The sequence below is a fragment of the Rhodoferax ferrireducens genome, assembly GCF_031458075.1.
GTDB lineage: Bacteria > Pseudomonadota > Gammaproteobacteria > Burkholderiales > Burkholderiaceae_C > Rhodoferax_B > Rhodoferax_B ferrireducens_A.
Window position 1 is genome coordinate 1 of record NZ_JAVDXT010000003.1, and the last position, 230,686, is coordinate 230,686.

The 230,686-nt window shown below is 64.2% G+C and carries 201 protein-coding genes and 2 pseudogenes (1 of these 203 cut by a window edge); 68 read left to right on the forward strand and 135 right to left on the reverse strand.

Annotated elements, in window-relative coordinates:
- Positions 1-200: pseudogene (locus J2X19_RS15495) on the reverse strand (NAD(P)(+) transhydrogenase (Re/Si-specific) subunit alpha); the annotation flags it as partial.
- A 231-nt stretch (positions 201-431) separates the two neighbouring features.
- On the opposite strand from J2X19_RS15495, the gene J2X19_RS15500 reads away from it, so the two are divergent.
- Complete coding sequence (locus J2X19_RS15500; RefSeq protein ID WP_310374565.1) at positions 432-905, forward strand: NUDIX hydrolase; 474 nt, start codon at positions 432-434, stop codon at positions 903-905.
- Here the strand turns inward: J2X19_RS15500 and J2X19_RS15505 are convergent.
- The 8 genes from J2X19_RS15505 to J2X19_RS15540 all read right to left on the reverse strand — a co-directional run bounded on the left by J2X19_RS15505 (position 902) and on the right by J2X19_RS15540 (position 9,458).
- Positions 902-1,885 (reverse strand): 2-dehydropantoate 2-reductase, encoded by a 984-nt coding sequence (locus J2X19_RS15505; RefSeq protein WP_310374566.1) that lies wholly within the window; start codon positions 1,883-1,885, stop codon positions 902-904. The genes J2X19_RS15500 and J2X19_RS15505 overlap by 4 nt on opposite strands.
- 80 nt (positions 1,886-1,965) lie before the next feature.
- Positions 1,966-2,910, reverse strand: coding sequence for a fumarylacetoacetate hydrolase family protein (locus J2X19_RS15510; RefSeq protein WP_310374568.1), 945 nt, complete (start codon positions 2,908-2,910; stop codon positions 1,966-1,968).
- Positions 2,907-3,782: a DODA-type extradiol aromatic ring-opening family dioxygenase gene (locus tag J2X19_RS15515; protein ID WP_310374571.1), complete on the reverse strand. Its 876-nt coding sequence runs from the start codon at positions 3,780-3,782 to the stop codon at positions 2,907-2,909. Before J2X19_RS15515 ends, J2X19_RS15510 begins: the two co-directional genes overlap by 4 nt.
- A 71-nt stretch (positions 3,783-3,853) precedes the next feature.
- The gene (locus J2X19_RS15520) at positions 3,854-5,329 is read right to left on the reverse strand and encodes an aldehyde dehydrogenase family protein (protein WP_310374573.1); all 1,476 of its coding nucleotides are present in this window, start codon (positions 5,327-5,329) and stop codon (positions 3,854-3,856) included.
- A 57-nt stretch (positions 5,330-5,386) separates the two neighbouring features.
- The gene (locus tag J2X19_RS15525) at positions 5,387-6,802 is read right to left on the reverse strand and encodes an FAD-binding oxidoreductase (RefSeq protein WP_310374575.1); all 1,416 of its coding nucleotides are present in this window, start codon (positions 6,800-6,802) and stop codon (positions 5,387-5,389) included.
- Between the two features lies 1 nt (position 6,803).
- Positions 6,804-7,604 carry a 4-hydroxy-2-oxoheptanedioate aldolase gene (gene hpaI / locus J2X19_RS15530; RefSeq protein ID WP_310374577.1) on the reverse strand — a complete coding sequence of 267 codons (801 nt, stop codon included), beginning with the start codon at positions 7,602-7,604 and terminating at the stop codon, positions 6,804-6,806.
- Between the two features lie 11 nt (positions 7,605-7,615).
- A complete protein-coding gene (gene hpaH / locus J2X19_RS15535; RefSeq protein ID WP_310374579.1) occupies positions 7,616-8,419 on the reverse strand; it encodes a 2-oxo-hept-4-ene-1,7-dioate hydratase in 804 nt (267 codons plus the stop codon).
- 37 nt (positions 8,420-8,456) lie between these two features.
- Entirely contained in the window at positions 8,457-9,458 is a 1,002-nt protein-coding gene (locus tag J2X19_RS15540) for a Bug family tripartite tricarboxylate transporter substrate binding protein (protein WP_310374582.1), read from the reverse strand.
- A gap of 139 nt (positions 9,459-9,597) precedes the next feature.
- On the opposite strand from J2X19_RS15540, the gene J2X19_RS15545 reads away from it, so the two are divergent.
- The 8 genes from J2X19_RS15545 (at position 9,598) to J2X19_RS15580 (ending at position 28,753) form a co-directional block, all read left to right on the forward strand.
- A complete protein-coding gene (locus J2X19_RS15545; protein ID WP_310374584.1) occupies positions 9,598-10,518 on the forward strand; it encodes a LysR family transcriptional regulator in 921 nt (306 codons plus the stop codon).
- 130 nt (positions 10,519-10,648) lie between these two features.
- Entirely contained in the window at positions 10,649-11,761 is a 1,113-nt protein-coding gene (gene mnmA, locus J2X19_RS15550; protein WP_310374586.1) for a tRNA 2-thiouridine(34) synthase MnmA, read from the forward strand.
- Between the two features lie 222 nt (positions 11,762-11,983).
- Positions 11,984-13,717: a ShlB/FhaC/HecB family hemolysin secretion/activation protein gene (locus J2X19_RS15555; RefSeq protein ID WP_310374588.1), complete on the forward strand. Its 1,734-nt coding sequence runs from the start codon at positions 11,984-11,986 to the stop codon at positions 13,715-13,717.
- A gap of 102 nt (positions 13,718-13,819) precedes the next feature.
- Complete coding sequence (locus J2X19_RS15560) at positions 13,820-24,790, forward strand: two-partner secretion domain-containing protein (protein ID WP_310374590.1); 10,971 nt, start codon at positions 13,820-13,822, stop codon at positions 24,788-24,790.
- Between the two features lie 5 nt (positions 24,791-24,795).
- Positions 24,796-25,314, forward strand: a complete 519-nt coding sequence (locus J2X19_RS15565) for a hypothetical protein (RefSeq protein ID WP_310374592.1) — start codon at positions 24,796-24,798, stop codon at positions 25,312-25,314.
- A gap of 271 nt (positions 25,315-25,585) precedes the next feature.
- Complete coding sequence (locus J2X19_RS15570) at positions 25,586-27,592, forward strand: hypothetical protein (RefSeq protein WP_310374594.1); 2,007 nt, start codon at positions 25,586-25,588, stop codon at positions 27,590-27,592.
- A gap of 10 nt (positions 27,593-27,602) precedes the next feature.
- Positions 27,603-28,235 carry a hypothetical protein gene (locus J2X19_RS15575; RefSeq protein WP_310374596.1) on the forward strand — a complete coding sequence of 211 codons (633 nt, stop codon included), beginning with the start codon at positions 27,603-27,605 and terminating at the stop codon, positions 28,233-28,235.
- A gap of 50 nt (positions 28,236-28,285) precedes the next feature.
- On the forward strand, positions 28,286-28,753 hold the full coding sequence (locus tag J2X19_RS15580) for a hypothetical protein (RefSeq protein ID WP_310374598.1): 468 nt from the start codon (positions 28,286-28,288) through the stop codon (positions 28,751-28,753).
- 168 nt (positions 28,754-28,921) lie between these two features.
- On the opposite strand, the gene J2X19_RS15585 is transcribed toward J2X19_RS15580, so the two are convergent.
- Positions 28,922-30,478, reverse strand: coding sequence for a methyl-accepting chemotaxis protein (locus tag J2X19_RS15585; RefSeq protein ID WP_310374600.1), 1,557 nt, complete (start codon positions 30,476-30,478; stop codon positions 28,922-28,924).
- A 145-nt stretch (positions 30,479-30,623) separates the two neighbouring features.
- Positions 30,624-31,853 (reverse strand): zinc-binding metallopeptidase family protein, encoded by a 1,230-nt coding sequence (locus tag J2X19_RS15590; protein ID WP_310374602.1) that lies wholly within the window; start codon positions 31,851-31,853, stop codon positions 30,624-30,626.
- A 222-nt stretch (positions 31,854-32,075) separates the two neighbouring features.
- Between J2X19_RS15590 and J2X19_RS15595 the strand changes: the two genes are divergently transcribed.
- The 4 genes from J2X19_RS15595 to J2X19_RS15610 all read left to right on the forward strand — a co-directional run bounded on the left by J2X19_RS15595 (position 32,076) and on the right by J2X19_RS15610 (position 37,522).
- Positions 32,076-33,434: an NAD(P)-dependent oxidoreductase gene (locus J2X19_RS15595; RefSeq protein WP_310374604.1), complete on the forward strand. Its 1,359-nt coding sequence runs from the start codon at positions 32,076-32,078 to the stop codon at positions 33,432-33,434.
- Positions 33,427-34,734: an NAD-dependent dihydropyrimidine dehydrogenase subunit PreA gene (gene preA, locus J2X19_RS15600; RefSeq protein ID WP_116608364.1), complete on the forward strand. Its 1,308-nt coding sequence runs from the start codon at positions 33,427-33,429 to the stop codon at positions 34,732-34,734. The genes J2X19_RS15595 and preA overlap by 8 nt, the downstream gene beginning before the upstream one ends.
- Positions 34,735-34,797: 63 nt before the next feature.
- The gene (gene hydA, locus J2X19_RS15605; RefSeq protein ID WP_310374608.1) at positions 34,798-36,240 is read left to right on the forward strand and encodes a dihydropyrimidinase; all 1,443 of its coding nucleotides are present in this window, start codon (positions 34,798-34,800) and stop codon (positions 36,238-36,240) included.
- A gap of 13 nt (positions 36,241-36,253) precedes the next feature.
- The gene (locus J2X19_RS15610; protein ID WP_310374610.1) at positions 36,254-37,522 is read left to right on the forward strand and encodes a Zn-dependent hydrolase; all 1,269 of its coding nucleotides are present in this window, start codon (positions 36,254-36,256) and stop codon (positions 37,520-37,522) included.
- 138 nt (positions 37,523-37,660) lie between these two features.
- Here J2X19_RS15610 and add read toward each other — a convergent pair whose 3' ends face one another.
- Both add and J2X19_RS15620 read right to left on the reverse strand, forming a co-directional pair.
- Positions 37,661-38,674 (reverse strand): adenosine deaminase, encoded by a 1,014-nt coding sequence (gene add / locus J2X19_RS15615; protein ID WP_310374612.1) that lies wholly within the window; start codon positions 38,672-38,674, stop codon positions 37,661-37,663.
- Complete coding sequence (locus J2X19_RS15620) at positions 38,671-38,886, reverse strand: DUF4287 domain-containing protein (RefSeq protein WP_092757518.1); 216 nt, start codon at positions 38,884-38,886, stop codon at positions 38,671-38,673. The genes add and J2X19_RS15620 overlap by 4 nt, the downstream gene beginning before the upstream one ends.
- Positions 38,887-39,224: 338 nt before the next feature.
- Here J2X19_RS15620 and katG point away from each other — a divergent pair, with 338 nt between their 5' ends.
- The 3 genes from katG to J2X19_RS15635 all read left to right on the forward strand — a co-directional run bounded on the left by katG (position 39,225) and on the right by J2X19_RS15635 (position 43,654).
- The gene (katG, locus tag J2X19_RS15625; protein WP_310374615.1) at positions 39,225-41,393 is read left to right on the forward strand and encodes a catalase/peroxidase HPI; all 2,169 of its coding nucleotides are present in this window, start codon (positions 39,225-39,227) and stop codon (positions 41,391-41,393) included.
- A gap of 353 nt (positions 41,394-41,746) precedes the next feature.
- The gene (locus J2X19_RS15630) at positions 41,747-42,211 is read left to right on the forward strand and encodes an Lrp/AsnC family transcriptional regulator (RefSeq protein ID WP_310374617.1); all 465 of its coding nucleotides are present in this window, start codon (positions 41,747-41,749) and stop codon (positions 42,209-42,211) included.
- A 231-nt stretch (positions 42,212-42,442) separates the two neighbouring features.
- On the forward strand, positions 42,443-43,654 hold the full coding sequence (locus J2X19_RS15635) for an HD-GYP domain-containing protein (protein ID WP_310374619.1): 1,212 nt from the start codon (positions 42,443-42,445) through the stop codon (positions 43,652-43,654).
- 32 nt (positions 43,655-43,686) lie between these two features.
- Here the strand turns inward: J2X19_RS15635 and J2X19_RS15640 are convergent, their stop codons facing one another.
- From J2X19_RS15640 to J2X19_RS15680, 9 genes are all read right to left on the reverse strand, one after another.
- Positions 43,687-44,649 carry an MYG1 family protein gene (locus tag J2X19_RS15640; protein ID WP_310374621.1) on the reverse strand — a complete coding sequence of 321 codons (963 nt, stop codon included), beginning with the start codon at positions 44,647-44,649 and terminating at the stop codon, positions 43,687-43,689.
- 107 nt (positions 44,650-44,756) lie between these two features.
- Positions 44,757-45,800 carry an LLM class flavin-dependent oxidoreductase gene (locus J2X19_RS15645; protein ID WP_310374623.1) on the reverse strand — a complete coding sequence of 348 codons (1,044 nt, stop codon included), beginning with the start codon at positions 45,798-45,800 and terminating at the stop codon, positions 44,757-44,759.
- A gap of 2 nt (positions 45,801-45,802) precedes the next feature.
- Complete coding sequence (locus J2X19_RS15650) at positions 45,803-46,735, reverse strand: ABC transporter substrate-binding protein (RefSeq protein WP_405048671.1); 933 nt, start codon at positions 46,733-46,735, stop codon at positions 45,803-45,805.
- Between the two features lie 21 nt (positions 46,736-46,756).
- The gene (locus J2X19_RS15655) at positions 46,757-47,692 is read right to left on the reverse strand and encodes an ABC transporter substrate-binding protein (protein WP_310374627.1); all 936 of its coding nucleotides are present in this window, start codon (positions 47,690-47,692) and stop codon (positions 46,757-46,759) included.
- 118 nt (positions 47,693-47,810) lie between these two features.
- The gene (locus tag J2X19_RS15660) at positions 47,811-49,601 is read right to left on the reverse strand and encodes an amino acid ABC transporter permease/ATP-binding protein (RefSeq protein WP_310374629.1); all 1,791 of its coding nucleotides are present in this window, start codon (positions 49,599-49,601) and stop codon (positions 47,811-47,813) included.
- Positions 49,598-50,188, reverse strand: a complete 591-nt coding sequence (locus J2X19_RS15665; RefSeq protein WP_116608391.1) for a GNAT family N-acetyltransferase — start codon at positions 50,186-50,188, stop codon at positions 49,598-49,600. Before J2X19_RS15665 ends, J2X19_RS15660 begins: the two co-directional genes overlap by 4 nt.
- Before the next feature lie 16 nt (positions 50,189-50,204).
- A complete protein-coding gene (locus J2X19_RS15670; protein WP_310374632.1) occupies positions 50,205-51,395 on the reverse strand; it encodes a M20 aminoacylase family protein in 1,191 nt (396 codons plus the stop codon).
- A complete protein-coding gene (locus tag J2X19_RS15675; protein ID WP_310374634.1) occupies positions 51,395-52,735 on the reverse strand; it encodes an LLM class flavin-dependent oxidoreductase in 1,341 nt (446 codons plus the stop codon). The genes J2X19_RS15670 and J2X19_RS15675 overlap by 1 nt, the downstream gene beginning before the upstream one ends.
- Positions 52,736-52,760: 25 nt before the next feature.
- Entirely contained in the window at positions 52,761-53,762 is a 1,002-nt protein-coding gene (locus J2X19_RS15680; RefSeq protein ID WP_310374635.1) for an LLM class flavin-dependent oxidoreductase, read from the reverse strand.
- Between the two features lie 198 nt (positions 53,763-53,960).
- Between J2X19_RS15680 and J2X19_RS15685 the strand changes: the two genes are divergently transcribed.
- Complete coding sequence (locus J2X19_RS15685; protein WP_310374637.1) at positions 53,961-56,006, forward strand: UvrD-helicase domain-containing protein; 2,046 nt, start codon at positions 53,961-53,963, stop codon at positions 56,004-56,006.
- Positions 56,007-56,085: 79 nt separating this feature from the next.
- On the opposite strand, the gene J2X19_RS15690 is transcribed toward J2X19_RS15685, so the two are convergent.
- From J2X19_RS15690 to J2X19_RS15770, 17 genes are all read right to left on the reverse strand, one after another.
- On the reverse strand, positions 56,086-56,880 hold the full coding sequence (locus tag J2X19_RS15690; protein ID WP_310374640.1) for an outer membrane protein OmpK: 795 nt from the start codon (positions 56,878-56,880) through the stop codon (positions 56,086-56,088).
- A gap of 112 nt (positions 56,881-56,992) precedes the next feature.
- Complete coding sequence (locus J2X19_RS15695; RefSeq protein ID WP_116608397.1) at positions 56,993-57,961, reverse strand: ABC transporter permease; 969 nt, start codon at positions 57,959-57,961, stop codon at positions 56,993-56,995.
- A complete protein-coding gene (locus tag J2X19_RS15700) occupies positions 57,954-59,084 on the reverse strand; it encodes an ABC transporter permease (protein WP_310374643.1) in 1,131 nt (376 codons plus the stop codon). The genes J2X19_RS15695 and J2X19_RS15700 overlap by 8 nt, the downstream gene beginning before the upstream one ends.
- The gene (locus tag J2X19_RS15705; protein ID WP_310374645.1) at positions 59,081-60,646 is read right to left on the reverse strand and encodes an ABC transporter ATP-binding protein; all 1,566 of its coding nucleotides are present in this window, start codon (positions 60,644-60,646) and stop codon (positions 59,081-59,083) included. The genes J2X19_RS15700 and J2X19_RS15705 overlap by 4 nt, the downstream gene beginning before the upstream one ends.
- A 134-nt stretch (positions 60,647-60,780) precedes the next feature.
- Positions 60,781-61,752: a BMP family lipoprotein gene (locus J2X19_RS15710; protein ID WP_116608400.1), complete on the reverse strand. Its 972-nt coding sequence runs from the start codon at positions 61,750-61,752 to the stop codon at positions 60,781-60,783.
- Positions 61,753-61,933: 181 nt separating this feature from the next.
- Positions 61,934-62,806 (reverse strand): phytanoyl-CoA dioxygenase family protein, encoded by an 873-nt coding sequence (locus tag J2X19_RS15715; protein WP_310374648.1) that lies wholly within the window; start codon positions 62,804-62,806, stop codon positions 61,934-61,936.
- A 6-nt stretch (positions 62,807-62,812) separates the two neighbouring features.
- Positions 62,813-63,739 (reverse strand): pseudouridine-5'-phosphate glycosidase, encoded by a 927-nt coding sequence (locus tag J2X19_RS15720; protein ID WP_310374650.1) that lies wholly within the window; start codon positions 63,737-63,739, stop codon positions 62,813-62,815.
- A gap of 14 nt (positions 63,740-63,753) precedes the next feature.
- The gene (locus tag J2X19_RS15725) at positions 63,754-64,671 is read right to left on the reverse strand and encodes a PfkB family carbohydrate kinase (protein ID WP_310374651.1); all 918 of its coding nucleotides are present in this window, start codon (positions 64,669-64,671) and stop codon (positions 63,754-63,756) included.
- Positions 64,668-65,330 carry a TetR/AcrR family transcriptional regulator gene (locus tag J2X19_RS15730; protein ID WP_310374653.1) on the reverse strand — a complete coding sequence of 221 codons (663 nt, stop codon included), beginning with the start codon at positions 65,328-65,330 and terminating at the stop codon, positions 64,668-64,670. The genes J2X19_RS15725 and J2X19_RS15730 overlap by 4 nt, the downstream gene beginning before the upstream one ends.
- Complete coding sequence (locus J2X19_RS15735; protein WP_116608405.1) at positions 65,306-66,313, reverse strand: ABC transporter substrate-binding protein; 1,008 nt, start codon at positions 66,311-66,313, stop codon at positions 65,306-65,308. The genes J2X19_RS15730 and J2X19_RS15735 overlap by 25 nt, the downstream gene beginning before the upstream one ends.
- A 33-nt stretch (positions 66,314-66,346) precedes the next feature.
- A complete protein-coding gene (locus J2X19_RS15740) occupies positions 66,347-67,168 on the reverse strand; it encodes an ABC transporter permease (protein WP_310374655.1) in 822 nt (273 codons plus the stop codon).
- A gap of 122 nt (positions 67,169-67,290) precedes the next feature.
- Positions 67,291-68,184 (reverse strand): ABC transporter permease, encoded by an 894-nt coding sequence (locus J2X19_RS15745; protein ID WP_310374658.1) that lies wholly within the window; start codon positions 68,182-68,184, stop codon positions 67,291-67,293.
- Entirely contained in the window at positions 68,171-68,989 is an 819-nt protein-coding gene (locus tag J2X19_RS15750) for an ABC transporter ATP-binding protein (RefSeq protein ID WP_116608408.1), read from the reverse strand. Before J2X19_RS15750 ends, J2X19_RS15745 begins: the two co-directional genes overlap by 14 nt.
- Positions 68,990-69,140: 151 nt before the next feature.
- Positions 69,141-70,169 (reverse strand): HD domain-containing phosphohydrolase, encoded by a 1,029-nt coding sequence (locus tag J2X19_RS15755; RefSeq protein WP_116608409.1) that lies wholly within the window; start codon positions 70,167-70,169, stop codon positions 69,141-69,143.
- A 3-nt stretch (positions 70,170-70,172) separates the two neighbouring features.
- Positions 70,173-74,528 carry a response regulator gene (locus tag J2X19_RS15760; RefSeq protein WP_310374662.1) on the reverse strand — a complete coding sequence of 1,452 codons (4,356 nt, stop codon included), beginning with the start codon at positions 74,526-74,528 and terminating at the stop codon, positions 70,173-70,175.
- 244 nt (positions 74,529-74,772) lie between these two features.
- Positions 74,773-75,315: a single-stranded DNA-binding protein gene (gene ssb / locus J2X19_RS15765; RefSeq protein ID WP_116608411.1), complete on the reverse strand. Its 543-nt coding sequence runs from the start codon at positions 75,313-75,315 to the stop codon at positions 74,773-74,775.
- A 25-nt stretch (positions 75,316-75,340) separates the two neighbouring features.
- Positions 75,341-76,513 carry an MFS transporter gene (locus J2X19_RS15770; RefSeq protein WP_310375334.1) on the reverse strand — a complete coding sequence of 391 codons (1,173 nt, stop codon included), beginning with the start codon at positions 76,511-76,513 and terminating at the stop codon, positions 75,341-75,343.
- 139 nt (positions 76,514-76,652) lie between these two features.
- Between J2X19_RS15770 and uvrA the strand changes: the two genes are divergently transcribed.
- Together uvrA and J2X19_RS15780 are read left to right on the forward strand one after the other, a co-directional pair.
- Positions 76,653-79,586 (forward strand): excinuclease ABC subunit UvrA, encoded by a 2,934-nt coding sequence (gene uvrA, locus J2X19_RS15775; RefSeq protein ID WP_405048672.1) that lies wholly within the window; start codon positions 76,653-76,655, stop codon positions 79,584-79,586.
- Between the two features lie 62 nt (positions 79,587-79,648).
- Positions 79,649-80,581 (forward strand): DMT family transporter, encoded by a 933-nt coding sequence (locus J2X19_RS15780; protein ID WP_310374665.1) that lies wholly within the window; start codon positions 79,649-79,651, stop codon positions 80,579-80,581.
- Positions 80,582-80,652: 71 nt separating this feature from the next.
- Here the strand turns inward: J2X19_RS15780 and J2X19_RS15785 are convergent, their stop codons facing one another.
- From J2X19_RS15785 to J2X19_RS15800, 4 genes are all read right to left on the reverse strand, one after another.
- Positions 80,653-80,982 carry a YqjK family protein gene (locus J2X19_RS15785; RefSeq protein WP_310374667.1) on the reverse strand — a complete coding sequence of 110 codons (330 nt, stop codon included), beginning with the start codon at positions 80,980-80,982 and terminating at the stop codon, positions 80,653-80,655.
- Positions 80,963-81,361, reverse strand: coding sequence for a phage holin family protein (locus J2X19_RS15790; protein WP_092757475.1), 399 nt, complete (start codon positions 81,359-81,361; stop codon positions 80,963-80,965). The genes J2X19_RS15785 and J2X19_RS15790 overlap by 20 nt, the downstream gene beginning before the upstream one ends.
- Positions 81,362-81,396: 35 nt before the next feature.
- Positions 81,397-81,717, reverse strand: a complete 321-nt coding sequence (locus J2X19_RS15795) for an ElaB/YgaM/YqjD family protein (protein ID WP_092757474.1) — start codon at positions 81,715-81,717, stop codon at positions 81,397-81,399.
- 132 nt (positions 81,718-81,849) lie between these two features.
- A complete protein-coding gene (locus J2X19_RS15800) occupies positions 81,850-83,589 on the reverse strand; it encodes a methyl-accepting chemotaxis protein (protein ID WP_310374672.1) in 1,740 nt (579 codons plus the stop codon).
- 204 nt (positions 83,590-83,793) lie between these two features.
- On the opposite strand from J2X19_RS15800, the gene J2X19_RS15805 reads away from it, so the two are divergent.
- Positions 83,794-83,985, forward strand: a complete 192-nt coding sequence (locus J2X19_RS15805) for a hypothetical protein (RefSeq protein ID WP_116608418.1) — start codon at positions 83,794-83,796, stop codon at positions 83,983-83,985.
- A gap of 65 nt (positions 83,986-84,050) precedes the next feature.
- Here J2X19_RS15805 and J2X19_RS15810 read toward each other — a convergent pair whose 3' ends face one another.
- On the reverse strand, positions 84,051-85,472 hold the full coding sequence (locus J2X19_RS15810) for a DUF1501 domain-containing protein (RefSeq protein ID WP_310374675.1): 1,422 nt from the start codon (positions 85,470-85,472) through the stop codon (positions 84,051-84,053).
- 10 nt (positions 85,473-85,482) lie between these two features.
- Positions 85,483-87,270, reverse strand: a complete 1,788-nt coding sequence (locus tag J2X19_RS15815) for a DUF1800 domain-containing protein (RefSeq protein WP_310374677.1) — start codon at positions 87,268-87,270, stop codon at positions 85,483-85,485.
- A gap of 368 nt (positions 87,271-87,638) precedes the next feature.
- Here J2X19_RS15815 and J2X19_RS15820 point away from each other — a divergent pair, with 368 nt between their 5' ends.
- Positions 87,639-87,872, forward strand: coding sequence for a hypothetical protein (locus J2X19_RS15820; RefSeq protein ID WP_310374679.1), 234 nt, complete (start codon positions 87,639-87,641; stop codon positions 87,870-87,872).
- Here the strand turns inward: J2X19_RS15820 and J2X19_RS15825 are convergent.
- The 7 genes from J2X19_RS15825 to tsaB form a co-directional block, all read right to left on the reverse strand.
- Complete coding sequence (locus J2X19_RS15825) at positions 87,842-88,816, reverse strand: M14 family metallopeptidase (protein ID WP_310374681.1); 975 nt, start codon at positions 88,814-88,816, stop codon at positions 87,842-87,844. The two genes, J2X19_RS15820 and J2X19_RS15825, sit on opposite strands and share 31 nt — an antisense overlap.
- Positions 88,817-88,818: 2 nt before the next feature.
- Entirely contained in the window at positions 88,819-89,784 is a 966-nt protein-coding gene (locus J2X19_RS15830; RefSeq protein WP_310374683.1) for a Bug family tripartite tricarboxylate transporter substrate binding protein, read from the reverse strand.
- Positions 89,785-89,879: 95 nt separating this feature from the next.
- On the reverse strand, positions 89,880-90,776 hold the full coding sequence (locus J2X19_RS15835) for a LysR family transcriptional regulator (RefSeq protein ID WP_310374685.1): 897 nt from the start codon (positions 90,774-90,776) through the stop codon (positions 89,880-89,882).
- A 15-nt stretch (positions 90,777-90,791) separates the two neighbouring features.
- Entirely contained in the window at positions 90,792-91,616 is an 825-nt protein-coding gene (gene pyrF, locus J2X19_RS15840) for an orotidine-5'-phosphate decarboxylase (RefSeq protein WP_310374687.1), read from the reverse strand.
- Between the two features lie 21 nt (positions 91,617-91,637).
- Positions 91,638-92,396, reverse strand: a complete 759-nt coding sequence (locus J2X19_RS15845) for a uracil-DNA glycosylase (RefSeq protein ID WP_310374690.1) — start codon at positions 92,394-92,396, stop codon at positions 91,638-91,640.
- Entirely contained in the window at positions 92,393-92,869 is a 477-nt protein-coding gene (rimI, locus tag J2X19_RS15850; protein WP_116608424.1) for a ribosomal protein S18-alanine N-acetyltransferase, read from the reverse strand. Before rimI ends, J2X19_RS15845 begins: the two co-directional genes overlap by 4 nt.
- Positions 92,866-93,561, reverse strand: a complete 696-nt coding sequence (tsaB, locus tag J2X19_RS15855) for a tRNA (adenosine(37)-N6)-threonylcarbamoyltransferase complex dimerization subunit type 1 TsaB (RefSeq protein WP_310374692.1) — start codon at positions 93,559-93,561, stop codon at positions 92,866-92,868. The genes rimI and tsaB overlap by 4 nt, the downstream gene beginning before the upstream one ends.
- A gap of 161 nt (positions 93,562-93,722) precedes the next feature.
- Here tsaB and dacB point away from each other — a divergent pair, with 161 nt between their 5' ends.
- The 3 genes from dacB to J2X19_RS15870 all read left to right on the forward strand — a co-directional run bounded on the left by dacB (position 93,723) and on the right by J2X19_RS15870 (position 97,209).
- Positions 93,723-95,198: a D-alanyl-D-alanine carboxypeptidase/D-alanyl-D-alanine endopeptidase gene (gene dacB, locus J2X19_RS15860; protein ID WP_310374694.1), complete on the forward strand. Its 1,476-nt coding sequence runs from the start codon at positions 93,723-93,725 to the stop codon at positions 95,196-95,198.
- 90 nt (positions 95,199-95,288) lie between these two features.
- On the forward strand, positions 95,289-96,521 hold the full coding sequence (locus J2X19_RS15865; protein ID WP_310374696.1) for an SGNH/GDSL hydrolase family protein: 1,233 nt from the start codon (positions 95,289-95,291) through the stop codon (positions 96,519-96,521).
- A 19-nt stretch (positions 96,522-96,540) separates the two neighbouring features.
- Entirely contained in the window at positions 96,541-97,209 is a 669-nt protein-coding gene (locus J2X19_RS15870; RefSeq protein ID WP_116608427.1) for an OmpW/AlkL family protein, read from the forward strand.
- A gap of 89 nt (positions 97,210-97,298) precedes the next feature.
- On the opposite strand, the gene J2X19_RS15875 is transcribed toward J2X19_RS15870, so the two are convergent.
- The 4 genes from J2X19_RS15875 to purE form a co-directional block, all read right to left on the reverse strand.
- A complete protein-coding gene (locus tag J2X19_RS15875) occupies positions 97,299-98,273 on the reverse strand; it encodes an SGNH/GDSL hydrolase family protein (protein WP_310374699.1) in 975 nt (324 codons plus the stop codon).
- Between the two features lie 65 nt (positions 98,274-98,338).
- The gene (locus J2X19_RS15880) at positions 98,339-99,340 is read right to left on the reverse strand and encodes an L-threonylcarbamoyladenylate synthase (protein ID WP_310375338.1); all 1,002 of its coding nucleotides are present in this window, start codon (positions 99,338-99,340) and stop codon (positions 98,339-98,341) included.
- Between the two features lie 2 nt (positions 99,341-99,342).
- Positions 99,343-100,503: a 5-(carboxyamino)imidazole ribonucleotide synthase gene (locus J2X19_RS15885; protein WP_310374701.1), complete on the reverse strand. Its 1,161-nt coding sequence runs from the start codon at positions 100,501-100,503 to the stop codon at positions 99,343-99,345.
- The gene (purE, locus tag J2X19_RS15890) at positions 100,500-101,003 is read right to left on the reverse strand and encodes a 5-(carboxyamino)imidazole ribonucleotide mutase (RefSeq protein ID WP_310374703.1); all 504 of its coding nucleotides are present in this window, start codon (positions 101,001-101,003) and stop codon (positions 100,500-100,502) included. Before purE ends, J2X19_RS15885 begins: the two co-directional genes overlap by 4 nt.
- A gap of 57 nt (positions 101,004-101,060) precedes the next feature.
- Here purE and trxA point away from each other — a divergent pair, with 57 nt between their 5' ends.
- Both trxA and J2X19_RS15900 read left to right on the forward strand, forming a co-directional pair.
- On the forward strand, positions 101,061-102,020 hold the full coding sequence (gene trxA / locus J2X19_RS15895; protein WP_310374705.1) for a thioredoxin: 960 nt from the start codon (positions 101,061-101,063) through the stop codon (positions 102,018-102,020).
- An 11-nt stretch (positions 102,021-102,031) separates the two neighbouring features.
- A complete protein-coding gene (locus tag J2X19_RS15900) occupies positions 102,032-102,550 on the forward strand; it encodes a hypothetical protein (RefSeq protein WP_310374707.1) in 519 nt (172 codons plus the stop codon).
- 79 nt (positions 102,551-102,629) lie between these two features.
- Here the strand turns inward: J2X19_RS15900 and J2X19_RS15905 are convergent, their stop codons facing one another.
- Both J2X19_RS15905 and J2X19_RS15910 read right to left on the reverse strand, forming a co-directional pair.
- Entirely contained in the window at positions 102,630-102,995 is a 366-nt protein-coding gene (locus J2X19_RS15905) for a ribbon-helix-helix domain-containing protein (RefSeq protein ID WP_310374710.1), read from the reverse strand.
- A gap of 62 nt (positions 102,996-103,057) precedes the next feature.
- Positions 103,058-103,639 carry a DJ-1/PfpI family protein gene (locus J2X19_RS15910; protein ID WP_310374712.1) on the reverse strand — a complete coding sequence of 194 codons (582 nt, stop codon included), beginning with the start codon at positions 103,637-103,639 and terminating at the stop codon, positions 103,058-103,060.
- A gap of 284 nt (positions 103,640-103,923) precedes the next feature.
- Between J2X19_RS15910 and J2X19_RS15915 the strand changes: the two genes are divergently transcribed.
- The gene (locus J2X19_RS15915) at positions 103,924-104,262 is read left to right on the forward strand and encodes a hypothetical protein (RefSeq protein ID WP_310374714.1); all 339 of its coding nucleotides are present in this window, start codon (positions 103,924-103,926) and stop codon (positions 104,260-104,262) included.
- A 54-nt stretch (positions 104,263-104,316) separates the two neighbouring features.
- Positions 104,317-104,751: a ribosomal protein L7/L12 gene (locus J2X19_RS15920; RefSeq protein ID WP_310374716.1), complete on the forward strand. Its 435-nt coding sequence runs from the start codon at positions 104,317-104,319 to the stop codon at positions 104,749-104,751.
- A gap of 23 nt (positions 104,752-104,774) precedes the next feature.
- On the opposite strand, the gene J2X19_RS15925 is transcribed toward J2X19_RS15920, so the two are convergent.
- From J2X19_RS15925 to J2X19_RS15955, 7 genes are all read right to left on the reverse strand, one after another.
- Entirely contained in the window at positions 104,775-106,052 is a 1,278-nt protein-coding gene (locus tag J2X19_RS15925; RefSeq protein WP_310374717.1) for a glucarate dehydratase family protein, read from the reverse strand.
- A 12-nt stretch (positions 106,053-106,064) separates the two neighbouring features.
- Positions 106,065-106,985 carry an aldose 1-epimerase gene (locus J2X19_RS15930; RefSeq protein WP_310374719.1) on the reverse strand — a complete coding sequence of 307 codons (921 nt, stop codon included), beginning with the start codon at positions 106,983-106,985 and terminating at the stop codon, positions 106,065-106,067.
- Complete coding sequence (locus J2X19_RS15935; protein ID WP_116608438.1) at positions 106,978-108,174, reverse strand: mandelate racemase/muconate lactonizing enzyme family protein; 1,197 nt, start codon at positions 108,172-108,174, stop codon at positions 106,978-106,980. Before J2X19_RS15935 ends, J2X19_RS15930 begins: the two co-directional genes overlap by 8 nt.
- A 40-nt stretch (positions 108,175-108,214) precedes the next feature.
- Entirely contained in the window at positions 108,215-109,933 is a 1,719-nt protein-coding gene (locus tag J2X19_RS15940; protein ID WP_310374721.1) for an ABC transporter ATP-binding protein, read from the reverse strand.
- A gap of 2 nt (positions 109,934-109,935) precedes the next feature.
- Complete coding sequence (locus J2X19_RS15945; RefSeq protein ID WP_310374723.1) at positions 109,936-111,084, reverse strand: ABC transporter permease; 1,149 nt, start codon at positions 111,082-111,084, stop codon at positions 109,936-109,938.
- A 6-nt stretch (positions 111,085-111,090) separates the two neighbouring features.
- Complete coding sequence (locus J2X19_RS15950) at positions 111,091-112,077, reverse strand: ABC transporter permease (RefSeq protein WP_116608440.1); 987 nt, start codon at positions 112,075-112,077, stop codon at positions 111,091-111,093.
- A 98-nt stretch (positions 112,078-112,175) separates the two neighbouring features.
- Positions 112,176-114,134 carry an ABC transporter substrate-binding protein gene (locus tag J2X19_RS15955; protein WP_310374725.1) on the reverse strand — a complete coding sequence of 653 codons (1,959 nt, stop codon included), beginning with the start codon at positions 114,132-114,134 and terminating at the stop codon, positions 112,176-112,178.
- A 230-nt stretch (positions 114,135-114,364) separates the two neighbouring features.
- Between J2X19_RS15955 and J2X19_RS15960 the strand changes: the two genes are divergently transcribed.
- Both J2X19_RS15960 and J2X19_RS15965 read left to right on the forward strand, forming a co-directional pair.
- Positions 114,365-115,285 (forward strand): dihydrodipicolinate synthase family protein, encoded by a 921-nt coding sequence (locus J2X19_RS15960; protein ID WP_310374727.1) that lies wholly within the window; start codon positions 114,365-114,367, stop codon positions 115,283-115,285.
- 24 nt (positions 115,286-115,309) lie between these two features.
- Positions 115,310-116,065 (forward strand): FadR/GntR family transcriptional regulator, encoded by a 756-nt coding sequence (locus tag J2X19_RS15965; RefSeq protein WP_310374729.1) that lies wholly within the window; start codon positions 115,310-115,312, stop codon positions 116,063-116,065.
- Between the two features lie 95 nt (positions 116,066-116,160).
- Here the strand turns inward: J2X19_RS15965 and J2X19_RS15970 are convergent, their stop codons facing one another.
- The 6 genes from J2X19_RS15970 to J2X19_RS15995 form a co-directional block, all read right to left on the reverse strand.
- Entirely contained in the window at positions 116,161-117,390 is a 1,230-nt protein-coding gene (locus J2X19_RS15970; protein ID WP_310374731.1) for a cytochrome P450, read from the reverse strand.
- Positions 117,387-118,079, reverse strand: a complete 693-nt coding sequence (gene bioD / locus J2X19_RS15975) for a dethiobiotin synthase (protein WP_310374732.1) — start codon at positions 118,077-118,079, stop codon at positions 117,387-117,389. The genes J2X19_RS15970 and bioD overlap by 4 nt, the downstream gene beginning before the upstream one ends.
- Positions 118,072-119,292 carry an 8-amino-7-oxononanoate synthase gene (gene bioF, locus J2X19_RS15980; protein ID WP_310374733.1) on the reverse strand — a complete coding sequence of 407 codons (1,221 nt, stop codon included), beginning with the start codon at positions 119,290-119,292 and terminating at the stop codon, positions 118,072-118,074. Before bioF ends, bioD begins: the two co-directional genes overlap by 8 nt.
- Positions 119,258-120,640, reverse strand: a complete 1,383-nt coding sequence (gene bioA / locus J2X19_RS15985) for an adenosylmethionine--8-amino-7-oxononanoate transaminase (RefSeq protein ID WP_310374734.1) — start codon at positions 120,638-120,640, stop codon at positions 119,258-119,260. Before bioA ends, bioF begins: the two co-directional genes overlap by 35 nt.
- A gap of 3 nt (positions 120,641-120,643) precedes the next feature.
- Complete coding sequence (locus J2X19_RS15990; protein WP_310374735.1) at positions 120,644-121,537, reverse strand: phosphoribosylaminoimidazolesuccinocarboxamide synthase; 894 nt, start codon at positions 121,535-121,537, stop codon at positions 120,644-120,646.
- A 118-nt stretch (positions 121,538-121,655) separates the two neighbouring features.
- Positions 121,656-122,291, reverse strand: a complete 636-nt coding sequence (locus tag J2X19_RS15995) for a LysE family translocator (RefSeq protein ID WP_116608449.1) — start codon at positions 122,289-122,291, stop codon at positions 121,656-121,658.
- A gap of 85 nt (positions 122,292-122,376) precedes the next feature.
- On the opposite strand from J2X19_RS15995, the gene J2X19_RS16000 reads away from it, so the two are divergent.
- Positions 122,377-123,342, forward strand: coding sequence for a helix-turn-helix transcriptional regulator (locus tag J2X19_RS16000; RefSeq protein ID WP_310374736.1), 966 nt, complete (start codon positions 122,377-122,379; stop codon positions 123,340-123,342).
- On the opposite strand, the gene metW is transcribed toward J2X19_RS16000, so the two are convergent.
- Genes metW through J2X19_RS16015 form a run of 3 tightly spaced genes read right to left on the reverse strand, consistent with a single transcriptional unit; the run spans position 123,323 to position 125,655 of the window.
- Positions 123,323-123,907 carry a methionine biosynthesis protein MetW gene (gene metW, locus J2X19_RS16005; protein ID WP_116608451.1) on the reverse strand — a complete coding sequence of 195 codons (585 nt, stop codon included), beginning with the start codon at positions 123,905-123,907 and terminating at the stop codon, positions 123,323-123,325. The genes J2X19_RS16000 and metW overlap by 20 nt on opposite strands.
- On the reverse strand, positions 123,904-125,037 hold the full coding sequence (gene metX, locus J2X19_RS16010; RefSeq protein ID WP_310374737.1) for a homoserine O-succinyltransferase MetX: 1,134 nt from the start codon (positions 125,035-125,037) through the stop codon (positions 123,904-123,906). Before metX ends, metW begins: the two co-directional genes overlap by 4 nt.
- Before the next feature lie 3 nt (positions 125,038-125,040).
- Entirely contained in the window at positions 125,041-125,655 is a 615-nt protein-coding gene (locus tag J2X19_RS16015) for a glutathione S-transferase N-terminal domain-containing protein (protein WP_116608453.1), read from the reverse strand.
- Positions 125,656-125,753: 98 nt separating this feature from the next.
- On the opposite strand from J2X19_RS16015, the gene purB reads away from it, so the two are divergent.
- Complete coding sequence (gene purB / locus J2X19_RS16020) at positions 125,754-127,157, forward strand: adenylosuccinate lyase (RefSeq protein ID WP_116608454.1); 1,404 nt, start codon at positions 125,754-125,756, stop codon at positions 127,155-127,157.
- Between the two features lie 207 nt (positions 127,158-127,364).
- Positions 127,365-127,925 (forward strand): YaeQ family protein, encoded by a 561-nt coding sequence (locus tag J2X19_RS16025; protein WP_116608455.1) that lies wholly within the window; start codon positions 127,365-127,367, stop codon positions 127,923-127,925.
- Positions 127,926-127,993: 68 nt separating this feature from the next.
- Here the strand turns inward: J2X19_RS16025 and J2X19_RS16030 are convergent, their stop codons facing one another.
- Positions 127,994-128,419 (reverse strand): DUF3717 domain-containing protein, encoded by a 426-nt coding sequence (locus J2X19_RS16030; RefSeq protein ID WP_310375339.1) that lies wholly within the window; start codon positions 128,417-128,419, stop codon positions 127,994-127,996.
- A 284-nt stretch (positions 128,420-128,703) separates the two neighbouring features.
- Here J2X19_RS16030 and J2X19_RS16035 point away from each other — a divergent pair, with 284 nt between their 5' ends.
- Together J2X19_RS16035 and J2X19_RS16040 are read left to right on the forward strand one after the other, a co-directional pair.
- Complete coding sequence (locus J2X19_RS16035; RefSeq protein WP_092757436.1) at positions 128,704-129,399, forward strand: TerC family protein; 696 nt, start codon at positions 128,704-128,706, stop codon at positions 129,397-129,399.
- A 43-nt stretch (positions 129,400-129,442) separates the two neighbouring features.
- Positions 129,443-129,775, forward strand: a complete 333-nt coding sequence (locus tag J2X19_RS16040; RefSeq protein ID WP_092757435.1) for a phage holin family protein — start codon at positions 129,443-129,445, stop codon at positions 129,773-129,775.
- Here J2X19_RS16040 and J2X19_RS16045 read toward each other — a convergent pair.
- Positions 129,764-131,305, reverse strand: a complete 1,542-nt coding sequence (locus J2X19_RS16045; RefSeq protein ID WP_473198104.1) for a M48 family metalloprotease — start codon at positions 131,303-131,305, stop codon at positions 129,764-129,766. The genes J2X19_RS16040 and J2X19_RS16045 overlap by 12 nt on opposite strands.
- A 29-nt stretch (positions 131,306-131,334) precedes the next feature.
- Positions 131,335-132,093: a TfpX/TfpZ family type IV pilin accessory protein gene (gene tfpZ / locus J2X19_RS16050; RefSeq protein WP_310374741.1), complete on the reverse strand. Its 759-nt coding sequence runs from the start codon at positions 132,091-132,093 to the stop codon at positions 131,335-131,337.
- Positions 132,094-132,149: 56 nt separating this feature from the next.
- Between tfpZ and moaC the strand changes: the two genes are divergently transcribed.
- Positions 132,150-132,626, forward strand: coding sequence for a cyclic pyranopterin monophosphate synthase MoaC (gene moaC, locus J2X19_RS16055; RefSeq protein WP_310374744.1), 477 nt, complete (start codon positions 132,150-132,152; stop codon positions 132,624-132,626).
- A complete protein-coding gene (locus tag J2X19_RS16060) occupies positions 132,623-133,708 on the forward strand; it encodes an adenylate/guanylate cyclase domain-containing protein (protein ID WP_310374746.1) in 1,086 nt (361 codons plus the stop codon). Before moaC ends, J2X19_RS16060 begins: the two co-directional genes overlap by 4 nt.
- 5 nt (positions 133,709-133,713) lie before the next feature.
- Here J2X19_RS16060 and J2X19_RS16065 read toward each other — a convergent pair whose 3' ends face one another.
- From J2X19_RS16065 to sucC, 10 genes and pseudogenes are all read right to left on the reverse strand, one after another.
- Positions 133,714-134,808: a PglL family O-oligosaccharyltransferase gene (locus tag J2X19_RS16065; RefSeq protein WP_310375343.1), complete on the reverse strand. Its 1,095-nt coding sequence runs from the start codon at positions 134,806-134,808 to the stop codon at positions 133,714-133,716.
- A gap of 33 nt (positions 134,809-134,841) precedes the next feature.
- Positions 134,842-135,225: pseudogene (locus J2X19_RS16070) on the reverse strand (pilin glycosylation ligase domain-containing protein); the annotation flags it as partial.
- A 49-nt stretch (positions 135,226-135,274) separates the two neighbouring features.
- The gene (locus tag J2X19_RS16075; RefSeq protein WP_310374748.1) at positions 135,275-137,002 is read right to left on the reverse strand and encodes a PglL family O-oligosaccharyltransferase; all 1,728 of its coding nucleotides are present in this window, start codon (positions 137,000-137,002) and stop codon (positions 135,275-135,277) included.
- Positions 137,003-137,101: 99 nt separating this feature from the next.
- A complete protein-coding gene (locus J2X19_RS16080) occupies positions 137,102-137,536 on the reverse strand; it encodes a pilin (RefSeq protein ID WP_092757429.1) in 435 nt (144 codons plus the stop codon).
- Between the two features lie 208 nt (positions 137,537-137,744).
- Complete coding sequence (locus J2X19_RS16085; protein ID WP_310374750.1) at positions 137,745-138,536, reverse strand: 3',5'-cyclic-nucleotide phosphodiesterase; 792 nt, start codon at positions 138,534-138,536, stop codon at positions 137,745-137,747.
- Between the two features lie 223 nt (positions 138,537-138,759).
- Positions 138,760-139,455 carry an FHA domain-containing protein gene (locus J2X19_RS16090; RefSeq protein ID WP_116608463.1) on the reverse strand — a complete coding sequence of 232 codons (696 nt, stop codon included), beginning with the start codon at positions 139,453-139,455 and terminating at the stop codon, positions 138,760-138,762.
- A 44-nt stretch (positions 139,456-139,499) separates the two neighbouring features.
- Entirely contained in the window at positions 139,500-140,285 is a 786-nt protein-coding gene (locus J2X19_RS16095) for a Stp1/IreP family PP2C-type Ser/Thr phosphatase (protein ID WP_116608464.1), read from the reverse strand.
- Between the two features lie 214 nt (positions 140,286-140,499).
- The gene (locus J2X19_RS16100) at positions 140,500-141,201 is read right to left on the reverse strand and encodes a TerC family protein (protein ID WP_116608465.1); all 702 of its coding nucleotides are present in this window, start codon (positions 141,199-141,201) and stop codon (positions 140,500-140,502) included.
- A 180-nt stretch (positions 141,202-141,381) separates the two neighbouring features.
- A complete protein-coding gene (gene sucD / locus J2X19_RS16105) occupies positions 141,382-142,278 on the reverse strand; it encodes a succinate--CoA ligase subunit alpha (protein WP_092757424.1) in 897 nt (298 codons plus the stop codon).
- 10 nt (positions 142,279-142,288) lie between these two features.
- Positions 142,289-143,455, reverse strand: a complete 1,167-nt coding sequence (gene sucC, locus J2X19_RS16110; protein WP_310374760.1) for an ADP-forming succinate--CoA ligase subunit beta — start codon at positions 143,453-143,455, stop codon at positions 142,289-142,291.
- 127 nt (positions 143,456-143,582) lie between these two features.
- Here sucC and argC point away from each other — a divergent pair, with 127 nt between their 5' ends.
- Positions 143,583-144,494 (forward strand): N-acetyl-gamma-glutamyl-phosphate reductase, encoded by a 912-nt coding sequence (gene argC / locus J2X19_RS16115; protein WP_310374762.1) that lies wholly within the window; start codon positions 143,583-143,585, stop codon positions 144,492-144,494.
- A gap of 75 nt (positions 144,495-144,569) precedes the next feature.
- On the opposite strand, the gene recX is transcribed toward argC, so the two are convergent.
- Both recX and recA read right to left on the reverse strand, forming a co-directional pair.
- Entirely contained in the window at positions 144,570-145,049 is a 480-nt protein-coding gene (gene recX / locus J2X19_RS16120) for a recombination regulator RecX (protein WP_116608468.1), read from the reverse strand.
- Positions 145,050-145,103: 54 nt separating this feature from the next.
- Complete coding sequence (recA, locus tag J2X19_RS16125) at positions 145,104-146,207, reverse strand: recombinase RecA (RefSeq protein WP_310374764.1); 1,104 nt, start codon at positions 146,205-146,207, stop codon at positions 145,104-145,106.
- Between the two features lie 138 nt (positions 146,208-146,345).
- Here recA and J2X19_RS16130 point away from each other — a divergent pair, with 138 nt between their 5' ends.
- From J2X19_RS16130 to fusA, 3 genes are all read left to right on the forward strand, one after another.
- Positions 146,346-146,819 (forward strand): MarR family winged helix-turn-helix transcriptional regulator, encoded by a 474-nt coding sequence (locus tag J2X19_RS16130; RefSeq protein ID WP_310374766.1) that lies wholly within the window; start codon positions 146,346-146,348, stop codon positions 146,817-146,819.
- A 48-nt stretch (positions 146,820-146,867) separates the two neighbouring features.
- Positions 146,868-147,542, forward strand: coding sequence for a response regulator (locus J2X19_RS16135; protein WP_092757418.1), 675 nt, complete (start codon positions 146,868-146,870; stop codon positions 147,540-147,542).
- 439 nt (positions 147,543-147,981) lie between these two features.
- Positions 147,982-149,988 (forward strand): elongation factor G, encoded by a 2,007-nt coding sequence (fusA, locus tag J2X19_RS16140; RefSeq protein WP_310374769.1) that lies wholly within the window; start codon positions 147,982-147,984, stop codon positions 149,986-149,988.
- A gap of 86 nt (positions 149,989-150,074) precedes the next feature.
- Here the strand turns inward: fusA and J2X19_RS16145 are convergent, their stop codons facing one another.
- The gene (locus tag J2X19_RS16145; RefSeq protein WP_310374771.1) at positions 150,075-150,740 is read right to left on the reverse strand and encodes a pyridoxamine 5'-phosphate oxidase family protein; all 666 of its coding nucleotides are present in this window, start codon (positions 150,738-150,740) and stop codon (positions 150,075-150,077) included.
- A 251-nt stretch (positions 150,741-150,991) separates the two neighbouring features.
- Between J2X19_RS16145 and pdxR the strand changes: the two genes are divergently transcribed.
- Positions 150,992-152,446, forward strand: a complete 1,455-nt coding sequence (gene pdxR / locus J2X19_RS16150) for a MocR-like pyridoxine biosynthesis transcription factor PdxR (protein ID WP_310374773.1) — start codon at positions 150,992-150,994, stop codon at positions 152,444-152,446.
- A gap of 1 nt (position 152,447) precedes the next feature.
- Here the strand turns inward: pdxR and J2X19_RS16155 are convergent, their stop codons facing one another.
- The 7 genes from J2X19_RS16155 to J2X19_RS16185 form a co-directional block, all read right to left on the reverse strand.
- Positions 152,448-153,512, reverse strand: a complete 1,065-nt coding sequence (locus J2X19_RS16155; protein ID WP_310374775.1) for an ABC transporter ATP-binding protein — start codon at positions 153,510-153,512, stop codon at positions 152,448-152,450.
- 25 nt (positions 153,513-153,537) lie between these two features.
- Positions 153,538-154,368 (reverse strand): carbohydrate ABC transporter permease, encoded by an 831-nt coding sequence (locus J2X19_RS16160; protein ID WP_310374776.1) that lies wholly within the window; start codon positions 154,366-154,368, stop codon positions 153,538-153,540.
- Positions 154,361-155,224, reverse strand: coding sequence for a carbohydrate ABC transporter permease (locus tag J2X19_RS16165; protein ID WP_116608476.1), 864 nt, complete (start codon positions 155,222-155,224; stop codon positions 154,361-154,363). The genes J2X19_RS16160 and J2X19_RS16165 overlap by 8 nt, the downstream gene beginning before the upstream one ends.
- Positions 155,225-155,300: 76 nt before the next feature.
- Positions 155,301-156,629: an ABC transporter substrate-binding protein gene (locus tag J2X19_RS16170; protein ID WP_116608477.1), complete on the reverse strand. Its 1,329-nt coding sequence runs from the start codon at positions 156,627-156,629 to the stop codon at positions 155,301-155,303.
- A 21-nt stretch (positions 156,630-156,650) separates the two neighbouring features.
- Positions 156,651-157,565 carry a dihydrodipicolinate synthase family protein gene (locus J2X19_RS16175; RefSeq protein ID WP_310374781.1) on the reverse strand — a complete coding sequence of 305 codons (915 nt, stop codon included), beginning with the start codon at positions 157,563-157,565 and terminating at the stop codon, positions 156,651-156,653.
- Between the two features lie 27 nt (positions 157,566-157,592).
- Positions 157,593-158,336 (reverse strand): GntR family transcriptional regulator, encoded by a 744-nt coding sequence (locus J2X19_RS16180; RefSeq protein WP_310374783.1) that lies wholly within the window; start codon positions 158,334-158,336, stop codon positions 157,593-157,595.
- On the reverse strand, positions 158,333-158,758 hold the full coding sequence (locus tag J2X19_RS16185) for an RbsD/FucU family protein (protein WP_092757407.1): 426 nt from the start codon (positions 158,756-158,758) through the stop codon (positions 158,333-158,335). Before J2X19_RS16185 ends, J2X19_RS16180 begins: the two co-directional genes overlap by 4 nt.
- A gap of 174 nt (positions 158,759-158,932) precedes the next feature.
- Between J2X19_RS16185 and J2X19_RS16190 the strand changes: the two genes are divergently transcribed.
- The 3 genes from J2X19_RS16190 to J2X19_RS16200 all read left to right on the forward strand — a co-directional run bounded on the left by J2X19_RS16190 (position 158,933) and on the right by J2X19_RS16200 (position 162,078).
- Positions 158,933-159,535 (forward strand): TetR/AcrR family transcriptional regulator, encoded by a 603-nt coding sequence (locus J2X19_RS16190; protein WP_116608479.1) that lies wholly within the window; start codon positions 158,933-158,935, stop codon positions 159,533-159,535.
- A gap of 76 nt (positions 159,536-159,611) precedes the next feature.
- Positions 159,612-160,499 carry an alpha/beta hydrolase gene (locus J2X19_RS16195; protein ID WP_310374785.1) on the forward strand — a complete coding sequence of 296 codons (888 nt, stop codon included), beginning with the start codon at positions 159,612-159,614 and terminating at the stop codon, positions 160,497-160,499.
- Positions 160,500-160,584: 85 nt separating this feature from the next.
- Complete coding sequence (locus J2X19_RS16200) at positions 160,585-162,078, forward strand: M20 family metallopeptidase (protein ID WP_310374788.1); 1,494 nt, start codon at positions 160,585-160,587, stop codon at positions 162,076-162,078.
- 51 nt (positions 162,079-162,129) lie between these two features.
- Here J2X19_RS16200 and J2X19_RS16205 read toward each other — a convergent pair whose 3' ends face one another.
- From J2X19_RS16205 to J2X19_RS16220, 4 genes are all read right to left on the reverse strand, one after another.
- Positions 162,130-162,603: a YidB family protein gene (locus tag J2X19_RS16205; RefSeq protein ID WP_116608482.1), complete on the reverse strand. Its 474-nt coding sequence runs from the start codon at positions 162,601-162,603 to the stop codon at positions 162,130-162,132.
- 101 nt (positions 162,604-162,704) lie between these two features.
- Positions 162,705-163,769, reverse strand: coding sequence for a class II fructose-bisphosphate aldolase (gene fba / locus J2X19_RS16210; protein ID WP_116608483.1), 1,065 nt, complete (start codon positions 163,767-163,769; stop codon positions 162,705-162,707).
- Between the two features lie 68 nt (positions 163,770-163,837).
- On the reverse strand, positions 163,838-165,205 hold the full coding sequence (locus J2X19_RS16215) for a histidine kinase dimerization/phospho-acceptor domain-containing protein (RefSeq protein WP_310374791.1): 1,368 nt from the start codon (positions 165,203-165,205) through the stop codon (positions 163,838-163,840).
- A complete protein-coding gene (locus J2X19_RS16220; protein ID WP_310374793.1) occupies positions 165,202-165,882 on the reverse strand; it encodes a response regulator in 681 nt (226 codons plus the stop codon). The genes J2X19_RS16215 and J2X19_RS16220 overlap by 4 nt, the downstream gene beginning before the upstream one ends.
- 69 nt (positions 165,883-165,951) lie before the next feature.
- On the opposite strand from J2X19_RS16220, the gene J2X19_RS16225 reads away from it, so the two are divergent.
- Both J2X19_RS16225 and J2X19_RS16230 read left to right on the forward strand, forming a co-directional pair.
- On the forward strand, positions 165,952-166,623 hold the full coding sequence (locus J2X19_RS16225; protein WP_310374795.1) for a phosphatase PAP2 family protein: 672 nt from the start codon (positions 165,952-165,954) through the stop codon (positions 166,621-166,623).
- Positions 166,610-168,349: a phosphoethanolamine transferase gene (locus J2X19_RS16230; protein ID WP_310374796.1), complete on the forward strand. Its 1,740-nt coding sequence runs from the start codon at positions 166,610-166,612 to the stop codon at positions 168,347-168,349. Before J2X19_RS16225 ends, J2X19_RS16230 begins: the two co-directional genes overlap by 14 nt.
- A gap of 48 nt (positions 168,350-168,397) precedes the next feature.
- Here the strand turns inward: J2X19_RS16230 and pyk are convergent, their stop codons facing one another.
- Positions 168,398-169,831 carry a pyruvate kinase gene (gene pyk / locus J2X19_RS16235; RefSeq protein ID WP_116608487.1) on the reverse strand — a complete coding sequence of 478 codons (1,434 nt, stop codon included), beginning with the start codon at positions 169,829-169,831 and terminating at the stop codon, positions 168,398-168,400.
- A 267-nt stretch (positions 169,832-170,098) separates the two neighbouring features.
- Here pyk and J2X19_RS16240 point away from each other — a divergent pair, with 267 nt between their 5' ends.
- Both J2X19_RS16240 and J2X19_RS16245 read left to right on the forward strand, forming a co-directional pair.
- Complete coding sequence (locus tag J2X19_RS16240) at positions 170,099-171,205, forward strand: fatty acid desaturase (RefSeq protein ID WP_310374799.1); 1,107 nt, start codon at positions 170,099-170,101, stop codon at positions 171,203-171,205.
- 129 nt (positions 171,206-171,334) lie between these two features.
- Positions 171,335-171,925 carry an OmpW/AlkL family protein gene (locus J2X19_RS16245; protein ID WP_116608489.1) on the forward strand — a complete coding sequence of 197 codons (591 nt, stop codon included), beginning with the start codon at positions 171,335-171,337 and terminating at the stop codon, positions 171,923-171,925.
- A gap of 54 nt (positions 171,926-171,979) precedes the next feature.
- On the opposite strand, the gene J2X19_RS16250 is transcribed toward J2X19_RS16245, so the two are convergent.
- The 6 genes from J2X19_RS16250 to def form a co-directional block, all read right to left on the reverse strand.
- Positions 171,980-172,474, reverse strand: a complete 495-nt coding sequence (locus J2X19_RS16250) for a hemerythrin domain-containing protein (RefSeq protein ID WP_116608490.1) — start codon at positions 172,472-172,474, stop codon at positions 171,980-171,982.
- A gap of 63 nt (positions 172,475-172,537) precedes the next feature.
- A complete protein-coding gene (locus J2X19_RS16255; RefSeq protein WP_310374800.1) occupies positions 172,538-173,731 on the reverse strand; it encodes a phosphoglycerate kinase in 1,194 nt (397 codons plus the stop codon).
- Between the two features lie 59 nt (positions 173,732-173,790).
- Positions 173,791-174,129: an AzlD domain-containing protein gene (locus tag J2X19_RS16260; protein ID WP_116608492.1), complete on the reverse strand. Its 339-nt coding sequence runs from the start codon at positions 174,127-174,129 to the stop codon at positions 173,791-173,793.
- The gene (locus J2X19_RS16265) at positions 174,126-174,863 is read right to left on the reverse strand and encodes an AzlC family ABC transporter permease (RefSeq protein WP_310374803.1); all 738 of its coding nucleotides are present in this window, start codon (positions 174,861-174,863) and stop codon (positions 174,126-174,128) included. The genes J2X19_RS16260 and J2X19_RS16265 overlap by 4 nt, the downstream gene beginning before the upstream one ends.
- Positions 174,844-175,824 carry a methionyl-tRNA formyltransferase gene (fmt, locus tag J2X19_RS16270; protein ID WP_310374805.1) on the reverse strand — a complete coding sequence of 327 codons (981 nt, stop codon included), beginning with the start codon at positions 175,822-175,824 and terminating at the stop codon, positions 174,844-174,846. The genes J2X19_RS16265 and fmt overlap by 20 nt, the downstream gene beginning before the upstream one ends.
- The gene (def, locus tag J2X19_RS16275) at positions 175,824-176,345 is read right to left on the reverse strand and encodes a peptide deformylase (RefSeq protein WP_116608495.1); all 522 of its coding nucleotides are present in this window, start codon (positions 176,343-176,345) and stop codon (positions 175,824-175,826) included. The genes fmt and def overlap by 1 nt, the downstream gene beginning before the upstream one ends.
- Positions 176,346-176,620: 275 nt before the next feature.
- Here def and J2X19_RS16280 point away from each other — a divergent pair, with 275 nt between their 5' ends.
- Genes J2X19_RS16280 through J2X19_RS16290 form a run of 3 tightly spaced genes read left to right on the forward strand, consistent with a single transcriptional unit; the run spans position 176,621 to position 179,540 of the window.
- Complete coding sequence (locus tag J2X19_RS16280) at positions 176,621-177,838, forward strand: LysM peptidoglycan-binding domain-containing protein (RefSeq protein ID WP_473198105.1); 1,218 nt, start codon at positions 176,621-176,623, stop codon at positions 177,836-177,838.
- 19 nt (positions 177,839-177,857) lie between these two features.
- Positions 177,858-178,997 (forward strand): DNA-processing protein DprA, encoded by a 1,140-nt coding sequence (gene dprA / locus J2X19_RS16285; protein ID WP_310374809.1) that lies wholly within the window; start codon positions 177,858-177,860, stop codon positions 178,995-178,997.
- A 45-nt stretch (positions 178,998-179,042) separates the two neighbouring features.
- On the forward strand, positions 179,043-179,540 hold the full coding sequence (locus tag J2X19_RS16290) for a Smg family protein (RefSeq protein ID WP_310374811.1): 498 nt from the start codon (positions 179,043-179,045) through the stop codon (positions 179,538-179,540).
- A 71-nt stretch (positions 179,541-179,611) separates the two neighbouring features.
- Here J2X19_RS16290 and J2X19_RS16295 read toward each other — a convergent pair whose 3' ends face one another.
- The 5 genes from J2X19_RS16295 to J2X19_RS16315 form a co-directional block, all read right to left on the reverse strand.
- Positions 179,612-181,999: a DUF1631 family protein gene (locus tag J2X19_RS16295; RefSeq protein ID WP_310374813.1), complete on the reverse strand. Its 2,388-nt coding sequence runs from the start codon at positions 181,997-181,999 to the stop codon at positions 179,612-179,614.
- A gap of 14 nt (positions 182,000-182,013) precedes the next feature.
- A complete protein-coding gene (gene secF / locus J2X19_RS16300) occupies positions 182,014-182,967 on the reverse strand; it encodes a protein translocase subunit SecF (RefSeq protein WP_116608500.1) in 954 nt (317 codons plus the stop codon).
- Positions 182,968-182,979: 12 nt separating this feature from the next.
- Positions 182,980-184,860, reverse strand: coding sequence for a protein translocase subunit SecD (gene secD, locus J2X19_RS16305; RefSeq protein WP_116608501.1), 1,881 nt, complete (start codon positions 184,858-184,860; stop codon positions 182,980-182,982).
- A 28-nt stretch (positions 184,861-184,888) separates the two neighbouring features.
- Positions 184,889-185,224 carry a preprotein translocase subunit YajC gene (gene yajC / locus J2X19_RS16310; RefSeq protein ID WP_310374817.1) on the reverse strand — a complete coding sequence of 112 codons (336 nt, stop codon included), beginning with the start codon at positions 185,222-185,224 and terminating at the stop codon, positions 184,889-184,891.
- A gap of 201 nt (positions 185,225-185,425) precedes the next feature.
- On the reverse strand, positions 185,426-188,968 hold the full coding sequence (locus J2X19_RS16315) for an indolepyruvate ferredoxin oxidoreductase family protein (protein ID WP_310374818.1): 3,543 nt from the start codon (positions 188,966-188,968) through the stop codon (positions 185,426-185,428).
- Between the two features lie 282 nt (positions 188,969-189,250).
- Here J2X19_RS16315 and J2X19_RS16320 point away from each other — a divergent pair, with 282 nt between their 5' ends.
- From J2X19_RS16320 to J2X19_RS16335, 4 genes are all read left to right on the forward strand, one after another.
- On the forward strand, positions 189,251-189,721 hold the full coding sequence (locus J2X19_RS16320) for an Lrp/AsnC family transcriptional regulator (protein WP_116608504.1): 471 nt from the start codon (positions 189,251-189,253) through the stop codon (positions 189,719-189,721).
- Positions 189,722-190,332: 611 nt separating this feature from the next.
- Positions 190,333-190,644, forward strand: a complete 312-nt coding sequence (locus J2X19_RS16325) for a BON domain-containing protein (protein WP_310374819.1) — start codon at positions 190,333-190,335, stop codon at positions 190,642-190,644.
- Between the two features lie 360 nt (positions 190,645-191,004).
- Entirely contained in the window at positions 191,005-191,310 is a 306-nt protein-coding gene (locus J2X19_RS16330; protein WP_310374821.1) for a BON domain-containing protein, read from the forward strand.
- A gap of 143 nt (positions 191,311-191,453) precedes the next feature.
- On the forward strand, positions 191,454-192,200 hold the full coding sequence (locus J2X19_RS16335; protein ID WP_310374823.1) for a metallophosphoesterase family protein: 747 nt from the start codon (positions 191,454-191,456) through the stop codon (positions 192,198-192,200).
- Between the two features lie 4 nt (positions 192,201-192,204).
- On the opposite strand, the gene dkgB is transcribed toward J2X19_RS16335, so the two are convergent.
- Both dkgB and J2X19_RS16345 read right to left on the reverse strand, forming a co-directional pair.
- Complete coding sequence (dkgB, locus tag J2X19_RS16340; RefSeq protein WP_310374825.1) at positions 192,205-193,020, reverse strand: 2,5-didehydrogluconate reductase DkgB; 816 nt, start codon at positions 193,018-193,020, stop codon at positions 192,205-192,207.
- A gap of 28 nt (positions 193,021-193,048) precedes the next feature.
- The gene (locus J2X19_RS16345) at positions 193,049-194,251 is read right to left on the reverse strand and encodes an MFS transporter (RefSeq protein ID WP_310374827.1); all 1,203 of its coding nucleotides are present in this window, start codon (positions 194,249-194,251) and stop codon (positions 193,049-193,051) included.
- 221 nt (positions 194,252-194,472) lie between these two features.
- On the opposite strand from J2X19_RS16345, the gene J2X19_RS16350 reads away from it, so the two are divergent.
- On the forward strand, positions 194,473-194,784 hold the full coding sequence (locus J2X19_RS16350) for a BON domain-containing protein (RefSeq protein ID WP_310374830.1): 312 nt from the start codon (positions 194,473-194,475) through the stop codon (positions 194,782-194,784).
- A 40-nt stretch (positions 194,785-194,824) separates the two neighbouring features.
- Here the strand turns inward: J2X19_RS16350 and J2X19_RS16355 are convergent, their stop codons facing one another.
- Positions 194,825-195,385 (reverse strand): nucleotidyltransferase family protein, encoded by a 561-nt coding sequence (locus J2X19_RS16355; RefSeq protein WP_310374832.1) that lies wholly within the window; start codon positions 195,383-195,385, stop codon positions 194,825-194,827.
- Between the two features lie 47 nt (positions 195,386-195,432).
- Between J2X19_RS16355 and J2X19_RS16360 the strand changes: the two genes are divergently transcribed.
- A complete protein-coding gene (locus J2X19_RS16360) occupies positions 195,433-196,224 on the forward strand; it encodes a hypothetical protein (RefSeq protein ID WP_310374834.1) in 792 nt (263 codons plus the stop codon).
- Positions 196,225-196,227: 3 nt separating this feature from the next.
- On the opposite strand, the gene J2X19_RS16365 is transcribed toward J2X19_RS16360, so the two are convergent.
- The 3 genes from J2X19_RS16365 to J2X19_RS16375 form a co-directional block, all read right to left on the reverse strand.
- Positions 196,228-197,352: an esterase-like activity of phytase family protein gene (locus J2X19_RS16365; RefSeq protein WP_310374836.1), complete on the reverse strand. Its 1,125-nt coding sequence runs from the start codon at positions 197,350-197,352 to the stop codon at positions 196,228-196,230.
- Between the two features lie 108 nt (positions 197,353-197,460).
- Positions 197,461-199,689: a PhoX family protein gene (locus J2X19_RS16370; RefSeq protein ID WP_310374838.1), complete on the reverse strand. Its 2,229-nt coding sequence runs from the start codon at positions 199,687-199,689 to the stop codon at positions 197,461-197,463.
- A 227-nt stretch (positions 199,690-199,916) separates the two neighbouring features.
- Positions 199,917-200,228: a BON domain-containing protein gene (locus J2X19_RS16375; RefSeq protein ID WP_310374840.1), complete on the reverse strand. Its 312-nt coding sequence runs from the start codon at positions 200,226-200,228 to the stop codon at positions 199,917-199,919.
- Between the two features lie 1,076 nt (positions 200,229-201,304).
- Here J2X19_RS16375 and J2X19_RS16380 point away from each other — a divergent pair.
- Positions 201,305-202,600 carry a hypothetical protein gene (locus J2X19_RS16380; RefSeq protein ID WP_310374842.1) on the forward strand — a complete coding sequence of 432 codons (1,296 nt, stop codon included), beginning with the start codon at positions 201,305-201,307 and terminating at the stop codon, positions 202,598-202,600.
- A gap of 116 nt (positions 202,601-202,716) precedes the next feature.
- Here the strand turns inward: J2X19_RS16380 and J2X19_RS16385 are convergent, their stop codons facing one another.
- Genes J2X19_RS16385 through araD form a run of 3 tightly spaced genes read right to left on the reverse strand, consistent with a single transcriptional unit; the run spans position 202,717 to position 206,198 of the window.
- Positions 202,717-203,700 carry a Bug family tripartite tricarboxylate transporter substrate binding protein gene (locus J2X19_RS16385; protein ID WP_310374844.1) on the reverse strand — a complete coding sequence of 328 codons (984 nt, stop codon included), beginning with the start codon at positions 203,698-203,700 and terminating at the stop codon, positions 202,717-202,719.
- 29 nt (positions 203,701-203,729) lie between these two features.
- Positions 203,730-204,440 (reverse strand): ribonuclease activity regulator RraA, encoded by a 711-nt coding sequence (locus J2X19_RS16390; RefSeq protein ID WP_116607821.1) that lies wholly within the window; start codon positions 204,438-204,440, stop codon positions 203,730-203,732.
- 18 nt (positions 204,441-204,458) lie between these two features.
- The gene (gene araD, locus J2X19_RS16395; RefSeq protein WP_310374847.1) at positions 204,459-206,198 is read right to left on the reverse strand and encodes an L-arabinonate dehydratase; all 1,740 of its coding nucleotides are present in this window, start codon (positions 206,196-206,198) and stop codon (positions 204,459-204,461) included.
- A 52-nt stretch (positions 206,199-206,250) separates the two neighbouring features.
- Between araD and J2X19_RS16400 the strand changes: the two genes are divergently transcribed.
- The 4 genes from J2X19_RS16400 to J2X19_RS16415 all read left to right on the forward strand — a co-directional run bounded on the left by J2X19_RS16400 (position 206,251) and on the right by J2X19_RS16415 (position 211,617).
- Positions 206,251-206,940, forward strand: a complete 690-nt coding sequence (locus tag J2X19_RS16400) for a GntR family transcriptional regulator (RefSeq protein WP_116607871.1) — start codon at positions 206,251-206,253, stop codon at positions 206,938-206,940.
- Positions 206,941-207,045: 105 nt separating this feature from the next.
- The gene (locus J2X19_RS16405) at positions 207,046-208,248 is read left to right on the forward strand and encodes an efflux RND transporter periplasmic adaptor subunit (RefSeq protein ID WP_310374850.1); all 1,203 of its coding nucleotides are present in this window, start codon (positions 207,046-207,048) and stop codon (positions 208,246-208,248) included.
- Positions 208,249-208,250: 2 nt separating this feature from the next.
- Positions 208,251-210,209, forward strand: a complete 1,959-nt coding sequence (locus J2X19_RS16410; RefSeq protein WP_310374852.1) for a MacB family efflux pump subunit — start codon at positions 208,251-208,253, stop codon at positions 210,207-210,209.
- Positions 210,210-210,213: 4 nt separating this feature from the next.
- Entirely contained in the window at positions 210,214-211,617 is a 1,404-nt protein-coding gene (locus J2X19_RS16415; RefSeq protein WP_310374854.1) for an efflux transporter outer membrane subunit, read from the forward strand.
- A 96-nt stretch (positions 211,618-211,713) separates the two neighbouring features.
- Here J2X19_RS16415 and J2X19_RS16420 read toward each other — a convergent pair whose 3' ends face one another.
- Together J2X19_RS16420 and J2X19_RS16425 are read right to left on the reverse strand one after the other, a co-directional pair.
- Positions 211,714-212,034 (reverse strand): hypothetical protein, encoded by a 321-nt coding sequence (locus J2X19_RS16420; RefSeq protein WP_116607816.1) that lies wholly within the window; start codon positions 212,032-212,034, stop codon positions 211,714-211,716.
- Between the two features lie 839 nt (positions 212,035-212,873).
- Positions 212,874-213,650: a hypothetical protein gene (locus J2X19_RS16425; protein ID WP_310374856.1), complete on the reverse strand. Its 777-nt coding sequence runs from the start codon at positions 213,648-213,650 to the stop codon at positions 212,874-212,876.
- 395 nt (positions 213,651-214,045) lie between these two features.
- On the opposite strand from J2X19_RS16425, the gene J2X19_RS16430 reads away from it, so the two are divergent.
- A complete protein-coding gene (locus tag J2X19_RS16430; RefSeq protein WP_310374858.1) occupies positions 214,046-214,885 on the forward strand; it encodes a hypothetical protein in 840 nt (279 codons plus the stop codon).
- Positions 214,886-214,976: 91 nt separating this feature from the next.
- On the opposite strand, the gene J2X19_RS16435 is transcribed toward J2X19_RS16430, so the two are convergent.
- The 6 genes from J2X19_RS16435 to J2X19_RS16460 are packed head-to-tail and all read right to left on the reverse strand — an operon-like array spanning position 214,977 to position 221,389.
- A complete protein-coding gene (locus J2X19_RS16435) occupies positions 214,977-215,726 on the reverse strand; it encodes an ABC transporter ATP-binding protein (RefSeq protein ID WP_310375345.1) in 750 nt (249 codons plus the stop codon).
- 25 nt (positions 215,727-215,751) lie between these two features.
- Positions 215,752-216,609: an ABC transporter ATP-binding protein gene (locus J2X19_RS16440; RefSeq protein WP_310374860.1), complete on the reverse strand. Its 858-nt coding sequence runs from the start codon at positions 216,607-216,609 to the stop codon at positions 215,752-215,754.
- Positions 216,610-216,616: 7 nt separating this feature from the next.
- Positions 216,617-217,516, reverse strand: coding sequence for an ABC transporter permease (locus J2X19_RS16445; RefSeq protein WP_116607812.1), 900 nt, complete (start codon positions 217,514-217,516; stop codon positions 216,617-216,619).
- The gene (locus tag J2X19_RS16450) at positions 217,516-218,532 is read right to left on the reverse strand and encodes an ABC transporter permease (protein ID WP_310374862.1); all 1,017 of its coding nucleotides are present in this window, start codon (positions 218,530-218,532) and stop codon (positions 217,516-217,518) included. Before J2X19_RS16450 ends, J2X19_RS16445 begins: the two co-directional genes overlap by 1 nt.
- A gap of 45 nt (positions 218,533-218,577) precedes the next feature.
- Positions 218,578-220,185: an ABC transporter substrate-binding protein gene (locus J2X19_RS16455; RefSeq protein WP_310374864.1), complete on the reverse strand. Its 1,608-nt coding sequence runs from the start codon at positions 220,183-220,185 to the stop codon at positions 218,578-218,580.
- 49 nt (positions 220,186-220,234) lie between these two features.
- On the reverse strand, positions 220,235-221,389 hold the full coding sequence (locus tag J2X19_RS16460) for a mandelate racemase family protein (RefSeq protein ID WP_116607809.1): 1,155 nt from the start codon (positions 221,387-221,389) through the stop codon (positions 220,235-220,237).
- A gap of 186 nt (positions 221,390-221,575) precedes the next feature.
- On the opposite strand from J2X19_RS16460, the gene J2X19_RS16465 reads away from it, so the two are divergent.
- The 3 genes from J2X19_RS16465 (at position 221,576) to J2X19_RS16475 (ending at position 224,437) form a co-directional block, all read left to right on the forward strand.
- Complete coding sequence (locus tag J2X19_RS16465) at positions 221,576-222,358, forward strand: FadR/GntR family transcriptional regulator (RefSeq protein ID WP_310374866.1); 783 nt, start codon at positions 221,576-221,578, stop codon at positions 222,356-222,358.
- A gap of 184 nt (positions 222,359-222,542) precedes the next feature.
- Entirely contained in the window at positions 222,543-223,598 is a 1,056-nt protein-coding gene (locus tag J2X19_RS16470) for a porin (RefSeq protein ID WP_310374868.1), read from the forward strand.
- A 230-nt stretch (positions 223,599-223,828) separates the two neighbouring features.
- Entirely contained in the window at positions 223,829-224,437 is a 609-nt protein-coding gene (locus tag J2X19_RS16475; RefSeq protein ID WP_116607806.1) for an outer membrane lipoprotein, read from the forward strand.
- Positions 224,438-224,452: 15 nt separating this feature from the next.
- Here J2X19_RS16475 and mltA read toward each other — a convergent pair whose 3' ends face one another.
- Positions 224,453-225,619 carry a murein transglycosylase A gene (mltA, locus tag J2X19_RS16480; protein ID WP_310374871.1) on the reverse strand — a complete coding sequence of 389 codons (1,167 nt, stop codon included), beginning with the start codon at positions 225,617-225,619 and terminating at the stop codon, positions 224,453-224,455.
- Between mltA and J2X19_RS16485 the strand changes: the two genes are divergently transcribed.
- A complete protein-coding gene (locus J2X19_RS16485) occupies positions 225,618-225,749 on the forward strand; it encodes a hypothetical protein (RefSeq protein WP_310374873.1) in 132 nt (43 codons plus the stop codon). The genes mltA and J2X19_RS16485 overlap by 2 nt on opposite strands.
- Positions 225,750-225,768: 19 nt before the next feature.
- Here J2X19_RS16485 and J2X19_RS16490 read toward each other — a convergent pair whose 3' ends face one another.
- The 4 genes from J2X19_RS16490 to J2X19_RS16505 form a co-directional block, all read right to left on the reverse strand.
- A complete protein-coding gene (locus J2X19_RS16490) occupies positions 225,769-226,395 on the reverse strand; it encodes a response regulator transcription factor (RefSeq protein ID WP_092757299.1) in 627 nt (208 codons plus the stop codon).
- Between the two features lie 83 nt (positions 226,396-226,478).
- Complete coding sequence (locus J2X19_RS16495; protein ID WP_116607870.1) at positions 226,479-228,476, reverse strand: two-component system sensor histidine kinase NtrB; 1,998 nt, start codon at positions 228,474-228,476, stop codon at positions 226,479-226,481.
- An 11-nt stretch (positions 228,477-228,487) separates the two neighbouring features.
- Complete coding sequence (locus J2X19_RS16500) at positions 228,488-229,303, reverse strand: carbon-nitrogen hydrolase family protein (RefSeq protein ID WP_310374876.1); 816 nt, start codon at positions 229,301-229,303, stop codon at positions 228,488-228,490.
- Positions 229,300-230,686, reverse strand: partial view of a YhdP family protein gene (locus J2X19_RS16505; RefSeq protein WP_310374878.1) — the 3' end only. The gene runs 2,699 nt beyond the window's last position; 1,387 of the gene's 4,086 nt are visible here — the last part of the coding sequence; its start codon lies beyond the right edge, outside the window; its stop codon occupies positions 229,300-229,302. The genes J2X19_RS16500 and J2X19_RS16505 overlap by 4 nt, the downstream gene beginning before the upstream one ends.

Below are 230,686 nucleotides of genomic sequence, written 5' to 3' on the forward strand. Positions count from 1 at the left end.
TCGCAGCCGAAGGCGCCGGCGGCGTCCACGATCTCGGCCCCGGCAGCTGTATAGGCGGCATCGGTCACGCTGGCGGCGATGCCGGCACCGCTTTGTACGCGTACCGTATGGCCAAGCGCTGCGAGCTTCTTGGCGGTTTCGGGGGTCAGGGCAACTCGGGTTTCTCCGGTCGCCGTCTCTTGCGGCACGCCTATCAGCATTCTTGTCTCCTCGGGTCTTGCATTTCGGAAGGGCTGGCCGCAGCTGGCAAATGGGGAGTTAAGCCCCGCATTTGCTTGCCGCAGACAGCCGTGTTCGGTAAAGAAAATCGCAACGGTGTGCAGTTTTCTCGAAAAATGGCCTGCTTCTTATCCGACCAAGCTTAACTGACTTTGGCCACCCGCCAGACCCGCGACCCAACATGCGTGACAGGCTCTCCGCATAATGGGCGCATGAAACCCCGATGGAAACCCAGCGTCACGGTAGCTGCCGTGGTCGAGCACGAAGGCCGCTTCCTGCTGGTCGAAGAACGCATGCCCGAAGGCCTGAAGCTGAACAACCCGGCCGGCCATTTGGAGCCCGGCGAGTCCCTGGCCGAAGCCTGCGCGCGCGAAGCGCTGGAAGAAACCGCCTACTTGTTCAGCCCCAGCGCCCTGGTCGGTGTGTACCAGGCCCGACTGCACAACCCCAGCACCCGGCAGACCACGACCTATTTGCGCTTTGCCTTTTGCGGCACGCTGGGCGCGTTCCAGCCGGAACGCAAATTGGACCGCGGCATTGTGCGCACCCTGTGGATGGCGCCGGACGAGATCCGCGCCAGCACCGCACGGCACCGTAGCCCGCTGCTGCTGCGCTGCATCGAGGACTACCTGGCCGGCCGGCGTTACCCGCTGGATCTGGTGTACACCGCGCCCGACGAGGGCTAAGCCGCCGGATACAGGCCCTGCACCCGTGCGTGCAAACGCGCCAGGCCTAGCAGGGCATCCAGAAACGGCGTGTCCACGCCGGTCAGTCGGCCCAGCTCCTGCACCGCGCTGACCAGCGCGTCCAACTCCACCGACTTGCCGGCCTCCACATCCTGCAGCATCGAGGTCTTGAAAGCCCCCAGCTTGCGGGTGATGGCATGCCGGTCTTCGGGCTGCTGGTCTATCGGGATGCCGATGCGCAGGCCGATTTCCTTGGCCTCCAGCATCACCCGGCTGGTGAAGCCGCAGACCAGCGGATCGGCCATGATCAGGTCGGTGGTGGCACCGGTGATCGCGCTCACCGGGTTGACCGTCATATTGCCCCATAGCTTGAACCAGACGTCTTTCTGTATGCACTCGGACACCGGCGCATCGAAACCGGCACGCGCCAGCAGTTCGGCCAGCTGCTGCAGCCGCGCACTGCGCCCGCCCGCCGGCTCGCCCAGGATCAGCTTGTTGCCGAAATGGTGTTGCACCAGGCCAGGCGCGGACACCGAGGTGCCCGCATGCACCACGCAACCTATGAGCTGCGCTGCCGGTAGGGCCGCGGCAATCGCACCCGTGGGGTCCACCGCGCGCAGCGGCGTGCCCTGGTAGGCACCGCCAAAGCCCTGGAAGAACCACCAAGGCACGCCGTTCATCGCCGTCAGCACCAGGGTCTGCGGCCCCAGCAGCGGCGCAATGCTGCGCGCCACCTCGGCCAGGGCCGGGGCTTTGACGGCCAGCACCACCAGGTCTTGCACACCGAGCGCGGCCGGGTTGTCCGACGCCTGCACCGGCACCCGCAGCAGTTGGCCTTCTTGCTGCAATTGCAAACCTTGCGATTGCAGTGCCGCCAAGGTGGCGCCGCGCGCCACCACGCTCACCGGTTCGCCGATGGCCGCCAGCCGCGCACCGATCCAGCCGCCGATGGCACCTGCGCCATAAATACAAATTTTCATCAAAAGGCCTTTCAGCGCAGCTAATACCTGCGCTATTAGCTATATTTTCAAGAGCAAATTAGTTATCCAGTTTAGCGGCCTCAGGGCTTGCCAGCGGCGCGGTAGTTGGCCTTGAAGCGCTCCGGCACGCGCTCGTCAAAGCCGAAGGCAACGCGCCGCACCTCGGGGCTGTCGTTGGGCTGGTGGCCCACACCCAGGGCCGAGGCGCGCGGCGCGGGGATGGCCACCACCGTGCCCGCCAGGCGGCCCAGGCCGGTGATCTCGCATTCCACCAGATCGCCCGGGTCGACCGAGCGCGAGTGGCAGGGCGTGCCCATCAAGATCACGTCACCCGGCAGCAGGGTGATGTGGCGGGCGATGTCGGCGATCACGTAGTGTGGGCCCCAGATCGTCTCGTCGCCGATATGCGCCTCCTGCACCACCTGGCCGTTGCGGTAGGTGCGCAGGGTCTGGGCGAACAGGTCCACGCCCTTGACGATGCCGGGGCCGATGGGCAGCAAGGTGTCGGCGCCCTTGACGCGCAGCATGCTGCCCTGGTCGGTGTCGCGGTAGTTTTGCAGGCCCATATCGAGCGCCGGGCAGAAGCCTTCGATGTAGTCCCAGGCCTCGTCGGGCAGCACGTTGCGGCAGGTCTTGCTGATCACCACGGCGTACTCGCCTTCGTAGTTCAGGTACAGGCTGTCGGCGGGTTTCAGGATCTCGCAGCCGTGGCCGTTGACCGAGGTCGCCGGCTTGGTGAAGTAGGTCGGCGTCTCGGTGGGCTTGGGCTGGTTGCGGGTCTCGAAGCTGCGCGAGCTGTACGAGATGTGCACGGCGATGATCTTGCTCGGTGCCACCGGCGGCAGGTGCTGCACGGTGGCCGGGTCGACCACGCGGCCGTCGTCCAGGCGCAACTTGCCCTGGTCAGCACCGTCTTCGATGAGGGTGCCCCAATAGGCGCTGCCGCCCACCAGCACGCGACGCCGCTCGACGCGCGGGCCGCGCATCACGGCCGGGAGTTCTTGCAGGGGGAATTCGAAGTTCATGCTGTCTCCTGGTCAAACCAGATGTGGATATTGCCGGTGCCGCGGGCGTTTTCGTAGGCGGAAAGCGGCTCGCCCTTGGCGCGGCAGGCGGCCCCGCCCATGGCGCCCAGCATCTGCAGGTAGTGCGCGCCAAACGCCTCCCAGGGTTTCTTGCGGTACTCATCGTCCCAGCGCTCCAGCACCGCGTCGTGCCGGCCCTGCTGCATCAGCGCGATGGCGCCCTTGTCGCTGGCGATGTTCTCGGGCCGCGAGACATTGCTCTCGTGGAAGATGCGCGGGTGGTTTGGCGTCCAGTCGATGGGGTTGAACTTGTGGCTCAGGGCGCCGGAGGCCAGCAAGAGCACCTTCAAGTCGCTACGGCGCACCGCTTCGCCAATCGCCTCGCCGGACTTCAGAAAATGCGTCCAGTCGCAGTTCTGGCAGGAGCTGACCGTGACCACCGGCGTATCGATCAACTCCAGGCGCAAATGCTTGACCAGGTTGATGGTGGCGTATTGTTTGCCCAGCTCGGGGTGGTTGATGGCGCGGTTGTAGCCGCCCTGCTCGCGCGAGACGGCCTCGATGGCCAGCGCCAACTCCGGGTGGCCGCGGTAGTCGTAGGGCACGCCGTGCAGATACCAGGGCATTTCGTCCGAGATGTAGTTGCCCTGGTAGCGCGCCGCGCCGTCCACCAGGTGGTAGCCGGTGGTGAACCAATGGCTGTCGAAGACCAGCACCACATCCGGTTGGGCGGCGGCGATCTTCTCGCGCAGCCGGGCATAGCCGGGGATCAGGTCCGAGTCCGAGCCTGCGCCCTGCAGCACACGAAACTCTTCGCACTGCATCAGGCCGGGGTGGTGTGAAACCAGGGCTGCGCCCACGATGTGTCCCATGCTTACTCCTTATTTGATAGCTACTAGCGCAATTACTCCCTGCGCTAGCGGGTGTTTTTGCATAAAAGTGGTCAGCGCTGGCTGAAGCTGGCGCGGAAGGGCTTTTTCGGCACCACCACGTCCTTGATGTCGCAGAAGAACTCAAAACTCCAGTGGCCGCCCTCGCGGCCGATGCCGCTGCGCTTGATGCCGCCAAACGGCGCGGCCAGATCGCGGATGCCGAAGCTGTTGACCCAGATGAAGCCGGTACGCACCTGCTGCGCAATCGCCGTGGCGTGTTCGGTCGCGCCATAGCAGACACCGCCCAGGCCGTAGTCGGTGCCGTTGGCCATCTCGATCAGCTCCGCATCGCTGTCGAAGGTCTGCAAGGTCAGCACCGGGCCGAAGACTTCGTTCTGCACGATTTCGCTGTCTTGCCGCAGGTTCGTCAGCATGGTCGGCTGGTAGTACTGGGCACCGAAGGGATGCGGTGCGCCGCCCCACAGCAGCTCGGCACCGTCGGCCAGCGCGCGCTGCACAAAGCCCTGCACGCGCTCCACTTGCCGCGGATGGATGATGGGGCCGACCTCGGTGGCGGCATCGCGCGGGTCACCCACGTTCAGCTTGTCCACATAGCTACGCATGGCCGCCACAAACGCATCGCGCACCTTGCCGTGCACCAGGAAGCGCGTGCCCGCCAGACACACCTGGCCGGCGTTGCGGTACATCAGCGCGCCGGTGGCGGCAGCGTTGTCGATGTCGGCATCTTCCAGCACGATGAAGGGCGACTTGCCGCCCAGCTCCAGGCTGCAGGGCACGAGGTTCGCACCGGCGGCCTGGGCGATCCACTTGGCGGTGGGCACCGAGCCGGTGAAGGACACGCGGGCCAGGCGCGGGTCGGACACCAGCTTGGCCCCAGTGCTGGCACCGCTGCCCTGCACGATGTTGAACACACCCGGTGGCAGGCCGGCGGCATGGGCGCAGTCGGCCAGCAGGCTGCTGGTCAGCGGCGCCCATTCGGGCGGCTTGACGATCACCGTGTTGCCGGCGGCCAGCGCCGGCCCCAGCTTCCAGGTGGCCAGCATCAGCGGCGCGTTCCAGGGCGTGATGATGGCCACCACGCCGGCCGGGTCGTGGCGCACGATGTGGGTGGCTTGCGCGGTCTCGATAGGCTGGTCTTGCAAGGTCAGCGCGTGTTCGGCGAACCAGCTGAGGTTGAGCATGGCGCGCGGCACCACGCCGTGCTGCATGCGCGACAGCAGCACGCCGGCGTCGGTGGATTCGAGCTGGCAGAAGGCCTCGGAGCGCTTGCCGATTTCCGCCGCAAAACGGTCCAGGTAAGGCTTGCGCTCGGTGGCGCTGAGCGCGCTCCAGGCGGGGAAGGCTGCCGCCGCGGCGCTGATGGCCGCGTCCACATGGGCGGCCGTGCCTTCGCTGATGCGGCCCAGCAGGCTTTGGTCGATGGGGCAGTGCAGATCGAACAGCACGTCGGAGGCCACGCGCTGGCCGTTGATGTAGTGGTGCGGCGAGACACTGTGGCCCGCGACGCTGAGGGTTTCGGAATTCATGGTTACTCCTAAATTAATAGCTTCTTGCGCATATCAAATAAGCGCTAGAGGCCAATTTCATTCAAATTTCAGCAGCTTGCCGGGGTTCATCAGCCCCTGCGGGTCCAGCGCCTGTTTGATGCGCCGCATCAGCTGCAGCTCCAGCGGCGGCTTGTAGCGGGCCGACGCATCGCGGCGCAGCACGCCCAGGCCGTGCTCGGCCGAGATCGAACCATCGAAGGCGTGCACCGCGTCGTGCACCAGCTGGTTCAGCGGGGCTTCGAGTGCCAGGAATTCGGCCACCTGCTCTGGCCCGCTACCGGGCTGGGGCGAGGCGTTGTAGTGCAGGTTGCCGTCGCCCAGGTGGCCGAAGGTCACCTGCCGCACTTGCGGAAACTGCGCGGCGATCAGCGCATCGGTGCTGGCGATGAAGGCCGGGATGCGCGAGATCGGCAACGCGATGTCGTGCTTGATGGTCTTGCTCTCGGCGGCTTGCGCTTCGGAGATGTTTTCGCGCAGTGCCCACAGCGCCTCGGACTGGGCCAGGTTGGTGGCGAGCGCGGCGTCTGTCACCCACTCGCTCTCCATCGTCGCTTCGAGCAGGCCTTCCATGGCCTCTGCCGCCTGCGCTTCGCCGGTGCTGGCCGACAGCTCCAGCAGCACATACCAGGGCGATACCTCGGCCAGCGGGCGGCGCGTGCCGGGGATGTGCTGCAGCACCAGCGCCACGCAGGTGTCGCTGAGGATTTCAAACGCCGTGAGCCCCGCGCCCAGCCGCGCCTGCGCCAGGCCCAGCAGATCCAGCGCCTGCTGCGGACTCGGCACGGCCACCAACGCCACCACTTGCGCGGCAGGCAAGGGGAAGAGCTTGAGCACGGCGGCGGTGATCACGCCCAGCGTGCCCTCGGAGCCGATGTACAGATCGCGCAGGTCGTAGCCGGTGTTGTCCTTGCGCAGGTTGCGCAGGCCGTTCCAGAGTTCGCCCTCGGCGGTCACCACCTCCAGCCCCAGGCACAGCTCGCGCGCATTGCCGTAGCGCAGCACCTGCACGCCGCCGGCATTGCTGGCCAGGTTGCCGCCTATGGTGCAGGTGCCTTCGGCCGCCAGGCTCAGCGGGAACAAACGGCCTGCGGCTTTGGCAGCCTCTTGCACCTGCAACAGCGTGACGCCGGCTTCGACCAGTAGGGTGTTGTTCAGTGGGTCGATGGCACGGATCTGGTTCAGGCGGGTCAGCGATAAAACGATGGGCAGAGGGTCGGATGCAGCCTCTGGCACCGAGCCGCCCGAGAGGCCAGTGTTGCCGCCTTGCGGCACCACTGGCACACGATGCGCGTGGCACCAGGCGACCACCTTCGCCACCTCGTCGGCGCTGTCGGGCTGCGCCACGGCCAGGGCTTGGCCAGTCCATTTGCCGCGGTAGTCGGTCAGAAAAGGAGCGGCGTCGGCCCCGGTGAGCAGCCGGCCGCTGAAGGCGGAGCGCAAGGATTCAAGCATCTCAGTAGGCTCCACTCGCCGCGGCCATGGGTGCCGCCTGTTTGAACTGCGCCGCCAGCGCGGCAGTCGCCCGCACCAGCAAAGAGGTGTCCACCCCCACGGCGACAAAGCGCGCGCCCAGTGCCAGGTAGTGCCGGGCCAGGGTTTCATCTGCGCACAGGATGCCGGGCGCCTTGCCTGCATGCAGGATGCGGGCTATGGCATGGTCAATCGCAGCCCTCACCTCGGGATGCGCGGGCTGGCCCAGGTAGCCCATGGAGGCCGACAAGTCCGCCGGACCGATGAACACGCCGTCCACGCCCTCGACCGCCGCAATCGCGTCGATCTGCTGCAAGGCGGCCAGCGACTCGACCTGGACCAACAGGCAGACACGCTCGTTGGCTTCCTGCAGGTAGTTCGGGTAACGCGACCAGCGCGCCGAACGGGCGATGGCGCTGCCCACGCCGCGCAGGCCCTGCGGTGGGTAGCGCATGGCGCGCACCAGGGCGGCGGCCTGTTCGGCCGACTCAACCATGGGCACCAGCACGGTGGTGGCGCCGATGTCCAGCACCTGCTTGATCAGCGCCGCGTCGCCGTGCGGCACGCGCACCACCGGGTGCGTGGGGTAGGCCGCCACGCTTTGCAGCGCGGCCAGCAGGCTGCGCAGGTCGTTGGGTGCGTGCTCGCCGTCGAGCAGCAGCCAATCGAAGCCACTGCCGGCGCAGATTTCAGCCGCGTAGGGGTCGGCCAGGGCTTGCCACAGGCCGATTTGCACCTCGCCGCGGGCCAGGGCCTGCTTGAACAGGTTGTCAGGGGTTTGCATGGCGTGCGGCCTCACATGAAGCGGAAGGAAATCGCCCCCAGCGGACCGTAGTCCGCATGGAAGGTGTCGCCCGCCGCCCCGGCCACCGGGCGGGTGAACGAGCCGCCCAGCACCACCTCGCCTGCGGCCAGGCCTTCGCCGTGGGCGCTGAGCTTGTTGGCCAGCCAGGCCACGCCATGGGCCGGGTGGTTCAGCACGGCGGCGGCCAGGCCGCTTTCTTCGATCACGCCGTTCTTGTAGAGCAGCGCGCCGCACCAGCGCAGGTCTACCGCGTCGGGCTTGACCGGGCGACCACCCATGACGATGCCGGCATTGGCAGCGTTATCGGCAATCGTGTCGAGCACCTTGCGCGGAGCCTGGGTCACGCGGTCGAGCTGCTCGATGCGGGCGTCGATGATCTCCAGTGCCGGCACCACGTAGTCGGTGGCGGCCAGCACCTCAAAAATCGTCACATTCGGGCCGCGCAAGGGCTTGCCCAGGATGAAGGCCAGCTCGACCTCGACGCGCGGCAGGATGAAGCGCTGCACCGGGATGTCGGCGCCCTCGGGGAACAGCATGTCGTCGGTCATGGCGCCGTAGTCGGGCTCGGTGATCTGCGACGAAATCTGCATGGCGCGCGAGGTCAGGCCGATCTTGTGGCCCAGGATGCTGCGACCCTCGTCCCGCTTGATCTGCACCCAGGCGCGCTGGATGGCGTAGCTGTCGGCCAGCTCCATCGCCGGGTAGCGTTTGGAGAAATGCGCAACCTGTACACGGGTCTGTTCCGCCTGGTGCAGTTCGCGCGCCAAGGCCTGGTGGATATCGGGGGTCAGCATGTGGGGGATTCCTTGCTACTTTGGGTGGCCCGGGGGCCTAGGATTCGGCGGTGAAACCGATCGCCTTCACGATCGGAGCCCACTTCTCGCTATCGGCCTTGAGCAGGGCGGCCAGTTCCGCAGGGGTGGACGAGCGGGCTTCGAGCCCCATGGCGGCCAGGCCGTCGATCACCTCCTTGTTGCCCAAGGCGCTGCGCAGCGCGGTATTTGCTCGGGCCACCACGTCCGCAGCCGCTTTGCCCGGCAGGTAAAAACCGAACCATTCGCCAAACACCAGGTCTTTCAACCCCTGCTCCACCAGGGTGCTGGTGCCCGGCACGAACTTGTTGCGCGCTGCCCCGGAGGTGGCCAGCAGGCGGGCCTTGCCACCGCTCAAATGCGGCAGAAACTCCCCCACCGGAGCCGACACCGCGGCGATCTGCCCGCCCAGCATGTCCAGGATGGCGGGCTGCGAACCGCGAAAACCCACATGCCGCAAATCCACCTTGCCGGCCCGGCCGATCAGCTCGCCCACAAAATGCGGCACGGAACCCGGCGCCGGCGAGCCGAAATTGGCGTTCTCGGGATGGGCTTTGCACCATTCCAGAAATTCGGGAACGCTCTTGACCGCCGCCGGTACCTGGGGCCCCACAGCGAAGCCCATGTCGAAGACCACGCCCAGCGATACCGGCGTCAGATCGGCCACCGGGTCGTAGGGCAGTTTTTTGTAGGTGTGCGGGTAGATGCCCAGCATCGACATCGGCGTCGCCAGCAGGGTGGCACCATCCGGCGCTGAGGCTTTCAGCGCCGAGATAGCGATCTGCCCGCCCGCGCCGGTGCGGGTATCGACGACCGCCGCCTTGGCGTAGCCGCCCGTCAACTGGGTGGCGACCCGGCGCGCCAGCGTGTCCACCGTGCCGCCAGGCGCGAAGCCCGACAGAATTTTCAGGGTCTCGATGGCTTGCGCCCGGCTGGCCGAGGGCAGGCCACCGGCAGCGGTGGCCAAAGCGATATGCAGCAGTTGGCGACGGGAGATGGGAGGGATGGGGGATATGGGCATGGGGATGTCTCCTGTCTGGTTTTATGGAAAGGTCGAACGCGGGCGTTTCAGATGTCCCAGTCCCTGCAGTTTGCAAGCGCACCCGCCATACAACAATCGATATATATTGGGGTATTACTTAGACTTTCTTCATAATCCCATGGCCTTGCCCCGCTACACCCTGCGCCAGCTGGATGCCTTCGTCACCGTGGCCGAGCTGCTGAGCTTCACCGCGGCCGCCGACCGGCTGGCGCTGACCCCGTCGGCGGTGAGCCAGCTGGTGGTCGAGCTAGAGTCCAGCCTGGACTTCAAGCTGTTCGAGCGCAGCACGCGCAAAGTGGCGTTATCGGCGGCGGGCAAGGAGTTTTACGGCTCGGCCCAGACCGTGCTCAAGCACCTGCGCCTGGCCGAGGTGGCGGCCACCGACTTGCGCAACCGCGCCGCCGGCCTGGTGCGCATCGCCGCGCCGATGGTCATCGCCAGTGCCATCCTGCCGCCGCTGATCCGCGACTACAGCCAGCTGCGGCCCAAGCTGGTGGTGCGCATCCGCGACGCAGCAGTGGAGCAGATGACCGATATGGTGGACAGCGGCGAGGTGGACCTGGCCCTGGGCCCCGACCGGCAGAGCAGCGGCAACGTGCTGCGCACCAGCCTGTTCAGCAGCCCCTGGGTGCTGTGGTGCGCAAAAGACCATCCGCTGGCGCAGAAGCAGCGGCTGCAGTGGAACGACTTGCGCGCGCACGCGCTGGTGACGGCCGGGCGCGACCACGAGCTGAGCGTGGCGCAAATGGGCGCGGCCCTGCCCGAAGACCAGCGTATCCACCCGATCGAGGTGGTGGACCACATCTCCACCGCCTTCGGCATGGCCGCCGCCGGCCTGGCGGTCACCGTGTCGCCCGCCTACGTCGCGCCCTGGGCCAAGCGCCAGGGCCTGGTGATGCGCCGCATCGTCGACCCGGAGGCCATGCGCCAGGTGTGCCTGTACCGGCCTGCGCACCGCGTGGCATCGCCCGCGATCGAGGGCTTTGCGGAGTACCTGGTGGAGCGGCTGCAAAAGCCCCACAGACCGCCCGCTTTATGAACAAAATCGACCCTTAGCCCAATCCGGACCAGCGGCGAATGCTATGGTTTTTGCACCAATGGCCTTACATGGCCTGCCGCCTCTGCCGCGCTGCCACAGGCCAGCCGCCCCAGGTTTTTACAATCGGGGCATGGGAACACACAGCAAACAACGGGTGGTGGTCGGATTGAGCGGCGGCGTGGATTCGGCCGTCAGCGCTTATCTGCTCAAGCAACAGGGCTACGAGGTCATCGGCATCTTCATGAAAAACTGGGAAGACGATGACGACAGCGAATACTGCTCGTCGAACATCGACTTCGTCGACGCGGCCGCCGTGGCCGATGTGATCGGCATCGAGATCGAGCACGTCAACTTCGCCGCCGAATACAAGGACCGGGTGTTTGCCGAGTTTCTGCGCGAGTACCAGGCCGGCCGCACGCCGAACCCCGACATCTTGTGTAACGCCGAGATCAAGTTCAAGGCCTTTCTGGACCACGCGATCCGCCTGGGCGCCGAGAAGATCGCCACCGGCCACTACGCCCGGGTCCGCGAGGTGGCCGGCCAGTTCCAGCTGCTCAAGGGCTTGGACCCGTCCAAGGACCAAAGCTATTTCCTGCACCGACTCAACCAGGCGCAGCTGAGCAAAACGCTGTTTCCCGTGGGCGAGTTGCACAAAACCGAGGTGCGCCGCATCGCCGCCGAGATGGCGCTGCCCAACGCGGCCAAGAAGGACTCTACCGGCATCTGCTTCATCGGCGAGCGGCCGTTCCGCGACTTCCTGAACCGCTACATCGCCAAGGAACCAGGTCCGATCAAGGACGAAAAAGGCCGCGTGCTGGGTAAGCACGTAGGCCTGAGCTTCTACACCCTGGGCCAGCGCCAGGGCCTGGGCATAGGTGGCATCAAGGAAAAAGGCGCACAGCGCGGCGGCGGCGAACACGCGCCCTGGTTCGTGGCCCGCAAGGACATGGAGCGCAACACCTTGTGGGTGGTGCAAGGCCACGACCACCCCTGGCTGCAGTCGCAGACCCTGGCGGCCGACGACGCCAGCTGGGTCGCCGGCCACCCGCCCGCCCCCGGCGCCTACGCCGCCAAGAGCCGCTACCGGCAAGCCGATGCCGCCTGCAGCCTGGCTGCCGACGGCCCACAGCACTTCAGCCTGCAGTTCCCCGACGCCCAATGGGCGGTCACCCCCGGCCAGTCGGCCGTGGTGTACGACGGCGATGTGTGTTTGGGCGGCGGGGTGATCTGCGCAGGGCCTTAAAACCTGTCGCCTGCACCCCACAATTTCGCGCCTGGCCCGTCCCCAAAATGGAGGATGGGCCGCGGCGCCCATGCCAATTAGTTCACACACCGGCGGTGCGCGCCCCGGCACCAGCCGATACAAAAAGTAACAAGAGAATAACAATGGCTCTCATTACCGCTGTCGTCCAGCGATCTTTGAGCACTGCCTTTGTTACCTCTTTCACCCCTTCCCCGCCATACCTTGTGCAGCCTGCTGCTGTGCGCCTTCAGTAGCGCCAGCTGGGCGCAAACCAGCCCGCCTAGCAACGGCCCCGACCCCAGCCAGGAACAACGGCGCCAGCAAGAGCGCGAGCAGATCGAACGCGAACGGCTGCAGCCCAGCCCGGATGTGCGCCTGCCCAGCCCGCCAGCCTCGGCCGACCTGCGCTTGCCCATCGGCGAGGCACCCTGCTTTGTGCTGCAAGACATCACGCTACGCGGCGATCTGTCGGAGCGTTTCGGCTGGATACTGGAGGCACTGAACGGTCCGCAGCACGATGACAGTCCTCATCAGCGCTGCCTAGGCGCCCAGGGCATTGCGCTGCTGGTCCAACGTGCGCAGCAGGCCTTGGTGGACCGCGGTTACGTCACCAGCCGCGTGCTGACGGAGCCGCAAGACTTCAAGTCCGGGCACCTGGCGCTGACCCTGCTACCCGGCCGCATCCACGCCATCCGATTTGCACCCGGCACTGTGGGTCGTGCGACCGCGCTGAATGCGGTTCCCGCCAAAGTAGGCGACATCCTGAACCTGCGCGACGTGGAGCAGGCGCTGGAGAACTTCAAGCGCCTGCCCAGTGCCGAAGCCGACATCCAGATCGAGCCCGCCGAAGCCCCGGGCAGCAGCGACCTGGTGATCCGCTGGCAGCAAGCCCTGCCGTTCCGCCTGAGCCTGACGGCCGACGACGGCGGCAGCCAGGGCACGGGCAAGAACCAGGGCAGCATCACCCTGAGCTACGACCACTGGTGGACGCTGAACGACCTGTTCTACATCACCTACAACCGCAATCTGGACGGCGCCCTGGGCCACAGCGCCTTACGCGGCCATGCCGCAGGCGATGCGACGGACGGAGCGCACGGCACCCAAGGCCACACGGTGCACTACTCGGTACCCTGGGGCTACTGGCTGCTGGGCCTGACCCACAGCCAAAACCGCTACTACCAAAGCGTGGCCGGCGCCAACCAGAGCATCGTCTACAGCGGCAGCAGCAGCAACGCCGAGCTCAAACTGTCCCGCCTGGTCTACCGCGACCAGGCCCGCAAGACCACAGTCTCGGTGCGTGCCTTCCAGCGCACATCGAACAACTACATCGACGACACCGAAGTAGAGGTGCAGCGCCGCGTGGTCGGCGGCTGGGAAGCCGCCGTAGCCCAGCGCGTCTTTATGGGCAGCGCCACGCTGGACGCCAACGCAGCCTTCAAACACGGCACTGGAGCCTTCGGCGCGCTGCCCGCGCCCGAAGAAGGCTTTGGCGAAGGCACTTCGCGCTTCAAGCTGGTAACAGCAGACCTCAGCCTGAACAGCCCTTTTGCGGTCGCCGGCCTGCCCCTGCGCTACAGCGGCAGCTGGCGCGCCCAGTGGAACCGCACGCCGCTGACGCCGCAAGACCGCTTCGCCATCGGTGGGCGCAATACCGTGCGCGGCTTTGACGGCGAATCCAGCCTGTCGGCCGAGCACGGCTGGCTGCTGCGCCAAGAGCTCAGTGTCCCCCTAGGCCAGAGCGGCCAGGATATCTACCTCGGCCTGGACCATGGCGAAGTCGGCGGCTTCAGCAGCCAGTTCCTGGTCGGCCGCCGCCTCACGGGCGCGGTGATCGGCCTGCGCGGCAGCGTCAAAGGCCTGGGCTACGAGCTGTTTGCGGGTCGGCCGGTAAAGCGCCCCGAGGGCTTCAGAACCGCCGGCACCACGGCCGGATTCAGCCTGAGCCTCAGCTTCTAAGTAGCCCTATTAATTTATACAAAACAGGTCTCTAGCGCTTATTTCACCTGCGCCAGCGGCTATCAATTTGAATACACAGCGTTAAACCGCGCCACATACACCATGAACCAGCAGCTCTACCGCATCGTCTTCAACCAAGCCCGTGGCTGCCTGATGGCGGTGGCAGAAACCGCTACGGCGCAGGGCAAGTCTGGTGAGCGCCGCAGCGCGGGTGCGGGCCGCAACGGTATCGCTTTGCCGGGGCTGCAGACCCTCACGCTGGCGCTGGCATCGGTGCTGCTTCTTGCATCCATCGTCCCGGCCGTGCAAGCGCAGATCGTGGCCGACCACAGCGCGCCCACCAACCAGCGGCCCACGATCCTCACTACCGGCAACAACATCCCGCTGGTCAACATCCAGACTCCGAGTGCCGCCGGGGTCAGCCGCAACACCTACAGCCAGTTCGACGTGACGGCTGCGGGCGCGGTGCTGAACAACAGCCGCACCAATGTGCAGACCCAGATCGGCGGCTGGGTGCAAGCCAACCCCTGGCTGGCCACCGGCGGCGCCCGCGTGATCCTGAACGAAGTCAACTCGGCCAACCCCAGCCAGCTACGCGGCGCCATCGAAGTTGCGGGCCAACGGGCCGAAGTCGTCATCGCCAATCCCGCAGGCATCCAGGTGGACGGCGCAGGCTTCATCAACACCAGCCGGGCCACACTGACCACCGGCACGCCGATCATGAACAACGGCAACCTGGACGGCTACCGGGTGCAGACCGGCACCATCCGCATCACCGGCGCCGGCCTGGATGCCAGCAGCACCGACAGCACCGCCATCCTGGCGCGCGCGGTAGAAGTCAATGCGGGCATCTGGGCCAACCAGCTGACGGTCACCACCGGTGCCAACGACATCAGCGCCGATGCGGCTACCACTACCGCCGTTGCCGGCACAGGCACGACCCCCAACTTCGCCCTCGATGTGGCGGCCATCGGAGGCATGTATGCGGGCAAGATCACCCTGGTGGGTACCGAGGCCGGCCTGGGCGTGCGCAACGCCGGGGTGATCCAAGCCAATGCGGGCAACCTCACGCTGAACGCAGACGGCTGGCTGAGCAACACCGGCAGCCTGTTAGCCAACCAGAACCTGACGGCGCAGACCAGCGGCGCCGTCACCAACAGCGGCACGGTCTATGCCAGCGGCAGCACCGGTTTGGCGGCGGGGGGCAACATCGGCAACACCGGCCTGATCGCCGCCCTGGGCGACACCAGCGTGACCAGCAGCGGCGCCATCACCAGCGCCAGCGGTGGGGTCCTGGCGGCCGGGCTGGCTGCAGACAACACGGTCGGCAGCAGCGGCAAGCTCGCAATCACCTCCACGGGCAACACCACCCTGGCCGGCCAAAGCGTGGCGGGTGCCGATGTGCACATCACCGCCAGCAGCATCAACGTGGCCGGCGGCCAGCTCAGTGGACAGAACCTCAGCCTCACCGCAAATACCGGTGACGTAACCGCGACCGGCGCTACCCTGGTGGCCAGCCAGACCCTGGCCGCCCGCACCACGCAAACCCTGCGCACCGACGGCGCCGTGCTGTCGGCGGACCAGCTCAACTTGGCTGCACACGACCTGTCCAATGTGGGCGGTCGGTTGCTGCAAACCGGCACGGACGACTTGGCGTTGAGCCTGGCCGGCAATTTGGACAACACCGGCGGCACCATCGCCACCAACGGCAACCTGGCGCTGGCCGCGGCCACGCTAGACAACACCCGCGGCAGCATCACCTCCGACCAGAGTGCCAACCTCAGCGCGACCACCCGCCTGGACAACACCGATGGCACCATGGCCGCCGGCCAGCACCTCGGCCTCAGCGGCGGCAACCTGGTCAACACCCGCGGCACGGTGCAAGCCACCCAGGGTAACGCGACATTGGTAGCCACCGACTTCAGCAACAGTGCGGGTAGCGTGGTGGCCGGCGGCAATCTGCAGACCCAGGTGGCCACCCTGTCGAACTCCGGCAGCTTGTACGCGGGCGGCAGCCAGACCCTGGCCGCCAGCGGCGCAGTTACCAACAGCGGCGTGATTGCTGCGCTGGGCGAGACCACGCTCACCGCGCAAAGCCTGTCCAGCACGGCCACCAGTCTGCTGGCCGCAGGTTTGAAGTCCGATGGCAGCCTTGCCAGCACAGGCAACTTGAACGCCACCACGTCCCAAGGCCTGGCCGCCTACGGGCAAAACATTGCTGCCGGCAGCGCCAGCTTGCGCGGCACTACCCTGGACCTGGCGGGCAGCCAGACCAGCGCCACCAGCCTCGCACTCAGCGCCACGGCGGGCACCCTCAACGCCACTGGGGCCAAACTGTTGGCAGCGCAGACACTGGGCGCCAGCAGTACGCAAACCCTGGTCACCAATGGGGCCACCGTCTCGGCCCAGCAGATCCAGCTAGGCGCGCAGGCGCTGTCCAATGTGGGCGGCAACATCGTGCAAACCGGCAGCGGCGACTTCCATCTCAACCTGGCCGGCAGCTTCAACAATAGTGGCGGCGTGCTGCAAACCGCCGGCCGAGCAACGATTGCCGCACAGAGCCTGGACAACGCCAACGGCAGCATCAGCGGCACAGACGTATCCATCATCACCGCGGGCGTGCTCCACAACACCGGCACCGGCCTGATTGCCGCTACGCAGGACTTGACCCTCGCCACCACAGGCGCGGGAGCCAACCTGGTCAACCAGGGCAACCTGCAAGCCGGCCGCCACCTGGGCGCCACCAGCAGCGCGGGCCTAGCCAACACTGGCACCATTTATGCTGGCGGCAACACCAGCCTTACGGCCGCGGGCGCACTGAGCAACAGCAGCGTCATCGCCGCGCAGGGCAACACCAGCGTCGCAGCGGCCAGCCTGGCCAGCACGTCCACCAGCCTGCTTGCCGCCGGGCTAAAAGCCGACGGCACACTGGGCAGCAGCGGCGACCTGGCCGTCACCACGACGGACACTCTGGCTGCCCAGGGGCAGAACGTCGCGGGCGGTAACGCTGTTTTGAACGGCGCCAGCGTCGACCTTTCGGGTAGCAGCCTGACCAGCGCGGCCAACCTCTCGCTTACCGCCAGCAGCGGCTCGGTCAGCACGGCCAGCGCCACCGTCACTACCGCCGGCACCTTGGCCATCAGCGCCAGTGCGCACGACAGCCAGACCCTGAACAACACGCTGGGTACCCTGAGCGCAGGCCAGCTCAGCCTGCAAGTCGCCAACCTCAACAATACCCAAGGCTATATCTACCAGACCGGCAGCGGCAACACCACGCTCGCCCTGGCGCCCAGCACCGGCGTACTGAACAACACCCACGGCACCATCGCCGTCAACAGCCAGAACCTCAGCCTCTCGGCCGCCACGCTGACCAACACCCAAGGCAGCATTGCGCATGCCGGTACCGGCATGCTGGCCATCGCCGCCACTAGCTTCAACGGCCAGTACGGCCAGACCAGCAGCAACGGTGCACTGAACCTCACTGCGGGGAATATCCAGCACGGCCACGCCAGCATGCTGGCACAGCAGATCACCCTCAACGCCGCCAGCCTGGACAACCGGGCGGGGCAGATCATCCAGTTGGGCAACGGCAATACCAGCCTCAGCACCACAGGCGCCATCGACAACAGCAGCGCAGGTCTGATCGCCAGCAACGGCAACACCACGCTCCAAGCCCACAGCCTCAACAACCAGGGCGGCACGGTACAGGCTGCCAGCACCGCCAACCTCGCCATTTCCACCACCGCCGGGCTGGACAACAGTACGCAAGGCTTCATTGGCGCCGGCGGCAACCTGGCGCTCAGCACCGCCACGTTGAACAACGCGCTTGGGCAGATCACCGCCGGCGGTACCTGGACGGCCACCGCCTCTGGCGCCGTCACCAATACCAGCGGTCTGCTGGCCGCCATGGGTGACCTGACTCTCAACGCCAGCAGCTTGGACAACAGCGTGGGCACCATCGCCTCGGTCGCCAACAACCTGGCCATTACCACTACCGGCGGCACGGTCAACAACGGCGGCAGCATCCAGGCCGCGCTGGATGTCACGCTGAACAACGCTGGCCTGAGCAATGCCGGCGCGGGTAGCCGCATCACTGGCCGCAACCTCAGCATCAACACCCACGCGCAAAGCCTCAACAACGCCCTGGGTACCCTGGCCGCCACCAACAACCTGACCGTGCAAAGCGGCACGCTGAACAACAGTACCGGCCTCATCCAGACCACCGGCAGCACTGGCACTCTCAGCATCAATACCCAGGGCCAGACCCTGACCAACACCTCGGCGGCCAGCTATGTCACCGGCGCGGGTGGCATCAGCGCCCAAGGCGCCATGGCGCTGGCCACCGGCGCGCTGAACAATACGGCGGGCTACATCGGCGCAGGCAGCGCCATGACCGCCAGTACCGGCCAAGTGAACAACACCGGGGGCGGCCAGATCGTCGGCCAGTCCGGCGTCAGCTTCACCAGCACCGGCTTTGATAACCGCAGCGGCCAAGTGCAAGCCTTGGGCAATGTGTCCATCAACGCCGGCAGCGGCAGCATCAACAACACGGGCAGTCTGCTGCGCAGCGCAGGCACCCTGACCTTGGCGGCAAATACGGTCACCAACAGCAACACCCAGGGAAGCAACCAGGGCATCGAAGGCTACAACGTCGCCATTACGGCCAGCACCATTGCCAACGACACCGGCGCCATCCGCGCAGACAACAACGCCACCCTGACCAGCAGCGGCAGCATCAACAACAGCCAGGGCCTGGTCAGCGCCGGCAACACCCTGACCGTGCAGGACCTGGGCGGCACCAAGACGCTGGCCGTCACCAACACCGGCGGCAGACAGATCGCCATGCAGGCCCTGAGCCTGAACGCCGCCAGCCTCACGGGCAACGGCAAGATGCTGAGCCAGGGCAACCTGTCCATCGCGCTGACCAGCGACTACAACAACACCGATGAAGTCACGGCCAACGGCAACGCCAGCATCAGCACCACCGGCAACATCACCAACAGCGGCACGCTGCAGGCGGGCAACACCCTGAGCCTGAACGCCAGCAATATCGACAACACCGCCACCGGAAAAATCTCCGCCACCACCACCCAGGTGACGGCCAGCAACACGCTGACCAACCGCGGCCTGATCGACGGCACCAACACGCAAATCAACGCCGGCACACTCAACAACATCGGCATCGACGGCCGCATCTATGGCGACCAGCTGAGCATCCGAGCCGGCACCGTCAACAACCTGGCGGAGAACGGCGCCGCGGGCACCATCGCCGCGCGCAGCCGCCTGGACATCGGCGCCACCACCGTCAACAACAGCAACGGCGCACAGATCTTCAGCCTAGGGGACATCGCCATCGGCGGCGGCCTGGACGCCAACCGCTTCGCCACCGGTGCGGCCAGCACCATCAACAACAGCGCCGCCACCATCCAGGCCCTGGGCACCCTGCAAATCAACACCGCCGTGCTGAACAACCTCAACGTCGGCTTCGACTACCGACTGGTTACCGGCGCCACCAGCGCCAGCCAGACCGACTACATCACCACCGATGGCACGGTCTACACGGCGGCCGATTTTGCGTGGGTCAGTAGAGGACTGGCTTATGAGCCCAATAGCCGTATTTGCGAGGGGGGGTTGGTGAATTGCAGAACCGTCGTCAGCGCCAATGGGGGAGAGCTCACCACCAGCCCTTACGCCAACCCTCTTTATGAAGCTTTCTACAGCGGGCCTGACGCCTACGTTGCCGCGCATACAGTGACCACGCGCGTTGGGCACGATCAGACCACCACGGTAATTCCCGCCGCCTACGCCTACGACGAGACCAGCAGTATCTGGGCCACATTTGGCGTAGCGGCGCCGACCACCGGCGTCCCGGTCTATCCCGACAATGGCGACTGTGATAACTGCCTCGCTGTCTCCGCTGAACAGATAGCAGCCTATGAGGCCGCAGGCCAGCCCTGGAAGGATCTGCAAGCCAAGATAGACGCTTTCCGCGCCGTAGCTAAAACCTACATACTGTCATTCAAAACCTACCGCGACTACACAGAAACCAGCCAGAGCGCAGAAGTTACGGCTGGCACGGCCGGGCAAATCCTCTCCGGTAGCAGCCTCAGCATCAACGCCAGCCAGGCTCTGCTCAACGACAACAGCAAGATCATCGCCGGCGGCGCACTCAACATCACCGGCGTGGCCGTGGACAACCACGCCACCCAAGTCACCACCACGAATACCCGCAATGGGGCAACCCACAACTGGGGAGTCACCGGCCAGGACTGCGACATCTTCGGTTGCTCTGATGAGTACGGCTGGATCAATGCCGGCTATACGCAAAACACCGCCAGCACCCTGACCCTAGGCACCGGCATCACCCAGTACAACACCGCCAGCGGCTCCACTGCCACGGTGGGCAGCCGCAGCCAGGCCGCCACCACGCAAGCCGCCCAGGGCACAGGTACCCTGCAAGTCCAGCTCGCCTCGCTGTCCAACACCGCCATCGGCACCCAGCTCAGCACCCTGGCCCTGGCCACGGGCAATACGGCAGACACGGTGATAGACAACACCGGCGTCATTGCCCTGCAGCGGCCCACCCTGAGCACAGTCGCCACCCCGGCCAGCCCCAGCACCCCGTCCCCCAGCCTCCCGCGCCTCATCCAGGTCACCACCGGCACAGGCGCCACAGTCCACAGCGTGCGCCCCAGCAGCACCCTGCCCACAGCCAGCCTGTTCCGCACCACACCAGGCGTCACCGCCCATTACTTGGTGGAAACCGACCCCGCCTTCACCCAATACCGCACCTGGCTGAGCTCGGACGCCCTGCTCACCGCCCTCAGCTACGACCCGGCGACGGTGCAAAAGCGCCTCGGCGACGGCTTCTATGAGCAGCAGCTGATCCGCGAACAGGTGGCCGAGCTCACAGGCCACCGCTTCCTGTCCAACTACAGCAGCGACGAGCAGCAATACCAAGCCCTGATTGCCTCCGGCGCCACCTACGCCAAGGCCTGGAACCTGGTGCCCGGTATTGCCCTGTCGGCCGCGCAAATGGCCCAGCTGACCACCGACATGGTCTGGCTGGTGGAGCAGAGCGTCACCCTGGCCGATGGCTCAACCCAGAAGGTGCTGGTGCCCCAGCTATATGCCGTGGTGCGCGATGGCGACTTGGGCAACACCGGGGCGCTGCTCTCGGGTGGCTCGGTCAACATCAACCTGACCGGGAACTTGACGAACACCGGCACCATCGCCGGCCGCAGCGTGGTCAGCGTGGCCGCCGACAACATCCACAACCTGGGCGGGCGCATTGCGGGCACAGATGTGGCCGTGCAGGCCGCCACCAACCTGAACAACATCGGCGGTCAGATCAGCGCCAACAACAGCCTGCTGGCCACGGCCGGGCGGGATATCAACCTCACGACCACCACACAGTCCACCCAGACGGCCACCAGCAGCTATACGGGTGTGGACCGGGTTGCGGGCCTGTATGTGACCGGGGCCAACGGAACCTTGGTTGCCGCCGCCGGGCGCGACATGAACCTGCTGGGTGCGGCCATCGGCTCTGCCGGCACCGTTACTTTGCAGGCTGGCAACAACCTGAACCTGCTAGCTGTGACCCAGGCCGAGAGCGTCAACACCGCCCGCGATGCCAACAACTACACCCGCTTCAGCCAAAGCCAGAGCGTGGGTACCACGGTGCAGGCCAGCAGTGCCGTGACGCTGAGTGCCGGCCAAGACCTGACTGCCGTGGCCGCCACCCTCAACAGCACCACCGGCGCCACCACCCTGGCCGCGGGCAACAACGTCAACATCCTGGCAGGCCGCAGCACTACCAGCCTGACCACCGCCAGCTTTGCAGAGGGCTCCGGTGCCTTCAGTTCAGGCAGCACCCGCATGCAAGACAGCGGCAGCGCCAATAACGCCCTGGGCAGCAGCGTGGGTGGCAGCACCGTCACCGTGGTGGCGGGCAAAGACATCACGGTGTCGGGCTCCAACGTAGTCAGCGATACCGGCACCACCCTGGTGGCGCAAAACAACATCAGCATTGCTTCGGACAAGAACACCAGCACCAGCACCAGCTTCTTCGAGACCAAGCGCAGCGGCTTCTCGCTGGACGGGGGTATCAACTACGGCAACAAGCAGCAAAGCACCGACAGCCGGGGCAATGGCGATACGGCAGCGGGCAGCACAGTAGCCTCCTTGACCGGCGATGTGACGATGGTGGCCGGCACGCAATACAGCCAGGTGGGCAGTGCCGTGCAAACACCGGCAGGCAACATCGCCATCCAGGCCCAGGATGTAGCCATCACCGAGGCCCGCGAGAGCAGCGCCAGCAGCACAGTGACCAAGCAGAGCAGCAGTGGCTTCACGCTGGCCGTCACCTCCCCGCTGATCAGCGCCATGCAGAGCATGGAGCAAATGGCCGATGCGGGCAGCCAGACCAGCGACAAGCGGATGAAAGCCCTGGCTGCCGTCAACGTGGGCCTGACCGGCTACAACGCCGTGCAAAGCGTGGCCCAGAGTGGCGGCACGCCGGGGGTCAATGTGACCCTGAGCTACGGCAAGAGCAGCAGTACCAGCACCACCACCAACCAGAGCAATACGGCGGCGGGCTCTTCTGTTGCCGCCGGCGGCAACGTGAGCATCGTGGCCACCGGCGGCGGCCTATCCACAGGCACCGGAGAAACCCCCTTGCAGGGCAACATCCTGGTCCAGGGCAGCACCATCAGCGCGGGTGACACCACGACGCTCAAAGCCGACAACGACATCCTGCTGCAAGCCGCCCAGAGCACCAGCAGCGAGCACAGCACCAGCAAGAGCAGTAGCGCCAGCGTGGGCGTGAGCTTCGGCACCGGCGGCTTCAACGTGACGGCCAGCGCCAGCAAGAGCAAGGGCCAGGGGGATGGTGCCGATCTGCTCTACACCAACACCGCCGTCAGCGGCGGCAAAGCCGTCAACCTGCAAAGCGGGCGCGACACCCTGCTGGCCGGCGCCACCATCGCCGCCAACGCCATACGCGCCCAGGTGGGCCGTGATCTGACCATCCAGAGCCTGCAGGACCAGAGCAGCTACCACAGCAGCAGCTCCAGCGTGGGCGGCAGCGTGACCATCGGCACGGCCATGAGTGCCAGCGCCAGCATGTCCAAGACCAAGGTAGACAGCGACTTCCTCAGCGTGGGCACGCAAAGCGGGATCAGGGCCGGCGATGGCGGCTTCCAGGTGGATGTGCAGGGAGACACCACGCTGACCGGCGGCGCCATCAGCAGCACCCAGGCGGCGGTGGATGCGGGGGTGAACAGCTTCGCTACCGGTGGCGCACTGACGCTGACCGACATCCAGAACCAGGCAAGCTACAGCGCCCAAAGTGTCAGCGTGAGCGTGGGCAGCAGTGGGGCCAGTGGTGGCTTCGGCAACGCCAGTGACAGCGCCAGCAGCACGACCGAGGCCGGTATCTCGGGTGTTGCGGGTAACACCGCGGCGCGTACCGGTGACAAGGAAACCGGTATCCAGTCCATCTTCGACAAGGACAAGGTGACGGCCGATGTACAGGCACAGGTGCAGATCACCCAGACCTTCAGCCAGCAGGCGCCGCTGGCGGTGGCCAACTATGCGGCCAGCCAGATGCAGCCGATTACCGATGCCGACAAATACCTCGGCCTGAAGGAAAAGCAAGCCCTCGCCCCGGACAGCTTGACGGCACAACAGCAAGAACAGCTCAAGCAGATGGAAGCCAACGGCTATACCGTGGACAAGGCCACGGCCGATCTGAACAACCCGCAGTATCAAGCCAACTACGACACCTGGAAGGAAGGCGGCACGGGGCGGGTGATTGCGCACACGGTGATGGGGGCGCTGGGTGGTGGGGTCAGTGGTGCGCTGGGCGCCGCCGCCGTGGCCAGCGCGGCGCCGACCTTGAACGAGCTGCAAACCAGTCTGCAGACCGGTCTGGTCAGCGCGGGGCTGCCGCCCAGCGTGGCCCAGGGTTTGGCGACTGTGGCGATGCAGGGGGTGGCGCTTGGCGTGGGTGCGGTAGCGAGCGGGGGCAGCGTGACGGGGGCGACGACTGCGCTGGGGGTAGATGCGAATAATCGGCAGTTGCATCCAGAAGAGAAAAACCGGATCAAACAACTCGCCAAAGGCGATGCGGAGAAAGAAGCTCGTTTGACCGAAGCCGCGTGTGCCCTGGTGCATTGCGCAGACGGGGTGCCGACGGATGATCCAAATTACGCATATCTCAAGGGCTTACAAGATGCGGGCGCTAACTTAACGGCAGAGAAATCGCTGCTGTCGCAGCAACAAGGACAGCAAGGCCGGATTTACGGGCAACTCTTTCAGTACACCGGGGTAGACCAGTACATCATTGATCCGGCTACGCAAAACAAGCTGGGCACCCGCGCTGGCGGCGTACTGCAAGCTGTAGGCGGCGCGGCGTTGATTGCCAGCGGCACTGGCGAATGCGCTACCGGCGTTGCCTGCGTACTGGGCGCCGCCAGCATGGTGGTGGGAGCGGATAATTTGAAGGCCGGAGCTACTACGGCGGCAACGGGCAACGCGACAATCACCGCTGGGGAGCAGGTGCTGCAGAGTCTGGGTCTGAGCCCACAAGCGGCAGCGGTGACGTATGCACTGGTGGGATTGAGTCCAGCGGCTGTGGAAGCAGTATTAGCGAACAAAGTCGGAACAGTAGCTGAGACAACTGTTGTAGCTAGGCCAACTCCGAAACAATCCGAGATAGACGTGGGAGCCGATTTACCAATTGGAGCGCGAGCTCAAATAAGTTACAAAAACGGTCGAGAAGTAAATTACGGCACGGCCGGCAGTGTGAGACCTGACTGGTGTATTGGTACGGTTTGTAGCGTTGAGGTAAAAAATTACAACATCAACACGAACTCTAGTGGATTGGTTAGCAATGTAGCTGAGCAATCTGTACAGCGTGCTCAAAATCTTCCACAAGGGATGACACAGACTGTGGTGATTGATGTTCGTGGTCAAACGGTTACAGCACAACAAGAGTTGACAATTCGTCAAGCTATTGTTCAAAAATCAAATGGCGCAATAAGTCCAAGCGACATTACATTTAAGAGATAAACATCATGAAAGTTATAGGAATTACCGGTGGTGGCGCCCTCTTTGAAGTTGGCCCCGTCACAGATGTACAGTTATTTTTTGACTACCTCAATAAATATGTGGCCCGGCAGAGTCCTGATAAAAATTGGAGCTACCTAACAGATAGGCTATATCGACGTTATCTCAAGCTCGAAGAACTGGACTTGGCTTCTGCACTAATGAATCAAGTAAAAATAGCGTTTTCAACCATTTCCAGTACGACTATAAATTGGCCAGAAGGAATAATGGAAAATGATCAAACAAGGCTTGATCCAAGAAAATCCACGTTGACCGATGTATTTGAAAAATACTTTGAAAGTTTCGCGCACTGCGTTGAGTCGGCAAAAATTAATTATGAAGGATTCAAGACGTACCCAGGGTATAAATACGAAGCTGTACGATTCGTTATAGCAGATCAGCCATGGTTCATGATTGAGAAGAAACGACCGCTTGAAGAATATGATGCTCTTGACGGTTCGCCGTTTTGGATGGAATCAGTGGCTTAGGTAGCGCGATTCCGCAAATGGGCCTGTGGTGTCGCAAAAAATCGATTTCAGCAACCTGTGCATTCATACATTCTGTAGCTTGCGACATATGCGGTGAGTCCGCAACTTGCAAGTTTCACGAGATTTGCGTCTTCTCCCTCCCCTCACCGGGCAAGTCCGCAACTCTTTTCAATGCCGCCCTGCTTGCTTTTTATGCAAATCCCCGCATCCAGGCGTGTCACCTCCCGTCCTGTGCGGACAGTGACTTTTGCCCGGTGATTGCACTGTCTCGTTGCGTGCCGCTAACGGTGACAAAGAAACCGGCATCCAAACGATTTTTGACAAGGACAAGGTGACGGCCGATGTGCAGGCACAGGTGCAGATCACCCAGACCTTCAGCCAGCAGGCGCCGCTGGCGGTGGCCAACTATGCGGCCAGCCAGATGCAGCCGATTACCGATGCCGACAAATACCTCGGCCTGAAGGAAAAGCAAGCCCTCGCCCCGGACAGCTTGACGGCACAGCAGCAAGAACAGCTCAAGCAGATGGAAGCCAACGGCTATACCGTGGACAAAGCCACGGCCGATCTGAACAACCCGCAGTATCAAGCCAACTACGACACCTGGAAGGAAGGCGGCACGGGGCGGGTGATTGCGCACACGGTGATGGGGGCGCTGGGTGGTGGGGTCAGTGGTGCGCTGGGCGCCGCCGCCGTGGCCAGCGCGGCGCCGACATTGAACGAGCTGCAAACCAGTCTGCAGACCGGTCTGGTCAGCGCTGGCCTGCCGGCCAGCGTGGCCCAGGGGTTGGCGACTGTGGCGATGCAGGGGGTGGCGCTTGGCGTGGGTGCGGTAGCCAGTGGCGGCAGCGTGACGGGTGCGACGACTGCACTGGGGGTGGATGCGAATAACCGGCAGTTGCATCCGGTGGAAACCAAACTCATCAAGGACAACGCCAAGCGGTTTGCCCAGACGGTCTATGGCACGAGTAACCCGACAGCCGCTCAGGTTGAGGCGGCCACCGCCATGCTGGCCAATACAGCGCAAAACCAGCTGGACAACAACATGGACGGGAACGTGCCGTATTTCAAAGCGGCAAATGACTTTCTGCAGACGCTCAAGGTTGAGTACATGCAACAGAACGGCACACTGACCCTGGCGGGCACCGAAGGCCAGCAACAACTGTTCTATGCCACCGTCGAGCAGAAGAACCAGCCCCGGTTGAACCAAGGTTTGGCAGATCCCAAGATCACCAACCTGATCGTCAAGACACCGCTGGCTTCAGCAAAGACCAATAGCAGCAGCGGTCCCACGCCGAATGCCAACGGCTGTATCACAGCGGAATGCGCGGCAGGCGTATTGCCCACTGCAAACGACAACCGCACAGGTTCGCAGATCGACGCCAGCCTGGACCGCACAACGACCAATATCGCCTTGACGCCCGCCGTGCTGGCCGCAGGCGTAGCGGCGGCACCGACAACGCTGCTGGGCTCGATGGCGACGGGCGCCGCCTTGGCCGGTGGCAACAACGTTGCGGTGCAGCTCATCACCACTGGTACGGTGAATCCCACGGAAGCCGTCATAGACACCGCCGCGGGCGCCGTGCTGGGGGCCGTGGGGTATGGGGTGACTGTGGGAATCAGCAATTCTCTGAATGGGGCGGCCGTGGCGGCGGAGCAGAAGGTGATCAATGCGGCACGCATAGAAAACAACGTCCGCGCCGATGACACCTTGCAGTACGTCAACAACACGGCCCCCATAAACGTACCGGCAGTCGTAACCCGCAGTGACAACAACTTTGCTGCTACGACCAACGATAAAGGTGCGCTGAAAGCCTTTATCAACGAACAAGGTGATCTGGTGTCTGCTAACCCAGCAGGGACGGGGAGCATTCAAAGCCAAGTGCGGGGCGGCAACTCGCAGAATAGCTCTCTGATCTCCACTACTGATCCAACTTCAGCAGAAGCACCGAAGGTTTACGGTTCGCAGAAAATCGAAATTGATACGCGTAATCTGCAGCGTGATGTCAACTCGGGGCAGGCAGCTCAAAATATTGAAATCATCCCGCCCAGCACAGTGCAGGAGGCATTAGAAAACAGAGTAGCGGAGGCCCAACGGCGGTTTGATAACAATCCGTCAAAAAATAACAGTGATAGCCTTAAAAGAGCAAGGGACGATTTAGCAAATACCCAGCGCGACGGTGAGTGTCTGATTTCCCCTTGCATTCCTAGCACCTATATCAAGATAACGAATGGGACGACACCTACGCCGGCAGTAATAGCACCTGCCACGCAGAAATAATGGAAAAAACATGAACAAAGAAACCAGTGATCTGCTGTACACCTTACCCCAAGGTTTACCAAGCTACGCGAGCGATTTGACGGACCTCGATGAAGCAGACATTCCACAGGATCGAATCCCCAAACTCAGGATTCTTTTAAAAGACGCAAACGAGTACATCGCCTTGGAAGCTGCGCGGCTTTTGTGCAGCTGGGCTGACGATGAAGGTTTTGACTTCATTCAGCGCTTTGTATGTGATCGCGAGCCATTGGCTGAGAATTGGATGCCACATCGGCTGCGAGTGTATGACGACACTTATAAACATTTACTAGATGCATTAATTCGCTATTGGGCAAAAAACTCAGATAACGGCAATGGAATTACCGCAAGGAAAAAAATCGTACGTCCGGTGTCACGAATTATTATTTTTTCAAACATCAATCAATTTGAGATCAAAAGAATTTTCTGGCTTATCGAAGATGAGGGATTCACTGAATACATTCCTGAACTCAAATCCCATCTCACCGAAATCCTCAAGAACCCTGAATTCCACCATTGGAAGATAGGCGACTGCGCACACTTGCTGCAAAAGTTCGATCCCGAATTTGTGACCAAAACGCTGGCCGCCCACGGTAAGACGCTGGCGGACTATCCGGTGCAGTAACTCCGAACACCTGCCACCACCCCAACTAAGACAACAGGAAACGAACAATGATGGCCCGCACCCAACTGCTCGCCGCTCTGCTCACAGCGGGCTCCATGCTATTAGGCGGCTGTGCCAGCACGAGCGGCAACCTGCCGCCTGTCACACAGCAACAACGCCTGGCTGCTATGGCGCCATGGGCTGCAAAAGGCAACTTGGTGGCGATCGAAGTACCGAGTACATCCAACCCACTCTCTAATCAAATGGCCATCGCCGCGCTGAAGGCAGGATCTTCCTCCAATGCAGCAGACCAAATTGTGCAAATACTGCGCACTGGGTCGGCTACGACCTTGGCGGTCATGGGAAGCAGCGTGGCGATGAATGCAGCCACCGTACAAGCGGCCTTGCGAGACATGGCCAAGTCTGGCGGCAAGACTCGCACGGCACTGCTGCTGGTAGGCGCTCCAGAGGACATTACTGCGCTAAAAGCGGCCGCCTCAGCTGCACAAGTACAACTCGATATTGCACCGACACCATAAATTGGGTGGCAGCGTCAACGCCTGGTGTTCCTCGGGGTGGTTCACCACTTTTTGAGCAATTTTTCGTCGCAACTTAAAGAGAATCGAACCATTACGCTTATCCCATAAGCACCAAAAGCTATCAATTATGCAGCACGCAATGCGAATCTGACCACGTCGGTCTCGCCCCTACCGCCCCTCCAACTTGAACTGCGACACCACCTGCACCAGGTCAGCAGCCTGGTTTTGCAAGCTGCTGGCGGCGGCGGCCATTTGCTCTACCAGGGCGGCGTTTTGCTGGGTGGCCTGGTCCATCTGGGTGACGGCTTCGCCGACCTGGGACACGCCGGTGCTTTGCTCGGTGCTGGCGGCGCTGATCTCGCCCATGATGTCGGTGACGCGGCGGATGGAGTTAACCACCTCGGTCATGGTGGCGCCGGCCTGGTCGACCTGGGCCGTGCCCTGGGCCACGCGCTCCACGCTGGTGCTGATCAGGGTCTTGATTTCCTTGGCGGCTTCGGCGCTGCGACCGGCCAGGCTGCGCACCTCGCTGGCGACCACGGCAAAGCCGCGGCCTTGTTCGCCAGCGCGGGCGGCCTCGACGGCAGCATTCAGCGCCAGGATGTTGGTCTGGAAGGCGATGCCATCGATCACGCCGATGATGTCGGCAATCTTTTGCGAGCTGTCGTTGATGCCCTTCATGGTCTCTACCACCTGGCCAACCACGGCGCCGCCTTGGGCGGCCACGGTGGAGGCGCTCATGGCCAGCTGATTGGCCTGGCGCGCGTTGTCGGCGTTCTGCCGCACGGTGCTGCTCAGCTCCTGCATGGAGGCCGCGGTTTCCTGCAGGGCGGCGGCCTGGTTTTCGGTGCGCGAACTGAGGTCGTGGTTGCCTTCGGCAATTTCGGCGCTGGCGGTGGACACGCTTTCCGAGCCCTGGCGCACGCTGCTCACCACCCGCACCAGGTTGGCCTGCATGTCTTGCAGGCTGGTGAGCAGCTGGCCCACTTCGTCGGTGCTATGGGCCTGGATGCGGCCGGTCAGGTCGCCCGCGGCCACCTGGCGGGCTGCGGCGTTGGCTTCGGCCAGCGGACGGGTGATGGAGCCGGCCAGCCACCACGCGCAGACCACGCCAAACAGCAGGCTGGCGGTGCCCACGGCTATCAGCAGATTGCGGCCCTGGGTGGTGTTCTCGGCGATGCTCTGGGCTTGCTGGTCAATGTCTTTGCGCTGGGCGCTCATCATGGCGTCCAGCGCATCCAGGTAGGCCTTGCCGGCGGGAACGAATTTTTGCTCCAGCATCTGGTTGGCCTCGTCGGACTTGTCTTCCTTCTTCAGCGCCGATACCGCGTCGCGGGCGGTGACATAGCTTTTGCGTGCCTCGCCGACGGCGGCAAACAAGGCCTTTTCTTCGTCGGTTTTCATCAGCGCTTCCAGGGTCTTCTGGGCCTTGCTGGAGCGCTCGCTGGAGGTGGCGGCGTCTTGCGCGAAATAGGTCGCCAGCGAAGGATCGCTGCTTTTGGCGATGGCGGTGGTGCGGCGCACACTGGTGTGGATGTCGCGGTACCAGTCGCTGACCAGGCGCTCGGTCTGGATCGGGTTGCCCAGGATGTATTCGGTCGCGTGGGCCGAGGTGTTGAGCTTGGTGATGCCGACCAGCATGGACACCAGGGACAGCAGCAGAATCAGCGCAAAACCCAGGCCAAGGCGTTTGGTGATGGAGAGGTTGGATCGGTAAGCGGACATGGCGACTTGTCTCCTAGGGTGGGATGGCTGGAATCAACACGCTGGCGCAATAGGTAGCGCCCTGCGGCACTGCATCCAGCCCATGTATTAAATCGGCATCCTGCGCATATTTCTACAGCGCCAGCAGCTATTTTTTCAATAGCACCTAGGGTTGACCCTGAGCTTGAACCTGGGCTTGGGCTTGGGTCTGGTCCACGTTCTCCGCGGCCTGGGTTTGCCGCGCCTGCACCACCACGCAGTGGATGAACTGCAGCTTGGCGACCACCGGCGGGGTCAGCACAAACGGGTAGAAGTCGTGCTCGCCCATGCTGCGCGACATCTCGTTGAGCACGCCGGTCAACTCGACCCAGGCGTTGGCGATGTGCAAGAAGCTTTCGGCCCCCGGGTCGTCGGGCCGCCACAGGGCGTCGCGGGTGAAGGGGGCGTAGGGCAGCTCCACGTCTTTCGCATCCAGACCGAAGCGCATGGCCGTGCCCAGGGTGTCGACCATGTGCAGGTAATGGGCCCAGGTTTCGGCCCAGTCCTCCCAGGGGTGCGAGCTGGCATAGGTGCTGACGAAGCGCTGCGCCCAGTCGGGTGGTGGGCCCTGGGTGTAGTTGCGGTTCAGGGCCTCAGCGTAGTCGGCGCGCTCGTCGCCAAACAGCGCGCGGTAGTCGTCCAGCCAGAGCGTGTCGCGCACCAGCCGGTCCCAGTAGTAGTGGCCGACCTCGTGGCGTAAATGCCCGAGCAGCGTGCGGTAGGGCTCGCCCATGGCGTTGCGCACCTGTTCGCGCCGGGCGTCGTCGGCCTCTTCGATGTTCAGGGTGATGATGCCTTCGTCGTGGCCAGTCAGCACCGGCTTGTCGGGGTGCGGCTGCAAGAAGTCGAAGGCCACGCCCTGCGCGGCGTCGGCGGTCATCTTGGACACCACCGGCAAGCCCATGGACAGCAGCTGCGCCACCAGGTGGCGCTTGGCGATCTCCAGCGCGCGCCAGGCGGCCAGGTTCTGCGGCTGCGACAGGTCGGGCACCGTGCGGTTCAGGCTGCAGGCCAGGCACACCGAGCCCGGAGGGGCATTGCCTGGCACCAGCCAGTTGCAACCCACGGCATCCAGATTGGCGCAACGCTGGTAGTGCCCGCCCTGCGTGTCGTGCCACAGCGCCCATTGACCGGGCTGGTCTGGCACCGGCACCAGGGACTGCAGCCGCGCGCTGTCGACCTCGTAGCCCAGGGGCGCGCCACAGGCCAGGCAGACGCTGTTGCGGAAGAAGATCGGCCGGCCGCATTGGCACAGGTAGGCGCGCGAGGCGCGGACCATGCCGTCGGCATCGGGCACGGGGGTCCAAAAGCTGTCATAGCTGTTGAACGGGCGGAAAACGGGAGAGGTAAAGACCATGGCCCCAGTCTATGCGCAGCCGGGTGACGGCAATGTGTCTTGTCACACATAGCGCCATCTGGCCCCGGTAGATTCCCTATGCAGATGGCACGGGTTTTGCAATATCGTCGGCACTTCTTGACCATTTGGTCAGGATTTGGACGCCCCCAGCCAATTCCGGGCGTTGCGTGCTGCAAATTGGTGCAGCCTGCGACGCCTGTAGACCCAGCCACAGGAGTTACCGTGCCAGAGACTTCCTCCACCGCCGCGCCGGACATCCGCGCCGGCCGCCTCAGCGCCGCGCAGTACGCGCAGCATTTCGCCGACGCCACGCCCCCCCTGAACGCATCCCAGGCCATGCTCGAATCCGAGCGCTGCCTGTACTGCTTCGATGCACCCTGCCAAACGGCCTGCCCTACCGACATCGACGTGCCCAGCTTCATCAAAAGCATCTCCGATGGCAACCTGCGCGGCGCGGCACGCACCATCCTGGAAGCCAACCCGCTGGGCGGCATGTGCGCCCGGGTCTGCCCCACCGAGGTGCTGTGCGAACAGTCGTGTGTGCGCAACACCCAGACCGACACGCCGATCCAGATCGGCCGACTGCAGCGCCACGCTGTCGACGCGCTGATGGCCAGCCCCCAGCCGCAGCTGTTCACCCGCGCAGCCCCCACCGGCAAACGCATCGCCGTGGTGGGCTCCGGCCCCGCCGGCCTGGCCTGCGCGCACCGCTTGACGCGACTGGGCAACGATGTGGTGATTTTTGAAGCCAAGCCCAAGGCCGGCGGCCTGAACGAGTACGGCCTGGCCAGCTACAAGACGGTGGACGACTTCGCGCAGAAGGAAGTGCAGTGGCTGCTGGAGATTGGCGGCATCACCATCCAGAACGACTGGCGCTTTGACGGCGCGGCCTCGCTCGACAAGCTGCAGACCGAATACGACGCCGTGTTCCTGGGCCTGGGCCTGTCCAAGGTGCAAGCCCTGGGCGTGCCCGGTGAGGCACTGGCAAACGTGCGCAACGCGGTGGACTTCATCGCCGAGTTGCGCCAGTCGGCCGATGTAGCGACCGTGCCGATTGGCCACAACGTGGTCGTCATCGGCGGCGGTATGACGGCGGTGGACGCCGCCGTGCAGGCCAAGCTGCTCGGTGCCAAGGTGGTGCACATGGTGTACCGCCGCGGCGTGGAAACCATGGGCGCATCGGCGGCAGAGCAAGAGTGGGCGCAAACCAACGGCGTGGTGCTGCACCAGTGGATGGCGCCGGTAGAGATTCTGGGCGCCAACGGCCATGCCACAGGCGTGCGCTTTGCGCAGCAGGCGCTGGTGGACGGCCAGCTGCAGCCCACCGGCCGCGAGCTGACCTGGCCCGCCGACATGGTGTTCAAGGCCATCGGCCAAAAGCTGGACGACAGCCCGCTGCAAGCCACTGGCCTGGCCCTACAAGGCGGCCGCATCGTGACCACCGAAGACGGCAAAACCAACCTGCAGGGCGTATGGGCCGGTGGCGACTGCCGCGCCGGCGGCCGCGACCTGACCGTAGAAGCCGTAGAGCACGGCAAACGCGCCGCTGAAAGCATGCACAAGGAATTGAACCATGGCTGATCTGTCCACCACCTTTGCCGGCGTGAAGACGCCCAACCCCTTCTGGCTGGCCTCTGCGCCGCCCACCGACAAGGCCTACAACGTGAACCGCGCTTTCGAAGCCGGCTGGGGCGGCGTGGTCTGGAAGACGCTGGGCGAGGCCGGCCCGCCGGTCGTCAACGTCAACGGCCCGCGCTACGGAGCCCTGCTGTCGAATGACCGGCGCATGCTGGGCTTCAACAACATCGAACTCATCACCGACCGCGACCTGGAACTGAACCTGCGCGAGATCACCGAGGTGAAGCGCCTGTGGCCGGACCGCGCGATGATCGTCTCGCTGATGGTGCCCTGCGTCGAAGAATCCTGGAAGGCCATCCTGCCGCGCGTCGAAGACACCGGCGCCGACGCCATCGAGCTGAACTTCGGCTGCCCGCACGGCATGAGCGAGCGCGGCATGGGCGCCGCCGTGGGCCAGGTGCCCGAGTACATCGAGATGGTCACCCGCTGGTGCAAGCAGTATTCCAAGCTGCCGGTGATCGTGAAGCTCACGCCCAACATCACCGATGTGCGCCTGCCGGCCCGCGCCGCCCAGCGCGGCGGTGCCGATGCTGTGTCTCTCATCAACACCATCAACTCCATCATCGGCGTCGACCCAGACACGCTGATGATGAGCCCGGTGACCGGCGGCATGGGCTCGCACGGCGGCTACTGCGGCCCGGCGGTCAAACCCATCGCGCTGAACATGGTGGCCGAGATCGGCCGCGACCCGCAGACCCGCGGCCTGCCGATCAGCGGCATCGGCGGCGTGGGCAACTGGCGCGACGCGCTGGACTTCATCGCGCTCGGCGCCGGCACCGTGCAGGTATGCACCGCGGCCATGGTGTTTGGCTTCAAGATCGTGCAGGAAATGGCATCTGGCCTGTCGGACTACATGGACAGCAAGGGCTTCAAGAGCCTGGACGACTTCCGCGGCGCGGCCCTGCCCACGGTGAAGGAATGGAAGAACCTGAACCTGAACCACGTCAGCAAGGCAGTGATCAACCAGGACTCGTGCATCTCCTGCGGCCGCTGCCACATCGCCTGCGAAGACACCTCGCACCAGGCCATCACCAAAATGAAAGACGGTGTGCGCCACTTCGAGGTGATGGAAGACGAATGCGTGGGCTGCAACCTGTGCGTCACCGTCTGCCCGGTGCCCAACACCATCAGCCTGCGCGATCTGCAGCCCGGCGAAAAAGACTTGCGCACCGGCCTCATCGTGAGCGATAAACATGCGGATTGGACCACCCACGCCAATAACCCCATGCGCGCCTCTGCTTAGGCATAAAAAGTGCCTCTAGCGCACATTCCACCTGCGCAAGCAGCTATTTAATCAGGAGCAACCATGTCCAGTGTTTTGATCCGAGGCGGCACCGTGGTGAACGCCGACCGTGCGTTCCGCGCCGATGTCCTGTGTATCGACGGCAAGATCGCCGAAGTCGGCGACAACCTGGCAGCACCTGCGGGCGCCCAGGTGGTGGACGCCGGCGGCCAGTATGTGATGCCCGGCGGCATCGACCCGCACACGCATATGCAGCTGCCGTTCATGGGCACGGTGACCATGGACGACTTCTACAGCGGCACGGCGGCCGGCCTGGCCGGCGGCACCACGACCATCATCGACTTCGTGATTCCTTCGCCCAAGCAACCGCTGATGGACGCCTACCGCACCTGGCGCGAATGGGCCGAAAAGTCCGCCGCCGACTACAGCTTCCACGTTGCCGTGACCTGGTGGGACGAGAGCGTGCACCGCGACATGGGTACCTTGGTGCAGGACGAGGGCGTGAACAGCTTCAAGCACTTCATGGCCTACAAGAACGCCATCATGTGCGACGACGAAACGCTGGTGAACAGCTTCAAGCGCGCGCTGGAACTCGGTGCCATGCCCACCGTGCACGCCGAGAACGGCGAGCTGGTCTACCTGCTGCAAGCCGACATGAAGGCCAAGGGCATCCTCGGCCCCGAAGGCCATCCGCTGTCGCGCCCGCCGGCCGTGGAGGCCGAGGCCGCGCAGCGCGCCATCGCCATCGCCAATGTGCTGAACGTGCCGATCTACGTGGTGCATGTGTCGTGTGCCGAGTCGGCCGAGGCCATTGCCCGCGCCCGCGCCGCCGGCCAGCGTGTGTACGGCGAGGTACTGGCCGGGCATTTGACGGTGGACGACAGCGTGTACCGCAACCCGGATTTCGCCTACGCCGCAGGCCATGTGATGAGCCCGCCGTTCCGCAACAAGACCAACCAGGACGCGCTGTGGCACGGCCTGCAGGCCGGCCATCTGCACACCACGGCCACCGACCACTGCACCTTCTGCGCCGCGCAAAAAGCCGCCGGCAAAGACGACTTCAGCAAGATCCCCAACGGCTGCGGCGGCGTGGAAGAACGCCTGGCCGTGATCTGGGACGAAGGCGTGAACACGGGCCGGCTCACGCCCAGCGAGTTCGTGGCCATCACCTCGGCGAATGCTGCCAAGCTGTTCAACATCTACCCGCGCAAAGGCTGCGTGGTGGCCGGCGCCGATGCCGACCTGGTGGTGTGGGACCCAGCGGGCACCAAGACCTTGTCCGTCAAGACGCAGAAGTCGTTGGGCGACTTCAACATCTTCGAGGGCCGCACCGTCACTGGCGTGCCCAGCCACACGCTGAGCCAGGGCAAGGTGGTCTACGCGAATGGCGACCTGCGCGCCGAGCGCGGCGTTGGCAAGTACGTGAAACGCCCACCGTTTGGCCCGCAGTTCGACGCGCTGGCCAAGAAGACCGCGCTGCATGCGCCCCACCCCGTCAGCCGTTAATTCTGGAGCCGCCATGGACACCGCACTTGCACCTCTCTCTGAAAAAATACAGGCCCTGCGCATCAACGGCCCGCGCCTGTGGGACTCGCTGATGGAGCTGGCCCAGATTGGCGCCACACCCAAGGGCGGCGTGTGTCGCCTGACCCTTACCGACCTCGACAAGCAAGGCCGCGACCTGGTCACACGCTGGGCCACAGAGGCCGGCATGACGGTCACCATCGACAAGATCGGCAACGGCTTCATGCGCCGCCCGGGCCGCAACAACAGCCTGCCACCCATCATGACCGGCAGCCACATCGACACCCAGCCGACCGGCGGCAAGTTCGACGGCAACTACGGCGTACTTGCCGGCATCGAGGTGGTACGCACGCTGAACGACCACGGCATCGAAACCGAGGCACCCATCGAAGTCGCGTTCTGGACCAACGAAGAAGGTTCGCGCTTTGTGCCGGTGATGATGGGCTCGGGCGTGTTCGCCAAGGCCTTCACCTTGGAGCATGCCTACGCCGCCACCGATACCGAAGGCAAGAGCGTGCAAGGCGAGCTGGAGCGCATAGGCTACGTCGGCGAACAAGAGCCCGGCGACCACCCGATTGGCGCCTACTTCGAAACCCATATCGAGCAAGGCCCGGTGCTGGAAGACAACGACGTGACCATCGGCGTGGTGCAGGGCGTGCTGGGCATCCGCTGGTTCGACTGCACCGTCACCGGCATGGAAGCCCACGCCGGCCCCACGCCCATGGCGCTGCGCAAGGACGCGATGCTGGCCGCCACCCACATCATGCAAGACGTGGTGGCCGCCGCCCACCGCCACCCGCCGCACGGCCGCGGCACCGTGGGCATGGTGCAGGTGTTCCCGAACAGCCGCAACGTGATACCCGGCCGCGTGAAGTTCAGCATCGACCTGCGCAACAGCACCGATGCGTTGGTGGACCAGATGGCCGACGAAGTCAAAGCCCTAGCCGCCAAAGTGGCGCAGGAGCACGGCGTGGACGTGAATATCGAACTGGTGTCCAGCTACAACGCCATCGCCTTCCACAAGGACTGCATAGACGCCGTAGCCCGCGCCGCCAAGAACCTCGGCTACTCCAATATGCCCGCCGTGTCAGGTGCCGGCCACGATGCCGTCTACATGGCCAAGCTGACGTCGAGCGGCATGATCTTCATCCCGTGCAAGGATGGCATCAGCCACAACGAGATTGAAGATGCGAAGCCGGAGCACATTACCGCGGGGTGCAATGTGCTGTTGCATGCGATGTTGGAGCGGGCTGGGGTGGTTTGAGCGACTGACTCGCTGTTAAGCCTAACAAGCGGACGTCTTGGGACAAACCAACCTCTGACGCCCGTACTTATTGCGCAAGAAGCTCCTAAATCAGGAGCATTTCTTGTCAGTCACTCGGGCATTCGGCGGCCCTTGCCCTCACCAAGCCCGCAGCTCCTGCAGCAACCCCGCCTTCACATCCGCGCTCGCAAAGCTAGCCTCAATCGAAGTCCGCGCCACAGCCCGCGTCACTTCATCCGTCCACCCGAACGCCTGCCGACACAGCGCGTATTCACCCACCAGACTCGCACCCAACAGCGCCGGGTCATCGGTGTTGACGGAGACGCGAACGCCCGCCTGTCGCAGCCGGTCAATCGGGTGCACTTCAATCGACGGATAAACCCCAAGCACCAGATTCGACGTAGGGCACACGCCCAGCGGTATCTGCCTATCCGCCAGCATCTGCACCAGCGCCGGGTCTTCGGTGGCGCGCACGCCGTGGTCGATGCGATCGGCGCCCAGCAGGTCCACGGCGTCCCACACGCCTTCGGGGCCGCTGGATTCGCCCGCGTGCACGGTGCGGCGCAGGCCGGCGCTGCCGGCCTTGCGGAAGGCTTCGGCAAACCGGGGGCCGGTGCGGCCGGCGGTGGCTTCGTTGCCGTCTACCGACAGCGCCACCACACGCGGATGGCGCAGAGTGGTGAGCGTGTCCACCAGCTCAATGGCGGCGTCGGCCGACTGGGTGCGCAGCAGGCTGACGCACAGGCCCACACCGGGCAGGCCGTCCTGCTCGGCCGCGGTGAAGCCCGCGTCGATGGCATCAAGCATGGCGCCCAGGCGGCCGTGCCAGGCATGCCAGTGCGTGGGGTTGAAGATGACGTCGGCATAGCCCGTGCCGTTGGCCGCCAGCCGCTGGCTGAGGCCGTAGCTCAGCTCCACCAGACGGTCTTGGGTGCGGGCCAGGCCGCAGGCCAGATCCAGAAAACCCAGAAAGTCCGCCAGTCCCGAGAACTTGAACAAGTCCTGTTGCGGGCGAGGCAAGGCCACGCCTTCGGTGTAGGCCCACTGCGCGATCAGGGCGGCTTCAAAGCAGCCCTCCAGATGCAGATGCACTTCGGCCTTGGGCAGTGCCTTCAGGCGAATCTCTTCAGCGGATGGCGAAGGCAGGTTCATGGTTTGGCCTGGGCCAGGCAATGTGCGACGACGGCATTGGCATGGCCGTGGCCCATGCCGTGCTCTGCCTTGAGCCAGTTGACGATCTCCATGTGCTTCTTGCCCTGCTGCTGGCGCACCAGGCCGAACCAATGGTCCATGGGGTGGCCGTAGGTCTTCTCGATGGAGGGGAAATACGAGGCCGGGCCTTTGACTTTTTCGGGTGCTGCCATGGTGAACTCCTTGCCATAGGGATGGGGACTGCTGTACGGTGCCAGCAAGATGCTAACCGGGGCGCATTACGGAGGATTCACGTAAAACAAGCCTCTGGTGCATGCCGCACCTGCAGCAACAGCTCCTTATTCTGTAGCAAATCCAAGGCCGCTGCACTTTCTGCACCACCATCTTGCGCCCGCCCATTCGTCTCTTTGAAAACGCCTATCCGATGCATAAATTTTATTGAGTTCTGAAAGTCATAGTAATTAATTACCATGCTTGCTCGTGTCAAATCTCTGCGGCACGATGTGACAAGAAACCTCGCCATCCCATCGACAAGACAAAGGAGCTCCCCATGTCCACTGAAGCCAAATGCCCCGTCCACCATGCTGCCGGCGGCGGTACGACCAACAAGGATTGGTGGCCCAAGCAAGTGCGGGTTGATTTGCTGAACCAGCATTCGAACAAGTCGAACCCGCTGGGCGAAAAATTCAATTACGCCGAAGAATTCAAGAAGCTCGATTACAAGGCGCTGAAGGCGGATCTGGTCAAACTGATGACCGACAGCCAGGATTGGTGGCCGGCCGACTTCGGCCACTACGGTCCACAGATGATCCGCATGGCCTGGCACAGCGCTGGCACCTACCGCACCCAAGACGGCCGTGGCGGCGGCGGTCGTGGTCAACAACGCTTTGCGCCCCTGAACTCCTGGCCCGACAACGTCAACATCGACAAGTCGCGCCGCCTGCTCTGGCCCATCAAGCAGAAGTACGGGCAGAGCATCTCCTGGGCCGACCTGTTCATCCTGGCCGGCAATGTGGCGCTGGAGTCCATGGGCTTTCGCACCTTCGGCTTTGCCGGTGGCCGTGAAGACGTGTGGGAACCCGATATGGACGTGAGCTGGGGCGCAGAGACCGCCTGGCTGGCGGCCGACAAACGCTTCAGCGGTGGAGGGGACCGCAACAAGGGAGAGGGCGAGCTGAACAGCAACCTGGCCGCCACCCACATGGGCCTGATCTACGTGAACCCCGAAGGCCCGAACGCCAGCGGCGACTACCTGGCCGCGGCCAAAGACATCCGCACCACCTTCAGCCGCATGGCGATGGACGATGAAGAAATCGTCGCCCTGATCGCCGGTGGCCACACCTTTGGCAAGGCGCACGGCGCAGCACCGGAGTCGCACAAAGGCGCAGAACCCGAAGGCGCGGGCATCGAAGCCCAGGGCCTGGGCTGGAACAGCAGCTTTGGCAGCGGCCACGGCAAAGACACCGTGTCCAGCGGCCTGGAAGTTACCTGGACCACCACCCCGGCGCAGTGGGGCAACAACTTCTTCGAAAACCTGTTCAAGTTCGAGTGGGAACTGACCCATTCGCCCGCCGGTGCCAAGCAGTGGGTAGCGACCAACGCACCAGAGATCATCCCTGACGCACATGTAGCGGGCAAGTTCCACAAGCCGACCATGCTGACCACCGATTTGACGCTGCGCTTCGACCCGGAGTTCGGCAAGATCTCCAAGCGCTTCCACGAAGACCCACAGGCCTTTGCCGAAGCCTTCGCCCGCGCCTGGTACAAGCTGACGCACCGCGACATGGGCCCGAAGGCGCGCTACCTCGGCCCCGAAGTGCCCCAGGAAGACCTGATCTGGCAAGACCCGTTGCCCGCTGCCACCCTGCACCCGACGGAGGCAGACCTTGCCGACATCAAGGCCAAGATCGCGGCTTCGGGCCTGTCGGTCAGCCAGCTGGTGTCGGTGGCCTGGGCTTCGGCCTCCACCTTCCGTGGCGGCGACAAGCGCGGCGGTGCCAATGGCGCGCGCCTGGCCCTGGCTCCGCAAAAGGACTGGGATGCCAACAAGATCGCCGTCCAGGCCCTGCCCAAGCTGGTCGAGATCCAGCAGGCATCCGGCAAGGCATCGCTGGCCGACGTGATCGTGCTGGCAGGTAGCGTGGGTATCGAGCAGGCGGCCAAGGCGGCGGGTGTGGCGGTGGAGGTGCCCTTCGCGCCCGGCCGCGTCGACGCCACGCAAGCGCAGACCGATGTCGAGTCCTTCGCCGTGCTCGAGCCACTGGCCGACGGCTTCCGCAACTACAAGAAGGGCCCCATCGGTGTCGCGACCGAAGCCCTGTTGATCGACAAGGCCCAGTTGCTGACCTTGACTGCGCCCGAGCTGACCGCCCTGGTCGGCGGCCTGCGGGTACTGGGTGCGAATGCCGATGGCAGCCAGCACGGCGTGTTCAGCGACCAGGTGGGCGTGCTTAGCAACGTGTTCTTCGTGAACCTGCTGGACATGGGCATCACCTGGAAGGCCGTGGACGCGGAAGGCGAAGTGTTCGAAGGGCGGGACCGCAAGACCGGCCAGGTGAAGTTCACCAGCACCCGCAACGACCTGGTCTTCGGCTCGAACTCGGTACTGCGCGCCTATGCAGAGGTGTATGCCAGCGCGGACGGCCAGCAGAAGTTCGTCGCCGATTTCGTCGCCGCCTGGACCAAGGTGATGAACCTGGACCGCTTCGACCTGGCATAAGCCCCCAGGCTGAAAGGCCGACTTCAGCAGCCCCGGATGGAGCCCATCGCTTGCTTCATCCGGGGTGAATTGGGGTGCTGGTGGCGTGGGTCCATCTCGAATTTGGAGCGCCTTTGCATGGAGGCAAAAACAAAATCCCCGGGCATGGATATGGCCGGGGATTTTGCTTTTGGGATCACAACCTTTGTGGGGTCGAAGTGCTCGGTTCTGGCTTGTGGCCAGAGTGGCTGGGGTCTGTGGATTGCAGAGACTTCAGTGTAGGCCAGGGCCGCGGGCAGAATATTGCGTTATCGCTGCTGAATTCTGGTTTATTGGCATAATCTGCCAATATTTAAGAAAATCAAGGCATCCACATGGTTTTAGACCGCTACGACAGGCAAATTCTGGAAATTCTGCAGGTCGACGGCCGTGTCAACAACCAGGACCTGGCCGACCGCATTGGCCTGTCGCCCTCACCCTGCCTGCGCCGGGTGCGGGCGCTGGAGGAATCGGGCCTGATCCTGGGCTACCGGGCCTTGCTGGATGCCAAAAAACTGGGGCTGTCGCTGATGGCCCTGGTGCATATCTCCATGGACCGCCACACGCCCGAGCGCTTCGCCAACTTCGAGGCCTCGGTGGACGTGTTGCCCGAGGTGCTGGAATGCCTGCTGATCACCGGGCAGGACGCCGACTACCAGGTCAAAGTGTTCGTACGCGATATGGACCACTACCAGGACTTGCTGCTCAACAAGCTGACGCGCATCGAAGGCGTGACCGGCGTGCATTCCAGCTTTGTACTGCGCCGGGTGGTGGACAGGACGGCGCTGGCGCTGGCCTGAGTCTGCAGCAGGGGCGCGCTACCCGTGGTCCGGTAAAGCCGGTTCCCACCGGAGGTTCAGTCGCTACCATGGTTTTAAGCAAACTAATCCTCTAACGTAGGCAATATTTGCGCTAATAGCTCTTTATTTTGTAGCAAAGAGCTTGCGCCCATGGGCCAGCAATACAATTAAAGGCGCTTTGGAAAAGCTGCCGCACAAGCACCGCGGTGGCTTCGATAAGGTGGCCATGATGTGAGCGGCGATGTTGACCTGAGTGCACAAACCATGAAACTGCTGCGGCTACCACAATCAAAAGTGCAACTTGGCGTTGCGCTGCCGTGGAATGTGCGCGATGAAAATACCAACCTCTTGCTGTCCAAAGGGCACGTCGTCGAAAACGAGTACCAATTGGAGGCCTTGCTGGAACGCGGGGCGTTTGTGGATGCCGAGGAGGTCAAGGCCAGCAGCCGGCCCACGGGCGCCGACGCGGACCCGAGTAAAACCGTGGTTGCGGTCCCCAATTTGTTCACGCTGTGGGAGCGCACCACCGCTGAGCTGCAAAAGCTGGTTTCCAACGTAGCCCAGTCGACCGATTTCTCCACAGAGACGGATCAATTTGCACGGCATATCGTGGAATTGATAGACGCCGATCCCGACATCTGCATTTACCGCATGGTGCGCCAGGAAAACACGCAGGCTTTTTACTATGGCTATGCCCACGCCGTGCATGCAGCAGCGCTTTGCGTCCTGCTGGCGCGGCGCCTGAATTGGCCCGCTGAACAGATGATGAGCTTGGTCAAAGCCGCCCTCACCATGAACATGACGATTCTGGACCTCCAAGGACAAATGGCGGCCCAGGACCACCCGATGCGCGACAAACAGCGCGCAGCGATCCAAAGCCACCCCAGGCAATGCGTGGAACTGCTGGAGAAAGCCGGCGTCACCGATGCGCACTGGCTGGCCGCCGTGGCCCAACACCATGAGCGCAGCGATGGCACGGGCTATCCCGCGGGGACCAGCGACATCAATGCGCTGGCCAGCGCCCTGCGATTGGTCGATATATTCGTGTCGAAAATCAGCCCCCGAACGATTCGTCCGGCCCTGGCCGTTCCAGAGGCCATCCGCCAGTTGCTGCGCGACGACCGTGCCAACCCGCTCGCGACCGCGCTGGTCAAAGAACTTGGCATGTATCCACCGGGCGAGTTCGTCAAATTGGCCTCGGGCGAATTGGGCATCGTGGTCAAGCGTACCGACAGTGTGCGTGCCCCGATTGTTGCCACCATCACCGACACCAACGGCAAGCCCATCGCGCGCACCGTGCGCCAAGACACGGCACAAGCCAGTTACGCGATTGTTGGCAGTGCAACGGACAAGGCCATGCTGGCGCGATTGCCACCGGAGAGGTTGTATGGCTTTTCCACCGTCCAAACCCCTCAAGCTGCGCTGGATCCCCGGCTGGGCTGATATGCCACCGGGGCCAGCGCAATCGCTGGCTGTTAGCCCAGCGCCAGTTCGGCCAGCTTGACCGCCCCCTCAAAACTCCGAGCGCCGCCGATGAACAGGTTCAGGTGGCAGAACACGCTGTCGGGCACGCCGGTCACTGCCGCCAGTTCCTGGTCGCGCAGGCCGGCCCAGCTGGCGGGCAGGTCCATGCGGGTGTCGAAGGAGCCCACTTCCGCCGGCACGGTCTTGATCTGGTACTGGTTGCCGTCGGAATCCGGGTAGATCACAAACATCACCTCGGGCATTTCGTCCACCACCACGCGGGTCCAGGGCATGCCGCCCTCGCGCAAATGCAGCAGCTTGCCGCCCAGCAGGCGGGGCGCCTGGCGCACGATGTCCATGGCGCGGATCTGCGCCACCTTCTTGCTGATCGCGTGGTCCAGAAACTTGCGCGTGATGGCGATGGCCTCGCGGAAGCGGGTTTCCAGCAGTTGGGCCTTGGCGGCCAGGTCCAGGCCCTGCTCTTCCAGCCAGTGCGTGTTCAGCTGCGCGACCAGGCTGGACAGGCCGAAGATGCCGGGCGCCACGTCGCCCTGGCCGGTGTCGACGATGTCCAGGTACTGCACCAGCGAGTGGTCAATGGTGTTTACCACGCTGGCCACGGCGGCCTCGTCCAAGCTGTGGCCATGGGTCTGGGCCCAGGCCTGCACATAGGCGGCACCAAAGGCCGACCAGACCAGGCCGGCACTGGCATAGCCCACGCCGGGCACGATGGCGCCATCGACCAACCGCGGCGGGCGCGCGCCTTCAAAGCCGCGCTGGTGGTGGTCGAAACGGCCGCTGGCCGCATCCCAGGTACCGCCCACGTCGACCACAAAGTCGGCGGTAGCGATCAAGGCCTTGTCGCGGGTGCGCAGCAGCGTATGCGATGGGAAAACCCCCATCAAAACGCCGACGCCAAAAACGTCGTCGGCATGGAAAGTGCCACTGTGCGTGGCTATCGTGGTGTGGGTCATGGGCCGATTTTAATGAAAGCCCGTCCACGCGCATGCCCGGAATTTATAGAAAATCGGCCTCAGGCGCAGGTACTACCTGCGCCAGCAGCTATCAAAATAATAGTATTTCAGAGGACTGCCTCCAACACCGGGGCGGCCGGCTCCGCCACCGGCCGCCAGCCCAGCGCCGGCGCGATGGAGCGCAGCACGTCGTGCAGGATTTGCGCGTAGTCCTGCGGCGCGAAGTCATAGGGCAGCTCCAGGCGCAGCTCGCGCACCAGCGGCAGCACCGGGTCCCGGCGCAGCTGCTCCAGTATCTCGTCGCTGCTGCCCACCAGGTCCGGCGCAAACAGGGTGCGGCGCTCGCCCTGCGGCTGCAGGGTGCGGGCCTTGCGGCTTTCGGCATAGGCGCGGTAGCGCTGGCGCGTGGCGGCGTCGGCGCTGTCCAGCGGCACGATGACGCGGCCCAGCGCGATGCGGGGCGTGTAGTCGGCCGTCCAGTGCTGCTGGAACAGCGCCACGTGGCCGCGCTGGGTTGCGTAGAAATCGTCCGAAGTCTCGCCGGTATTGATATTGCCCAGCAGCAAGTGGAAGCCGTTGCGCCCCGCCCATTCCACCGAGCGGCGCGAGCCGCCGCCGTACCACAGGCGTTGGTCCAGGCCCGGTGCCCAGGGGTGCAGGCGCGCGCGCTGCGGCCCGGCAGGCGACGGGATCAGTGCGTTCTCGTCGCCGATCCAGCCGCCTTGCAGATTGCCGCGCAGACGGGCGACGCGCTGGTGGGAGTAGTCCACGTCCTTGGCGTCGCCGTCCAGAAAGCGTTCGCCCAGCAGCGGGCCGTACGGCGGCGCGCCGGCGCTTAAACCGACGTGCAGACGGCCGCGCGACAGCACGTCCACCGTGGCCAGGTCTTCGGCCAGGCGGAACGGGTTCTCGTAGCCCATCTGTATCACCGCCGTGCCCAGCGCGATGCGGCGCGTGCGCTGGCTGGCCGCGGCCAGGAATACGCTGGCCGAGGACACGGCACGCTCCAGGTGCCGCTGGCGCACCCAGGCGTGGTCGTAGCCCAGGTCTTCGCCCTGCTGGAACAGCTGCAGGCTCTGCTCCAGGCCGGTGTAGGGGTCGGTATCGGTGTAGTTGCCGGGGGTCAGAAAGCCGAGTTGCTGGATCGCCATATTCAGAACTTCGGCAAGCCCGGCGGATTGGTTTCGGCCTTCGGCAGTGCCTCTTCGGCCAGGCTCCAGCGGGCCAGCGCCTGGGCGTATTTGCCGTTCTGCACCAGGCTGTTCAGCGCCTGCGTCAAGGCCGGGGCCAGGCCGCTGTCCTTGCGGGTGGCGATGCCCACGTCGGAGCGCAGCGGCCAGCCGGCATTCACCGTGCCGACCAGGCGGGTCTTGCCGTCGCGCGCGGCCACATAGGCCTGTGGCCCATTCGGGTTGAAGTTGGCATCGGCCCGGCCCGACACCAGGGCCAGCGACTGCACCTGCGGGTCGTCGTAGAACTGCAGCTCCAGCGGCTTCAGGCCGGCGGCGACATTGCGCTTGTTCCATTCCAGCAGGATCTTTTCCTGGTTGGTGCCCGAGCCGGTGATGATGCGCAGGCCGGCCACATCCTTAGGCTCCTTGATGGACTTGACCGCGCTGTCGTTGCGCACATAAAAGCCGTGCAGGCCCAGGCGGTACGAGGAGAAGTCGAACTTCTCCTTGCGCAGCTCGGTCACGCCGACGTTGGAGATCACCGCATCCACCTTGCCGGATGCCAAGGCCAGCGGCCAGTCGGCCCACTGGGTGGGCACCAGTTCCAGCCTCAGCCCCAGCGTCTGCGCTACCAGCAGCGCCACCTCGGGGTCGGCGCCGATGATGGTCTTGCTGTCGCTGGCGTAGCTGGAGATGGGCAGGCCAAACGGGTTGATGCCCACGGTCAGCACGCCTTCCTTCACCCATTTGTAGTCCTTGGGCAGGGTGGCTGCGGCGGTCGCATCCTTGCTGGTGCTGGTCCGGCCCGCCTGCTCGGGGCTGAGGTCAAAGCTGCTGGCGGCCACGGCCGGCAAGGCCAGCAGCGCACAGGCCGCCAGCGCGTTCAGAGTTCTTAGGAATCGCATAGAAGCCATCGTTAAAAGGTTCAACACCGGTCAGGTCTTGGGCAGGCCGGGCGGGTTGGTGCGCGACTTGTCGATGGCTTCGGAGCCCAGGTTCCAGCGGGCCAGCGCCTTGGCGTAGTTGCCGTTGCGGATCTGCTCGTTGAGTGCGGCGGTCACGGCATCGGCCAGGCCCGAGCCCTTGCGCGTGGTGACGGCGATCTCGGCGCTCAGCGGCCAGCCGCCGGAGAAGGTACCGGCGAGACGCGTCTTGCCGTCGCGCGCCTCGTAGGCAGCCAGCGCGTTCGGGCCCAGGTAGGCATCGGCGCGGTTCGACTGGAGCGCCACGCGTGCCACCACGTTATCGTCGTAGTACTGGATCTCCACCGGCTTCAGGCCGGCAGCCAGGTTCTGCTGGTTCCAGCGCAGCAGGATTTGCTCCTGGTTGGTGCTGGCGCCGACGATCACGCGCAGGCCGGCCACGTCCTTCGGCTCCTTCACGCTGGCCACCTTGCTATCGCTTTTGACGTAGATGCCCAGCGTGTCATTGCGGTAGGTGGAGAAATCGAACTTTTCCTTGCGCGCCTCGGTCACGGTGACGTTGGACACCACCGCGTCGAACTTGCCCGACTGCAGGCCCAGCGGCCAGTCGGCCCAGGCTATCGGCACCAGTTCCAGCTTGCGGCCCAGGCTGTCGGCCACCAGCAGCGAGATGTCGGGCTCGCTGCCGACAAAGGTCTTGTTGTCGTTGGCAAACGAACCCAGTGGCAGCCGGTCCAGAGCAACCCCCACGGTGAACGTGCCCTCTTTGGCGAACTTGTAGTCCTTGGACAGCAGCTTCAGCGCCTCGTCGGACTTCTGCGCGCGGATGCGGCCCGGTTGCGCCGGGTCCAGGTCTCCCGCCTGCGCATGGGCATGCAGCGGCAACAGGGTGGCCGCAGCGGTGGCGATGCCGATCAGGGCATGGCGGATGGGGGCATGGAGTCGCATGGCGTGGGTCCTCTTCAATAAGTTCAGGGTTGAGAAAATGTGGGCAAGCCTCTCCCCTGCCGCCCGCATATGGCATGCGGCCAGTGGGGAATCGGCATGGATGAATGCGGGTTGCGGTCTACAGCACTTTGGCCAGAAAGGCGGCGGTGCGGGCGTGGCGCGGGGCGTTGAACACCTGCTCGGGCGTGCCGACTTCAACGATGCGGCCCTGCTCCATGAAGACGATGCGGTCGGCCACCTCGCGGGCAAAACCGATCTCGTGGGTGACGATCAGCAGCGTCGTGCCGGAGCGCGCCAGCTCCTTGATCACGTCCAGTACCTCGCCCACCAGTTCCGGGTCGAGTGCCGAGGTCGGCTCGTCGAACAGCAGCACCTTGGGCCGCAGCGCCAGCGCCCGGGCAATCGCCACCCGCTGCTGCTGGCCGCCGGACAGCTGGCGCGGATAGGCATGGGCCTTGTCGGCCAGGCCGACGCGGGCCAACAGCTCGAAGGCCTGCGATTCGGCATCGGCCCGGTGCTGGCCGCGCACGGCGATCGGCGCCTCGACGATGTTCTCCAGCACCGTCAGGTGCGGGAACAGGTTGAAGTTCTGGAACACCATGCCGACATCGACACGCCGCGCCAGGATGTCGCTCTCGCGCAGCTCGTACAGCGTGTCGGCATCCTTGCGGTAGCCGACCAGCTCGCCATCGATGGCGATGAAGCCTGCATCCACCCGCTCCAGGTGGTTGATGGTGCGCAGCAGGGTCGACTTGCCGGAGCCCGACGGGCCCAGCACCACGGTGACGCTGCCGGACGGCACGCTCAAGGTAACGTCCTCCAGCACCTGCAGCGCGCCAAAGCTTTTCGACACGCCGTGCACCGAGACCTCGCCGCCGGTGCTGGGTGGCACGGCCCGAAGCGCTGGCGCTTCGCTGCGCACTGCAGGCGTGGGTGCTGTGGCCTGTGCCGGGCGGCGTGCCCGCAGCCAGCGGGCCCAGGGTGCGGCCTGGTGGTTGCGCAACGCGCCCTTGGAGAAATGCCGCTCGATCTGGTGCTGGGCAATCGACAGCACGGTGAGTATCACCAGGTACCAGACCGTGGCCACCATCAGCAGCGGAATCACCTCCAGGTTGCGCCGGTAGATGATCTGGATGGTGTAGAACAACTCGGGCAACGCCAGGATGTAAACGTTGGACGTACCCTTGGCCAGGCCGATGATTTCATTGAAGGCGCTGGGCAGAATCGAGCGCATGGCCTGCGGCAGCACGATGCGGAAGGCCTGGCGCCGCCGCGGCAGGCCCAGTGCAGCAGCCGCCTCCAGCTGGCCCTGGTCGACCGACAGAATGCCGCCACGGATGATCTCGGACGAGAACGCCGCCTGGTTCAGCGTCAGCCCCAGCAACGCCGCCACAAACGGGCTGATCAGCTGGGTGGTGGGGTAGGAGAAGAACACCGTGCTGGTGTAGGGCACACCCAGCGACACGGTCTCGTACAGGTAGCCCAGGTTGTTGATGATCAGCAGCAGCACGATCACCGGGATGGAGCGGAAGATCCAGACAAAGCCCCAGGACAGCCGCGCCAGCAGCGGCGAACGCGAGACCCGCGCCAGCGCCAGCCCGGTGCCGAGGATGAAGCCAAACAGCGCGCCGGCCGCCGTCAGCAGCAGCGTGCGGCCCAGACCGATCAGCACCGGCTCGGCAAAAAACCATTCGGCAAACACGCCCCAGCCCCAGCGCGGATTGGTGAATACCGACTGCAACACGGCGGCGATCAGCAGCAGCGCCAGCAGCGTGCCCACGGTGCGGCCGGGATAGCGTGCCGGCACCACGCGATAGTGCGAGTAATCCCCTTTGGCGGGTGCGGGGGCCGGTGCGGCCGGCGCTGTAGCAGCCTCGGGTGCCAGGTCGAAATAGGTGGTGCTGGTCATGCTGCTCGCGCTCCATTCAGTGCGGCGGCACCGCCCAGCGCCAGCACGCCCTGCAGCAGATCGCTGGGCTTGACGACGATCTTCTCGAACGCCACCTGGGCCGTGGGCACCAGCAGCTTCTGGAACGGCAGGCTGCCGATGCTGGCCGGGTCTTGCGCCAGGTCGAACAGCGGCGTGTAGCCGTGGCCCAGGTACAAGGCCACGGCCTCGGGCTGGCGAAATCCGGTGGTCAGGTAGCCGCGGCTATAGCCCTGGCGCACGGCCTGGGCCTCCAGCTCGACCATGATCTTGCGCGCCAGGCCCTGGCGCCGCAGCTCGGCATGGGTCCAGATGCGTTTGAACTCGGCAGTGTGCGCATCGAAGCGCATGAAGGCGCCGCCGCCTATCGCCACGCCATCGCGCAGCAACAGTACGAAGTTGCCGTGCGGCGGTGCAAACACCTCGGGCGGGTAGCGGTGCATTTCCTTCGGCTCGCCTTCGGCGCGCGGTATGTCGCCGTAGCGCGTGTCGTACTCCTGGGTCAGCGCAGCTATCAGCGGCTGCGCTGCAGGATCAAACGGATGGGTGTAGAGGAATTGGTCGCTCACGGAATGCCTCCTGGGTTTATGCAGCGGGTGCCAGAAACCGTTCGGCCAGCCGTGTCCAGTAGGTGGCAGCCAGGCCGAGTACAGCGTCGTTGAAGTCGTAGCGCGGGCTGTGCAGCGAAGCGCCTTCGCCATTGCCCAGAAACACATAGCTGCCCTTGCGCGCCTGCAGCATGTAGGCGAAGTCTTCGCTGGCGGTACGCGGGCGGAAACCGGCTTCGACCTGGCCGGCGCCAAACGTGTCTTCGGCCACCGTGCGGGCAAACGCGGTCTCGTCCACATGGTTCAGCACCGCCGGAAAGCCCAGCTGGTAGTCGACCTCGGCCTCGGCGCCAAAGCTCTCGGCCTGGGCTTTGGCCAGCGCCGGCACGCGCTCTTGCAGCAGCTGGCGGATTTCCGGGCGGAACGAGCGCATGGTCAGCTTCAGTTCCACTGCGTCGGGGATCACATTCGAGGCTGCACCGCCGTGGATCGAGCCCACCGTGACCACGCCCATATCCAGCGGATCGACGTTGCGCGAGACGATGGTCTGCAGCGCGGTGATCAGGTGGGCGCTGACCACCACCGGGTCTACCGTCTTGTGCGGCTCAGCGCCATGGCCGCCCTTGCCACGGATGGTGATCACCGCCTGGTCGATGGAGGCCATCGCCGGCCCGGCCACGCAACCCAGGTGGCCGGCAGGCACACCCGGCCAGTTGTGCAGGCCGAATACCGCGTCGCAGGGGAAGCGCTCGAACAGGCCTTCGGCAATCATCTTGCGCGCGCCCGAGCCAGTCTCTTCAGCAGGTTGGAAGATCAGCTGCAGCTGGCCGTCGAACTGGCCGACCTCGGCTAGCGTGCGTGCCGCTGCCAGCAGGATCGCCGTGTGGCCGTCATGGCCGCAGGCGTGCATCACCCCGGCGTTGACGCTGGCGTAGGGCAGGCCGGTGGCCTCCTGGATCGGCAGCGCGTCCATGTCGGCACGGATACCCAGGGTCTTGCTGCCAGTGCCGCGGCGCAGGCTGCCGACCACGCCGGTGCCGGCGATACCGCGCGTCACCTCATAGCCCCAGGAGGCCAGCTGTGCGGCCACGATGTCGGATGTGCGGTGCTCCTTGAACGACAGCTCGGGGTGCTGGTGGATGTCCTGGCGCAGCGCCACAAATTCGTGGATGTACGACGCCACGCGCGATTCGACGCGGCGGATGTCGGTAGCTTCTTCACGCGGCATCAGGCCACCTTCCGTTCGCTGGATTCGTTGGGCACCGCATGGCGGCTGGCCTTGCGTGGCAGGCCCAGATGGTCGCGCAAGGTGGCGCCGGGCAGCGTGCGTTCATAGCGGCCGCGGGCTTCCAGCACCGGGATCACATGGTCGATGAAGTCGTCCAGGCCTTGGGCCACCACCGGGAAGCCGAGGATGAAACCATCGGCTGCCTCGGCATCGATCCAGCGGATGATTTCATCGGCAATGCGCTCGCCGGTGCCGACGAACTGCGACTTCGGCGTGGCCACTTCCAGCGCCACTTCGCGCAGGGTTTGGCCGCTCTTCGCGGCATCGGCCTTGATGCGGTCGGTGGTCGAGCGGAAGCTGTTCTTGCCTATGTCGCCCAGCTCAGGAAACGGCGCGTCCAGCGGGTACTGGCTGAAGTCGTGGTGGTCGAAAAAGCGACCCAGATAGGCTAGCGCCTCGTCGATGCTCAGCAGCTCGCGGATGGCCTGGTACTTGGCCTCGGCCTCGGCTTGCGTGGCGGCGACCACCGGGCCGATGCCGGGGAAGATCTTCACATCGCTGCCCGCGCGGCCCTGGGCCACGGCACTGGCCTTCACCTGGCGCGAGAAGCTGCGGGTTTCTTCCAGCGAGGGCGAATGGGTGAACACCGCGTCGGCAAATTTGCCGGCCAGGCCGATGCCGGCATCGGACGAACCGGCCTGAAAGATCACCGGCTGGCCCTGGGGCGAGCGGCCGATGTTCAGCGGCCCGGCCACTTCGAAGAAGCGGCCCTTGAAGTCCAGCGTGTGCAGCTTGCTCTTGTCGAAGAACTGGCCGGTGGCGCGATTGCGCAGCAGCGCGTCGTCGTCCCAGCTGTCCCACAGGCCTTGCGTGACCTGCAGGTATTCGTCGGCGATCTGGTAGCGCTGCGCGTGCTCGGGGTGGGTGCGGCTGTAGTTCTTGGCCGAGCCTTCCAGCGGCGTGGTAACCACGTTCCAGCCGGCGCGGCCGCCGCTGATCAGGTCCAGCGAGGCGAACTGCCGGGCCACGGTGAACGGGTCGCTGTACGAGGTGGAGATGGTGCCGGCCAGACCGATCTTGCTAGTCACCGTGGCCAGGGCCGAGAGGATGGAAATCGGCTCGAAGCGGTTCAGGAAATGCGGTATCGATTTCTCGTTGATGTACAGGCCGTCGGCCACGAAGGCGAAGGCGATGCCTGCGGCTTCGGCCTTCTGGGCGGTGCGGATGTAGAAGTCCAAGTTGACGCTGGCGTCGGCTGGGCCGCTGGGGTGCTTCCAGGCGTTCATGTGGCCGCCGGCGCCGTGCAGCATGATGCCGAAGCGTATGGGTGTGTTTGCCATAGGTGTCTCGTGATGGGTCAAAAAATCAGGCGGCGACGGCGTGCTCGGCACCGGCCAGCAACTCCACCGAGGCCCAGCGTTCGGCAAAACCAACCACCGGTGTGTCGATGACAAATTCCTGGATGCCGTGGCGCTGGCTCAGCACGTCCAGCGCGCGGCGCACGCTGTCGGGCGTACCGGTAAGCACATAGGGCCGGGTCTCTTCGACACGGTAGTCGGCCACGCCGGCCTGGCGCGCAAATTCGGCCGCGGCCTCCAGGCTGGGCAGGTTGACGCTCTGGCCAGTGGACAGGTGCAGCTTGAAGATACGCAGCGCGCCGACCAGGCGCTCGGCTTCTTCCTTGCTCTCGGCCGCAAACGCGTACAGCGCCAGCGCTGCAGGGCGGCCGGTGGCCTGCTGGTAGGCGGTGACCGAGCGCTCGATATTGGCCGGGTCGGCATTGAAGTGGCCTGCATAGGTGAAGTCCCAGCCCAGGCGCGCGGCCAGAGCCGCACTGTCAGCGCTGCCGCCGAGCAGGATGCGCTCGGGCAACTCGGGCGGTGCCGGGTAGGCGACGGCGCCACTGAGCGCATGGCCATCGATCACCGTGCCCTCCAGGAACGCATCCAGATCCGCCAGCTGCTGGGCAAAGTCGGGCTTGCGCGCCGCGTCGTGCAGCCACTGCAGCGCGCGTGTCGCCAGCGGCAGCCCACCGGGCGCCTTGCCCACGCCCAGGTCGACGCGGCCCGGCGCCAGCGCGGCCAGCAGCTTGAAGGCCTCGGCCACCTTAAACGGGCTGTAGTGCTGCAGCATCACGCCGCCGGAGCCGACACGGATGCGCGTGGTATGGGCCAGGATATGGGCGATCAGCACCTCGGGCGCCGTGCTGGCCAGGGTCGGGTTGCCATGGTGTTCGGCCACCCAGAAGCGGCGGTAGCCCAGCTCTTCGGCGCGCTGGGCCAGGGCCACCGTGCGCTGCAGGGCCTGGGCCGCAGTGGCGCCGGGCGGGATAGGGCTTTTGTCGAGCAGCGAAAGAGAATACGGCATGGCCTTGGCGCGGTGCGTGGTAAGAATGTCGGTTCATTCTGACCCGCGGGCGGCCTGCCGTTTGCGCTATCTTCTTCTATCGATATGCGCTAATGGCAGGTCCGCGGACGCTGCTTTTTTTCAAGCAAAACAGGCCTGTAGCGCAACAATTACCTGCATCACCAGCTATCTATTCAATAGCATCCCTGGCGGTACCGCATGCCCCTCGCGTATGCTGCGCGCTTCACCATGCATTACGACAACTCCCTCCCCTCTTTTGCCGCCCAGGGCATCGTGCCCACGGCCGAGCAGCTGGCGATCCAGACCAGCAACGACGACACCGTCATCGTCCACGCCAATGCCGGCGCGGCCAAGACCACCAGCCTGGCGCTGCGCATCGCCGAAGGCCTGGCCCGCGGGCTGGCGCCGACCAGCATCCTGGCGCTGACCTATACCGAGCCCGCCTGCGATGCGCTGCGGGCCGCGCTGCGCAAGATCGGCGTGGCGCCCGATGTGGTGAAGAAGGTGTGGATTTCCAGTTTTGAGACCTTCGCGCTGTACTGCCTGAAAAGCGTGGAAGGCGCGGCCCTGCCGGCGCTGCGCGACCCGGAGGCGCTGCAGGCCAGCGTCTGGGCTGCAGTGGCCGAGCTGCGCGAACGCGGCACACCAGAGTTGCTGGAGCAGCTGTGGCTGCCGACCGAAGGCAACAGCGAATTCGTCGAGCTGTTCTTGCGCCAGAGCCTGCGCGCCAAGGGCATGCTGGCGCGCGAGATGGCCTACTGGGACGACCAGCGCATCACGGCCGAATATGCCGAGGAATGCGGACTCGACTTCAGCCTGCTGTGTGTGCTGGCCGAGTACGAAAAACTACGCCATCCGCCCGGCGCCGACAGCCCGAAGTTCCGCGCCGAGCACGATGCCAGCTACGACCTGGCGCGCCTGGTGGGCGATCCCGACCAGCCCACGTTCTGGGCCGACATCCCCAAATGGCCGCGCCATCTGGCGGCGCTGATGCTGGACGAGATGCACGACCTGAACCACGCGCTGTTCGCCATCACCCGCGGCCTGCTGGCCAGCAACCCGAAGTGCTATTTTTGCGGCGTAGGCGATGTGGACCAGGTGATCCACGCGCATGCCGGCGCCGATGCGCGCTACATGCAGGCCGAAATGTTCGAGCCGCAAACCGGTCGCCATGTACAGGCCCTGCCGCTGACCGCCAGCTACCGCTTCGGCCCGGCGCTGGCCGCCAGTGCCGGCCATCTGGCGAACAAGGCCTACGCCACCCAGGCCGCGCATGCCACGCAGCTGCGCTGCACCCGCTATGCCGACGACCTGGACTGCGTGCAGCAGGTGGTGCAGGCCGCACTGCAATGGCGCGCCGAGAAGCGCAAGATGAACGAGTTCGTGGTGCTGCTGCGGCATCCGCACCAGTCGGTGCTGCTGGAAAACGCCTTGCTGGAGGCCGGCCTGCCCTACCAGACCCGCGGCTTCGGCACCTATCTGCAGCGGCCCGAGGTGATGCTGGTGCGCGCCCTGCTGGCGGTGGCCACCCAGCATTTCGGCGCGGTGCAAAGCACCGAGACCCGGCGCCGCATGGTCGAGGAACTGGTGGTGTTCTGCCGCTTCCAGCTGGGTTTCTTTAGGGACGAAAGCGAGACCCCGGCGGAGCGCCTGCAGGAAGCCGTCCGCCCGGTGGTGGCCGACCCGACCATACTGGCCACGTTCTTCGAATCGCAGATAGACCGCACCGAACCGCAGATCACGCGGCGGCTGCGCAATGCCATGGCCATCGCCCGCAACCAGACCGGGCCCACCATGTTCGCCCAGATGCTGGACGCTCTGGAGATGCGCCAATGGGCTGCCGAGCACTGGGTGGAGAAGCAGCGCCAGGCCGACGCGGTCGCGCACCTCGAAGGGCTGAAGCAGGCGGCGGCGCGCTTCGACAGCGTGGCCGCCTTCTTTGAGCACCTGAACCAGGCCGAGGTCCATTTCGAGAAGCAGCGCGAGCACAGCAAGCGCAGCGCCAAACCGGCCGAGCTGTGCCTGGCCGACATCGCCCAGGTCAAGGGCCTGGAGTTCGAGCACGTGGTGCTGCCCTTCCTGGCCCAGGGCGCGTTCCCGGCAGCTGAGCGCGTCAGCATGGTGGACGAACGCAAGCTGATGTACGTGGCGGTGACGCGGGCGCGCAGCACGCTCAGCCTGCTGGTAAGCCAGGCCCAGCCATCCCAGTTTGTGGCCGAGATGCAGCTGGCGCCCAGTGCCTAAGTGCTGCTGAAAATTTAAGCCAAACAGGCCTGTAGCGCTTATTCTGTTTGCGCAAGCAGCTATTGAATCAATAGCATCTTCAGAAGTTGTACTTGGCGGTGTAGATAAATGCGTCCTGGTAGGTGGCCGAGCCCAGCTTGTTCTTGGCGTAGCGGTAGGTCAGGCCGGTGGTGACGCTGGGGGTGATGTTCCACCACAGCGACAGCGCACCGTTTTGCGCCGTCTTGTTGGCGGTGACTACGCCGCCATCGCGGGCCATGACCAGGTAGCTGTCCTTGCGGCCCATCTCGGTTTCATGCCAGCTGGAGACCATGAAGGACTGGTCCCAGGCCTTGAAGCTGTAACCAAACACCCAGCCGGCCATCGTGCCGTTGTACTGGGTGCCGAGGTCGGTCTTGGTTTCGTAGTGCGCGCCGAAGAACGGCTTAATCCAGAAGCCGCCATTGAAGTAGGCCGTGCTCAGGCCCAGCACATTGTTCTGGTCACGGAAGCCGTTGTCCATGAAGTTGTAGATATGGCCGTAGAGCTGCACTGGCATACCGCCAGCTTGGGTCATGTTGATGTGGGCCACGGCCTTCATCGCGTAGCGGCGGTCCATGGCCGAGTCGCTGTTGTTGGACGACTTGCTGGGGTTCTCCACATCGAAGAAGCCATACACATCGCCCCACTTGCCGCCCATGCCACCTTCGACCTCCAGCAAGGTGAAGTCTTTTTTCACGCCAAATGGACCCTTGCCCGTCTGGTTCTCCGTGTGGCTGGTCCAGTCCAGGCGTTGAACACTGATGTCCTTGAACGACCAGTTGTCGTCTGCATGCGCAGCCGGTGCCAGTGCCGCAACGGCCGCCAGCGCGGTCAGAAATTTGTATAGAGCCATGGGGGTTCCCTCGAGGTAATGGTTGGGCAAGGGCCAACGCAAGGCCCATGCCAAAAGCTGGCCTTTTGGTCAGCTTTACCCACGGTGGAACCGCGACTGGCGCCGGCTGGGGTCAGCGCTCTTTGACGTAGGGCTGGCCCAGGGCCTTGGGCACGGCCGCTTTGCCGATGAAGCCGGCCAGCAGGACCACCGTCAGCAGATACGGCAGTGCCTGGATGGCCTGCACCGGCACCTCGCCAATGCCCGGCAGGCTGACGCCCTGCAACTGGATCGCTGAGGCATCCAGAAAGCCGAACAGCAGACATGCCCACAGCGCGCGCACCGGCCGCCAGTTGCCGAAGATCATCGCCGCCAAGGCCATGAAGCCGCGCCCCGCCGTCATATGCGGCACAAAGGCGGCGTTCTGCGCCAGCACCAGATAGCCCCCGGCCAGGCCGCACAGAATGCCGTTCAAGGTCAGCGCCGCATAGCGCAGGCGCAGCACCGACACCCCGGCCGCGTCCACCATGTGGGCGTTCTCGCCCACGGCCCGCAAGCGCAGGCCGAAGCGGGTGCGGTACAGCAGCCACCAGACCCCGGCGACCAGGGCCAGCGCCAGGTAGACCAGCAGGTTGTGCCCCAGCAGACCCTCGCCGAGGATGGTGCCGACCAGGGGCACACCCTGCCAGGCACTGGCCGCCCCCGGCCAAAGCGCGTGCAGGCGCACGCTGTCCGACACCGGTGGCGTTTGCCCGCCCTGCTGGAACCAGGCCAGGCCCAGCACCACCGTCAGGCCCGCGGCCACGATATTCAGCGCCACGCCCGACACCACCTGGTCGCCTCGGTGGCTGACGCAGGCAAAGCCGTGCAGCCAGGACAAGGCAATCGCCGTGGCGATCGCCAGCAGCAGGGCCAGGCTGGTCGAGCCATAGGCCGCGCCGCTGGCCGCGGCGATGAAGGCGGCAAACAGCATCTTGCCCTCCAGCCCCACGTCGACCACGCCCGCGCGCTCGGAGATCAGGCCGGCCATCGCGCACAAAATCAACGGGGTGGCCACCCGCAGGGTCGAGGCCAGCAAGGCCCCCAGCAAAGCCTCATCCACGGTGGGCTCCTACCGGCACTACGGGCTTGCGCGCCAGCAGTGCCAGACAGCGCGCCAGCCACGGCGCAATCACATAGGCCATGGCCCCCGAGAACAGCACGATGAAGCCTTGCAGCATCACCACCATGTCGCGGCTGAAGCCCCGTACCTCGAAGCTGACCTCAGCCCCGCCCTGGAACAGTGCGCCGAACAGCACGCTGGCCAGCACGATGCCGAACGGGTGGTTGCGCCCCATCAAGGCCACTGCAATCCCGGTGAAGCCAGCGCCGGCCGCAAAGTCCAGCAGCAGCTTGCCGTTCACGCCAGCGATTTCGTTCATGCCGACCATGCCGGACAGGCCACCCGACAAGGCCATGGCAAAGATCACCTGCCGCTTGGGGTGGATGCCCGCATACGCGGCCGCGCTTTCGCTGGAGCCCATGGCACGCAGGCGGTAGCCGGCCCGGCTGTGCCAGAGCAGCAGGTACACGCCAAACGCCGCCGCCAGCGCCAGGAACAGGCTGATGTTCAGCGGCGACGAAGGCCAGTCCAGCCCCAGCCAGGCCAGCGCATCCTGCATGCTGGTCAGCTTGGCCGCGGGGCCGAAGGCCGCGCTCTCCACCGCCATGGTGCCCGGCGGCTTGAGCCGGTTCACCAGCAGATAGGCCAGCAGGCTGCTGGCCAGAAAATTGAACATGATGGTGGTGATCACCACATGGCTGTTGCGGTAGGCCTGCAGATAGCCGGGCACGGTGGCCCAGGCCGCGCCAAACACCACGCCCGCCAGCAGCATCAGCGGCAACAGCAGCAGGGCCGGCAGGCTGTGCGACAGCCACAGCGCCACCAGCGCCGTGCCCAGGCCGCCCATCAGGGCCTGGCCTTCACCGCCGATGTTGAACAGGCCGCCATGGAAGGCCACCGACACCGCCAGCCCGGTGAAGATGAAGGTGGTGGCGTAGTACAGCGTGTAGCTCAGACCGCGCTGCGTGCCGAATGCGCCGTGCAGCAGCACCGACATCACCTCGCGCGGGTTCTGCCCCACCAGCGACACCACCAGGCCAGCCACCAGCAACGCGATCAACAGGTTGACGGCGGGCAGCAACACCACATCGGCCCAGCGGGGCAGAGGCTGCGGGGTACTCATACGGGGCTTCCTTCGGGTTCTTTGGTTTCCACCATCAGCAGGCCCAGCCTGGCCTCGCCGCAGTCGGCTATCGGCAGCTCGCCGGTCACGTGGCCTTGGTTCAGCACCAGCACCCGGTCGGCCAGGGCCAAGATTTCATCCAGCTCGCTCGACACCACCAGCACCGCGCAGCCTGCATCGCGCAAGGCCCGCAGCTGGGTGTAGATAAATTCAATCGCGCCGATGTCGACGCCGCGCGTGGGCTGGCCCACCAGCAACACCTTGGGCGCCTGCCCCAGTTCGCGCGCCAGCACCAGCTTCTGCTGGTTGCCGCCGGAGAACTTGGAACTCATCAACGATGGGTCGCGGGGCCGCACATCGAAGCGCTCCATCATGGCGGCGGTGGCGGCGCGCATGGCGCCATGGCGCATCCAGCCCCAGCGGCTGTACACCGGCAGGCCCTCGTAGCCCAGCACCGCCGACTCCCAGGAGGCAAAGCCCATCACCATGGCCCGCGCGTGCCGGTCTTCGGGCACATGGGCCAGGCCCAGGTTGCGCGCCAGGCTGGGGTCCAGCCAATGCTCTGCGGTGAAGCTGCTGCCGCCGAGTTCCAACGTGCCGGCGCTCGGCGTGCGCAGGCCGGCCAGCACTTCGAGCAACTCGCTCTGGCCGTTACCCGCCACACCGGCGATGCCCACAATTTCGCCGGCGCGCAAGCGGAGGTTGAAATCGACCAGGCGCGTGACCTGCAGTGCATCGCGCACCGCCACACCGCGCGCCTGCAGCAAGACGGCGCCGAGCCGCGGAGCCGCATCGCCCTGGCGCCCCATATTCACCTTGCGCCCGACCATGGCCTCGGCGAGTATCTCCACCGAGGCCTGGGCAATCGCGCATTCATGCACCACCCGGCCGCTGCGCATCACCGTGACCTGGTCGCACAGGCGCATCACTTCCTTGAGTTTGTGGGTGATCAGCAGAATCGTCGTACCCTGCGAACGCAGGCGCGCCAACACCTCGAACAGCTGCTCGGTCTCCTGCGGCGTGAGCACCGCCGTGGGCTCGTCGAGGATCAGAATCTTGGCGCCGCGGTACAAGGCCTTGAGGATTTCCAGCCGCTGGCGGTCGCCCACGGACAGCTGCTCTACCGTAGAATCCAGCGCCACATGCAGGCCAGTGGACTGCATCAACGCCCCCAGCGCACTGCGCACCAGGGACTCGGCCTTGTGCAGCAAGACATGGGGCTCGGCCCCGAGCATGACGTTCTCCAGCGCGGTCAGGGAATCGACCAGCATGAAGTGCTGGTGCACCATGCCGATGCCCAGCGCAATCGCGTCGAAGGCATTGCGGATACGCGCCGGCTGACCGAACACCGCGATGCTGCCGCTGTCGGCGCTGTAGAAGCCGTACAGCACCGACATCAGCGTGCTCTTGCCCGCGCCGTTCTCGCCCACGATGCCGTGCACCGTGCCGGCACGCACGCGCAGGTCGACCTGGTCGTTGGCCTGCACCGCGCCAAACCGTTTGCTGATGCCAACCATGTGTACAGCGGTAGCGTCCGTCGCAGAGGAGTTCTGGGTTTTCATGGAAATCCAAGGTGCCAGGGTTGCGCAGCGCTCCCCCTCCAGAGAACCCGTGGAACCGGCTCCGCCGGTCCACTGGGTTCGCCCCCTGCAAGGGGGTTGGCGGAAACGCGCAGCGTGGAGCCTGGGGGTGAGCCTTACTTACAAGCGTTAGCCACCATGTAGTCCACCACCTTGATCTTGCCGCTGATGATGTCGGCCTTGGCCGCGTCCACCTTCTTCTTCATGTCGGCCGTGACCAGCTTGGCGTTGTGCTCGTCCATGGCGTAGCCCACACCTTCTTCCTTCAGGCCCAGATTCGAGATGCCAGGCTTGTAGGCCTTGAGCACGTTGTAGACGGCCACATCGACGCGCTTGACCATGGAGGTCAGCATGGTGCCGGGCTGCAGGTAGTTCTGGTTGCTGTCCACACCGATGGCCAGCTTGCCCGCGTCCTTGGCCGCCTGGTAGACGCCGATGCCGGTGCCGCCGGCAGCGGCAAACACCACGTCCGCGCCCTTGGCAAACTGGGCTTTGGTCAGCTCGCTGCCGCGGCCGGGGTCGTTCCAGGCAGCGCCGGTGGTGCCGGTCATGTTGGCGAAGGTTTCAGCCTTGGGGTTGGCGAACTTGGCGCCCTGCTCATAGCCGCACTGGAACTTGCGGATCAGCGGAATGTCCATGCCGCCCACAAAGCCGACCTTGCCGGTTTTGCTGGCCTGCGCCGCCAGCATGCCGACTAGGAAGCTGCCCTCGTGCTCCTTGAACACCACGGACTGCACATTGGGCAACTCGATCACCATGTCGATGATGGCGAACTGCAGCTTGGGGAATTCCTTGGCCACTTTTTCCAGGGCGGAAGCCTGGCTGAAGCTCATGGCGATGATGGGGCTGGCGCCACGCTCGGCCATGCGACGGATCGCCTGCTCGCGCTGGGTTTCGTTGGCGACTTCGAATTCGAGGTAGCTCTTGCCGGTTTCCTTCTTCCAGCGCTCGATGCCGTCGAAGGCCGACTGGTTGAAGGACTTGTCGAACTTGCCGCCCAGGTCGTAAACGATGGCGGGCTCGGCCCAGGCCGACAAAGCGGCGCAAAGCGTGGCGGCGAGGAAGCTGAGTTGCAAAGAAGTTTTCATGGCGGTATCCGTGGTGGGGTTGGAAAGGTAAACAAAGGGCTGGCAGGGGGTCCGGGCGCAATACGCCAGGTCGACTCCATTCAGCAGGAACTGTGCCCGTGGGCACGGGGATAGAGAGCTTTACGCGACATCGTTGGTCCGATACGTCCTCCTTGTGCGCGGGGTGGCGCGGGTCTGTCAGTTACACAAAACCGGTAAACGGCATGCCGCCCGGCTGGATCCAGTTGCTGGCCGGGTAGGTGGCCTGGCCGCTGACCGCATGCAAGGTATAGGCATGGCGCGATTGCGCCGAATGGTTGGGCTCCGAGAGGTGCGGAAACAGGCCGTTGAACACGATCAGCGTGCCCTGGCGGACCTCCAGCCACTCCAGGGCCTCCATATCCCAACGCAAGTCCGCCTGCAACGGTTCCAGCTGCAGCGCACCACCGGCCTGCCGGCGGAACACCTGCTTCAGCCCGCCACGCTGCCCACCCAGCAGCCCGCCCAGGCAGCCGTTGCCGCGGTGCGCGTCTTCGATGGCGAACCAGAAGCCCACCACCGACTGCGGCTCGGTGTACAGATAGGTCGCATCCTGGTGGCAATTGACCTCGCCGCCAATCCCCGGCTGCTTGAAGATGTACATGGACTGCACCAGCTTGGCATCCCCCAGGCCCACGCCGTCGGCCACGGCCTGCAAACGTGCACCATGCGAGAACGCCTGGAACACAGGGTCCAGGTCGTGCATCGCGTGGCCGAGCTTGTTGATGGCGCGCTCCAGCGGCACGCACAGCCGGCCTTGCGCATCGAAAGCGCCGGCTTCAAAAAATGCGCCTATGCCACGCGCCGAGTTTTCAAAGTACGCGTCCTTCGCATACCGCTGGTCGCGCGCCGAGAACACCGTGCCCGGCGCCTGAGGCGCGTGTTCCGCGACCAGCTCCAGCGCCCGCTGCTGCAAGCCCTGGCATTGCGCCGCCGGCACAAAATCCTCCAGCACCAGCACGCCGTCGCGCGCATAGGCTGTTCGGGCCTCGATGGACAGGCCCAGGGCTTCGTCAAAGCGGCAGCGGTAGACCATGGCCGATCAGGCGACGCACTGCTGGTAGGCGACGGCAATCGCCGCGGCCAGCCGGGCGTTGTTCAGCACCAGTTGGATGTTGGACGCCAGGCTGTTGCCGCCGGTGATCTCGCTGACCCGGGCCAGCAGAAAGGGCGTGGACTGCTTGCCCGCGATGCCCTGGGCCTGGGCTTCCTGCAAGGCTTGCTCGATGGCCGCATCGATGGTGGCGCGCGGCATGGCATAGGCTTCAGGGATGGGGTTGGACACCACCATGCCGCCCGGCAAACCGATGGCCCATTGGGCCTGCATGGCGCGGGCGATGGCCTCGGCGCTGTCCAGCCGGTAGTCCACCTTGAAGCCGCTGTCGCGGGTGTAGAAGGCCGGCAGGTTATCGCTCTGGAAGCCGACCACGGGCACGCCATGGGTTTCCAGGTATTCGAGGGTGAGCTGCAGGTCGAGGATGGACTTGATGCCTGCGCAGACCACCGCCACCGGGGTCTGGGCCAGCTCCTGCAGGTCGGCGGACACGTCAAAGCTCTGGGGCGCGCCGCGGTGCACGCCGCCAATGCCGCCGGTGGCAAACACCCGGATGCCGGCCATGGCTGCGATCAACATGGTCGATGCGACCGTGGTGGCGCCGGTCTGCCCGGCCGCCACGATAAACGCCACGTCGCGCCGGCTGACCTTGACCACCTCACGCCCACCCTGGCCCAGCTGCTCGATCTCGGCTTGCGTCAAGCCAACCTTGAGCCGGCCGTTGAGGATGGCGATGGTGGCCGGCACCGCGCCATGGGCGCGCACCTCGGCCTCGACCTGCAAGGCGGTAGCCACGTTCTGCGGATACGGCATGCCATGGGCAATGATGGTGGACTCCAGCGCCACCACCGGGCGCTTGGTAGCCAAGGCTGCAGCCACTTCGGGGTGGATATCCAGGAAAGGATGGGGATGCATCAGAGTCTCACTTTTCAAGGATTCAGTTCCAGCCATTGCTGCACACGCGCCACCGACAGGGCCGGGTCGTTGGTACCCGCCACGCCCAAGGTCAAGGCCGCGCAACCACAGGCAAAACGCACGGCCTGGCCTAGCGGCTGACCGGCCATGTGCATCAGACCGGCCATCAGGGCGTCGCCTGCGCCGCTGGCGCTTTGCACCACCACCTCGGGCGCCGGTTGCCAGCCCTGTGCACCCTGGGCATCGCTCCAGAATACGCCTTGCGCCCCCCAGCTCAGCACCAGCTGCTGCACACCCCGCGCATGCAGCCACTGGGCGACAGCGGCGGCATCGGCTGAGGTGTCCAAAGGCAGGCCGGTCAGGGCCTGGGCCTCCAGGCGGTTCGGTTTGAGCAAGTGCACGCGCGCCAAACTGCTGGCAATGCGTAAACATTTATGCGTGGACACGGTATCCACAAACACCGGCGCATCGCCGCTGTGCGCACACAGCCAGGCTAGGCTGGCTTCCGACAGATTGCAGTCGAACAGCAAGGCCTGGGCCGCCGCCAAATCGGCCGCGTAGGGTGCCAGGCGCGCGGGCGTGATGCTGTCGACGATGCCCATGTCATTGACAGCCACCACCATATCGCCATCGGCGCCGTGCACCGACAGGTAGCTGGAAGTTGCCTGGTCCGGCAATACCCAGCAGCTCCGCATGTCCACACCGGCGGCCGACGTGGCCTGCAGCAGGCTGTGGCCGGGGGGGTCGTCGCCCAGCGCTGTGAACAAGCGTGTGGGGTGGCCCAGGCGGGCCAGATTCTCCGCCACGTTGCGGGCCACGCCGCCGGGCGCATAGCGGATACGGCCGGGGTTGGAGTCGCCCAGCACCAGGCTGCGCGCGCTATGCCCGGCAATGTCCATATTCGAAGCACCGACGGCCAGCATCTGGCTCATGGCTGCAGGCCGCAGCCGCGCAGCACCAGCGACACCACATGCTCGGAGGCGCGGCGGTGGTCCGCCTTGGTCAGGCTGGTGCGGCCCAGCACCGCACGGACCTGCACGTCAAAGTCGGCATAGGTCTGGGTCGCGGCCCAGATGGTGAAGAACAGATGCGTGCTGTCCACTGGCGGCATCTTGCCCTCGGCAATCCACTGGTCGATCACCGCGGCTTTGGCCTTGACGGTGGCACGCAGCTCGGTGGCCAGCAGCTGCTTGACGAAAGAGGCCCCATGCAGCAGCTCGTTGGCCCAGACCTTGGAGGCATCGGGCCGCGCCGCCGACAAGGCCATCTTGCTGCGGATGTAGTCGCCGATCGCCTGGGCCGGGTCGGCCTCGGGCGTGATGCCATGCGTTGGCGCCAGCCAGTCGTCCAGGATGCGGGCCAGCACCGCGCGGTACAGCGCCTCCTTGTTGCCAAAGTAGTAGTGCAGATTGGCCTTGGGCAGGCTGGATTCTTCGGCGATCTGGGCCATGGTGGCGCCGCTGAAACCCGCCCCCGCAAAGACACGCTCTGCGGCGGCGAGGATCAGGCCCTCGTTGGCCTGGCGGATCTGGCCCTTGGCCTCCGCCGAAAGAGGACCGGCTAGCTTCACTTCTTGGTCGCGGCGTCCCACACCGCATGGCTCATGGCGGCATTGCCAGGGTCTTTCTTGATCACCGGCGCGCTGCCACCCGACATCAGCACCTTGACGGTGCGCTCATAGGCGGCGGGCTCCAGGTAGCCCATCTTGGGGCCGTTGGCGGTGGTGATCAGCTTGGCCACGTTTTCCATCTGGCGCTTCTGCACGGCCAGGGTGGCGCTGCCCGACATGTCGTTGGACACCACGATCTTGGCGGCTTCTTCGGGGTTCTTCACCGCGTCGTTCCAGCCCTTGAAGGTGGCCTTCAAGAACTTGCCCATGCGGGCCACGAAGGCCGGGTCTTTGAGCTTGGATTCGAGCACATACAAGCCATCTTCCAGCGAGGCCACGCCCTGGTCTTCGTAGAAGAAGGTGACCAGGTCGCTCTCTTTCACGCCAGCGTCGATGATCTGCCAGTATTCGTTGTAAACCATGGTGGACACGCAGGCCGCCTGGTTCTGCAGCAGCGGGTCGACGTTGAAGCCCTGCTTCAGCACCTTGATGTCGGTATCGGGCTTGTAGCCCAGCTTGCCCATCCAGTTGAGGAACGGGTATTCGTTGCCGCCGTACCAGACGCCCAGGGTCTTGCCCTTCAGGTCTTTCGGGGTGGTCACGCCGCTGGCCTTTTTGCAGGTCAGCATCAGGCCCGAGCGGTTGAACACCTGGGCGATGTTCACCAGCGGCACACCGGCTTCGCGCGCGGCCAGGGCGTCGGGCATCCAGTTGACGATGACGTCGGCGTTGTTGCCGGCAATCACCTGCACCGGCGAGATGTCCGGGCCGCCGGGCTTGATGGTCACGTCCAGCCCCTCGGCCTTGTAGTAGCCCTTGGCTGCTGCCACGTAGTAGCCGGCAAACTGGGCTTGCGGCACCCATTTGAGCTGCACGGTAACCTTCTCTTGGGCTTGGGCGGCGAGGCCGCCGACCGCCAATGCGGCGGCCAGCAGGCATTGACTCAACTTGGACAGCTTGTTCATCAAATACTCCTAGGTAGGGACAGGTGGGGAAACTTATTTTTGGGAACGCACCGACGGGTGCCAGAACGCAAAGCGCCGCTCCAGTTGCACCAACAAGGCATAGGCGGCCGAGCCGGTGATGGCGGCCACCACGATCGCGCCCCACACCAGCGGCATGTGCATCTTGGCAGCCTCGGTGGAAATGCGAAAACCCAGGCCGGCGGTGGGCGAGCCAAAGAACTCGGCGACGATGGCGCCGATCAAGGCCAAGGTGGCATTCACCTTGAGTGCGCCGAAGATAAAGGGCATGGCACTCGGCAGGCGCAGCGCCAGCAGGGTCTGGCCATAGCTGGCGGCGTAGCTGAACATCAGCTCACGCTCCAGCTTGCCCGCGGCCTTCAGGCCGGCCAGGGTGGATACCAGCATGGGGAAGAAGGTCATCAGCACCACCACCGCCGCCTTGGACTGCCAGTCGAAGCCGAACCACATCACCGCAATCGGTGCCACACCCACCAAGGGCACGGTGCTGGTCAGCGAGGCGATGGGCAACAGGCCGCGCTGCAGGAACGGCAGCCGGTCGATCGCCACCGCCACCGCGAAGCCCAGGCCGCAGCCCAGTAGCCAGCCGGTGAGCACCGACTTGAGCACGGTCTGCACGAAGTCCTTGGACAGCACCGGCCAGCCCTCGGCCATGGCTTGCACGATCAGCGCCGGTGCCGGCAGCAGCACCCGCGGCACCTCGAAGGCCGTGACCAGCAGCTGCCAGAAGTACAGCAGCCACAGGCCGAACAGGCCGGCTGTCAGCAAGCCGTAAATCGACCGCCCCTCCAGCGCCGCCGCCGCACGCACCGTCCAGCCTGCCAAGACCAGCGTCAACAAAAGTCCGGGAAAAAATAGGCCGCTAGAGCCAGATGTACCTGCAGGAGTAGCTATAAAAACTGCAGCAAACAGCATGCTAATCAGCACCCCAGCCGCCACGGCCTGTGGACTGCGCGCCTTCACGGACGCACCCCATGGTGGCGCAGCACCAGGCGCTCCACGCCCAGCACCGCTGCGGTCAACGCCAGGCCCAATAGCGCCGACATGAACAGCGCCGACCAGATAGCCACCGTGTTGCCGTAGTACGAGCCCAGCAGCAGCTTGGCGCCCAGGCCGGCCTGGGCGCCGGTAGGCAGCTCGGCCACCATGGCGCCGACCAGGCCGGCCGCAATGCCGACGCGCAGCGCAGGGAACAGAAACGGCAAAGCGGCGGGCAGGCGCAGCAGCCAGAACTCCTGCCAGGGCGAGGCCGCGTAGGTATAGAGCAGCTCGGTGTCGATCTGCTGCGGCGAGCGCAGGCCTTGCACCATGGCCACCGTGACCGGGAAGAAACACAGATACATGGCGATCACCGCCTTGGGCCAGACGCCGGAGAAGCCCAGGCTGCCCAGGATGATCAGCACAATGGGCGCAATCGCCAGCACCGGAATGGTTTGCGAGGCCACGATCCAGGGCATCAGGGCTTTGTCCAAGGTGCGCGAATGCACGATGCCGGCCGACAGCAGCAGACCGAACAGCGTGCCCATGGCAAAGCCCAGCAGGCTGGACTGGGCGGTGACGGCCACGTGGTACAGCAGATTGCGCGGCGAATCCACCGGCCAATCGACCAGGCTGGACCAGAAATCCAGCGCCACCTGCTGCGGCGCGGGCAGTACCGGGCGCTGCATGGACAGCGTGGTCTGCACCAGGTCGGCGAAGCTCCAGGCCGTGCCGCGCGGCGCCAGCACGCGCTCGATAGCCCCCGGCGCGTTCAGCCAGACGGCGCCCGCATACCAAAGGAAAATCAGCGCCAGCAGCACACTGGCTATGGGGAGTCCGCTATCGAAAGCGGAGCTGCGCTTAATGGTGGCCATCGGCCAGCGACTCCCGCACCGCGTGCGCCAGGGCCATGAATTCAGGCGTGTCGCGCAGGCCCAGGTGCCGCTCGTCGGGCAAGGTGGAATCAATCACCTTGACGATGCGGCCGGGCCGCGGCGACATCACCACGATGCGGGTCGACAAATACACCGCCTCGGCAATCGAATGGGTGACGAAGACCACGGTGCGGCGCTCGCGCTGCCACAGCTGCTGCAGCTGCTCGTTGAGCCGGTCGCGGGTGATCTCGTCCAATGCGCCAAAGGGTTCGTCCATCATCAGGATGCGCGGCTCAAAAGCCAGCGCCCGGGCGATGGACACCCGCTGCTGCATGCCACCGGACAGCTGCCAGGGGTATTTCTTCTCAAAACCTTTGAGGCCCACACGCTCCAGCTGGTCCATAGCGATGCGCTGGCTCTCGGCCTTGCCGCGGCCCTGGATCTGCAGCGGCAGCACCACATTGGCCAGCACCGTGCGCCAGGGAAACAGCGCCGGGGCCTGGAATACATAGCCATACGACCGTGCCAGGCGCGCCGCATGCGGGCTGACGCCGTTGACCAGCATGCTGCCGGAGCTGATGGGCTCCAGGTCGGCAATCGCCCGCAGCAGCGTGGTCTTGCCGCAGCCCGAGGGGCCAATCAGCGAAATGAACTCGCCTTGCCGCACCGTGAGGTCGATGTCTTGCAGCGCATGCACAGGCGCGTCGGCCGCAGGGTAGACCACATTTGCCTGGCGCACCTCCACAGCAAGCGCCGCCGGCACGGCAGCGGCGATAGCCCCGACGGGCAGGTCAGATGGTTTCATGGGCACAGCACAGCGTAGGGACAGACATAAAAACCCACTATAAAGCTAACCAAACGGTCAGCTTCTTGGGGTTTAAGCTAGTTCTATGCCAATTTTTTTCGGCTATCTGCACCGATGGGGTGCAGGCAGCGGCCCGTCGCCGCACGGGACATCAGCGGCTTTGCACCGGCGCCTGCGGCGTTGTTTCCTGTTCCAACTGGTCCATTTCCGCCCAACGGCGGCCGATCTCGATGAGCTCGGGCAGGACGCTGGCAAACGCATGGACCACCATGGGGTCGAAGTGCGTGCCCGATGCCGCGTGGATGTATTCCACGACCCGCTCCATCGGCCAAGCCTCCTTGTAGGGCCGGCGCATGCTGAGCGCGTCCAACACATCGGCCAAGGCCACGATGCGCGCCGACTTGGGGATGTCCTGCCCTTGCAGGCCATCGGGGTAGCCACTGCCGTCCCAGCGCTCATGGTGGCGCAAGGCGATCTCGGCCGCCAGCTGGAATACCGGGGCCTTGCTCTTGCTCAGAATCTCATGGCCAATCTGGGAATGGGTCTTCATGGTGTCCCATTCCTCGGCGGTCAACGGTCCCGGTTTGCGCAGAATCGTATGGGGTACGCCCAACTTGCCGGTGTCGTGCATGGGTGCGGCCAGCTCCAGCCGGGCGCAGCTTTCGGCGTCCCAGCCGCAGGCCTGGGCAATCACCCGCGCATAGGCGGCCATGCGCCAGATGTGGGAACCGGTATCGCTGTCGTTGTAGTGGCCGGCCTGGCCGAGCATCAGCACCGCATCGCGGTGGCTTTGCTCCAGCGCCGCCGCCCGCACCAGGGACAAATGGGCCGCCACCCGGGCCCGCACGATGGGCGGCGACACCGGCTTGGCGATGTAGTCCACGGCGCCGGCCTCGAAGCCCGCGGCTTCATGCACCAGGTCGGTGTAGCCGGTCACGAAAATCACCTGGGTGGTGTGGGTGGTGTCCAGCTGCTTGATGCGCCGGCACAGGTCGTAGCCATTGGTGTCGGGCAGGCCGATGTCCAGCAACACCATGGCGGGCTGGTGCTTCACCACGGCGGCCAGGGTTTCATCGCCGTTGCGGGCAAACGCCAGGGAATAGGTATCCTGCAGGATGCTGCGCATGATGGCCAGATTGCCCGGCTCGTCATCCACAATCAAAATAGTCGGTAGGAACACGGTCTACTCCTTGGATCTGATGCCATGCGCCTGGGCAAGCTTGCGGGTATGGGCTTCGGCGCCGCGGAAATCAAAGTCCCGCACGGCCTCCTGGATGGCTACCAACTCCGAGGCCGGCAGGATGGACGAAAGCTGGGCCAGGATGGCTTCGATGGGCGTGGGGTTGTCGGTATCCAGGGCCGCCAACAGGGCCTCCAGCTGCGGGGCGAGTGCGTCCAGTACTTCAGGCGTCGCAGGTGCGCTGGGAGGCGGCGGCATGTCCACGGCGACCGCCAAGGGGGCAAACCGTTCCACCGCCTCGATCGCCAACCGCAAGGCTGCATCCAGGCGCGACAACACCCCCGTCGCGTCATAGCCGGAGAGCAAAATCCGCTCGGCCTCTGCGGCGAGCCGCTGGGTATCGGGCAAGGCCATATTGGCCGCCACACCGGACAGCTTGTGGGCCAACGCGGCGGCCGCATCGCGCTGGTCCTGTGCCAGGCTGGCGTTCATCTCTTCCACCGCCCGGCGGTAGGTATCCACAAAGCGCCGCAGATAGGTTTTATAGACCTTCAGGTCGGTCCAGATGCGCAAGCCCTTGCCCACATCGATGACCGACAACTCGGTAGGTGCGTCCTGCACCAGGGGCTCGGGGGCCAGCGGCACGGGCGCGCTGGGCTCTGCTGGGGCCGCATCGGGGTTGCCACGGCGGCGCAGGCGCTGGATCAGGGCGATGGTGCTTGGCACGTCAAACGGCTTGCTGATGAAGTCCGTCATACCTGCGGCGTAAGCAGCTTCTTGCTGCGACTTGAAGGCGCCCGCGGTCAACGCCACGATGGGCAGGTTGTGGAACTGTGGCAGCAAGCGCAATTGGCGCGTGGCCTCGATGCCGTCCATCACCGGCATTTGCACGTCCATCAGCACCAGGTCCACGGCATCGGGCTGGGCCTTCAACCAGTCGAGCGCGGCCTGGCCGTGCTCCGCCAAGGACACGGTGGCCCCCTGGTCGGACAGAATCCGCTGCGCCACTTCGCGGTTGATTTCGCTGTCGTCCACCACCAGCACCCGCACACCGGCCAGGCTCGGGCTGCTGACCTGGCGCAGCGCGGCCGGCAGGCCGGCGGCCGCAGAACGCCGGCGCTGCGCCTCCATCACCGCATTGAACAGGGTCGAGCTGGTGACCGGCTTGCTCAGAATGGCGTCCACCATGTCCACACCCGGCTGCATGGCCAGGCTGGACAGCGAATACGCAGTGGCCATGATCACAATCGGGCACAGCTCCTGGGGCATGCCCTCGCGGATGGCTCGTACCGTGGCCAGGCCGTCCAGGCCGGGCATCTTCCAGTCGAGCACAACGACATTGGGCAGCTTGTCGCGCGGGGCTTCCAGCACCTGGTTCAACACCGCCTCGCCGGAATGCACGCCATGCACCTGCCAGCCCAGGCGCTGGGCAATCGACACCACGGCGTCGAGTGCGATATCGCTGTCGTCGGCCACCAGCGCATCCACATGCACCATATCGGGCGAGGAGGCGTCGGCCATATCGCTCTGCCGCAATGGCAAGGTGAACCAGAACTCGCTGCCGCGCCCCGGCGTGCTGATCACCCCAATCTCGCCCCCCATCAGCTGCACCAGCTGGCGGCAGATCGCCAGGCCCAGCCCGGTGCCACCAAAACGCCGGGTGGTGGAGCTGTCGGCCTGGGTGAAGGCCGAAAACACATTGGCTTGCAGCTCCGGCGGGATGCCTATGCCGGTGTCTTTGACCGAGAAGCGCACCATGGGCGATTCCGGCTTCTCAGACACCAGCTCGACCCGCACCTCCACCTGCCCTGCATGGGTGAATTTGATCGCATTGCCCGTCAGATTGACCAGCACCTGCTCCAGCCGCAAGGCATCGCCCTGCAGATTCGCCATCGCTGCCGGCAGCGGGTGGATGATGAGCTCGATGTTTTTATCGCCGGCGGCGATGCCCATGGTGGTCGCCAGGTTGTCCACCACGTCGCTCAGGCGGAACGGCGCATGCTCCAGCAGCATGTGGCCGGCTTCGATCTTGGAGATATCCAGGATGTCGTTGATGATGCCCAGCAGCGAACGGCCCGACACCCGGATCTTGCGCACCATGTCCTGCGCGCCTGCATCCAGGCGCGACTGCTCCAGCAGGTAGGCCAGCCCCAGGATGGCATTCAGGGGCGAACGGATCTCGTGGCTCATATTCGCCAGGAATTCGGCCTTGCTGCGGTTCGCAGCTTCAGCAGCATTGCGCGCCTCCAGCATTTCGGCCTCGGCCAGCTTCTGGGCCGAAATATCCTGCGCAAACACCAGGGTGGCGGGCCCGTCTGCCAGCACCACCCGGGTGGTGGTTTTGAAAACCGGCACCCGGCGACCATCCTTGCCCATGCCGAGAGCTTCAAACATCAGGTCGGTGTGTGAATCCTGCTGGATCAAGGCCTCCTGCTCTTGCAAGACCGTACGGGATTCGTCGGAAATCATCTCGCTCCAGGGTATGCCGCTCAGATTGTCGGTTTCCAGGAAGCCATGCAGGGCCCGGTACCGCGGATTGCAATACACAATCAGCCCGGCCCGCAGAATCGCAATTGCCAGCGGTGCATCCTCGATCAGGGTGCGGAACCGGGCCTCGCTTTCCCGCAGCGCATGGGTCAGCAGGCGCTCGGAAACATCTTTGCAGGTCACGATCAGCAGCTCGATGGCCCCCGACGCTTCGCGGATCGGCGCGGTGCTGAGCTCCACGAAAACCGATTTGTCGGAGCCTCGACGGCGGATCTCCATCTGCATGTCACGCACAAATTGCCCGCGCAAACCACGCCGGCTAGGCCATTGGTCAGGGGGTACCGGGTCTCCGTTGGGCAACACCGCGTCCACGCTGGCCAGTACCTCCTCAAACGGCGTGTCCACGTCAAACAGCCCGAGCATGGTCCGCCCTTCACGGTTGATGCGGGCGATCCGGTGCTGGGGGTCGAACACGAACACCGCATCGTTCATGTTCTCAAACACAGCCTGCAGTTCATTACGGGTGCGGATCACCTCCTGCTCGGCGGTCTTGGCCGCCGTGATGTCCATGTGCGTGCCCATGATGGTGATGGCCTGCCCCTGTGCATCGCGCTCAATCGCCTGGGCCCGCCCGAGAATCCAGACCCAATGGCCCAGCCGATGCTGTATGCGGTAGATCACTTCATAAAAAGGCACACTGCCGTCCATGCAGGCCGTCCGCGCCGCGTTGTAGGCGGGCATGTCGTCGGGGTGGATACGGCGGCGCCAGAACTCCGGATCGTCCTGCAGGTCCGTCATGGTGTAACCCAGCATGGCCCGCGAGCTCTCATCGAATGTGCCCGCCCCGGTCGGTGCATGGAAGCTCCAGAGCCCGAGATTGGCGCCGCGCAAGGCCAGCTTCAACCGATCCGCGGCCTCCAGCCGCTCGTGGTCACGCTCCGACGCCAAGACTTCCAGGCGGGTGCGCCGGGTCTGCATCCAATACAGCCCACCACAGCACAGCAACACCAGCGCGGCATAAAACAGGCCGTAAATCGTGGCCTGGGTTTGCAATGGCCGCGCAATCGCAGAGATTTCGCGGCTCAAACCGATCACCAGCGCCTTGTCCATTTCCAGTACCGCGGGCTGGATGGTTCGCAAGGCCATCACCCGCTGCTCCCCCGCAGCGTAGGCCGCGCCGGTCAGCACGCTGGCAGTCTGGCCACTCTGCCGATGCCGATTGAAAAAGAAACCGGGCTGGTTGAGGTTAGTGCCGTCGATATTGCGCTTGCGCGGGAAATTGAGCACCTGCTGGCCATCGCCATGCACCACGAAGCCCCATACATCGGGTGCGTACATGGTTGGCCGGAAGATACCGGTGAAATACTCAGGGTCGAGCGTTGCCACCAGCACGCCGGCAAACACGCCGTCCACCCCCACCACCACGCGGGTGGCCGAAACGACCAGGTCATTCATGACGGAGGTATAGGGCGCCGATAGATACAGCTTGTGCGCGTCCGGCTTGTCCCGGGCCAGCTTGAAGTAATCGCGGTGGGCCAGGTTCAGGCCGATCAAATCGGTGCGGCTGGCGGCGATCACCTCGCCATTGGCGTCCAGCATGACGACCGCGCGCAGGCCAGGAACCGCCACGCCCAGGGCCCGCAGGCGCCGCGAAATATCCGACACCGGCCCCACTACGCCGGGGCTGTCCACGTAATCCTGCAGCACGCCAGTCAAAGCCAGATTGGTCGCTGTCAGGTTGCGCTGTATTTCGTAGGCGATCACATCGGCCTGTACCTGCAAGCGGTTGCGTTCGTTGGTATCCACTCTGTCCACCGCGGTGAGGTGCACGTAGATCACAAAAAACCCCACCAGCAAGAGTCCGGCAAGCAACAGCAGCCATTCAGACCGTTTTCGCCGTGGCACCGGGCGCGCAATGTGAGTTGACATTCACCCCATGCTAGCTACTTTATGTAACAGACACAATCATTCGTGCACTCCAACGCCTTATGCCTTGGTTTCGCATCCCCCATTTGCATGAAAAATGGAAAGGTTCCGCGCCCCGAATACAAAAAACCCCGAAAGCGATGGGCTTGTCGGGGGTTTTCGGGGGCTGACGCTGCAGGAGAGTTCCGTCTTAGAACGGGATATCGTCGTCCATGTCGTCAAAGCCGCTGGACGCGCGGGCAGCAGGTGCTGGCGCAGCTGGGCGCTGCATGGGCGGCGGCGCGGGGCGGCTGGCAGGGGCTGCAGCAGGTGGCCGGCGCGCTGGTGGCGGGCTGTTGTCGTAGCCGCCGTCGTCGTAGCCACCGTCATTGCCACCGCCCTGGGGGCCGCCCATGCCCTGGCGACTGCCCAGCATGGTCATTTCGCTGGCGACGATCTCGGTAATCGACTTCTCCATGCCCGATGCGTCGTTGTATTTGCGGCTGCGGATTGAGCCTTCCACGTACACCTGTGAGCCTTTACGCAGGTATTGCTCGACGATGCCTGCCAAGCCGCCGCGGAACACCACGCGGTGCCATTCGGTGGCTTCGCGGCGTTCACCGGTTTGCTTGTCTTTCCAGGTTTCGGTAGTGGCAATGGTGACATTGGCCACCCGGTCGCCGCTGGGGAAGGTGCGCACTTCGGGGTCGCGGCCCAGGTTGCCGACAATGATGACTTTGTTAACGGATGCCATGGTGAATTCCTCTTGAGGGGGTAGATTATGCTGTCACTTTGGCCGGAGCCTGCATGGGCCACGCGACGACCAGCCAAGCCAGCATGGCCAGCCCGCAGGCCAGAAACAGGCCGTGTGGGCCCCAGATTTTCAGCAAAGCCCCCCCAACCAGGCCGCCTACAAAAAAGCCCAGGGACTGCAAAGTGTTGTACACCCCGAGTGCGCTGCCCCGCACATGGGCCGGCGCCAGGCGCGAAGCCAGGCTCGGCTGGCTGGCTTCCAGCACGTTGAAACCGCAGAAGAAGAGGAACAGCATGCCGGCCAGGGTACTTATCTGCGGCGTGTCGACCAGCAGGAACAAGCCCACCTGCACCAGCCCGATCAACCCGATCGCCAGCAGAAACACCGCCCGCAAATAGCCGCGCCGCTCCAGCGGAAACAGGCTGCCGCCCATCACCAGAAACGAGCCCAGCACCGCCGGCAGGTACACCCACCAGTGCTGCGCCTTGTTCAGCCCGGCCTGCACCAGCAAGGCCGGTATGGCCATCCACATCGCCAACTGCACCGCATGCAGCATGAAAACGCCGAAATTCAGGCGCAGCAGGCCGGCGTGCGGCAGCACCTCGCTGAGCTTGCCGCGCGGCTGGTTCTTGTGCTGTAGCGGCTCGGCGGGCACCACCCACAACACCACAGCCACGCCGGCCAGCGCCAGGCTGCCGGTCAGGGCGAACAAGCCGTTCAGACCGACCAGCGCGGCCAGCGCAGGCGCCAGCACCAGCGACAAGGCGAACATCAGCGCAATGCTGCTACCCACCAGGGCCATGGCCTTGGTGCGCACCACGTCGCGGGTCTGGTCGGCCAGCAGCGCCGTCACGGCGGCCGACACAGCGCCCGCGCCCTGTACGCTACGACCCAGCATCAGGCCGGTCAAGCTGTCGGCCATGGCGGCCATGAAGCTGCCCAGTGCAAACAGTAGCAAACCCAGCACGATGACGCGTTTGCGCCCAAACCGGTCCGAGGCCATGCCGAACGGCAGCTGCAGCAGGCCTTGCGTCAGCCCGTAGATCCCCATGGCCAGGCCCACCTTGGCCGGATCGTCGCCGCCCGGGAACTTGGCCGCCTCCAGCGCAAACACCGGCAGCACCAGGAACAAACCCAGCATCCGCAGCGCAAAAATCGTGGCCAGCGACAGGCTGGAGCGCAGCTCCAGCGGCGTCATGGCGACAGACGCCGCAGGCGAGGCCGGAGTAGGGGAAATAGAGACAGAGGGTTGAGACACGCAGGACACCGTAGACCGTAGGCAAGCACAAACTCTGCGATTGTCTATCATGGCGGGTTACCCCTAAGCCGGCACTACTTTGAATCAAGCCCTTTCCGATGCCTCTTTTGAAGGCACCTACCTGCGCAATGCCTTGCAGCTGCAGCGCATCAGCATCCGCGGCGCGCGCACCCACAACCTGAAGAACATCGACCTGGACATCCCGCGCAACCAACTGGTGGTGATTACCGGGCTGAGCGGATCGGGCAAGTCCAGCCTGGCGTTCGACACCTTATACGCCGAAGGCCAGCGCCGCTATGTGGAAAGCCTGAGCACCTACGCGCGGCAGTTCCTGCAGCTGATGGACAAGCCGGACGTGGACCTGATCGAAGGCCTGAGCCCGGCAATTTCCATCGAGCAAAAGGCCACCAGCCACAACCCGCGCTCCACCGTGGGCACGGTGACCGAGATCCACGACTATCTGCGCCTGCTGTTCGCCCGCGCCGGCACGCCCTACTGCCCCGACCACGACCTGCCGCTGCAGGCCCAGACGGTCAGCCAGATGGTGGATGCGGTGCTGGCCCTGCCGGTTGACACCCGCCTGATGGTGGTGGCGCCCATCGCCCGCGAGCGCAAGGGCGAATACGCCGACGTGTTTACCGAAATGCAGGCCCAGGGCTATGTGCGCTTCCGGGTAGATGGCGAAACCTTCGAGTTCGACCAGCTGCCCAAGCTGAAAAAGACCGAGAAACACAGCATCGACGTGGTGATAGACCGTGTCAAAGTACATGGCGACAGCGAACCCCAGGCCGTGGCCGCCCAGCGCCAGCGCCTGGCCGAGAGCTTCGAAGCCTCGCTGCGCTTGGCCGAAGGCAAGGCCATCGTGGTGGAGATGGAATCCGGCAAGGAACATCTATTCAACGCCAAGTTCGCCTGCCCCATCTGCAGCTATTCGATCAGCGACCTGGAGCCGCGGCTGTTCTCGTTCAACTCGCCGGTCGGCGCCTGCCCGGCCTGCGACGGCCTGGGCGCGCAAGAGCTGTTCGACCCGAGCCGGGTGGTGGCCTTTCCGTCGCTGAGCCTGGCCAGTGGCGCCATCAAGGGCTGGGACCGGCGCAACGCCTACTACTTCGCCATGCTGGAAAGCCTGGCCAAGCACTACAAGTTCGACATCGAGCAGGCCTTTGAAAGCCTGCCCGCCGAGGCCCAGCATGCACTGCTGCACGGCTCGGGCAGCGAAGACATCAAGTTCAGCTACGTGATGGACTCAGGCGCATCCCAGGGCAAGAAAGTCAGCAAGAAGCATCCGTTCGAGGGCATCATCCCGAACATGGTGCGGCGCTACCGCGAGACCGACTCGAACCTGGTGCGCGAAGACCTGGCCCGCTACCGCACCACCCAGCCCTGCAGTACCTGCAACGGCTCGCGGCTGCGGCGCGAAGCCCGGCACGTCAAGGTGGGCGAAGGCACGCAGGCCCGTGCCATCTTCGAGATCAGCCACACCACCTTGCGCGAGGCCTTTGCCTATTTCAGCCAGCTGAAGATGAGCGGCGCCAAGGGTGAGATCGCCGACAAGATCGTGCGCGAAATCGGCCTGCGGCTGAAGTTCCTGAACGACGTGGGCCTGAACTACCTGAGCCTGGACCGCAGCGCCGAAACCCTGAGCGGTGGTGAATCCCAGCGCATCCGCCTGGCATCCCAAATCGGCTCGGGCCTGACCGGCGTGATGTACGTGCTGGACGAGCCCAGCATCGGCCTGCACCAGCGCGACAACGACCGCCTGATCGCCACCCTGCAGCATCTGCGCGACATCGGCAACAGCGTGCTGGTGGTCGAGCACGACGAAGACATGATGCGCGCCGCCGACCATGTGATCGACCTAGGGCCGGGCGCGGGCATCCACGGTGGCCGCATCATGGCCCAGGGCACGTTTGACGAAGTCAAGGCCAATCCCGATTCGCTCACCGGCCAGTACCTGGCGGGCACGCTGAAAATCGAAGTACCCGCAGAACGACACCGCCAGAAGCAGCCAGCGCCCGGCGAAGGCTGGCTGTCCATCGTCGGCGCTAGCGGCCACAACCTGAAGAAGGTGAATGTGGATATTCCGGTGGGCCTGTTCACCTGCGTCACCGGCGTGTCCGGCTCAGGCAAATCCACGCTGGTGAATGACACGCTGTACACCGCCGTGGCGCGCCAGCTGTACCGCGCGCACGACGAGCCGGCCGAGCACGAGGAAATCATCGGCATCGAGCAGTTCGACAAGGTGATCAACGTAGACCAGTCGCCCATCGGCCGCACGCCGCGCAGCAACCCGGCCACCTACACCGGCCTGTTCACCCCGATCCGCGAGCTGATGGCCGAGGTGCCGATGGCGCGCGAACGCGGCTACGGCCCGGGCCGCTTCAGCTTCAACGTGGCCGGCGGCCGCTGCGAAGCCTGCCAGGGCGACGGCATGGTCAAGGTGGAGATGCACTTCCTGCCCGACGTGTACGTGCCCTGCGATGTCTGCAAGGGCCAGCGCTACAACCGCGAAACCCTGGAAGTGCTGTACAAGGGCAAGAACATCGCGCAGATCCTGGAGCTGACGGTCGAGGTGGCCTACGAGTTCCTGAAGGCCGTGCCGACCATCGCGCGCAAGCTGCACACCCTGCTGGACGTGGGCCTGAGCTACATCAAGCTGGGCCAGTCGGCCACCACCTTGTCGGGCGGCGAAGCCCAGCGCGTCAAGCTGGCGCTGGAGCTGAGCAAACGCGACACCGGCCGCACGCTGTACATCCTGGACGAGCCCACCACCGGCCTGCACTTCGCCGACATCGCCCTGCTGCTCAAGGTGCTGCACCAGCTGCGCAGCGCCGGCAACACCATCGTAGTGATCGAGCACAACCTGGACGTGATCAAGACCGCCGACTGGCTGATCGACATGGGCCCCGAAGGTGGCGCCGGGGGCGGCACCGTGGTCGGCGTCGGCACGCCCGAGCAGATCGCCGCCAACCCGGCCAGCCACACCGGCAAATACCTGGCCCGCCTGCTGTAACCCTCCTGTCCTCGCTGCCGCCTTCGCGCACACAGCGGGGGCCCAACCTGACCGGATTCCCCGTGCCCCAAAGCTCTTCTGTTTTCACCCACCGCAAGGTGGTGTTCCTTCTGGCCTCGCTGTGCTGCCTGCTCTGGGGCAGCGCCTACCCGGCGATCAAGAACGGCTATGCGCTGTTCCATATCGCCGCCGACGACATCCCCACCAAGCTGGTGTTTGCCGGCTACCGCTTCGCCTTTGCTGGCCTGGTGCTGCTGGCCTTTGCCGCTATCAGCCGCAAACCGGTATTCGCCATCAAGCTGCGCACTTTCGGCCAGATGACCTTGCTGGGCCTGACGCAGACCAGCCTGCAATATGTGTTCTTCTACATCGGCCTGGCCTATGCCACCGGCGTGAAAAGCTCGATCATGAACGCCACCGGCACCTTCTTCAGCGTGCTGCTCGCGCACTTCATCTACAAGAATGACCGCCTGAGCTTCAACAAGGTGCTGGGCTGCGTGGTCGGCTTTGGGGGGGTGATGGTGGTCAACTTCCGCCCGGGCCTGCTGAGCTTCGACTTCACCCTGCTGGGCGAAGGCGCGATCGTGCTGGCAGCCTTCATCCTGTCGGCCGCCAGCATCTACGGCAAGAAAATCTCGCAGCAGGTGGACTCGGTGGTGCTGACCGGCTACCAGCTGGCCATCGGCGGCGTGGCCCTGCTGCTAATCGGCTTTGCCACCGGCGGTGACCTGGAGGCCTTCACGCCGGTCTCCGCGGCCCTGATGCTCTACATGGTGGCGCTGACCTCGGTGGCATTCTCGCTGTGGACGATTCTGCTGAAGTACAACCGGGTCAGCATGATCACGGTGTTCAACTTCATGGTGCCGGTGTTCGGCACCCTGCTGTCGGCCCTGTTTCTGGACGAAAGCTTTCTGGAGTGGAAGAACGGCGTAGCCTTGCTGCTGGTCTGCGGCGGCATCTGGCTGGTCACCAAGGAAGAAGCGCCACGCCTCTGAAATTCAAGCGTTTTAGGGCTCTGGCGCAGATATAGCCTGCGCGAGCAGCTATATATTCAATAGCGTTTGATTCAAATGAAGCGGCGCAGCAAGCCCAGCAACATGGCCGGCTGCCAGATCTGCACCGCGCGCCAGCTGCGCCAAAGGAACAGACCGCGCCTGGCCCAGCGCAAGGCCGCACGCGGCTTGAACAGCATCAGGCTGCCCAGCGCCGCCGCCAGTGCCAGCGGGTGCTGGCCCAGATAGGCGAGCACATCGCCCACCAGATTGCTGACCCGGTTGCCGGCCTGGCCGACCCGCTGCAAAGGCGCCAGATCGTGCGCCAGCAAGACCCGCTGGGCGGCAATCCGCTCGACCAGCCGGGCCCTTTGCTGGGCCAGTTCAATCCGGGTTTTGGCCATGCTGGGATGCGGCTTTGAGTTGGCGCAGGTCTTCCTGCAGTTCGGCCAGGCTGCTGGCGAACACCCCGGCCGACGTCCGGCTGGATTGGCGCAGGGCCGCATAGCAGCCACCCGCCGCCGCCAAAAAGACAACGGCCAGCACCGACAACACGATTACCCGCTGTTCCCACAGCAGACTCAGCGCCAGCACCACGGCCAGCAGCAGGCCCAGGCCGGCGCAGGCCACCATGGCCAGCACCAGCGCCAGTTGGCGCAGTGCCAGATTCTTCTCGGTCAGCAGTTCGTTGCCCAGCAGCTCCAGGCGCGTCTGCGCCATGGTCAGCAGGGTGATGGGAATGCTCCTGAGCGCGGCGAAAGGGCCGCCGCCTGCGCTACGCATGGCCAGACTGCTGCCGGGACGAGGGCTGGAGCCGCTTAACGGCGGCCAATGATCAGGCCGACCAGCAAGCCGACAGTGGCGGCAACGCCCACGGCGGTCCAGGGGGACTCGTGCACGTAGTCGTCGGTAGCGCGGGCCGCGGCCTTGGTTTTGTGGATCAACGCGGCTTCGGCATCGATCAGACGTTCGCGGGCATCGCCCAGGCGGGCCTTGACGCGGGCGCGCAGCTGGCTGATCTTGTCGCCGGCCTGGTCCGCGGTGGCGCTGAGCATTTCTTCGGCGTCGGTAATCACGGATTTGATGTCGCTGACCAATTTTTCTTGGGACTCAATGCTGGCTTGGTTAACTTTGGACATGGCGCATCTTTCTGGTGGATAAAAAGTAAATAAAGGGTAGCAGATTCGATTCGCGGATTGCGGTGCTTGCCGCCACATGTTGACACTTTGAAACACTTTACCAGCCGAGTCTGCCCACGCTGTTGGCGTGGCTCAAAATGCCGCCCAGTCCTCCTGGTGGCCCGCGCCGGCCGGGGCCGCCGCGCGCAATGGCAGGCGCCGCGTAGCGCCCAAGGTCGTCGCCGGCTTTGCCTTTGCAGCCGCCGCCACAGCCCGCACCGCCAAGGGTACCGCAGCTTGCGGCTGGATGGCTGCGACGCGGGCGCGGGGAACGGCTGCAGCATCCCCTTGGCCCACCTTGAACACCGCCACGGCGTCCACCAAGTCCTGCGCCTGGGTCTTCATGCTGCTGGCCGCTGCCGCCATCTGCTCTACCAGCGCGGCATTCTGCTGGGTCGTATGGTCCATCTGCGAAATCGCCTGGCCAACCTGGCTCACCCCGGTGCTTTGCTCGCTGCTGGCGGCACTGATCTCGCCCATGATGTCGGTCACCCGGCGGATGGCGGCGACCACTTCGGTCATCGTGGTGCCCGCCTTGTCAACCAAGGCCGAGCCGTGCTCCACGCGGACCACACTGGCAGAAATCAGGCTCTTGATCTCCTTCGCGGCTTCGGCCGAGCGCCCGGCCAGGTTGCGCACCTCGCTGGCCACCACGGCAAAGCCCCGCCCCTGTTCGCCGGCACGCGCGGCTTCCACGGCAGCGTTCAAGGCCAGGATGTTGGTCTGGAAGGCAATCCCGTCGATGACGCCGATGATGTCAGCAATCTTCTTCGAGCTGTCGTTGATGCCTTTCATGGTCTCCACCACCTCGGACACCACGGCGCCGCCCTGCACCGCCACGCTGGAGGCGCTCACCGCCAGCTGGTTCGCCTGACGGGCGTTGTCGGCGTTCTGCCGCACGGTGGAGCTGAGCTGCTCCATCGACGCCGCGGTCTGCTGCAGCGCGCTGGCTTGCTGCTCGGTACGGCTGCTGAGGTCATGGTTGCCCTGGGAGATTTCGGCACTGGCCGTGGCCACGCCGTCCGAACCCTGGCGCACGGTGCTGACCACGCCGACCAGGCTTTCCTGCATGCGCTTGAGCTGGGCCATCAGGCTGGACATATCGCCGACCTTCAGCTGGATCGGCATCGTCAGGTCGCCCTGGGCCACAGACCGCGCCAGATCGGCCGCCTGCCGCGGCTCACCGCCCAACGCCCCCACCAGGTTGCGGGTGATCAGAAAGCCCATCACCAGCGCAGCCGCAATCGCCAGGGCACTGGCCAGCAGCAGCAAGCCGCGCGCCTGGTTATAGCCACTGCCCTCGTCCAGAACGCTGTCGCCCCCTTGCTGGCTGGCCTTGACCAGAGCCACCAGCAGCGGACGGCAGTCCTTGTTGATCCTGGCGATGGCTTCCTCGTTCTTGCCCTCCATCGCCAGTTTGAGAATGGCCAGGGCCACCGGCCCATACAGCGATTCGATCCGGCCCATTTCGGCCACCATGCGCACGTCGCCAGGCAGCGGGCTGGGGTTGTCCTTGAGGGCCAGGTTCAACCGGGCCATGGACTCTTCGGTCGCGTGGTGCGCCTTGACCGCGGCCGCATATTCCATCTCGCGGTCTGCGGGCTCCGTGGCCAGCACCAGATTGCGCGCGGCAATGGCCCGGGCACTGATGGCAGCACGCACATCGTCCACCAAATGGTTCTGTTTCACCGTCACCTCGTTGTAGAAGGTGAACTTTTCATGCGCATTGACCAGGGCCTGCACCGCCACCAGTGCAACCCCCAGCACCAAGGCCACCAACAGGCCAAACGCAAACGTCAGCTGCCCTTTTACCGTCATGTTCCGAAAGTTCATCACGTGCCCTTCTGCTTGGGACTGCCGGTATGGCAGCCATCAAAGCATGCGCCACGGGGTACGCGCGTGTAAAGCGTGCCTCGCGCCGGACGTCCATCAAATGGACGACGATTTCTTTTCACGGCGCCAGACAGCAACACCCGTTCCTACAAAGCTGAAAAGTCCTGCACAACGGACTACACTGGTGCCGAGAAGAGGACCACCATGAAAAATCAAGCACCACAACGGTTCTGGGAAATAGACCTGGGTGCGCTGCTGCTGCTCTGGTGGAACGATATTGCTGCTTTCCTGATGACAGCGCTGATGTTCTGCGCCCTGTCCCTGCCGGTGGTGATACCGGCGCTCATCATGTGGCTGATGCTGATCAACAACATCAGCTTTGAAACGCCGCCCTGAGATTTAAATGGAATTCCGCATTGGCACCGGATTTCAAAGCGTAGCTTGCTATTATTTAAATAGCATCACGCCATAAATCCCAGGTCAATCGGGTAGTCGGCTGAACCAAAGTGGTTCAAGTTAGGCAGAATGCCCGCCAATTCCGTAGGTCCCACACCGAACCATTTGGCCAAAGTGGCCGCATACTGGTCCACCGAAGTGCTGGGAAGCAAGCGACCCTGGCCCACGTGCCACTGGTCCTCTGGTGCGGCTGTATTCCCCACGCTGATAGGGGGAGGCTTGCCGTAAAAAGCCTTACCTTTGACCGCGCCACCCACCACGAAATGGTGACTGCCCCAACCATGGTCGGAACCATCGCCATTGCTGGTCAGGGTCCGGCCAAAATCAGAGGCGGTAAATGCAGTCACCTTGTCCGCCACGCCGAGTTCCACTGTGGCGTTGTAAAACGACGCCATCGCATCACTGACCCGGCCAAGCAGCGCAGGATGCTGGGGCAATAGGTTGTCATGCAGGTCGAACCCGCCGATGGAGACAAAAAACACCTGCCGCTTGGTTCCCAATGCTGTGCGTGCAGCTATCAGACGCGCCACCATTTTCAACTGGTCAGCAAGCGGATTACCCGCAGTAAAAGACGTGCCGACCGAGACACCTGCGAGTGCGCTAGTGACCAGCGATTCTGCGCCAACCGAACGGGCGGTTGTGGTTGTATAGATATTCTCCAGAATATGACTACGGGGTTGCTGGCTGATGGTAGCTAGTGCATTTTGCACCGCACTGGATCCATAAACGATGCCCTTGATGCCGCTGATACCCACCGCACCGCCCGTACTGACTTGGTATTGCAAGGCGTTGTCCCCCGACAAATACACGGCATTACCCGATACTGAAATACAAGTAAAAAGGCTGCTTCCGTTCCCAGACAAAGCCAAATCTCCGATATTTCCACCCCATCCCACGGTAGATCCTTCCGGCGAAGATGACTGCCATACAGACTGCTGGTCATTATGGGAAAACAACTGCGGAGGCAATGGATACAAAGTGCGGTTACTGCCTGCATACTGAACTCTTGTGAGCGGAACAACCAGTGGCCCCACATTCATTTGCACAGCAGCCTTACCCGAATTAAACAAGCCTGCCATGGCAGGCATAGCCGGATGCAGCGCATACTGACGCCCGCCCGCCAACGGCGTATTGGGCTGCAAAATCATGGACGATAAAGATGCCTTGCTTAGCGCAATATTGCTACGGATATTTTGGTACGCGTTGTAATTTGCATCGTCATAGGGAACCACTGTATTCGCATAGTCATTCCCTCCGTACATAAAAACACAAACCAACGCTTTGTAATCAGTAGCATTAAATGCTGCCGCCTCCCCTATAGCGGCCAAGTTAAGTGCCACAGGCAATGCAGAACCGGTCAATGCCAATTGACCCGATCGACGTAAAAATGCACGGCGCGAATATTTTTGCAAGTCTTGAAAATACATGGCAAGCTCCTTATTTTTGCACCAAATACTCACTGGATGCCATCACCAGCAATACCAACGAAGCAATACGATGGAGTTTCAAGAAATCACTGCTATTTACGGTTAAAGGCACTGCATTCAAGGCATTCACAATTAATACCTGCGTCGCAGCACTGAGCTGCCCGGCACACAATAACAAGTTCAATCGTGCCACAAGGGCGTCAGCATCATGCGCTATAGCCAACTCCGCCGTATAGCTTGCAGCAATATCAAAACCATTGGTGGCGCTATTATTCGCGGCCGCCGATGACTGCTCTGGAGCCATTACGTAAATACCCCAGCGAGCCACGCCTTGCAACATATTCAAATAGCCAGCCACGCTACTCTCGTTTACCAACTGAAACTCTGGAGCGACTGCTCCACCCGCGGTCATTCCTTGCGGCTTATATCCGGGGCGGAAAAAATTGAATACGGAAGATGCACGCAAAGGACTTTGGCCAAGCCTAGCCACGGGGTCACTTTGGTCGACAATCTTCCAGCTGCCATAGGTTGACCGAATGCCAAATGTGCGACCCCACTGAACCAGACGCAGCATTGGTTCACGCAGTTTCCCAAAGGAAGTGGATACCAAACCATCGGAACTTTGGGCTTCAACGTCAGTCAGTATTGCCGTCCATACGGCGCGCAAATCCCCTCGTACACCAGAACCATTGTTATTGAAAGCCGAGGCGACTCTTGCCACATATGCCGGACTGGGATTGCTCGTAACCAAACGCTGGATCATTTGGCGGCCGAAAAATGGTCCCACGTTGGGGTGATTGAACAGCGTGTCCAATGCTGTCTTTAAGGCACTCGCGCCATCGACATTTGCCCCCACCGTGACACCCAAAAAAGTAGCCTCCAACGTTGAATGCTTGGTGGCATCAAGAATCATTGGCTTGCGTGCATATGAGGTATTACCTATGGAGCGATTCTGTACTGGCTCAATGACGATCACATCTTCACTTCTATCAATGTCATAGCCGGTAAATACACGCGCCAGGTTAGCTACATCGTCCTGCGTATACGTATCAATACTTTTGCCATTGCCGTCCAATTTTTTAGACCCATCCAAATTAAGCTTACTTAATCCGATGGTCATTAATTGCATGATTTCTCGGGCGAAATTCTCGTCCGGCTGGCGGCCTATATACGTATTCTCCTTCTGGTTTCCACGTGTATTGAGGTAAGTCCCCATCGCAGGACTTAATGTCACAGCCTGGAGAAGATTGCGAAAATTACCAAATGCGTGGGCCACCAACGTATCCCAGTAACCCGCAATCAGATGGCCTCGCCATCCCGCATTCAAGCCCGTCAGCGAAACAACGAAATATTCGCTCAATGCCAGTGCCATGCGTTTGCGCATCGCATCGGGAGCCGTCATCAGCTGATTCCATATCATGAAATCACCCGGGTATTCCAAGTCGTAATACCGGGTGGCGTAGCTGATGGAATCGTAGCCACGGCTATTGAGCCAGTCCCAGCCCGTCTGTCCCGCTATACCGGCGTATTGCGACGATAGCCAGGCAGTGGGTCCAATGTTCCGAACTGTGGCGATTTCAGCATCGGAGGCAGAAAACTGGGCATGCAGAAGAAAACGTGCGGCCTGGGCGTCGGTCAAGGTCGACGCTCCTGCGGAGGCTGTACCAGCAAATCCACCGCTGGAGGCGCTCGAATCGCCCCCCCCTCCACACGCAGCAAGTGAACTGGCAGCCAAGGCTGCTGCCACAGGTGCCGCAACAGGCGGTGCAACTGCAGGACTATCGATATCCGCATCCATGGTGAGCTCCTACCCTGTAGAAAGGATGTCAACATTGTAAAAATATGTTGTCGTAGTAGCAAATTTAAGAAGTTTCTAGTTACACATGCAAAGAAGTGTTGAGCCCATGGCTAGGCTGCCTTTTAAGCTACCGTCGTGATAGCAAATTATTTTTAACTGTTACATCGACTCTTCTCAAACAGTCCATTCTGCGCAACAAAGAAGAGAAATTTCCCGAGAGAAATACCTTCAAAAAGATGCATGGCGAGCACCCAGGAAAGCAGCACATTTACGGAGATTAGCGCCCCAGGAGAATGGCTGTGAAGTACAAAAAATCCCGCGCTCGCCATTGATAATGGCCGCAAAAGCATGTGCTGCAACCGACAACAATGAGCCTATTCCGCCTGAGCCTCGATGAGCTACATGAGCCTCTTGCTTTTGGTTTTACTGACGACCATGCTGACCATATGGCGGATGCTGGGTCAACGACATCCGCTTTGAAACGCCGCCTTGAAATTCAAGAAAAATCTGGTTCTAGTGCATATTCCACCAGCACCAGCACCAGCAGCTATTTATTCAATAGCAAGCCGGTTTACCCAAGCAGCAACCGCTGCCGCGCATAGCGCACCACGGTGACGCCGGCGCGCAGCTGGCGCAGCGAGGGCATGACCAGCACGCAGTCGTCGTAGGGCGTGCATTCCGGCTCGCCCTCGTTCCAACCTATCACCGTGCCCGCCTGGGCAAACAGCTCCAGGCCGGTATAGGGCGCGGCGAAGCGGAAGTCTTGGCTGCGCGCCACCACCGGGCCGGTGACTTCCAGCACCCATTGCTGCGGCGCATCGGCCAGCCGCCAGCCCGGCAGCTGCTGCGCCAGCGCCTCTTGGTCCAGCGTGCCCGCGGCCTGCAGAAAGCGCAGGCATTGGTCCTGGGCCACGCCGCGGCTGGCCGGGTCGCTGTGCAGGCCGCATTCCACCAACAAGGAACGCGTACCGTCGTCCACCCCCGGCGCGTCCAACTGGCCAAAGCGGCCGAAGTCGCGCATGCGCACACCGTCCTGGTGGCCTGCATCGACCACCACGTGGGCGGGGCTGCGCATTGCATGGGCCAGGGCCAGGTTGCGGGCTTGCATGCCGGTCAGCAGCAGCGGGGCCGAGGGCTCGTGCATGGAATGCAGGTCCAGCAGCCAGTCGGCCTGGGCCACAAAGGGGCGCAGGGCTTGGGCCCGGCGGCGCTCCAGCGTATCGCCCCGCGCCATGCGCTCGGGCAGCCACTGGCGGTTCAGGTCTTCCTCGACAAAGCGCGCGGCATCGGGCTGGGCCGGGTCGTAACGGTCAAAGGCGGCCAGGTTGCAGAACGCCAGGGTAAGTTTGCCGTGCCGCGGCCGCAACCCGGCTTCCAGCAGGCCCAGCAGCGCCCAGGCGCCGCAGAGCTCGTTGCCGTGCACCAGGGCGCTGAGCATCACATGGCGGCCAGGCTGGCCAGAGTCGAACTGCCACACGCCTTCGGTGCCAGTGTTACCGGCGCGCCAGGGGCTGATGTCGGGGCAGGCAAGGGTCGGGGTCAGCATGCTCACTCCTTGATCTTGGCGAAGTCGACGATCTTTTTGTACTTCAGCGTCTCTTCGGCCAGAAACTTGGGCATGTCGACGTTCAGCGGCGCGATGGCCGAGCCCGAGGCCTCCAGCTTCTTGCGCAGATCGGGCGACTGCAGCGACTCGCCCAGGGCTTTCTTCAGCCGGCTGGCCACCGGCTCGGGCAGATTGGCCGGCCCCATCAGCGCAAACCAGGTGCTGATGTCGATGCCCTTGAGTTTGGGGTTCTCGGCCAGCGCCGGGATCTGCGGTGTGACGGCGGAGCGCTTCTGCTCGGTGGTGCCCAGCGCCACCATCTGGCCGTTCTGCACATAGGGCAGGCCGCTGGACAGCACGAACACGCCGAACTCGATATTGCTGCCCAGCAGATCGTTGACCAGCGGCGCCACACCGCGGTAGGGGATGTGGGTGAGGAACAGGCCGCCCTGGTCCTTAACCATTTCACCGGCCAGGTGCAGGCCGGTACCCACGCCCGAGCTGCCGTAGCTGAACTTGCCGGGGTTGGCCTTGACCTGGGCCATGAACTGGTCGAGGTTCTTCACCCCGCTTTTGGCCGAGGCCACCAGCAGCATGGGCTGCGAGGCAATCAGGCCCAGCGGGGTGAAGTCCTTGATCTCGTATTTGACCGAGGCCGACACCAGGCGGCTGATGGCGATTTCGTTGTTCGCGCCGACCAGCAAGGTGTAGCCGTCGGGCGCGGCACGCACCACTTTTTGCGCGCCTATGCTGCCGCCGGCCCCGCCCACGTTGTCGATCACCACCGGCACGCCGAGCCGGGTGGACAGCTCGGTGCCCAGGGTACGCGCCATCAGGTCGGTGCTGCCACCCGGCGGGTAGCCGACGACGATGGTGATGGGCTTGGTGGGGTAGACGGTCTGGGCACTGGCCAGCACAGCAGCAGAGCAGGCAGCCGCCGCAAGGCAGCGAAGAAGCAAAGTTTTCATGGTGGGCATCCTGGTGGGGTTGGACTGGATTCTGCAGACAGCAACCCCTGCCGATGGTGCCAAAACAGCACCAGTCCGTGCTATTTCAGGCCGCATCAGCGGCGCGCGAACACCTGCCACACGGCTTCGGCCAACGGGCTCAGACGCCGCTTGGGCCGGTACAGGCGCACGTCAAAGCGCACCTCCATGCGCGCATCGCCCAGCACCACCAGCTGGCCGGCCTTGCAGTCGGCATGCACCATGGACCACGGCAGCCAGGCTGCGCCCTGGCCCTGGCGCACGTACTGGTAGACCGCATCGGCCGAGTCGCACTCCACCCAGCGCTGCAGCAGCGGCGCGTGCCGGTTCTGCGCCAGATGGTCTTCGACCAGGCGGCCCAGCGCCAGGCTGCGCGCATAGGCCAGGTAGGGCACGGCGCTGTCGCCAAACGCATGCGAGGGCTGGCCGCGCGCATCGGTGCGCACCACTGGCACCAGCTTGTCGGAGGCCAGGGCCAGGTGGCTGAACTGCCGCGCATCCAGGCGCAGCGCCAGCACCGGATGGTGGTAGGTCAGCGAAAAATCGGCTTCGTGCTGCTCCAGCAGCAGCACGGTCTCGGCCAGCGCACGGGTCAGGATGCGCAGCTCGCCCTCGCCCTGCTGCAGCGTGGGCTGCAGCCGCGGCAGCCATTCGGCCACCAGGGTGCAGGCCAAGGTGCGGCCGGTCGCCAGGGTCACGGCGCGGGCCTCACGGCCGGCGGCGGCGCGCAGCTCTTCACGCGAACTGTCCAGACCGCGCAGCATTTGCTGGGCCGTGTCCAGAAAGCCCTCGCCGGCCGTGGTCAGCCGTACCGGGCCGCTGCCGCGCTCCAGCAGCGGCGCGCCGGCCCAGGCTTCCAACGCCTTGATGCGACGGCCAAAGGCCGGGTGGGTGACGTGGCGCAGCTCGGCCGCGCGGGTGTAGCTGCGGGTCTGGGCCAGCGCCACAAAGTCTTCCAGCCACTTGAGTTGCATGTGGCTGGCGGTGGTTTAGTTGCGCGCGGCCTGCAGCTGGTCGCGGGTGTCCAGCGCCACCCGGCGGGCCGCATCGGCGAAGTCGTCGCCAGACGACGCATACAGGATGGCCCGCGAGGAATTGACGATCAGCGAGCCGTCCTGGGTCCACCCGGCCTGCACCGTGGCAAGGGCATCGCCGCCCTGTGCGCCTACGCCGGGCACCAGCAGCGGCACGGTAGGGGCCAGGGCGCGCACCCGGGCGATTTCCGCCGGGTAGGTGGCGCCGACCACCAGGCCCAGCTGGCCGTTCAGGTTCCATGGGCCTTGGGCCAGGCCGGCCACGTGTTCGTACAGCAGCGGCTGGCCGGGCACATCGGCCAGGCGCTGGTTCTGCAGGTCGTCGCCGCCGGGGTTGGAGGTGCGGCACAGCAGGAACGCGCCCTTGCCCGGGTACTTGAGGTAGGGCTGGACCGAGTCGAAGCCCATGAAGGGCGACAGGGTGACGGCATCGGCGCCGTAGCGCTCGAAGGCCTCGATGGCGTACTGCTCGGCGGTGGAACCAATGTCACCGCGCTTGGCGTCCAGGATGATGGGCACATGGGGGGCGACGCGGCGGATGTGGGCTACCACGCGCTCCAGCTGTTCTTCGGCGCGGTGGGCGGCGAAGTAGGCGATCTGCGGCTTGAAGGCGATGGCCAGATCGGCCGTGGCTTCGACGATGCGGGCGCAGAAGTCGGCAATCTTGCTGGCATCGCCGCGCCAGCCACCGGGGAAGCGCGCAGGATCGGGATCGAGCCCGACGCAGAGCATGGAGGCGTTGCGCTGCCCGGCGGTTTGGAGCATGTCTAAGAAGGTCATGCTCCGATTTTACGAGGCTGTCTACGCCATGGCCCCCAGCGCCAGACACAGGTCGGCCCAGGCCTTGGCTTTTTCCGGGCGATTGCGCAGCAGCATGGACGGGTGGTAGCTGACCACCACCGGCACGCCGTGGAAACGGTGCACCCGGCCGCGCATCTGGCCCAGCGGCGTGCTGTCGCGCAGCAGCAGCTGGGCGGCAAACGGGCCCAGCGCCAGGATCAGCTTGGGTTGCAGCAGCGCGACCAGCTGGCGCAGGTGCGGTTCGCTGGCGGCCAGCGGGTCGCTGCCGTCCAGGGCCGGGGTTTTCAGCAGGCTGGTGATGCAGGCGCTGCGCGCGTCCGGCCGGGTACTGATGCCGACGGCCTGCAGCATATTCGCCAGCAATTGGGCTTCCGGCGCCTCAAACGGTTGGCCACTTTCGCTGACGCCCAGGGCTTCGCCCAGCACCAGCCAGTCGGCCTGGGCGCCCAGCGCGGTGTTCAGCGGCACGCAGGCCTGGGCCGTGGCCCAGGCGGCGCGCAGGCCGGTCCAGTCGCTGGACGCGGCTACAGCTACGGGTTCAGCATCATTTTGGGCTTTGGCGCTGATGGAAGCTGCGCGAGCAGCTACCAATTCAGGAGCATCGGCAATGGCCTGGGCAATGCTCTTGGGCGCCGACCGCGCCGGTGCCGGGGCTGGCACGGGCTCGGGTAGCGGCTCGGCCGCGGCTTCGGGCCACCAGACCGGCACGTGCATCTCGGCCAGCATCGCGCGTTGGCGGGTATCGAGGTCCAGGCTCATAGCTTGAGGCTCATGACGATGGCGTGCTCGCGCTTGCCCTGGCCGTCGGGGTAGTAATCCTTGCGCAGGCCGACGCGGTGGAAGCCGTAGCGGGTATAGACCTGCAGCGCGCGCAGATTGCTGACCCGCGCCTCCAGCCACAGCCATTCGACGCCCTGGCCACGGGCCCACAGGGCCAGCGCGTCCAGCATCAGGTGCGACCAGCCCTGGCGCTGGTAGGCCGGGGCCACGGTGATGTTCAGCAGGTGTACCTCGTCCACGCCTTTCATGGCCACGAAATAGCCGAGCACGGTGTCCCCGGCCAGCAGGATCTGCGCCTCGTAGCCGGCGGCCAGCGTGTCCTTGAAGTTGGTGACCGACCAGGGGTGCGCATACGCGCTTTGCTCGATGACCGCGATCTCGTCCAGCCACAGGCCGGTCAGCGGCTCGAAGCGCACCTGGTCGGGCTCGGTGACCTGCAGCTGTGCGCTCATGGGGCGGCGGCCAGCGCGGCTTTTTCGGCCATGCGCTCGTCGGTGGTCTTGGCGACCTTGTCGCGGATATAGCGCGGTAAGGCCTGGTCGGCCGGCACGGCCTGGCCGGCAGCCAGCAGGGCCGGGGCTAGGCGCAACATGGCGGTGGCGGTGGGTAAAGCGGCGATCCGCAGCCCGGTGGACGCGGGGATGCGGTCTGCGTACACGGCCAGCGCATTGCCGGCCTGGGCCCAACCGTCTTGCTGCAGCAGGTTTTCCGGCCGGACCAGCTGGAAGTCGTCGCGCTGGGTCCAGCGACCCTGGTCGTAGGCGTAAAAGCCGGTGTAGACCTCGTCCATGCGTGCATCCAGCAGCGCCTGCACCTGCAGCACGCCGTGCTGTTCACGGGCTTCTTCGGCCACGGCCATCAAGGTGTCGATAGGCAGCACCGGCCTATTGGCGCCAAAAGCCAGGCCCTGGGCCACCGAGCAGGCGGTACGCAGGCCGGTAAACGAGCCCGGGCCGCTGCCAAACACGATGGCGTCCAGCTGGTCCAGCCGCAGCCCAGCCTGCGCCAGCAGCGCCAGAATTGCCGGGATCAGCGTGCTGGAAGCCTGCGCGCCGCCCGCGCCGCTGTGCTGCCACAGCCGCGCGCCATCGCTCACGGCGATGGACAAGGTGTCGGTGCTGGTATCGAAGGCAAGCAGGGGCATGGGCAAAAAATTCAGTATCTTCAGTATCAATAGGATTTACGCATCGCTCCTTGTGCCGCCCTTTGGGCGCACACGGGGACTTGCGTAAAGTCCTGGTCAAACAAGCAGTTAGCGCAGGATTATCTAGCGCAACCAGCTATGATTTCTATAGCTTTGCGCATATGACCCATTCCACACCCCACCGCACACATACGACCCGATTTTGGCCCAGACTCGGCGCGCTTGCGCTGGGCCTGGCCTGCTGCGCCGGCAACACCCTGGCCCAGCGCCTGCCGCCAGAGGTTGCCGCCGCGCTGGCCCGCGCCAAAGTGCCGCCCAGTGCCGTCAGCCTGCTGGTCACCAAGGCCGACGGCGCCGGTCCGCCGCGGCTGAACCACCGCGCCAATGTGCTGGTGAATCCGGCATCGGTGATGAAGCTGGTGACCACCTATGCGGCGCTCGACACCCTGGGCGCCGACTACACCTGGAAGACCCGCTTCTATGCCGACGGCCCGGTGCGCGGCGGCGTGCTGGCCGGCAACCTGTACATCCGCGGCGGCGGCGACCCCAAGCTGGTGCTGGAACGCATAGACCCGGCCTTCCAGGCGCTGCGGGCCCTGGGCGTGCACAAGGTGCGCGGCGACATCGTGCTGGACCACGGCATCTTCGAGCCCGTGGAACGGAATCCGGCCGACTTCGATGGCCAGGCGCTCAGCCCCTACAACACCGCGCCCGACGGCCTGCTGGTCAACTTCAAGTCGCTGATCTTCAGCTTCACGCCCGAACCCGACGGCAAGACCGCCTTCATCAAGACCGAGCCGCCCATCGCTGGCGTGCAGATCGACACCCGCGTGCCGCTCAGCACCGCCAGCTGCGGCGACTGGCGCAGCGAGCTGGGCGCCGACTTTGCCGACCCCGACCGGGTGCAGTTCCTCGGCCGCTACCCGGCCGCCTGCGGCGAACGCAGCTGGCCGGTGGCCTATGTCGACCCGGCCAGCTATGCGCGCCGGGTGCTGCAGGCCATGTTCACCAATGCCGGCGGCGAATTCAGCGGCAAGGTGCGCGACGGCAGCACGCCCGCCGACGCGCGCTGGCTGATGGACGCGCCCTCGCTGCCGCTGGGCGATCTGATCGCCGACATCAACAAGTTCAGCAACAACGTGATGGCCCAGCAGCTGTTCCTGACCCTGGGCTTGCAGGGCGGCCGGCCAGGTAATTTGGCCGCCTCGCGCGCCGCCGTGGCCGCCTGGTGGCCCGCTGCCATCGGCAAGGACGTGCCCGCCCCCACGCTGGAGAACGGCTCGGGCCTGAGCCGCGACGAGCGCACCAGCGCCCGCGCGCTGGGCCAGCTGCTGCGCCGCGCCGCCAGCCACCCGCAGGGCGCGGTGTTCGCCCAGTCGCTGTCGATAGCCGGCGTCGACGGCACCACCCAGCGCATGCGCGACCGTGGCCTGGCGCCCGAAGCCCTGGGCAATGCCCGGCTGAAAACCGGCACTCTGCGCGACGTGGCCTCGGTGGCCGGCTATGCCACCGGGCGCAGCGGCCAGCGCTATGTGGTGGTCGGCATCGTCAACCATCCGCTGGCCGCGGCCGCCCGCCCGGCACTGGACGCGCTGGTGGAATGGACGGTAAAGGACCAGGCCGCAAAGCCCAACTAGGTAGTAACCCTTTGCGGCAAGTGGACGGGGGCGCTTAACATTCCGGCCACAAACGAACGACCGTTCTTTTTCTCACAAGGAGTACCCCCGATGAACTGGATTCCCACCAAAATGGCGCTGCTGATGGCTGCGCTGGCCTTGTCCGCCTGCGGCGGCGGGGGTAGCGACACCGCCACCAAGCTGTCTTTCAGCAGCATGGTGTCGTTTGGTGACAGCCTCAGCGATGTGGGTACCTACAAGGTGGGCGCAATTGCCGCCGTCGGCGGCGGCAAATGGACCGTCAATGGCACGACCACCGGCCCGGTCAACTGGACCGAGCTGCTGGCCAGCCAGCTGAACCTGCCAGCCCCCTGCGCAGCCCAGACCGGCTTGCAATCCAACCTCAGCGCCCTGCCCGCCGTGGCCGTGGTCGACCACCCGACTTGCACCAACTACGCCCAGGGCAGCGCGCGCGTCACCTCGGTCTACGCACCGAACAGCACCACGCTGCAAACCACGCTGGGGGCCACCAATATCGGCCTGATCGCCCTGCCCCTGGCGAACCAGTTTGCCAAGCACCTGACCGTCCACGGCAACTACACCGGCAAGGAACTGGTCACGGTGATGGTCGGCGGCAACGATGTCTTCATGCACCTGAATGCCGTGGCCGCAGTGGTCGACTATGTGAACGCCGCCCTGGGCGGCACCGCCACCCCCACCGAAATCGCCACCGCCAAGGGCGTGGCCCAGGCTGCGGCCCTGGTGGCCGAATGGTCGCCAGCCGACCAGGCCACGATTGCCGGCGGTGTGACCCTGGCCACGGCCAATGCCTTCACCACCATGGCCACCACCGCGGCCGTGACCCAGATGGCAATTGCCGCCAGCACCCAGGCGGCCCTGGTCCAGACCTCGCTGCTAGACCGTGGCGCCAAGTACGTGGTCGTGGTCAACCTGCCCAGCGTGGCGAATACGCCGCTGGGCCTGGGCCAGTCGGCCAACACCCAGGCCCTGCTGACCAGCATGGCCACCACCTACAACAACACGCTGCAGAACGCCCTGGCCGGCAAGGCCGGCGTGCTCTATGTGGACGCCTACACCCAGGGCCTGGACCAGACCGCCAACCCGGCGCAGTACGGCCTGACCAATGTCACCACCCCGGCCTGCCGGGCCGACAGCAGCAACATCCTGGCGGGCTCGTCCCTGGCCTGCACCACCAGCAACACGCTCAGCGGCGTGGATGTCAGCACCTACCAGTACGCCGACACCGTGCACCCCACCCCCGCCGGCTACAAGCTGCTGAACCGCTATATCGCGCTGCAGCTGGCCAAGGCTGGCTGGCTGTAACCCCCGCTAAGGACTGACGATGAAAACCACCCCTCTCTGCCTGGCGCTGGCGGTACTGTTGAGCGCAGCGGCGGCCCAGGCCCAGACAGCTGGCACCTGGATGCTGCGCGGCGGCGTGATGAACATCACCCCCGACGTCGACAGCGGCAACCTGTCGGCCTCCAGCCTGCCGAACACCCAGATCGACTCGAACGGCAGCACCCGGCCGTCCGGCGGCATCACCTACATGCTGGACGACCACTGGGCGCTGGACGTGCCCATCGCCGTGCCGTTCAAACACACGCTCACCGGAGCGGGCTCGATTGCCGGCGCCGGCAAGATCGGCGAGACCAAGGCCTTGCCCATCACGCTGCTGGGCCAGTACCGCTTTGGCGAGGCCCATGCCCAGTTCCGGCCATTTGTTGGTGCCGGCCTGACCTATGCCAAGTTCTTCAAGGAACGCAGCACCGCCACCCTGACGGCCATCACCGGCGGCAATGCCAGCACCCCCACCACGCTGTCGCTGGAGTCCAAGCTGGGACTGACTCTGCAGGTCGGCGGCACGCTGGCGTTGAACGAACGCTGGTTTGTCGAAGGCATGGTCGCCAAGACCTTCGTCAAGACCACGGGCACGCTGTCCACCGGCCAAACCATCAAGGTCACGCTCGACCCGCTGACCCTGTCCCTGGGCGTAGGCTACCGTTTCTAAACGCCAAGCCCCCAAGCAAAAAGCCGACCCATGGGTCGGCTTTTTTTGTGCCAGAACAACCCCAGGAGCAGCCTGGGGGTGAGCCCAAATCACCAGCGCAGATGCACCTTGTCGTAGGCGTACAGGCCAAACAGGCGCTGCCCCAGCGGCGTGAAGTACAGGTTGTCAGCAAACAGGTACTGGTCGTAGGTTACGCCGGAGGCGATGGTGGAGGTGGTGCACAAGGACGAGTTGACCTGGTTGCTGCCGGTGCCGATGCCCGCGCCGCTATCCACCGAGGTACAGGCGATCTTCGGCGTGTAGCTGTCGTGCAAGGTGCTTTCCGTCACGAAGCCATAGCCCGTTGGCGTAGCCGAGACCAGGTTGAAGTAATAGGTGGCATCGATGTACAGCACGGTCGAGCCCAGGTCGACGATGGACACCAGCATGGCTTCGTTGAACTTGCTGCTGGACTGCTTCAGCAGATCGGTCTTGCCCAGGGTCGTCGCCCAGGGCGTGATGCCCAGGTTGTACGGGCCGACCACCACCACATGCTTGCCACCGGCGTTGACCAGGCGGCGCACCTGCGCGCCCAAATCCTTGCCGTACTGGGCGGCATTCGCCTGCATCTGGGATTCGCTGAGGCTGCCGGCGGTCACCGCCGCCATGTCCACCACCAGGTCGCTGATGCCGCCGTTGATCAGCACCACATCGTTCGCGCCCAGGCTGTTGCCAGCCAGGAAGGTGTCGACCTGCTCGGTCACGGTCAAGGTGGTGCTGCTGCCGGCGGCATCGGGCTTGGTGCCGATGCGCGCATTGCCCTGCGCATACACCTGGCCACCGCTGGCGTTCGGCGCCACCGACAGACCGTAGCTGGAGGCAAATTGCGTGACCCAGTTGTTAATGCTGCTGTCGTTCACCGTGTACTTGGCGCCCGGGGTGACCACGCTGAAGGCATCGCCGAAAGCAATGATGCGGGAAGGCGTGAGCGCCGATTCGGTGGTGCTGGAACCACAGGCTGCCAGCAAGGCGGCCGAGGCGCAGGCCAGCCCCAAAAAGGCACGGCGCAAGCTCAATACGGTCATAGGTAACTCCAAATTTCGATGGCTGAGTTTAACGAGACCCAGAAGTAACACGGAGTAAAGAACCGTCAAGCCACCGAAGCCCGCTGCAAACGGTCGCGCACGCCCTCCCATTCGGGGCTGTCGGGCAGCAGTTCGACCCAGATCAGGCGCACGCCCTGGGCGTCGAAATCGCGCAGCGCGGCAAACAGCTCCTGGGCTGCCGCCGCCGCGTCGGCCGGCATGCGCCGGCACACCACCTGGGTCGAACGGCTGCGCATGGCGGTACGCGAATACACGCCGATACGTGCAGGCTTGCCGTCCAGGTCCTGGCCCAGCAGGTCCAACGCGGTCTGCAGCGCGGCCGTGCCCATCAGGCGCAGCTTGGCGGTGGGCGCGTAATGCGCTTCCAGCGTGCCGGAGGCCCGGGGCGTCGCCGCCACCGTGTCCTTGTCGCGCAGCGGTTGGCCGCAGGCCTGCTCGATCTGGTCGCGGCTGATGCTGCCGGGGCGCAGCAGCACCGGCACGCCACGGCTGCAGTCGACGATGGTGGACTCAATCCCCATGGTGCAGGGCCCGCCGTCCAGCACCAGCAGGTCGGCACCGAACTCGGACTGCACATGGGCCGCCGTGGTCGGGCTGACGCGGCCAAACTGGTTGGCGCTGGGCGCCGCCAGCCCGGCCACGCCCAGGGCCGCACAGGCCTGCAGCACCGCCTGGGCCACAGGGTGCGCGGGGCAGCGCAGGCCGATAGAGTCCTGGCCGCCGGCCGCCGCAGCGCCCACGCCGGGGCGGCGCGGCAGGATCAGGGTCAGCGGGCCGGGCCAGAACGCATCCATCAGCGCCTGGGCGAAGGCCGGCACCTGGGTGGCGAAATGGGCCACGCCGGCGCTGCCGGGCGCCAGATGCACGATCAACGGGTGGTCGCTGGGCCGGCCCTTGGCTTTGAATATCTTGGCCACGGCCGTGTCGCTGGAGGCATCGGCCGCCAGGCCGTACACCGTCTCGGTGGGCAGGCCCAGCAAATCACCCGCCGCCAGCGCGCGGGCAGCTTGCTGGATGGCGGCAGGGTCTTGGCCGTCTAGCAGCATGTTCAAAACGCGTCGATACCTAGCAGCGCTGCGGCTTGCAAGGCGGTGGCGCGCACAGCTTCGACCGTCGGGCCGGTCAGCGTCAGATGGCCCATCTTGCGGCCTTTGCTGGCCGTGGCCTTGCCGTACAGGTGCAGATGCGCACCGGGCAGGGCCAGCACCTCGGCCCAGGGCGGTGTGGTGGATTGCTCGGAGCGCACAAACCACAGGTCGCCCAGCAGGTTCAGCATCAGCGCCGGGCTGTGCTGGCGCGGCTGCACCAGGGGCAGGCCGGCCAGTGTGCGCACCTGCAGCTCGAACTGCGATACATCGCAGCAGTCCAGGCTGGCATGGCCGCTGTTGTGCGGGCGCGGGGCGATCTCGTTGACCACCAGGCTGCCGTCTTGCAGCACAAAGAATTCCACGCACAGCACGCCCACGTACTGCAGGCCAGATGCTATGGATTTCGCAGCTGCCAGCGCAGAATTTACCTGCGCCGCAGGCATGTTTTCTGCATAAACCTCGGTCACCGCCAGAATCCCGTCGCGGTGCAGATTGCGCTGGATCGGCAGGTGCACCATCTGGCCGTCGGCGCCGCGCGCCACGATCACCGAGCATTCGGCGGCCAGCGGCAGCATTTTTTCCAGCACGCAGGGCACGTTCTTCATTGCCGCCCAGGCGCTGGCCAGCTCGGCCCGGGTGGCGACGCGGGCCTGGCCCTTACCGTCGTAGCCCAGGCGGGTCGTCTTCAGGATGCCGGGCAGCAAGGCCTCGTCCACCGCTGCCAGCTGCTCGGGCGTGTCGATCACCGCGTACGGCGCGCAGGGCACGCCGCAGCGCACGAAATGGGCTTTCTCCTGCGCCCGGTCCTGGGCGATGGCCACGGCCGAGGCCGCGGGCGACACGGGTTTGCTGTCGGCCAGCAATGCCAGCGCCGGCGCCGGCACGTTTTCGAATTCGGTGGTGATGGCATCGCACAAGCCGGCCAGCTGGGCCAGGCCTTGCGGGTCCAGGTAGTCGGTGGCGATGTGGTGGTGGCTGACGCGGCCGGCAGGGGATGCCGCGTCCGGGTCCAGCACGGCGGTGAAATAGCCCATGGTCTGGGCCGCGTGGATGAACATGCGGCCCAGCTGGCCGCCGCCCATCACGCCCAGTGTCGCACCGGGGAGCAGGGCCGGCTTCATAGCACGGGAGCCGGGGGTGGCAGGGTCATATTGCGGGCCACCTCGGTCTGGGCGGCGCGGAAGGCTTCCAGCTGGGCGCGCAAGGCCGGGTTTTCGTTGGCCAGCAGGGCCACGGCGAACAGGGCGGCGTTGGCAGCCCCGGCGGTGCCGATGGCGAACGTGGCCACCGGAATGCCCTTGGGCATTTGCACGATGCTGTGCAGCGAATCCACGCCCTGCAGGTGGCGGCTGGCCACTGGTACGCCGAGCACCGGCACCGTGGTCTTGGCGGCCAGCATGCCCGGCAGATGGGCGGCGCCACCGGCACCGGCGATGATGGCTTTCAGGCCGCGGCCGGCGGCCGATTCGGCATAGGCGAACATATCGTCGGGCATTCGGTGGGCAGATACCACGCGGGCTTCGTGCGCGACGCCAAACTGTTGGAGAATCTGCACCGCATGCTGCATGGTGTCCCAGTCGGAACTGGAACCCATCACCACACCAATTTGAATAGAGTTCATAAGGCTTTGTTCTGATTAACCTCGAATTTTACTTTTTGCCCCCAGAGGCCCTCAGAAATGATCAACGTCACCGTCGAAAACTTTGAAACCGAGGTGATTGCCGCCTCCATGACCACGCCCGTGCTGGTCGATTTCTGGGCGCCGTGGTGCGGCCCCTGCAAGGTCATTGGCCCGCTGCTGGAAAAGGTCGAACAAGAGTACGCAGGCCGCTTCCGCCTGGTGAAGATCGACTCGGACGAAGAACAGCAGCTGGCCGCCGCCTTCGGCATCCGCAGCATCCCCACCTGCATCCTGGTCATGAACGGCCAGCCGGTGGACGGCTTCCAGGGCGCCCTGCCCGAGGGCAAGATCAAGGAATTCCTCGACAAGCACGTGCCCGCCGGCGAACCGCTGGACACCGAGCCGTCGGAAGCCGAGCAAGCCCTGGCCCTGGCCGAGGCCGGCGACACCGATGCCGCCCTGCACAAGCTGCACGAAGCCCTGGCGCTTGACCCGAGCAACGACGACGCCCGCTACGACTACGTGCGCCTGCTGGTCCAGGCCGGCCACCTCGAAGAAGCCGAAGCCGCGCTGCAGCCCACGCGCAAGTACATCCCTGCGCAGCTGCGCTTCGAAGCCTTGTCGCAATGGATATCCGCTCTCAATTTCGCAGCTACTGTCGCAGAAGGCGCGGGCGCCATGGCCGAATTTGATGCCAAGATTTCCGCCAGCAAGCGTGACTTCGACGCCCGCTTCGGCAAGGCCCGCGTGCTGATGGCCATGGGCGAATGGACCGCGTCCATGGACGAGCTGCTGGAAATCATCATGCGCGACAAGAAATGGAGCGACGAAGCCCCGCGCAAGACCTTCGTCGCCATCCTGGAGTTGCTGACCCCGCCCAAGCCCAAGGCCAGCGCCGAAGCCGGCAACAAGTCGGCGGGCGGCATCGAGCTGTCGGGCAATTCCGTCACCGCCCAGGACCCGCAGGCCCAGCTGATCGCCACCTACCGGCGCCGGCTGAGCATGGTGCTGAATTAGGCCCGCCTCCCGTGCCCGCCCTCCAGCTTCCCCTGTTGGCCGCGCTGCTGGCCCTGGCCGCCGGCCCGGCGCTGGCGGTGGTGAAGTGCGTAGGCGCCGACGGCAAGATCAGCTACCAGCAGGCCGTGTGTCCCAACACCGCGCAGCCGCAGCCCATGCACAACTTTCCGCGCCCGCGCATCGTCACCATCGACCCGGCCACGCTGTCGATGGAAAAAGACCCTTCGCCCACGCTCACCCCCTCGCCGGCGGACCTGCCTGCGCCCGTCCCCATGGGCGCAGGCCGCAGCGGCCTGGAGCCCGAGGGCGATATGTGCCTGGAGTACCTGAAGCCGCTGCTGAAAGACCCCGGCAGCCCCTACTACCGCAACCTGCAAAAAGAGGGCACGGTGCTGTCGATGGAGCTGTACGCCAAGAACGCGCTGGGCGGCTACACCAGCAAACCCGCGGCCTGCGAGATCAAGAACGGCCGGCTGGATGACGGCTGGACCAAGATCCACCTGAAACGCCTGGGTTGGGCGGTGCAGTAATTTTTAGATAAAAAAGGCCTGTAGCGCAGGATATACCTTCGCCAGCAGCTCTTAATTCAATAGCAGAGCGATTGTCAACTCAGGCCGCCCGCGCCAGCAGGCTGCGGTGCCCTTCGGTGGCCAGCACCTGCTGGGCATTCAGGCTGCGGATGGAGATGCTGGCGTCTTGCGGGATGCCGCCGGACAGCTGCAAGGCCAGGTAGCGGCCGCAGCTGACGCGCAGGAAAGAGGCAAAGTTGTCGACCTCGCCGCGCTCGGCCACCAGCTCGTCGTACAGCTTGGCGCAGAGCTGGGGCACGCCCATGCCGTCGCGCTGGGCGATCTCGTCCAGCACCTGCCAGAACAGGTTTTCCAGCTTGATGCTGGTGGCCACACCGTGCAGCCGCACCGAGCGGGCGCGGCTGTCGTAGAGGGCGGGGTCGGCGCTGATGAAGACTTGGCACATGGTGGATTCCCTGGATGCAGCCCCACATCATCGGAGGCTGCATACCCAGCGTCAATGCCTGGTCACAAACTGATACGCGTGCCCAGCAGGGCCAGGAACTGCGCAATCCAGGCCGGGTGCGCGGGCCAGGCCGGGGCCGACACCAGATTGCCATCGGTCACCGCTGCGTCGATGGCGATCTCGGCATAGGTGCCGCCGGCGATCTCCACTTCGGCGCGGCAGGCCGGGTAGGCCGAGCAGGTACGGCCTTTCAGCACGCCGGCGCCGGCCAGCAGCTGCGCGCCATGGCAGACGGCCGCCACCGGCTTGTTGGCCTCGAAGAAATGCTTGACCGCCGACACCACGGCCGGGTAGGTGCGCAGGTACTCGGGGCCGCGGCCGCCGGGGATCACCAGCGCATCGTAGCTGGCGACATCCAGGCCGGCGAAGGTGGCGTTCAGGATGAAGTTGTGGCCGGGCTTTTCGCTATAGGTCTGCGCGCCCTCGAAATCGTGGATCGCGGTCTTGATGTGGTCGCCGGATTTTTTGTCCGGACACACGGCATGGACGGTGTGGCCCACGGCCAGCAGCGCCTGGAACGGCACCATGGTCTCGTAGTCTTCGCAGTAGTCACCGCACAGCATGAGTATCTTTTTCGCCGCCATATTCGTCTCCTCAAGGGTGGTTGGGCGTCCATTGTTGGGCGATGCATGTATCGGCGGGTGTTAGCCGGCTACTACATGGGGACGGGGTGTAACAGGCATTTAAAGCGCCACCGATCACGAAGAGCGCCGCCCTACCGCCGCAAGCACGCGGTGATTCATCTGATCGGCGTACGACAAGCAGGTATTCGACGGCTAACATGGCGGCCGCCCGCTCTGCGGGGTTTGGTGGAATTTTTACCTGGCTTGACCGCAGGTTTTGCGGTCTACAGGGCCTTAGGGCACATATGCAACATACTCGCCGCTTCTTCAAATGGGCATTTTGGCTCGTAACCAGCGGCCTGATGGCCTTCTGCTTGCTGTTCGGCATTCCGTTCTCGTCCGGTATGGCTGCGCGCAAAGTCGTTGCATGGGCCGGCTGCACGCCAGCAAGCTTTGGCATGCAAGCCGTCTGTCCCGCCGGCAGTCTCGCGGAGCCATTCGTGCCCCTCAGCCATTGGTTCACGAGCGGCTTTGCCCCTTTGGTGCTCGCGGTGAACTTTGGTGGCATGCTCGCCGCATGGGCGTCTTTGTGCGTCGCGCTCGGCTTGATCTGGTTGGTGCTGGGTCTCCAACAGGCGCCCTGATGCTGGCGTTAACACTCGCCATCCTGCCTGCATTCTGAAAATCGAAGTACCACGATGCCTGCCACCTCGAATCCACTTCCTCCCCATGTGCTGGCTGCGCTGCAGGCCGGCAACAAGCTCGAAGCTGTAAAGCTACTGTGTGAGGCAACCGGGCTCGGACTCCAGGAATCCAAGGCTGCTGTCGAGGAATACGGCCATGGAATCCGTTCGCACACAGCCATGGCTTTTGCGGCGAGCCCACTGCCCAGTCCAGTGATCGAAGCCCTTCGGCGAGGAAGCAAAGTAGAGGCGGTCAAGCTCCTGCGCGAGAAGACGGGCCTGGGACTGAACGAGGCCAAAGACTGGGTCGAGGCCGCCTCGCCAGAGGTGGAATCGGAGGTGGACAGAGACGCACCGGGCAAAGTCTCCACATCGCGCAATCTCATCTGGTATGTCGTCGCGGCCCACGCGGTCTTCGGACTTATTGCCTATTGCGCCCTGCGTAGCTGACCCCGTCTTCAAGATGACTTAGGCTAGAACCGGGGGCACTGGGGGTTGAAGTCGGGTTGGTGCTTGCGCATTTCTTTCGCATCGTCGCGCTTGCGGATGCCGCAGTCCAGGTAGTTCTGGTGCAGTCGGGCCAGCGCCTGGCGGTCCAGGGTGACGCCCAGGCCGGGGCCTGGCGGAGGTGCCAGCACGCCGTTGCGGATAGACAGCTTGCCACCTGCAATCACTTCGTCTTCCTGCCAGGGGTAGTGGGTATCGCAGGCATAGCTGAGGTTGGGCAGCGTGACGCCGACATGGGTCATGGCGGCCAAGCTGATGCCCATATGCGAATTCGAGTGCATGGAAATGCCGATGCCGAAAGTGCGGCAGAGGGTCGCCAAGTGCTGGGTGGCCCGCAGGCCGCCCCAGTAGTGGTGGTCGGACAAGATCACCTGCACAGCATCCAGCTGAACCGTTTTGGGGATGTGGCCAAAAGCCACGGTCACCATATTGGTCGCCAGGGGCATGGGCGAGAACTGGGCCACTTCGCCCATTTCCTCCAGCGTGCTGACGGGGTCTTCCAGGTATTCCAGCAAGCCTTCGGCAGCCAGCAAGGGCATGATGCGGCGCGTGGTCGCCACCGACCAGCCCCCATTAGGGTCAATCCGCAAGGGGTAACCCGGGAAAGCGGCCCGCAAGGCCTTCAGGCCGGCAATTTCTTCTTCGGGTGGAAACACACCCGCCTTGAGCTTGATGGAGCCAAAGCCGTAGCTGTCGATCATGCGGCGGGCTTGCTGCACCAGCTGCGCTGGCGTGAGTGCCTCGCCCCAGTCGTCGGTCGGGTAACCGGGGTCTTCCTTGTGCTGGGCAAACTTGTAAAAAAGATAAGCGCTGTAGGCTACGTGGGGTCGAACCGCGCCCCCCAGCACCTGGTACAAGGGGCGGTCCAGAATCTGGCCCTGCAGGTCCAGGAAGGGCACCTCAAATGCGGCCAGCGCACTGGCGCGCGCCTTGTCGCCTTCGGGTGCGAAGGTAGCGCCGGTATCGGGGTTGTTGCCCACCAGGCCGTAGACCACGCGGGTCAGGGCGTTGAGGTCAAAAGGGTCCAGCCCCACGAGCTGGGGCGCGATCTTTGCCAGGTGCTCCAGTGTTTCCAGATTGCCATAGCTTTCGCCCAGACCCACGCGACCATCGGCGGTCTCGACCTCGATGATGCTGCGCAGTGCCCAGGGTTCATGCACACCGGCCACATTCAGCAGCGGTGGGTCACGGAACGCGATGGGGGTCACACGGGCCGCCACGATGCGGGTGGTCGACAGGCTCATTCCAATATCCTTTCAGGGGCGATTTGGCAGGGTCGCAAAGCGTATCTCGCCGCTCAGGCTGCCGCCAGGTTCCAACAGACGCATGCCGGTGTCTGCCACCCCGCGGGCCGCGAGGTTGAAGCCGTCTGCCACATGGCTGACAGGCTCCAGGCACAGATAAACAGGCGGGTCTGGCCGGTGCACCACCAGGTGGCCAAACAAGGGGTCGGCCTGCATGCTGATTAGCGCACCCTGTGGCAGTTCGACCAGCGCCGTTCCATCCCATCCCCCCAGGTAGGCGTTCACAGCCCCCTGCGGCAGATGGCGTGGCGTTGCATGCTGTTCATCGGCCCGCAGTGGCCGCGCGGTACCGGCCAGGTAGTCCGGCGTCACCGGCCATAGCGTGGTGGCGCGGTAGCTGAGCTGCGCTGCAGGAGCATGCTGAAAGAAGGGGTGTAGGCCCATGCCGGCCGGCATGCTGCGCTGGTCTGCATTGCACAGCGTCAGGCCGACACGCAGCTGCGAAGGCGTCAGTTCGAAGTGCAGGCTGGCGGTGTAGTGCCAGGGCCAGGCCGGGCCAGGTGGGCTGTCCAGGGTCAGCGTAGCGGTATCGGGGCCTGACTGCGCGGCCTGCCAGGGCTGCGCGTGGGCGTTGCCGTGCAGGCTGTGGGGCATGGCACCGGGGTGCGGGCGCAGGGCATGGGTTTCACCCTGGACATGCAGCAGCGCGTTGGCAATCCGGTTGGAATACGGCATCAGTGGATAGATGCCGCCTTTGGCCCACGCTATGGGGTCGAAGAAGTCTTCGGGGTACGGGTGGAGAACGTCCACCGCCTCGCCCCCGCCGCTTTCCAGGCGCAGCGCGGACACCCGTCCGCCCGCATGCGGAACAAGGCGGGCGGAGGCGCCACCTGCGTGCAAGGTGATGACGGGGTGCAGGGCGGCTTCAGGCATAACCGGTCGAACCGTCGGGCTTGACCGGCACCTTGCGTTCCCAGTGGATGTATTCCTCGGTACCCAGCAGTTCCTCGTTCATCTCGACCCCCCAACCCGGACGATCCGGGCGCAACTCAAGGTAGCCGTCCTTGGGCAGGTACGGGTCTTTCACGTACCAGGCGCCCTCATCGCGGCTTTCTGCGCTGACGGTGGCTTCGGTGCCGTACACATAGCCGGCGCCCTGCGGCAGGCGGTACTCCAGAATGCGGAAATTGGTCTGGGCGGCGCTGAAATGCACATTGATGGCGGTGGCCAGCGGGCCCATAGGGTTGTGCGGCGCAATGGTCACAAAATGGGCTTCGGCGAGCGCGGCAATCTTGCACATCTCCAGCAGACCACCCACGACGCACACATCGGGCTGGATGATGTCGCACCCGCGGACCTGCAGCAGCCGCAGAAACTCAAAGCGACTGTACAGCGACTCACCGGTAGCCAATGTGCACTGCAGACCGCGCTTGAGCTCGCCCCAGGCCTCAAAGTTCTCGGGCCGGATCGGCTCTTCAAAAAACAGCGGATCGTAGGGCGCGAGTGCGTTGCCGAGCTGCATGGCCTGGGCCGGCTCGAAAATCTTGGCGTGTGCATCAAAGGCGATTTCATACTCGGGTTTGACCGTTTCGCGCAGCGTGCGGAAGTAGTCTGCCGAGGTCTTGACCACCTCGCCCCAGCGGTGGCGGTGCATGTCAATGCGGTAAGGGCTGAGCTTGAATGCCTTGAGCCCCCATTGCTCGTTAAGCGCGTCCATTTCGTCGCGCGCCTGGGCCGCGTCGGGCGCGGTGTACATGCCTGCATAGACCTGCACCCGGTCCCGCACGTGGCCGCCCAGCAGCATGTACACAGGCACGCCAAGGGCCTTGGCCGAAATGTCCCACAGGCAATGGTCAATCGCCGCGATCGCTGCCAAACCCAACGCGCCCGGTGGAAAGCGCGTCTGCTGCATCAGATAGTGCACCAGAAACTCGATGCGGCGCGGGTCCTGGCCTTTGAGAAAGGTGACCAGGTAGTCAAACAGCGGGAACAGCGCCTTGTCCGGCCCGTGGTTGTAGCACTCGCCCCAGCCGGTGATGCCCTCGTCGGTGTCCATCGCCAGAATGACACGTGGCCGGTTCTTGTCGCGCGACATGAACACGCGCAGTCTGTCAATTTTCATGCTGTATCTCCGTAATGAAAAAAGGCACCCGTGTTGAGGGCTAGGCTCCTGTGTAGCGAAACCGCATATGCATGCTGCGCGCACGCGGGTCAGGTTTCGGTATGGCCGATAGCAGGGCTTGCGTGTAGGCGTGGGTAGGGGCATCGCACACCTGCTCGGTAGGGCCGGTTTCCACCACCTTGCCCCGGTACATCACGGCAACCCGGTCACAGAAGTAACGGATCACCGCGATGTCGTGGCTAATGAAGATAAAGGACAGGCCCAGCTTGTCCTGCAGGTTCAGCAGCAGATCCAGCATCTGGGAACGCAAGGACACGTCCAACGCCGCGGTAGCCTCGTCGGCCACGATGATGCGCGGATTGAGCGCAATGGCGCGCGCAATGCCGATGCGCTGGCGCTGGCCGCCCGAGAAGGCATGGGGGTAACGCTCGCGCCAGGCCGGCTCCAGCCCCACGCTCTGCAGCAGGTCGGCCACGCGTTCATCCAGCTCCTTGCCAGTGGCCAAGCCATTGACCAGCAGTGGTTCCCCCACAATTTGTGCGACCGTCATGCGCGGGTTGAGGGAGCTCACCGGGTCCTGGAAAATCATCCGCATCTCACGCCGGCACTGCTTCAGCGTGTGTTTGTCTGCCGTCACCAGATCGATCACGGTGCCGTCGGGCTGGCGGTAGTTGATGGCGCCCGCCGTCGGGTCGTAGACCCGCAGCAGGCAGCGGCCCATGGTGGTTTTACCGGAGCCAGACTCGCCCACAATACCCAGGGACTCCCCCGGCATGAGGCTCAGCGACACCCCGTCCACGGCCTTGGTGGAAGATTTGGGGCCACCAAAATGCATGCTCAGGTCGTTCACCTCCAAAATGGGCTGCTGCGCAGGATCTGGTGCCTTGCGTCGCACCCGGATATCGGCCTTGCGCCCCAGTTTGAGCACGGAACCGATCAGCATGCGGGTGTAGTCGTGCTGCGGCGCATGGAAGATCTGGTCCACCGGGCCGGTTTCCACGATCCTGCCGTTGTGCATCACGATGACCTGGTCGGCAATCTCGGCCACCACGCCCATATCGTGGGTGATGAACATCACCGCCATACCGTGGCTTTTCTGCAGGCGCTTAATCAGGTCCAAAATCTCGGCCTGCGTGGTCACGTCGAGTGCGGTGGTTGGCTCATCTGCTATCAAAAGTGAGGGATTGCAAGCCAGAGCCATGGCAATCATCACCCGCTGGCGCATGCCTCCCGAGAACTCAAAGGTGTAGCGGTCCACGGCCTTGTCGGGGTGGGGAATCTCCACCTGCGCCAGCAGCTCGATGCAGCGGGCCCGTGCCTCGAGCTTGCCCATCTTGATGTGCAGCCGCAGTACCTCGATGATCTGGTTGCCCACGGTATGCACCGGCGACAGCGATGACATGGGCTCCTGAAAAATCATGGCGATCTCGGCACCACGCACGGCTCGGATTTCCTTGCCGCGTGGATGGAGTTTGGCCAGGTCCACGCTGGACCCGTCAGCCCGGTTCAGCACCATGGAGCCGCCAGCAATGCGCCCGGGCTCGTCGACGATCTGGAGGATGGAGCGGGCGGTGACACTTTTGCCACTGCCGCTTTCGCCCACCACACACAGCGTACGGCCGCGCTCCACATTGAACGAGATGCCGTCCACGGCCTTGATGCTGCCGTTGCGCACGGCAAAGTGCGTACTCAGGTTATTGACCTGCAGCAGAATGGGCGACACGCTGGTCGCGCTTGGGGTGGAAGTTCCTGGGGTCATGGTCATTTGTTGTACGGGTCGGAGGCGTCACGCAAACCGTCCCCCAGGAAGTTGAGGGCAATCACGGCCAACACCACGGCAGCACCGGGTGCAAACAGCCAGGGCGCTGTGGCGATGGAGCGGATGTTCTGGGCTTCACGCAACAGCACGCCCCAGGAAATGGTGGGCGGCTGCAGGCCCAGGCCCAGGAAGCTGAGCGAGGTTTCGGCCAGGATCATGGCCGGAATGGCCAGGCTCACCGAGGCAATGATGTGGCTCGAAAAGCTGGGCAGCATATGGCGGAAGATGATGCGGCCTTCAGACGCACCATCCAGCCGTGCAGCGGTCACAAATTCTTCGGTGCGCAAGCTCAGGAAGCGCCCGCGTACCACGCGGGCCAGTTGCGCCCACCCGGTAAGCGACAAGATCAAGGTGATCATCATGTAGTTCAGGGTGGCGGGCCAGTCCTGCGGCAGGGCCGCCGCCAGCGCCAGCCAGATCGGGATGGTGGGCAGAGACAGCACCAGCTCGATGACGCGCTGGATCGCAAAGTCGACGCGCCCGCCGAAGTAGCCGGAAATGCCGCCCAAAATAATACCAATCGTGAGTGACAGAATCACGCCCAGCAAACCGACCGACAGAGAAATCTGGGTCCCCACCATGATGCGGCTGAACACACAGCGCCCCAACCGATCGGCGCCAAACAAGAACAGCGGTTGGTCGGCATCCTGCGTGGCAAACAGATGGATGCGCGAGCTGAACAGGCCGAATACCGAATACTCGTAACCCTCGCCAAACATGCGCAACGGCACCTTGCGCTCCTTGTCCTCCTGGTACACCGATGCCAGCGTGACCGGGTCACGCTTGAGTATGTAAGGATGGATGTAGGGATGCATCGACCAGCCATCAGCCCCGCTATCGATGAAGTGCACGGTCTGCGGCGGATAGAACACGGCACGCCGATTCTGTTGCGATGGGTCGTTGACCGCAAAGAAGCCGGGCACCACGGCAATCACGTAGAGCCCGATAGTGACAAACAAGCCCACCATGGCCAGCCGGTGGCGCTTGAAGGCCCACCAGACCAGTTGCCATTGGGACGCAACGGCAAGACGGCTGACCGTCTGTCCGACTATGCCGTCGATGACGGGGGAAGATGCAGCAGGAGTGTTCAAGATGCGTTACTCAAGACGGATGCGCGGGTCAACCAGCGCCAGAAGAATGTCGCTGATCAACGAGCCCGTAACGGTCAGCACGCAGATCAACAGGATGAAAGCACCCGCCAGGTACATGTCCTGGCTCATCAGCGATTGCAGCAGCAGGGGGCCGGCCGTGGGCAGGCTCAGCACGATGGCCACGATGATGGAGCCCGAAACCAGGTTGGGCAGCAGCCAGGCGATGGTGGAGATGAAGGGGTTGAGCGCCATGCGCATCGGGTACTTGACCAGCAGCGTGAACTCCGACAAGCCCTTGGCGCGGGCCGTGGTCACATAGGGTCGGTTCAGCTCGTCGAGCATATTGGCGCGCATCACGCGGATCAGGCTGGCCGTACCCGACACGGCCAGGATGATCACCGGGATCCACAAGTGCTGCATCAGGTCCACCACCTTGGCCATGCTCCAGGGCGCCGTGAGGTACTGGTCTGAAAACAGGCCACCCACGTTCTGCCCGAATTCGACCGCTGCGACATACATCAGCACCAGGGCCAGCAAAAAGCTGGGCACGGCCAGGCCAAGAAACGAAAGAAAGGTCACCACATAGTCGCCAATCGAATATTTCTTTACCGCAGAGAACACGCCGATGGGCAAGGCAATGCCCCAAGTCACCAGCAGCGTCGAGAAGGTGAGCAACAGCGTCAGGGCCATGCGCTCCCAGATCAGGTCACCCACCGGCTGCTGCCACTCGAAACTCAGGCCAAAGTCACCGTGCAAAACGATGTTGGAGATCCACTTCCAGTACTGGATGATCATGGGCTGGTCCAGGCCAAACCGGTTGCGCAGGTCTGCAGCCGTGGCCTGGTCTACCACCTCGTTGGAGGCCGCCAGCGTGGCGATGTAGGTGGTGACGTAGTCGCCGGGTGGCAGCTGGATCAACACGAACGATAGAAAGCTGATGGCCAGCAGAAACGGCAGCATCCACAGCATCCGCTTGACGATGAAAACGAACATATCGGTATCCCTTGAAAGCGGCGCACAACCCCGCTGGTGGCGTCAACCACCAGCCGGTTTGCTGCCTGTACACGTCGGCTGCAAACTCGGTGTGCGGATCAAGTCCGGGTGAAGAAGAACTGCTGTGGCAGCGCAGGCCCCGGGTTGGGCCAGGTCCACGAATTGGGATACTTCTTGGGCACGTTTTGCAGATTGTTCTTGACGATGCCGAAGGTGTTGACGGCAAGGCAAACGCCAATGGTTTCATAGGCATCCGCACACAGGTCGAACACCTTTTTCATGGCCTCGCCGCGTTTCTTCAGGTCGGCGGTGGCCAGCGCTTCGTCAAACAGCTTCTTGCGCTGCTTCTGGCTTTCGGGTGGCTCCTGGCCGTCTTTGCCATTGGAGGCAAACCAGATGGTCCAGGGGATCGCATAGCGCGAGCCCTGTGGGTGCTGCGCAAAATAATCACGGGGGTCCAGCATCGGGTCCAGTCCACCCGGGCCGGGCCACGTGGCGCCGTCATGGTCGTTGTTGTCGCCACGTGTGTAGAACAAGGCACGCTCAATGGTATTGACCTTCATGTCTACACCGATGTCGGCCCAGTGCCGCTTCACCAGCTCCAGCGTGTCCACGGCATCTGGGTAGAGCGTGGGGATCACGTCAATCGAGAAGAAAACCCGCTGGCCATCCGGACGCAGGCGGAACTTCTGCGCGTCACGCTTGGCATAGCCAATCTTGTCCAGAATATCGTTGGCCTGTTTGGGGTCGAAGTTGGTGAACTGGCGGGACAGCTTCTCGTTGTACCAGGGGTGGCCGGGGCGAGGACCGGTCTGGAAGGGCTCGGACTGGCCGAGGTACACCAGATCAATGATTTCCTTGCGGTTGATGCCCAGCGACAGCGCCTGGCGGAACTGCTTGTTGCCGAACATCTCGCGCATCTTCGGGTCTTTGTGCGTCAAGTTCAGGTAGATCTGCACCTGCTGGGCGCTGGTTGCCTCCAGCTCCACCAGACGGTAGCCGCCTTTTTGCTGGTTTTGCGACAGCGTGGGCTTGTTCTGCAGCGAGTCGATATGGCGTTCCTGGATGTCCAGCTTGCCCGACAGGGCGTCCAGCATCAGCGACTCCACATCCTGCGCAATGCTGAAACTGAGCTTGTCGATGTAGGGCAGTTGCTGGCCGCTTTGGTCCACCTGCCAAAAGTAGGCGTTGCGGTCCATCACCACACGCGTCACGCCGCCGGTATAGGCTTCGGTCACAACCCAGGGATCCAGCGTGGGCTTGTCCACATTGCCCCAGCGCGCCGGGATTTCGATGTCGCCACATTTGCTGCGGAACAGGGCCGTCCAGTCCGACAGGTTGGCCGCTTTGGCTTGTGCTGCCACGTTGCTGTTGTACTTGGGATGGAATTGGCTGGCGTAGTGTTTGGCGTACAGCGTGGGGTATTGGCCCAGTGGCGTGGCCAGCTGCTCCAGAAACATGGCGTAAGAAGCGGGGAATGTGAACTTCACCGTGGTTTCATCGATTTTGCTGGCCACCACGGGCTTGCCCGAAATCACCAGCGTGCCCGGAGGCGTCTTGAACAAATCGGTGTTTTTGGCGCAATCCTCAATCGAAAAAACGACATCGTCGGCCGTGAAGGGCTTGCCGTCCGACCACTTCATGCCCTTGCGCAGATAGAAAATGAACTCGGTGGAAGTGGCATTGACCTCCCATTTTTCTGCCACGTTGGGCAAGACTTCGGTAAAGGCCAGGTTCCAACGCACCAGCCCCTGGTTGCCCACCAGCCGCAGAATGCCGTTGTGGTCGGCACTTCCGCGCAATCCCCGGCGCAGGGCGCCACCGTAAACGCCCACTTTCTCTGCCTGGATGACCAGCGGTGTGGCAGGCAGACGCTGGGCCAGCGCAGGCAATTTGCCGTCGGTCACCAGCTTGGCCAGTGCGGGGGCTTCCTTGGCTTGCTGGGCAAACGCTGATTGCCCCATGCCCGCCAGGGCCGCGGCGCCAGCGAAGCCCTTGAGCACGGTGCGTCGGCCTGCACGCATGCCACCCAATCTTGTCTTTGTCTCTTCTTTCATGGCTTGTCTCCGAATAAATGTTCGAACCCCGACCAACACCACTTTGTCAGACGAATTTTTACTTGTCAATCCTGCTTTACTCGGGGAAATGTGAAGACAAGATCACCAGCAGAAACCAATAAAAACAAATTTGCCTGACAAATTCAGAAGATTCCATACAATCTAAAGCGCTTTTGACCATCCCCATGGGACGCTTACCCGTCCTGGAACCACCACATCCCGAGGTATCCATGAACATCGCCCCCTTGCATGTTGACGAGTTTTCCGCCTCCGTTCTGGCCGTGCCACCGCTGGCCCGGCGTGCCGACTTGTCGATTGACGAGGCGCAAAACCGCCAGCTCATCCACCATATCGAGGCCGGTGGCATCCGCACTCTGCTCTACGGTGGCAACGCCAACCTGTACCACACCTCGATGGGTGACTACGCCTTGCTGCTGGAGCAACTGGCCGATAGCGCGTCCGACACCACGCGGGTGATCCCGGCCATTGGCCCGGACTTTGGAAAAATGATGGACCAGGCCCAACTGCTGCGTGGCAGCCGCTACCGCACGGCCATGGTCCTGCCCATGCAGGGCTTCACCACGCCCGAAGGTGTGGCCGAAGGCATCTCGCGTTTTGTCGACACCGCGGGCATCCCCGTCACGCTCTACATCAAGAGCGAGCAGTACCTGGATGTGGCCACCTTGGGCCGGCTGGTGGACAGTGGGCGGATTCTGGCCGTTAAGTACGCCATCGTGCGCGACGACCCGGTCAACGATCCTTACCTGCGGGCCTTGGTGGAACGCATCACACCGGCCCGCATCGTCAGTGGCATGGGAGAACGGCCTGCGCCTGCGCATGTGAGCCAGTTTGGCCTGGCCTCCTTCACCACCGGTTCAGGCTGTATTGCGCCCAAGACCTGCATGGCCTTGCTGCAGGCGCTCAAACATGCTGACACGGCACGCGCGCAGACTTTGTACGACGCCTTCATGCCCCTGGAAACCCTGCGTGACTCGATCTCGCTGATCCGCGTGCTGCACGATGCCGTCACGCTTAGCGGCGTGGCCGACATGGGTGCACACCTGCCGCTACTCAGTGCCTCGCCCGCAGACCGGATGGCCGAGATCAGGACCGTCGCGGCCGCTCTCTTGGCCAGCGACCAGCGGCTTTGAAAACTTTGCCTGCCTACTCCCGCCATGACTGACCGCCCGACTACCAGCCTCGTTGATCGCGTTTACCGCGAGATTCTGGGCAGCATCATGCGCGGCGAGTTGACCGAGGGGGGCCAGCCTCCTGCCGACCCGACATTGGGCGAAAGTCGCTCGACGCGGCCCACCACCAGCCGGCACAACCGGCTGCCCACCGAGCAAGCGCTGACTGAGCGTTTTACGGCATCGCGCCCCACCATCCGCGAGGCCTTGTCGCGTTTGCGGGCCGATGGCATCATCACCAGCCGCCAGGGTTCAGGCACCTTTGTCACCCGGCTGCCCGACCCGAACATCCCCCGTTTTGCGCCACTCGAATCCATCTCCGACCTGCGGCGCTGCTTTGACTTCCGCATCGTTGTGGAATCGGGTGCAGCCGCGTTGGCCGCCAAACAAGTGGACGACGCCAGTCTGGCGGAAATCGAGCGCGCCTACGCCCAACTCAACACCGTGGTGGCCGAGCAGGCACTGGGGGCGAATGAGGACTTCGAGTTTCACCTCGCCGTGGCCAGGGCCTCGAAGAACCAGTTCTTCGTCTCGGCCATTGCATCCATGCAAGAGCAGTTGCTGTTCAGCATGAACATGATGCGCAATCTCTCGCTGCTCAAGAGCAGGGACCGCCAGAAAACGGTGCAGGCAGAACATGAAGCCATCCTGCATGCTCTGCAGCGCCACGACAGCGGAGCGGCAGAATTGGCCATGCGCCAGCACCTGACGAACGCTTGCGATCGCATGTTCGGCAAGTGAGCCGATTTCGGGTAGGGCTTGGTTTGCCTTTGGAATTTGGGAGGGTGGAATAAGGCACCAACTCCCAGCAAGCCAGCAAAGACTGGGGGGAAGTTCTAGTAAACCACCGGACCTTCGCCCGCGCTTACCGGCAATACCTCCAGCCCCCGGTAAGCCGGATTCGCCACCCACTGCACAGGTACATCTGCTAAGCGCAAACCAGGAAAACGCTGCAGCAGCAGCCTGAAAGTCACCTCCGCCTCCACCCGCGTCAGCATCGCACCAATGCAGACATGCGGCCCCGAGCCGAACGACACCGAACCCCCATCGCGCCCCGCCACATCCAGCCGGTCGGGCTCGGCATGGCGCGCCGGGTCGCGGTTGGCCGCGCCGATCAAAGGTACAACCAGATCGCCGCGGCGCAGCTGCTGGCCGTGCAACTCCATATCCGCAGCAACGCGGCGGCCGGTGTACTGAACCGGACTATCGAAGCGCAGCAACTCGCGGACAGCGCCGGGCAGCAAGGCAGGCTCTTGTTGCAGGCGCTGCCATTGATCCGGGTTGCTCAGTAAGGCATACAGGCCGTTGCCCAGCAGATTGCGCGTGGTCTCATGGCCGGCGAACAGCAGCATCGCGCACTGGGCCAGCAACTCGGCGTGGCTATGGATGTCGCCCGCGTCTTCGGCCTGCAGCAGGCGGCTGACCAGATCGTCGCCCGGGCTCTGGCGGCGCTGCGCCACCAGGGTTTCGAAATACCGCCCCATGGCCAGCAGGCTGGCCTGGGCGCGGCGGGCCTGGGCGTGGGTGGCCAGCGGGGCGCCGATGAAGACGGCCAGGTCGTCGGACCAGGTGACGAAGTCGGCATTGGCCGCGTCATCTATGCCCATCATCTTGGCGATGACGCGCACCGGCAGCGGACGGGCCACGGCCTGCATGAAGTCGAAGCTGGGCTGGTCGTTAACCGCATCGAGCAGCTCGGTCACGACCTGCTCAATGTGCGGCAGCAACGCCTGGATCGCCTCGGGTTTGAAACCGGCGTTCAGCACCCTGCGGATGCGCGTATGGTCCGGCGCATCGAGGAACAGCATGGCCCGGGCGAACAGCTGCTGGAAGCCGGCCAAATCGCCTTTCTCCTGCTCGCGGTCCGTCACCCAGCCGCCGGTGCGCTGGGCCGACAAGCGCGGGTCGCGCAGCACCTGCTCGACATCCGCATGGCGCGTCAGCAGCCAGGCGCCGCCGAAGAATTCGGTGCTCCAGTGGATGGGGCCGGCCTCGCGCAGCGCCTGGTAGGCCGGATACGGATTCGCCAGAAAGGCCGCGTCGACGAAGGGCGCAATCGGCGTCATGCGGCAAACAATCTGCGCAGGGCCGCGCCATCCAGATGCGCAGCGACGGCGGCCGGCGTCGGGGCAACCAAACGTGGCACTACGCCAAGACACGGTGCCTGGTGCCGGCGCGTGAATTCGTGGCGCAGCGTGTCCAGATTGGCTTGCAGGTGCGGCATCTGCGGGTCCAGCGTGTTGGCCACCCAGCCCGCCAGCCGCAGGCCGCGGGCGCGGATTGCCTCTGCCGTCAGCAGCGCATGGCTGATGCAGCCCAGGCGCAGACCAACCACCAAGACCACCGGATAACCCAGCGCCAGCGCCAAGTCGGCGGTGTCCGCATCGGGTGTCAGCGGCACGCAGAAGCCACCCACGCCTTCGACCACCAGCACATCGGCCCGCTGCGCCAGCGCCCGGGCCTGCTGCACCAGCGTGGGCAGGTCGATGGCGCGGCCTTCCAGCGCGGCGGCGATGTGCGGCGCGCACGCGGCCTGGAACTGCAGCGGGCCAACCTCGGCGCCGTCCAGTTCCAGCGATCCGGCTGCGCGCAGCGCCTCAACGTCTTCGTTGCTGCCATCGGCCTCCAGCCCGGCCGCCACCGGCTTGAAGCCGGCGCTGCGCCAGCCCTGTTGCGCGCACCAGTGCAGCAGGGCCGCGCTGGTGCGGGTCTTGCCGATTTCGGTGTCGGTGCCGGTTACAAAAATATTAGACATGCATATCCTGGGCGGCCATCGCCAGGCCATGGACCAGGCGCAGCACGTCGTGGACGCTGTGCGAGGCGCTGAGGGTAATACGCAGCCGTGCCGTGCCCACAGGCACGGTCGGCGGCCGGATCGCCGGCACCCACAGGCCTTGCCGCTCCAGTGCCGCCGACAAGACCAGCGCGGCAGCGTTGTCGCCGACGATCAACGGCTGGATGGCGGTGTGCGAATCGGCCAGGCTCCAGCCCAGCGAAGGATGGGCGTCCATCAGCAAGGTCAGTTGGCGGCGCAGCAGCGCAACCAGGTGGGCCAAATGGGCGCGCCGTTGCGTGCCGTCTTCCGAGGCCAGCACCAGCAGGCTGGCGCTGACGGCGTGGGCGATGGCCGGCGGCGCGGCGGTGGTGTAAATGTAAGGCCGGGCGGTCTGCACCAGCCACTCCACGATGGTCGGGTGCGCGGCGATGAAGGCCCCGGCCACACCGGCGGCCTTGCCCAGCGTACCCATGTAGATCAGCCGCTCGCTGCACAGGCCGAATTGCGCGAGGCTGCCGCGGCCTTGCGCGCCGAGCACGCCGAAGCCGTGGGCGTCATCGACCACCAGCCAGGCGTCGTATTTTTCGGCCAGCGCCAGCATCGCCGGCAAGTCGGCCAGGTCGCCATCCATGCTGAACACGGCGTCGGTGACGATCAGCTTGATCGCGCTGTCGCAGCTACTCAGTTGGCGCTCCAGCACCACCAGATTCCGGTGGGCGTAGCGCTGCAGCGTGGCCTTGGACAGCAGCGCGCCATCGACCAGCGAGGCGTGGTTCAGCCTATCTGCAAAAATCGTAGCACCTTGCGCAGCAAGCGCGGGCGCTAGAGCCATATTTGCCATATAACCAGTGCAAAAGTACAGCGCACGGGCGTTGGGGATATTCGGCGCCATCCAGGCCGCCAGCTCGGCTTCCAGCCTGGCGTGCGCCAGTGAGTGGCCGCTGACCAGGTGCGAGGCGCCGCTGCCCGCTCCGAAGCGCTGTGCGCCCTCGGCCAGCGCGGCAGTCAAGGCTGGGTGATTCGCCAGACCCAGGTAGTCGTTGCTGCAAAACGCCAGCATCTCGCGCGCCGGCTGGCCATCGCGCGCCACGCGCTGCTGGGGCGCACAGGGCGACGCGGCCGTGCGGCGGTTGCGGGTCAACGCCTGCTCGGCGCGCTCACGCAGTTGGCGGTTCAGGTGCTCGATCAGCATCGGTGGGTACTTGGTTCAAAACATCGTCCAGCGTGGCCATCACCTGGCGGGCCAACCAGGGCGACAGCTCTGCGTCCAGCAAATACGGCGGCAGCAGATAGACCGTGCGGCCTATCGGGCGGATCAGCAGCTCGCGGGCGCGGCCGGCCAGATGAAAGCGCTCGGCAAAGCGCGCGCCGGCCAGCGGCTCTTTCACATCGAAGGCCCAAATCATGCCGATGTGGCGGAAGTTCTCGACGCGCGGGTCGGTCTGCAAGGGCGCCAGCGCTGCGCTGAGGATGGTGGCTTGCTGGCGGTTGCGGGCCAGCACGCCATCTTCGGCAAACCGGTCCAGCACCGCCAGCGCGGCGCGGCAGGCCAGCGCGTTGCCGGTGTAGGAATGCGAATGCAAGAAGCCGCGCGCCACATCGTCGTCCAGAAAGGCTTCATAGACGCTGTCGCGCGACAGCACCAAGGACAAAGGCAGGTAGCCGCCGCTGATGCCTTTGGACAGGCACAGCAAATCGGGCCACAGCGGCAGCTCTCCCAATTCAGCGGCCTGCTCCACCGCAAAGAAAGTGCCGGTGCGGCCGCAGCCGACCGCGATCTCGTCGGCAATCAGCAGCACCTGGTGCTGGTCGCACAGCGTCCGCACGGCGCGCAGATAGGCCGGGTCGTACATCGCCATACCGGCGGCGCCCTGCACCAGCGGCTCCAGTATCACGGCAGCGATCTGGCCGTGGCGAGCTTCCAGCAAAGTCTGCAGCTCGGCGGCGGCGCGCAATGCCACATCCTCCGCCGACTCACCGGGCCAGGCCTGGCGTGCGTCGGGCGACATCACCTGGTGCGAACGCAGCAGCAGCGGGTCGTAAGCGTCGCGGAAGATCTGTACGTCGGTGACGGCCAGCGCGCCCAGTGTTTCGCCGTGGTAGCCCTGGCGCAGGCAGACGAATTCGCGCTTGTCGACAAAGCCGCGATTGCGCCAGTGGTGGAAGGCCATCTTCAAGGCGATTTCCACCGCCGAGGCGCCATCGCTGGCGAAGAAGCAGTGGCCTAGGACTCCGCCCGTCAGCGCCGACAGCCGCTCGGCCAACTCCACCGCCGGCGCATGGGTGCAGCCGGCCAGCATCACATGCGGCAGGGTGTCGAGCTGGTCCTTGATGGCGGCGTTGATGCGCGCGTCGGCGTGGCCGAACAGATTGACCCACCAGGAGCTGATGGCGTCGAAGTAGCGGTTTCCGTCTTCGTCATGCAGCCAGACGCCCTGGCCGCGCACCATGGGCAGCGGCGGCACCTGGGCCGCGCGCTGCATCTGGGTGCAGGGGTGCCAGATGTGCGCCAGGCTGCGCGCCACCAGAGAGCTGGCCATGGCCTAAGCCGTGAGGCGTTGCAGCGCTTCCTGGTACTTGGCGGCGGTCTTGGCGATCACCTCCTGCGGCACGCGCGGTGCGGGCGGGGTCTTGTTCCAGGGCTTGCCGTCGATCTGCACCTGCTCCAGCCAGTCGCGCACGAATTGCTTGTCGTAGCTGGGCGGGTTCGTGCCTTCCACATAGCCTTCGACCGGCCAGAAGCGCGAGGAGTCGGGGGTCAGCACCTCGTCCATCAGCACCAGCGTGCCGTCGGTGTCCAGGCCGAACTCGAACTTGGTATCGGCAATGATCACGCCCTTGGTCAGCGCGATGGCAGCGGCTTCGGAGTAGATCTGGATGCTCAGGTCGCGGATGCGGCCAGCCAGGTCGGAGCCGATCATCTCCACGGTTTTCTCGAAGGTGATGTTTTCGTCATGGTCGCCGACCGCGGCCTTGGCCGCTGGGGTATAGATCGGCGCAGGCAGCTTGGAGGCGTTGGTCAAGCCCTCGGGCAGCGGCACGCCGCAGACCGAACGGCTTTCCTGGTATTCCTTCCAGCCGCTACCAGCCAGGTAGCCGCGCACCACGGCTTCCACCGGGATCGGCTTCAGGCGCTTGACCAGCATGGAGCGACCTTGCACCTGGGGCACTTCGTCCGGCAGAACCGCGCTCTCGGGCGCTTCGCCGGTCAGGTGGTTCGGGCAGATATGGCCCAGCTTGCCGAACCAGAACAAGGCCATTTGCGTCAGCAAGATGCCCTTGCCGGGGATGGGCTCGCCCAGGATCACATCGAAGGCGCTGAGGCGGTCGCTGGCCACCATCAGGATGCGGTCATCGCCCACGGCGTAGTTATCGCGCACCTTGCCGCGCGCCAGCAGGGGCAGGCTGTGGATGGAAGAGGTATGGACAGTAGTCATCAGGGCGTTCTCAAGAGGAAATTAGGCCGGAATCAAGCAAGCCGTGGCTGCGACATCGCACGCATGCCAACCCTAGAGTGTAAAACGCCGGGGTCCTGCCCGCTTTCACCCCGCCGCACTAGACCGCATTCCAGCCCTGCACCGCCGTCCATACCGCCCCCAGCACCAGCACGCCGCCGACCAGTCGCCCCACGGCGATGGAGGCCTGGGGCCGGGCCGCCAGCCAGGTGCGCGAGCCCCCGGCGGCCACGGCCCAGAAGCCGTAGACCAGGGTTTGCGTCAGCGCGATGATCAACCCCAGCACGACAGCCTGGACCCACACCGCGCCGTACTCCACGCGCAGAAACTGCGGAAAGATCGCCAGCATGAACAAATAGGCCTTGGGGTTCATCAAACAGGTGAGCATGGCCCGGCGGAAGATCACCCCGGGCGGCGGCGTCCCCACCGCCGGCAGCGGTCCGATCGCCGACTGGCTGCGCAGCACCGACACGCCTATCCACGCGATGTACACCGCGCCCCCCAGCAACAAGGCGTTCACCAGCCCCGGCACCCAGCGCAGCACCAGGCCTAAGCCCAACACCCCGGCCACCACATGGCAAATGCCGCCGGCCACCATGCCGGCCACTGCGTACAGGCCGGACTTGCGCCCGCCGACCAGGGCGTTGGACAGCACGAAGGCCATGTCCATGCCGGGCAAGACGATGATGCCGAGCACCATCACGAAAAATAGCCATAGGTGGGTGTAGTGGGTCATGGTGCTCGGCCTCGGTGGATGGAAAACCCCACTCTAAAACCCTATCAGGGCGATATTGGCCCTGATACCTGTCTAAACTTGTGCCATGTATTCCCCCACCACCCGCGTGCTGACCGTGCTGGAGCTGCTGCAAGCCCATAGCCGCCTGAGCGGCCCGGACCTGGCGCAGCGCCTGGAAGTGGATGGGCGCACGCTGCGGCGCTACATCCGCAAGCTGGAAGACCTGGGTATTCCGGTGCTGGCCGAGCGCGGCCGCTACGGCTGCTACAGCCTGATGCCCGGCTTCAAATTGCCGCCCATGGTGTTCACCGACGACGAGGCCCTGGCCATCTCGTTAGGCCTGGTGGCGGCGCGCGGCCTGGGGTTGGCTGCTGCCGTAGCCGCGGTCGAGAGCGCCCAGGCCAAGCTGGAGCGCGTCATGCCGGCGCCGCTGAAACAACGGGTACGGGCGCTGGGCGAGACCGTGGTGCTGGACCAACGGCCATCGGCTCCGGCCAAGGACAACCAGGCGCTGATTGCGCTCAGCCTGGCCGCCTACCAGCAGCGCCAGGTACACCTGCACTACTGCTCGGCGCAGGACGTGGTGACCGAGCGGGATTTCGACCCCTACGGCCTGGCCTACCGGGCGCGGCGCTGGTACGTGGTCGGCCATTGCCATCTGCGCCAGGGGCTGCGCTCGTTCCGGCTGGACCGGGTGCAAGCCGTAGCGCCGAAGGAGAGTTACTTTGTGCCGCCCGCCGACTTTGATGCGGTGCGGCATCTGGCCTTGGGGGTAGCCAGCATTCCCCGTGCGATCCAGATCGAAGTCTTGCTGCATACGGACATGGAGACGGCGCAGGCCGCGCTGTTTGACAGCATAGGCCTGCTGCACCCGGTGGACGGCGGCGTGGTGTTGCACAGCCAGGCCGACGATGTGCACTGGTTTGCGCGCGAACTGGCGCGCCTGCCGTTTGACTTCACCGTGCGCCAGCCGCCGGCCCTGCGCGAGGCACTCAGCCTGCTGGCCGTGCGCTTGCAGCAGCTGGCAGGGATCAGCCGCGCTGGAACTTGAAGACTGCGGTACCGGCCAGCGCGTTCGGCCAGACGCGCACTTCGCGGCCCTCCTGCAGGCCAAAGGAATCCAGGATGTTCAGGTCGTTCTTCTCGGCCAGCACCTCGAAGTCCTTAAAGGTGCCGACGCGGATATTCGGCGTGTCGTACCACTGGTAGGGCAGGCGCTTGGTCACCGGCATGCGGCCGCGCAGAATGCTCATGCGGTTCGGCCAGTGGGCGAAGTTGGGGAAGGCCAGCACGCCCATGCGGCCCACGCGGGCGGTTTCGCGCAGCATGGTTTCGGCATTGCGCAGATGCTGCAAGGTGTCGATCTGCAGCACCACGTCGAACGAGGCGTCGTCGAACATCGCCAGGCCTTCGTCCAGGTTCAGCTGGATCACATTCACGCCGCGCTGCACACATTTCAGCAGCTTGGCATCGTCGATTTCAATGCCGTAGCCCGAACAGCCACGCGTGGCCTGCAGATGCGCGAGCAGGGCGCCGTCGCCACAGCCCAGGTCCAGTACGCGCGAACCTTTGGGCACCAGGCGGGCAATCGATTCCATCGTGGCTTGTGCGCTCATGCGGCCACCTCTTGGGCGATGCGGTCGAAATAAGCGCGTACCGTGGCCATGTAGCGCGCATCGTCGAGCAAAAACGCATCGTGCCCGTGCGGCGCGTCGATTTCGGCGTAGCTGACGGTACGCCGGTTGTCCAGCAAGGCCTTGACGATTTCGCGGCTGCGCTGGGGCGAGAAGCGCCAGTCGGTGGTGAAGCTAACCAGCAGAAACTGCGCCTGCACCTTGGCAAAGGCCGCGGTCAGCTTGCCGTCGAAATGCCGGGCCGGGTCAAAGTAGTCGAGCGCGCGGGTGATCAGCAAGTAGGTGTTCGCGTCGAAGTAGTCGCTGAACTTGTCGCCTTGGTAGCGCAAATAGCTTTCGATCTGGAACTCCGCGTCCTGCGTGGTGTAGCGGTAGCTATCACCAATCAACTGGCGGCCGAATTTGGTGTTCATCACGTCGTCGCTGAGATAGGTGATGTGACCGATCATGCGGGCGATGCGTAGACCGCGCTGTGGCACCACCCCATGCTGGTAAAAGTGGCCGCCGTGGAAGTCCGGGTCGGTAACGATGGAGCGGCGCGCCACCTCGTTGAAGGCAATGTTCTCGGCCGTCAGATTCGGGGCGCTGGCGATCACCACCGCATGCCGCACGCGATCTGGATACTGTAGCGTCCAGCCCAGTGCCTGCATGCCGCCCAGGCTGCCACCCATCACGGCTGCGAGTTGCTGTATGCCCAGGCTGTCGAGCAGACGGGCCTGGGCGTTGACCCAGTCTTCCACCGTGACGACCGGAAAGTCAGCACCGTAGACCTGGCCCGTATCAGGATGAACGTGCATGGGCCCGGTGGAGCCAAAGCACGAGCCCAGGTTGTTCACGCCGATGACGAAGAAGCGATTGGTGTCCAGCGGCTTGCCGGGGCCGACCATGTTGTCCCACCAGCCGGCCGACTTGGGCTGGTCGGCATACACGCCGGCCACATGGTGCGAGGCGTTCAGCGCATGGCAGACCAGTACCGCATTCGACTTGTCGGCATTCAGCGTGCCATAGGTTTCAAACGCCAGGTCGTAGGCGCGGATAGCACCGCCGCCTTGCAGTGGGAGACGGTCGGGGAAATGCTGGGTTTGCGGTGTCGCGATCAAGGGCTTACCCACGCCCTAAACTGGCTTGGTGTCGATAAAGCTCTGCCGCTGCATCAGCTTGTCTTGCAATTTGCCCAGGTTCGGGTGGCGGCTGCGCCAGTCCACCGCCGGGAAGCGGAATTCCAGCCAGCCCAGCGCGCAGCCCACGGCGATGTCGGACAGGCTCAGGTGGATGCCGCTGCAAAACGGCTTGTCGGCCAGGCCGCGGGCCATGGCTTTCAGGGTGGCGTCGATCTTGCCCATCTGGCGGTCGATCCAGGCCTGGCTGCGCTGGGCCTCGGGGCGGTCCACCCAGACGGATTCCATGCGTGCCAGCAGGCCGGCATCGCACAAGCCGTCGGCCAGCGCTTCCCAGGTTTTGACTTCCACGCGTTCACGGCTTTGCGCCGGAATCAGCTTGCCGACGGGCGACAAGGTGTCCAGGTACTCGACAATGACCCGCGAATCGAACACGGCTTCGCCGCCTTCCATCACCAGGCAGGGCACTTTGCCCAGAGGGTTGGACTCGGAAATATTGGTGCCCGACGCCCACACGTCCTCCAGCACCAGCTGGTAGTCGAGCTTTTTTTCGGCCATCACAACGCGCACTTTGCGTACGTAGGGGCTGGTGAGAGATCCGATGAGTTTCATGGGCAAGATAGGACTGGGGATGCGTCCATTCTAGCGATTCACCCCCCTTGCAAGAACGCCGGTTGGCCCCATGGTGGCGCGCATCCTACAATTCAGGGATGAATCTTTCCACGATCTCGGCCCTGTCGCCACTGGACGGCCGCTACGCCGCCAAACTCGCCACCCTGCGCCCTTTGATGAGCGAACAGGGCTATATGCAACGCCGTGTCCAGGTCGAAGTCGCCTGGTTCATCGCCCTCAGCGACGCCGGTTTCGCTGAATTCAAGCCGCTGACCCCGGGCGCGCGTACCTATTTGCTGAACCTGGTGAAGAACTTCAGCGAAACCGATGGCCGCGCCATCAAGGAAATCGAAAAAACCACCAACCACGACGTGAAAGCCGTCGAATACTGGATCAAGTCCAAGTTCGAAGCCCGGCCCGAGCTGCTGGCCGCCGCCGAGTTCGTGCACTTTGCCTGTACCAGCGAAGACATCAACAACACCAGCCACGCGCTGCAGCTCAAGGGCGCGCGCAACCTGGTGGTCCTGCCCGGCCTGGACGCGCTGATCACCAAGCTGCGCGAAATGGCCCAGGCGTTTGCCGATGTGCCCATGCTCAGCCGCACCCACGGCCAGACCGCCAGCCCGACCACCGTCGGCAAGGAAGTCGCCAACGTGCTGGTCCGCCTGGTCGCCGCCCGCGAGAAGATCGCCGGCGTGCCGCTGATGGCCAAGATGAACGGCGCGGTCGGCAACTACAACGCCCACCTGTCGGCCTGGCCGGATTTCGACTGGGAGGCGTTCAGCCGCAAGGTCATCGAAACCCCCGAACCGGTGTCCGAAGCCGGTATCGCCCCCTGGGGCCTGGGCCTGACCTTCCAGCCCTACAGCATCCAGATCGAGCCGCACGACTACATGGCCGAGCTGTTCGACGCCATCGCCCGCACCAACACCATCCTGATCGACTGGTCGCGCGACGTCTGGGGCTATGTCTCGCTGGGCTACTTCAAGCAGCGCCTGAAAGCCGGCGAGATCGGCTCCAGCACCATGCCGCACAAGGTCAACCCCATCGACTTCGAGAACGCCGAAGGCAATCTGGGCCTGGCCAACGCCTTGCTGCGCCATCTGAGCGAAAAGCTGCCGATCAGCCGCTGGCAGCGCGACCTGACCGATTCCACCGTGCTACGCAATATGGGCGTGGCCGTCGGCTATGCGGCGCTGGCCTACCAGTCGCTGCTGACCGGGCTGAACAAGCTGGAACTCAACGAAGAAGCCCTGGCCGCCGACCTCGATGCGTCGTGGGAAGTGCTGGCCGAGCCGATCCAGACCGTGATGCGCCGCTACGGCGTACAGGGCGCCTACGAAAAGCTCAAGGAAGTCACCCGCGGCAAGACCGTCACAGCCGAAGCCCTGCACGGCCTGATCGCCTCGCTGGAAATCCCCGAAGCCGAGAAACAGCGCCTGCTGGCCATGACGCCAGGCAGCTACACCGGCATCGCCGCCGAATTGGCACGCAGGGCTTAGCTCACCCCCAGGCTGCACACTTCGTGTTTTCGCCCACCCCCTTGCAGGGGGCAACACCAGCAGCCTGGCAAAGCCAGTTCTGCGGTGTTCTGGAAGGATTGTTCACCCACGTGCGTGGAACCTGGGCAGTTATATGGTCTTAATGAAACAGGCCGCTGGCGCATATATCACGTGCACTAGTAGCTATAAAAAATAGAGCAAGCAGTTATGGCCCTCAAATCGACGATCTTTAAGGCCAACCTGCAAATTGCAGACATTGACCACGGCTACTACGCCGACCACGCGCTGACCTTGGCGCGCCATCCCAGCGAAACCGACGAACGCATGATGGTCCGCCTGGTGGCGCTGGCGCTGAACGCCTACAAGCTGCAAAGCGTGTGTGGCGGCGACGGCGTGCTGGCGTTTGGCGCCGGCCTTAGCAACCCGGACGATCCGGATCTGAGCCTGCGCGATTTCACCGGCCAGACCAAGCTCTGGGTCGAAGTCGGCCAGCCCGAAGACAAGCCGCTGATCAAGGCCTGCGGCAAGGCCGACCAGGTGCTGCTGTACCCGTTCAGCTCCTCGGCCGACATCTGGTGGCGCGGCATGGAGTCCAAGCTGTCGCGCCCGCAGAACCTGCAGGTCTGGCGCGTACCGACCGAGGCCTCTCAGGCCCTGTCGGCGCTGGCCGAACGCAGCATGCAGCTGCAGGCGACGGTGCAAGAGGGCGCCCTGACCCTCAGCAGCGAAAAAGGCAGCGTAGACGTAGAGTGCGTCCGCTGGAAATAGCTCCCATCGCTCTATTTTTGAATACGTTTTAGGCCGCTAGCGCTTATTTCATCTGCGCCAGCAGCTACTCAATCTATAGCAGGCAAGCGGCCTTCGGCGGCACGCTCTGCATAGCGGTTGAAGCGCCAGGAGCTGCCTTCCTGGGTGATGCGGCGCCAGGTGGCGCGCTTGGCGACCGGGTCCATGGCGGGCCAGAGCTGCACTTCCTCGAAGGTCCGGCCGCAACCTTTGCACAGGGCATCGCCCTGGAAGGTCGAGCAGATGGCGATACACGGGGTGTCGGGCGTGGTCTCGTACCAGGCTAGCCAGGCGGCGCGGGCCTTGGGCGGCATGCTGGCTTCGTCGGCCTCGTCTTCGTGGTGATAAACCAACAGCGCATACACCTCGGCCAGAGCGCGTAATTCGGCACACAGGGTGATGCCGTCGGGCGACGGCTTTTGGGCCCGCCAGTAGTTGATGGCGGCTTCGATGTCGGTGATGTGGATTCCGGCCATGGACAAGGATCAGGGCGAGGGTTGGCAAAGGGAGGGTGATTGTGCTCTAATCGCCGGCTGAAGGGGAGTAGCTCCCGCCCGCAGCCAATAGCGGGCACCCACTGGTCGTCAATACGTTGCCCCGCAAGGGCTTCCGGCCTGAGGGGCATCTTACAGATGCCGAGCAAGACCTTCGATACCCACCTGCAATGGCTGGGGTCGAAGTGCTCCCAGGCGGCTCACCCGCCCACACACTCCCGATCTCACCGTTTGCGGTTACCCCACAACGCAACGGAGTGTTTTTCATGGAATTTTTATCCGCCCCCTGGTGGTCTGCCCTGCTGGCGATCATTTTGATCGACCTGGTACTGGCCGGCGACAACGCCATCGTCATCGCCCTGGCCGCGCGCAACCTGCCGCCGCATCTGCAAAAGAAAGCCATCATGTGGGGTACCGTCGGCGCGATTGCCGTGCGCTCGGTCATGACCATCGGCGTGGTCTGGCTGCTGAAGATCCCCGGCCTGATGCTGGTCGGCGGCCTGGGCCTGCTGTGGATTGCCTACAAACTGCTGGCCGACCAGGGCAGCGAGGACGGGCATGACGGCCCGGTGGTCAGCACCTTCTGGGGCGCGATGAAAACCATTCTGGTGGCCGACGCGCTGATGGGCGTGGACAACGTGCTGGGCGTGGCCGGTGCCGCCCATGGCGCCTTCGATCTGGTGGTGATCGGCCTGCTGGTCAGCGTGCCTATCGTGGTGCTGGGCAGCACCGTGGTGCTGAAGCTGGTGGAGCGCTTCCCGGCCATCATCCAGATCGGTGCCGCCGTGCTAGCCTTTACCGCTGCCAAGATGATCGTCGGCGAACCAGTGCTGGCCTCGGTGTTTGGCCCTGCCGCCCCCTGGAGCACCGCCGCCCATTGGGGTGTGTACGCGGTAGCCGTTGCCGGCGTGCTGGCCACAGGCAGCTGGAGCGCTCGACGTAAAGTGCAAGCCACGGCCTGATCCGTGGTCCATGCGGTCCCGCAGAAGCGGTATCCTTGGCCGCATGAAACTTCTACTCAAATGGCTGCTCAGCGCAGCCGCCCTGCTTCTGGTGGCCCATCTGTACAGCGGAGTGCAGGTGCAGAACTTCACCACGGCGCTGATCGCGGCGCTGGTGATCGGCCTGCTCAATACCGTGCTGCGGCCGGTGCTGGTGGTGCTGACCCTGCCGGTCACGGTGCTGACCTTGGGCCTCTTCCTGTTTGTGCTGAACGCGCTGATGTTCTGGTCGGCATCCGGCCTGCTGGCCGGCTTCCATGTGACCGGGTTTACCGCGGCCCTGATCGGCTCGCTGATCTATTCGGCACTCGGCATCGCTATCGACTCATTTGTCTAGCTTGTCCTGGGCCTGCTGTTTCAGCAGCGCCTGGGTTTGCCGCGCGCGGGTGTCGATGATCGAAGCCTCGATATCGTCTACCGGCCCACTGCCTGCCGGTGGCTTGCGCGCCCAGTCTTGCGCGGCGCGGAAGCGGTCCATCGCCCCCGCATAGTCCAGCCGGGCCACCTGGGCCTCGGCCTCGGCGCGGATCGCGCGCAGGGTCTGGCCTTGCGCGGTATAGGCGGCGGCCAGCAGCTGCCAGGCCGTGCCGTCGCGCGGGTGCAAGGCCACCCAGGGCTGTAGGCGGGCGATCGCCTCCGCCGCCTTCCCGCTGCGGGTACGTATCTGCGAACCCAGCAACAGCTCGGGCCGGCCCGGGGCCTGCAGGTCCACCAGCGCCGCGGTGGCGGGCAGATCACCGGCCGTCCATTCGATTTCGGCCGCCAACAGACGGGCGATGCGGGCGGCGGCGGCATGGGGTTCGACCAGGGCCTGTAGTCGCGCCACCAGGCCGCGGGCCTGGGCAAAGTCGCGCTGGCGCAGGGCCGACAGCGTGCCGGCATACAGCACGCCGACGCTGCGCACATCCATGGCCGGGCCGGTGGGTTTGGCACCTTTGGCCTCGCCGACCCAGGCGCGCAGCATGTCCACGCCGGGGTTGCCCAGCACCCGGGCGCGGGCCGCCATCATGGCCTGCACGGGGCTCTGTGGCGTGGGCGTAGGCCGCGCGTCCAGCGCCTGGCGCGACTGCATATCGGCGATGCGCTCGGTGGTCAGCGGGTGGCTGCGCAAATAGGGGAACGAGCCGTTGTCGCTGATGCGCGAGGCCTGCTGCAGCTTTTCGAACATGCTGACGAAGCCCAGCGGGTCGAAGCCAGCCTGCGTCATCACGCCGTAGCCGATGCGGTCGGCCTCGCGTTCCATGTCGCGCGAGAAGTTCAGCTGATTTTGCACCGCCGCCGCCTGGCCGCCGACGATCATGGCGTTGGCGGCGTCGGGGTTCTTGCTGGCGGCCAACGCGCCCAGCACCATGGCGCCGATCATCCACGGGGTTTGCCGGCTTTGCGAGTCCATCATCCGGGCGATATGCCGCTGGGTCACGTGGCTGAGCTCATGGCCGAGCACCGAGGCCAGCTCGTCGTCGCTGGTGACCACGCCGATCAGCCCCAGGTGCAGGCCCAGGTAGCCGCCGGGCACGGCGAAGGCGTTGATGGTGCGGTCGGCCCCCATCAGCACCTCCCAGGCGAAGCGCTGGTCCAGCTCGTCGGTCAGCTCGCCGCGCTGGCGGGCCGCCGCCAGCAGCGGTTGCCAGATGCTTTGCACGTACTCGACCAGGATGGCGTCGTCGATGTAGTCGGGGTCGCGGTAGATCTCGCGGGCAATGCGCTCGCCCAGGCGGCGCTCGGCACTGGTGCCCATGCTGTTGCCGTCGCCCAGGCTGGGCAGCTCGGCCGCCGGGGCGGCGCGCGTCTGCGCCAGACCAGGCACGGGAGCCAGCAGCGTGATCGCTATCAAAAACAGAGCTGCCGGCGCACGGTACGCATGCACCAGACCCTTATTCTGTATAAAAAGCTTGTTCAAAATGAATCCAATGGCAGAAAGGCGAGGGGCTGCGCGGTCTGCAGGTCGACAAAGACCGTCCAGTAGGACTTGCGCCCTATCAGCGGCAGATAGCCCAGGCGGTCGGCACTGAGCCCGGTAGCGGCTACGGTGCGGCCGATGTCGGCGGCACTGCTGGCGAAGCGACCGCTGAGCTCGGCCACCGGCTTGGCCGCTTTGCGTACATCGGCCTGGCCGGCGGCATAGCTTTGCCAGACATCAGGCCGGGCGGCGATGGGTACGCCCCCCATTTCGGCCAGCGCCAAGTCCCACTTTTCGGCCCCGTCCTTGAAGGGGCGCAGCGACAACAGCGTCGGACGCCACAACGGCAAGGCGGTGATGCCGGCAGGTGTCTGGCCCAGCAGTTCACGCGGCACTTCGGCCGCATGCACCACCCGAAAGCGATTGACTTCAAACACCAGGTGCACCGGACGGGCCTCGAACACCGTCCACATGCCGTAGCCCAACCCGCCCAGTTGCAACAAGGCGATGGCGGCCAGGTCGCGCCGCAGCACTGGCCAGGGCTTGACGCGGTCGAAGATAGCCAGGGTCAGCAGCGGACCGAGCACCACATCCACCGCCACCACCAGCAAGAAAAGCTCGCGTCCTCCCGATATCTCCCGGTAAGGATAGGGATACCACAGGCCAAACACCACCAGGCCCGCCAGCAAGGCCACGCCCAGGCAAATCCCGATGTGGATGCCCGCCGCACGAAACCGTTCTTTCCAGTTGACCATAACCTTATGATGCTTGAGATGAGTGAAGTTTCTGTAAATCCTGGATTGTGACCCGCATGACGACCCTGACGCATTTTGACGCCCACGGCCAAGCCCATATGGTCGATGTGGCCGCCAAAGCCCATACCCACCGCACGGCCGTGGCCACCGGCCGGATCGACATGCTGGCCGCCACGCTGGCGCTGATCGAGAGCGGCAGCGCCAAGAAAGGCGATGTGCTGGGCATTGCGCGCATCGCCGGCATCCAGGCGGCCAAAAAGACCAGCGACCTGGTACCCCTGTGCCATCCGCTGGCCCTGACCCGGGTGGCGCTGGAGTTTGCGACGCTGACCGAGCCGCCATCGGTACAGTGCACCGCCACCGTGGAGACCGTCGGCCCGACCGGGGTGGAGATGGAAGCCCTGTGCGCGGTGCAAGTCGCCCTGCTGACCATTTACGATATGTGCAAAGCTGCCGACCGGGGCATGGCTATCCAAGGCGTACGGGTGGTAGAAAAGCACGGCGGCAAGTCGGGGAGCTTTGTGGCGCCATGAAGCACATTGACCGGCAAGATCTGATCCGCGAACTGCTGGAGACTTTCGACCCCGGCAACCCGGCTCTGCCGCAGAACGGCGAACAGCGCCTGCAGGCGATCGGCACGGCCATCGACCGCGCCACGGTGCACGCCCCCACCGACAGCGAGACCCGGCGGGTAACGATTCTGCTATCCGACCTGCGCGGCTTCACCGCGGTGGCCGAGCAATTTACCGCCATGGAGATGGTGACGGCGCTGAACCGCTACCTGGAGCGCATGACCGAGATCATCGTGCGCCACGGCGGCTGCATCGACAAGTTCATGGGCGACTCCATCATGGTGCTGTTCGGCGCGCCGCTGCCGCTGGACAACGACATCGAGGCCGCGCTGGCCTGCGCCATCGAGATGCAGCTGGCCATGGACGACATCAACGCGCAGAACCTGTTGCACGGCATGGCGCCGCTGTACATGGGCATAGGCATCAACACCGGCGAGGTGGTGGTTGGCCATCTGGGTTCTCGGTTGCACAGCGAATACACGGTGATCGGCGACCAGGTGAACCTGACCTCGCGGGTCGAGGCGCACAGCCTGCGCGGGCAAATATTGCTGAGCGAGAACACCTACCAGCAGGCCAAAGACTACATCGACATCGGCGACGTCAACGAGGTACAGGTGAAGGGCAAGCGCGGCAGTGTGCGGATGGTCGAATTGCTGGCCCTGCGCGGCGCGCATCCGATGACCGCGCCCCAGCGCGAGGTACGCAACAGCCCGCGGGTCGAGGTGAACATGCCGCTGGCCTACCAGGTGCTGCGGGGCAAATCGGTGCTGCCCCGGGAGCACACCGGCCGGATCGTCGACCTGGGCTACGGCGGCATGTTCGTCGTCAGCCCGGACGGGCTGGAGCCGTTTGACGACATCAAGATCGCGCTATCGCTGTCGCTGATGGGCCGCGAGTTGACCGAGATTTACGCCAAGGTGCTGCGGGTGACCAAGGTCGAGGAGGGGTACATGTTCCCGGTGGAATTCACCTCCATCGAGGCCAAGGCCCAGCTGGCGATCAAGGAATACGTCGACAGCATTGTGGAAGGCAGCACCCGCTGACGGGCCTACGGCGCTGGCGGATGGTCAGCCATCCAGTCAGCATAGGCATCGGGAAACGCTTCCTTGAAGCGGGCCAGATGGAAGGCCGCAATGTCATCGCGCCCTAGCAGCAGCGCGCTGTCGATCACCCGCTCCACCACCCGGGCCTCGGGAGAGAAATGCAGCAAGTCCAGCGCCAGACGCAGCTGTGCGGCCGCATTCTGCGGCGTCAGCGGTGTCACGGAGAGCTCGGCAAACCGGACCTGGCTCTGGAACAGCCGGGTGTCGCGGATCTTGTTCAAGGTGTCGGTCTGGTAAGCCGGATCGCGCGCCTCGGGCGCCAAATAGATCTGGCTGATACGGTGGTAGTCCCAGCCCGCATAAGCGCACACCGCTATTAAAAAAGTAGCTGCCCCCACATATCCCACCTGCACCAGAGGCTGATTCTTCATAAATGCCGCTGGCGGACGCCGCCACAACAGCAGCACACACAGGCCGACGGCGATCTGGAACGGGCCGTACCACAGCGGATATTCCAGCAGGCTGTGCAAACCAATCACCGCCAGCACCGACCAAGCCATCTGCCGGGTGGCGTCCGTCTCGGCCCAGGGCCGGGCACGCAGCACCCATACCGTCAGCAGGCCACACAGGGCCAGCGCCGTCGGCACACCCAGCTCCACCGCCAGATGCAGCGGCAGGTTGTGGGCGTTATCCAGAATGTCGCAAAACCGCGGGCCATCGTACAAAGTGATGTAGTGCGCATAGTCGAGTTCGCCCCAACCCCAGCCGAACCAGGGGTGCTCGGCGATCAAAGTGAGTACGTTGCGCCACAGCGTGATGCGGCTGGAACAGACTGCGTCACCGGCTTGCAGGCGGGCCCAGGCACCGCTGGACCAGGGGTCCAAGCCAATCACCATAGGCAAGGCCAGCAAGCCAAAGGCGTAAGCAAGCACGTACCCCACCACCAGACGCGCTGCCGGTTGGCGATAGCCCCCCCATAGGCCAACAAGAGCCAGCAGCATCACGATCTGGAATAAACCTGTGCGTGACGAAGACACCGCGTTGCCCACCGCCAGCAACACTGCCAAGCCCAGTGGCCCGCCTCGTAGCATCAAAGTCATGTTCGGTGGCTTAACTTGTACCAGCCACCACAACAATGCCGCGAAGGCGATGCTGGTTAGGCTCGCATACTGGTTTCGCTGCCGCAAATTGCCAAACGCCTCCCCCAGCGACGCCACATTTACCCAAGGGGAGAGCTCTGCACTCAAGCCGAAATACTGGACCAGACCAATCGCACTGCTCAGTCCGCCCGCAAGCAACCAAGCGCTGGCCGCCACCTGGGGCCAATCCAGGCGCGACGCACGCAGCCACGTCGGCCAGAACGCCTGCAGAAGCATTAGCACCGCCATTGCACCACAGGAAATCAACCAAGGGATAACCGCTGAAGTTGGGCCAGGCGCAAAAGGGTTAAGCCAGGGAACGACAAGCAGAGCACACGCAAACCAGAATTTCCAATCAATAGGGCCAAGCGCACGCATTAATAAAGCACCCGAAGTTCGTTATATTTTTCGGATTCAAAAGATACTTTCAAGGCATAGGCCGTAGGGATGGATGCCGGGCAGGAATCGACCACGTCACCGCCGCAATAGCGGGCTCAGTATGCGATAAATTAATCCATATCCGCTGTAAATCCTGAAAAGACCCCTTCGGTAAAACATTTTCCATCTTGCCTATCCATTCGTAAGCCTCTTCCGTTCGATGGCGATAGGCCAGTGCTTTCGCAAGGTTCAACATATTTGAGGGTGTTGGAAAGCTGCTTGTGATTTTTTTTAATTTTTGCAAATCATCCTCACTTATATTCGAGTCAACATCCTTTCGCGCATAGCGAATAAATTCTGCCAAATCATCCAACAAGATTACATCCGGAAATTCACCGGCCGGCAAGTTACCAACACGGGCCATCTCTAAGCGATAAGCCCTAAAACTAGCATCAACCCGAAGATAATCTCTAACAATAAAACTCAACAAGGTAAAAATTAATAAAAACATTAAAAATACAGTCCATCGACTCATCTTAAATATTATTCTATTATGCTGACTTTGATTCAGCATACCCATCACCAATCCCGTTGGCAAAAGAAAATAGGCATGATGCAAAGGTAGTTCCAGCATTGCATGAATTCCCACAGAAGAAACAAATGCCACTAAAATAGCATCGTATTTATTTGATATCTTCTTTAGCGAACCAATTATCCATATTGACAAATAAACTGCAACAGCACTTCCAAGAGGAATGCCACACCAAAGAATTAAATCCAAAAATAAATTGTGGGATTGAAGAAAAAATGCAGTCAAATTTGCATGGTCTTGTGCAACCGCCAATTGCGCAACGGCCAATCGATTCCAACCGTAACCCCACCATGGATTTTTGACAACTGCATCCAAGAACAAACTGTAGGCTTTAAGCCGCAACTGCGTGGAAGCCCCGCCCAAAGAGGCGGAACGAATCTCTACGTCAAGACCCAATATGTTGCTGAAATATTGCAATAAAAATGTGCAGGCGACAAAGTATAAAAAAAGCAACGTTACCGCTTGAGGCACTCTAGGTGACGGCCATAACTTTCTCCAAATCCAACTCGCACACATTATCCAAAATAATGCTAAAAATGCCATTCTAGATTGAGTCATCACTATGCCAAACAACAAAATCATCGCTGTGGCAATAGCAAATATAAATCCAATCTTTTTTCTACATATTCCCCAGGCACACGCTAACAGCCCCCAAATTTGCAGAGTAGCCAGTTGGTTGGGTTGACCTAAATTCGCAGAGGGACGGCCGGGTGAAAACTCAGCGGACCAAACCTCCAATTGGTCAAAATCGAATGATATGCCTAACCATTGCCGCAACTGCAAGCCGACAGACACCATGGCGGCAATTCCAATGGCTAGAAATAAACCGTCGGCAGCCATATTCGGCGTGGCCGCTTCCCAGCGAGAACCGACCAAAAGCGAACACAAAAAACCTAATAAATAGGCAGTGCACACCCATGCTTGACCCGCATATGGAATCATTCCCGCAAAAAATTGTACGAATGGCATGAATGAGAGTAGCGCCACAACTACAGGCAGAGCATACCAATCGACCTTCTCACGGGATCGCACGATGACAGCCAACCCCGCAAAAGACAACATTGCAGCCACCCAAGCATCGGTATGGAATGTAGCCCACGGATAATAATGGTTGGGAATGAGCCATGCCATTGCCAGCAATGGAACCCACAAACTTAACCAAAGAGGAGGAAGCGGCTTTTTCAAAATGAAATTTTTTCAGTTTTACGGCAACAAACACTACTTAATACAAGTGTTTTAGACATAAAAAAAGCCCCCCGAAGGAGGCCTTTAGGCAAGTTTTTATCAAACGCCTTGGCAGCTAGCAGGACGGTATTTAGCAGTAACGGTACCAGAGCAAATCCAGATAACTTGGCCAGTTGTCGAAGAATACGTACCAACCAACTGGATATTAGAGCCAGTAATTCGAGCTTCACCTTGGGCGGTAGCCGTTACGATCCCGTTCGTTGTTGCAGAAGTCGTGTAAGAAACCGCGCTCACATATTTGGAAACTTGATTATTCACAGTTGCACTAGCAACATCCGGCATTTGACCAAAAACCTGTGCGGCCTCAGAAATGGAGGTCTTGGCAGAAGAAGCCGCCAAAATAACCTCAGAAACCTTCGCTCGCACGGTGTAATCTTGGTATGCAGGCAAAGCTACTGCAGCCAAAATACCAATAATTGCCACCACAATCATCAATTCGATGAGGGTAAAGCCTTTTTGTAAAGATCGTTTCATTAATAAGCTCCAAAATAAGTTAAGACGAAACAAATAAGCAGTTATCGTGCCAGGTACAAAAAATTTATAAATGCGAAATGTGATGAAAATGCCACCCAGTTTCGCCCTTTATTTTAGAGCCCCCCCCGCAAAGACGGACATCATTGTCAACTTTTAACTTTGAAAGAAATAGAGTGACATTTTTGTCACTCTATTTTACACATCCAACTCACACCTCAAACGCCTGCCCCGCCTGCAACCAACGGATGTCATGGGAAACAACTCGATCTGTAGGAAACATTGCGTCAAACTGAGCGATCTCATCCATGATCAACTCTGTCTCAAAAGGTTTAGTGTGAGTGATGAAGATGGGAAATTGCTGCTGTTCGCCAATCCCGTCCAGCTCATTGGCCAACGTAGCTGGAGATAAATGCAAGCTGCGACGAGCGAGTTCCTTTTCCCTGTTACTGAATGCCGTTTCAATCACCAGCATAGCCACATCAAGTTGCTCCAGTCGCAACCAGAAGGCAGGGTTGCGCTCGGTATCACCGGTAAAGACCCAGCATGGGCCTCCGCCTGACACGGCATAGCCGACGGCCGGGACGGTATGTACAGCAGGTAAAGCTTCGATGCTTTTACCAGCGATACAGGTTATTTGCCCTACTGCGATTTCGTGAAAACTGATAAATGGTGCGACGGCAGAGGGGATCACACTGAAGTCTGGCCAAATCACATTATTAAAAATATGCGCTTTCAGTGCAGTAATGGTGCCACCCAGGGCGTAAATTTTCAGTGCTTCCGTCCTCTGGGAGGCCACAGCGTCCACCATCAGCGGCAGCGCGGCCACATGGTCCAGATGGGAGTGGGTGAGGAAAACGTGATTGACCGCGCACATTTCATCCAGTGTAAGGTCACCGACTCCGGTGCCCGCATCGATCAGCACATCCGAATCGATAAGGAAAGACGTGGTCCGGCAGTCTTTCGCGATGGCGCCGGAGCATCCCAGCACGCGGACCTTCATGGGCATACCTTTTATATAAGCTCAAATTAGCGGGGCCATCTCGATCAAAATCTGACGGCAACTGAGACATCGAGGCTACCTCGCCTGCCAAAGGCAAAAAAGGTATTTTTTCTCATTCTGAAACAGAAAATAAGCGCTTTACAGTTCGTTCACCATTTGAAATGCAGAATTGCACGCCATCTTCTGACACAAGTGATGACGCTTATCGAGGCTCTGACAATGTTTAAGGCTGGATGAACTGCATTTGCGTACCCGCAAGCTGCAACACATCGCTATGTTTGAGCGACACCGGTGTAGCGCCAATCGGCGCACCATTCAGCATGGGCTGTTCGGCGCCTTCGACATGCACCACGACGTATCCGTGAGGGCGTCGGGTAATCGCCGCCACCGCTACCCCAGGTTTACCTAAAGTAGTAACTACTTTGGTCAAGGTCACTTCACGCCCTGCAGCAGCACCTGTCAACACCTTGATCGCTGCATGGCTATGGGCTGCGAGCTCCGCACCGGCGAGAGGTGTAGGAGCAGAGTGGTCGGACGCTCGACGGGTGTACTGCACCGGCCCCGTCGCCAAAGGCACTCCGCTGACCACGCCCGGCCGCGTCGTAAAGGCCCTCTCCAAGCCAGCTTCTGCGCCTTCATGGATGAACTTGAGCTTGTATTTCCCGACTTCCACCAAATCGTTGTTTTGCAGAACCTGTTTGCGGGCGGCCTTGCCGTTGATATAGGTACCGTTGGTGCTATTGAGGTCTTCCAGATGGACTTCCTGCCCCACCATCAGGACGACCGCATGCTCACCGCTGACCGCCAGATTGTCGATAACGATGTCGTTGTATGGCCGACGCCCCAAAGTCGTACGGTCTTTGGTCAACTGTACTTCTTTGATGACCACTCCATCGATCGAAACGATCAATTTGGGCATGGTCGGCTCCTGTGTCTGTTCATGGACTTGGCACCCGTAAAAATCTAGCTTCCTAATAGCCGGGACACCAGTCCCCGTTTTTTGGAACCGGCCATGGCTTGCACCAGCAAGACTGTAATGTTATCCCGTCCGCCGTGTGCATTGGCGATGCTGACCAGTTGGATGGCTTTTTGTTCTAGCTCGGCATCGGTTTCCATGATACGGGCGATCGGGGTATCTTCAACCATATCAGACAAGCCATCGGAACACATCAAGTACACATCGCCCTCTTCTACGACATGCTCATGTACTTCCAGCAGCACGGTATCTTCAATACCCAGTGCGCGGGTCACCAGATTCTTGTTCACTGAAATAGCCGCTTGGGCCGGCGTAATCAGACCCGCATCCAGTTGCTCTTGTAGCAAAGAATGGTCTTTGGTGATTTGTACTAAGGCGTTGTTGCGGAACCGGTAACAGCGCGAGTCGCCAATATGGCCTAACAGCAGACGGGAATCCTGGAACACGCCCACCACCAGCGTGGTGCCCATGCCTGCATATTGCTCATGTGTGTTGGCCGCCGTAAACACGGCCAGATTGGCGTTGTGCACGCAAATATCCATGGCGCGCCGAACTTCCTTACCATTAGCCTGGAGGCCTGCGTCCAGCAACCAGCGCCCTAGTTCCGTTTGGATAAAGGCGGTCGCCATACTGCTGGCAACCTCGCCTGCGTTGTAGCCACCCATGCCATCCGCCAAGACGGCGACCCCGCTGGGCGCGTCAAAGGCCACGGCATCTTCGTTATTTTCACGCAGAAGGCCGGGGTGGGTTTGCGTGCAGAACTCGTAAATCATCTTGTTGTCAGGCTAACTTCAGGGCAGCAAACTACCGTATGCAGAGGACGGGATCATAGTCTGCCGCGGTATGCGGTCGATCTGACACATCGACATGCGAAATTACGCAATTTTGATATATTTTGTTACAAATGACACATAAAAACAGCCCCAATGGGGCTGTTTCACTGAGCACAGAGGAGCAGGTCAGGGTTAGTAAGCGATAAACCGCAAATCAGACGGCCTCAGCCGAAGGTTTGCGCTGCATGAATTTCCCCACGGCCAAGACAATCAAAGCGCCAGCGATGCCAAATGCATAGTGCCAGTTCTTGTCTTGCGGCAGGTACTGGACCAAAGCTGGATCGCTGTGCGCCATGGTGCCGGCAATCCAGCCCAGCAACATGCCACCCACGGTAATGATGAACGGGAAGCGGTCCATCAGCTTCAGCACGATCTGGCTACCACCCACAATGATGGGGATGCTGACCAGCAGACCGAAGATCACTAGCGGCAACTGGTGCGCCTCACCGGCCCCCTGGGCCGCACCCGCGATCGCGATCACGTTGTCGATGCTCATGACCAAGTCGGCCACGATCACGGTTTTCACCGCACTCCACAGCTTGTCGCTGGCCTGGATGTTGTCATGACCACCATCCTCCTCAGGCACCAGCAATTTGACGCCAATCCACAGCAGCAAAATCGCGCCCACCAGCTTGAGATACGGCACTTGCAACAGTGACAGCGCAAAAGCGATCAGCACCACGCGCAACACAATTGCGCCCACCGTACCCCACAAGATGCCCTTGGTACGTTGCTTGGCAGGCAAGCCCCGGCAAGCCAGGGCAATGACAACGGCGTTGTCCCCCCCCAGCAGGATGTCGATCATGATGATTTGGCCGACAGCCAGCCAGAAATGGGCTGTGAGGAATTCTTCCATGGTGGTCCTTAGCGTAACAGCTCGTACGGGTCCGCCTGCGCGTAGCGTCTAAGCAAAAATCTGATTGTCCCCTAAACAATTCAGGCCTGGCACTGTGGATAACCGCAATACCAGGCCTGTCGAGGGAACGTCAGGACTGGCAGACCCGATGGCCGTGCCAGACCTTGGCGCGTGTCCGCCTTACTTGAGCAAAGCCTTCAGCAACTTGGCCATTTCAGAAGGATTGCGCGTGACGGTGAAGCCACACTCTTCCATCACCGCCAGCTTGGCATCGGCCGTGTCGGCGCCACCGGAGATCAGCGCACCGGCGTGGCCCATGCGCTTGCCGGGAGGCGCGGTCACGCCAGCGATGAAGCCAACGATAGGCTTCTTCATGTTCAGCTTGCACCAGCGGGCTGCTTCGGCTTCGTCCGGACCACCGATTTCGCCGATCATGATGACCGCATCGGTATCTGGATCGTCGTTGAAAGCCTTCATCACGTCGATGTGCTTCAGACCGTTGATCGGGTCGCCACCGATACCGACAGCGCTGGACTGGCCCAGGCCGATTTCGGTCAGTTGGGCCACAGCTTCATAGGTCAGCGTGCCAGAGCGCGAAACCACGCCAATCCGACCCTTGCGGTGGATGTGGCCGGGCATGATGCCGATCTTGATTTCGTCAGGCGTGATCAGGCCAGGGCAGTTCGGGCCCAGCAGCAGGGTCTTCTTACCGCCAGCAGCTTCCTTGGCCTTCATGCGGTTGCGCACTTCCAGCATGTCCTTGACCGGGATGCCTTCGGTGATACAGATAGCCAGGTCCAGGTCGGCTTCAACCGCTTCCCAGATGGCTGCCGCTGCGCCAGCGGGTGGCACGTAGATCACCGACACGGTGGCGCCGGTATCTGCAGCCGCTTCCTTGACCGAAGCGAAAATTGGGATGCCGAAAATCGATTCGCCAGCCTTCTTGGGGTTCACACCCGCGACGAAAGCATTCTTACCGTTCGCGTATTCCTGGCACTTTTCGGTGTGGAACTGTCCGGTCTTGCCGGTAATACCTTGGGTGATGACCTTGGTGTCTTTGTTGATGTAAATAGACATTGCTTATTCCTTAGGCAGCTTTGACCGCAGCAACCACTTTTTCAGCCGCTTCGGCCATGGTGTCTGCACTGATGATGGGCAGACCGGATTCGGCCAGCATCTTCTTGCCCAAGTCTTCGTTGGTACCCTTCATGCGTACCACCAGTGGCACGGACAGGTTCACGGCCTTGCAGGCGGTGATCACGCCGGTGGCGATGGTGTCGCACTTCATGATGCCGCCGAAGATGTTGACCATGATGGCCTCGACCTTGGGGTTCTTCAGCATGATCTTGAAGGCTTCGGTGACCTTCTCGGGGGTGGCACCGCCGCCCACGTCCAGGAAGTTGGCCGGCTCTGCACCGTACAGCTTGATGGTGTCCATGGTGGCCATGGCCAGGCCAGCGCCGTTCACCAGGCAGCCGATGTTGCCGTCCAGGCTGATGTAGGCCAGGTCGAACTTGGAAGCTTCGACTTCGGCTGCATCTTCTTCGTCCAGATCGCGGTAGGCCACGATTTCTGGGTGGCGGAACAGCGCGTTCGGGTCGAAATTGAACTTGGCGTCCAGCGCCATCAGGTTGCCCTTGGAGTCGCAGTTCAGCGGGTTGATTTCCACCAGCGAGGCGTCGGTCTCCATGTAGCACTTGTACAGCTTGGCGAAGATGTCGACAGCCTGGTCGACCGAGCCACCGGTCAAGCCGATGGCCGCGGCGATCTTCTTGCTCTGCTCGGTCGTGATGCCGGTCAGTGGATCGACGTACTCGGTGATGATCTTCTCGGGCGTGGCGTGCGCCACTTCCTCGATGTCCATGCCGCCTTCGCTAGAAGCGATAAAGGCAACCTTCTGCGTGGCGCGGTCGGTGACCAGCGATACATACAGTTCATTCTTGATGTCGGCGCCGTCTTCGATATAGAGGCGGCGAACCTTCTGGCCTTCAGGGCCGGTCTGGTGCGTCTTGAGCTGCATGCCGAGGATCTCGCCGGCCAGCTTCTTCACGTCATCAATGGTCTTGGCGACCTTGACGCCGCCGCCCTTGCCGCGGCCACCAGCGTGGATCTGTGCTTTGACAACCCAGACCGGGCCGCCGAGTTTTTGGGCGGCTTCCACCGCTTCTTGCACTGTGAATGCCGGAATGCCCTTCGGCACTGGCACACCAAAATTGCGCAAGATTTCCTTGCCTTGGTATTCGTGAATCTTCATGAGGGCTCTCTCAGGAATGGATGGGGTTTCTACTCGTCTGTCTTGTATAAGACTGGCGTGCTGCGTTCTGTCAGCCCGCGAATGTATCATGTTGCAGCGCACAACACCTTACAACCATAGGCCCACCATGCCCAAAGTCTTTATCGATGGCGAAGCCGGTACCACCGGTCTTCAAATCCGCGAACGCCTGCAATCGATGCCGCAGATCGAGTTGGTCAGCATCGCCCCCGAACTGCGCAAAGACCCCGCCGCCAAGCGCGCGCTGATGGCCGAAGTGGACTTGGTCATCCTCTGCCTGCACGACGATGCGGCCATCGCATCGGTGGCCATGGTCGACAGCCTGCCGGGTAAAAAGCCCAAGATCATCGACGCCTCCACCGCCCACCGTACCGCACCCGGCTGGGTCTTCGGTTTCCCCGAACTGGCGCCCGGCCAGCAAGAAGCCGTGGCCAAAGCGGACCGTGTCGGCAACCCCGGCTGCTACGCCACCGGCGCCATCGCGCTGATCCGCCCGCTGGTGGATGCCGGCCTGCTGGCGCCCGATGCGGCTCTGGCCCTGCCTTCGGTCAGCGGCTATTCGGGCGGCGGGCGCAGCATGATGGAAGCCTATGAAAAGGGCGAAGCGCCGCTGTTTGAAATCTACGCACTCGGCCTGCAGCACAAGCATCTGCCGGAAATCATGCGCTACACCGGCCTGACGCGTCGGCCGATTTTTGTGCCCTCGGTGGGCAACTTTGCGCAGGGCATGCTGGTGCAATTGCCGCTGCATCTGGACCTGCTGCCCGGCCAACCGAAAGCCCAAGATCTGCACGACGCCCTGGCACGCCACTACGCGGGCAGCGAATGGGTGACGGTGGAAGCCCCGGGCGACAGCGGCAAGCTGGATGCCACGGCCCTGGTGAATACCAACAAGATGGAATTGCGGGTGTTTGGCAACGAAACCCACCGCCACGCGGTGCTGATTGCACGCCTGGACAACCTGGGCAAGGGCGCCAGCGGCGCTGCAGTGCAAAACCTGAAATTGATGCTTGGGTTGTAAGCCGGCGCTAGCTATTACTTTAATAGCTGGTGGCGCAGGTATTGGCTGCGCCACAGCCCTTAAAGGCTTGAACTTCTAAAAACCGTCTTCCGCCTCGTCACTGCCGGCCACCACGCGGCGTACCGCATCGGACGAAAAGCCCCGCGCCAGCAGAAACCGCTGCTGCTTGCCGCGGGCTGCGGCGTCTTCGGGCGGGCTGCCGAACTTCTTGCGCCAGACCTCGCGGGCCCGGGCCAGCTCGGTCTCTTGCAGACCCGCCACCGCGTCCAGCACCGCACCCGGGTCCAGGCCCTTGGTCTGCAATTCCTGGCGGATGCGGGCCGCGCCCAGCTTGCTGGCACGCCGGTAGAGCACCGAATCCACCACCCGCTGTTCGTTGATGAAATCCTTGGCCTGCAGCTCGTCCAGCGCCTGCGCCAGCTCACCCGGATGTTCCTCAAACACCGCCAGCTTGCGCTCCAGCTCAGCCCGCGAATATTCGCGGCCGCTGAGCAGGCGCAAAGCCCGGCCTTTCAGGCTGATGGGCGACAAGCTTTTGCTCGGTTGGAACGCCATCTGCTATCTCTTTAATAGCTGCTAGCGCAAATACTACCTGCGCCAGAGGCCTGTTTATGCCTCAACCTTGGCTTTTTTCACTTCCTTGACTTCCTTGGCCTCTTCCGGCGCGGCCAGGATCAGCGGGATACCCAGCGACTCACGCACCTTGTTCTCGATCTCGGTCGACAGGCTGGGGTTCTCGCGCAGGAATTCGCGGGCGTTATCGCGGCCCTGCCCGATTTTTTCGCCGTTGTAGGCGTACCAGGCGCCGGACTTTTCGATGATCTTGGCCTCCACACCCATGTCGATGATTTCGCCGTGGCGGCTGATGCCCTCGCCAAACAAGATGTCGAACTCGGCGGTTTTGAACGGGGGCGAAACCTTGTTCTTCACCACCTTGACCTTGGTTTCGTTACCGATGGAATCGTCGCCCTTTTTGATGGTGCCGGTACGGCGGATGTCCAGGCGCACCGAGGCGTAGAACTTCAGCGCATTGCCGCCGGTAGTGGTTTCGGGCGAGCCGAACATCACGCCGATCTTCATGCGGATCTGGTTGATGAAGATGACCATGCAGTTGGCCTTCTTGATGTGGGCGGTCAGCTTGCGCAGCGCCTGGCTCATCAAGCGGGCCTGCAGGCCGGGCAGGCTGTCGCCCATTTCGCCTTCCAGCTCGGCCTTGGGGGTCAGCGCCGCCACCGAGTCGACCACGATCAGGTCCACCGCGCCGGAGCGCACCAGGGAGTCGACGATTTCCAGCGCCTGCTCGCCGGTATCGGGCTGGCTGATCAGCATTTCCTGCAGGTTCACACCCAGGTTTTGGGCGTATTGCGTGTCGAGTGCGTGCTCGGCATCGACGAAGGCGCAGGTGCCGCCGAGCTTCTGCATTTCAGCGATAACCTGCAGGGTCAGCGTGGTTTTGCCGCTGGATTCCGGGCCGTAGATTTCGATGACGCGGCCGCGTGGCAGACCGCCGACGCCCAGCGCGATGTCCAAACCCAGCGAACCGGTGGAGACGACCTGGATGTCCTCGATCACCTCGCCCTCGCCCAGACGCATGATGGTGCCCTTGCCGAACTGCTTTTCAATCTGCGCCAGCGCGGCCTGCAAGGCCTTGGCTTTTTCTGCGACGGCGGCAGCGGTCGGTGCGGGTACGGGGGTGCGGGCGGTGGGGTTCATATCGGGTCTTTCAAAATCAAAGGGTTTAACCGCTGTACCGCCTGCTATTAACAACAGGCTGGATGCTTGAACAGTAGTTTATGTGCGCCATAAATTTCTGCAATAGATTTATTAGTCAGTTTGGCTTACCATTTACCAATGGCAGATTTGGCACCCGAACCCGGCTGGCGCGAGACCCATCTGGGGCGCATGATGGAGGCCGCCCTGCGCCGCTTCGACGCCCGCGTGCTGGAGCTGATGGCCCGCAATATCGAGGTGCCGCTGGCGCTGAGCAACCTGGCGGCGCGCGCCCAGGTGGGCGCCGCCCACATCCACATCACCCGGCATCTGCCGCTGCAGGGCGCGCGCCTCACCGAGCTGGCGGCCCAGGCCGGCATGAGCAAACAGGCCATGGGCGATCTGGTCGACCAATGCGTGGCCTGGGGCATGGTGGCGCGCGAACCCGATCCGCTGGACGCGCGGGCCCGGCGCGTGGTGTTCACCGCCACCGGCCTAGTCTGGCTGCAGGCGTTCCAGGATGCCGTGGTCCAGGCCGAAGCCGAATTCCACCAGGCCGTTGGCCCCGAGGTGGCAACCGTGGTGGCGCTGGGGCTGGAAGCGTATGCGACCTAAAATCGGCCCGTAAAACAAATGCCGCACACAGCGGCAAAGGAGACAAGGATGCGCATCCTCATTGCGGAAGATGACCAGGTACTGGCAGACGGCCTGCTGCGCGGCTTGCGGGCCTCGGGCGCGGCGGTAGACCATGTCTCCAATGGCAGCGAGGCCGATACCGCCCTGCTGACCCACCATGAATTCGACCTGTTGATCCTGGACCTGGGTCTGCCCAAGATGCATGGGCTGGAGGTGTTGAAGAAGCTGCGCGCCCGCGGCTCCTCGCTGCCGGTGCTGATACTGACCGCCGCCGACAGCGTGGAAGAACGCGTCAAAGGCCTGGACTACGGTGCCGACGACTACATGGCCAAACCCTTTTCGCTGCAGGAGCTGGAAGCCCGGGTGCGCGCCCTGGCGCGTCGCGGCGCGGGCGGCGCCAGCAGCAGCATCCAGCACGGCCCGCTGGTGTACGACCACGCAGGGCGCATGGCCACCATCGACGGCAAGCTGGTCGAGCTGTCGGCCCGCGAACTGGGCCTGCTGGAGGTGCTGCTGCAGCGCGCTGGGCGGCTGGTCAGCAAGGAGCAACTGATCGAGCGCCTGTGCGAATGGGGCGAAGAGGTCAGCGTCAACGCCATCGAGGTCTACATCTACCGGCTGCGCAAGAAGATCGAGAAAGGCCCGATACGCATCGCCACCGTGCGCGGCCTGGGCTACTGCCTGGAAAAGATTGCGCCGTGATTTACGCCGTAATGTGTGCCTTGAATGTTACATAGCACATTACTATTGAAACATAAGCCCCCAAAGACAAAACCTACAAAACTTTTTATAATTGCGTCCATGCGTATGTCCACCCAAGCTTTGATCCTCTAGAAACCTTCCGATTTTTCGGAGGGCTTATGCGCCTGGCCGGAACCCACACAACCCCGGCAATTTGTGCGGGGTTTTTTGCTTTCTGGACCCGTGTTTTTAAGGAATTTCCATGCACACCTTTGACAAGCTGATCGCCGCAATTCATCCGCACCAGTGGATGGTGGGCTTGCGCTCGTCCATTGGTGTCGCTGCCGACGCGCAAGACATAAACCGCTAGCTGCGGGATTTTTTCAAGGCTGAGGAACAGCCATTGAAACCCCTGGCCAGCATTGAGCAGGCCAGGGGTTTTGTCTTTAAGGAACATAGTATGAACACGCGACAACTTCGCAACATCGGCATCATCGCCCACGTCGACGCTGGCAAGACCACCGTCAGCGAACGGGTGCTGTTCACCACCGGCGAAATCCACCGGACCGGTGAGGTACACGACGGCAACGCCACCATGGACTACGACCCGCAGGAGCGGGCGCGCGGCATCACCATCAACAGCGCCGCCACCACCGTGGCCTGGCGCGGCCACCAGATCAACCTGATCGACACGCCCGGCCACATCGACTTCAACATCGAGGTCAGCCGCTCGCTGCGCGTGCTCGACGGCGCGGTCGTGGTGTTCGACGGCGTGGCCGGCGTGGAGCCGCAGACCGAGACCAACTGGCGCCTGGCCGACCAATACCATGTGCCGCGCATCGCCCTGGTCAACAAGCTGGACCGCACCGGCGCCGACTTTGCGCGCGTGGTCGCGATGATCGCCGAACGCCTGGGCGTGCAACCCCTGGTGCTGCAACTGCCGATAGGCCAGGAAGCCGAATTTGCCGGCGTGGTCGACCTGCTGAGCATGCAAGCCCTGTACTGGCCCCCCAACGAACGCGGCCAGCCCACACTGACGCGCGCCGCCATTCCCGCCAACATGCAGCAAGCCGCCGAGGCGGCGCGCCGCACCCTGGTTGATCTGGCCGTGGAACAGGACGACGCCGCGCTCACGGCATATCTGGATGGCCAGGCCGTGCCCGACGACAGCCTGCGCGACTGCATCCGCAAGGGCACGCTGACCCGCGCCTTCGTGCCGGTGCTGGCCGGCGCAGCCTTGAAGAACAAGGGCATAGAGCCCTTGCTCGACGCCGTGGTCGACTACCTGCCGGCGCCCGAAGACCGCGCCAGCGATCTGCCATCCGGTGACGGTTTTGCGGCCCTGGTGTTCAAGGTTGTGCACGACGAGCACGGCACGCTGAGCTATCTGCGCGTCTACCGTGGCGAAGCCCATGCGGGCACCCAGGTGCTGAACGCCAACACCGGCCAGCGCGAGCGCTTGTCGCGCGTGGTGCAAATGCATGCGGACCGGCGCGAGGAACTGGCACTGGCGCAAGCCGGCGACATCGTGGCCGTGGCCGGGCTGAAGAACAGCAAAACCGGCCACACGCTCACCGACCCGGCGCAGCCGGTGCTGCTGGAGGAAATCCACGCGCCTGAGCCCGTCATCTCGATGGCGGTGGAGCCGCGCTCGCGCGAAGACCAGGACAGCTTCTCGCGCGGCCTGCACACGCTGGTCGACGAAGACCCGAGCCTGCGCCTCGGCCAGGACGACGAAACCGGCCAGACCCTGCTGTCCGGCGTCGGCGAGCTGCAGCTGGAAGTGACGTTGGAAAAGCTGCGCAGCCGCTTCGGCGTGACCGTGCATACCGGCCAGCCCCAGGTAGCGCTGCGCGAGACCATCAGCCGCCCGGCCCAGGTGCGCCATCTGCACAAAAAGCAGAGCGGCGGCCCCGGCCAGTACGCCGAGGTGGTGCTGCGCATCGAGCCGCTGGAGCGCGGCGGCGGCCTGCTGTTTGAGAGCGCCGTCACGGGCGGGGCGATTCCGAAGGAATTCATCCCCAGCGTGGAGCAAGGCGTGCGGCGTGCGGCCCTGGCCGGCGTGCTGGCCGGGCATCCGGTGGTGGATGTGCGGGTGGTGCTGGAAGACGGTAGCTTCCACGAGAAGGACTCGTCGACCCTGGCGTTTGAGGCCGCCGGCATGCAGGCCTTTACCCAGGCCCAGCGCAGTGCCGGGCCGACTCTGCTGGAGCCGGTGATGGACGTGGAAGTCACCACGCCGATGGACCATGTGGGCGACGTGATTGGCGACCTGAACCGCAGGCGCGGCCATGTGCGCAGCCAGGACCAGCGCGGCAACGCGGCGGTTGTGCGCGCCATGGTGCCGCTGCAGACGCTGTTTGGCTACATCGGCAGCCTGCGCGCGCTGACCGCCGGACGCGCCAGCTACACGATGCAGTTCGACCACTACGCCGAGGCGCCGCGGCAAGTGCCGGCACACGCCTGAGCCTGACAAGGGCGAACCGCAAGGTTCGCCCTTTTTTATGCATGAAATCAGCAGCTAGCGCATATTTCACCTGCGCCAGCAGCTATCTAAACAGTAACAGAACCCTGCCACTGCCGTACATAGGCCGGCACGTCGCCGGGCCCGGGTGCGTCCTCCACCGGCGCAGCCTGGGTCTGCACCAGCGGCAGCACACCCGTCCACACCGGAATGCCCATGTCCTCCGCATCGTCGATGGGCGGGCCGCTGCGCAGCTTGCACACCGCCTCATCCAGCGCGATGCGCATCACCGTGGTGGCGGCGAATTCCTTGTCGTTGCCGCGGCGGATTTCCGCATTCCGGCCCGGCGCCAGCTTGTCCATGAAGGCATCCAGCGCGGCGCGTTTGGCAGCGTCTTCGGTCACGCGTTCAAAGCTGCCGTAGATCACGGCCGAGCGGTAGTTCATCGAATGGTTGAAGGCCGAGCGCGCCAGCACCAGGCCGTCCACATGGGTGATGGCCACGCAGGCCTGGGTGCCGCCGGCCAACAGCTTCAGCAGGCGGCCGCCGTTCGAGCCGTGGATGTACAAATGCTCGCCCTCGCGCCAGCAGGCAGTGGGGATGTTGTGCGTGCCCTTGTCGTCCACGAAAGCGATGTGGCACACATAGGCTGCATCGATGATGGCGTGCAGCGTGCTGCGCTGGTAGTCGGCGTTCTCGGCAATCCGGCGGATGCGGGTGCGTGCGCTGGGCGGCGCAACGGCGGTGTCGGTCATGGGGCGGGTTTCCAAAAGAAGAGTGAAAGGCAGCGCACTATAATTTTTACTGGCTCTAAAAATAGAACCAGAAGTCATTAATTTTCTAGAACCACGATTCATTTATAAACCCCAATGACGTGCGCCACGGCTCTCACTCCAGGAACCCATGGGGCCGGCTTTGCCGGACCATCGGGTTCGCCCCCTGAAGGGGGTTGGCGAGAGCGACACGAAGTGCGCGAAGCCTGGGGGGGGAACCATGTAAGGCCACGATGGACTACGCCGTACTGTTCGCACAATTCAGCCAGGCCCATGCGCAGCACGGCTGGCCGCGCCAACGCCTGCTGCATGCCTGCCTGCGCGCGGCCATCCGCAGCGGCACGCTCGGCGCCGGCACGCGCCTGCTGGCGACGCGGCAGTTGGCCAGCGACCTGGGTGTGTCGCGCAACACCGTGCTGTACGCGTACGAGCAGTTGGCCACCGAAGGCTATGTGCAGCCGGATCGGCGCGGCACGCGGGTGGCGGACGTGGCCGTCGCCCGCCCAGCCGCACGGACGCGCCCGGCCCAGCCGCCACCCACCCTGTCGCGCCGTTCCCAAACGGCAGAGCCGCTGCCCGAAGCGCATTTGATGGGCGCCTTCGTGCCCGGTGTGCCCTCGCTGGTCGACTTTCCGCTGCCGGCCTGGCAGCGGCTGATGGACCGGGCCTGGCGTGCCACCTCTACCGTGCAGCTCAACTACGGCGGCCCGGCCGGCCAGCCACTGCTGCGCGAAGCGATTGCCGAGCATCTGCGCGCCTCGCGCGGCGTGGTCTGCGAGGCGCGCCAGGTGTTCGTCACCGACGGCACGCAAAGCAGCCTGGACCTGTGCGCCCACGCCTTCGCCGACGCCGGCGACACCGTGTGGCTGGAAAACCCCGGCTACCGCGGCGCGCTGACGGCGTTCAAAGCCGCCGAGCTGCGGGTCCACGGCATTCCGGTGGACGTGGACGGCATGGCGCCCAGCGCTGACGACTGGCGCCAACATGCACCGAAGCTGGTCTACGCCACGCCCTCCCACCAGTACCCGCTGGGCAGCGTGCTGAACCTGCCGCGCCGGCTGGCGCTGATCGCCCAGGCCCAGGCTGCGGGCGCGCTGCTGATCGAGGACGATTACGACAGCGAATTCCGCCACGACGGCCCGCCGCTGGCCGCCATGCAGGGCCTGCTGCCGGATGCGCCGGTGCTGTACCTGGGCACCTTCAGCAAGACCATGTTTCCGGCGCTGCGCATTGGCTTCATCGTGGTGCCGCAGAACCTGGTGGCGCCGCTGGAGCGGCTGGTGACGCAGTCGGTGCCACGGGGCCGCGCGGCCGACCAACTGGCGCTGGCGGAGTTTCTGCGCAGCGGCCAGTTCGCGACCCATCTGCGCCGCATGCGCCGCCTGTACCGGCAGCGGCGCGATGCGCTGCACAGCGCGCTGGAGAAATATCTAGGCGGCGTAGCCCAGGTCTATGGCGGCTCGGCCGGCATGCACCTGGCGCTGGGCCTGGATGCGTCGATTCCGGATGTGCTGGTCAGCGCCCAGGCCTTGCAAAAAGGCATCGTCGCGCACCCGCTGAGCGCCCATGCAGTAGGCGACAGCGGGCCGGTGTGGAACGGGCTGATGCTGGGCTACGCCCAGGTACCGGCAGAGCAGATGGACGCGGCGGTGAAGAAGCTCGCGGCCATCGTCCGCAAGCAAGGCTGAACTACAGGCGCTGCTGCGTCGCCTCGTCGAACACATGGACGCGGGCCGGATCGATGGCCAGCGTGATGTTGTCGCCGGGCTTGACCAGCAAGCGGTCGTGCACCAGCGCCTGCACCGGCTGGCCCTGGGCTTCGCAGGTCAGCAAGGTGTCGGCACCGCTGAACTCGACCACCTTGACTTCGCAGGGGATGCCATTGGCTTCGCCCGCCGGCCGCACCTGCAGATGCTCGGGGCGCAGGCCTAGCAGCACACGGCGGCTGCCCAGGCTGGCAAACGTGTCCCGCAGCAGGACTTGACCACCAAAATCGGCTATGGCGCAGGTATTGTCTGCGCCAGCAGCTACTATATTCATAGCAGGAGAACCGATAAAAGTCGCCACGAAGCTGTTGCAGGGTCGGTCATACAGCTCGGCCGGCGTGCCGATCTGCTCGACCTTACCGTCGCGCAGCACGATGATGCGGTCGGCCATGGTCATGGCTTCGATCTGATCGTGGGTCACGTAGACGGACGTGGTCTTCAGCCGCTGGTGCAGGGCGCGGATTTCGGTGCGCATTTGCACCCGCAGCTTGGCGTCCAGATTGCTCAGCGGCTCGTCGAACAGAAACACCTGCGGGTCGCGCACCATGGCCCGGCCCATGGCCACGCGCTGGCGCTGACCGCCAGACAACTGGCGCGGCAGGCGATCCAGCATCTTGTCCAGGCCCAGCATCTTGGCGGCGCCCGCCACCTTGCTGGCGATGGTGCCAGGCGGTGTGCCGGCAATCATCAGGCCAAAGCCCATGTTGTCCTGCACCGTCATATGCGGGTACAGCGCATAGGTCTGGAACACCATGGACACGCCCCGCTCTTTGGGCGGCAGGCCGTTGACGACCTTGTCGCCGATGCGTATCTGGCCGGCGTCGGGCGCGTCCAGCCCGGCCAGCATGCGCAGCAAGGTGGATTTTCCGCAGCCGCTGGGGCCGACGAAAACGGCGAATTCACCGTCGCCGATGGCGATGTCGACGCCGCGGATGACCTGGGTGTTGGCAAAGGATTTCTCGATGCCGGAGAGAGTGACGGATGCCATGGATGTATATGCTCTGGATAAAAAGTTAGCCGCCCTTGACACCGCCGGCGGTGAGTCCGCCCACGATTTCCTTTTGGATCAGCAAGGTGAGGATCAGCACCGGCAAGGTGACCAGCAAGGCCGCCGCTGCCAGCGGGCCCCAGGCGATCTGCTCGAAGGTCAGCACGTTGTAGATGGCGACCGGCAGGGTGCGGGTTTCACGCCCCGCCAGCACCGCGCCGAAGATGAAGTTGTTCCACGAAAAGATGAAGGCCAGGATGCCGGCCACCGTGATGCCGGGCCGGGCCAGCGGCAAGGCGATATGTCGAAAGCGCTGCCAGGGCGAGCAGCCATCGACCACCGCCGCCTCTTCCAGCTCCACCGGCAAGGTCTCGAAATAACCCGACACGATGTAGACCATGATGGGCACGGTTATCACCAAATGGGTGATGATCACCGGCGCCAAGGTACCCGTCAGACCCAGCGCCTGGAACAAGGTGAACAGCGGGATCAGAAAGCTGATGGCCGGTGTCATGCGGGCGATCAGAATCACCATCAGCAGCTTGCGCGCCTTCATGCGCGCCACGCCGTAGCCGGCCGGCACGCCGATCAGCAGCGCTACCACCGTCGCCGTACCCGACACCATGATGCTGTTCAGCAGGTACTGGAAGAAGGGCCCGCTGTCGAACACCTTCACAAAGTTGGCCAAGGTGGGTGGGCTGGGGATGAACACCGGCGGATAGGCCAGGTTGTCGACCTCGTTCTTGAAGGCCAGCGACAGCATCCAGACGAAGAAGCTGATGGCGGGCGACACCAGCAGGAATACGCAGATACCCAGCAGCAGCTTGTCGCGCAAGCGGTCACGTAATTTATTCATAGTATTTCGAGCGCTCGCGCAGCCAGAACAGCAGCATCGATAGAGCCACCACCAGCACAAAGAACACCACCACCACGGCCGAGGACTTGCCGATCTGGTAGAAGGAAAACGCCTGCAGGTACAGGTAGATGTTGATGGTCTCGGTCGAGGTGCCGGGGCCGCCCTGGGTGATCACGTAGATGGTGTCGAAGGTCTTCAGCGCATCGATGAGCCGCACCACCGCCGCCACCAGAATGAAGGGCAGCAGCAGCGGCAGGGTCACATAGCGGAAGGTCTGCCAGCGGCTCGCGCCCTCCATGAAGGCGGCTTCGAACGGGTCGGTCGGCAAGGAGGCCAGGCCGCCCAGCACGATCAGCATCACCAATGGCGTCCACTGCCAGACATCGACCAGCACCAGGCACAGAATCGCCAGCTTGGGCGAATACACCCATTCGCTCGGGCCTATGCCGACCAGCGACAGCAGGTAGTTGAGCACGCCCTGCTGTGGGTGGAACATCATCACCCAGACCAGCGCAATCGCCACCGGTGTGGCCATCATGGGCAGCACAAAAGCGCCACGCCAGAAGCCGCGCCCGGCGAACTGCTGGTTGAACACCAGCGCGGCCGCCGTGCCCAGCACCAGCGGTGCGGCCACGGCCAGGGTGGTGAAGACCAGGGTGTGGGCAATCGACTCCAGGAAGCGCGTATTGCTCGCCAACTCGGCGTAATTGCCCAGACCGGCAAAGGTGGCTTTGGAGCCAATCTTCCAGTCGAACAGGCTCATCCACAGCGTGAACATCCAGGGGAAGACGATCACGGCGGTGATGACCACCACGGCGGGCAGGATGAACCACAGAAACGGCGACGGCTTTCGCATGCCTACAGCTCCACGCGCCCGGGGTGGAGCGCACAAGGGAAAGAACCAGCCCACGCCAGCGGCGCGGGCCACGGCATCAGGTTTCGGACTTGGCCAGCACCGGGGCGAATTCGGCCGTAGCCTTCTTCAGCTCCGCCGCCACATCGCCACCGGTCAGCATGTTGTTCAGCGCAATGCCGAACACGTCGCGGAACTCGGTCACCGGCTCGATGATGGGCAGTCCGGGGCGGGCGATCTTCAGCGACTCGGCCACGGCGCTCAGCCATTCGGCGGGCACCTTGAGGTTGGCAATCGCCTCGGCATTCGAATACGCCGACAAGCGCACCGGTGCGCCCGAGGCGGTGGCCAGCATGCGCGCCTGCATGGCCTTGCCGGTCGCCCATTGGATGTAGTACCAGGCCGGGCCCTTCTTGGTGGTGAAGGCCGACACGCCGATGCCATCACCAAAGGTCGGCGACACCTGCAGCTTGGGGCCGGGCGGCATCACGCCGTAGCCGACCTTGCCGACGATCTTGGACTTGGCCGGGTCTTCCAGCGGCGGCGCAAAGCCCGAACCATCCAGCCACATCGCCGCCTTGCCTTGCAGGAACAGGCTTTGCGCCTCGTTCCAGTTGTAGCCGGCCACACCGGCCGGGCCGGTGTTTTTCAACAGGTCGCGGTACATGGTGGCCGAGGCCAGAGCTTCGGGGGTTTCGGTCGCCAGCTTGCCGTTGGCATCGAAGAACTGGCCGCCAAAGCCGAGGAACAGGCCGGTCCACAGCGGCACATTGGCGTTCTTCAGGCCGCGGCCGACGAAGCCAACCACGCCGGTCGCCGGGTCGTGCAGCTTCTTGGCGGCGTTGACGATGTCGGCATAGCTCTTGGGATAGGCCACGCCCTTGGCGGCGAACAGCTCCTTGTTCCAGTACAGCACCCAGGGGTCAAGGTTGAACGGCAGGCTGTCGATACGGCCATCGCTCTGGGTGGCGTAGAACATGCCACCGGCGGAATAGTCCTTCAGGTCGAAGTCGGGCGCCGCACCGTTGGCAAACAGGCCACGCAGGTCTTCCATCCACTTGCCCTTGGCGAACTGGCGTTTTTGCACGTGGTAGCTGAGGTGCACTACGTCGAAGCTGGTTTTGCCGGAGTTGAATTCGATCACCGTCTTCTGGCGCGACTGCTGCTCGGGCACCTGCTCGGCGCCGACCTTGATGCCGGTCAGATCTTCGAATTCCTTCTGGTACTTCTGCAGCAGCTCGCCGCGCGGGCTTTTGATCAGGTGCACCTCGATGCTCTGGCCGCTGTAGCGCTTCCAGTCGAAAGCCCCCTGGGCCTGGGCTTGTGTCGAGGTGAGGGGCAAGCCGGCCAGCGCGGTGGCGCCGGCGGCGGCCTGCAAGACGGTGCGGCGTGGAATGGAACGTGTCATGTTTGTCTCCTAGTTTTTTGTCTACAGGGATGCGGCGTTCTGGCCTAGCGCACGGTACGCCAAGCGCACCGCCTGCGCCTCGGTGTTATCCAGCGGCGTCAGCGGTGCCCGCACGTTCAGCCAGGTGTCGTCACCGGTCTGCTCGGCCAGGGCGGTCTTGTAGGCGCTGACGAAAGGCATGTTGGGCAGCAGGCTCAACAGCTTCAGCAGATCGATGATCAGCGCCTCGTCGGCCGGCGTCACCGACTCGGGGTTGCGCATCACGCGCTTGAGCAGATGCGGCGCCAGGTTCGACAAGCCATTGATCGAACCCGGGCTACCGGCACGCATGGCGGTGGCGATGTGCGCCTCCGAGCCGACCAGAATTCCCAGCTTGGGGAAGGCCTTGATGATGGCCAGCGAATGTTCGAGATCGCCCGCACTGTCCTTGAAGCCGGCCACCTGCTGCGGATGCAGCCGCATCAACTCGGCCACCACGGCGTGCGTGAAGGTCACATTGCTCAGCGAGGGGAAGTGGTACAGGAGCACGCGCAAATCGTCCGAGCCTATGCCCTGGATCACCTGGCTGACGGCGGATACCACACCGGCCTCGCGCGGGTGGTTGAAGAAGAACGGCGGCATCAGCAGCTGCCGGGTGCAGCCCAGCGCAATCGCATGGCGGCCCAGGTCAATCGCCTCGGCCAATGCGCAGGCCGAGATGGTGACGACGATCTGGTCGGGCCGCACACCGCTGGCCAGCACCGCCTCCAGCAGGCTCTTGCGTTCGGCCACGCTGAACGACAGGCCTTCGCCGGTGGTGCCGAACAGGGTCACGCCGTCGCAGCCCGCATCCAGCAGGCGCCGCACGTGCGCCAGGGTGCGCGGCAGATCGGGCTGGCCGCTGGCATCGAAGGGCATCAACAGGGCGGGCCAAAGGCCCTCAATAGCGTGTGTCAAAGGGTGCTCCTGGGGTGGTTGTGTGGGTTAGGGGGAAGGAATCGGGTCGGCGGTCAGTACCCGGTTCCGGGCGCTGTCCAAGTGGGCTTCCAGCAGCTGCACCGCTGCCGTGGCGTCGCGCTGCTGCAGGGCGGCAATGAAGCGCAGGTGCTCCTGCATGGCGGGGATCAGCCGGGCCGGGGTGATCACGCTTTGCTCCAGCTTGATCAGCCGCACGCGCAGGCTGTTGACGCGGTAGATCTCGGAGATGATTTCATTGCCCAGTGCATCGACCATGCGGTCGTGCAGGCCCCAGTCCACGGCCTGCGCATCGTCCAGCAAGGCCGCATCGGGAACGTCGGCGCTGGCGCGCTGCAGGATGTCCTGGTGGCTGGCGGTGATGGTTTCCAGCTCGGCGGCGCTGACAGTGGCGGCGAAATGGCGGATCGCTTCGCGCTCGATCAGGCTGCGCACCTGGAAGGCATTGCGCACCAGCTTCAGGTCCACATGGGCGATCTGCAGGCCGCGCTGGGGCACGGTCTTCACCAGGCCACCGGCTTCCAGGCGCGGAATCATCTCGCGCACCGCGCCCAGCGGCATGTCCAGCAAGGTCATCAGCTCGCGCTGCGAGACAAACTGGCCGGGCCGGATATTGCCGCTGAGGATTTGCTGGGTAAAGCCCTGGTAGGCGCGGGCCCGCTGGCTGCTCGATTCGGGACGCGCCAGTGTCAATGCCTGGGCCAACGCCGGCTTGGCGCGGGCTTTGCGGACCGGTTTGGCCGGTGTGCTCACGAACGCACCACGCCCTTCTTCAGCAGGATATTGCCGTACAGCCGGGTTTCGCCCGTGGCCACCACCGCAAATGCCTGGGCTGCCCGCGCGTAAAACGCGTGGCGCTCCAGCGAGGCCGGGGCGCGTTCGCCGTGGCGCTGCAAGGTGCTGGCGAAGTCCTGCACTGCCTCGGGCACGGCGCTGGCGTCGCCCACCACCTGCATGGTGAAGGCGGCATCGGGCACGTACTCGTCCAGCGGCAGCAGCGACAGCACGGCGTCCAGCACGCGGGTGGCGTCCAGGCCCGGCAGATGGATCAGCCGCTTGGCGTTGGTGGCCGCGGGGAAGTTGGCGTCGGCCAGCACGATCTCGTCGCCATGGCCCATGGAGGCCAGCACGTGCAGCAGATCGGGAGACAGCAGGGGCGAGATATTTTTCAGCATGGAGGGTCAGGGAAAGGTACCAGCTGGAGTAGCTGTTGCGCACTAACATGTTAGTTTTGCATCAGTGCGACTATAGGAGCCGTACACCAAAGCAGGACCGGTGAAAACCCGTGCAGGTAAACCCGCAATTCCACAGCACTTTCAATTTCGCACAATCGTGCTAATATTTTCCCCATGGATGCCAAAACCCAGAAAAGCGAACTCACCCGTGCCGCCATCGTCGGCGCCGCGATGGAGCTGGCCGCGACCCAGGGGCTGGAGGCCATCAGCCTGCAAACCGTGGCCGACCGCGTTGGACTGTCCAAAAGCGGGGTGTTTTCGCGCATCGGCTCGCGCGAGGCTTTGCAAAAAGCGGTGGTCGACGAATACGGCCAGCGCTTTGTGGCCGACGTGTTTACGCCCGCCATGCAGCAGCCCCAGGGCTTGCCCCGGCTGCACGAGATCATGCGGCGCTGGAGCCTGCGGGTCTGCCAGGTGGAAGCGCACACCGGCTGCATCTTTACCGCGGGTGCCTTTGAGCTGCACGACCGCGAAGGCGAGCTGCGCGACCACCTGGTGCAGGCCATCAGCATCTGGCGCGCGGCGCTGTGCCGCACGGTGCAGCAAGCCATCACGCTGGGCCAGTTGCGGGCCGATACCGATCCCGACCAGTTGGTGGGCGAGCTGTACAGCCTGGTCATCGGCCTGCTGCACGATGCCCGCTTCTTGCGCGACCCGCGCGCCACCGAGCGCACCCAGGCCAGCTGGACCCGGCTGATTGCCAGCTACCAAGTCTGAGCCCTTGCACCATCGCCTCACTTTTTTTATTCAAATTTCGCACAACTGTGCTATTTACCCCACCAAGGACCTTGCCATGACCAATGCCTCGCAACCCGCCGCTGTGACCTACTACGACACCCATGGCCTGACCCGCTGGCTGCGCTGGGGCTTGCGCGCCATCGAGCAGGTTTCGCCGTCGTTGGCGCTGCGCGGGGCGTACCGCTTGTTCGGCACGCCGCTACCGCTCAAATGGCTGGGTCGCCACCACGCCTGGACTGCGAACTGGCAGACCGAGCGCTGGCTTTTCGAGCGGGCCAGCCTGACGGTCTACAGCCTGCCGGCCGCGGCCGATGCGCCCAGCGTATTGCTGCTGCACGGCTGGGGCGGCCATGCAGCGCAGATGCTGCCGCTGGCGCAGGCACTGGCGGCACGAGGCCTGCGTCCGGTGTTGGTAGAAATGCCGGCCCACGGTCGCAGCGCCGGCCAGACCAGCAACCTGCCGCAGTTCACCCGGGCCATGGAATACGTCAGTGCCCGCCTGCTGCAAGAAGGGCAGCAGCTGCAGGCGGTGGTCGCCCATTCGCTGGCCGCCAATGCTGCCGCCTTTGCGTTGGCCCGCGGCCTGCCGGCGGCCAAGCTGGTGTTGCTGGCGCCACCGGCTTCGCCACGCCAGTACACCCACCAATTCGCCCACATTTTCGGCCTGGGTGATGCCGTGCGTACGGGGCTGCAGCAGCGCTTGGAAGCCCGCGAAGGCATTGTGCTGACCGAACTGGAGCCCGCGGCCGTAGGCCCGCGCATCCGCGCCCAGACCCTGGTAGTGCACGACCGGGGCGACCGCGTGAACCGCTTTGCCGATGGCCAGGCCTATAGCGAGGCGATCCACAACGCCCGCCTGGTAGCCACCCAGGGGCTGGGCCACCGGCGCATTCTGCAAGATCCCCAGGTAGTGGCCGAGGTGACAGCCTTCGTGGCCGCCTGAGCGCCCGGACGGGCACCTGCCGCAACGCATACGCGGGCGGCGGCCTTGTGGTGCAATAGCGGCTTTGCTGCCTCCAGGAGCCCCCATGAACGCCCGCATCCCCGCATCCGCCCTCAACCCGGCACAGGCCCTGGCCGATGCCAGCCGCGCCTGGGATGGCGACATCGTGCAGCAGCTCAGCGACTACATCCAGATCCCCGCCAAGTCGCCGGTGTTCGACAGCGACTGGTCGGCCCATGGCTATATCGACACCGTGGTACGCAATGCGGCTACCTGGATCGAGGCGCAAAAGGTCGAAGGCCTGGCGCTGGAAGTGATCCGCCTCGAAGGCCGCACGCCGGTGCTGTTTTTTGAAATCCCCGCCTCCAACGGCGACGGCCCGGCGATGGCCGCCTCCGACCAAACCGTGCTGATGTACGGTCATCTCGACAAGCAACCCGAATTCAACGGCTGGCGCAACGACCTCGGCCCCTGGACGCCCAAATACGAGGACGGCAAGCTCTACGGCCGCGGCGGTGCCGACGACGGCTATGCGGTCTACGCCAGCATCACCGCCATCCAAGCGCTGAAGGCGCAGAAGCTCGCGCACCCGCGCATCGTCGGCCTGATCGAAAGCTGCGAAGAAAGCGGCTCCTACGACCTGCTGCCCTATGTGGACGCGATGCGGCCGCGGCTGGGCGAGGTGTCGCTGGTGATCTGCCTGGACTCGGGTGCCGGCAACTACGACCAGCTGTGGCTGACCAGCAGCCTGCGCGGCATGGCCAGCGGCACCCTGAAGGTCGAGGTGCTGACCGAAGGCGTCCATTCCGGCGACGCCAGCGGCCTGGTGCCGTCGAGCTTTCGCATCATGCGCCAGGTGCTGGACCGTCTCGAAGACAGTGCCACCGGCCGTTTGCTACCGGCCAGTTTCCACTGCGAGGTGCCGGCGGACCGCCTGGCCCAGGCCCGCGCCACGGCCGCCATACTTGGTGACGAAATTTACAAACGTTTTCCGTGGGCGCACTACGACTGCGGTGGTTCCACTATGTTCACCCTGCCCACCACCACCGAGCCGGTGCAGGCCCTGCTGAACCGCACCTGGGCGCCGACGCTGAGCGTCACCGGTGCCGAGGGCTTCCCCAGCATGCAAAACGCCGGCAACGTGCTGCGGCCCTATACCGCGTTCAAACTGTCGCTGCGCCTGCCGCCGCTGGTCGATGCGGGCGAGGCAGTGCAAAAACTCAAGGCCTTGCTAGAAGACAACGCGCCCTACCAGGCCCGCGTGACCTTTGCGAGCGAAGAGTCGGCCACTGGCTGGAATGCGCCGACCACCGCGCCCTGGTTCGAGCAAGCGCTGAACGAAGCCTCGCAGTCCCAGTACGGCGCGCCCTGCGGCTATATCGGCCAGGGCGGCACGATACCGCTGATGAACATGCTGTCCAAGGGCTTCCCGAAGGCGCAAATGATGGTCTGTGGCGTGCTCGGCCCGAAGAGCAATGCGCACGGGCCGAACGAGTTCCTGCACGTGCCCTATGCCAAGAAGCTGACGGCGGCGGTAGCGCAGGTGATTGCCCGCTTCCCCATGCAGGCCGCGGGCTGAAATTTATAGAGAACAGGGCTGTGGCGCAGGTACTACCTGCGCCAGCAGCTATTATTTTTGCAGCAGACCGCCAAGCATGCCAAATAGGTCGTTGCTGTCACCCAAGCCTTCTTGCGGTGCCTGGCCCTGGGGGGTGAGCTGGTCCACCACGCCGGGTAGCACCTGGGCCAGCTGACCCGCGGCTTCCTGCGGCTGCAGGCCCAGCTGGGCGGCAATGCCGGCCAAGGCGTCGGAACCCAGCACATTGCTCAGCTGGTCGCCCGAGATAGGTTGGTTCTGCCCTGTGCCAATCCATGAGCCCAGCACATCGCCCATGCCAGCTTGCTGGAATTTTTCGGCCAGCCCGCCCAGGCCGCCCTGGCTGCTGTTATTGCCCAGCATGCCCACCACCACCTGGATCAGCTGGGGGTTGCTGGCCAGCATGCCGATGATGCCGCCCAGGCCGCCTGCCCCGCCTTGCGGCTGCTGCTGTTGTTGGCCGCCGTTGTTCAAAACCGCGCCGAGAACCGAGTCAAGTAAGCCCATGGTGAGTCCTTAAGAGTGGAGAGATCGGCAAGCTGGGCGGCCGAAGCCGCAACCTGCAAAAGCATTCTCGCCCATGGGCGTTACTGGGCGTTAAGCGTGGTTTATTGCACCACTTGCGCCAGCAGGCCTTGGGCATACTGGCCGGCCACGACCTGCAGGGTGTGGCCCTTGATCTTGCCGGCCTGGCCTTCGCAGCCGAACTGCAGAAAGCGCTGCTTGCACAGCTGCTTGGCGGCTTCGCGCGCAGGCTTGAGGTAGTCGCGCGGGTCGAACTTGTCGGGGTTTTCGGTGAAGTACTTGCGGATCGCGGCCGTCATGGCCAGGCGCACATCGGTGTCGATGTTGATCTTGCGCACGCCGTACTTGATGGCTTCCTGGATTTCTTCGACCGGCACGCCATAGGTTTCCTTCATGGCACCGCCGTGTTCGCGGATGGTGGCCAGGAACTCCTGCGGCACGCTGGAGCTGCCGTGCATCACCAGGTGGGTATTGGGGATGCGGCGGTGGATTTCCTTGATGCGCGAGATCGCCAGGATGTCACCGGTGGGCTTGCGGGTGAACTTGTAGGCGCCGTGGCTGGTGCCGATGGCGATGGCCAGGGCATCGATCTGGGTGCGCTGGACGAACTCGGCGGCCTGCTCGGGGTCGGTCAGCAGCTGTTCCATGGTCATGGTGGCGTCGGTGCCGTGGCCGTCTTCCTTGTCGCCCTTCATGGTTTCCAGCGAGCCCAGGCAGCCGAGTTCGCCTTCCACCGTGACACCCACGCGGTGCGCCATCTCGGCGACCTTGCGGGTGACTTCCACGTTGTACTCGAAGCTGGCGATGGTCTTGCCGTCGGCCTGCAGCGAACCGTCCATCATCACCGAGCTGAAGCCCAGGTTGATCGCACCCTGGCAGATTTCGGGGCTCTGGCCGTGGTCCTGGTGCATTACCAGCGGAATATGCGGCCAGGTCTCGATGGCGGCCTGGATCAAATGCTTGATGAAGGGCTCGCCCGCGTACTTGCGTGCGCCAGCGCTGGCTTGCAGGATGACCGGTGCGCCGACTTCCTCGGCGGCCGACATGACCGCCTGGACTTGCTCCAGGTTGTTGACGTTAAAAGCCGGGATGCCATAGCCGTTGACGGCCGCATGGTCCAGCAGTTCGCGCATAGAGACGAGTGCCATGGTGGTAGTTCCAGAGAGTTGAGAATGGGGCAGGGCAGTTTGGTAACCGCTTGGTAACTATGCCAATTCTAGCGGCCCCCCACGGCTGTCTGGATGGCAAAAGACAGCCGATAGCAAGTTTGCCAGCGTATTTGGCTACCTGTTACGTCTGTTTCAGGTGCAATCCGCTCAAATCTGCCCGCATGCACCTCGGCCACCCGGCTCACAATTTTGTGTCCCAGGCCCAGCGCGTCCACGGGCTTGGCCTGGCCGCTGGCGGCGCCGGCATCGCAGACCTGCAGCCAGGCCAGGGCCTGGCTGTGCCCGGTCTGCACTTCGACTTCGGTGCCGGGCGGGGTGTGGCGCAAGGCGTTTTCCACCAGATTGCGCAGCGCCAGCTCGATCAGCACCGGGTGGCCGGACACCAGCGGCAGCGCATCGCCGCTGACGCTGAGCACATGGCCGCTTTGCCAGGCGCTCTGGGCGTAATCGGCCACTACCCGCTGGGCCAGGGCCAGCAGGTCGACCGGCTCGGCCGATTCGGCCAGTTCGACCCGGCTGGTGCGGGCCAGCACCAGCAGCTGGTTCACCACCTCGCCGGCGCGCAGGGCGTCAGCCTCCAGCTGCTGCAGGCTCTGCGCGCGCTCGGCCGGCGACAGCGGGCCCTGCAAGGCCCGCGCCAGCAGCGCCAACGAGGCCAGGGGGGTGCGCAGCTCGTGCGCGACTTCGTCGGCCAGCGAGCGCTCGCGCTGCAGCGCAGTCTGCTGGCGCTCGACCAGGATGTTGATGGCCGCCACCACCGCCTCGAACTCGGCATGCGGATGCCGGGCCTGCAGGGTGCTGGCCTGGGCCACGTCCAGCGCATGCACGTCGGCCGACAGCAGGTGCAATGGGCGCAGGCCACGCCGTATCGCCAGGCCCAGCGCCAGCGCTACCACCGGCAGCAGCCACAGGCCAGGCAAGGCCACCTGCTCGGCAATGTCCCAGGCCAGGTCGTCACGCTCGTCGACGCTCAGCAGCACCATGACGCGGCGCGAACGGGCCGGGCCCTCGGCGTCCCAGCGCGCAAAGCTGCGCCAGCGTTCGGCCTGGGGGCCGAGCTGCAGATCGGCAAAGCCTTCGCTCTGCGCAAACGGCGGCAGCACCGCAGCCCCGGTATGGGTCAGCACCCGGCCCGCGGTATCCCAGACCACCACGCTCAGCGACTGCTGGTAGTCGTGGCTCTTGAGTTCGGCATAGCCCTCGGGTGCCGGCCGCGCGCCATTGGATAGGAAAACCCCGCCCTGCTGGTGCAGCAGCAAGGCGGAGACGCTGGCCAGATGGCCGTCGGTGAGTTCATCGGCCTCGTGCAGGCCGGTCTGCACGCCCACCGCCATGAAACCGGCCCAGACCAGCAGCAAAGCCCCCAGGGCCCAGACCAGTAGATGCCGGGTGAGTGAGCTGCCACCGGGGTTCATGCGGGCTCCTGCGGCACAAAATAGCCCACGCCGCGCAGGGTGTGGATCATCTGGGAACCGAGCTTTCTGCGCAGATGGTGGATGTGCACCTCGATCGCATTGCTGTCCAGCAACTGGTCGAAGCTGTACAGCGTGGTTTCAATCTGGGCCCGCGACAGCACGCGGCCACGGGCTTGCAGCAGGGCCAGCAAGACCGCGTATTCCCGGCCCGACAGCGCCACCGGCTGCCCGGCCAGCTGCACCGCGCGGGTCGCTGGGTTCAACACCAGATCGCCGCGGGTGATCAGCGGCTGGGCCCGGCCGGCCGAACGGCGCAGCAGCGCGCGCATGCGGGCTTCCAGCTCGTCGGGGTCGAAGGGCTTGGTCACGTAGTCGTCCGCCCCCGAATCCAGCCCCTCGATGCGCGAAGCCACGGCATCGCGCGCAGTCATGATCAGCACCGGAGTGTGGGCATCGGGCAGGCCGGCCGGGTTGCTGCGCAGCTTGTGCAGCAGGCTGCTGCCATCGCCGTCGGGCAGGCCCAGGTCCAGCAGCACCAGGTCGAACGGCTCGACGCACAGCGCGCTCCAGGCATCCGCCAGGCTGCCGACCACATCCACGGCATAGCCGCGCTGGCGCAGGCCTACGTTCAGACCCAGCGCTATGCCTGTGTCGTCTTCTACTACCAAGATTCGCATGGGCTCTATTGTGCGGGGCATTGCGGCCCTTAAGGATGGCTTAATGCGTGGCCCCAAGACTCGGCCCCCATGGAAAACGAAAAACAAGGGTGGGCCACCGTTCTGGCCCTGGGCGCGCTGCTCGCATGGGACGCCTCGGGCTGGGATGTGCCGGTCGCCGCCTGGTTCGGCACGGCCCAGGGCTTTGCGCTGCGCGACGACTGGGTGATGAGCACGGTATTCCACGAAGGCGGGCGCTTCCTGGCCTGGGCGCTGGTGCTGGCGCTGTGCGTGGGCGCGGTGCTGCCGTTCGGCCCGCTGCGCCGGCTTTCCACCGCCCGCCGCATCCAGCTGGCAGTAACGCCCATCGTCGGCGCCCTGGCGGTGTCCGTCATCAAATCCACCAGCGCCAGCAGCTGCCCCTGGGACATGCATGTGTTCGGCGGTGTGGCCCAGCATGTATCGCACTGGCAGTGGACCACGCCCGACGGCGGCAGCGGCCATTGCTTCCCGGCCGGCCACGCCACGGCGGGCTTCTCGTTCCTGGGCGGCTATTTCGTCTATCGGGAGCAGCCGCAGATCGCCCGGCGCTGGTTGCTCGGCTCGCTGCTGGCGGGCACGGTCTTCGGACTGGCCCAGCAGATGCGCGGCGCGCATTACACCAGCCACACGCTGTGGAGCGCCTGGCTGTGCTGGACAGTGGCTTGGCTAGGGGATATGTTGTACCAACACGTTGCAGGAGACCGCTATGCACGCGCCTGAATCACGGCGCTCTGCGCGCGGCCAAAGCGGCCATGTCATTCTGCCCAGCCGCTGGTCCATGCGCTGGCGCAATCCCTCCCAACCCGGCTGGCACCCGCAGGCGGTAAGCGCTGTGCTGTGCCTGTGGATGGCCAGCGTGGGCAATCTGGCGCTATGGCAAGCCCTGCACCAACTGGGCTCGCTGCAAGGCACCGCCGGCTTGCGCCTGGCCCTGGGCCTGGGCCTGGGCATTGCCGCCCTGCTCGGCACCCTGGTGTCGCTGCTGACCCTGTGGGCGCCGCGCTGGCTGCTGAAACCGGTGCTGACCCTGCTACTGCTGATGGCGGCCTTCGGCAGCTACTTCATGCAGAGCTATGGCATCGTGATCGATGCCACCATGCTGACCAATGCGCTGCAAACCGATGTGCGCGAAGTCACCGACCTGCTGCACTGGCGGCTGGCCCTGACCGTGTTCGGACTGGCCGTGGTGCCGGCCTGGTGGCTCTGGCGGCTGCAGGTGCGCTATCCGCAAGGTTTCAAGGCGCGGCTCAAGAATGCTCTGTTTTTGATAGCTTTCATCGCAGTATCTGTGGGCGCTACAGGTATTATTTTTCAAAATCTGGCGGGGCTGATGCGCAACCATACCCAGCTGCGCTACCTGATCAACCCGCTGAACAGCGTCTACGCCATGGGCCGGCTGGCCAAACCGAGCGGCAACCATGCGGGGCCGCTGCAGCCCCTGGGTGAAGACGCCAAGCTGGCCGCGGCCAACAGCCCCAGTGCGCGACCGCCGCTAGTGGTGCTGGTGCTGGGCGAGACGGCGCGCAGCGGCAACTTCGGCCTCAACGGCTACACCCGCAACACCACGCCGCTGCTGCAGGCCCAGGCGCGCAACGGCTTGATGGTCAGCTATACCAATGCCTGGTCTTGCGGCACCAGCACCGCGGCCTCCGTGCCTTGCATGTTCTCGCCGCTGGGGCGCGAAGCCTATGGTGCACGGGACACCGATACCGAAGGCCTGCTCGACGTGCTGCAGCACGCCGGCCTGGCCGTTCTGTGGGTGGACAACCAGGCGGGCTGCAAAGGCGTGTGCGACCGCGTGCCCAGCGCCAGCACCACCGGCGTGCCGGTGCCCGGCTTCTGCGACGGCAATGAGTGCTTCGACGCGGTGATGCTGCACGGGCTGGAGCAGCGGATTGCGGCCTTGCCCGCCGCCGCCCGCGCCAAGGGTGTGGTGGTGGTGCTGCACCAGATGGGCGGCCATGGCCCGGCCTACAGCCACCGCAGCCCGGCGGAGTTCAAGAAATTCGGCCCCGAATGCCTGAGTAGCGCGTTGCAGGAATGCAGCCAGGAAAACATCACCAATGCCTACGACAACACCATCGTCTACACCGACTTTCTGCTGAATTCGGTGGTCCAGTGGCTGCAGACCCAGTCCGGCCAATGGGATACCGCCATGCAGTATGTGGCCGACCACGGGGAATCGCTAGGAGAAAACAACATCTACCTGCACGGCCTGCCCTATGCGGTGGCGCCCGATGTGCAAAAGCATGTGCCCTGGATCACCTGGCTGTCGCCAGCCTTCACGCAGCGCAGCGGCATCACACCCGCCTGCCTGCAGCACAACGCGGCCGCGCGGATTTCGCACGACAACTTCTTCCACTCGGTGCTGGGTTTGCTGGGGGTGCAGACCGCGGTCTACCGCCCGGCGCTGGACCTGTACCGCGGCTGCGCGGCAGGGGCCTAAGAAGCCAATAACCGCTGGCAGGGCCGGAGCCCTGCCAGCGATGCCAGATCAGCCGACCTGGCAGATCTTCAGCATATTGGTGCCGCCAGGGGCACCCATGGGCTCGCCGCAGGTGATGGCGTAGATATCCCCGCTTTGCACGATGCCGCGCTTGGTCAGATGGCGCTCGGCCTGCTCCAGCGCGGTATCGCGGTCGCTGCTGGCGTCCATCAGCAAGGGCAGCACATTGCGGTACAGGCACATCTTGCGCTGGGTCGCCAGGCGTGGCGTCAGCGCGTAGATCGGCACGTGGATGCTGTGGCGGCTCATCCACAGGGCGGTGGAGCCGCTGTCGGTCATGGCCACGATGGCCTTGGCGCCCAGATGCTGGGCGGTGAACAGCGCGCCCATGGCGATGGACTGGTCGATGCGGTCAAAGGTCTTGCCCTTGAAGTCGGCTTCCAGCTCGCCGAACTCGGCCTTCTCGGCTTCGCGGCAGATATTGGCCATTTCCAGCACGGTTTCCAGCGGGAACTTGCCGGCAGCGGTTTCGGCGCTGAGCATCACGGCATCGGTGCCGTCGAGCACGGCATTCGCCACGTCGCTGACCTCGGCGCGGGTGGGCACCGGGTTGGTGATCATGCTTTCCATCATCTGGGTGGCGGTGATCACCACCTTGTCGCTGGCGCGGGCCATGCGGATCATGCGTTTTTGCAGCGCGGGCACGGCGGCATTGCCGACTTCCACCGCCAGGTCACCACGCGCCACCATGATGCCGTCGCTGGCGTCCAGAATCGCTTGCAGGTTGGGAATGGCTTCGGCGCGTTCGATCTTGGCGATCAGGCCCGGCTTGTGGCGGTACTCGGCCGCGGCCACATTGCACAGCTGGCGCGCCATTTCCATGTCGGTGGCGTTCTTCGGAAAGCTCACGGCCACGTAGTCGGCCTGGAAGGACATGGCGGTCTTGATGTCGTCCATGTCCTTGGCGGTCAGCGCGGGGGCAGTCAGACCGCCGCCTTGTTTGTTGATGCCCTTGTTGTTCGACAGTTCGCCGCCCAGCTTGACGATGGCGTGCACGGCCTCGCCGCGCACCGCTTCCACCACCATGACGATCAGGCCGTCGTTCAGCAGCAGCACGTCGCCGGCCTTGACTTCGCGCGGCAGTTCTTTGTAGTCGAGGCCGACGGCGCCGATGTCGCCCAGCTCGGTGCGTGCAGCATCGAGCACGAATTTCTGGCCGGGCTCCAGCATGACCTTGCCTTCGGCAAACTTGCCGACGCGGATCTTCGGACCTTGCAGGTCGGCCATGATGGCCACTTCACGGCCGGCGCGCTTGGCGGCATCGCGGACCATCATGGCCCGGTCGATATGGTCTTGTGCCTTACCGTGGCTGAAGTTCAAGCGCACGACATTGACGCCGGCCCGGATCATTTGCTCCAGCAGCTCCGGGGTATTGGAGGCAGGGCCCAGGGTGGCGACAATTTTGGTGGCAAGGCGGGGCATGGAAAAGTCTCCGTTGTAATTTAGTTTCCATTTTTACACGAAAGCAGTTACCAAAAGGTTACAGGATGGGCTGGAAAACCCTCGCCATAGCGCTGACATCGGCCCATGGTACAAAGTTACCACTGCCGCGCTATCCCGCCAAGCTTTGATCTTGGTCAGAACCCTTGAGGGTCCGCCCGCATAGCATCGCGGCAGCTTATTGCGCACCCATGCCAAGCCAGTACGGGCTTTGCTAGGCAATCCCCCCTCTTCACCCGTGTTTTCGCCATGACTTCTTTGATTGAACCGCGCGCCGCGGAGCCCTTGCCGCTGGCGCCCGACGCCCCGCTGCCGCACCGCAAGGTGATCCGCTCCTGGCTGATTCCGCTGGCCCAGCGCACCACGCTGCGGGCTCTGCTGCTGTTGGCTTTTGACTACGCTTTGCTGTTGTCCCTGCTCAGCGCTACGGTATTGCTGGCCCCGGCCTGGGCCAAACTGCTGTGCGGGCTGGCCGCGGGCTTCGTCATTGGCCGGCTGTTCATCATCGGCCACGACGGCTGCCACCAAAGCCTGACGCCGCACCGCCGGCTGAACAAATGGCTGGGCCGCATCGCCTTTCTGCCCTCGCTGACCGCCTACAGCCTGTGGGATGTAGGCCACAACGTGGTGCACCACGGCTTCACCAACCTCAAGGGCGTGGATTTCGTCTGGGCCCCGCTGACGCCCGACGAATACCAGGCCTTGTCGCCGCTGCGCCGAGCGATGGAGCGGGTCTACCGCAGCGGCTGGGCGCCGGGCGTGTACTACATGGTGGAGATCTGGTGGCGCCGCATGTTCTTCCCCAGCCAGTCGAGCATGGGTACGCAGCGCCCGATATTCACCTGGGACTGCGTGCTGGTCTCGGGCTACGGCCTGCTCTGGCTGGCGGCGCTGACCGCGGCCGCGCTGTCCACCGGGCAATCGGTGCTGCTGGTGCTGGTCTCGGGCTTTGTCGTACCTTTGCTGTTCTGGTTCGCCATGATCGGCTTCGTGGTCTATGTGCACCACACCCATGTCAAGGTGTCCTGGCACGCCGAGCGCAATGCCTGGGCGCGGGCCCAGCCCTTCGTGTCGACCACGGTACACCTGACCTTCCCGTTCCAGATCGGCGCGCTGCTGCACCACATCATGGAGCACACCGCCCACCATGTGGACATGAGCATCCCGCTGTACCGCCTCAAGGAAGCCCAGAAGAAGCTGGAAGACCTGCTGCCCGAGCGCATCATCATCCAACCGTTCTCCTGGCGCTGGTACTTTGACACCGCGCGCAGCTGCAAGCTGTACGACTTCAGCCGCAGCTGCTGGACCGACTTTGCGGGCCGCGCCACCAGCACGCCCAAGCCCCAGGCGGCGTAACACCCGAACTCTTGACCTGGCGCAAACGCGGCCACCCGGCCGCTTGATCCGGCGCAAACTGCCGGAAGCCCGGGTCTTTTGTAATCGGATGCATGGGAATGTTCCCATGTATCCGATGGAAAAAAGACCATGAAAAAATCCCTGCTGGCCGCCGCACTGTGTGTACTGGTGTCGGCCTCCGCATACGCCCAATCCGCCACCGAAGGCCCATGGCTGGTGCGGGCCCGCGCCGTGCACCTGGACAGCGCCAACGGCGACACCACGCCACTGGCCCTGAGCATCAACAACAAGTGGCTGCCCGAGCTGGACATCAGCTACTTCTTCACCCCGCAGATCGCAGCCGAACTGGTGTTGACCGTGCCACAGAAGCAAACCCTGAGCGCCGGCGGCACGCCCATCGGCAGCTTCAAACACCTGCCACCGACTCTGACCGTGCAGTACCACTTCCAGGCCAATGGCTTCAAGCCCTATGTGGGCGCGGGCCTGAACTACACCCGGATCAGCGCGGTCAACCTGCCGGCTGGCGTTAGCGTGGACCGCAATAGCTTTGGCCCGGCACTGCAGGCAGGTGTGGACATCCCCCTGGCCAAGAACCTCTACTTCAACCTGGACGTGAAGAAGGTCTACATCCGCACCGATGTCGCCGCGGGCGGTAGCAAGCTGGGCACCTTCAAGGTAGATCCCGTCCTGTTTGGCATCGGCCTGGGCTGGCGCTTCTAAACAAAAAAAGCGCCGTGATCGGCGCTTTTTCATGGGTCGACATCGATGGGATGCTCAGGCTATCGAGGCTTCCGGCGCATCCGAACAAGACTGGCCGCCACAGCCCTGGATGGGTGTCGCCGGCAGTGCGTCCGGGCTGGTGATATGCCCGGTCAGCGGGTCAAAACCCACCCGGCGCACATGCAAGGCCAGCGCCGCGTCCATGCTTTGCGCGTGCTGCAGAAACCAAGGGCCCAACTCGGAGGCCATGGCCCGGATGCACGGCAGATCGCCTGCCTGGCCCCGCACCGCGCCTTCGCGCATCACGTCCAGCACCACTTTGTGCTGCATGCTGTGGCAGTTGACCGAGGCAAACCGGGTCGCCTGCATCCAGCGGTCTTCCTGGCCAAAGTGGGCTTCGGTATGCACGATCAGCTGCTGCCACAGCCGCAGCAGATCGGCATCCGGCGCGGCCCCCACGCCGGCCAGCAAGTCCACGAACTCACGGTGGGTGTCGTCCATACACGCCAGGTCCAAGGACAAGGCGTCCGACCATTCCAGCAAAGCCATGCGATTTCTCCTGAAGTTGCTCAGGAGCGTAGCGGCCCTCGGACGATCGGCCCTTGACGCAGATCAGGCCGCAGCGCGCTTTTGCAGAATCTCGAAAGCCGGCAGGGTCTTGCCTTCCAGGATTTCCAGGAAAGCGCCGCCGCCGGTGGAGATATAGCCCACCTGTTTTTCAATGCCGTATTTGGCGATAGCGGCCAATGTGTCTCCGCCACCCGCTATAGAAAACGCAGCACTTTCGGCGATCGCGCGGGCAATGGTTTCGGTGCCATGGGCAAAGGCGTCGAACTCGAACACGCCGACCGGACCGTTCCAGACGATGGTACCGGCCGACTTCAGCTGGGTTGCCAGGGCTGCCGCGGTTTGCGGGCCGATGTCCAGGATCAGGTCGTCATCGGCCACGTCGGTTGCCGCCTTGACGGTGGCGACTGCATCGGCGGCGAAGGACTTGGCGGTCACCACGTCGGTAGGGATGGGCACGGCCGCGCCGCGGGCTTTCATCGCATCGATGACGGCCTTGGCCTGGTCGACCAAGTCGGCTTCTGCCAGCGATTTGCCGATCTTCAGGCCAGCCGCCAGCATGAAGGTGTTGGCGATGCCGCCGCCGACGATCAGCTGATCGACCTTCTCGGCCAGGCTCTTCAGGATGGTCAGCTTGGTCGACACCTTGGAGCCGGCAACGATGGCCACCAGCGGGCGCTGGGGATGCGCCAAGGCCTTGGTGATGGCATCGATCTCGGCCGCCAGCAAGGGGCCGGCGCTGGCCACCTTGGCGTATTCGGCGATGCCGTAGGTCGTGCCTTCGGCGCGGTGGGCGGTGCCAAAGGCGTCGTTCACAAAGATGTCGCACAGGGCGGCCATCTTCTTCGCCAGCTCAGGGCTGTTCTTCTTCTCGCCGACGTTGACGCGGCAGTTTTCCAGCAGCACGACCTGGCCGGGGGCGACCGTCACGCCATCCACCCAGTTGGCCACCAGCGGTACCTCGCGGCCCAGCAGCTCACCCAGGCGCTTGGCGACCGGCGCCAGCGAGTCTTCGGGCTTGAACGCGCCTTCGGTAGGGCGGCCCAGGTGCGAGGTCACCATCACGGCCGCACCGGCGTCCAGCGCCATCTGGATGCAGGGCACGGAGGCACGGATGCGGGTGTCTTCGGTGATGGCACCGGCATCGTCCTGCGGCACGTTGAGGTCGGCGCGGATGAAAACGCGTTGGCCCTGGGCTTTGCCCTGGGCGCACAGATCGGAGAAGCGGATGACGTTCATGGCGTTGGAGTCTCGGTAAATGGGCGGGATAGTCAGCCCGCCATTCTAGAAGTGCCGAGTTACCAACCCCAACCAAGATGCAACGGCAGGTACACCAGCATGCCGGCCACGATGGTCAGCAGCACGTCACGGCGCCAGAAGTACACCAGCGCGCCGACGGCAGCGCCGAACAGGCGTGCATCCATCCAGGTGGTCAGCAGCTGGCCCTGGGTCATCAGCACCTCGGGCAGCACCACGGCCGACAGGGCGGCAATCGGCGCGTACTGCAGGCCGCGCTGGGCCCAGTGCGGCAGGCCGGCGGACTTGCGGCTCAGAAAGAAGAAGCAGCGCGTCAGCACCGTGATCAGCGCCAGGCCAATGATCAGCGCCACGGTGTACAGGTCGGTGCTGCCGTTCATTCCGCGCGCTCCTTACCGGGCGCCGGGCGCAGCTTCTCGGTGCCCATACAGGCCAGCACCGCCACCGCAATCGCCACCACGATGTTCAGCTTGAACGGCAGCTGGTAGGCCACGATGGCCGCGACCGCCGCCACCGCCGCCGACAGCAGCCGCAGCCGCGTGCTGGCCAGCGAACACAGAATGCCGATCAGGCACAAAATGCCGGCAAAACCCAGGCCCCAGGTGGTGGGGATGAAGTTGGCCAGCACCACGCCGGTGATGCTGATCGGCATCCAGCTGATCCAGGTGGCGGTATTGCTGCCGGCCAGATAGGCTTCCTGGGCGTTGCGCGCCTCGGGGGTGTCGCCCGGGTGCGGAAAGCGCTTGGTGAACATCACATAGGTCAGATCGGTGGTCAGGTAGCCGTGGCTGATGCGCTCCAGCCAGGGCAGGTGCATCAGATAGGGCCGCAGGTGCAGGCTGAACACCACAAAGCGCAGGTTCACGCAAAACGCCGTGGCCAGGATCACCCAGGCCGGCGCGCCGGCAATCATCAGCGGCGTGGCAGCCAGCTGCGAGCTGCCGGCAAACACCGTCAAGGTCATCAGCAGCGCCGCCCCCAGGCCCATGCCCGAATTGGCCATGGCCACGCCGGTCATCAAACCCCAGGCCGCCATGCCCGGGGCTTGCGGCCACATCTCGGCAGCACCGATGCGGAATTCGGGGTGGATGCGGTTAGCGCGCTTCAGGAACATCGGCTGTGCCTTCGAACACCATGCCAGGCTGCAGATCGCAGCCGCGCAGGAAGTCGGCCACCGCCAGGCGCTTGCCGCCCGGGCGCTGCACCAGCGCGATATTTACTATCGAATCCATAGCTGCTACCGCAATGTAGTCCTGCGCCAGAGCCACAATCGATCCACAACCCGCATGCGCCGGCGGCCGGGCATCTGACACGCTGGCCGCCCAGACTTTCAGGCTGTCGCCGGCCAACTGGGTGGCGGCGCCGGGAAACGGGTTGAAAGCCCGGATGCGGCGCACGATGGTCTGCGCGCTTTGGCTCCAGTCGATGGCGGCTTCGCGTTTTTCGATCTTGTGGGCGTAGCAAATGCCTTCGGCCGGCTGCGGCACGCGCGCCAACGTATCCAGCTGGGCCAGCGTCTGCACCACCATGCGTCCGCCCAGGGCGGCCAGCTTGTCGTGCAGGCTGCCGGTGGTGTCCGTGGGGTCTATAGGCAGGGCTTCGACCAGCAGCATGTCGCCGGTATCCAGGCCAGCGTCCATCTGCATGATGGTGACGCCAGTCGTGGCGTCGCCCGCCTCGATGGCCCGGTGGATGGGCGCGGCGCCGCGCCAGCGCGGCAGCAGGCTGGCATGGATGTTCAAACAGCCACGCGGTGGCAAGTCCAGCACCCACTGCGGCAGGATCAGGCCGTAAGCCACCACCACCATCACATCGGCCTGGGCATCGACTAGCGCCTGCTGCGCGGCAGCCGCATCTTCGGGGTATTTGCCGTCCAGGCGCAGGCTGCGCGGCTGGGCCACGGGAATGCCATGGGCCAGCGCATGCTGCTTGACCGGCGAGGCCTGCAGCTTCATGCCGCGGCCGGCGGGCCGGTCCGGCTGGGTGAGGACTAGAACCATCTCGTGGCCGGCCGCCTGCAGCTGGGCCAGCGCGACCTGGGCGAACTCCGGCGTGCCCGCAAAAATGACGCGCATCAAGCCACGTCCGCTTTGCCCATGGCGCGGCGCGTCTTGAGCATCTTGCTTTTGATACGGTTGCGTTTCAGCGGCGACAGGTATTCGACGAACACCTTGCCGAGCAGATGGTCCATCTCGTGCTGCACGCAGATCGCCAGCAGGCCCTCGGCCTCCAGGGTGCGCGACTGGCCCTCGCCATCCAGTGCGGTGACACGGATCTGGGTGGAACGCTCGACGCCGTCGTAAATGCCGGGCACCGACAGGCAGCCTTCGTCGTTCAGCACCCGCTCTTCGCTGGCCCACAGGATCTCGGGGTTGATCAGCACCAGCGGCGCATTGCGCTCCTCGGACACGTCGATCACCACCAGGCGCTCGTGCACATCCACCTGGGTCGCCGCCAGGCCGATGCCGTTGGCCTCGTACATGGTCTCCAGCATGTCGGCGATCAGGCCCTGGATGCGTGCATCCACCGCCGTGACCGGTCGTGCTAAGGTGTGCAGCTTGGGATCTGGATATTGAAGAATTGAAAGTAGCGCCATGGAATCTCACCGAAAATGTCGAGCGCGTACGCAACTCCCGAGAGAAGGGCTCTCCGCCCTTTTCTCGGGAGTTGCGTACGCCGTGTGTCTCTATTTTCGCTACTTTTGCGCCGGCATAAATGGACCGGGCCCAATATTCGTTGCCCAACCAGGGGCTTGGGCGCAGAATCGCGCGTAATTTGTCTTTAGTTTTCCGTCGGATCAGCGTCCTGTACAGGACCGGGCAGCGGTAGCCCCGGCGGGTATTTGTGGTGCAACCAAATATGAAATACATGATGGCGGGAGTGGGTACACGTTGGGCTATCGCATCGGCGTGTGCCGCTCTCATGGGCGGCTTGTCCGTACCTGCAGCGCTGGCCCAGAATTACCCGATCAGCCCGGCCCAGCAGGCCACCGCCAGCCAGGTCGCCCAGAACGGCGTGCCGCTGAGCGATCTCGCACCCAATGCCCCCGACCGCTATACCGTCAAATCCGGCGACACGCTGTGGGCGATTTCCGGCCTGTTTTTGACCTCCCCCTGGCGCTGGCCCGAGCTCTGGGGCATGAACCAGCAGGAAGTGCAGAACCCGCACCGCATCTACCCCGGCCAGGAACTGCGGCTGGTCAAGAAAGACGGCCGCGCCATGCTAGTGGCCGGCCGGGCCCAGCCGGGCGACGGACTGCGCACCGTGCGCATGTCGCCACGCACCCGCATCGAAAACCTGGGCGACAACGCCCTGCCTACGCTGCAGACCAATCTGATCGAGCCCTTTCTGGCCGAGCCGCTGATCGTCGACGAAAACACCCTGGCCCTGGCGCCGCGCATCGTCGCCACGCCGGAAGACCGCATCTTGCTCAGCCGCGGCGACCGCGCCTATGTGCGCGGGCCGCTGGAAGCACCGCTGCTTGACGAAAAAGGCAAGCCCTGGAACTTCCGCGTCATGCGCAAGGCCACGCCGCTGCGCGACCCGATCACCAAGGAAGTGCTGGGCTATGAAACCCAGTACGTCGGCAAGGTGGTGCTGGTCAAGGGCGAAAGCCGCCAGCTGTCGGGCGCAGTCGACAAGAATGGCCAGCCGCTGATGGACATCGTGCCGGCCAGCGTCGACGTCCAGTCGATCAAGGAAGAAATCAGCATCGGCGACCGCCTGCTGCCCGAACCCGAACGCGAGCTGCTGAACTTCGTGCCCCGCGCGCCGTCGCAGAATGTCGATGCGCGCATCGTCTCGGTCTACGGCAGCACCTCCATCGTGAATGCCGCCCAGTACCAGATTGTGGTGATCAACAAGGGCACGCGCGATGGCATCGAGCGCGGCCATGTGCTGTCGCTGCTGTCCGCCGGGCCCAGCATGGTCGACACCACCGACACCCCGAAAACCCGCATCAAACTGCCGGACGAGCAAAACGGCCTGCTGATGGTGTTCCGCCCGTTCGAGCGCCTGTCCTACGGACTGATCCTGGAAATCAAGACCGGCGTCAAGGTAGGCGACCGCCTGACCACGCCACCGCGCTAAGCTGCCGCGGCCCCTGCGCATGGAGCGCGACGAACTCGCCGCCTGGCTGCAGCTACTGCTGACGCCTGGCATTGGCAACGAAGCCGCCCGGCGCCTGCTGGCGGCTTTCGGGCTGCCACAAGCGGTGTTTGCGCAATCCCAGGCCTCGCTGCAGCAAGTCGTTCCCCCGGCCCACGCCAGCGCGCTGCTGCAAACACCACCTGAGCTGGCCGCGCATCTGGAGGCCACCGCCCAGTGGCTGGCGCAGGCCGAGGCCGCGCCACGCAGCCTGATCACCCTGGGCGATGCCCACTACCCCACGTCTTTGCTGGCCATGGCCGACCCGCCGCTGCTGCTGTTTGCGCTGGGCCGCACCGACCTGTGGCAGGCCGGCAGCACGCAGAACATCGCCATCGTCGGCAGCCGCAACCCGACACCGCAAGGCGAGGCCAATGCCCGGCAATTCGGCAAAGCCTGCGCCCAGGCAGGTTTAACCGTGGTGTCCGGCCTGGCGCTGGGCGTGGACAGCGCGGCCCACCAGGGCGCGCTGGAGGGCGCTGCCGCCGGGCAGCTGGCGACGATTGCCTTCGTCGGCACCGGTCTGGACCGGGTCTACCCCAAGCGCAACCTGGCCCTGGCACACCAGATCGCCGGGCACGGCCTGCTGCTCAGCGAATACCTGCTGGGCACGCCGCCGCTGCCGGCCAACTTTCCCAAGCGCAACCGGTTGATCGCCGGCCTGGCCCAGGGCACGCTGGTGGTGGAGGCGGCCCTGCAATCGGGCTCGCTGATCACCGCCCGGCTGGCCTCGGAGCAGGGCAAAGAGGTGTTCGCCATCCCCGGCTCCATCCACGCGCCCCAGGCCCGCGGCTGCCATGCGCTGATCAAGCAGGGCGCCAAACTGGTGGAGACCATCCAGGATGTGCTGGACGAACTGCAGTTGCCTGGCACTACGGATTTGATAGCTGCTAGCGCAGATACAGACAGCGCTGATGGCCAAAATGATGCTGAGAATCCTTTGCTGGCCGCACTCGGCTTCGACCCGGTCGGCCTGGATGCGCTGGTGGCCCGCACCGGCATTGCCCCGGCCCAGCTGCAGGTCCAGCTGCTGGAACTGGAGCTGGACAACCTGGTCGCCCGCCTGCCCGGCGGCCTGTTCCAGCGCATGGGACGGGCTTGATTTTTTAGCCCCGCCCCTGCAGCAGTTCTGCGCTATATTGGGGCCATGTTTGAAGTACTCGTCTACGTTTATGAAAACTACTGGAGAGGCGATGCCTGTCCCGAGCCCCAGCAACTGGGACGCAAATTAACGGCTGTCGGCTTCGAGGCCGATGAGATCCAGGAGGCCTTGCGCTGGCTCGACGGCCTGCACCTGGCATCGCACAAGCCTGAGCAGCAGCCCGGCACCCTGCCCGCGCTGCCGGCCAACAGCACCCTCGCCCTGCCCGCCACCGACAGCCTGCGGGTCTATTCGGTGGCCGAACAAGACCATCTGGGCGCCGAATGCCTGGGCTTTGTGAGCTTTTTGGAAACCGCCGGAATTTTGGCGCCCAGCATGCGCGAAATTGTGCTCGACCGCGCAATGGCCGCCAGCGGCAACCCGGTCACCCTGGACGACCTGAAGATCATCATCCTGATGGTCTACTGGAGTTTTGGCGAAGAGCCCGACGCCCTGGTGCTCGACGAGCTGTGCGACGACGCCTCGGACCGCGTCGCCCACTAAAGGCTTTTACAAGCCATTGAGGCCGCCAGCGCCCATGGAATGGGCGTGAGCAGCTACAAAAATCCTAGTATCTAAGCCAGCAAGCGCTCGGGGTTGGCGTCCAGCTTGGCCAATGCGTCGCGGGTGGCGCGCAGGGTCAGGGCTTCTTCTTCCTGCGGTACCAGCAGGCCGGCCTGCAGATAGGCGGCCAGGCGACGCGCCTGGATCAGATAGCTGCGGCCGTCCATCGAGGCAAACAGATTCAGCTGCTTACGGTTGCTGCGCCAGGCGAACTGCACGCGGTTGACCTGGCGGTTGTGGTCCAGCATGAACCAATGACCCAGCTGCAGCTCCTGGGCCCAGGCCTGCATGGCCTCGGTGGGTTTGGAGCCGCCGTCGGCAATCACGTCGATGCTGGAAGCGTCCATGCCCAGCATCATCTCGATGTTTTCCGGGTCCAGCGGCAGGTCGCCTGCGTCTTCGTCGCTGAAGAAGTCTTCCAGATTGGCCAGGTGCGCGGCCATGGACTCGATGCGGGCTTGCGGGATCGCCTCGGTCTTGGACATGAAGGCATCGGCCAGCGTGTCGCTGATGTATTTGATGTGCAGCTCTTGCGCAGGCGTGTCCAACCCCAGCAAGCCCATGCCCTGGCGCAGGCGCTGCAGCAGGGTGGGCAGGCTCTGGATCACCCGGGCCCGGTCGGCGCGGTTCGGCTTGGCGCTGGCCGACCAGACCAGCTCGGAAGCGGCTTTCTTCAGAGCGATGGTGTCCTCGTGCTGCGGGCCGTTGCGCACCGCGGCCATGGCCAGCACCTCGGCCCAGACCTTGAACAGGAACTCGCGGATCTCGTCGCGCACCGGCATGTCCTTGAGCATGTTGCGCAGCTCGATGGTGTACTGGATCGCCAGGGTTTCCTTTTGTTCGACCTGCTGCGCCAGGCTGACCAGGCGCTGGGTGCTGCCTTTTTCGGTCAGGTACTTAGACAGGAACAACACGAATTCGTCGTACACCAGCTGGAACACCCGGCGCCCGGTTTCGGGGTACTGCTCGATCACCTGGACCACGCGCCGGATCTCGTTTTCCATCGCGGTGCCACTGATGGCGCTGGCGTCAAAGCCCATGACGCAGGAACCCATGCGGTCGATCAGCTGGCGTGCAGGATGGTCTACGGTGCTGAAAAATTCGGGCTCCGCCAGGGCCACGCGCAGCACCGGCAGCTGCAGCCGGGCAAACCAGACCCGCACCGAAGGCGGAATCCGCTCTTCAGCCAGGATGCTCTGGAACATCAGGGCGACGATCTCGATGGTGGCTTTTTCGGCCGAGGTGGCAGCTTTTTGCTTGAGCTCGTTGGACCGTTCGCGCAGCGCCACGGCGACCTGGGACACCTCGGCCGGGCTGTAGTCGAAGCGGTCGGTGTACACCACGCCGCCCGGCATCGGGTCGGTATCGCCGCCATCGCGCCTGCGGGCAATCGCACGGGCCAGCGCCGGCGAAACCGGATGCTGCTCGGTCGCATCGAAATCGCTGACGTGGTCGCTCAGCATGCGTTTCAGGTGGCCCATGACACCCTGGGCGCGGCGCCGGGCCCGTGCCAGCGGCGTCGCCGCCGTCATCATGCGGGTTTCTTCGGCACTGTTTTGCTGCATCCGGGCCCGCTGGATGCGCTCAGCGGCGCCGATACTCGAATCCTCGTAAGCAGAGCCCGTGCCGCGCAACGCACCGGTACCGGTACCGCCAGCTGGCGCACCGGCCCAGCCCGAATCTTCGCCACCCGGCGTCGGTTGCGGCTCCTTGGTGACGCGGGACACGCCGGCAGTGGCCGCTCCAGCGGCATCGCTGCGCTTGACGCGGGTGCGCAAATCCACCGAGGGCATGACGCCACTGTCCACCAGCAAGGCATTGGCGGATTCGTAGGCCGCCAGAATTTTGGTACCCAGCTCGCGCTGCAGCACATCGGTAACCAAGGGCAGAATATTGCGCGCCAGGCCCACGGTCGCCCATTGCTCAACCAGCGACAGCATCAGCACTTCGGGTCGCAGCGGGTCGTGGCTGTTCAATTCGCCCGTGCCCTCCAGCAGTTGGATGCGGGCGCACAGGTCGCCGTAGACCGCGCCCAGCCGGTCCAGAATTGCCAAGGACAGGCGCGAGGCGAGGATCTTGTTCTCCACCACGTCGTCGCCCATCAACTCGAACTGGGACACGCGGTAGTTCGCCGGTGTCGCATGGGCCACGGGCAGCAAAGCTTTTTGCCAGGCCGCCACAGTGGACTGTTCCCAGGTCCGGTTGTGCCGCTGGTAGGCAGTCCAGGCGTCCTGGCGCTCGTGCATCTCGCGGGTGGTGCGCACTTCTTCCATCAGCGCCGTCAGGCGCCCGGCCACTGCCCGGTTGACATCGCCCATGCCTTGCCCCACTTCGGAGACGAAGCGCTCCCGCACCTTGCGGGCGAGTTGCAGGTCAGAAGGTGAGGCAGTGGTGGCCATATGTCAGACGCGGATCAAACGGTTGCACCCGCGTTGGGATCGTTAGGGTCTTCTTCTTTTTTGCCGGTCGACTTGACCAGGTCTTCGCGCTTGATGCCCAGCCACATGGCGATGGCCGCCGCCACAAACACCGAAGAGTAGATACCGAAGCAGATACCGATGGTGAGCGCCAGGGCAAAGTAATGCAGCGTGGGGCCGCCAAACAGCAGCATAGACAACACCATGATCTGGGTAGAGCCATGCGTAATGATAGTGCGGCTGATGGTCGAGGTAATCGCGTTGTCGATCACCTGCATCGTGCTCATCTTGCGGAAGCGCCGGAAGTTCTCGCGGATACGGTCAAAAATAACCACCGACTCGTTCACCGAATAGCCCAGCACCGCCAGCACCGCCGCCAGCACCGGCAGCGAAAACTCCCACTGGAAGAAGGCGAAAAAGCCCAGGATGATCACCACGTCATGCAGGTTGGCGAAGATCGCCGCCACGGCGAACTTCCACTCGAAGCGGATCGCCAAGTACAGCATGATGCCGACCACCACAAAAGCCAGCGCCTTCAGGCCGTCGGCGGCCAGCTCGTCGCCCACCTGCGGGCCGACGAATTCGGTGCGCTGCAGCTGCACCGAGGCATCCAAGGTCTTCAGCGCGGCCAGCACCTGGTCGCTCTGCTGTGCCGAAGTCACGCCCTTTTGCACCGGCATGCGGATCAGCACGTCCTTGGAGGTGCCGAAATTCTGTACCTGCACATCGTTCAGGCCCAGGCCGGCGATCTGGGTGCGCACCTGGTTCAGATCGGCGGGCTGCGAATAGCTGACCTCCATCAAGGTGCCGCCCGTGAACTCGACCGACAGATGCAGGCCGCGCGAGAACAGGAAGAACACCGCCGCCACAAAGGTCAGGAACGAAACGATGTTGAATACCAGCGCATGCCGCATGAACGGAATGTCGCGGTGGATCTTGAAAAACTCCATGGTGTCGCGTCCTTACTTGGCGTTGGTTTCAACGGCGGCATCGGGCCGCCACACGGTGCCGATGGACACGGTCTTGAGCTTCTTCTGGCGGCCGTACCACAGGTTGACCAGGCCGCGCGAGAAGAACACGCTGGAGAAAATACTGGTCGCAATGCCCAGCACATGCACCACGGCAAAGCCGCGCACCGGGCCGGAGCCGAAGGCCAGCAAGGCGATGCCGACGATGGCGCTGGTGATGTTGGAGTCCAAAATGGTCGCCCAGGCGCGGTCGAAACCTGCATGGATGGCCGCCTGCGGCGAGGCGCCCGCACGCAGCTCTTCGCGCACGCGCTCGTTGATCAGCACGTTGGAGTCGATGGCCATACCCAGCACCAGGGCCATGGCGGCCATGCCCGGCAGGGTCAGCGTGGCTTGCAGCATGGACAGCACCGCCACCAGCAGCAGCAGATTGAAGGCCAGCGCGATGCTGGAGAACACTCCAAACAGCATGTAGTAGCAGCACATGAACAGCGCCACGGCCAGGAAGCCCCAGGTCACGCTGTGGAAGCCCTTGGAGATGTTGTCGGCGCCCAGGCTCGGGCCAATGGTGCGCTCTTCGATGATTTCCATCGGTGCGGCCAGCGAGCCGGCACGCAGCAGCAGCGAGGTGTCGCTGGCTTCCTGGGTCGTCATGCGGCCCGAGATCTGCACCCGGCCGCCAGCGATTTCCGAGCGGATGACCGGCGCGGTCACAACTTCGCCCTTGCCCTTTTCGAACAGGATGATGGCCATACGCTTGCCGATGTTCTCGCGCGTCACGTCCTTGAAGATGCGCGAACCCTTGGCGTCCAGCGTCAGATTCACGGTGGCTTCGTGGGTCTGGCTGTCGAAGCCGGGCTGGGCATCAGTCAGGTTCTCGCCAGTCAAGACGACCTGCTTCTTGACGATCACCGCCTGGCCGCTGCGTTCCGGGTAGCGCTCGGCACCAAACGGCACCGCGCCCGCGCCGACGGCGGCCGACGCGGCCTCGGTGCTTTCGTCCACCATGCGCACTTCCAGGGTGGCGGTGCGGCCCAGGATGTCCTTGGCCTTGGCCGTGTCTTGCACGCCGGGCAGCTGCACCACGATGCGGTCCAGTCCTTGCTGTTGGATCACCGGCTCGGACACGCCGAGTTCGTTGATACGGTTGTGCAAGGTGGTGATGTTCTGCTTCAGCGCCTGGTCCTGCACGCGGCGCGCGGCCTCGGGGCGGATGGTGGCGGTGAGCTTGTATTCGGTGCCGTCGGGCGCATCGGTGGCGATGAGGTCGGGGAACTGGTCCTGCACCACGGCCTTGGCCGTAGCCAGGGTTTCGCTGTCGCGGAAGCGCACTTCGATGGCCTGGCCGTTGCGGCTGATGCCGCTGTGGCGCACGTTCTTGTCGCGCAGGATGCCGCGCAGATCGCCGCTCAGCGATTCGGCCTTCTTGGTCAGCGCGGCCTGCATGTCGACTTGCAGCATGAAGTGCACGCCGCCGCGCAAGTCCAGGCCGAGGTACATGGGCATGGCGTGCAGCGCGGTCAGCCAGGCGGGCGAGCGCGACAGCAGGTTCAGCGCCACCACGTAGTTGGCGTCGTTGGCGTCCGGTACCAGGGCTTTCTGGACCACGTCCTTGGCCTTGAGCTGGTTGTCGGTGCTGTCGAAGCGGGCCTTGACCGAGTTGCCTTCCAGGCCGATCAGCTCGGGCGTGACGCTGGCAGCTGCCAGGGCTTCCTGCACCTTGGCCAGGGTGGTACTGTCGATCTTGACCGATGCCCGGGCGGCAGAAACCTGCACTGCCGGAGCTTCACCAAACAAATTCGGCAGGGTGTAAATGGCCCCCACCAGTAGCGCGACCAGAAGGATCACGTACTTCCATACCGGGTATCGATTCATGGTCGCGCTTGGATACTCACACTAATATTTACTTGACCGAGCCCTTGGGCAAGACTTGTACAACGGCGCTGCGCTGCAATTGGACGACCACACCATTGGCGATTTCCAGGCTGATCGAACCTTCACCCAGGCTGGTGACCTTGCCCAGCAGGCCGCCGGCGGTTGCGACTTCGTCGCCCTTGGCCAGCGCGTCGATCATGGCGCGGTGCTCTTTCTGCTTCTTCATCTGGGGGCGGATCATCACAAAGTACAGCACCACAAACATCAGCACCAGCGGCAGCATGCCGGTCAACGACGACATCATGTCGCCGCCAGCAGGCGCAGCTGCGGGGGCGGTTTGGGCGAAAGCGGAAGAAATGAACACAGAAGGCTCCAACAGCAAATGACAAAAATAAAACCCGCAGACAAGGCTTGGCGCATGCCAAGCACCCAGGCGGGGGTAGAGCGGATTGTATGCGGCTGTGTTAGGCCTTCGCCATCAGGGCTTGCCAGGGCGTAGGGGCATCCAGGTTGCTATTTTTTCAATAGCTAATTACGCTTATCAAATAAGCGCCAACGCCCTGTTTCATGCATTTTTCAAACTGGCCCGCAGCGCATCCCATTGGATGCGGGCTGCCGCCAGGTGTCGCGCCCGCACATGGCCGTAGCCGCGGATTTGCTCGGGAATCCGCGCCAATTGCACGGCCGTCGCATGCCGGGCCGGCGTCAGCTGCGGCAGCAACTCGGCGATGCAGTCGCGGTATTCCTGGATCAGCGCGCGCTCGCCGCGCCGCTCTTCGGTATAGCCAAACGGGTCGAAGGCCGTGCCGCGCAAACCCTTCAACCGGGCCAGCAGACGGAAAGCCAAGCCCATTCCCGGCCCAAAGCTCTGCTTCTGCAGCTCGCCCTTGGCGTTCTTCTTCGCCAGCAGCGGCGGCGCCAGGTGGTAGCGCAGCTTGAAGTCGCCCTCGAACTGCGACTGGATGCGCGCCAGAAAGGCCGGGTCGGCCTGCAGCCGCGCCACCTCGTACTCGTCCTTGTAGGCCATCAGCTTGAACAGATAGCGGGCCACGGCCTCGGTCAGCGGCAGGTGCTTGTCCAGCGGCAGCTCCGCCTGGCGCACCTGGTCCACAAAGGCGCGGTAGCTGTCGGCATACGCGGCGTTCTGGTAGCCGGTCAAGAACTCGACCCGGCGCGCCAGCATCGCGTCCAGCGATTCGCGCGCATGCCAGGTGATGGCCTGGGCCGGTGCCGCCACGCTGGCCGGGTCGACGGCGGCGCGGCGCCCCCAGGCGAAGGCGGTCTTGTTGGACTCTACCGCCATGTCGTTGAGCTCCATGGCGCGCAGCAGCGAGGCCAGCTGCAGCGGCACCCAGCCTTTTTGCCAGGCATAGCCCAGCAGCATGGGGTTCGCGTACAGGCTGTCGCCCATCAGCCGGTTCGCGGCCGCATCGGCGTCGAAGCTGGCCACGGCATCCAGGCCGACGGCGCGCACGATCTCGGCACTGCAGGCCTGGGTCGGGTTCTGCCAATCGGGGTTGTGCACAAAAGCCGCCGTCGGCGCGCTATGCGTATTCAGCGCCACATGGGTGCGGCCGGGGCGCATGCGCTGCAGGGTTTCCTTGCCCGCCGTGACCACCGGGTCGCAGCCCAGCACCAGGTCGGCACCGGCCTGGCTGACCCGGGTGGTGCGGATCGCGTCCTGGCTTTCGGCCAGCAGCACATGGCTCCAGGTGGCGCCGCCTTTTTGCGCCAGGCCCGCCGCGTCCTGGGTGACGATGCCCTTGCCCTCCAGGTGCGCGGCCACGCCCAGCAGCTGGCCCAGGGTGATGACCCCGGTGCCGCCAACCCCCGCCACCACGATGCCCCAGACGCCGGCAATCGGCGCCAGCGTGGGCTCGGGCAGCGGGCTGCCGCTGAATGGCGACAACGCCTGGGCCGGCGTCTTCTTGCGCAGCTGGCCGCCTTCCACCGTCACAAAGCTCGGGCAAAAACCTTTCAGACACGACATGTCCTTGTTGCAGCTGGACTGGTTGATCTGCCGCTTGCGGCCGAACGGCGTCTCCAGCGGCTCCACGCTCAGGCAGTTGCTTTGCTCGCCGCAGTCGCCGCAGCCCTCGCAGACCAGCTCGTTGATCACCACCCGTTTGGCCGGGTCGACCAGGGTGCCGCGCTTACGGCGCCGGCGCTTCTCGGTGGCGCAGGTCTGGTCGTAGATGATGATGGTCGTGCCCTTGATCTCACGGAACTCGCGCTGGATCTCGTCCAGCAGATCCCGGTGCTTGACCTCCACCCCGGCCGCCAGCGCCACACCCTGGTACTTTTCGGGTTCGTCCGTCACCACTACAGTTTTGATAGCACCTTCCGCAAGCACGGACTGCGCAATCTGCACAACCGAGTGTCCTTCGGGGCGCTCGCCGACTTGCTGGCCGCCGGTCATGGCCACGGCGTCGTTGTACAGAATCTTATAGGTGATGTTGACGCCCGCGGCGATCGCCTGGCGGATCGCCAGCAGGCCGCTGTGGAAGTAGGTGCCGTCGCCCAAGTTGGCAAAAATATGCTGGTCGGTGGTGAACGGCTGTTGGCCGACCCAGGGCACGCCTTCGCCGCCCATCTGGGTGAAGGCAATCGTGCTGCGGTCCATCCAGGTGGCCATGAAGTGGCAGCCTATGCCGCCCATGGCGCGCGAGCCTTCGGGCACCACGGTCGAGGTGTTGTGCGGGCAGCCCGAGCAGAACCAGGGCGCGCGCTCGGCCGCCTTGGCGCTGATCTCCACCGCCAGCATGGCGCGCTCCTTGGCGTCCAGCACCGCCAGCTGCGCATCGATGCGCGCGGCCACATCGTCCGGCACGCCCAGCTTCTTCAGCCGCTGGGCAATCGCCCGGGCGATCAACGCCGGCGACAGATCGGCATTGGCGCGCAGCAAGGTGTTGGCCGTAGGGTTGGCCATCGACCACTCGCCACCGCTCTGGTCGCCCTCGGGTTCGTTGAACTTGCCCAGCACATTCGGCCGCACATCGGCACGCCAGTTGTACAGCTCTTCCTTCAGCTGGTATTCGATGACCTGGCGCTTTTCTTCGACCACCAAAATCTCCTGCAGACCGATGGCGAAGTCGCGCGTCAGCTGCGCCTCCAGCGGCCAGACCACGGCGACCTTGTGCAGGCGCAGGCCGATGCGCTGGCAGGTGGCGTCGTCCAGCCCCAGGTCCAGCAGCGCCTGGCGGGTGTCGTTGAAGGCCTTGCCGCTGGCGATCAGGCCGAATCTATCGTTCGGGCCTTCGATCACGTTGTAGTTCAGCCGGTTCGCGCGGATATAGGCCAGCGCGGCATACCACTTGTAGTGCATGAGCCGCGCTTCCTGCTCCAGCGCATGGTCGGGCCAGCGGATGTGCAGGCCGCCGGGCGGCATTTGGAAGTCGGTAGGGATCTTGATCTGCACCCGATCCGGGTCGATCATCACCGTGGCGCTGGACTCGACGATCTCCTGGATGGTCTTCATGCCGGCCCAGACGCCGGAGAAGCGGCTCATGGCAAACGCGTGCAGGCCCAGGTCCAGGATCTCCTGCACATTGGTCGGAAAGAACACCGGCAGGCCGCAAGCCTTAAAGATATGGTCACTCTGGTGCGCGGCGGTCGAACTTTTGGAAATGTGGTCGTCGCCAGCCACCGCAATCACGCCACCGAACTCGGTGGTGCCGGCCATGTTGGCGTGCTTGAACACATCCGAGCAGCGGTCCACCCCCGGCCCCTTGCCGTACCAGATGCCGAACACGCCGTCGAACTTGTTGGTGCCCGGCGGTGAGAAGCCCAGCTGCTGCGTGCCCCATACCGCGGTGGCGGCCAGCTCTTCGTTCACCCCCGGCTGGAACACGATGTTCTGCGCCTTCAGGTACTTGCCGGCCTTCCACAGCGCCTGATCGTAAGTGCCCAGCGGCGACCCCCGGTAGCCGCTGATGAAACCCGCCGTGTTGTGCCCCTGCTGCGCGTCGCGCAGGCGCTGCAGCATCGGCAGCTTGACCAGGGCCTGGACCCCGCTCATGAAGGCGCGGCCATAGTCCAGGCGGTATTTGTCGTCGAGCGTGACCGTCTCTAGGGCCTTGCGGATGTGTTCGGGCAAGGGGGCGTTCATACGGCAGCTCCTAGCTCGACGCCAAATCCCGTGCGTCCGGCTACGCCGCCCGCGCTGTATATGTGCCTACGGCGCAAGCCGCTGTGCGTCTTGTCGTCCAGCGTGACCGTCTCTAGGGCTTTGCGGATGTGTTCCGGCAGGGGTGCGTTCATCGTGCTTGTCTCCAACGGAGTGGGCTCCGCTTTGCCGAAAAGTGTATGCCTGCAAGCGCGGTAAGTGTTTGCGTTTTTTGCCTCGTTTCCCCTACTACACGAAAGGATCTTGCGCAAATACAGTGAATCCATGCTTGATAAATTCGACCTCACCATCCTCGATGCTTTGCAGGCCAACGCCCGCCTGACCAATGCCGAGCTGGCACAGCGCGTCGGCCTGTCCGCCGCGCCCTGTTGGCGCCGGGTCCGCGCGCTGGAGGAAGCCGGCTACATCCGCGGCTACCGCGCCGAGATCGACCGGCACAAGATCGGCCTGGATGTGCTGGCCTTTGTGCGCATCGATGCGGTACAAAACAGCGGCCCCGCGCTGCAAGGCCTGGAAGACGCGATCCGCCTGATCCCCGAGGTCGTGTCCTGCCACTACATCAGCGGCACCGGCACCTTCGAGCTGCAGGTGGTGTCGCGCGACCTGAATACCTTCAGCCAGTTTGCCCGGCAGGTGCTGGTGAACCTGCCGAATGTGAAGGATTTGCACACCAGTTTTTCACTGGGGGAGGTGAAGGGGAATGGGGTGTTGCCGTTGGGGCATTTGGCGGGGTAGCTGGCTGTTTGCTGCAACTTGCATCCCCGGCCGGGATGTGCGCCCGGCGGCGCATACAGAGGGGGACTCCGGGGGTCGGTGGCGCACAGCGCCACATCGCGCCTAAGGCGCGAGCCCGGCGCAGCCGGGCCGGGGTTGGCTGTTCGGCTGTTGGTATTGGCTGTCCGATCCCCCGCCGTGTGGCGTCGGCGAGTAGCGCAGGGCTGGGCGGATCAGGGCCCGCGATTGTTTGAGGCCGTAGGCCGAGTTCGAGCGGGACCCCGACCAGACCGAGCAACGCAGCGTACCGGCACAGCCGGGCGACGACTTCGGCTGGCCTTTTCTTTGGTGACTTTCTTTTGGCCACGCAAAAGACAAGTTACTGCGCTGCCGGGCGCACCACCCGGCTGACCATGCCAGTGGCACCAACTCTCTCACAGAGATCACAAGCCTTTTAGGCCTCTAGCGCATATTTACCCTACGCTAGAAGCTACAAATAAAGTAGCAATTCATCCCCCCTACATGTCACCCCAGATTGCAGTTGCAACACAGCATGCGTGTACACGACACACAGTATTGGCCCCCGCTTGGGAAGATCACCCCATCGCAACAAACAACCCAAAGGATTCACCATGACACGCTCTATCAACCGCATTGCCGCTGCCGCCCTGATCGCCCTGGCCGCCGGCCCTTTTATGGCCGCCCAAGCCGCTACCTCCAATGACGTCGACCTGGCCAGCGCCGTGCAGTCCAGCCTGAACAATTCGCTGGGCAGCGATGCCAGCGGCCTGACCGTCACCGCCAACAACGGCAACATCACCTTGCACGGCTGGACCCAAGGCCCGCAAGAAGAAGCCAAGGCCCGCTTCGTCGCCAGCAAGGTGCCCGGCGTGCACAACGCTTACAGCTCGGTGCGCACCTTCTCCAGCGACAGCAACGAGTAAACGCCACGCGCCGCTCGGCGCGGCGCAATGATTTCCCCCAGTGTCCCGAACACACGGCGCAGCCTCCGGGCTCACCGTAGCTGCCGGGTTAAGGCCTCTGCCGCATGGCATCCATGCGACAGGGGCTTTTTTTTGCCTAAATCGCACGGCTTGCGTGCAAAACATCAGGCATTTTTGGCACCTTAGGCATATTTCACCAGCGGCAACAGCTCTTCATTCCATAGCAAAAACCACCCTAGGGTTTCACCCTAGATTGCATCTGTAACAAAGCAGTACAACTTCCGACACACAGCCGTCCCCGCGGGTTGAGAAGATCACCCCATCGCACCAACAATGGTGTAACAACTCAAAGGATTTACCATGACCCGCTCCATCACCGGCATCGCCGCTTCCGCTCTGTTCGCCCTGGCCGCTGGCGCCTTCCTGCCCGCCCACGCAGCCACCGACGCCGACCTGGCCAGTTCTGTGCAAAGCGCCATTTCCAGCTCCATGGGCGACGACGCCAAGAACATCACCGTCACCGCCAACGGCAGCGATGTCACGGTGCGCGGCTGGGCCAAGGGCCCATTGGAAGAGTCCAAGGCCCGCTATGTGGCCAGCACCGTTCCCGGTGTGAGCAATGCCTACAGCACCGTGCGCACCTACTCGAACGAAAGCAGCAAGTAAGCTGCATTACCAGCCGCTTCAGCCCCCCCGGCTTGAAGCGACATTCAACGCCCTCTGTACCGGCCAAGCTGCCGCTGCAGGGGGCGTTTTCGTTGCGGGGACTGCCGGGCTATAGTGGTTTGCTCCGTCAATAACCAAGCCCCATGAAACTCGCCATCGTCACCGACATCCACGGCAACCTGGCCGCCCTCGAAGCGGTGGCGGCCGACATCCGCCGGCGCGGCGCCGACCAGGTGGTGAACCTGGGCGATAGCCTGTCGGGACCGCTGCTGCCGCGCGAGACTGCGCAGTTCCTGATGGCCGAAGGCTGGCTCAGCCTGGCCGGCAACCACGAGCGCCAAATCCTGACCCACGGCCCCGAACGCATAGGCGCGTCCGACGCCTATGCGCTGGCCCAGCTGACGGCGCCGGAGCTGGACTGGCTGCGCGGGCTGCCCGCCACAACGCGGCTGGACGGTGGCATTTTTCTGTGCCACGGCACGCCCCGCAGCGATGTCGAATACTTTCTGGAAACCCTGGTGCCCGGCCAAGGCCAGACCCGCGCCGCCACGCCGGCCGAAGTTGCGCTGCGCCTGGGCGATGAAAGCGCCGGCCTGGTGGCCTGCGGCCACACCCATATTCCGCGCGCAGTGCGCAGTGGCCGTGGCCAGCTGCTAGTCAACCCCGGCAGCGTAGGCCTGGGCGCGTACGACGACGAACTACCCGAGCCCCATGTGGTGGAAACCGGCTCGCCCGATGCACGCTACGCGATGCTCGAGCGCCTGCCCGGTGGTGGCTGGACCGCCGCCCTGCTGTCGGTGCCCTATGACCATGAGGCCATGGCCCAGCTGGCGCAGCAACGCGGCCGGCCCGAATGGGCGCAGGCGCTGCGGACCGGGTACCTGCGCTAAGACCTCAGTCCCAGATCGGCGCCAGGCCTTCGGGGCTGGTCAGGCGCTCGCCGCGGTCCAGTGCGGCGATCTGCGCCATCTCGACATCGCTGAGTTTGAGTTGTGGGGCCAGCAAATTGCTCTGCAGATTGGCACGCTTTGTCGACGAGGGAATCACCGCATAGCCCAGCTGCATGGCCCAGGCCAGCACCACCTGCGCCGGCGTCGCCGCGTGGCTGTGGGCAATCGCTTGAACCACCGGATCGTGCAACACCTTGCCGTAGGCCAAGGTCATGTACGAGGTGATGGCGATACCCTGGCTGCGCGCAAACTCGGCAACTTTGCGGTTCTGCAGATACGGGTGCAGCTCGATCTGGTTCGTGGCGATCTCGCTGGCGCCGACGGCGGCGATGGCCTGCTGCACCAGATCGATGTTGAAGTTGGACACCCCGATCTGCCGCGTCAGGCCCTGGCGCTTGGCATCCAGCAGCGCGGCCATGAACTCGGCCACCGGCACCGCATTGCCGGGCGACGGCCAGTGGATCAGGGTCAAGTCCACCTGCTCGGTACGCAGCTTGGCCAGGCTGGCTTGCAGGCTGGGCAGCAGCTTGTCCTGGGCGTAGTTTTCCACCCAGATCTTGGTGGTGATAAACAGGTCTTTGCGGGCCACGCCGCTCTCGGCCATCGCCTGGCCGACCTCGGCCTCGTTGCCGTAGATCTGCGCGGTGTCGATGGCGCGGTAGCCGAGGTCCAGGCCGTTCTTTACCGAGTCGATAACGACCTGGCCTTGCAGGCGGAAGGTGCCCAGGCCGAAGGCCGGAATGCTGTGTGTGTTGCTCATGTTGAATCCTTGAAGTTCAGTGAAAAAATCAATGGCCTACCGGCACCACGGTGCCGCTGCGGTGTGGAATGCCCTGGCGCCGGTCGAGTACGCCGCTCCACTGGGTAAGTGCCAGCGAGACCAGCACCACCAGCGCGCCTATCCATGGGGTGTGGATCAGCCCCAAGTGCGTAACGATCAGGCCTCCAGCCCAGGCGGCGCCAGCAATGCCGAGGTTGAAGGCGGCGATGTTCAGGCCCGAGGCCACGTCCACCGCCTGCGGCGCAAAGCGCTCGGCCTGCTTGACCACATACACCTGCAGGCCGGGCACGTTGCCAAAGGCCACCGCGCCCCACAGCAGCACAGTCAGCAGCGCCAGCCATTTGTGCGGCGCGGTGAAAGTCAGCAGCAAAAGCACGGCCGCCAGCAGCGCAAAAATAATGCGCAGCGCGGGGATGGGGCCGAGCCGGTCGGCCAGCTTGCCGCCCCAGATATTGCCCACCGCCACCGACACGCCGTAGACCAGCATCACCCAGCCCACCGCCCCGGCGCTGAAGCCAGAGATGTCGGTCAGGATAGGCGCCAGAAAGGTGAACGGGATGAAAGTGCCGCCATAGCCAATCGCCGTCTTGGCGTAGACCAGCAGGAGGCGCGGCTCAGCCAGCACCTTGGCCTGCTGCAGCAGCGAGGCCGGCGCGGCATGGCGGATGTTGTTCGGCACAAACAGCCAGCTGCCGATGAAGGCCACTACGCCCAGCGCCGACACGGCCAGAAAGGTTTCGCGCCAGCCAAAGTGCTGGCCGATGAAGGTGCCCAGCGGCACGCCGGTGACCAGGGCCACGGTAAGGCCGGTGAACATGGTGGCGATGGCGCTGGCGGCTTTTTCCTTAGGCACCAGGCTGGTGGCGATGGTCGAGCCTATCGAGAAGAACACGCCGTGCGCCAGCCCGGTGAGGATGCGCGCCGCCACCAGCGACCCGTAGCTGGGCGCTAGCCAGGCCAGCAGATTGCCGGCGGTAAACGCCACCATCAGCGACAGCAGCAAGGCTTTGCGCGGCAGCTTGCCGGTGAGCGCGGTGAGCACCGGCGCGCCGATGGCGACGCCCAGCGCGTAGAGGCTGACCAGCAGGCCGGCCGAGGGCAGGCTGATGGCCAGGTCGGCGGCCACCGTAGGCAGCAGGCCGACGATGACGAACTCGGTCGTCCCGATGGCGAAAGCGCTGAGGGTCAGCGCGAGCAAGGCAATAGGCATGGAAAACACTCCTGTATGGGTTAGGCAGGAGTGTGGCGACTATGTCTTTGCAGAAAAACCCTGCAATCCTCAAAATACTATTGATTCCATATCAACAATGCGATGCGCTACATGTCGGCCTGGATTGCAGTTGCAACACAGCAGGTATGTCCACGACACACAGCATTGGCCCCCGCTTGGGAAGATCACCCCATCGCAACAAACAACCCAAAGGATTCACCATGACACGCTCTTTCAACCGCATCGCCGCTGCCGCTCTGATCGCCCTGGCCGCCGGCCCTTTCATGGCTGCCCAAGCCGCTACCTCCAATGACGCTGACTTGGCCAGCGCCGTGCAGTCCAGTCTGAACAATTCGCTGGGCAGCGATGCCAGCGGCCTGACCGTCACCGCCAACAACGGCAACATCACCTTGCACGGCTGGACCCAAGGCCCGCAAGAAGAAGCCAAGGCCCGCTTCGTCGCCAGCAAGGTGCCCGGCGTGCACAACGCTTACAGCGCCGTGCGCACCTTCTCCAGCGACAGCAACGAGTAAGACCTGTACGCCGGCGGCGGATAAGCCATCCGCTGCCCGGCTACTGCTGCGCCAGCCACTGCTCGGCGCGCAGCAAATCGTCCAACGTGTCGATGTCGGTGACGCACCCCCGGTCATCCACCTCCATCACTGCTACGGAATGCATAGCAGCTTGCGCCCGCACTATCTGCGCTGCGCCCTGATTCCCCTTTAATTCCAGCAGCTGGGGCCCACAGGCCGCGGCAAAGCGCACGGGATGGCCGCGCTGGCCCTGGTACTGCGGCAGCGTGACGGCCGCCGGCGGCGCCAACGCAATCGCCCGCAAGGTCTCGCTGCGCAGCAGCGGCAGATCGCCGGGCAGGATCAGCCAGCCGGGCGCATCGGCCGTGGCCCGCACCCCGGCCGCAATCGAGTCGCCCATGCCGGGGCGCGAAGCATCGGCATGCACCACGTAGCTGGGCAAGCCGCTGGCCTGCACCGCGGCCAGCACATGGTCGAGCACGCGCTTGCCAGCCAGCAGCGCCTCCAGCTTGTGCACCTGGCCGCCGGATGCGGCAAAGCGCTCACCGCGGCCGGCGGCCAACACGATAACGACGGGAAGTGCTTTGGGATCTGCAGACATGGCGGGGAACGTGAAAGCACCAGTATGGCCCAGCCCAAGTGTGAATAATGGGAGACTCCAGCCCCTGGCTACATCCCCCGTACTTCCGCATGAACCTGACCTGCCCCAGCTGCCACAAAGTATGTAGACCGCGGGCCAAATTCTGCAACCATTGCCTGCAGTCGTTTGCGGACCTGACCCTGTGCCGCATCTGCAATCGGCTGACCCCCGACGGCCAGGCCTGCACCCACTGCGGTGGTGCCCCGGCGCCCGCTGCCATCGTTGCAGCAGACAGCCCCCACGCCCAAGCGCCCGCTGCCGCCAAGCCGCGCCGCAGCTGGGCCCTGCTGGGGCTGGCGTTGGCGGTCGTGCTACTGGGCGGTGGCTATGCACTGCTGGGTCAGCGCAGCACGGCGGTCGCCATCACCACGCCGCCCGGCCCACCGGCCGTGGCCGCGCCTGCGGCCATGCCGGCCCGGCTGGAGCAGGCCCAGGCCGAAGCGCTCAAGGCCCTGGCCGAACCCATATCGATACCGGCGCCGCTGCCAATCCCCCAACCGCTGCCAGCAGTGGCCAAGCGCGTGCCGGCCAAGGCCGCGGCTTCCAGTCCCGTCGTGCCTGTCACGACGGTCGCGGCTACCGCCGCGCCGGCCCCCGAGCCCGCTGCGGTGGAAAAGCCCGTTGCGCCCAAAGCCAAGACCATCGACGAAGTATTCAGCGAACGCCTGGCTGCCGAATGCAGCAGCGGGCTGAGCGGCCTGGTCTGCCGCGAGAAGTTGCGCTATGCGGTCTGCGGCGACCGCTGGTCACAGACACCGCCCCCGGGGCAGTCGATCTGCAAGGGCGCGCCGACCCACTAAGCCTTATTTCGGCAGCACCTCGAACGCCAGAAACTGGGTGATCTGGCTGGCAGCGTTGAAGTTATTGTCCGACACCAGCACCAGGCTGCGCCGGCCGTTGGCCAGCAGCGGGCCCCAGGCCATGCCTTCCAGGTTGTCCACCTTGGCCAGGCCCAGGCTGTTCATGTCCTGCACCAGGCGTTTTTTCAGCGGCGTGTAGCTGGCGCCCACTAGCGTGGCCACGCCGTGGATATTGCTCGCGCCGTCAGTGTCCACCTCGTACAGGCGCACATAGTTTTTGTAGTTGTTGTCGGCGCCCTGCACGCCGGCGCGCTCCAGCACCAGCAGCTGGTGGCCGTTGATGGCCAGAATCTCGGGCACACCGTTGTCGGCGTTCTTGCCGGTAGCAGGTGCTGCGGGAATCGCATCCAGCGCATAGGTGTACTGGCCCAGCACAGTGCCGCTGCGGTCATAGCGGGTGAAGCGGGTGACGGCCGGAGTGGTGGGCGTGGGTAGCGGGCCGTCCTCGTAGACCGGGGCCTCCATGGCCACCCACAGCGACTGGCCGTCGGGCGCGAAGCTCAGGCCCTCGAAAGTGCCGTTGTTGCGCGAGCCCTTGTTCTCTGTGGGGTTCATCTTGAACAGGCTGGGCAGGGGCAGGGTGGCGAGCAGCTTGCCGTCCTTGCCCATCTGGGCGACGAACGGGTCCAGGCCCAGGCTACGGTCGCCCTCGCTGGTCCACCACAGGCTGTTGTTCAACGGATCCACGCGCAGCGATTCGGGGTCGACCACCAGGCCGCCGGTAGTACGGTTCGGGTAGGTGCTGCCGTTGGCCTGCTTGAGGCTGACGGAGGTTTGCACCTGCACCGCCGTGAAGCTGCTCTGGCTGTAGTCCAGCCGGGCCGTGTAGTAGCGCGCGGGATTGTTGTCCGAGCGGTCATCGCTGATCAGATACCAGGTGTTGCTGGCGCGGTCGTAGTCAATGCCGGACAGGCCGCCGACCAGGGTGGCATCCACCTGCAGGCTGTTGGAAATGGTTTGCTCGCCGATCAGGCGCAGCGCGGCGACGGAGGGCTCGGCATCGTCGCTGCCGCCGCAGGCGGTCAAGCATGCTGCGACCAGCGCGGCCAGGGGGAAGAGCAGATTCATGGTGTGCAAGCCGGTTGGGGTTTATCCGACGGCATGCTTATGCCGTCGGATAAACCCCTTCGCCCGGGGCGGGGCGAAGGGGCTAGAAATAGCTCAGTTGGCAGAGGCTCAGGTGCCGATCACGCCGCCGTCGTTCTTGGTGATCACCACCGTGGCCGAGCGCGGGCGGGCCGTCGTGGTGCCGCCGGCGCCGTAGCCCGCATTCGCAGGCCAATGGCTGAGGAACTTGCTGGGGTCGCCGATGTTGGCCTTGCTGATGGTTTCGCCCGGGTGCTGGATGTTGACGAACACGGTCTTGCCGTCCGGGGTTTCGCTGCAGCCGGTGATCTCGCAGTCCTTGGGCCCGACCAGGAAGCGGCGCAGCGTGTCCACCGTAGGCTTGGCGCCGACGCGGGTGGTCACGGCCACGGTGCTGCTGTCGGCCTTGGTGTAGTTCAGCGTGGCGGTCGTGCCGTCGCCCACCGTGCCGGGCTTGCCGATCAGCATCATGCAGTTGGTGACATCGGTGTAGGAGCCGTCGTCGGTCTGGATGAAGCAGAAGCCCGAGCTGCGGCTGAACCACAGGCCGTCGGGGCTGGAGAAGTCTTGCGACGCGGTCAGGGCCGACAGATTGACCTTGGCCAGGTCGGCACCGGCCTCGGCGCCGAACAGGTAGACGTCCCAGGTGAAGCTGGTAGCGGCCGATTCACCGCCGGCTTCGGCCATGCGCACGATGTGGCCATTGATGTTGCCGGCCGCGCCCAGGCTGCCGCCGATCTTGGCGTCCTGGTAGGAGCGCGGGTTGGCTGCATCCAGGCCGAACTGGCTGCCGGTGGGCTCCAGCTTGCGGTTGCTGTTGTTGGTCAGTGTGTAGTAGATCTCGCCGGTGGTGGGGTGCACGGCGCACCATTCGGGGCGGTCCATCTTGGTCGCGCCCACGGCGTCGGCCGCCAGGCGGGCGTTGACCAGCACATCGGCCTGGTCGGCAAACGCATAGGTGGCGTAGCCGGCAATCGTGCTGTTGCTGATGTTCAGTTCGATCCAGCTGCCCGAGCCATCGGCGGCGAACTTGGCCACAAACAGCTTGCCGCTGTCCAGGTATTTGTCGCCGGTGGCGATGCGGTCGCTGGGGTTGGCATCGGCCGGGGCCCACAGCGCGGTAGAGACGAACTTGTACATGTACTCGCCCTGCGAGTCGTCACCCATGTAGACGGCCAGCGGCTTGCCCGCAGTGAGCTTGCCGAAGGACGCGCTTTCGTGCGCAAAGCGGCCCAGGCCGGTGCGCTTGCGGATGGCCGCGGTCTTCACGTAGGGGTCGATTTCCACGATGTAGCCAAAGGTGTTCAGCTCGTTGCGGTAGTCGTCGCTACCGTCGCTGGACACGCCGGTCTGGCTGATGTTCCAGCGCCGGTACTGGTCGGCGCTGCCGGTGGTTTCCCAGCCGTGGCGGCTGGTGGCGCCGGCCGCGCGGCCATAGCGCTTGAGCGACACCACGCTCTTGGCAGTGGCGCCGCCACGCGCCGTGTCGTCGCCAGACACGCGGGTGAAGTAGCCGGCCCAGTTTTCTTCGCCGGTCAAAAAGCTGCCCCAGGGCGTGTAGCCGGTGCCGCAGTTGTTGATGGTGCCGCGGGCCGTCAGGCCGGTGGGCGCGTACAAAGTCTTGACCAGCGCATTGCCCTTGACCGGACCCGACAGGGTGACCGGCGTGAGCGGCGTGATGCGGCGGTTGTAGGCCGAACCCTGGGTGTAAGCGAAGACGCCGGAGGCGTTCTTCGCCACCTCGACGATGGACACGCCGTGGGCCGGAATCTCCTTGTCGGTCTCGCTGGCCGGGCGGGTGCCGCTGGTGGTGCCGGCCGCGTGCAGGAACTGGTCGGTGATCGCCTCGTGGTTCATCACCAGCAGGCCGCGGCTGGAGCCGTTGGCATCGCGGGCGGTGCCGGCGGCGTTCAGGCCGAAGTACTCCATGCCGTCATGGTGGTCGCCTGCACGGTTGTCGAAGTCGGTATCGGTGCCGTCGTTCTTGTAGGCCGCCGTGCCCGAGGTCAGCGGATCGCCGAGCGCGTACACCACGTTGGCGGTATAGCCGGAAGGCACGGCCACCACGTCGAGCAAGCTCTTCTCGACCGCTGTGAAGCCGAGCTTGTAGTCCACCGCCACCGCAGCATCCCCACCGCCGCCACCGCAGGCGGTCAACGCAAAACTGCCCATCACCGCGGCCCCGGCCGTGCCCACCCCCATGCGCAACACACCGCGCCGGCTCAGGCGGGTGTCGATCAGGCTGGAAATGCTGGGGTTGTTGCTGGTATTGCTGTCTTCGTGGTGGGAGTCAGCGCCGGGGCGCAGGGATGCGGTCATCGTGGAAGCTTTCTGTGGATTTACAAAACTTCACGATGCTAGAAAGACTGTGTGACACGGGCGTGGCAGTGTGGGTGGCCTTTTCTTTGGTGCAAAAAAAAGCCTCTGTCGCATGGATGCCATGCGGCAGAGGCCTTAACCCGGCAGCTACGGTGAGCCCGGCGGCTGCACCGTGTGTTCGGGACACTGGGGGAAATCATTGCGCCGCGCCGAGCGGCGCGTGGCGCTTACTCGTTGCTGTCGCTGGAGAAAGTGCGCACCGAGCTGTAAGCGTTGTGCACGCCGGGCACCTTGCTGGCGACGAAGCGGGCCTTGGCTTCTTCTTGTGGGCCTTGGGTCCAGCCGTGCAAGGTGATGTTGCCGTTGTTGGCGGTGACGGTCAGACCGCTGGCATCGCTGCCCAGCGAATTGTTCAGGCTGGACTGCACGGCGCTGGCCAGGTCGGCGTCACTGCTGGTAGCGGCCTGGGCAGCCATGAAAGGGCCGGCAGCCAGGGCGATCAGGGCGGCAGCGGCAATGCGGTTGAAAGAGCGTGTCATGGTGAATCCTTTGGGTTGTTGGTTGCGATGGGGTGATCTTCCCAAGCGCAGACCAGCTTTGTGTGTCGTGGACTGAAAGGCTTGTTATTTCTGGATGTACGTTGGTGTTTCGTGCATCCCCGGCCGGGTGGTGCGCCCGGCAGCGCAGTAACTTTCTTTTGCGTGGCCAAAAGAAAGTCACCAAAGAAAAGGCCAGCCGAAGTCGTCGTCCCTGCGCTGCGCTCCGGGCACGCTGCGTTGCTCGGTCTGAGCGGGGTCTGGCTAAACTCGCTGCGCTCAAACAACGCCAGCCCTGATCCGCTCAGCCCTGCGCTACTCGCCGACGCCACACGGCGTGGGAGCGGGAGCGGACACCCAGCCCGGCAAGCCGGGCATCGCGCCCTAGGCGCGAAGTGGCGCGTTGCGCCACCGATCCCGATCCCGGGGTCCCCCTCTGTATGCGCCGAGGAGCACAGCTTTGGGCGGATCAGGGCTGGCGTTGTTTGAGCCGCAGGCGAGTTTAGCCAGACCCCGCCCAAAGCGAAGCACCGCAGGTTTCCCAGCGCGATAGCGCTGGGACGCAGGCAGTGGGGGCGCCTTTCTTTTGGTGACTTTTCTTTTGCGCAAAAGAAAAGTCACTGCGCCGTCGGGCGCATACCCGGCCAGCGGCGTGAGTGGTATCAACTACCGCACACATCAGCACAAGTTTGCATGGAAATATTTAAGAGAAAAGTGCCTCCAGCGCACACCGTACCTGCGCAAATAGCTACAAAAACCAGAGCATTTCGCACCTCCTTCTTTTGAAGGACAGAAACCGAAAGTTGATGAGTGGCCAGATTCCGCTGGGCTATAGTGGCCCGTCGCTTTGTTGGCCGGTTTTTCTGGAGTTTTTATGGTCTTTGACCGTTCGTTTCAAACGTGAGAAACCCAAAGCCAGAATTGGATTTCTGGGTGATTCTGAGGCCCGTGTTAAGACGACAAATGCGATGTTGGGGAGACCACGATGATGTCTCTACATATTGGGTTAGACGTCGCAAACTCGCGGCGAATCACGACTCGTGCAGAATTTATTTTTCGTTCGTAGGGAGACATAGAACATGAATAGCGCTTTGGAGGCAATCGCCGTGGCGATCGACGCTCTCGCGACTGCGGTAGCGGGCGCCTGGGGTTCTGACGCTACGGTATGTGAAGGATTGGGATGGTTTGGCCCAGCTGTGACTCGACATGATCTTGCACAGATCGCCCGCTCGCTCGCTACGGACATCCGGAGTACGCAGTCCGAGTCAATTGATCCAAGCATTGAACCGATGGTTTTGGACTTTCCACGCCGACTCCAAATCCTTCAGGCGAACACGGTTCCACAAATGTTTACTGGGAATGGAGGGCAGGCCATCCCTGCATACCTATCGACTCTCCAGGTCATCAGAACTGCAATCCTGCCGGCAATTGGATGGCAAGTCGTTCCTGACCCCAAAGGACTTCCGCCCGCGCTCGCTAGGCGCGTTCGTGCGGCTACAGCGGAAATGGATCAAATTGACCCGGAACTTGCTCAACTCTCCGGGAAGATTGGCGACATAAATACAGCACATCGAATCGCAGACTCTTTGCCGATTGATCTTCAAGCGCTTTCTGAAGCTAGACAAAAACTAGAGCATTCAGCAAGCTCGGGTGAGATATTGACGCAGAAGCTGGAAACCGCATGGACCGACGCGCAGACTTCGGCGCGACTAGCCAAGCAATTTGAGGAAGAAGCCCAAAAGCTAGTAGACAAGTGCGAAGACGCATACAAGATCACTACAACGAAGGGGCTTGCCGGCGCCTTTGATCAAAGGGCGGGAAAGTTGGCATGGTCGATGTGGGCGTGGGTCTTTGGGCTCGTTGTTGCGCTGGTTCTAGGCTCGTTCATTGGTGCCCACCGTCTCGAGGTGCTTTCGGCAACCTTGCAAACTCCGAATCCGAACTTGGCTGGCCTCGCATTCCAAGCACTCCTGTCTGCACTAAGCGTTGGGGCGCCTCTCTGGTTCGCTTGGCTGGCGACAAAGCAGATTGGTCAGCGATTTCGCTTGGCCGAAGACTATGCGTTCAAGGCAACTGTGGCGAAAGCCTATGAGGGCTATCGCAAAGAAGCTGCTCGCATCGATCCTGATTTTGAACACCGCCTATTCGGCTCAGCGTTGTCTCGACTAGATGAAGCCCCGTTGCGACTCGTAGATCTGAATTCGCATGGAAGTCCCGGACACGAAGCCATTGATTCGGAGATCCTGCGTAAGGCCATTGAAACCATCCCTGAGTTTCGAGACAAGTTTCTGCAACTTCTGAAGGAAGCTACCAGCGCTGTGGCAGCTTCTGTTAAGAAGAAGGATGAAGCGGTTCAATCCGAATCACCCAAGTAGGCCACGGTGACGTCCAACCCTTCATCGAAGGGATGCCCAAAAGGCTACGCCTTTTTGCGCCACTCTTATGTCCTACGTAGCAACCGCGCGAACCCCCGGCATCAGCCCATCCTCCCTCACCCCGGCTCAGCCCCCGACTTCTTCACCAACGCCGCCCAGCGCGGAATCTCGCGCGCCATGTGTGCGGCCAATTCTTCGGGCGTGCTGCCGACGATGTTCATGCCCAACTGGCCTTCCAGCTTGGCCTGCACCTCGGGCACCTTCAGCGCCTTGACGATCTCGGCGTTCAGGCGCTGGACCACGGCTTTGGGCGTGCCCTTGGGGGCATAGACCGCCTGCCAGGAGGTCATCTCAAACCCGGCGACGCCGGACTCGATCATGGTCGGCAGCTCGGGTGCTAGCGCGATGCGTTTGCCAGTGGTCACCGCAATCAATTTCAAACGCCCGGCCTTGGCCAGCGGTAACGCGGCGGTCATCTGGTCGAACATGAACGGCACCTGGCCCGACGCCACATCGGTCAGCGCCGGCGGCGTGCCTTTGTACGGCACATGGGTCAGCGGCACACCGATCATGTCGGCAAACATTTCGCCCGCCAGATGCGTGGAGGTGCCAGCGCCGGAGGACGCGAACAGGCGCTTGCTCGGGTCTTTCTTCAGCAGCGCGATCAGCTCGGGCACGGTGTTCACACCCAGCGCCGGATTGATGATCAGCACGTTGGGCAAAGTGGCGACCAGGCATACCGGCTCGAAGTCTTTCACCGGGTCGTAGGACAGGTTTTTGTACAGACTGGCGTTGATCGCATGCGTGCTGATGGTGCCACCGAACAGCGTGTAGCCGTCGGGCGCGGCCTTGGCCACAAACGATGCGCCAATGCCGCCGCCCTGGCCGGGTTTGTTGTCCACCACCACCGACTGGTGCAGGGCTTCGCCGAGCTTTTGCGCCAGGGTGCGGCCGATGATGTCGGTCGAGCCGCCCGGGGTGAAAGGCACGACGTAGGTGATGGGCTTGGCTGCAGGCCAGTCTTCGGCCCAGGATATTCCTGGCAATACAGTGGGCAAAGCGGCCAGCGCAAACAGCGCAGTGCGGCGGGTGGTGGTCATGAATTTGTCTCCGGTTTTATTTATGGGAATCAGCGGCCGTTGGCTGCGCGCCAGGTGGCGAAGTCGGTGCGCGACTGCTCGTCGGTCGGCGGGTACAGGCCGAGGATGGAACGGCCGCCCAGCACCTGCTCAGTGACAAAGTCTTCAAACGCCGTCATCTCGGTGGCCTCCAGCGCGATCTCGTCGGCCAGGTGCGCGGGGATAACGATCACGCCTTCCGCATCGCCCACCACCACATCGCCGGGGAACACCGGCGCATCGCCGCAGCCGATGGGCACATTGATGTCCAGCGCCTGGTGCAGCGTGAGGTTGGTAGGCGCCGACGGGCGCTGGTGGTAGGCCGGCATGCTGATCTTGGAAATATCGGGCGCATCGCGGAAGCCGCCGTCGGTGACCACGCCGGCCACGCCGCGCACCATCAGGCGCGATACCAGGATGCCGCCGGCCGAAGCCGCGCGCGCGTCCTTGCGGCTGTCGATCACCAGCACCGCGCCGGGCGGGCATTCTTCCACCGCCTTGCGCTGCGGGTGGTTGCGGTCCTTGAACACCTCGATGGTGTTCAGGTCTTCGCGCGCCGGGATGTAGCGCAGGGTGAAGGCCTCGCCCACCATGTTCGGCAGGTTGGGGTTCAGCGGGCGCACGTCCTGGATGAACTGGTTGCGCAGGCCGCGTTTGAACAAGGCGGTGCAGAGTGTGGCGGTGCTGACTTTGGCCAGCAGGGCGCGGGTGGATTCTTTCAAAGTGGTCTCCGTGATGGGTTAGAAAATGTCAGGTTCACCGATGGCTGCGCCGAAGGTGGTTTCGAGGAAGTCGAAATCAGCTCCCTTGTCGGCCTGCATGATGTGTTTGGAGAACATCCAGCCGTAGCCGCGCTCAAAACGTTTGGGTGGGGCCTGCCAGGCGGCGCGGCGGGTGGCCAATTCTTCGTCGCTGACCTCCAGATGGATGCTGCGCGCGGCCACGTCCACGGTAATCAGGTCACCGGTCTTTACCAGCGCCAGCGGGCCGCCGATGTAGGCCTCGGGGGCGGCGTGCAGGATGCAGGCACCGTAGCTGGTGCCGCTCATGCGCGCATCGGACAGGCGCAGCATGTCGCGCACGCCCTGCTTCACCAGCTTGGCGGGGATCGGCAGCATGCCCCATTCGGGCATGCCGGGGCCGCCCTGCGGGCCGGCGTTGCGCAGCACCATGATGTGCTCGGCGGTGACGTCCAGGTTCTCGTCTTCCACCGCGGCCTTCATGCTCGGGTAGTCGTCGAACACCAGGGCCGGGCCTGTGTGCTTGAGGAACTGCGGCGCACAGGCGCTGGGCTTGATGACGGCACCGTCGGGCGCGATATTGCCGCGCAGCACGGCCAGCGCGCCCTCTTTGTACAGCGGGTTGTCCAGGGTGCGGATCACATCGTCGTTGAAGATCTGGGCGCCGGCGATGTTCTCGCCCAGGCTGCGACCGGTGACGGTGGCCGCATCCAGCTGCAGGTACTGGCCCATGCGGTTCATCAGGCCGGGCAGACCACCGGCGTAGTAGAAGTCTTCCATCAAATACTTGTCGCCGCTGGGCCGGATGTTGGCCAGCACTGGCACGCGGCGGCTGAAGGCGTCGAAGTCGTCCAGGCCGACCGCGCAGTCCGGGCCGGCGCGGCGCGACATGGCCACCAGGTGCACGATGGCATTGGTCGAGCAGCCCATGGCCATGGCCACGGCGATGCCGTTCTCGAACGAGGCGCGGCTCAGCATGCGCTTGGGCGTCAGGTCTTCCCAGACCATGTCGACGATGCGGCGGCCGCTTTCGGCCGACATGCGCGGGTGGTTGGCGTCCGGCGCCGGGATGCTGGAGGCGCCGGGCAGGGTCATGCCTATGGCCTCGGCAATACCCATCATGGTTGCAGCCGTGCCCATGGTCATGCAGGTGCCGTGGCTGCGGGCGATGCCGCCTTCTACGCCTATCCATTCGGTCTTGCTGATCTTGCCGGCGCGGCGCTCGTCCCACAGCTTCCAGGCGTCCGAGCCCGAGCCCAGGATCTGGCCGTTGTAGTTGCCGCGCAGCATGGGGCCGGCGGGGATGTAGATGCTGGGCAGGCCGGCGCTGATGGCGCCCATCACCAGGCCGGGTGTGGTCTTGTCGCAGCCGCCCATCAGTACCGCGCCGTCCACCGGGTGGCTGCGCAGCAGCTCCTCGGTTTCCATGGCCAGCATGTTGCGGTACAGCATGGTGGTGGGCTTCACAAACGCCTCGGCCAGCGAGATCGCCGGTAGCTCGACCGGAAAGCCACCGGCCTGCAGGATGCCGCGCTTCACGTCCTCGACCCGCTGCTTGAAGTGGGTGTGGCAAGGGTTCAGGTCCGACCAGGTGTTGATGATGGCGATCACCGGCTTGCCGACCCAGTCGGTGGGCGCATAGCCCATTTGCATGATGCGTGAGCGGTGGCCGAAGGAGCGCAGATCGTCCGGGTCAAACCAGCGGGCGCTGCGCAGGGATTCATAGTTGCGTGGGGTCATGGAATAATTAAAACACTAATGTATTAGTGCGTCAATGCCAGAATACCCGACCATGAAAGTCCAAGAAAAAGTCCGCCTCGACCGCTCCCGCCAAGCCGCGCCCCAGGTTTTCGACCAGCTGCGTGAATCCATCGTGTCGCTGGAAATGGCCCCTGGCACGGTGCTGGCGCGCGATGCGCTGGCCCAGCAGTTCGGCCTGAGCCAGACGCCGATCCGCGACGCGCTGATGCGCCTGGGCGAAGAAGGCCTGGTCGACATCTTTCCGCAGCACGCCACGGTGGTCAGCCGCATCGATGTCAACGCCGCCAAGCAAGCCCACTTTCTGCGCAAGTCCATCGAGCTGGAAGTGGTGCGCACCCTGGCCCTGGCCGCCGACGACAGCCTGGTGGCCCGGTTGCGGGCGCAGATCGAGCTGCAGGTGGTGGTGATCAACACCGCCGATTACAGAGATTTCGTGGCCGCCGACCAGGCCTTCCACCAGCAGATGTATGCGGCCGCCGGCGTGCCCGACCTGTGGGCGCTGGTGCGCCGCATCTCTGGCCATGTGGACCGCCTGCGCCGGCTGGACCTGCCGAGCGAGGGCAAGGCCCAGGCGGTGGTGCGCGACCACCGCAGCATCGTCGATGCCATCGCCCTGCGCGACCCGCAGGCCGCGCAGGACAGCCTGCGCGCGCATTTGTCGGGCACGCTGGGGCAGCTGGAGAACATCTGCGAGCGCTACCCGGACTACGTGGCGCGCTGAATCGCGGCTGGCCCTAGCTTTACAAAGGCTTTGCCGGGGGCACGCGGGGCGGGTACGGGGCTTATGTAAAGTGGGCCGTGCTTCAGTCCGCACCTCCACACATCCATGCCCAAGAACAAACTTCTGCGTTACACCCTGCTCGCCCTGGTCCTGCTGGCCCTGGCCGTAGCCACCAAACTGGTGTTCTTCCCGGCCGCCAAGAAACCGAATTTTGTGACCGCCACCGCCGCCCTGGCCGACCTGGAGCAGGCCGTGCTGGCCACCGGCACGGTGCAGGCCTTTAAGCAGGTGAGCGTGGGTGCCCAGGCCTCCGGGCAGATCAAGTCGCTGAAGGTGGCCCTGGGCGATACGGTCAAGAAAGGCCAGCTGGTTGCCGAGATCGATTCGCTGACCCAGCAGAACAGCCTGCGCAATGCCGAAGCCGCGCTGGCCAATGTGCAGGCCCAGCTGCTGGTCAAGCAGGCCACGCTGAAGCAGGCCGAGCTGAGCTTCCAGCGCGAGAAAACCCTGCTGGCCGCCGACGCCAGTTCGCGCGCCACCTTTGAGGCCGCTGATGCCGCGCTGCAGACCGCGCGCGCCGAAATCGGCTCCTTGCAGGCCCAGATCGCCCAGGCCAGGATCACCGTCAGCACCGCCCAGCTGAACCTGGGCTATACCCAGATCCAGGCACCCATCGACGGCGTAGTGGTGGCCATCGTGGCCCAGGAGGGCCAGACCGTGAACGCCAACCAGACCACGCCGACCATCATCAAGCTCGCGCGCCTGGACACCATTACCGTCAAGGCGCAGATTTCCGAGGCTGACGTGGTGCGCGTGAAGCCCGGGCAAAAGGTCTACTTCACCATCCTCGGCGCGCCCGACAAGCGCTACACCACCACCTTGCGCACGGTAGAGCCGGCGCCGGATTCGATACTCACCGACACCACGACGACGACCACCACCAGCGCCACCGCCATCTACTACAACGGGCTGCTTGACGTGCCGAATCCCGAGGGCCAACTGCGCATCTCCATGACGGCCCAGGTCAGCATCGTGCAAAGCGAGGCCAAACAGGTGCTGAGCATTCCATCCGCAGCGCTCGGCGAGCGCGACCGCCAGGGCCGGACCCGCGTGCGGGTGGTGAACGCAGACGGCCAGGCCGAGCCGCGCGTGGTCAAGGTCGGGCTGAACAACAACGTGAACGCGCAAATCCTCGAAGGCCTGGCCGAGGGCGAACGCGTGGTGGTCAGCGAAGCCCCGGCGGCGGGTACCAGCGGCAGCAGCAGTGGCAGCGGCCGCTCCGGCATGCGTCCGCCCCCGGGGATGTAAGCATGGACGCGAACCCTACCAGCCCCCTGCTGGAACTGACGGCCTTGCGGCGCGAGTTCCCGGCGGGCGAAGAAACCATTGCCGTCCTGAAGGACGTGAACCTGAGCATCCGCGCGGGCGAGATGATCGCCATCGTCGGCGCGTCCGGCTCGGGCAAGTCCACGCTGATGAACATCCTGGGCTGCCTGGACCGGCCCACCACCGGCTCCTACCGCGTGGCCGGCCGCGAGACTGGCCAGCTGGATGCCGACGCCCTGGCCGAGCTGCGGCGCGAACACTTTGGCTTCATCTTCCAGCGCTACCACCTGCTGAGCGACCTGAGCGCGCTGGGCAATGTGGAAGTGCCCGCGGTGTACGCGGGCAAGGACGCCGCCACCCGGCACAGCCGCGCCACGGCGCTGCTGACGCGCCTGGGCATGGCCGACCGCGTCGGCCACAAGCCCGGCCAGCTGTCGGGCGGCCAACAGCAGCGGGTGAGCATTGCGCGCGCGCTGATGAACGGTGGCAGCGTGATCCTGGCCGATGAGCCCACCGGTGCGCTGGACACGCACAGCGGCGCCGAGGTGATGAAGATCCTGCAGGAGCTGCACGCCGAAGGCCACACCATCATCTTGGTGACGCACGATATGCAGGTGGCCGAGCATGCGCAGCGCATCATCGAAATCAGCGACGGCGAGATCGTGGCCGACCGCCAGACGCAAATCGCAACTGCCGCCCCCACGCTACCTGCGCCGCCCGCCGACGGTACCGGCTGGGGCGCGGGCTGGGGCCGCTTCAGCGAAGCCTTCCGCATGGCCGTGCTGGCGATGCGGGCGCACCCGCTGCGCAGCTTTCTGACCATGCTGGGCATCATCATCGGCATCGCCTCGGTGGTGTCCGTGGTGGCGCTGGGCGAGGGCTCGCGGCTGCAGGTGCTAAAGAACATCAGCTCCATCGGCACCAATACCATCGAAATCTTCTCCGGCAGCGGTTTTGGCGACCAGCGGGCCGCGCGGGTGCGCACCCTGGTGCCGGCCGACGCCGACGCGCTGGCCCAGCAGGTGTATGTGGACAGCGTGACGCCCACCGCCTCCAGCTCGGCCACGCTGCGCTATGGCAATGTGGCGGTGACCGGCAATATCAACGGCGTGGGCGCGCAGTACTTCCGCGTCAAAGGCATCACCCTGGCGCAGGGCCGCTTCTTCAACGACGCCAGCATCGACACCCTGGCGCAGGAGGTGGTGATCGACGACAACACCCGCAAGCAGCTGTTCCCGACCACCGACAACGCCGTCGGCCAGGTGGTGCTGCTGGGCAGCGTGCCGTTCCGGGTGGTTGGCGTGGCGCAGAAAAGCGAGTCCGGCTTTGGCAACCGCGAGGCCTTGAACGTCTACATCCCGTATACCGCAGCCATGCGCCGGGTGCTGGGGCAAAGCTATCTGCGTTCGATCTCGGTGCGCGTGCGCGACGACGCCTCCACCGAGGCCGCCGACGCCGGCATCAACCGGCTTCTCAAGCAGCGCCACGGCGTGGTCGACTTCTACACCCTGAACACCGACACCATCCGCCAGACCATAGAGAGCACCACCCAGACCCTGACCTTGCTGGTCTCGGCGATTGCGCTGATCTCGCTGGTGGTGGGCGGCATCGGGGTGATGAACATCATGCTGGTGTCGGTCACCGAGCGCACCCGCGAAATCGGCGTGCGCATGGCCGTGGGCGCACGGCAGAGCGACATCCGCCAGCAGTTTCTGATCGAAGCCGTGCTGGTCTGCCTGCTCGGCGGCGTGCTGGGCATAGGCTTGTCGCTGCTGATCGGCTGGGGCTTTGGCCAAACCGGCAGCAGCTTCCAGATGGTGTATTCCACCGCATCGATGGTGGCGGCCTTTGGCTGCTCGACCCTGATTGGCGTGGTGTTCGGCTTCCTGCCCGCCAACAACGCGGCCCAGCTCAACCCGGTAGACGCCTTGGCCCGAGAGTAATCCGATGACCCCCTTCAAACCTTTCGTCCACAGCGCTGTCCTCGGCGCCCTGCTACTCGCCGGCTGCGCCACCCAACAGGCGCCGTACAGCGCGCCCGTCACCAGCCTGCCCGCGCAATGGCAGTACGCCGGTGCCGACAGCAGTGCCAGCACCGATGCCTGGTGGAAGAACTTCCACGACCCGGTGCTCGACCAGCTGGTCGAGCAAGCCCTGCTGCGCAACAACAACCTGGCGGCCGCCACCATCAAGGTGCGTCAGGCCCAGCTGCAAGCCGGCCTGGCCGAGAACCGCCCCAGCTTCAGCGGCAGCATCAGCAGCGGTGCCAGCCGCACTCTCAGCGGCAGCGCCGTCACCAGCCGCAGCAGCGGTGTCAGCCTGGGCGCCAGCTACGAGATCGATCTGTGGAACAAGCTGGGCAGCCAGCGTGACGTCGCCCTGTGGGAAGCCCGCGCCACCGCGCAGGACCGCGAAGCCACCGCGCTGGCGCTGGTCGCCACCACAGCCCAGCTGTACTGGCAGCTCGGCTACCTGAACCAGCGCCTGGCTGCCAATCTGCAAAGCATTGCCACTGCCCAGAAGACGCTGGAGCTGGTGCAAGCCCAGGCGAATGCCGGCGCCGCCGGCGGCCTGGAGCTGGCCGAGGCCCGGCAAAGCCTGCTGAGCCTGCAGGCCAGCCAGACCACGCTGCAGCAGCAGGCCGTGGCCGCCAACACCGCCCTGGCCTTGCTGTTCGATGCCGCGCCCAGCGCGCTGCCCAACCCACCGCAAACCCTGCCCAACAGCCAGCTACCCGAAGTCGCTGCCGGCCTGCCCGCCGAGCTGCTGGCACGCCGCCCCGACCTGCGTGCGGCCGAGCTGCGGCTGCGCGAAAGCCATGCCAACATCAGCGCCACCCGCGCCAGCTACTACCCGGCGCTGAGCCTGACCGGCGCGCTCGGCACCTCCAGCACCGCGCTGCTAAACCTGCTGCAAAACCCGGTCGCCAGCCTGGGCCTGGGGCTCAGCCTGCCGTTCCTGAACCAGAAGGAAATGGACCTGAATGTGCGGGTCGCCCAGGCACAAAGCGAGGAAGCGGTGGTCAACTTCCGCCAGACCCTGTACACAGCGCTCGGCGATGTGGAAAACGCCTTGTCGGCACGCCAGCAGTACCGCGCCCAAGCCCTGCTGCTGGAGCAGGTACTGCAAGCCGCCACCCAGGCCGAGCGCCTGTACGAGGTGCGTTACCGCGCCGGTTCGGTGGCCCTCAAGCCCTGGCTCGACGCCCAGGAAAGCCGCCGCAGCGCCGAGATCGCGCTGGCGGAAAACCGGTTGAACCAGTTCAACAACCACGCTACGCTGGTGCAGGCGCTGGGTGGGGGTGCGACTGCGCTGCCGGGCATGGTCCGTGAAGATTTGCAAGAGAAATAGGCTGCTAGCGCATATTCCATCTGCGCTGGTAGCTATAAAAAGAGAAGCGATCCGGCCTATTGCGCCCTGCGCCTGTGCCGGAAGTCCGACAGACTCTTAGGCCTTGGGGAGCGAGGCCTTGATTTGCCGGATGGCAGACACATCGCCAAGAAAGACTTGCAGGACGTCTTTCTCTTTTTGAGAAATCTCATTGCCCTCCATGAGATTCAGTCGCCTGACAATCACTTCGAGGGCTTCGGCCACGTGCCCGATCTGCCTGCCGTAGCTGCCTATGTTCTCCAGCGCCATCTGCTCTACCGCTGGATTGGCCGACCTACCAAGGTTGACGTTGAACAGGTTGAAGGACCAGTTCGGCAAAATAGGCTGCGTCAAATTGCGCGGAGCCTGCAGCTGGATGGGCATGTACACACGTTGCATGGATGACTCCTCGTGAGCGTCGAAATGCGATGGAACACTATAGCCCCGCGTAACCGCTCGACTCACCCTGTGCCTTGGCCTTCTTCCCCCAAAAGAAGGAGCCACGAAGCGCTCTATTTTTCGTAGCTTCTCGCGCAGATGCAATTTGCGCTGGAGCCTCTTTTTATTTGGATATCTCTATGTGATTTGGGGCAATGTGTATGGTTCTTGGCGTCCATGCGATCCCTGGCCGGGTATGCGCCCGGCAGCGCAGTAACTTGTTCTTTTGCGCAAAAGAAAAGTCACCAAAAGAAAGGCGCCCCCACTGCCTGCGTCCCAGCGCTATCGCACTGGGAAACCTGTGGTGCTCGCTTTGGTCGGGGTCTGGCTAAACTCGCTTCGCTCAAACAACGCCAGCCCTTATCCGCCCAAAGCTGTGCTCCTCGGCGCATGCAGAGGGGGACCCCGGGGATCGGGATCGGTGGCGCGTAGCGCCACATCGCGCCTAGGGCGCGAGCCCGGCGCAGCCGGGCTGGGGTTGGCTGTTGATATTGGCTGTCCGCTCCCACGCCGTGTGGCGTCGGCGAGTAGCGCAGGGCTGAGCGGATCAGGGCCCGCGATTGTTTGAGGCCGTAGGCCGAGTTCGAGCGGGACCCCGACCAGACCGAGCAACGCAGCGTATCCCGGAGCGCAGCGCAGGGGGCGACGACTTCGGCTCGCCCTTTCTTTGGTGACTTTCTTTCGGCGAAGCGAAAGAAAGTTACTGCGCCGCCGGGCGCACATCCCGGCCAGGGATACCAGTGTCACCAACCAATCCCAAAATTCAAGCCAAATCGGCTGCCAGGAAGCAAGCTACCCGCTTAGCCGCGCTCGCCTTTTTGCCGCGTAAACAGCAACACCAACAGAGGCAGCAGCGCCAAAGTAAACAGGGTACATAAACAGGCCACCCACAACGGATAGTCGTCCGGGTTGCCCAAAGCGAAATACTTGAGCGCCGGATAGCCCAGGGCCAGCACCATCAGCAAGGTGACGCCCGGCAGAAAAAAGCGGAACAGAAAGGCCATGCCGAAGGCATGCACCCCTTCCATCGGGTGCCCCAGTCCGTACCACACCATGGCCCACAAACAGTAGCCGAGGATGAACAGCATGACGCCGGCCGCGAGCCACAGGCCTACGCTGCGGGCGCTGAGCTCGGTGGCCACCCGGTCCCCCGGGGTGTACACCACGGTCAACTGCGATCCTTGGACGGGGACTTCGCCTGATGCCACCGAGTTGGGTAACTCCAGTGGCTCACCAGCCGGCCCGGTAAACCGCACTTGGGCGGTGTGCATCAAGCGCTTGCCCCTCACGGTGCGGCCGTTGGAATCTTTTTCTTCGTAGTCGCGGTACTCAGAGGTGTGGCCCACCACGGTAGCGCTGTAACTGGGCTTGGTGGCCAGGGAGTACAGCGCTTGGCCGGTCCAGACGCTGAAGGGTACGAACAAGGCAATCACGGCAAAGATGATGAGTACCAGCAGCTTGCTGGTGCCCTTCCCCGGTCGCATGCGCTGCGAGACACGCCGCGCAAGCCATACCGCGGCGGCGAGGAACGCCGCGCTGCTGGCAAGGAAGATCTGGCCGGCGGTCGTCAATACCATGGTCTAAATTCTGAAGGTGGATGCATGAGAGGGTAGATTTCAATGGCTGCACAGCCTGCAGCGCATATATTACCTGCGCCACCAGCTATTTAATTAATAGCAAATAGCGCCCTGCGTTCCACTACCGCTGTCACAATGTGGGCCATGCGCGCCGTAATCGCTGCGACCGAGAACCCTCGAACCAGCTCAACAACTACGCCACGCAGGTGCCGGTGCTGGACGGCGCTACTGTGTTGCAGTCGCATCTCAGAGTATTCATTCAGCCAAAGCACCTATAGCTGCATCGGCTAGCTGAGCTTCTCGGCCCGTGCGTCAACTCCAAAGCTCTCGCGCTAACATCTAGAGTACCCGCCTACAGAGACGCAGACGTCCCTTCTAGAAAGTACCCCCTCAGCATGTTTGCCCGCAAATTGAATTATTTCCTGCGCATATTGACGCTGGTTTACGCAGCAGGGATAAGCAATATGGCGCTAGCCCAGACATCTGTCGATGATATTTTGCGGTCGGGCACGAACTTCGGAAACAAGGCCTTTAACGGTCTACTCGGTGGCAACGGTGGATCCATCAATGTTGGAAGCGCTGAAGGCAATGCAGTTGTCCAAGCCATAAGCCAGCTTTCTGAAGGCTGTGTAAAACGCTTGCAGCGGGTGCTCCAGACTTTCGGTGAAAGCAGAGTTGCCCATAGTTTTCATGGGTATGGGTGGGGCAATGTTAATGCTGTTAGCTTGAGTCTGCCACTGGCAGTTTTGGGGGCCGACGTCAGATCAAAGTACCACGGCTTGGCTCCCTTGGACGACGTTTTAACAAGCACAGAAAACACAAGAATAATCCCGCTTTTCGATGCTGAATGCCAGCAAGGGACAGTTACCTATGAAGCGACCATAGAACGTTATTTCAGAAAAAATAATGAGTTGGCTGCATGGCCAGTGCGTTTCAAGAGCAGCGCAACACTGGACATGCATTCCATCGAGTTAAATCAACATGGCGTATTTGGCATTGCGACTGTTTCGAATATCTGCCATGAAATAGTGGACGAGTCTTCGACACAACAAGCCTGCTATCCGCAAACCTTGGATGTGTACTGTCAATTCAATACCTGTTACTCAGAACCATTGGCTGAGTTGGTAGAGCGTGGAAAGATCAGCAGTCGCGACACGACCGGGATATTTTTCGATCGCGTCAATACGGCTGAATGGAAAATTTACGGGGAACGCAAAGACTACATGCGCAGGTAAGTTGAGGCTACGCACATCGTCGGTGGCAGCTCCTCACCCCAACCCTCTCCCCGAAGGGGCGAGGGAATAAAACAGGGCTCCGCCAGTGCGCCTAGGCCTCGGCCATATCCCGGCTATACGAGCGACTGGAATCGACCAGCATGCGGGTGTAAGCATGCTGCGCGGCGTTGTTGCACAGTGCCTCGGTCGTCAGCGTTTCGACAATGCTGCCGTGCTGCATCACCGCCACCTGGTCGCACAGATGCGCGACCACGCCCAGGTCGTGGGTGACCATCAGATAGGTCAGGCCATCGCGCTCGCGCAGGTCGGCCAGCAGGTTCAGGATTTCGGCCTGCACCGACACGTCGAGGGCCGAGGTCGGCTCGTCCAGCAACAGCACGCGCGGCTCCAGGATCAAGGCCCGGGCAATCGCCACGCGCTGGCGCTGGCCGCCCGACAGCTGGTGCGGGTAGCGGAAGCGGTAGCTGCTGTTCAGCCCGACCTTGGCCAGGATGCTCTCCACGCGCTCGCGCTCCCGGTCCATGCCGTGGATGCGCAGCGGCTCGGCCAGCACCGTGTGGATGGTGTGGCGCGGGTGCAGCGAGCCATACGGGTCCTGGAACACCATCTGCACCTCGCGGCAGCGGGCCCGGTCCAGCTTGCGCCCCAGCGCATGGCCGCCGATCCGCAGCTGGCCGTCCCAGTGCATGTACTGGCCGGCCAGGCAGCGCAGCACCGTGGTCTTTCCCGAGCCGGACTCGCCCACCAGCCCGAAAGACTGGCCGGCCTGCACTTGCAGGTTCACGTTGTTGAGCACCTTGACGGCACCAAAGGCCAGGTGCAGTGCGTTGACATCGATCATGGTCATGGGGTGTCCTTCGGCGTTATCAGGCAGTCAGCCAGCTGGGGTCGCGCTGCAGCACCGGCAGGCGCACGCGCCGCTGGTCCAGGCTGGGCAGGGCGCTGAGCAGGCCGCGGGTATACGGGTGCTGGGCGTTGTCCAGGTCGGCGGCGGCAATGCTTTCCACCACCCGGCCCGCGTACATGACCAGCACGCGGTCGCAGAAATGGCGCACCAGGTTCAGGTCGTGGCTGATGAAGACCAGGCCCAGGCCGCGCTGGCTGACCAGGTCGTCCAGCACGGCCAGCACCTGCAGCCGCACCGACACGTCGAGTGCCGAGGTGGGCTCGTCGGCGATCAAAATTTCGGGCTCGGTAATCAGCATCATGGCGATCATGATGCGCTGGCCCATGCCGCCCGACACCTCGTGCGGGTACAGGTTGAACACGCGCTGCGGCTCGCGGATGCGCACCGACTCCAGCATGGCCAGCGCGCGCTCGTAGGCTTCGGCACGCGGCACCTTGTTGTGCGCCAGGTAGGCTTCGGCGATCTGCTGGCCGACGCGCACCACCGGGTTCAGCGAGTACTTCGGGTCCTGCATGATCATCGACATGCGCTTGCCGCGGATGGCCTGCATGGTCTTGGGGCTGGCGTCCAGCAGGTCGATGCCGTCGAAGGCCAGTTTGCGGGCTTCGATCTTGGCGCTGCGCGGATGCAGCTTGAGCAAGGCCCGGCCGACCGTGGATTTGCCCGAGCCGGACTCGCCGACGATGGCCAGCTTTTCGCGCGACATGTTGAAGGACACACCGCGCACCGCATGCATGGGGCCGTCGGGCGTGGCGAAGCGGATGTGCAGGTCTTCAACCTGCAGCTGGTGCGTGAGTGAAGAGGAAGCGTTGTGCATGGTGGTTTTACTCGTTGCGGGGGTCGAGCACATCGCGCAAGCCGTCGCCCAACAGGTTGAAGGCCAGGCTCACCATCATGATGGCGGCGCCGGGCGTGGCGACCAGCCACCAGCACTCCATCATGTAGCGCCGGCCGCTGGAAATCATCGCGCCCCATTCGGGCATGGGTGGCTGGGCGCCCAGGCCCAGAAAGCCCAGGCCGGCGGCGGTCAGGATCACGCTGGCCATGTTCATGGTCAGGCGCACCACCACCGAGGACAGCAGCATGGGCGCGATATAGCGCAGCAGGATGCGGGCCGAAGACGCGCCCTGCAGCTGGGCGGCGACCACGTAATCGGCATTGCGCAGCGACAGGGTTTCGGCCCGTGCCAACCGCGCAATCGGCGGCCAGGCGGTCAGCGCAATTGCGATCACCGCATGGTCCAGTCCCGGGCCCAGCGCGGCCACGAAGGCCAGTGCCAACACCAGGCTGGGGAAGGAGATGAAGATGTCGGTAACCCGCATGAACAGGTTGTCGACCCAGCCGCCGAAGTAGCCCGAGATGCTGCCGACCGCCAGGCCTACCGGGCCGACGATCACCGTCACCAGGGCAATGATGTAGAGCGAGATGCGCGAGCCCTGCACCAGGCGGCTGAACACATCGCGGCCGTATTCGTCGGTGCCGAACCAGTGCGCGCTGGACGGCGCCTGCAGCGCCTGCGCCAGGTTCTGCTCCAGCGGGTTGTGGGTGGCGATCAGCGGAGCGAACAAGGCCACCAGCATCAGCGCCACCACCACCAGCAGGCCGGCCACCGTCATCGGGTTGTGCAGCAGCCGCTGCGCGCCGCGGCGCAGGCTTTGGCGCAGCGCCTGGGCGGTGGATTGGGGGGTGGATAGAAGTGTAGAGGTCATGGTCAGGGTGGACATCAGCGGGTCCTCGGGTCAAACACGTGGTATAGGGCGTCGGACAGCAGGTTCAGCGTGACGAAGATCACCCCCACCACCAGCACGCAGCCCATCACGGCGTTCATGTCGCCCAGCAGCAGGCTGCTGGTCAGGTACTGGCCAAAGCCGGGCCAGGCGAATACGGTTTCGATCAGCACCGCGCCTTCGAGCAGACCGCCGTAGGCCAGGGCCACGATGGTCAGCAGCTGCACCAGGATGTTGCGGAACGCATGGCCCCAGACCACGCCGCGCTCCGACAGGCCTTTGACGCGGGCCGTGGTGATGTACTCCTGCGACAGCTGGGCCAGCATGAAGCTGCGCGTCATGCGGCTGATGTAGGCCATGGAATGCAGGCCCAGGATGCAGGCCGGCAGAATCAGGAACTTGAGCGCGCTGCGGAACACCTCCCACTCGCCGGCCAGCGCTGCGTCCAGCAGCAGCAGGCCGCTGCGCGGCGCCACCAGGCCGTCGAAGGCCAGGTCGACCCGGCCGGCGCCGCCGGCCCAGCCCAGCCAGGCGTAGAACACCAGCAAGCCCATCATGCCGAACCAGAACACTGGGGTCGAGTAACCAAACAGGCTGATCACGCGCACCACGTGGTCGGCCAGTCGGCCGCGCCGGGTGGCCGCATACACGCCCAGCGGCACGCCCAGGCCGGTGCCGAGCAGGATGGCCATGGTGGCCAGCTCCACCGTGGCCGGCAGCACGCGGGCCAGGTCGTCGGTGACCTTGTGGCCGGTGAGCAAGGCATTGCCCAGGTCGCCCTGCAGCAGGTCGCGCAGGTAATAGCCAAACTGCACCGGCAGCGGCCGGTCCAGGCCCAGCTGCTGGTACACCTGGTCGTAGGTAGAGCGGTCGGCATCCGGGCCGACGATGGACAGCACCGGGTCCAGCGGCATGACGCGGCCGATCACAAAGGTCAGCAGCAGCAGGCCCAGCAGGGTCAGCGCCACGCTGAGCAGGCGGTGGCCAAGGGCGCGTACGTTAGAGGTAGTCAAGAGCAAATCTCCATGGGGTCGAACATGGGGTGCAGAGCCGGCGCCTTAGCGCTGCTTGTACACCTCGCGCAGGCGGGTCGTGGCCGAGGGGTGGCCCAGGTAGTTGCGCACGTCCTTGCGCAGCACCACCGTGTCCACCATCTGCGAGATCGGCTGGATCGCGCCGACCTGGCTGTCATAGAGCTTCTGGGCTTCCTGGTAGTCGGCGGTCTGCTTGGCTTCGTCGCGCTCGACCTCGGCTTTTTCGATCAGCTGGTTCAGCTCGGGGCTGAAGAACGAGGTGCGCCAGCCCTGGAAGTTGGTCAGCTTGGCCGCATCGCTGTTGTCCGGGTTGTAGACCAGGGCGCGCAGGCTGGAATGCGGGTGCGGCTCAACCCCGCCGCCGCCGCGGCCGACGATGATCTCGAAGCTGCGGTCGCGCATCGCGCCATACACCTGGTTGCCGGTGCCGGACAGCACGCTGGCCTCGATGCCGGCCTTGGCCAGCGTGGCCTGCAGGTTGGTGGCAATGTTGATGAAAGGCGGGTCGGCCAGCACGCGAATGCTGGTCCTGAAGCCGTTCGGGAAACCGGCGTCAGCCAGCAGCTTCTTGGCGGCCACCACGTCCAGCTTGTAGCCAGGGTTGGGCAGGCTGGCGGGCAGGCCCATCTGCACCGGGCGCTGCTGCGGTATGCCGTAGTTGGGCATCACCGTGGTGTTGATGCCGTCGTAGTCGATCAGGTTGCGGATCGCCAGGCGCACGCGCTTGTCGGCAAACTTGGGGTCCTTCATGCTGACGGCCACGTAGTACAGCGTGCCGCGGCGCACCGGCTGCACCACGGCGTCGGCGTTCTTCTTCATGGATTCGACATCCGGCACCGACATGCCCGAGGCCACGTCCAGGTCGCCGCGCTCCAGCATCAGGCGCAGCGACTGGGATTCGGTCATGTGCCGCATGATGACGCGCTTGAGCTTGGCCGGGCCGCGCCAATAGCCGTCATACCGGTTCATCAGCAGCGCATCTTTGGCACGCCAGTCGGCCAGCGCGAACGGGCCGGAGCCGGCTGCGTGGGTGGTCAGCCAGGCGGCGCCCTGGTCGCCGTTCTTTTCGTTTTCCATGACCTTTTTGCGGTCCAGTATCACTGCGCTGACCGAGGTGGCCAGGGTGTACAGCACCATCTTCGGGTCGGTGGCTTCGGGCAGGTCGATCACCAAGGTGTTGGCGTCGGTAGCGCGGATGGCCTTGTCCACGTTCTGCGCGCTGAAGCCATAGCTCTTCCAGGGCGAGGCCATGGCCAGGTTCAGCTTGAGCACGCGCTGCAGCGACCAGGCCGCGTCGTCCGCCGTCAGCGCATTGCCCGACTGGAATTTCACGCCCTTGCGCAGCACAAAGCTGATGCTGCGGCCGTCGGCAGACACCTTCCAGCTCTCGGCCAGGCCGGGCAGCATCTTGCTGGTGGCTTGCGGGTCCAGCTCGATCAGGTAGTCGTAGAGGTTGGCGGCAATTTCGACCACGTCGTTGCCGGTGGCCGCAGCCGGGTCCAGCGACAGCAGGTTGTTCATGCTGAAGCCGACGATCAGCTGGTCGTCAGGGGTCTTGGCCTGCGCCACCGCGCCCAGTGCGCTGAGTGCCAGGGCTACAGCGCATTGGCGCAACAACTGTGTGTGGTTCATGGGTGTCTCCTCAAGGTGAATCGGTGGCAGCGCGGCAGTCTTCGGCCGCTTAGTAGGTGTTGCGCGTGTGGGCTTCGATGTAGGCGAAGTTGATGTCTTCGCCCAGTCCCGGCAGCTGTGACAAATGCACATAGCCGTCGGCGTCCATCGGGTCGGCCAGGGTGTTCAGGTAGGCCGGCACTTCGTCGTAGTCCAGGAAGGGGTGCAGCAGGCCGCGCTCGTACCAGCGGCAGTTCTTGATGGCTGCGCACACCGCCAGGTTGGCCGCGCCGTTGCCATGCACCTCGCACTGCATGCCGAAGGACTCGGCCAGGTGTGCCACCTTCAGGGTCGGCGAAATGCCCCCCACACCGGGCACGCCGGCGCGCAGGATGTCGCAGGCGCCGGCCTTAACCCAGTCGGCCCGGCTGTGGTGCTTGCCCGACAGGCTTTCAGGGCCGACGATGGGGATGTCCAGCTGGTCGGCCAGCCAGGCATACGAGGCCATGCTCTGCTCGTTCATCATTTCCTCGAACCAGGTGAAGTTCAGCTTCTCCAGCGCCCGGCCTATGGTCAGCGCGTCGATGCGGCTGTAGTTATGGTAGCCGTCCAGCATCAGCGGGATGTTCGGGCCAACCGCTTCGCGCACCGCTGCGCAGGCCTTGATGTCCATGGACACGCTGGGGGCGAACGATACCGGCGGCATCCAGGTATGCAGCTTGATGGCCTTGTAGCCACGCTCGACCAGCTGGACCGCAAACGCCGCGTATTCTTCCGGCGTGGACAGGCCGCCAGGCAGCTCGTCGCCGCACATGGTGCTGCCATAGGCCGGCACCTTGTCGCGGTAGCCGCCGATCAGGCGGTACACCGGCTGGCCCAGGGCACGGCCAGCCAAGTCCCACAGCGCCTGGTCGACAGCGGCCAAGGCGCGGTCGGTCAGCTGGCCGGCGCTGCCGCGCTGCCAATGTTCGAGTCCGTGCCAGAGCTGCTCGCGCTGGAATGGGTTCTGGCCCACCAGCACCTTGCGCACAAAAGCTTCCAACACGTGCGGACGGATCACTTCCGGCGGCGCAAACGCATAGCCGTTGTGCCCCTCGTCGGTGGTGATGGTCAGCAAGGCCATCTTGCCCAGGCCTTCGGGGCCGGGGTGGGAATGGCCGGCGGTGTCCACCGAGCGGCGGGTCGGAAAGGTGAATTCGGTGCCACGTACGCTTGCAATTTTCATAAGACTCTTTCTATGTCATCGGTCGTCAGACTGGAATGGATTCTAGGCAACACGTCAGACGGGCTATATGGGTATAAACCCTGGTAAAAAGCTTTTTTACAAATGCAAGCAACCATGGCATCAGTCGTCTGGTGGGAAAGCCAGCCGCGTTATAGTTGCCAACTCCGCCACAGCCCCCACCACACCATGAGCACCACGCTGCCAGACCATCCCATGCGGACCAAAAGCCAGCCGCAGCGGGTAGTGGACGGCGTCTCCGAGCGCATCCACAGCGGCGCCTTGAAGCCTGGCGACCGGGTGCCATCCGAACCGGGGCTGATGCAAGAATTCGGCGTCAGCCGGACCGTGGTACGGGAAGCCATGTCGCGGCTGCAGGCCAGCGGCCTGGTCGAAACCCGGCAGGGCGTGGGCACCTTTGTGCTGGCCTCCGCCGCGCCCGAGCCCTTGCTGGCCATAGGCTCGCGCAATGTGCAGGTGCGGCAGAAACTGGCCATGCTGGAACTGCGCATCAGCCTCGAATCCGAGGCCGCCAGCCTGGCCGCGGTGCGCCGCCGCGAAGAACACCTGGTGGCCATGCGGGCCGCGCTGGACGCGTTCGACGCCCAGCGCCGCGCCGGCGGCAGCACCACGGAGCCCGACTTCCAGTTCCATGTGCAGATCGCCGCCGCCACCGGCAACGAGTACTTCGAGGAAGTGCTGTGCAGCCTGGGCAATGCGACGATTCCCCGGCCCGCACCCGATGCCGCGCCCGACGCCCCGGCCGGCGATAGCAAGCCCGGCGCGCGCTTTGGCGAAGCCCAGCCCATGCTGGAGAGCGGCAAGGCCATCACCCAGCGCGAACACGAGGCGATTTTTGATGCCATCCGCCGCGGCGACGCGGCGGCGGCACGGGCCGCGATGTTCATGCATCTGAGCAATAGCCGCGAGCGCATGCGCGCCAGCAACGACAGCGGCAACCACAGCCAATAGCCAGCTCGCCAGCCGGGCCACGGCAAAAGCGCGGGCCGTGCCCGCCATCCGGCTTAAAAACCGGTTCTTCCTCGGGTTTTCACCGATGCCGTAATAGCGATCTCTTTCTTACCATGCGCCATCTCGTCTGACGACTGACGTATGACAGATAAATCCCTATGACTACCTGAGGAGACCCGTTTCCATGCAATCCAAACTACTCGCCGTGCTGGCTGTCGGTGCCTTTGCCGGTGCCGCTTCGGCCCAATCCAGCGTCACCTTGTCCGGCATCGTTGATGCCTGGGTCGGCCAGACCCACCACAAGGTGGGGGTAAACCCACCTGGAACCGGTTTCGTGGTGGACAGCGGCGGCGCCCAAGCCAGCCGCTGGAGCCTGCGCGGCACCGAAGACCTGGGCGGCGGCCTGAAAACCAATTTCGTGCTGGAGCAGGGCATCAGCATCGACAACGGCACGGTGTCCACCGTCTCCAACTCGAACATCGGCTTCAACCGCGCGGCTTACGTCGGCCTGTCGGGCAATTTCGGCGAGCTGCGCGCAGGCCGCATGCTGGGTGCTTTCGACGCCTTGCGTGGTTCGACCAACCACCTCTACGATTCCTCGGGTTTTGCCTCGACAGGCCAGGTCTGGGGCGCCGGCACCACCGCAGCCAACGGCCTGGCCGCAGTCACCGGCAGCGACTACCTGGCCCGCGGCAACAACACGGTGATGTACATCACCCCGACGTTTGGCGCGTTCAGCGGCTCGGTCAGCACCAGCGCCAGCGAAGGCGCAGCCACCGCCACTGCCAACCCGCGCATGGTCAGCGCCCATGCCAAGTACGCGCAAGGCCCGGCCCGCATCGGCTACTCCTACCAGACCGAGAACTTTGCCAACGGCAAGAACCGCTTCCACCTGGTGGCGGGCAACTACAACTTCGGCCCGATGAATATGGTCGGTGCGTTCCAGCGGCAGACCGACGAGCGCATCGCCGGACACCAGACCTCGAAAGAGTGGGAACTGGGCCTGGACGCACCGTTCGGCGCCGCCACCGTGGCCATCGGCTACGCCAGTGCGGTGACCGAAAACAGCGCCGGCACCAAGGTGGTCGATGCCCATGGCCTGAGCCTGATGGCTACCTACGACGTGTCCAAGCGCACCCGCTTTTACACCGCGTTCCGCCAGCTCAAGACCGAGCGCGCCGATGGCAGCGTCTCGCTGGACGCATCGCGCTTTGGCGTGGGCGTGACGCACAAGTTCTGACACCGGTAAGACCCGCCGCGCCCCCGTCCTGACAGGGGTGCGACAGTGGGCAGATACAAGTACTCACACCCGGTGTGTCAACTTGCAGGTACAAAGCGGCGTTGGAGGCTGAGGTCGCCGCATCTGCGGGCCCAACAAATGGGGCGCTGGCAGAGCAGCGGCGGCGTCCACCCCAGTAATACTGCCGATCTGGTAGTCTGGCCCAACCACTATTACCTGAATCTGTCCCTATGAACATGCCCCAAGCCACTCCCCGCGCCAGTCTGCACCCGATGATCATCGTGGCCTGCGCCGCCATCGTTCTGCTGTGCGCTGTCGGCACGGCTGCCATCCTGGGCTGGCTGCCTTCGTCCAGCGCCCGCAATACCGATGCCAGCCAGCTGGCGCAAACCGAGCCAGTCAAAGAAGCCGCTCCCGTGGCGCCGCAAAAGGTTGTCACGGCCCCGGTCAAACGCCCGGCCGTGGCGAACGAACCCAGCCATGTGGTCGCCGCTGCACCGCGTTGCCTGGACTGCGGCGTAGTCGAATCCATGCGTGAAATCAGCACGCCCGCCAAGGGCAGCGGCGTGGGCGCCGTCGGCGGTGCCGTACTCGGCGGCGTGCTCGGCCACCAGGTCGGCGGTGGCCGTGGCAAGGACGTGATGACGGTGCTGGGCGCCGTCGGCGGTGCGGTTGCCGGCAACCACATCGAAGGCCAGGTCAAGGCCACGCGCAGCTACGAAATCGTGGTGCGCCTCGACGACGGCTCCACCCGCACCGTGCACCAGGCCGATGTGGCAGGTGTCAACACCGGTGACCGCGTGAAGATCAGCAACGGCGTGGTCCGCCTGAACGGCTAAGCCCCTACTGCTCTTCTACTTGGGCCACAGCACCCACAGCTTCAGCGGCTGCTTGACCCGGCCGGCAAATTCGCCGGCTTCCGGGCCCCAGCCCGCAAAATAGTCAGCCCGCACCGCGCCGGTGATGGCACTGCCCGTATCCTGCGCGAACACCAGCTTCTGCAGTTGCGCCAACGGGCCGGGCGAGGCCAACCAGACCGGCGTGCCGTAAGGGATGCTGGTCGGGTCGACCGCAATCGAGCGGCCCGGCGTCAAAGGCACGCCCTGCGCGCCGCGCGGGCCAAACGCCGCATCCAGCTCCGACAAAACCTCTTCCCGGAAGAACACGGTGCGCGGATTGCTCCACAGCAGTTCATTCACCCGCTGCGGGTTCTGCACGATCCAGGCCTTGATGCCCGGCCAGGTGGCGTCGCGGATCAGGCCCTGGTCCAGCAGCCAACGGCCCACGCTTTTGTACGGCTGGTCGTTGGTGCCTGCATAGGCCAGGCGCACCAGGCGCTGGCTGCCATCGGCCTCGGTGATGCGCAGCCGGCCCGAGCCCTGGATCTGTAGCACCAGCGCATCCACCGGGTCGGACAGCCAGGCGATCGCCCGGCCGGCCAGCTGGGCCTTGGCTTCGGGCAGGGTTTCCATCTCTTGCCGGGTGTACCAGGGCTTGCGCTGGCCCAGGCTGGCCGGCGGGCGGTACAGCGGCACGGCGGAGGCGCTGGTGGGGTTGCGGGTGGCGTCCAGCATGGGCTCGTAGTAGCTGGTCAGCAGGCCGTCGGAGCTGCCTTGCAGCGGCTCGACCTTGTAGGGCTGCAGCCGCGACACCATCCAGGCACGCTGCTCGTCGCCGCTGCCGATGCTGAGTCGGCGCACCTCTTTGCACAGCGGCGCATGCACCGGGCCCGGACGTTCGCAGCTCTTGATCCAGGCGTTCCAGGCTTCGAACAGCGGGTCCTGGCCAAAGCCGGGCAGCTCGGCCCAGCGCACTGCGGTCCAGCGGCTTTTGCCCTGGGTGATGGGGCCGGGCAGCGGGCCGGTGTCGCCGGAGACCACATAGGGCGGCAGGTCGGTCGGGCTGGGCTGGGTCGGCGTGGGAGTAGCTTCTGGTGCGGGGTACTCGGGCACATGCGTGGCACAGCCGGCCAGGATTCCTACAATCGCGGCTACTAAGACATACGGGAAGGATCGGTTCATGGTGTTGCTATTGCTGGAAGCGCTGGGGGCCGGGGTATTGCTGGTGCTGATTGTCTGGTGGACCATGTTCTCTGGTCGCAAGAACGGCGAAATCGTTCAAAAATCCGAAGAAAAAATACCTCCGCCGTAGGTATCACCTGCGCGAGCAGCTACATTTTCTGTAGCAAATTAGCCAATTCTACGGCCGACTTCACTTCCATCTTGTCGAACACCCGGCCGCGGTGCACTTCCACCGTGCGCACGCTGATGTCCAGCTGGTCGGCAATCAGCTTGTTCGGCAGACCCTGCACCACCAGGCGCATCACATCGCGTTCACGCTCGGTCAGCTCGGCCAGCAGCGACTGCAGCCGCAAACGGGTGTCGCGGGCCTGCAGGCTCTGCGCCGACTGGGCCAGCGCATGCTCGATGCGGTCGACCAGCAGGTTGTCCGAGAACGGTTTTTCGCAGAAATCGAAAGCCCCGCGCTTGACTGCATCGACCGCGGTAGGCACATCGGCATGGCCGCTCAAGAAGATCACCGGCATCTCCAGGTGCAGCCCCTGGGCCACCAGCTTGTCGAACAGCGCCAGCCCGCTCATGCCGGGCATGCGCACATCCAGCAGCAGGCAGCAGGCCTGGCGCGGCGTGAAGCCGCCGTCGAGCATGGCATCGAAGGCCTCGGCACTGACAAAGCCCTCGCTGAACAGCCGGCGCGAGCGCAGCAGCCAGGACAGCGCATCGCGCACGCTGGCGTCGTCGTCCACAATAAATACGGTGGCGTCTTGTACAGGTTGCATCACAGTCTCACATTCCATTCAGTTTTACAGCCACGCCCAAGGATGCCATGGAACCGGCTGCACCACGACCAGGGGGTGTTCCATCAGCCCGTCGGCAAGGTAAACCGGAACACCGTCCCCTGCGGATAGTTGGCTTCAAAGCCCAGAAATCCGCCGTGCTGCTCGATCACCGTGCGGCACATGCTCAGGCCCAGGCCCATGCCCTCAAGCTTGGTGGTGAAGAACGGGGTGAACAAGCGCTCGGCCACCTCGGGCGGAATGCCCGGCCCGCGGTCGGACACCACAAACTCCAGCCAGCCGGTGGCCTGGGCGGCCCGGAAATTGGCCCCGGCCACCGCCACCCGCAGCACCAGCACGCGCTCGGTAATGCCCGGCTGGTCCATGGCCTGCATGGCGTTGCGCGCCAGGTTCAGCAGCACCTGCTCGACCATGGTCCGGTCGCACAACACCGGTGGCAGGGTCGGCGCCATCTGGGTCTGTACCTGCACCCCCAGCTTGCGTGCCTGCAGCTGCACCAGTGGCATGATGGCGTCCAGCAGCGCCTGGGGCGCCACCACCTCGCGGGCGTCGCCGCGGCGCCGCACGAAGTCGTGCACGCTCTTGATCACCTTGCCGGCGCGCTCGGCCTGCTCAGCGATGCGGCGCAATGCCATGTCCAGGTCCGCGCCTTCGAGCTCGCCGAATTGCATCAGGTTCAGCGCACCGGTGGCGTAGCTGGAAATCGCGGCCAGCGGCTGGTTCAGCTCGTGGCTGAGCAGCGAGGCCATTTCGCCCACCGTGGCCAGCCGGGCCGTGGCCTGCAGCCGGTCCTGGCTGGTGCGCGACAGCTCTTCCACCCGGCGTTGTTCGGTGATGTCGACCACCGCGCTCATCCAGCCGGTTTGCAGGCCCTGGGCATTGATCAGCGCGGCCTCGATCACCAGCACCGGGAAGCGCACGCCGTCCTTGCGCATGAAGACCGAGGTAAAACCTTCGCGCGGCGGGGCGTTGCCGGCCAGACGGATGTCCTGGCGCTGCTGGTATTCCTCGGCCAGATCGGGCGGCCAGTAGGGCGCCGGCATGCTGTGGCCGGACAGCTCGGCCGCGCTGAAGCCAACCATCTGGCAGAACGCCGGATTCACATAGGTGATGCGGCCCTGCAGGTCGCGGGCGCGCAGGCCGGTCAGCAGCGAGTCCTCCATGGCTTTGCGAAAAGCCAGCGCATCAGCCAGGTCGCGCTCGGCGCTGAGCCGCAAGCGGGTGTCCTTGACCAGCAGCACGGTCACCGACACCAGGGCAATCGACATCAGCGTGACCAGCGCGGTCATCAGGTTCGGGTACACGCCGGGGTCGCCATGCCAGCTGTCCATGCGCAAGACCATGGTGTTGCCCGGCAGGTTGACCAGCTGCTGCGCGGTAAACATGCGGGTACCGCGCCGGGCCGAGCCATGCAGCACCAGGCGGGTGCCGTCGGGCTCGATGAACGACACCTCCTGGCTGCGGGTCAGCTGGCGGCCCACCATGTCGGCCAGCACATCGCCCAGCGCATAGGTAGCGACCAGATAGCCCTTCAACGCGCCATGGCTGATCAACGGCATGCACAGCTCCAGCACCTCCAGCCCCAGCCCGGTCACCTGCGGCAGGAAATAACTGCCCGAATAGGCCGGACCATTGGCGCGCTTGGCCAGGGTACAAGCCAGCTGGGCATCGGGTTCGGCCCGGATCTGGCCCTGCCACTCGAAGGCCTGGGGCCGGAACGGGCTGTGCGCCTTGGCCACCAAGCTCATATTCGGCTGGTGCCATTCGACCCGCAGCAGCTCCCGGTGGTTGCGCAGAAATTCGATGGCATCGACAGTCCAAGAGCCGGGGGTCGGATCGTTGTACTGCAGCGCCTGCAGGCTTTGCACATTGCGGGCCAGGCCCAGCCGCACATCGTCCACCGCCGCCGCCGTGTCCCGTTCCAGCCGGTCCTGTACCTGGCTGGCTTCAAAACGGCCGGCCAGCCATACCAGGGTGCCCAGCACCAGCCCGAGCAGCAGCAGCATCAGCCCCCACAAAGACCAGCGCTGCCACAGGCGCAGCAGGCCGCCCTGCGAAAGCATGCGCACCGGCTTCACAGCACGCGGTGCTGCAGCGCCGGCAGCTGGGCCCGGCAGGCGGCCAGCCGGGCGGCGTCCAGCGTGCCGCGCACCACGGCCTCGCCTTCGGCCTGCTCGGCCAGCACCACACCCCAGGGGTCGACCAGCTGGCTGTGGCCCCAGGTGCGGCGGCCGTTCTCGTGCAGGCCGCCCTGGGCCGGGGCCAGCACATAGGCCAGGTTTTCTACCGCACGGGTGCGCAGCAGCAGCTCCCAGTGGGCTTGGCCGGTGGTGTGGGTGAAGGCGCTGGGCACCAGCAGCAGGTCCGCGCCCTGGGCGGCGTAGCCGCGGTACAGCTCGGGAAAGCGCAGGTCGTAGCAGACACTCATGCCAATGCGCCAGCGCTGGCCGTCGCGGGCGGCCAGCTCGAATAGCACGGGCTCGGTGCCGGGCTCCAGCACCCGCGACTCGTCAAAGCGCTCCTGCCCATTGTCGAAACGGAACAAATGGATCTTGTCGTAGCGCGCCACGCAGGCACCCGTGGGGTCGAACACCAGGCTGCTGTTGCGCACCCGGCCCCCATCGCCAACCGTCAATGGCAGCGTGCCGCCCACAATCCACATACCCAGCTGACGCGCGCTGCCGGCCAGAAAGTCCTGGATCGGGCCGCTGCCATAGGCCTCCTGGATCTGCAGCTTGTCGGTATCGCGCCGGCCCAGCAGGCAAAAATACTCGGGCAGCACCACCAGCTCGGCCCCCCAGGCCGCCGCCTCGGCCAGCAGCACCGCAGCCCGCTCCAGGTTGCTGGCCAGACTGGTGCTGGAGACCATCTGGATGGCGGCGACTTTCATGGTGTGGCTCCGGGGGTTGGATTGGTGTTCGGTGCCTGGGCTTCGACCTTGGGCTCCAGGCCCAGCACGCCTTTGCGCGCCACCTTGGTGATCTTGGGGTCGGCCCAGGTGCCGTCGATATGGAACTCCTGGGTGGCGGCCTCGGTCAAGGGGCGGCGCAAAAACCACTGCGCCAGAAATGTGCCTATGCCGACCGCGGGGTTGATGACGGTGGCCACCAGCGCCGCCGTACCCGCGCTGATCTCGGGCACCACCACCACCTTCAGGTCCTGGGTTTCGCGCGCAATGTCGGCACTGCCCTCCATCAGCACGGCGGCGTTCACGCCCTTCATCTGCAAATTGTTGGTCGCGGCCTTGCCCTGGTCGATATGCACGTCGCCGCGGATGAAGTCAAAGGCAAAGCCCTGGCTGAACACGTCGCGGAAGTCCAGCGCCAGCCGGCGCGGCAAGGCCTGCAGGTTCAGCACGCCGAGCAGCTTGGCCAGGCCGGGGTCGGCCTTGAGGAACTGGCCGTTTTCCACCCCCAGGTTGAACTGGCCCGACAGCGTGGAATAGTCGAGGGCCAGCGGCGACCCGACCCAGGCGATCTGCCCCTCCATCGGCCCTTTGCCGCGCAAGATCACGCCGGGCATGCCGAAGCGGGTCAGCAGGCCACCGGCGTCGGCGATGTCCAGCTTGAAGTTCAGCACGGTGCGCCGCGGTGCGGCCTTGGTCTCGCGGCGTGGCCCGCCCAACGCCGCCTGGGCCCCCACCGACACCCAGTTGCCGGTGGCGCTGAGCTGGGCTTCGGGGTTGGTGATCGTCAGCTTGTTGAGCCGCCATTCGCGCACGCCGCGGTTCACCGCCTCGATCTCGACGCGGCCCAGCTTCTTGCCCTTGAGCTCCAGCTCGTCGACCACGATGTCCAACGCGGGCACGGTCTCGGAGGGCTCGTCCAGCAGGGTTTCGACCTCGCTCGCCGCGCTGGGCGCCAGCGTCAGCCGGGCCAGCCGCGCATAGACCCGGCCAGAACCGGCGTCGGACGGCTGGCGGTATTCCACATAGCCATTGAGCTCCTGGGCGCTGACATTGGCGCGCCAGTTGGCGCCATCGCGGGTACCGCCCATCACCACCTGGTGCAGGGTGCGGCCACCCAGGGTCAGGGTATTGGCGCGCACCGCCAGGGTGGTGGGCAGGTAGCCGTCGACATGCGGAGTGGCCGGCGCCACACTGGCCGCGCCCAGGGCCGCAGGGGCCGGCGCCATCGCCGTATCCCAGGCATCGGCATTGAATGCGCCCAGTTGCAGATTGGCGGTGACACCCTCTTCGGGCAGCGGTACCGATTCGGCCGGCGGTACGCCAACCGCAATCGCGCCGCGCAACACCCGGGGCTCGGCGCCGGAC

Coding starts and splice junctions, on each gene's coding strand:
- bioA (WP_310374734.1), bottom strand. CDS start 120,640: ATGGCCAGCTCTCTGGTGGCGCGCAGCCTGGCGCACATCTGGCACCCC.
- J2X19_RS16335 (WP_310374823.1), top strand. CDS start 191,454: ATGAAACTCGCCATCGTCACCGACATCCACGGCAACCTGGCCGCCCTC.
- hpaI (WP_310374577.1), bottom strand. CDS start 7,604: ATGCAAACCCCTGACAACCTGTTCAAGCAGGCCCTGGCCCGCGGCGAG.
- J2X19_RS16255 (WP_310374800.1), bottom strand. CDS start 173,731: ATGAACGTCATCCGCTTCTCCGATCTGTGCGCCCAGGGCAAAGCCCAG.
- J2X19_RS16465 (WP_310374866.1), top strand. CDS start 221,576: ATGAGCACCACGCTGCCAGACCATCCCATGCGGACCAAAAGCCAGCCG.
- J2X19_RS15880 (WP_310375338.1), bottom strand. CDS start 99,340: ATGCTGCTAGACGGCCAAGACCCTGCCGCCATCCAGCAAGCTGCCCGC.
- J2X19_RS15655 (WP_310374627.1), bottom strand. CDS start 47,692: ATGCGACTCCATGCCCCCATCCGCCATGCCCTGATCGGCATCGCCACC.
- moaC (WP_310374744.1), top strand. CDS start 132,150: ATGACGACCCTGACGCATTTTGACGCCCACGGCCAAGCCCATATGGTC.
- J2X19_RS16455 (WP_310374864.1), bottom strand. CDS start 220,185: ATGAACCACACACAGTTGTTGCGCCAATGCGCTGTAGCCCTGGCACTC.
- J2X19_RS16135 (WP_092757418.1), top strand. CDS start 146,868: ATGCGCATCCTCATTGCGGAAGATGACCAGGTACTGGCAGACGGCCTG.
- J2X19_RS15680 (WP_310374635.1), bottom strand. CDS start 53,762: ATGCCGTATTCTCTTTCGCTGCTCGACAAAAGCCCTATCCCGCCCGGC.
- pdxR (WP_310374773.1), top strand. CDS start 150,992: ATGGACTACGCCGTACTGTTCGCACAATTCAGCCAGGCCCATGCGCAG.
- J2X19_RS16420 (WP_116607816.1), bottom strand. CDS start 212,034: ATGCAACGTGTGTACATGCCCATCCAGCTGCAGGCTCCGCGCAATTTG.
- J2X19_RS15805 (WP_116608418.1), top strand. CDS start 83,794: ATGAAAAATCAAGCACCACAACGGTTCTGGGAAATAGACCTGGGTGCG.
- sucD (WP_092757424.1), bottom strand. CDS start 142,278: ATGTCTATTTACATCAACAAAGACACCAAGGTCATCACCCAAGGTATT.
- J2X19_RS15810 (WP_310374675.1), bottom strand. CDS start 85,472: ATGTATTTTCAAGACTTGCAAAAATATTCGCGCCGTGCATTTTTACGT.
- J2X19_RS15750 (WP_116608408.1), bottom strand. CDS start 68,989: ATGAAACCATCTGACCTGCCCGTCGGGGCTATCGCCGCTGCCGTGCCG.
- J2X19_RS16460 (WP_116607809.1), bottom strand. CDS start 221,389: ATGAAAATTGCAAGCGTACGTGGCACCGAATTCACCTTTCCGACCCGC.
- J2X19_RS16165 (WP_116608476.1), bottom strand. CDS start 155,224: ATGCGAAAGCCGTCGCCGTTTCTGTGGTTCATCCTGCCCGCCGTGGTG.
- hydA (WP_310374608.1), top strand. CDS start 34,798: ATGTCCAGTGTTTTGATCCGAGGCGGCACCGTGGTGAACGCCGACCGT.
- J2X19_RS15735 (WP_116608405.1), bottom strand. CDS start 66,313: ATGAACAAGCTGTCCAAGTTGAGTCAATGCCTGCTGGCCGCCGCATTG.
- J2X19_RS15690 (WP_310374640.1), bottom strand. CDS start 56,880: ATGGCTCTATACAAATTTCTGACCGCGCTGGCGGCCGTTGCGGCACTG.
- J2X19_RS16260 (WP_116608492.1), bottom strand. CDS start 174,129: ATGAACGGCAGCACCGACCTGTACACCGTGGCGCTGATCATTGGCCTG.
- J2X19_RS15870 (WP_116608427.1), top strand. CDS start 96,541: ATGAAAACCACCCCTCTCTGCCTGGCGCTGGCGGTACTGTTGAGCGCA.
- J2X19_RS16100 (WP_116608465.1), bottom strand. CDS start 141,201: ATGGAAGAATTCCTCACAGCCCATTTCTGGCTGGCTGTCGGCCAAATC.
- J2X19_RS15520 (WP_310374573.1), bottom strand. CDS start 5,329: ATGAATTCCGAAACCCTCAGCGTCGCGGGCCACAGTGTCTCGCCGCAC.
- J2X19_RS16330 (WP_310374821.1), top strand. CDS start 191,005: ATGACCCGCTCCATCACCGGCATCGCCGCTTCCGCTCTGTTCGCCCTG.
- J2X19_RS15970 (WP_310374731.1), bottom strand. CDS start 117,390: ATGACGCCGATTGCGCCCTTCGTCGACGCGGCCTTTCTGGCGAATCCG.
- secF (WP_116608500.1), bottom strand. CDS start 182,967: ATGGAGTTTTTCAAGATCCACCGCGACATTCCGTTCATGCGGCATGCG.
- J2X19_RS15905 (WP_310374710.1), bottom strand. CDS start 102,995: ATGTGCCAAGTCTTCATCAGCGCCGACCCCGCCCTCTACGACAGCCGC.
- J2X19_RS15640 (WP_310374621.1), bottom strand. CDS start 44,649: ATGACCCACACCACGATAGCCACGCACAGTGGCACTTTCCATGCCGAC.
- J2X19_RS15785 (WP_310374667.1), bottom strand. CDS start 80,982: ATGGCCAAAACCCGGATTGAACTGGCCCAGCAAAGGGCCCGGCTGGTC.
- pyrF (WP_310374687.1), bottom strand. CDS start 91,616: ATGACCTTCTTAGACATGCTCCAAACCGCCGGGCAGCGCAACGCCTCC.
- J2X19_RS16030 (WP_310375339.1), bottom strand. CDS start 128,419: ATGGCCGGAATCCACATCACCGACATCGAAGCCGCCATCAACTACTGG.
- J2X19_RS16440 (WP_310374860.1), bottom strand. CDS start 216,609: ATGCACAACGCTTCCTCTTCACTCACGCACCAGCTGCAGGTTGAAGAC.
- J2X19_RS15560 (WP_310374590.1), top strand. CDS start 13,820: ATGAACCAGCAGCTCTACCGCATCGTCTTCAACCAAGCCCGTGGCTGC.
- J2X19_RS16430 (WP_310374858.1), top strand. CDS start 214,046: ATGTTTGCCCGCAAATTGAATTATTTCCTGCGCATATTGACGCTGGTT.
- ssb (WP_116608411.1), bottom strand. CDS start 75,315: ATGGCATCCGTTAACAAAGTCATCATTGTCGGCAACCTGGGCCGCGAC.
- J2X19_RS15940 (WP_310374721.1), bottom strand. CDS start 109,933: ATGACCCCAGGAACTTCCACCCCAAGCGCGACCAGCGTGTCGCCCATT.
- J2X19_RS15930 (WP_310374719.1), bottom strand. CDS start 106,985: ATGCCTGAAGCCGCCCTGCACCCCGTCATCACCTTGCACGCAGGTGGC.
- J2X19_RS16145 (WP_310374771.1), bottom strand. CDS start 150,740: ATGACCGACACCGCCGTTGCGCCGCCCAGCGCACGCACCCGCATCCGC.
- J2X19_RS16015 (WP_116608453.1), bottom strand. CDS start 125,655: ATGAAACTCATCGGATCTCTCACCAGCCCCTACGTACGCAAAGTGCGC.
- J2X19_RS16170 (WP_116608477.1), bottom strand. CDS start 156,629: ATGACACGTTCCATTCCACGCCGCACCGTCTTGCAGGCCGCCGCCGGC.
- J2X19_RS16355 (WP_310374832.1), bottom strand. CDS start 195,385: ATGTCTGCAGATCCCAAAGCACTTCCCGTCGTTATCGTGTTGGCCGCC.
- J2X19_RS15920 (WP_310374716.1), top strand. CDS start 104,317: ATGCCTGCCACCTCGAATCCACTTCCTCCCCATGTGCTGGCTGCGCTG.
- J2X19_RS16400 (WP_116607871.1), top strand. CDS start 206,251: ATGAAAGTCCAAGAAAAAGTCCGCCTCGACCGCTCCCGCCAAGCCGCG.
- J2X19_RS15745 (WP_310374658.1), bottom strand. CDS start 68,184: ATGGCCACCATTAAGCGCAGCTCCGCTTTCGATAGCGGACTCCCCATA.
- J2X19_RS15770 (WP_310375334.1), bottom strand. CDS start 76,513: ATGACGCCGCTGGAGCTGCGCTCCAGCCTGTCGCTGGCCACGATTTTT.
- J2X19_RS15910 (WP_310374712.1), bottom strand. CDS start 103,639: ATGGCGGCGAAAAAGATACTCATGCTGTGCGGTGACTACTGCGAAGAC.
- J2X19_RS15885 (WP_310374701.1), bottom strand. CDS start 100,503: ATGAAGCCGGCCCTGCTCCCCGGTGCGACACTGGGCGTGATGGGCGGC.
- J2X19_RS16250 (WP_116608490.1), bottom strand. CDS start 172,474: ATGGCTTTGCTGGAATGGTCGGACGCCTTGTCCTTGGACCTGGCGTGT.
- J2X19_RS16500 (WP_310374876.1), bottom strand. CDS start 229,303: ATGAAAGTCGCCGCCATCCAGATGGTCTCCAGCACCAGTCTGGCCAGC.
- dkgB (WP_310374825.1), bottom strand. CDS start 193,020: ATGAGCAACACACACAGCATTCCGGCCTTCGGCCTGGGCACCTTCCGC.
- bioD (WP_310374732.1), bottom strand. CDS start 118,079: ATGTCTAATATTTTTGTAACCGGCACCGACACCGAAATCGGCAAGACC.
- J2X19_RS15545 (WP_310374584.1), top strand. CDS start 9,598: ATGGCCTTGCCCCGCTACACCCTGCGCCAGCTGGATGCCTTCGTCACC.
- J2X19_RS16425 (WP_310374856.1), bottom strand. CDS start 213,650: ATGGTATTGACGACCGCCGGCCAGATCTTCCTTGCCAGCAGCGCGGCG.
- J2X19_RS15515 (WP_310374571.1), bottom strand. CDS start 3,782: ATGGGACACATCGTGGGCGCAGCCCTGGTTTCACACCACCCCGGCCTG.
- J2X19_RS16215 (WP_310374791.1), bottom strand. CDS start 165,205: ATGAACCCCGGTGGCAGCTCACTCACCCGGCATCTACTGGTCTGGGCC.
- J2X19_RS16130 (WP_310374766.1), top strand. CDS start 146,346: ATGGCAGATTTGGCACCCGAACCCGGCTGGCGCGAGACCCATCTGGGG.
- J2X19_RS15820 (WP_310374679.1), top strand. CDS start 87,639: ATGAGCCTATTCCGCCTGAGCCTCGATGAGCTACATGAGCCTCTTGCT.
- J2X19_RS16320 (WP_116608504.1), top strand. CDS start 189,251: ATGCTTGATAAATTCGACCTCACCATCCTCGATGCTTTGCAGGCCAAC.
- sucC (WP_310374760.1), bottom strand. CDS start 143,455: ATGAAGATTCACGAATACCAAGGCAAGGAAATCTTGCGCAATTTTGGT.
- J2X19_RS16025 (WP_116608455.1), top strand. CDS start 127,365: ATGGCCCTCAAATCGACGATCTTTAAGGCCAACCTGCAAATTGCAGAC.
- J2X19_RS16435 (WP_310375345.1), bottom strand. CDS start 215,726: ATGATCGATGTCAACGCACTGCACCTGGCCTTTGGTGCCGTCAAGGTG.
- J2X19_RS16080 (WP_092757429.1), bottom strand. CDS start 137,536: ATGAAACGATCTTTACAAAAAGGCTTTACCCTCATCGAATTGATGATT.
- J2X19_RS15845 (WP_310374690.1), bottom strand. CDS start 92,396: ATGAGCCTGGACCTCGATACCCGCCAACGCGCGATGCTGGCCGAGATG.
- J2X19_RS15510 (WP_310374568.1), bottom strand. CDS start 2,910: ATGAACTTCGAATTCCCCCTGCAAGAACTCCCGGCCGTGATGCGCGGC.
- J2X19_RS16090 (WP_116608463.1), bottom strand. CDS start 139,455: ATGCCCAAATTGATCGTTTCGATCGATGGAGTGGTCATCAAAGAAGTA.
- J2X19_RS16040 (WP_092757435.1), top strand. CDS start 129,443: ATGAAACTTCTACTCAAATGGCTGCTCAGCGCAGCCGCCCTGCTTCTG.
- J2X19_RS15915 (WP_310374714.1), top strand. CDS start 103,924: ATGCAACATACTCGCCGCTTCTTCAAATGGGCATTTTGGCTCGTAACC.
- J2X19_RS15960 (WP_310374727.1), top strand. CDS start 114,365: ATGAACATCGCCCCCTTGCATGTTGACGAGTTTTCCGCCTCCGTTCTG.
- J2X19_RS15500 (WP_310374565.1), top strand. CDS start 432: ATGAAACCCCGATGGAAACCCAGCGTCACGGTAGCTGCCGTGGTCGAG.
- J2X19_RS16225 (WP_310374795.1), top strand. CDS start 165,952: ATGGAAAACGAAAAACAAGGGTGGGCCACCGTTCTGGCCCTGGGCGCG.
- J2X19_RS15815 (WP_310374677.1), bottom strand. CDS start 87,270: ATGGATGCGGATATCGATAGTCCTGCAGTTGCACCGCCTGTTGCGGCA.
- J2X19_RS15645 (WP_310374623.1), bottom strand. CDS start 45,800: ATGGCGATCCAGCAACTCGGCTTTCTGACCCCCGGCAACTACACCGAT.
- J2X19_RS15995 (WP_116608449.1), bottom strand. CDS start 122,291: ATGACCCACTACACCCACCTATGGCTATTTTTCGTGATGGTGCTCGGC.
- J2X19_RS16410 (WP_310374852.1), top strand. CDS start 208,251: ATGGACGCGAACCCTACCAGCCCCCTGCTGGAACTGACGGCCTTGCGG.
- J2X19_RS15800 (WP_310374672.1), bottom strand. CDS start 83,589: ATGAACTTTCGGAACATGACGGTAAAAGGGCAGCTGACGTTTGCGTTT.
- J2X19_RS16295 (WP_310374813.1), bottom strand. CDS start 181,999: ATGGCCACCACTGCCTCACCTTCTGACCTGCAACTCGCCCGCAAGGTG.
- J2X19_RS15835 (WP_310374685.1), bottom strand. CDS start 90,776: ATGCAACTCAAGTGGCTGGAAGACTTTGTGGCGCTGGCCCAGACCCGC.
- fmt (WP_310374805.1), bottom strand. CDS start 175,824: ATGCGCGTCATTTTTGCGGGCACGCCGGAGTTCGCCCAGGTCGCGCTG.
- J2X19_RS15950 (WP_116608440.1), bottom strand. CDS start 112,077: ATGTTCGTTTTCATCGTCAAGCGGATGCTGTGGATGCTGCCGTTTCTG.
- J2X19_RS16160 (WP_310374776.1), bottom strand. CDS start 154,368: ATGAATAAATTACGTGACCGCTTGCGCGACAAGCTGCTGCTGGGTATC.
- J2X19_RS16360 (WP_310374834.1), top strand. CDS start 195,433: ATGGGAGACTCCAGCCCCTGGCTACATCCCCCGTACTTCCGCATGAAC.
- J2X19_RS15660 (WP_310374629.1), bottom strand. CDS start 49,601: ATGACCAGCACCACCTATTTCGACCTGGCACCCGAGGCTGCTACAGCG.
- J2X19_RS16445 (WP_116607812.1), bottom strand. CDS start 217,516: ATGTCCACCCTGACCATGACCTCTACACTTCTATCCACCCCCCAATCC.
- araD (WP_310374847.1), bottom strand. CDS start 206,198: ATGACCCCACGCAACTATGAATCCCTGCGCAGCGCCCGCTGGTTTGAC.
- metW (WP_116608451.1), bottom strand. CDS start 123,907: ATGAGCGCACAAGCCACGATGGAATCGATTGCCCGCCTGGTGCCCAAA.
- J2X19_RS16200 (WP_310374788.1), top strand. CDS start 160,585: ATGAACGCCCGCATCCCCGCATCCGCCCTCAACCCGGCACAGGCCCTG.
- bioF (WP_310374733.1), bottom strand. CDS start 119,292: ATGCTGATCGAGCACCTGAACCGCCAACTGCGTGAGCGCGCCGAGCAG.
- J2X19_RS16490 (WP_092757299.1), bottom strand. CDS start 226,395: ATGCAACCTGTACAAGACGCCACCGTATTTATTGTGGACGACGACGCC.
- J2X19_RS15540 (WP_310374582.1), bottom strand. CDS start 9,458: ATGCCCATATCCCCCATCCCTCCCATCTCCCGTCGCCAACTGCTGCAT.
- J2X19_RS15620 (WP_092757518.1), bottom strand. CDS start 38,886: ATGGCAGCACCCGAAAAAGTCAAAGGCCCGGCCTCGTATTTCCCCTCC.
- J2X19_RS16385 (WP_310374844.1), bottom strand. CDS start 203,700: ATGACCACCACCCGCCGCACTGCGCTGTTTGCGCTGGCCGCTTTGCCC.
- J2X19_RS16220 (WP_310374793.1), bottom strand. CDS start 165,882: ATGCGAATCTTGGTAGTAGAAGACGACACAGGCATAGCGCTGGGTCTG.
- J2X19_RS16290 (WP_310374811.1), top strand. CDS start 179,043: ATGTTTGAAGTACTCGTCTACGTTTATGAAAACTACTGGAGAGGCGAT.
- J2X19_RS16415 (WP_310374854.1), top strand. CDS start 210,214: ATGACCCCCTTCAAACCTTTCGTCCACAGCGCTGTCCTCGGCGCCCTG.
- secD (WP_116608501.1), bottom strand. CDS start 184,860: ATGAATCGATACCCGGTATGGAAGTACGTGATCCTTCTGGTCGCGCTA.
- pyk (WP_116608487.1), bottom strand. CDS start 169,831: ATGCCCCGCCTTGCCACCAAAATTGTCGCCACCCTGGGCCCTGCCTCC.
- J2X19_RS15585 (WP_310374600.1), bottom strand. CDS start 30,478: ATGTCCGCTTACCGATCCAACCTCTCCATCACCAAACGCCTTGGCCTG.
- mltA (WP_310374871.1), bottom strand. CDS start 225,619: ATGAACCGATCCTTCCCGTATGTCTTAGTAGCCGCGATTGTAGGAATC.
- J2X19_RS16375 (WP_310374840.1), bottom strand. CDS start 200,228: ATGACACGCTCTTTCAACCGCATTGCCGCTGCCGCCCTGATCGCCCTG.
- J2X19_RS16095 (WP_116608464.1), bottom strand. CDS start 140,285: ATGATTTACGAGTTCTGCACGCAAACCCACCCCGGCCTTCTGCGTGAA.
- J2X19_RS16230 (WP_310374796.1), top strand. CDS start 166,610: ATGCACGCGCCTGAATCACGGCGCTCTGCGCGCGGCCAAAGCGGCCAT.
- J2X19_RS15865 (WP_310374696.1), top strand. CDS start 95,289: ATGAACTGGATTCCCACCAAAATGGCGCTGCTGATGGCTGCGCTGGCC.
- J2X19_RS15525 (WP_310374575.1), bottom strand. CDS start 6,802: ATGCTTGAATCCTTGCGCTCCGCCTTCAGCGGCCGGCTGCTCACCGGG.
- J2X19_RS16350 (WP_310374830.1), top strand. CDS start 194,473: ATGACACGCTCTTTCAACCGCATCGCCGCTGCCGCTCTGATCGCCCTG.
- J2X19_RS15610 (WP_310374610.1), top strand. CDS start 36,254: ATGGACACCGCACTTGCACCTCTCTCTGAAAAAATACAGGCCCTGCGC.
- J2X19_RS15650 (WP_405048671.1), bottom strand. CDS start 46,735: ATGGCTTCTATGCGATTCCTAAGAACTCTGAACGCGCTGGCGGCCTGT.
- J2X19_RS16265 (WP_310374803.1), bottom strand. CDS start 174,863: ATGTTCCTGAAGCGCGCTAACCGCATCCACCCCGAATTCCGCATCGGT.
- J2X19_RS15925 (WP_310374717.1), bottom strand. CDS start 106,052: ATGAGCCTGTCGACCACCCGCATCGTGGCGGCCCGTGTGACCCCCATC.
- J2X19_RS16190 (WP_116608479.1), top strand. CDS start 158,933: ATGGATGCCAAAACCCAGAAAAGCGAACTCACCCGTGCCGCCATCGTC.
- dprA (WP_310374809.1), top strand. CDS start 177,858: ATGGAGCGCGACGAACTCGCCGCCTGGCTGCAGCTACTGCTGACGCCT.
- def (WP_116608495.1), bottom strand. CDS start 176,345: ATGGCGCTACTTTCAATTCTTCAATATCCAGATCCCAAGCTGCACACC.
- J2X19_RS15965 (WP_310374729.1), top strand. CDS start 115,310: ATGACTGACCGCCCGACTACCAGCCTCGTTGATCGCGTTTACCGCGAG.
- J2X19_RS16365 (WP_310374836.1), bottom strand. CDS start 197,352: ATGAATCTGCTCTTCCCCCTGGCCGCGCTGGTCGCAGCATGCTTGACC.
- recA (WP_310374764.1), bottom strand. CDS start 146,207: ATGAACCCCACCGCCCGCACCCCCGTACCCGCACCGACCGCTGCCGCC.
- J2X19_RS16470 (WP_310374868.1), top strand. CDS start 222,543: ATGCAATCCAAACTACTCGCCGTGCTGGCTGTCGGTGCCTTTGCCGGT.
- J2X19_RS16345 (WP_310374827.1), bottom strand. CDS start 194,251: ATGCCTATTGCCTTGCTCGCGCTGACCCTCAGCGCTTTCGCCATCGGG.
- dacB (WP_310374694.1), top strand. CDS start 93,723: ATGACCCATTCCACACCCCACCGCACACATACGACCCGATTTTGGCCC.
- J2X19_RS16325 (WP_310374819.1), top strand. CDS start 190,333: ATGACACGCTCTATCAACCGCATTGCCGCTGCCGCCCTGATCGCCCTG.
- J2X19_RS16065 (WP_310375343.1), bottom strand. CDS start 134,808: ATGACTTTGATGCTACGAGGCGGGCCACTGGGCTTGGCAGTGTTGCTG.
- J2X19_RS16185 (WP_092757407.1), bottom strand. CDS start 158,758: ATGCTGAAAAATATCTCGCCCCTGCTGTCTCCCGATCTGCTGCACGTG.
- J2X19_RS16240 (WP_310374799.1), top strand. CDS start 170,099: ATGACTTCTTTGATTGAACCGCGCGCCGCGGAGCCCTTGCCGCTGGCG.
- preA (WP_116608364.1), top strand. CDS start 33,427: ATGGCTGATCTGTCCACCACCTTTGCCGGCGTGAAGACGCCCAACCCC.
- J2X19_RS16280 (WP_473198105.1), top strand. CDS start 176,621: ATGGCGGGAGTGGGTACACGTTGGGCTATCGCATCGGCGTGTGCCGCT.
- J2X19_RS15670 (WP_310374632.1), bottom strand. CDS start 51,395: ATGCCGCGTGAAGAAGCTACCGACATCCGCCGCGTCGAATCGCGCGTG.
- J2X19_RS16405 (WP_310374850.1), top strand. CDS start 207,046: ATGCCCAAGAACAAACTTCTGCGTTACACCCTGCTCGCCCTGGTCCTG.
- J2X19_RS15830 (WP_310374683.1), bottom strand. CDS start 89,784: ATGAAAACTTTGCTTCTTCGCTGCCTTGCGGCGGCTGCCTGCTCTGCT.
- J2X19_RS15565 (WP_310374592.1), top strand. CDS start 24,796: ATGAAAGTTATAGGAATTACCGGTGGTGGCGCCCTCTTTGAAGTTGGC.
- hpaH (WP_310374579.1), bottom strand. CDS start 8,419: ATGCTGACCCCCGATATCCACCAGGCCTTGGCGCGCGAACTGCACCAG.
- tsaB (WP_310374692.1), bottom strand. CDS start 93,561: ATGCCCCTGCTTGCCTTCGATACCAGCACCGACACCTTGTCCATCGCC.
- J2X19_RS15580 (WP_310374598.1), top strand. CDS start 28,286: ATGGCCCGCACCCAACTGCTCGCCGCTCTGCTCACAGCGGGCTCCATG.
- J2X19_RS15630 (WP_310374617.1), top strand. CDS start 41,747: ATGGTTTTAGACCGCTACGACAGGCAAATTCTGGAAATTCTGCAGGTC.
- J2X19_RS16245 (WP_116608489.1), top strand. CDS start 171,335: ATGAAAAAATCCCTGCTGGCCGCCGCACTGTGTGTACTGGTGTCGGCC.
- tfpZ (WP_310374741.1), bottom strand. CDS start 132,093: ATGGTCAACTGGAAAGAACGGTTTCGTGCGGCGGGCATCCACATCGGG.
- J2X19_RS15705 (WP_310374645.1), bottom strand. CDS start 60,646: ATGAAAACCCAGAACTCCTCTGCGACGGACGCTACCGCTGTACACATG.
- J2X19_RS15575 (WP_310374596.1), top strand. CDS start 27,603: ATGAACAAAGAAACCAGTGATCTGCTGTACACCTTACCCCAAGGTTTA.
- J2X19_RS16495 (WP_116607870.1), bottom strand. CDS start 228,476: ATGCTTTCGCAGGGCGGCCTGCTGCGCCTGTGGCAGCGCTGGTCTTTG.
- J2X19_RS15875 (WP_310374699.1), bottom strand. CDS start 98,273: ATGACCGTATTGAGCTTGCGCCGTGCCTTTTTGGGGCTGGCCTGCGCC.
- purB (WP_116608454.1), top strand. CDS start 125,754: ATGAATCTTTCCACGATCTCGGCCCTGTCGCCACTGGACGGCCGCTAC.
- mnmA (WP_310374586.1), top strand. CDS start 10,649: ATGGGAACACACAGCAAACAACGGGTGGTGGTCGGATTGAGCGGCGGC.
- J2X19_RS16000 (WP_310374736.1), top strand. CDS start 122,377: ATGTATTCCCCCACCACCCGCGTGCTGACCGTGCTGGAGCTGCTGCAA.
- J2X19_RS15675 (WP_310374634.1), bottom strand. CDS start 52,735: ATGGCAAACACACCCATACGCTTCGGCATCATGCTGCACGGCGCCGGC.
- fba (WP_116608483.1), bottom strand. CDS start 163,769: ATGGCACTCGTCTCTATGCGCGAACTGCTGGACCATGCGGCCGTCAAC.
- J2X19_RS16085 (WP_310374750.1), bottom strand. CDS start 138,536: ATGAAGGTCCGCGTGCTGGGATGCTCCGGCGCCATCGCGAAAGACTGC.
- J2X19_RS15715 (WP_310374648.1), bottom strand. CDS start 62,806: ATGGTCTACCGCTGCCGCTTTGACGAAGCCCTGGGCCTGTCCATCGAG.
- J2X19_RS15790 (WP_092757475.1), bottom strand. CDS start 81,361: ATGCGTAGCGCAGGCGGCGGCCCTTTCGCCGCGCTCAGGAGCATTCCC.
- J2X19_RS16370 (WP_310374838.1), bottom strand. CDS start 199,689: ATGACCGCATCCCTGCGCCCCGGCGCTGACTCCCACCACGAAGACAGC.
- J2X19_RS16155 (WP_310374775.1), bottom strand. CDS start 153,512: ATGGCATCCGTCACTCTCTCCGGCATCGAGAAATCCTTTGCCAACACC.
- J2X19_RS16315 (WP_310374818.1), bottom strand. CDS start 188,968: ATGAACGCCCCCTTGCCCGAACACATCCGCAAGGCCCTAGAGACGGTC.
- purE (WP_310374703.1), bottom strand. CDS start 101,003: ATGAACTCTATTCAAATTGGTGTGGTGATGGGTTCCAGTTCCGACTGG.
- J2X19_RS15700 (WP_310374643.1), bottom strand. CDS start 59,084: ATGAGTACCCCGCAGCCTCTGCCCCGCTGGGCCGATGTGGTGTTGCTG.
- J2X19_RS15955 (WP_310374725.1), bottom strand. CDS start 114,134: ATGAAAGAAGAGACAAAGACAAGATTGGGTGGCATGCGTGCAGGCCGA.
- fusA (WP_310374769.1), top strand. CDS start 147,982: ATGAACACGCGACAACTTCGCAACATCGGCATCATCGCCCACGTCGAC.
- J2X19_RS16485 (WP_310374873.1), top strand. CDS start 225,618: ATGGTGTTGCTATTGCTGGAAGCGCTGGGGGCCGGGGTATTGCTGGTG.
- recX (WP_116608468.1), bottom strand. CDS start 145,049: ATGGCGTTCCAACCGAGCAAAAGCTTGTCGCCCATCAGCCTGAAAGGC.
- J2X19_RS15990 (WP_310374735.1), bottom strand. CDS start 121,537: ATGACTACTGTCCATACCTCTTCCATCCACAGCCTGCCCCTGCTGGCG.
- J2X19_RS15795 (WP_092757474.1), bottom strand. CDS start 81,717: ATGTCCAAAGTTAACCAAGCCAGCATTGAGTCCCAAGAAAAATTGGTC.
- argC (WP_310374762.1), top strand. CDS start 143,583: ATGCCCAAAGTCTTTATCGATGGCGAAGCCGGTACCACCGGTCTTCAA.
- J2X19_RS15590 (WP_310374602.1), bottom strand. CDS start 31,853: ATGGTCTTTACCTCTCCCGTTTTCCGCCCGTTCAACAGCTATGACAGC.
- J2X19_RS16035 (WP_092757436.1), top strand. CDS start 128,704: ATGGAATTTTTATCCGCCCCCTGGTGGTCTGCCCTGCTGGCGATCATT.
- J2X19_RS16205 (WP_116608482.1), bottom strand. CDS start 162,603: ATGGGCTTACTTGACTCGGTTCTCGGCGCGGTTTTGAACAACGGCGGC.
- J2X19_RS16060 (WP_310374746.1), top strand. CDS start 132,623: ATGAAGCACATTGACCGGCAAGATCTGATCCGCGAACTGCTGGAGACT.
- J2X19_RS15710 (WP_116608400.1), bottom strand. CDS start 61,752: ATGAAAACTTCTTTGCAACTCAGCTTCCTCGCCGCCACGCTTTGCGCC.
- rimI (WP_116608424.1), bottom strand. CDS start 92,869: ATGAGCGCACAGCTGCAGGTCACCGAGCCCGACCAGGTGCGCTTCGAG.
- trxA (WP_310374705.1), top strand. CDS start 101,061: ATGATCAACGTCACCGTCGAAAACTTTGAAACCGAGGTGATTGCCGCC.
- J2X19_RS16195 (WP_310374785.1), top strand. CDS start 159,612: ATGACCAATGCCTCGCAACCCGCCGCTGTGACCTACTACGACACCCAT.
- add (WP_310374612.1), bottom strand. CDS start 38,674: ATGAACCTGCCTTCGCCATCCGCTGAAGAGATTCGCCTGAAGGCACTG.
- J2X19_RS15935 (WP_116608438.1), bottom strand. CDS start 108,174: ATGAAAATTGACAGACTGCGCGTGTTCATGTCGCGCGACAAGAACCGG.
- J2X19_RS15685 (WP_310374637.1), top strand. CDS start 53,961: ATGCCCCTCGCGTATGCTGCGCGCTTCACCATGCATTACGACAACTCC.
- J2X19_RS16475 (WP_116607806.1), top strand. CDS start 223,829: ATGAACATGCCCCAAGCCACTCCCCGCGCCAGTCTGCACCCGATGATC.
- J2X19_RS16380 (WP_310374842.1), top strand. CDS start 201,305: ATGAATAGCGCTTTGGAGGCAATCGCCGTGGCGATCGACGCTCTCGCG.
- J2X19_RS15720 (WP_310374650.1), bottom strand. CDS start 63,739: ATGCATCCCCATCCTTTCCTGGATATCCACCCCGAAGTGGCTGCAGCC.
- J2X19_RS15725 (WP_310374651.1), bottom strand. CDS start 64,671: ATGAGCCAGATGCTGGCCGTCGGTGCTTCGAATATGGACATTGCCGGG.
- J2X19_RS15825 (WP_310374681.1), bottom strand. CDS start 88,816: ATGCTGACCCCGACCCTTGCCTGCCCCGACATCAGCCCCTGGCGCGCC.
- katG (WP_310374615.1), top strand. CDS start 39,225: ATGTCCACTGAAGCCAAATGCCCCGTCCACCATGCTGCCGGCGGCGGT.
- J2X19_RS15505 (WP_310374566.1), bottom strand. CDS start 1,885: ATGAAAATTTGTATTTATGGCGCAGGTGCCATCGGCGGCTGGATCGGT.